The sequence below is a fragment of the Amycolatopsis keratiniphila subsp. keratiniphila genome, assembly GCF_001620365.2.
Classification (GTDB): domain Bacteria; phylum Actinomycetota; class Actinomycetes; order Mycobacteriales; family Pseudonocardiaceae; genus Amycolatopsis; species Amycolatopsis keratiniphila.
This window is the reverse complement of record NZ_LQMT02000018.1, coordinates 2,396-193,720: the sequence shown is the minus strand read 5'-3', so window position 1 is coordinate 193,720 and position 191,325 is coordinate 2,396. Positions and strand designations below refer to the sequence as shown.

General features: G+C 69.1%; 192 protein-coding genes and 2 pseudogenes. 102 read left to right on the top strand and 92 right to left on the bottom strand.

Annotated features, from left to right (window positions below; all coding sequences use genetic code 11):
• Both AVR91_RS43530 and AVR91_RS18040 read left to right on the top strand, forming a co-directional pair.
• Positions 1-231: pseudogene (locus AVR91_RS43530) on the top strand (HNH endonuclease); the annotation flags it as partial.
• 116 nt (positions 232-347) lie between these two features.
• On the top strand, positions 348-1,055 hold the full coding sequence (locus tag AVR91_RS18040; protein ID WP_063277414.1) for a hypothetical protein: 708 nt from the start codon (positions 348-350) through the stop codon (positions 1,053-1,055).
• Positions 1,056-1,057: 2 nt separating this feature from the next.
• Here the strand turns inward: AVR91_RS18040 and AVR91_RS43175 are convergent, their stop codons facing one another.
• Together AVR91_RS43175 and AVR91_RS18035 are read right to left on the bottom strand one after the other, a co-directional pair.
• A complete protein-coding gene (locus tag AVR91_RS43175; RefSeq protein ID WP_158077407.1) occupies positions 1,058-1,213 on the bottom strand; it encodes a hypothetical protein in 156 nt (51 codons plus the stop codon).
• Positions 1,214-1,264: 51 nt separating this feature from the next.
• Positions 1,265-1,759, bottom strand: coding sequence for a DoxX family protein (locus AVR91_RS18035; RefSeq protein WP_063277415.1), 495 nt, complete (start codon positions 1,757-1,759; stop codon positions 1,265-1,267).
• 81 nt (positions 1,760-1,840) lie between these two features.
• Here AVR91_RS18035 and AVR91_RS18030 point away from each other — a divergent pair, with 81 nt between their 5' ends.
• Positions 1,841-2,377 (top strand): TetR/AcrR family transcriptional regulator, encoded by a 537-nt coding sequence (locus tag AVR91_RS18030; protein ID WP_063277416.1) that lies wholly within the window; start codon positions 1,841-1,843, stop codon positions 2,375-2,377.
• On the opposite strand, the gene AVR91_RS18025 is transcribed toward AVR91_RS18030, so the two are convergent.
• On the bottom strand, positions 2,378-3,145 hold the full coding sequence (locus tag AVR91_RS18025; RefSeq protein ID WP_063277417.1) for an SDR family oxidoreductase: 768 nt from the start codon (positions 3,143-3,145) through the stop codon (positions 2,378-2,380).
• 166 nt (positions 3,146-3,311) lie between these two features.
• On the opposite strand from AVR91_RS18025, the gene AVR91_RS18020 reads away from it, so the two are divergent.
• The 3 genes from AVR91_RS18020 (at position 3,312) to AVR91_RS18010 (ending at position 6,524) form a co-directional block, all read left to right on the top strand.
• A complete protein-coding gene (locus AVR91_RS18020; protein ID WP_063277449.1) occupies positions 3,312-4,835 on the top strand; it encodes a trypsin-like serine protease in 1,524 nt (507 codons plus the stop codon).
• 112 nt (positions 4,836-4,947) lie between these two features.
• The gene (locus AVR91_RS18015) at positions 4,948-5,316 is read left to right on the top strand and encodes a YciI family protein (RefSeq protein WP_063277450.1); all 369 of its coding nucleotides are present in this window, start codon (positions 4,948-4,950) and stop codon (positions 5,314-5,316) included.
• Positions 5,304-6,524, top strand: a complete 1,221-nt coding sequence (locus tag AVR91_RS18010) for an RNA polymerase sigma factor (protein ID WP_063277418.1) — start codon at positions 5,304-5,306, stop codon at positions 6,522-6,524. The genes AVR91_RS18015 and AVR91_RS18010 overlap by 13 nt, the downstream gene beginning before the upstream one ends.
• Here AVR91_RS18010 and soxR read toward each other — a convergent pair.
• Positions 6,514-6,960, bottom strand: coding sequence for a redox-sensitive transcriptional activator SoxR (gene soxR / locus AVR91_RS18005; protein WP_016337418.1), 447 nt, complete (start codon positions 6,958-6,960; stop codon positions 6,514-6,516). The genes AVR91_RS18010 and soxR overlap by 11 nt on opposite strands.
• Before the next feature lie 52 nt (positions 6,961-7,012).
• Here soxR and AVR91_RS18000 point away from each other — a divergent pair, with 52 nt between their 5' ends.
• From AVR91_RS18000 to AVR91_RS17990, 3 genes are all read left to right on the top strand, one after another.
• Positions 7,013-7,621: an antibiotic biosynthesis monooxygenase gene (locus AVR91_RS18000; RefSeq protein ID WP_228708100.1), complete on the top strand. Its 609-nt coding sequence runs from the start codon at positions 7,013-7,015 to the stop codon at positions 7,619-7,621.
• On the top strand, positions 7,618-8,442 hold the full coding sequence (locus AVR91_RS17995) for an NAD(P)H-binding protein (RefSeq protein WP_063277420.1): 825 nt from the start codon (positions 7,618-7,620) through the stop codon (positions 8,440-8,442). The genes AVR91_RS18000 and AVR91_RS17995 overlap by 4 nt, the downstream gene beginning before the upstream one ends.
• A 118-nt stretch (positions 8,443-8,560) precedes the next feature.
• The gene (locus AVR91_RS17990) at positions 8,561-9,625 is read left to right on the top strand and encodes a methyltransferase (RefSeq protein ID WP_063277421.1); all 1,065 of its coding nucleotides are present in this window, start codon (positions 8,561-8,563) and stop codon (positions 9,623-9,625) included.
• Here AVR91_RS17990 and AVR91_RS17985 read toward each other — a convergent pair.
• Positions 9,594-10,478, bottom strand: coding sequence for a LysR substrate-binding domain-containing protein (locus AVR91_RS17985; protein WP_063277422.1), 885 nt, complete (start codon positions 10,476-10,478; stop codon positions 9,594-9,596). The genes AVR91_RS17990 and AVR91_RS17985 overlap by 32 nt on opposite strands.
• Before the next feature lie 70 nt (positions 10,479-10,548).
• Between AVR91_RS17985 and AVR91_RS17980 the strand changes: the two genes are divergently transcribed.
• Positions 10,549-11,883, top strand: coding sequence for an FAD-binding oxidoreductase (locus tag AVR91_RS17980; RefSeq protein ID WP_063277423.1), 1,335 nt, complete (start codon positions 10,549-10,551; stop codon positions 11,881-11,883).
• Positions 11,884-11,980: 97 nt separating this feature from the next.
• A complete protein-coding gene (locus tag AVR91_RS17975) occupies positions 11,981-13,162 on the top strand; it encodes an acyltransferase family protein (RefSeq protein ID WP_063277424.1) in 1,182 nt (393 codons plus the stop codon).
• 362 nt (positions 13,163-13,524) lie between these two features.
• Here the strand turns inward: AVR91_RS17975 and AVR91_RS17970 are convergent, their stop codons facing one another.
• From AVR91_RS17970 to AVR91_RS17960, 3 genes are read right to left on the bottom strand one after another with little or no spacing between them, the layout of a single operon-like run.
• The gene (locus tag AVR91_RS17970) at positions 13,525-13,941 is read right to left on the bottom strand and encodes a nitroreductase family deazaflavin-dependent oxidoreductase (protein WP_016337425.1); all 417 of its coding nucleotides are present in this window, start codon (positions 13,939-13,941) and stop codon (positions 13,525-13,527) included.
• Positions 13,942-13,977: 36 nt separating this feature from the next.
• On the bottom strand, positions 13,978-14,328 hold the full coding sequence (locus tag AVR91_RS17965) for a PLDc N-terminal domain-containing protein (protein ID WP_016337426.1): 351 nt from the start codon (positions 14,326-14,328) through the stop codon (positions 13,978-13,980).
• A gap of 37 nt (positions 14,329-14,365) precedes the next feature.
• The gene (locus tag AVR91_RS17960) at positions 14,366-15,025 is read right to left on the bottom strand and encodes a nucleoporin Nup120/160 (RefSeq protein ID WP_063277425.1); all 660 of its coding nucleotides are present in this window, start codon (positions 15,023-15,025) and stop codon (positions 14,366-14,368) included.
• A gap of 72 nt (positions 15,026-15,097) precedes the next feature.
• Between AVR91_RS17960 and AVR91_RS17955 the strand changes: the two genes are divergently transcribed.
• Entirely contained in the window at positions 15,098-15,946 is an 849-nt protein-coding gene (locus AVR91_RS17955) for a PaaX family transcriptional regulator (protein WP_063277426.1), read from the top strand.
• On the opposite strand, the gene AVR91_RS17950 is transcribed toward AVR91_RS17955, so the two are convergent.
• On the bottom strand, positions 15,943-16,341 hold the full coding sequence (locus AVR91_RS17950; protein WP_016337429.1) for a RidA family protein: 399 nt from the start codon (positions 16,339-16,341) through the stop codon (positions 15,943-15,945). The two genes, AVR91_RS17955 and AVR91_RS17950, sit on opposite strands and share 4 nt — an antisense overlap.
• Before the next feature lie 48 nt (positions 16,342-16,389).
• Between AVR91_RS17950 and AVR91_RS17945 the strand changes: the two genes are divergently transcribed.
• Positions 16,390-18,741 (top strand): bifunctional salicylyl-CoA 5-hydroxylase/oxidoreductase, encoded by a 2,352-nt coding sequence (locus tag AVR91_RS17945; protein ID WP_063277427.1) that lies wholly within the window; start codon positions 16,390-16,392, stop codon positions 18,739-18,741.
• Positions 18,738-19,880: an acyl-CoA dehydrogenase family protein gene (locus AVR91_RS17940; RefSeq protein ID WP_063277428.1), complete on the top strand. Its 1,143-nt coding sequence runs from the start codon at positions 18,738-18,740 to the stop codon at positions 19,878-19,880. The genes AVR91_RS17945 and AVR91_RS17940 overlap by 4 nt, the downstream gene beginning before the upstream one ends.
• Here the strand turns inward: AVR91_RS17940 and AVR91_RS17935 are convergent.
• Together AVR91_RS17935 and AVR91_RS17930 are read right to left on the bottom strand one after the other, a co-directional pair.
• Positions 19,852-20,487, bottom strand: a complete 636-nt coding sequence (locus tag AVR91_RS17935; RefSeq protein ID WP_083737619.1) for a DUF2306 domain-containing protein — start codon at positions 20,485-20,487, stop codon at positions 19,852-19,854. The genes AVR91_RS17940 and AVR91_RS17935 overlap by 29 nt on opposite strands.
• 191 nt (positions 20,488-20,678) lie before the next feature.
• Positions 20,679-22,067 (bottom strand): GH1 family beta-glucosidase, encoded by a 1,389-nt coding sequence (locus tag AVR91_RS17930; RefSeq protein WP_063277429.1) that lies wholly within the window; start codon positions 22,065-22,067, stop codon positions 20,679-20,681.
• A gap of 85 nt (positions 22,068-22,152) precedes the next feature.
• On the opposite strand from AVR91_RS17930, the gene AVR91_RS17925 reads away from it, so the two are divergent.
• From AVR91_RS17925 to AVR91_RS17915, 3 genes are all read left to right on the top strand, one after another.
• Positions 22,153-23,400, top strand: coding sequence for an ROK family transcriptional regulator (locus tag AVR91_RS17925; protein ID WP_016337434.1), 1,248 nt, complete (start codon positions 22,153-22,155; stop codon positions 23,398-23,400).
• A 109-nt stretch (positions 23,401-23,509) separates the two neighbouring features.
• Entirely contained in the window at positions 23,510-24,733 is a 1,224-nt protein-coding gene (locus tag AVR91_RS17920; protein WP_063277430.1) for a glycoside hydrolase family 16 protein, read from the top strand.
• Positions 24,730-26,568, top strand: coding sequence for a ricin-type beta-trefoil lectin domain protein (locus AVR91_RS17915; RefSeq protein WP_228709229.1), 1,839 nt, complete (start codon positions 24,730-24,732; stop codon positions 26,566-26,568). The genes AVR91_RS17920 and AVR91_RS17915 overlap by 4 nt, the downstream gene beginning before the upstream one ends.
• Before the next feature lie 73 nt (positions 26,569-26,641).
• Here the strand turns inward: AVR91_RS17915 and AVR91_RS17910 are convergent, their stop codons facing one another.
• The gene (locus tag AVR91_RS17910; RefSeq protein WP_063277431.1) at positions 26,642-27,289 is read right to left on the bottom strand and encodes a GntR family transcriptional regulator; all 648 of its coding nucleotides are present in this window, start codon (positions 27,287-27,289) and stop codon (positions 26,642-26,644) included.
• Positions 27,290-27,470: 181 nt separating this feature from the next.
• Here AVR91_RS17910 and AVR91_RS17905 point away from each other — a divergent pair, with 181 nt between their 5' ends.
• The 5 genes from AVR91_RS17905 to AVR91_RS17885 are packed head-to-tail and all read left to right on the top strand — an operon-like array spanning position 27,471 to position 31,753.
• A complete protein-coding gene (locus tag AVR91_RS17905) occupies positions 27,471-28,715 on the top strand; it encodes an MFS transporter (protein ID WP_063277432.1) in 1,245 nt (414 codons plus the stop codon).
• Positions 28,716-28,741: 26 nt separating this feature from the next.
• Positions 28,742-29,536 carry a putative hydro-lyase gene (locus AVR91_RS17900; RefSeq protein ID WP_063277433.1) on the top strand — a complete coding sequence of 265 codons (795 nt, stop codon included), beginning with the start codon at positions 28,742-28,744 and terminating at the stop codon, positions 29,534-29,536.
• Positions 29,536-30,294 carry a LamB/YcsF family protein gene (locus AVR91_RS17895; protein ID WP_063277434.1) on the top strand — a complete coding sequence of 253 codons (759 nt, stop codon included), beginning with the start codon at positions 29,536-29,538 and terminating at the stop codon, positions 30,292-30,294. Before AVR91_RS17900 ends, AVR91_RS17895 begins: the two co-directional genes overlap by 1 nt.
• Positions 30,294-30,899 (top strand): 5-oxoprolinase subunit B family protein, encoded by a 606-nt coding sequence (locus AVR91_RS17890; RefSeq protein WP_063277453.1) that lies wholly within the window; start codon positions 30,294-30,296, stop codon positions 30,897-30,899. Before AVR91_RS17895 ends, AVR91_RS17890 begins: the two co-directional genes overlap by 1 nt.
• The gene (locus AVR91_RS17885) at positions 30,896-31,753 is read left to right on the top strand and encodes a 5-oxoprolinase subunit C family protein (RefSeq protein WP_063277435.1); all 858 of its coding nucleotides are present in this window, start codon (positions 30,896-30,898) and stop codon (positions 31,751-31,753) included. Before AVR91_RS17890 ends, AVR91_RS17885 begins: the two co-directional genes overlap by 4 nt.
• A gap of 46 nt (positions 31,754-31,799) precedes the next feature.
• Here AVR91_RS17885 and AVR91_RS17880 read toward each other — a convergent pair whose 3' ends face one another.
• The 7 genes from AVR91_RS17880 to AVR91_RS17850 form a co-directional block, all read right to left on the bottom strand.
• Positions 31,800-33,056: an HNH endonuclease signature motif containing protein gene (locus AVR91_RS17880; RefSeq protein WP_063277436.1), complete on the bottom strand. Its 1,257-nt coding sequence runs from the start codon at positions 33,054-33,056 to the stop codon at positions 31,800-31,802.
• 276 nt (positions 33,057-33,332) lie between these two features.
• Entirely contained in the window at positions 33,333-33,962 is a 630-nt protein-coding gene (locus AVR91_RS17875) for an alpha-ketoglutarate-dependent dioxygenase AlkB family protein (RefSeq protein ID WP_063277437.1), read from the bottom strand.
• Positions 33,963-34,173: 211 nt separating this feature from the next.
• On the bottom strand, positions 34,174-35,232 hold the full coding sequence (locus AVR91_RS17870) for a zinc-dependent alcohol dehydrogenase family protein (protein ID WP_063277438.1): 1,059 nt from the start codon (positions 35,230-35,232) through the stop codon (positions 34,174-34,176).
• Between the two features lie 9 nt (positions 35,233-35,241).
• Positions 35,242-35,622: a hypothetical protein gene (locus AVR91_RS17865; protein WP_016337444.1), complete on the bottom strand. Its 381-nt coding sequence runs from the start codon at positions 35,620-35,622 to the stop codon at positions 35,242-35,244.
• A 167-nt stretch (positions 35,623-35,789) separates the two neighbouring features.
• Positions 35,790-36,473, bottom strand: a complete 684-nt coding sequence (locus tag AVR91_RS17860) for a metal-dependent transcriptional regulator (protein ID WP_037347949.1) — start codon at positions 36,471-36,473, stop codon at positions 35,790-35,792.
• A gap of 35 nt (positions 36,474-36,508) precedes the next feature.
• Positions 36,509-36,958, bottom strand: a complete 450-nt coding sequence (locus AVR91_RS17855) for a GNAT family N-acetyltransferase (protein ID WP_038508022.1) — start codon at positions 36,956-36,958, stop codon at positions 36,509-36,511.
• A gap of 5 nt (positions 36,959-36,963) precedes the next feature.
• Positions 36,964-38,553: an amidohydrolase gene (locus AVR91_RS17850; RefSeq protein WP_063277439.1), complete on the bottom strand. Its 1,590-nt coding sequence runs from the start codon at positions 38,551-38,553 to the stop codon at positions 36,964-36,966.
• 47 nt (positions 38,554-38,600) lie between these two features.
• On the opposite strand from AVR91_RS17850, the gene AVR91_RS17845 reads away from it, so the two are divergent.
• Genes AVR91_RS17845 through AVR91_RS17830 form a run of 4 tightly spaced genes read left to right on the top strand, consistent with a single transcriptional unit; the run spans position 38,601 to position 41,905 of the window.
• Positions 38,601-39,344: an enoyl-CoA hydratase/isomerase family protein gene (locus tag AVR91_RS17845; RefSeq protein ID WP_063277440.1), complete on the top strand. Its 744-nt coding sequence runs from the start codon at positions 38,601-38,603 to the stop codon at positions 39,342-39,344.
• Complete coding sequence (locus tag AVR91_RS17840; RefSeq protein ID WP_063277441.1) at positions 39,341-40,885, top strand: ATP-dependent acyl-CoA ligase; 1,545 nt, start codon at positions 39,341-39,343, stop codon at positions 40,883-40,885. The genes AVR91_RS17845 and AVR91_RS17840 overlap by 4 nt, the downstream gene beginning before the upstream one ends.
• A complete protein-coding gene (locus AVR91_RS17835; protein ID WP_063277442.1) occupies positions 40,876-41,517 on the top strand; it encodes a TetR/AcrR family transcriptional regulator in 642 nt (213 codons plus the stop codon). Before AVR91_RS17840 ends, AVR91_RS17835 begins: the two co-directional genes overlap by 10 nt.
• A 58-nt stretch (positions 41,518-41,575) precedes the next feature.
• On the top strand, positions 41,576-41,905 hold the full coding sequence (locus tag AVR91_RS17830; protein WP_016337451.1) for a hypothetical protein: 330 nt from the start codon (positions 41,576-41,578) through the stop codon (positions 41,903-41,905).
• Between the two features lie 71 nt (positions 41,906-41,976).
• On the opposite strand, the gene AVR91_RS17825 is transcribed toward AVR91_RS17830, so the two are convergent.
• A complete protein-coding gene (locus tag AVR91_RS17825) occupies positions 41,977-43,146 on the bottom strand; it encodes an acyl-CoA dehydrogenase family protein (RefSeq protein WP_016337452.1) in 1,170 nt (389 codons plus the stop codon).
• Between the two features lie 126 nt (positions 43,147-43,272).
• Here AVR91_RS17825 and AVR91_RS17820 point away from each other — a divergent pair, with 126 nt between their 5' ends.
• Together AVR91_RS17820 and AVR91_RS17815 are read left to right on the top strand one after the other, a co-directional pair.
• The gene (locus AVR91_RS17820; protein WP_063277443.1) at positions 43,273-44,613 is read left to right on the top strand and encodes a cation:dicarboxylate symporter family transporter; all 1,341 of its coding nucleotides are present in this window, start codon (positions 43,273-43,275) and stop codon (positions 44,611-44,613) included.
• Positions 44,610-45,299 carry a 4'-phosphopantetheinyl transferase family protein gene (locus AVR91_RS17815; protein ID WP_063277444.1) on the top strand — a complete coding sequence of 230 codons (690 nt, stop codon included), beginning with the start codon at positions 44,610-44,612 and terminating at the stop codon, positions 45,297-45,299. The genes AVR91_RS17820 and AVR91_RS17815 overlap by 4 nt, the downstream gene beginning before the upstream one ends.
• Here AVR91_RS17815 and AVR91_RS17810 read toward each other — a convergent pair.
• Together AVR91_RS17810 and mihF are read right to left on the bottom strand one after the other, a co-directional pair.
• On the bottom strand, positions 45,296-46,435 hold the full coding sequence (locus AVR91_RS17810) for an isochorismate synthase (protein ID WP_063277445.1): 1,140 nt from the start codon (positions 46,433-46,435) through the stop codon (positions 45,296-45,298). The two genes, AVR91_RS17815 and AVR91_RS17810, sit on opposite strands and share 4 nt — an antisense overlap.
• A 105-nt stretch (positions 46,436-46,540) precedes the next feature.
• The gene (mihF, locus tag AVR91_RS17805; RefSeq protein ID WP_005155963.1) at positions 46,541-46,852 is read right to left on the bottom strand and encodes an integration host factor, actinobacterial type; all 312 of its coding nucleotides are present in this window, start codon (positions 46,850-46,852) and stop codon (positions 46,541-46,543) included.
• A 450-nt stretch (positions 46,853-47,302) separates the two neighbouring features.
• On the opposite strand from mihF, the gene AVR91_RS17800 reads away from it, so the two are divergent.
• Both AVR91_RS17800 and AVR91_RS17795 read left to right on the top strand, forming a co-directional pair.
• On the top strand, positions 47,303-48,940 hold the full coding sequence (locus AVR91_RS17800; RefSeq protein ID WP_063277446.1) for a long-chain fatty acid--CoA ligase: 1,638 nt from the start codon (positions 47,303-47,305) through the stop codon (positions 48,938-48,940).
• A 100-nt stretch (positions 48,941-49,040) separates the two neighbouring features.
• Positions 49,041-50,303 carry an ABC transporter substrate-binding protein gene (locus AVR91_RS17795; RefSeq protein ID WP_063277454.1) on the top strand — a complete coding sequence of 421 codons (1,263 nt, stop codon included), beginning with the start codon at positions 49,041-49,043 and terminating at the stop codon, positions 50,301-50,303.
• On the opposite strand, the gene AVR91_RS17790 is transcribed toward AVR91_RS17795, so the two are convergent.
• The gene (locus AVR91_RS17790; protein ID WP_063277447.1) at positions 50,272-50,721 is read right to left on the bottom strand and encodes a hypothetical protein; all 450 of its coding nucleotides are present in this window, start codon (positions 50,719-50,721) and stop codon (positions 50,272-50,274) included. The two genes, AVR91_RS17795 and AVR91_RS17790, sit on opposite strands and share 32 nt — an antisense overlap.
• A 58-nt stretch (positions 50,722-50,779) precedes the next feature.
• Between AVR91_RS17790 and AVR91_RS17785 the strand changes: the two genes are divergently transcribed.
• Positions 50,780-51,379, top strand: a complete 600-nt coding sequence (locus AVR91_RS17785; RefSeq protein ID WP_063277448.1) for a TetR/AcrR family transcriptional regulator C-terminal domain-containing protein — start codon at positions 50,780-50,782, stop codon at positions 51,377-51,379.
• 410 nt (positions 51,380-51,789) lie between these two features.
• Here AVR91_RS17785 and AVR91_RS17780 read toward each other — a convergent pair whose 3' ends face one another.
• Positions 51,790-52,224 (bottom strand): hypothetical protein, encoded by a 435-nt coding sequence (locus AVR91_RS17780; protein WP_063274289.1) that lies wholly within the window; start codon positions 52,222-52,224, stop codon positions 51,790-51,792.
• Positions 52,225-52,399: 175 nt separating this feature from the next.
• Here AVR91_RS17780 and AVR91_RS17775 point away from each other — a divergent pair, with 175 nt between their 5' ends.
• The 4 genes from AVR91_RS17775 to AVR91_RS17760 all read left to right on the top strand — a co-directional run bounded on the left by AVR91_RS17775 (position 52,400) and on the right by AVR91_RS17760 (position 56,378).
• The gene (locus AVR91_RS17775) at positions 52,400-54,121 is read left to right on the top strand and encodes a TIGR03767 family metallophosphoesterase (protein ID WP_063274288.1); all 1,722 of its coding nucleotides are present in this window, start codon (positions 52,400-52,402) and stop codon (positions 54,119-54,121) included.
• A gap of 135 nt (positions 54,122-54,256) precedes the next feature.
• On the top strand, positions 54,257-55,522 hold the full coding sequence (locus AVR91_RS17770; RefSeq protein ID WP_063274287.1) for a C39 family peptidase: 1,266 nt from the start codon (positions 54,257-54,259) through the stop codon (positions 55,520-55,522).
• 44 nt (positions 55,523-55,566) lie between these two features.
• Positions 55,567-55,755 carry a hypothetical protein gene (locus AVR91_RS17765; RefSeq protein ID WP_063274286.1) on the top strand — a complete coding sequence of 63 codons (189 nt, stop codon included), beginning with the start codon at positions 55,567-55,569 and terminating at the stop codon, positions 55,753-55,755.
• Positions 55,752-56,378, top strand: a complete 627-nt coding sequence (locus AVR91_RS17760; RefSeq protein ID WP_063274285.1) for a gamma-glutamylcyclotransferase family protein — start codon at positions 55,752-55,754, stop codon at positions 56,376-56,378. Before AVR91_RS17765 ends, AVR91_RS17760 begins: the two co-directional genes overlap by 4 nt.
• Here AVR91_RS17760 and AVR91_RS17755 read toward each other — a convergent pair.
• Complete coding sequence (locus AVR91_RS17755; protein WP_083737613.1) at positions 56,356-57,975, bottom strand: FAD-binding oxidoreductase; 1,620 nt, start codon at positions 57,973-57,975, stop codon at positions 56,356-56,358. The two genes, AVR91_RS17760 and AVR91_RS17755, sit on opposite strands and share 23 nt — an antisense overlap.
• Positions 57,976-58,072: 97 nt before the next feature.
• Here AVR91_RS17755 and AVR91_RS17750 point away from each other — a divergent pair, with 97 nt between their 5' ends.
• From AVR91_RS17750 to AVR91_RS17715, 8 genes are all read left to right on the top strand, one after another.
• Positions 58,073-58,636: a TetR/AcrR family transcriptional regulator gene (locus AVR91_RS17750; RefSeq protein WP_063274284.1), complete on the top strand. Its 564-nt coding sequence runs from the start codon at positions 58,073-58,075 to the stop codon at positions 58,634-58,636.
• On the top strand, positions 58,633-60,174 hold the full coding sequence (locus AVR91_RS17745) for a glycerol-3-phosphate dehydrogenase/oxidase (protein WP_063274283.1): 1,542 nt from the start codon (positions 58,633-58,635) through the stop codon (positions 60,172-60,174). The genes AVR91_RS17750 and AVR91_RS17745 overlap by 4 nt, the downstream gene beginning before the upstream one ends.
• A 176-nt stretch (positions 60,175-60,350) precedes the next feature.
• On the top strand, positions 60,351-60,620 hold the full coding sequence (locus tag AVR91_RS17740; RefSeq protein ID WP_005155992.1) for a helix-turn-helix transcriptional regulator: 270 nt from the start codon (positions 60,351-60,353) through the stop codon (positions 60,618-60,620).
• Positions 60,617-61,162: a hypothetical protein gene (locus AVR91_RS17735; protein WP_063274282.1), complete on the top strand. Its 546-nt coding sequence runs from the start codon at positions 60,617-60,619 to the stop codon at positions 61,160-61,162. Before AVR91_RS17740 ends, AVR91_RS17735 begins: the two co-directional genes overlap by 4 nt.
• On the top strand, positions 61,159-61,614 hold the full coding sequence (locus AVR91_RS17730) for a hypothetical protein (protein WP_063274281.1): 456 nt from the start codon (positions 61,159-61,161) through the stop codon (positions 61,612-61,614). The genes AVR91_RS17735 and AVR91_RS17730 overlap by 4 nt, the downstream gene beginning before the upstream one ends.
• The gene (locus AVR91_RS17725; RefSeq protein WP_063274280.1) at positions 61,611-61,841 is read left to right on the top strand and encodes a hypothetical protein; all 231 of its coding nucleotides are present in this window, start codon (positions 61,611-61,613) and stop codon (positions 61,839-61,841) included. Before AVR91_RS17730 ends, AVR91_RS17725 begins: the two co-directional genes overlap by 4 nt.
• Positions 61,838-62,764 (top strand): ABC transporter ATP-binding protein, encoded by a 927-nt coding sequence (locus AVR91_RS17720; RefSeq protein ID WP_063274279.1) that lies wholly within the window; start codon positions 61,838-61,840, stop codon positions 62,762-62,764. The genes AVR91_RS17725 and AVR91_RS17720 overlap by 4 nt, the downstream gene beginning before the upstream one ends.
• Entirely contained in the window at positions 62,761-63,951 is a 1,191-nt protein-coding gene (locus AVR91_RS17715; protein WP_063274278.1) for an ABC transporter permease, read from the top strand. Before AVR91_RS17720 ends, AVR91_RS17715 begins: the two co-directional genes overlap by 4 nt.
• On the opposite strand, the gene AVR91_RS17710 is transcribed toward AVR91_RS17715, so the two are convergent.
• The 4 genes from AVR91_RS17710 to AVR91_RS17695 all read right to left on the bottom strand — a co-directional run bounded on the left by AVR91_RS17710 (position 63,948) and on the right by AVR91_RS17695 (position 68,495).
• Positions 63,948-65,294 carry a cryptochrome/photolyase family protein gene (locus tag AVR91_RS17710; protein ID WP_063274277.1) on the bottom strand — a complete coding sequence of 449 codons (1,347 nt, stop codon included), beginning with the start codon at positions 65,292-65,294 and terminating at the stop codon, positions 63,948-63,950. The genes AVR91_RS17715 and AVR91_RS17710 overlap by 4 nt on opposite strands.
• A gap of 116 nt (positions 65,295-65,410) precedes the next feature.
• Entirely contained in the window at positions 65,411-66,727 is a 1,317-nt protein-coding gene (locus AVR91_RS17705; RefSeq protein ID WP_051972324.1) for a citrate synthase, read from the bottom strand.
• A 192-nt stretch (positions 66,728-66,919) separates the two neighbouring features.
• Positions 66,920-67,861, bottom strand: coding sequence for a carbohydrate kinase family protein (locus AVR91_RS17700; protein WP_063274276.1), 942 nt, complete (start codon positions 67,859-67,861; stop codon positions 66,920-66,922).
• A gap of 43 nt (positions 67,862-67,904) precedes the next feature.
• Positions 67,905-68,495 carry a TetR/AcrR family transcriptional regulator gene (locus tag AVR91_RS17695; protein WP_063274275.1) on the bottom strand — a complete coding sequence of 197 codons (591 nt, stop codon included), beginning with the start codon at positions 68,493-68,495 and terminating at the stop codon, positions 67,905-67,907.
• A gap of 103 nt (positions 68,496-68,598) precedes the next feature.
• Here AVR91_RS17695 and AVR91_RS17690 point away from each other — a divergent pair, with 103 nt between their 5' ends.
• Positions 68,599-69,744, top strand: a complete 1,146-nt coding sequence (locus AVR91_RS17690) for an acyl-CoA dehydrogenase family protein (RefSeq protein WP_063274274.1) — start codon at positions 68,599-68,601, stop codon at positions 69,742-69,744.
• Positions 69,745-69,817: 73 nt separating this feature from the next.
• Positions 69,818-70,435 carry a Uma2 family endonuclease gene (locus AVR91_RS17685; RefSeq protein ID WP_083737611.1) on the top strand — a complete coding sequence of 206 codons (618 nt, stop codon included), beginning with the start codon at positions 69,818-69,820 and terminating at the stop codon, positions 70,433-70,435.
• A 32-nt stretch (positions 70,436-70,467) separates the two neighbouring features.
• Here the strand turns inward: AVR91_RS17685 and AVR91_RS17680 are convergent, their stop codons facing one another.
• The 4 genes from AVR91_RS17680 to AVR91_RS17665 form a co-directional block, all read right to left on the bottom strand.
• Entirely contained in the window at positions 70,468-70,959 is a 492-nt protein-coding gene (locus AVR91_RS17680; RefSeq protein ID WP_063274273.1) for a hypothetical protein, read from the bottom strand.
• A gap of 67 nt (positions 70,960-71,026) precedes the next feature.
• Positions 71,027-72,256 carry an amidohydrolase gene (locus AVR91_RS17675; RefSeq protein ID WP_063274272.1) on the bottom strand — a complete coding sequence of 410 codons (1,230 nt, stop codon included), beginning with the start codon at positions 72,254-72,256 and terminating at the stop codon, positions 71,027-71,029.
• Between the two features lie 11 nt (positions 72,257-72,267).
• The gene (locus AVR91_RS17670) at positions 72,268-72,750 is read right to left on the bottom strand and encodes a GNAT family N-acetyltransferase (RefSeq protein ID WP_063274271.1); all 483 of its coding nucleotides are present in this window, start codon (positions 72,748-72,750) and stop codon (positions 72,268-72,270) included.
• Position 72,751: 1 nt separating this feature from the next.
• On the bottom strand, positions 72,752-73,657 hold the full coding sequence (locus AVR91_RS17665; protein WP_063274270.1) for an aldose 1-epimerase family protein: 906 nt from the start codon (positions 73,655-73,657) through the stop codon (positions 72,752-72,754).
• 52 nt (positions 73,658-73,709) lie between these two features.
• Between AVR91_RS17665 and AVR91_RS17660 the strand changes: the two genes are divergently transcribed.
• Positions 73,710-75,218 (top strand): fatty acyl-CoA synthetase, encoded by a 1,509-nt coding sequence (locus AVR91_RS17660; RefSeq protein WP_063274269.1) that lies wholly within the window; start codon positions 73,710-73,712, stop codon positions 75,216-75,218.
• Here the strand turns inward: AVR91_RS17660 and AVR91_RS17655 are convergent.
• Positions 75,195-75,980: an aminoglycoside adenylyltransferase domain-containing protein gene (locus AVR91_RS17655; RefSeq protein WP_063274268.1), complete on the bottom strand. Its 786-nt coding sequence runs from the start codon at positions 75,978-75,980 to the stop codon at positions 75,195-75,197. The genes AVR91_RS17660 and AVR91_RS17655 overlap by 24 nt on opposite strands.
• A 196-nt stretch (positions 75,981-76,176) precedes the next feature.
• On the opposite strand from AVR91_RS17655, the gene AVR91_RS17650 reads away from it, so the two are divergent.
• Genes AVR91_RS17650 through AVR91_RS17640 form a run of 3 tightly spaced genes read left to right on the top strand, consistent with a single transcriptional unit; the run spans position 76,177 to position 78,394 of the window.
• Complete coding sequence (locus AVR91_RS17650; protein ID WP_063274267.1) at positions 76,177-76,740, top strand: TetR/AcrR family transcriptional regulator; 564 nt, start codon at positions 76,177-76,179, stop codon at positions 76,738-76,740.
• Positions 76,740-77,570, top strand: coding sequence for an MBL fold metallo-hydrolase (locus AVR91_RS17645; RefSeq protein WP_063274266.1), 831 nt, complete (start codon positions 76,740-76,742; stop codon positions 77,568-77,570). Before AVR91_RS17650 ends, AVR91_RS17645 begins: the two co-directional genes overlap by 1 nt.
• Entirely contained in the window at positions 77,567-78,394 is an 828-nt protein-coding gene (locus tag AVR91_RS17640) for an MBL fold metallo-hydrolase (RefSeq protein WP_063274265.1), read from the top strand. The genes AVR91_RS17645 and AVR91_RS17640 overlap by 4 nt, the downstream gene beginning before the upstream one ends.
• Before the next feature lie 3 nt (positions 78,395-78,397).
• On the opposite strand, the gene AVR91_RS17635 is transcribed toward AVR91_RS17640, so the two are convergent.
• The 5 genes from AVR91_RS17635 to AVR91_RS17615 form a co-directional block, all read right to left on the bottom strand.
• On the bottom strand, positions 78,398-79,783 hold the full coding sequence (locus AVR91_RS17635; RefSeq protein ID WP_063274264.1) for an APC family permease: 1,386 nt from the start codon (positions 79,781-79,783) through the stop codon (positions 78,398-78,400).
• 95 nt (positions 79,784-79,878) lie between these two features.
• Entirely contained in the window at positions 79,879-80,463 is a 585-nt protein-coding gene (locus AVR91_RS17630; RefSeq protein ID WP_063274263.1) for a DUF3558 family protein, read from the bottom strand.
• A 24-nt stretch (positions 80,464-80,487) separates the two neighbouring features.
• On the bottom strand, positions 80,488-81,771 hold the full coding sequence (locus AVR91_RS17625) for an MFS transporter (RefSeq protein WP_063274262.1): 1,284 nt from the start codon (positions 81,769-81,771) through the stop codon (positions 80,488-80,490).
• 344 nt (positions 81,772-82,115) lie between these two features.
• Positions 82,116-82,802, bottom strand: coding sequence for a pyridoxamine 5'-phosphate oxidase (pdxH, locus tag AVR91_RS17620; protein ID WP_063274261.1), 687 nt, complete (start codon positions 82,800-82,802; stop codon positions 82,116-82,118).
• 331 nt (positions 82,803-83,133) lie between these two features.
• Positions 83,134-83,643 carry a hypothetical protein gene (locus tag AVR91_RS17615; protein WP_228709228.1) on the bottom strand — a complete coding sequence of 170 codons (510 nt, stop codon included), beginning with the start codon at positions 83,641-83,643 and terminating at the stop codon, positions 83,134-83,136.
• 379 nt (positions 83,644-84,022) lie between these two features.
• On the opposite strand from AVR91_RS17615, the gene AVR91_RS17610 reads away from it, so the two are divergent.
• From AVR91_RS17610 to AVR91_RS17580, 7 genes are read left to right on the top strand one after another with little or no spacing between them, the layout of a single operon-like run.
• On the top strand, positions 84,023-85,027 hold the full coding sequence (locus tag AVR91_RS17610; protein WP_063274260.1) for an ABC transporter substrate-binding protein: 1,005 nt from the start codon (positions 84,023-84,025) through the stop codon (positions 85,025-85,027).
• Positions 85,024-85,977 (top strand): ABC transporter permease, encoded by a 954-nt coding sequence (locus tag AVR91_RS17605; protein WP_063274259.1) that lies wholly within the window; start codon positions 85,024-85,026, stop codon positions 85,975-85,977. The genes AVR91_RS17610 and AVR91_RS17605 overlap by 4 nt, the downstream gene beginning before the upstream one ends.
• Positions 85,974-86,762, top strand: a complete 789-nt coding sequence (locus AVR91_RS17600; RefSeq protein WP_063274297.1) for an ABC transporter ATP-binding protein — start codon at positions 85,974-85,976, stop codon at positions 86,760-86,762. The genes AVR91_RS17605 and AVR91_RS17600 overlap by 4 nt, the downstream gene beginning before the upstream one ends.
• Before the next feature lie 2 nt (positions 86,763-86,764).
• The gene (locus AVR91_RS17595) at positions 86,765-89,374 is read left to right on the top strand and encodes a sensor histidine kinase (protein WP_063274258.1); all 2,610 of its coding nucleotides are present in this window, start codon (positions 86,765-86,767) and stop codon (positions 89,372-89,374) included.
• On the top strand, positions 89,371-89,796 hold the full coding sequence (locus AVR91_RS17590) for a roadblock/LC7 domain-containing protein (protein WP_005156032.1): 426 nt from the start codon (positions 89,371-89,373) through the stop codon (positions 89,794-89,796). The genes AVR91_RS17595 and AVR91_RS17590 overlap by 4 nt, the downstream gene beginning before the upstream one ends.
• A 20-nt stretch (positions 89,797-89,816) precedes the next feature.
• Entirely contained in the window at positions 89,817-90,197 is a 381-nt protein-coding gene (locus AVR91_RS17585) for a DUF742 domain-containing protein (RefSeq protein WP_016337497.1), read from the top strand.
• Positions 90,175-90,768: a GTP-binding protein gene (locus AVR91_RS17580; RefSeq protein WP_063274257.1), complete on the top strand. Its 594-nt coding sequence runs from the start codon at positions 90,175-90,177 to the stop codon at positions 90,766-90,768. The genes AVR91_RS17585 and AVR91_RS17580 overlap by 23 nt, the downstream gene beginning before the upstream one ends.
• Positions 90,769-90,847: 79 nt before the next feature.
• Here the strand turns inward: AVR91_RS17580 and AVR91_RS17575 are convergent, their stop codons facing one another.
• Entirely contained in the window at positions 90,848-91,468 is a 621-nt protein-coding gene (locus AVR91_RS17575; protein WP_063274256.1) for a TetR/AcrR family transcriptional regulator, read from the bottom strand.
• Positions 91,469-91,559: 91 nt separating this feature from the next.
• Between AVR91_RS17575 and AVR91_RS17570 the strand changes: the two genes are divergently transcribed.
• Positions 91,560-92,651 (top strand): lipase family protein, encoded by a 1,092-nt coding sequence (locus AVR91_RS17570; RefSeq protein ID WP_063274255.1) that lies wholly within the window; start codon positions 91,560-91,562, stop codon positions 92,649-92,651.
• A gap of 57 nt (positions 92,652-92,708) precedes the next feature.
• Here AVR91_RS17570 and AVR91_RS17565 read toward each other — a convergent pair whose 3' ends face one another.
• The 6 genes from AVR91_RS17565 to AVR91_RS17540 are packed head-to-tail and all read right to left on the bottom strand — an operon-like array spanning position 92,709 to position 97,110.
• Positions 92,709-93,413, bottom strand: a complete 705-nt coding sequence (locus AVR91_RS17565) for an urease accessory protein UreD (protein WP_063274254.1) — start codon at positions 93,411-93,413, stop codon at positions 92,709-92,711.
• A complete protein-coding gene (ureG, locus tag AVR91_RS17560) occupies positions 93,410-94,117 on the bottom strand; it encodes an urease accessory protein UreG (RefSeq protein ID WP_063274253.1) in 708 nt (235 codons plus the stop codon). Before ureG ends, AVR91_RS17565 begins: the two co-directional genes overlap by 4 nt.
• Positions 94,107-94,781 (bottom strand): urease accessory protein UreF, encoded by a 675-nt coding sequence (locus tag AVR91_RS17555; RefSeq protein WP_063274252.1) that lies wholly within the window; start codon positions 94,779-94,781, stop codon positions 94,107-94,109. Before AVR91_RS17555 ends, ureG begins: the two co-directional genes overlap by 11 nt.
• On the bottom strand, positions 94,781-96,502 hold the full coding sequence (locus tag AVR91_RS17550; RefSeq protein ID WP_063274251.1) for an urease subunit alpha: 1,722 nt from the start codon (positions 96,500-96,502) through the stop codon (positions 94,781-94,783). Before AVR91_RS17550 ends, AVR91_RS17555 begins: the two co-directional genes overlap by 1 nt.
• Entirely contained in the window at positions 96,502-96,795 is a 294-nt protein-coding gene (locus AVR91_RS17545; protein ID WP_063274250.1) for an urease subunit beta, read from the bottom strand. Before AVR91_RS17545 ends, AVR91_RS17550 begins: the two co-directional genes overlap by 1 nt.
• Positions 96,796-96,807: 12 nt before the next feature.
• Positions 96,808-97,110 carry an urease subunit gamma gene (locus AVR91_RS17540; protein WP_063274249.1) on the bottom strand — a complete coding sequence of 101 codons (303 nt, stop codon included), beginning with the start codon at positions 97,108-97,110 and terminating at the stop codon, positions 96,808-96,810.
• Positions 97,111-97,401: 291 nt separating this feature from the next.
• Between AVR91_RS17540 and AVR91_RS17535 the strand changes: the two genes are divergently transcribed.
• Positions 97,402-98,553: a citrate synthase 2 gene (locus tag AVR91_RS17535; protein ID WP_016337507.1), complete on the top strand. Its 1,152-nt coding sequence runs from the start codon at positions 97,402-97,404 to the stop codon at positions 98,551-98,553.
• A 51-nt stretch (positions 98,554-98,604) separates the two neighbouring features.
• On the opposite strand, the gene AVR91_RS17530 is transcribed toward AVR91_RS17535, so the two are convergent.
• Genes AVR91_RS17530 through AVR91_RS17520 form a run of 3 tightly spaced genes read right to left on the bottom strand, consistent with a single transcriptional unit; the run spans position 98,605 to position 102,440 of the window.
• A complete protein-coding gene (locus tag AVR91_RS17530; protein ID WP_063274248.1) occupies positions 98,605-99,195 on the bottom strand; it encodes a TetR/AcrR family transcriptional regulator in 591 nt (196 codons plus the stop codon).
• A gap of 17 nt (positions 99,196-99,212) precedes the next feature.
• Positions 99,213-100,904, bottom strand: coding sequence for an SDR family oxidoreductase (locus AVR91_RS17525; protein WP_063274247.1), 1,692 nt, complete (start codon positions 100,902-100,904; stop codon positions 99,213-99,215).
• Positions 100,905-100,940: 36 nt separating this feature from the next.
• Positions 100,941-102,440: an MFS transporter gene (locus tag AVR91_RS17520; protein ID WP_063274246.1), complete on the bottom strand. Its 1,500-nt coding sequence runs from the start codon at positions 102,438-102,440 to the stop codon at positions 100,941-100,943.
• Positions 102,441-102,598: 158 nt separating this feature from the next.
• On the opposite strand from AVR91_RS17520, the gene AVR91_RS17515 reads away from it, so the two are divergent.
• The 7 genes from AVR91_RS17515 to AVR91_RS17485 all read left to right on the top strand — a co-directional run bounded on the left by AVR91_RS17515 (position 102,599) and on the right by AVR91_RS17485 (position 108,529).
• A complete protein-coding gene (locus AVR91_RS17515) occupies positions 102,599-103,195 on the top strand; it encodes a TetR/AcrR family transcriptional regulator (protein ID WP_063273257.1) in 597 nt (198 codons plus the stop codon).
• A gap of 67 nt (positions 103,196-103,262) precedes the next feature.
• On the top strand, positions 103,263-103,667 hold the full coding sequence (locus AVR91_RS17510) for a nucleotidyl transferase AbiEii/AbiGii toxin family protein (RefSeq protein ID WP_228709227.1): 405 nt from the start codon (positions 103,263-103,265) through the stop codon (positions 103,665-103,667).
• Between the two features lie 84 nt (positions 103,668-103,751).
• Positions 103,752-104,591, top strand: a complete 840-nt coding sequence (locus AVR91_RS17505; RefSeq protein ID WP_143254026.1) for an ABC transporter ATP-binding protein — start codon at positions 103,752-103,754, stop codon at positions 104,589-104,591.
• Positions 104,588-105,400 (top strand): ABC transporter permease, encoded by an 813-nt coding sequence (locus tag AVR91_RS17500; protein WP_063273258.1) that lies wholly within the window; start codon positions 104,588-104,590, stop codon positions 105,398-105,400. The genes AVR91_RS17505 and AVR91_RS17500 overlap by 4 nt, the downstream gene beginning before the upstream one ends.
• Complete coding sequence (locus tag AVR91_RS17495) at positions 105,397-106,551, top strand: sensor histidine kinase (RefSeq protein WP_063273259.1); 1,155 nt, start codon at positions 105,397-105,399, stop codon at positions 106,549-106,551. The genes AVR91_RS17500 and AVR91_RS17495 overlap by 4 nt, the downstream gene beginning before the upstream one ends.
• Positions 106,548-107,168, top strand: a complete 621-nt coding sequence (locus tag AVR91_RS17490) for a response regulator (RefSeq protein WP_063273260.1) — start codon at positions 106,548-106,550, stop codon at positions 107,166-107,168. Before AVR91_RS17495 ends, AVR91_RS17490 begins: the two co-directional genes overlap by 4 nt.
• A gap of 14 nt (positions 107,169-107,182) precedes the next feature.
• Positions 107,183-108,529, top strand: coding sequence for a serine hydrolase domain-containing protein (locus tag AVR91_RS17485; protein ID WP_063273261.1), 1,347 nt, complete (start codon positions 107,183-107,185; stop codon positions 108,527-108,529).
• Between the two features lie 229 nt (positions 108,530-108,758).
• On the opposite strand, the gene AVR91_RS17480 is transcribed toward AVR91_RS17485, so the two are convergent.
• Positions 108,759-109,076, bottom strand: a complete 318-nt coding sequence (locus AVR91_RS17480; protein ID WP_016337520.1) for a hypothetical protein — start codon at positions 109,074-109,076, stop codon at positions 108,759-108,761.
• Between the two features lie 116 nt (positions 109,077-109,192).
• Here AVR91_RS17480 and serC point away from each other — a divergent pair, with 116 nt between their 5' ends.
• Positions 109,193-110,320: a phosphoserine transaminase gene (gene serC / locus AVR91_RS17475; RefSeq protein ID WP_016337521.1), complete on the top strand. Its 1,128-nt coding sequence runs from the start codon at positions 109,193-109,195 to the stop codon at positions 110,318-110,320.
• A 5-nt stretch (positions 110,321-110,325) separates the two neighbouring features.
• On the opposite strand, the gene AVR91_RS17470 is transcribed toward serC, so the two are convergent.
• The 5 genes from AVR91_RS17470 to AVR91_RS17450 form a co-directional block, all read right to left on the bottom strand.
• The gene (locus tag AVR91_RS17470) at positions 110,326-111,525 is read right to left on the bottom strand and encodes a glycosyltransferase 87 family protein (protein WP_063273262.1); all 1,200 of its coding nucleotides are present in this window, start codon (positions 111,523-111,525) and stop codon (positions 110,326-110,328) included.
• An 80-nt stretch (positions 111,526-111,605) separates the two neighbouring features.
• Positions 111,606-112,820 carry an ABC transporter permease gene (locus tag AVR91_RS17465; protein ID WP_063273263.1) on the bottom strand — a complete coding sequence of 405 codons (1,215 nt, stop codon included), beginning with the start codon at positions 112,818-112,820 and terminating at the stop codon, positions 111,606-111,608.
• Positions 112,817-113,503, bottom strand: a complete 687-nt coding sequence (locus AVR91_RS17460) for an ABC transporter ATP-binding protein (protein WP_007033339.1) — start codon at positions 113,501-113,503, stop codon at positions 112,817-112,819. Before AVR91_RS17460 ends, AVR91_RS17465 begins: the two co-directional genes overlap by 4 nt.
• The gene (locus AVR91_RS17455; RefSeq protein WP_063273264.1) at positions 113,500-114,600 is read right to left on the bottom strand and encodes a peptidoglycan-binding protein; all 1,101 of its coding nucleotides are present in this window, start codon (positions 114,598-114,600) and stop codon (positions 113,500-113,502) included. The genes AVR91_RS17460 and AVR91_RS17455 overlap by 4 nt, the downstream gene beginning before the upstream one ends.
• Positions 114,597-115,142, bottom strand: a complete 546-nt coding sequence (locus AVR91_RS17450; protein ID WP_063273265.1) for a hypothetical protein — start codon at positions 115,140-115,142, stop codon at positions 114,597-114,599. The genes AVR91_RS17455 and AVR91_RS17450 overlap by 4 nt, the downstream gene beginning before the upstream one ends.
• Positions 115,143-115,372: 230 nt before the next feature.
• Between AVR91_RS17450 and AVR91_RS17445 the strand changes: the two genes are divergently transcribed.
• The 4 genes from AVR91_RS17445 (at position 115,373) to sepH (ending at position 120,193) form a co-directional block, all read left to right on the top strand.
• Entirely contained in the window at positions 115,373-117,175 is a 1,803-nt protein-coding gene (locus AVR91_RS17445) for an alpha-L-fucosidase (RefSeq protein ID WP_063273266.1), read from the top strand.
• A gap of 159 nt (positions 117,176-117,334) precedes the next feature.
• Positions 117,335-117,994, top strand: a complete 660-nt coding sequence (locus tag AVR91_RS17440) for a response regulator transcription factor (RefSeq protein ID WP_037348058.1) — start codon at positions 117,335-117,337, stop codon at positions 117,992-117,994.
• Positions 117,991-119,157, top strand: coding sequence for an ATP-binding protein (locus AVR91_RS17435; protein ID WP_063273267.1), 1,167 nt, complete (start codon positions 117,991-117,993; stop codon positions 119,155-119,157). The genes AVR91_RS17440 and AVR91_RS17435 overlap by 4 nt, the downstream gene beginning before the upstream one ends.
• Before the next feature lie 190 nt (positions 119,158-119,347).
• Positions 119,348-120,193, top strand: coding sequence for a septation protein SepH (sepH, locus tag AVR91_RS17430; protein WP_063273268.1), 846 nt, complete (start codon positions 119,348-119,350; stop codon positions 120,191-120,193).
• A gap of 36 nt (positions 120,194-120,229) precedes the next feature.
• Here the strand turns inward: sepH and AVR91_RS17425 are convergent, their stop codons facing one another.
• From AVR91_RS17425 to AVR91_RS17415, 3 genes are read right to left on the bottom strand one after another with little or no spacing between them, the layout of a single operon-like run.
• Positions 120,230-120,595, bottom strand: coding sequence for an MmcQ/YjbR family DNA-binding protein (locus tag AVR91_RS17425; protein WP_063273269.1), 366 nt, complete (start codon positions 120,593-120,595; stop codon positions 120,230-120,232).
• A 14-nt stretch (positions 120,596-120,609) separates the two neighbouring features.
• The gene (locus tag AVR91_RS17420; protein ID WP_063273270.1) at positions 120,610-121,212 is read right to left on the bottom strand and encodes a DUF2537 domain-containing protein; all 603 of its coding nucleotides are present in this window, start codon (positions 121,210-121,212) and stop codon (positions 120,610-120,612) included.
• Positions 121,213-121,239: 27 nt separating this feature from the next.
• Positions 121,240-122,055, bottom strand: a complete 816-nt coding sequence (locus AVR91_RS17415) for a TrmH family RNA methyltransferase (protein WP_063273271.1) — start codon at positions 122,053-122,055, stop codon at positions 121,240-121,242.
• Between the two features lie 216 nt (positions 122,056-122,271).
• Here AVR91_RS17415 and AVR91_RS17410 point away from each other — a divergent pair, with 216 nt between their 5' ends.
• The 7 genes from AVR91_RS17410 to AVR91_RS17380 all read left to right on the top strand — a co-directional run bounded on the left by AVR91_RS17410 (position 122,272) and on the right by AVR91_RS17380 (position 130,313).
• Positions 122,272-123,771: a glutamate-cysteine ligase family protein gene (locus AVR91_RS17410; RefSeq protein WP_063273272.1), complete on the top strand. Its 1,500-nt coding sequence runs from the start codon at positions 122,272-122,274 to the stop codon at positions 123,769-123,771.
• A gap of 24 nt (positions 123,772-123,795) precedes the next feature.
• A complete protein-coding gene (locus AVR91_RS17405; protein WP_063273273.1) occupies positions 123,796-124,383 on the top strand; it encodes a TetR/AcrR family transcriptional regulator in 588 nt (195 codons plus the stop codon).
• Positions 124,384-124,461: 78 nt separating this feature from the next.
• Positions 124,462-125,130, top strand: a complete 669-nt coding sequence (locus tag AVR91_RS17400) for a biliverdin-producing heme oxygenase (RefSeq protein WP_063273274.1) — start codon at positions 124,462-124,464, stop codon at positions 125,128-125,130.
• Between the two features lie 92 nt (positions 125,131-125,222).
• Positions 125,223-127,082, top strand: a complete 1,860-nt coding sequence (locus AVR91_RS17395; protein WP_063273275.1) for a serine hydrolase domain-containing protein — start codon at positions 125,223-125,225, stop codon at positions 127,080-127,082.
• Positions 127,083-127,280: 198 nt separating this feature from the next.
• Positions 127,281-127,904: a superoxide dismutase gene (locus AVR91_RS17390; protein WP_016337537.1), complete on the top strand. Its 624-nt coding sequence runs from the start codon at positions 127,281-127,283 to the stop codon at positions 127,902-127,904.
• A 93-nt stretch (positions 127,905-127,997) separates the two neighbouring features.
• Positions 127,998-128,756, top strand: coding sequence for an arylamine N-acetyltransferase family protein (locus AVR91_RS17385; RefSeq protein ID WP_063273276.1), 759 nt, complete (start codon positions 127,998-128,000; stop codon positions 128,754-128,756).
• A gap of 543 nt (positions 128,757-129,299) precedes the next feature.
• Positions 129,300-130,313 (top strand): hypothetical protein, encoded by a 1,014-nt coding sequence (locus AVR91_RS17380; protein ID WP_063273277.1) that lies wholly within the window; start codon positions 129,300-129,302, stop codon positions 130,311-130,313.
• On the opposite strand, the gene AVR91_RS17375 is transcribed toward AVR91_RS17380, so the two are convergent.
• From AVR91_RS17375 to AVR91_RS17360, 4 genes are all read right to left on the bottom strand, one after another.
• Positions 130,310-130,726: a hypothetical protein gene (locus AVR91_RS17375; protein WP_063273278.1), complete on the bottom strand. Its 417-nt coding sequence runs from the start codon at positions 130,724-130,726 to the stop codon at positions 130,310-130,312. The two genes, AVR91_RS17380 and AVR91_RS17375, sit on opposite strands and share 4 nt — an antisense overlap.
• A complete protein-coding gene (locus AVR91_RS17370; RefSeq protein ID WP_063273279.1) occupies positions 130,723-131,982 on the bottom strand; it encodes an MFS transporter in 1,260 nt (419 codons plus the stop codon). Before AVR91_RS17370 ends, AVR91_RS17375 begins: the two co-directional genes overlap by 4 nt.
• A 107-nt stretch (positions 131,983-132,089) precedes the next feature.
• The gene (locus AVR91_RS17365; RefSeq protein WP_016337543.1) at positions 132,090-132,521 is read right to left on the bottom strand and encodes a MarR family winged helix-turn-helix transcriptional regulator; all 432 of its coding nucleotides are present in this window, start codon (positions 132,519-132,521) and stop codon (positions 132,090-132,092) included.
• 67 nt (positions 132,522-132,588) lie between these two features.
• Positions 132,589-134,046, bottom strand: coding sequence for an NCS2 family permease (locus tag AVR91_RS17360; RefSeq protein ID WP_063273280.1), 1,458 nt, complete (start codon positions 134,044-134,046; stop codon positions 132,589-132,591).
• Positions 134,047-134,126: 80 nt separating this feature from the next.
• Here AVR91_RS17360 and AVR91_RS17355 point away from each other — a divergent pair, with 80 nt between their 5' ends.
• Entirely contained in the window at positions 134,127-134,354 is a 228-nt protein-coding gene (locus AVR91_RS17355; protein WP_037335676.1) for a DUF2530 domain-containing protein, read from the top strand.
• Here the strand turns inward: AVR91_RS17355 and AVR91_RS17350 are convergent.
• Positions 134,351-137,158 carry a sacsin N-terminal ATP-binding-like domain-containing protein gene (locus tag AVR91_RS17350; RefSeq protein ID WP_063273281.1) on the bottom strand — a complete coding sequence of 936 codons (2,808 nt, stop codon included), beginning with the start codon at positions 137,156-137,158 and terminating at the stop codon, positions 134,351-134,353. The two genes, AVR91_RS17355 and AVR91_RS17350, sit on opposite strands and share 4 nt — an antisense overlap.
• Complete coding sequence (locus tag AVR91_RS17345) at positions 137,148-138,098, bottom strand: DUF3027 domain-containing protein (protein ID WP_063273282.1); 951 nt, start codon at positions 138,096-138,098, stop codon at positions 137,148-137,150. Before AVR91_RS17345 ends, AVR91_RS17350 begins: the two co-directional genes overlap by 11 nt.
• A gap of 49 nt (positions 138,099-138,147) precedes the next feature.
• Between AVR91_RS17345 and AVR91_RS17340 the strand changes: the two genes are divergently transcribed.
• Genes AVR91_RS17340 through AVR91_RS17330 form a run of 3 tightly spaced genes read left to right on the top strand, consistent with a single transcriptional unit; the run spans position 138,148 to position 141,382 of the window.
• Entirely contained in the window at positions 138,148-138,912 is a 765-nt protein-coding gene (locus AVR91_RS17340) for a glutaminyl-peptide cyclotransferase (RefSeq protein ID WP_063273283.1), read from the top strand.
• 51 nt (positions 138,913-138,963) lie between these two features.
• Entirely contained in the window at positions 138,964-140,889 is a 1,926-nt protein-coding gene (locus AVR91_RS17335) for an MFS transporter (protein WP_063273284.1), read from the top strand.
• 28 nt (positions 140,890-140,917) lie between these two features.
• Positions 140,918-141,382, top strand: a complete 465-nt coding sequence (locus AVR91_RS17330) for a DUF2771 family protein (RefSeq protein ID WP_016337550.1) — start codon at positions 140,918-140,920, stop codon at positions 141,380-141,382.
• A 339-nt stretch (positions 141,383-141,721) separates the two neighbouring features.
• On the opposite strand, the gene AVR91_RS17325 is transcribed toward AVR91_RS17330, so the two are convergent.
• Positions 141,722-142,108 (bottom strand): cold-shock protein, encoded by a 387-nt coding sequence (locus AVR91_RS17325; protein ID WP_016337551.1) that lies wholly within the window; start codon positions 142,106-142,108, stop codon positions 141,722-141,724.
• A 132-nt stretch (positions 142,109-142,240) separates the two neighbouring features.
• Between AVR91_RS17325 and AVR91_RS17320 the strand changes: the two genes are divergently transcribed.
• Complete coding sequence (locus AVR91_RS17320) at positions 142,241-142,486, top strand: hypothetical protein (protein WP_072029770.1); 246 nt, start codon at positions 142,241-142,243, stop codon at positions 142,484-142,486.
• Here AVR91_RS17320 and AVR91_RS17315 read toward each other — a convergent pair.
• Positions 142,422-143,075 carry an HAD family hydrolase gene (locus AVR91_RS17315; RefSeq protein WP_063273286.1) on the bottom strand — a complete coding sequence of 218 codons (654 nt, stop codon included), beginning with the start codon at positions 143,073-143,075 and terminating at the stop codon, positions 142,422-142,424. The genes AVR91_RS17320 and AVR91_RS17315 overlap by 65 nt on opposite strands.
• A 94-nt stretch (positions 143,076-143,169) precedes the next feature.
• On the opposite strand from AVR91_RS17315, the gene AVR91_RS17310 reads away from it, so the two are divergent.
• Together AVR91_RS17310 and AVR91_RS17305 are read left to right on the top strand one after the other, a co-directional pair.
• Entirely contained in the window at positions 143,170-143,781 is a 612-nt protein-coding gene (locus AVR91_RS17310) for a TetR/AcrR family transcriptional regulator (RefSeq protein ID WP_172843559.1), read from the top strand.
• Positions 143,778-144,749: a R2-like ligand-binding oxidase gene (locus tag AVR91_RS17305; protein WP_016337555.1), complete on the top strand. Its 972-nt coding sequence runs from the start codon at positions 143,778-143,780 to the stop codon at positions 144,747-144,749. The genes AVR91_RS17310 and AVR91_RS17305 overlap by 4 nt, the downstream gene beginning before the upstream one ends.
• 58 nt (positions 144,750-144,807) lie before the next feature.
• On the opposite strand, the gene AVR91_RS17300 is transcribed toward AVR91_RS17305, so the two are convergent.
• Positions 144,808-145,953 carry a hypothetical protein gene (locus tag AVR91_RS17300; RefSeq protein ID WP_063273287.1) on the bottom strand — a complete coding sequence of 382 codons (1,146 nt, stop codon included), beginning with the start codon at positions 145,951-145,953 and terminating at the stop codon, positions 144,808-144,810.
• A 79-nt stretch (positions 145,954-146,032) separates the two neighbouring features.
• Positions 146,033-147,691 (bottom strand): AMP-binding protein, encoded by a 1,659-nt coding sequence (locus AVR91_RS17295; RefSeq protein ID WP_063273288.1) that lies wholly within the window; start codon positions 147,689-147,691, stop codon positions 146,033-146,035.
• A 133-nt stretch (positions 147,692-147,824) separates the two neighbouring features.
• On the opposite strand from AVR91_RS17295, the gene AVR91_RS17290 reads away from it, so the two are divergent.
• Together AVR91_RS17290 and AVR91_RS17285 are read left to right on the top strand one after the other, a co-directional pair.
• Positions 147,825-148,586, top strand: coding sequence for a PhzF family phenazine biosynthesis protein (locus AVR91_RS17290; RefSeq protein ID WP_063273292.1), 762 nt, complete (start codon positions 147,825-147,827; stop codon positions 148,584-148,586).
• Positions 148,586-148,960 carry a YccF domain-containing protein gene (locus AVR91_RS17285; RefSeq protein ID WP_063273289.1) on the top strand — a complete coding sequence of 125 codons (375 nt, stop codon included), beginning with the start codon at positions 148,586-148,588 and terminating at the stop codon, positions 148,958-148,960. Before AVR91_RS17290 ends, AVR91_RS17285 begins: the two co-directional genes overlap by 1 nt.
• Before the next feature lie 134 nt (positions 148,961-149,094).
• On the opposite strand, the gene AVR91_RS17280 is transcribed toward AVR91_RS17285, so the two are convergent.
• From AVR91_RS17280 to AVR91_RS17250, 7 genes are read right to left on the bottom strand one after another with little or no spacing between them, the layout of a single operon-like run.
• Positions 149,095-149,910: a metallophosphoesterase gene (locus tag AVR91_RS17280; RefSeq protein WP_063272644.1), complete on the bottom strand. Its 816-nt coding sequence runs from the start codon at positions 149,908-149,910 to the stop codon at positions 149,095-149,097.
• A gap of 37 nt (positions 149,911-149,947) precedes the next feature.
• Entirely contained in the window at positions 149,948-150,742 is a 795-nt protein-coding gene (locus AVR91_RS17275) for an HAD-IIA family hydrolase (RefSeq protein ID WP_034308369.1), read from the bottom strand.
• 10 nt (positions 150,743-150,752) lie between these two features.
• Positions 150,753-151,817, bottom strand: a complete 1,065-nt coding sequence (locus AVR91_RS17270; RefSeq protein ID WP_063272645.1) for a sulfate/molybdate ABC transporter ATP-binding protein — start codon at positions 151,815-151,817, stop codon at positions 150,753-150,755.
• Positions 151,814-152,581, bottom strand: coding sequence for an ABC transporter permease (locus AVR91_RS17265; protein ID WP_063272657.1), 768 nt, complete (start codon positions 152,579-152,581; stop codon positions 151,814-151,816). Before AVR91_RS17265 ends, AVR91_RS17270 begins: the two co-directional genes overlap by 4 nt.
• Before the next feature lie 25 nt (positions 152,582-152,606).
• Positions 152,607-153,359: a molybdate ABC transporter substrate-binding protein gene (modA, locus tag AVR91_RS17260; protein WP_063272646.1), complete on the bottom strand. Its 753-nt coding sequence runs from the start codon at positions 153,357-153,359 to the stop codon at positions 152,607-152,609.
• Entirely contained in the window at positions 153,356-153,760 is a 405-nt protein-coding gene (locus AVR91_RS17255; protein ID WP_063272647.1) for a TOBE domain-containing protein, read from the bottom strand. The genes modA and AVR91_RS17255 overlap by 4 nt, the downstream gene beginning before the upstream one ends.
• Positions 153,761-153,793: 33 nt before the next feature.
• Positions 153,794-154,258, bottom strand: a complete 465-nt coding sequence (locus AVR91_RS17250) for a MarR family winged helix-turn-helix transcriptional regulator (RefSeq protein ID WP_063272648.1) — start codon at positions 154,256-154,258, stop codon at positions 153,794-153,796.
• Between the two features lie 79 nt (positions 154,259-154,337).
• Here AVR91_RS17250 and moaA point away from each other — a divergent pair, with 79 nt between their 5' ends.
• From moaA to AVR91_RS17230, 4 genes are all read left to right on the top strand, one after another.
• The gene (gene moaA, locus AVR91_RS17245) at positions 154,338-155,402 is read left to right on the top strand and encodes a GTP 3',8-cyclase MoaA (RefSeq protein WP_051972317.1); all 1,065 of its coding nucleotides are present in this window, start codon (positions 154,338-154,340) and stop codon (positions 155,400-155,402) included.
• Position 155,403: 1 nt separating this feature from the next.
• The gene (locus AVR91_RS17240) at positions 155,404-155,658 is read left to right on the top strand and encodes a MoaD/ThiS family protein (RefSeq protein ID WP_007033383.1); all 255 of its coding nucleotides are present in this window, start codon (positions 155,404-155,406) and stop codon (positions 155,656-155,658) included.
• A gap of 111 nt (positions 155,659-155,769) precedes the next feature.
• Positions 155,770-156,621, top strand: coding sequence for a phosphatidylinositol-specific phospholipase C/glycerophosphodiester phosphodiesterase family protein (locus AVR91_RS17235; RefSeq protein ID WP_063272649.1), 852 nt, complete (start codon positions 155,770-155,772; stop codon positions 156,619-156,621).
• Between the two features lie 455 nt (positions 156,622-157,076).
• Positions 157,077-157,709, top strand: a complete 633-nt coding sequence (locus tag AVR91_RS17230) for a transglycosylase family protein (protein WP_063272650.1) — start codon at positions 157,077-157,079, stop codon at positions 157,707-157,709.
• Between the two features lie 217 nt (positions 157,710-157,926).
• On the opposite strand, the pseudogene AVR91_RS44430 reads toward AVR91_RS17230, so the two are convergent.
• From AVR91_RS44430 to AVR91_RS17200, 5 genes and pseudogenes are all read right to left on the bottom strand, one after another.
• Positions 157,927-158,843 (bottom strand): annotated as a pseudogene (locus AVR91_RS44430) (molybdenum cofactor biosynthesis protein MoaE).
• Entirely contained in the window at positions 158,840-159,310 is a 471-nt protein-coding gene (gene moaC, locus AVR91_RS17215) for a cyclic pyranopterin monophosphate synthase MoaC (protein WP_016337573.1), read from the bottom strand. The pseudogene AVR91_RS44430 and the gene moaC overlap by 4 nt, the downstream one beginning before the upstream one ends.
• Positions 159,307-159,615, bottom strand: a complete 309-nt coding sequence (locus AVR91_RS17210; RefSeq protein WP_228709226.1) for an alpha/beta hydrolase — start codon at positions 159,613-159,615, stop codon at positions 159,307-159,309. The genes moaC and AVR91_RS17210 overlap by 4 nt, the downstream gene beginning before the upstream one ends.
• Positions 159,616-159,707: 92 nt before the next feature.
• A complete protein-coding gene (locus AVR91_RS17205; protein ID WP_063272653.1) occupies positions 159,708-161,108 on the bottom strand; it encodes an NAD-dependent malic enzyme in 1,401 nt (466 codons plus the stop codon).
• Between the two features lie 100 nt (positions 161,109-161,208).
• Positions 161,209-161,391 (bottom strand): hypothetical protein, encoded by a 183-nt coding sequence (locus AVR91_RS17200; protein WP_016337576.1) that lies wholly within the window; start codon positions 161,389-161,391, stop codon positions 161,209-161,211.
• 93 nt (positions 161,392-161,484) lie between these two features.
• Here AVR91_RS17200 and AVR91_RS17195 point away from each other — a divergent pair, with 93 nt between their 5' ends.
• Positions 161,485-163,728 carry a helicase-associated domain-containing protein gene (locus tag AVR91_RS17195; RefSeq protein WP_063272654.1) on the top strand — a complete coding sequence of 748 codons (2,244 nt, stop codon included), beginning with the start codon at positions 161,485-161,487 and terminating at the stop codon, positions 163,726-163,728.
• Between the two features lie 132 nt (positions 163,729-163,860).
• Here AVR91_RS17195 and AVR91_RS17190 read toward each other — a convergent pair whose 3' ends face one another.
• Positions 163,861-164,454 carry a hypothetical protein gene (locus AVR91_RS17190; RefSeq protein ID WP_063272655.1) on the bottom strand — a complete coding sequence of 198 codons (594 nt, stop codon included), beginning with the start codon at positions 164,452-164,454 and terminating at the stop codon, positions 163,861-163,863.
• Positions 164,455-164,606: 152 nt separating this feature from the next.
• Here AVR91_RS17190 and AVR91_RS44315 point away from each other — a divergent pair, with 152 nt between their 5' ends.
• Positions 164,607-164,738, top strand: coding sequence for a hypothetical protein (locus AVR91_RS44315; protein WP_267284119.1), 132 nt, complete (start codon positions 164,607-164,609; stop codon positions 164,736-164,738).
• A 91-nt stretch (positions 164,739-164,829) separates the two neighbouring features.
• Here AVR91_RS44315 and AVR91_RS17185 read toward each other — a convergent pair whose 3' ends face one another.
• The 6 genes from AVR91_RS17185 to AVR91_RS17160 form a co-directional block, all read right to left on the bottom strand.
• Positions 164,830-165,420, bottom strand: coding sequence for a DUF742 domain-containing protein (locus AVR91_RS17185; RefSeq protein ID WP_063272656.1), 591 nt, complete (start codon positions 165,418-165,420; stop codon positions 164,830-164,832).
• A gap of 3 nt (positions 165,421-165,423) precedes the next feature.
• Complete coding sequence (locus AVR91_RS17180) at positions 165,424-165,843, bottom strand: roadblock/LC7 domain-containing protein (RefSeq protein ID WP_005156190.1); 420 nt, start codon at positions 165,841-165,843, stop codon at positions 165,424-165,426.
• A 429-nt stretch (positions 165,844-166,272) separates the two neighbouring features.
• A complete protein-coding gene (locus AVR91_RS17175; protein ID WP_007033392.1) occupies positions 166,273-166,881 on the bottom strand; it encodes a GTP-binding protein in 609 nt (202 codons plus the stop codon).
• Complete coding sequence (locus AVR91_RS17170) at positions 166,862-167,644, bottom strand: DUF742 domain-containing protein (protein ID WP_038507849.1); 783 nt, start codon at positions 167,642-167,644, stop codon at positions 166,862-166,864. The genes AVR91_RS17175 and AVR91_RS17170 overlap by 20 nt, the downstream gene beginning before the upstream one ends.
• 25 nt (positions 167,645-167,669) lie before the next feature.
• Positions 167,670-168,128 carry a roadblock/LC7 domain-containing protein gene (locus AVR91_RS17165; RefSeq protein ID WP_085939650.1) on the bottom strand — a complete coding sequence of 153 codons (459 nt, stop codon included), beginning with the start codon at positions 168,126-168,128 and terminating at the stop codon, positions 167,670-167,672.
• Positions 168,129-168,148: 20 nt separating this feature from the next.
• The gene (locus tag AVR91_RS17160; RefSeq protein ID WP_063277364.1) at positions 168,149-171,253 is read right to left on the bottom strand and encodes a sensor histidine kinase; all 3,105 of its coding nucleotides are present in this window, start codon (positions 171,251-171,253) and stop codon (positions 168,149-168,151) included.
• A 722-nt stretch (positions 171,254-171,975) separates the two neighbouring features.
• Here AVR91_RS17160 and AVR91_RS17155 point away from each other — a divergent pair.
• The 5 genes from AVR91_RS17155 to AVR91_RS17135 all read left to right on the top strand — a co-directional run bounded on the left by AVR91_RS17155 (position 171,976) and on the right by AVR91_RS17135 (position 176,685).
• Positions 171,976-172,935: an ABC transporter substrate-binding protein gene (locus AVR91_RS17155; protein WP_063277349.1), complete on the top strand. Its 960-nt coding sequence runs from the start codon at positions 171,976-171,978 to the stop codon at positions 172,933-172,935.
• A 247-nt stretch (positions 172,936-173,182) separates the two neighbouring features.
• Complete coding sequence (locus tag AVR91_RS17150) at positions 173,183-174,187, top strand: ABC transporter substrate-binding protein (protein WP_394329685.1); 1,005 nt, start codon at positions 173,183-173,185, stop codon at positions 174,185-174,187.
• An 8-nt stretch (positions 174,188-174,195) separates the two neighbouring features.
• On the top strand, positions 174,196-174,966 hold the full coding sequence (locus tag AVR91_RS17145; RefSeq protein ID WP_063277350.1) for an ABC transporter permease: 771 nt from the start codon (positions 174,196-174,198) through the stop codon (positions 174,964-174,966).
• A complete protein-coding gene (locus tag AVR91_RS17140; protein WP_063277351.1) occupies positions 174,963-175,796 on the top strand; it encodes an ABC transporter permease in 834 nt (277 codons plus the stop codon). Before AVR91_RS17145 ends, AVR91_RS17140 begins: the two co-directional genes overlap by 4 nt.
• Before the next feature lie 19 nt (positions 175,797-175,815).
• On the top strand, positions 175,816-176,685 hold the full coding sequence (locus tag AVR91_RS17135) for an ABC transporter ATP-binding protein (protein WP_063277352.1): 870 nt from the start codon (positions 175,816-175,818) through the stop codon (positions 176,683-176,685).
• A 67-nt stretch (positions 176,686-176,752) separates the two neighbouring features.
• Here the strand turns inward: AVR91_RS17135 and mdlC are convergent, their stop codons facing one another.
• The 3 genes from mdlC to AVR91_RS17120 all read right to left on the bottom strand — a co-directional run bounded on the left by mdlC (position 176,753) and on the right by AVR91_RS17120 (position 181,795).
• Positions 176,753-178,336: a benzoylformate decarboxylase gene (gene mdlC, locus AVR91_RS17130; RefSeq protein WP_063277353.1), complete on the bottom strand. Its 1,584-nt coding sequence runs from the start codon at positions 178,334-178,336 to the stop codon at positions 176,753-176,755.
• Positions 178,337-178,425: 89 nt separating this feature from the next.
• The gene (locus AVR91_RS17125) at positions 178,426-179,103 is read right to left on the bottom strand and encodes a copper homeostasis protein CutC (RefSeq protein ID WP_016337588.1); all 678 of its coding nucleotides are present in this window, start codon (positions 179,101-179,103) and stop codon (positions 178,426-178,428) included.
• A gap of 16 nt (positions 179,104-179,119) precedes the next feature.
• Positions 179,120-181,795, bottom strand: coding sequence for a sensor histidine kinase (locus tag AVR91_RS17120; RefSeq protein WP_211282728.1), 2,676 nt, complete (start codon positions 181,793-181,795; stop codon positions 179,120-179,122).
• Positions 181,796-181,986: 191 nt separating this feature from the next.
• Here AVR91_RS17120 and AVR91_RS17115 point away from each other — a divergent pair, with 191 nt between their 5' ends.
• Entirely contained in the window at positions 181,987-182,946 is a 960-nt protein-coding gene (locus AVR91_RS17115) for an ABC transporter substrate-binding protein (RefSeq protein ID WP_143254024.1), read from the top strand.
• On the opposite strand, the gene AVR91_RS17110 is transcribed toward AVR91_RS17115, so the two are convergent.
• Positions 182,943-183,578, bottom strand: a complete 636-nt coding sequence (locus AVR91_RS17110; RefSeq protein ID WP_063277355.1) for an LppU/SCO3897 family protein — start codon at positions 183,576-183,578, stop codon at positions 182,943-182,945. The genes AVR91_RS17115 and AVR91_RS17110 overlap by 4 nt on opposite strands.
• A gap of 86 nt (positions 183,579-183,664) precedes the next feature.
• Between AVR91_RS17110 and AVR91_RS17105 the strand changes: the two genes are divergently transcribed.
• The 3 genes from AVR91_RS17105 to AVR91_RS17095 all read left to right on the top strand — a co-directional run bounded on the left by AVR91_RS17105 (position 183,665) and on the right by AVR91_RS17095 (position 187,367).
• A complete protein-coding gene (locus AVR91_RS17105; RefSeq protein WP_063277356.1) occupies positions 183,665-185,311 on the top strand; it encodes a DNA repair helicase XPB in 1,647 nt (548 codons plus the stop codon).
• Between the two features lie 432 nt (positions 185,312-185,743).
• Positions 185,744-186,499: a DUF4253 domain-containing protein gene (locus AVR91_RS17100; protein ID WP_063277367.1), complete on the top strand. Its 756-nt coding sequence runs from the start codon at positions 185,744-185,746 to the stop codon at positions 186,497-186,499.
• A 52-nt stretch (positions 186,500-186,551) separates the two neighbouring features.
• Complete coding sequence (locus AVR91_RS17095; protein ID WP_063277357.1) at positions 186,552-187,367, top strand: DUF72 domain-containing protein; 816 nt, start codon at positions 186,552-186,554, stop codon at positions 187,365-187,367.
• Between the two features lie 115 nt (positions 187,368-187,482).
• On the opposite strand, the gene AVR91_RS17090 is transcribed toward AVR91_RS17095, so the two are convergent.
• Positions 187,483-190,296, bottom strand: a complete 2,814-nt coding sequence (locus AVR91_RS17090; RefSeq protein ID WP_455577837.1) for an AfsR/SARP family transcriptional regulator — start codon at positions 190,294-190,296, stop codon at positions 187,483-187,485.
• 66 nt (positions 190,297-190,362) lie between these two features.
• Here AVR91_RS17090 and AVR91_RS17085 point away from each other — a divergent pair, with 66 nt between their 5' ends.
• A complete protein-coding gene (locus tag AVR91_RS17085) occupies positions 190,363-191,307 on the top strand; it encodes an o-succinylbenzoate synthase (protein WP_063277359.1) in 945 nt (314 codons plus the stop codon).
• Positions 191,308-191,325 lie beyond the last annotated feature (18 nt).

Genomic DNA, 191,325 nt, shown 5'->3' with positions numbered 1-191,325 from the left:
GGAAATCATGACAGGGCCGTGCCGTGGCAGCACGGCGGGCACACCGCCGACACCGACCTCATCGACCTCTGCCGCCGGGACCACCGGCTGAAAGACGAACCCGGCTGGACCTACCACCTAGCCTCTGACGGCACCCTCACGATCACCACTCCCACCGGACAGCGCCACGACAGCACGCCTCCGCCGCTTCACGAACCCCGCCCGGCAGCCGACGAACCACCACCGTTCTGAGCCGTCGCCGGAAAACGGCCACAGCCCACCGCTCGAAGACTCCACCCACGGTCGGACCCCGCAAATCGACCCCTGACCCGATCCGCACACCCACCGCGACCGGCACGCTCACAGGCATGGAAACCGACCATGTCTTCCCCGGCCGCCGCACAGCCGCGGTCTCGATGATCCTCGGCCCGGTCCTGCTGCTCACCGGGACGCTGTTGCGATCACGCTTCAACTTCTTCTTCCCCGACCAGCTGAAAGCGATGAGCGAGCATCCCGCGCTGATGACGGCCGCGTACACGTGTTTCCTGGCGGGCAACGTCGTGTTGTGGCCCGCGATCGTCGCGCTCGCCACGAAGATCGGCCGTACCAGGCCGGCGTTGGCCGCCTGGGGCGGCTTGTTCGTCCTTTTCGGACTCTTCGAGCGGGCCTTTCACGCCGGGATCGACCAGGCCGCCCTCAGCCTTGCCGAACGACGCGGAGCCGGATTCGCCGAGAGTGTGGTCAGCGAGTCGTACCAGGATCTGCATCTGTTCAGTTTTCTGTCGTTCACGATCATGTTCGGCTGGTACGTGCTCGCGTTCGCCGCTTACCGGGCGAAAGTACTCGGCATCGCCGGGTCGATCGGGATGGCGACGATGGGACTGCTGCCGCTGGGTGTTTTGAAGGGCACCGAAATCGTGTCGATCATCGGTACCGCCGGACTTTGTCTCGCGTTGGTTCCGGCCGGTGTCCGCGCATTACTGGAAAGTCCCAAACCGAGCCGCCGGACGGTGTTGTTCGCGGCGATCGCCGTTCCCGTTTTGGGCGGCCTCGCCTTCGCCAGCGCGCTGGGCTGAGCTCAAGCCAGCCGTGCGGACGCTTTCCTGTCACCGGATTCGTGTTCGTGCCCCGCCGGGAGGCAGCTCATCAGCAGTACGACACCGACAGCACCGAGAAGCATGTGCCCGGCGAGGATGCACAGCCCACAGAATCCGATCCACAATGAGATCTTCATTCTCAGAGGGTAGGGCGGTTCCCGGGGAATGAGCCCGAACTTGGGAAAGACTTAAGGTCTCCTTTGGGAAAAGGGTCTGTCCGGCGTACGCGCGTAAAACACCACCAGCGACACCGTCGCGGCCAGGAAGACCACCTGCATCAGGCTCCGCGGCACCAATTCGTCCATCGTCGAGGTCACCGGACCGTGCAGGGCCTTGTACACGTTCGCCGGGAACATCCCCAGCAGCAACAGCGTCAGCCCGGCGGACGCCCACGGCGCGGTGCGCGACCACAGCACTCCCGCGGCGCCCGCGAGTTCGAGGACACCGGTGACGGTGACCAGCAGCCCCGGCGCGGGCAGCGCGGGCGGCACCATCGCGACGAGTTCCTCGCGCATGCCGATGAAGTGCGCGAGACCGGTGGTGACGAACAGCGCCGCGACACCACCGCGCACGGCCACCGGCCAGGGCTTGAAGCGCCGGACGCCGAAGACGCCCAGCAGGGACAACGTCGCCGTGACGGCGATCAGCATCAGTACGGGTACGAGACCGGGATCCATGACCATGTCCTCCCAAAGAGCAGCGAATCTTTCCACTGACAAGATGCGCTGTTGCAGGCCATCTTGTCAATGACTAGATTCATCGTCATGAGTCCCTACCACCACGGCGACCTCCGCCGGGCCGTGCTCGACGCCGCCGTCGCGGCCATCACCGAACACGGCCCGGCCGGAATCAGCCTCCGCGACCTCGCCCGGCGCGCGGGGGTCTCGCACGCCGGGCCGGTGCACCATTTCGGCGACAAGGCCGGGGTGCTCACCGCGCTGGCCGCCGAGGGGTTCGACCTGCTCGCGGACGCGCTCGCGGCCGAGGGCGAGCGGGGCTTTGTCGAGGTCGGGGTGGCGTACGTGCGTTTCGCGATCGAGCATCGTGCGCATTTCGAGGTGATGTTCCGCCCCGAGCTCCACCGCGAGGACGACGAGGCGCTGACCGCGGCCCGTGACCGCGCGGGGACCCTGCTGACCAGCGGCGCGTCGTCGGTCAGCGACGACGCGATGGCGGGGGTCGCCGCGTGGTCGTTGATGCACGGGTTCGCGAACCTGTGGCTCACCGGCGCGCTGCGCGCCGAGCTCCAGGAGGATCCGGACACCGCCGCCCGCGCGATCGCCCGGATCCTGTTCCCCTGATCAAACCTGCGCGGTGGGCATCACGGTGACCTGCTGGAGGTTCACCCGCGCCGGGAGCGAGGTCAGGAAAGCCACGGTCTCGGCGACGTCCTCCGGCTTCAGCCAGGTGAGCGTCTCGCGCACGCCGTCCAGCCACTCCAGCGCGCCCGCGTCGGTGACGTGCCCCTGCAGTTCGGTCTCGACCAGACCCGGCTCGATAGCGGCGACCCGCACGCCCTTCGGGCCGAGGTCGGCGCGAAGGTTCTTCGACAGGTGCGTCACGTATGCCTTCGAAGCGACGTACACGGCGAAGGACGGGAAGACGGCCTGCGCGCCGATGGACGAGGTGTTCACCAGGTCCGCGACGCCCTTTTCGGCCGCCGAAGCGACCAGATGCGGGACGAAGGCGCCGATGGCGTTCATCAGACCCGTCATATTGACGTCGATCATGCGCTGCCAATCGCCGGTGGCGAGTTCGTCGATCGGCGCGGCCAGCATCACGCCGGCGTTGTTGAACAGCAGGTCCGCGCGGCCCAGTTTCGCTTCGACCTCGGCCGCGGCGGCCCGCATCGCCTCGGCGTCGGCGACGTCGGCCGCGAGCACGAGCGCGGTGCCGCCGTCCCGTTCGATCTCCTTGGCCAGTGTTTCCAGCCGGTCGGCCCGGCGGGCGACGAGCGCGACCGCCGCACCGGAGGCGGCGAGCCGCCGAGCGGCCGCTTCGCCGATCCCGCTGGACGCTCCGGTGACGACGGCGACCCTGTTCGCGTGCGGTGCCGGGGAATTCGTCATCTCTGTTCCTCCTAAGTGGACTCGGGTGATGAGTCCAGAAAACCGGGCCACGCGCGGAGATGACACGGTCTGTCCAGCCTGGGTCCGGCAGTACCAGTCAGGCCGCGCACGGAACTGTTACGTGCTCATCGAGTTCCGCGGACACGGACCGGCCACCGTGATCCGCATGCGAATCCGATCCCTCGCGCTCGCGCTGACCCTGATGACGGCGACCGCCGCCCCCGCGGCGGCCGTCATCGGCGGCACCGAGTCCACCACGCCCTACGACTTCATGGTCTCGCTCCAATACGAGGCTCCCCGCCCGGACGGTCATCGGTGCGGGGCGGTGCTCATCGCCCCGCAGTGGGCGGTGACCGCCGGCCACTGCGCCAACACCCCGAACGGCGCGACGGCGGGCGTCCCCCGCGGCTGGAAGGTCCGCGTCGGCTCGCTGGACACCACCTCCGGGGGCGAGGTCACCGAAGTCGACAAGTTCTACCGGCGCCACCTCTCCTACAACCCGCCCGGCGAGGACATCGCGCTGCTGCACCTGCGCGAACCGGTGCGGGCCAAGCCGATCCGGCTCGCCGCGAGCTCCCCTGCCGTCGGAACGCCCGTGCGCATCCTCGGCTGGGGCGCGGCTTCGACCGGCTGCGGCGACTTCGCCGACCCGAAGTGCTACCCGAGCAAGCTGCGTGAAGCGGACACCGAGGTCGTGCCGCTCGACCGCTGCTGGGACGACGACGGGCACACCCTGCCGTTGTGCGTCGGCCGCACCGATCCGCCGGTCGGGCCGGGGATGACGGATTCCGGCGGCCCCGCCCTGATCCGTTCGGGTGATGGCTGGGCGCTGGCGGGGACGGTCATCGGACCGGGTATCCGCGGCTCCGACTTCCCCGACATGTACACCGACGTCGCGAAGAACTCGGCCTGGATCGACGGCATCGTGACCGGCACCGACGTCCCGCCGGACGACCCCGGCCCGAACGTGGAGGGCACCGCCGCGGTGGGCGACTGCGTGGGCGCGGTGGTGCGCCCGGCCTCCGCGCGTCCCCACGATTCGGCACTGGTGCTGACCAACGGCCATTGCGTGCCGAGCGGACGGCCCGCACCGGGGAAGGCCCTGGTCGACCGGCCCGCCGACCTGCCCCGCCCGGTCACCATCGCCGGCCGGGACGGCTATCCGAAGAGCAGCGCCAATGCCACCCGATTGGTGTACGCGACGATGACCGGCACCGACATCGCGCTGTACCGGCTGAACAAGACGTACGCACAGCTGGCCAGGGAAGGCGCGAAGGTCTTCCGGCTGACCACCACCCCGATGCGCGCCGGAGACCGGCTGCTCATGTCCTACTCCAGCGGCCGCCCGCAGTGCACGATCGAGGCGGTGGTGCCGCACCTGCGCGAGGCGGGATACCAGCAGGACGACGCGGTCCGTTACGCCCAGAGCGACACCTGTGTGAGCAGGCCCGGCGCCTCCGGCTCGGCGCTTTTGTCCCTCGACGGGAATACCGTGATGGGCGTCAACAACACCCACAACCGGGACGGTGGGCGATGCACCGAGGGCAACCCGTGCGAGGTCGGCCGGGACGGCACCGTGACCGTGGTGCAGGGCCGCGGCTACGGCCAGCAGGTCCATCGGATCTCGGCCTGCCTGACCAAGGGCGCACGGCTCGACCTGTCCCGCCCCGGCTGCCGTCTGCCCGCCTGACCTGCGACGAAATGCGCGGAAAGAAAAAACCCGGAAAGATCGCCGTCGCTGTCGAATCGGCGGGTCGCCCTTCGTATAGGGAGTGAAAGTCCGCACGAACGAGGAGGACGCCATGACCCAGTACCTGATCAGCCTCTACCACCCCGACGGCCCCCTTCCGCCGCCGGAGTTCCTCGAGCCGGTGACGCGCAAGATCCAGGCGCTCAACGACGAGATGAAGACCGCGGGGGTGTGGGTGTTCGCCGCGGGCCTGCACCCGCCGACCACCGCGACCGTGCTGCGGGCCTCGGAGAACGGTCAGATCGCGACGCTCGACGGCCCGTACCTCGAAGGGAAGGAACATCTCGGCGGTTTCACCATCGTCGAGGTGCCGGATCTGGACGCCGCGCTCGACTGGGGCCGCCGGATCGCCGAGATCACCTATCTCCCGGTCGAGGTCCGGCCGTTCCAGGGTGTGGAAGACCCTTCGTGCGTGCCCTGACCTCCGAAGACATCGGCCGGGTCTTCGCACAGGAGTACGGCCGCGCGGTATCCGTGCTGGTCCGCGTCTTCGGCAGCATCGACATCGCCGAAGACGCGGTCCAGGACGCCTTCGCCGAGGCGGTGGACCGTTGGCCGTCCAGCGGTCCACCGCCGAGCCCGGCGGGCTGGATCATCACGACCGCCCGCAACAAGGCCGTCGACCGCCTGCGCCGGGAAGCCGCGCGCGACGACAAGCACGCCCAGGCCGCGCTGCTCAACGCGGACAGCGAACCAGTGGAGGAGGGCCCGGTGCGCGACGATCGCCTACGCCTGATCTTCACCTGCTGTCACCCCGCGCTGGCCGTCCCCGCGCAGGTCGCGCTGACGCTGAAACTGCTGGGCGGCTTGACCACCGCCGAAATCGCGCACGCGTTCTTCGTCCCCGAGACGACGATGGCCCAGCGGCTGGTGCGCGCGAAGGGCAAGATCCGCGACGCGAAGATCCCGTATCGCGTCCCCGGCGACGCCGACCTGCCGGACCGGCTGCGTTCGGTGCTCGCCGTGATCTACCTCGTGTTCAACGAGGGATACACGGCCAGCTCGGGTGAGCGGCTGGTGCGGGAGGACCTGTGCGCCGAGGCGATCCAGCTCGGCAGGCTGCTGGCCGGCCTCATGCCCGACGAACCGGAGGCCACCGGGCTGCTGGCGCTGATGCTGCTCACCGAATCGCGCCGTGCCGCCCGCACCGGTGAAGACGGCGACGTCGTGCTGCTGGCGGAGCAGGACCGATCGCTTTGGGACCGGGCGCTCATCGCCGAAGGACAGGAGCTGGTCCGCGCCTGCCTGCGCCGGAACCAGCCGGGGCCGTATCAGATCCAGGCGGCGATCAACGCCGTCCACAGCGACGCCGCCGACACGGCGAGCACCGACTGGTCGCAGGTCGTCGAGCTGTACGACCTGCTGCTCGCGATGAATCCGACGCCGGTCGTGGCGCTCAACCGGGCCGTCGCGGTCGCCGAGATACGCGGCCCGGCGAAGGCGCTCGACGTGATCGACGCCCTCGACCTGGAGGGATACCACCTCTACCACGCCATCCGCGCCGACCTGCTGCATCGCGCGGGCCGTACGACGGAAGCCGCCGAGGAGTACGAAGAGGCGATCCGGCAGGCGGGCAACAGCGCCGAACGACGGTTGCTGGAACGAAAACTGGCCGTGCTCAGTCGTTGATCAGCCGCGCCGGGCCGGGTCCCTTCGCGGCGAGGAAGTCGCCGGGGTTCACCAGCACGCACTGATCGAAGGACAGGCAGCCGCAGCCGATGCATTCGGTGAACCGGTCCCGCATGCACTCCAGCTGCTCGATGCGCTTGTTCAGCTCGGCGCTCCAGCAGGCCGAAGCCCGTCGCCAGAACGCGTGATCCGGCGCGGCGCCCTCGGGCAGGAAGTCGAGTACGCCGCCGATCACCTCGAGCGGGATGCCGAGATGATGCGACGCGCGGATGAACGCGACGAGGCGAAGCGTGCTCCGGGGATACCGACGCTGGTTTCCGCTGGTCCGCCTGCTGCTGATGAGGCCCTGGCGTTCGTAGAACCGCAAGGCGGAGGTGGCGACACCGCTGCGCCGCGACAGCTCCCCGATGGTGAGTTCGGCTGGGAGCTCGGACATGCCCGTGATCCTAGCTTGACTTGAACCCTTGTTTAAGTTCGATGCTGGAGGCATGACAGTACAGGGGACCTCCGAAATGACCATCCACAAAGGACATTGGCCGACACCCGACGACGCGACCGTCGTCGTGGCGCGGGAATGGCCGGACGCCGACGCGGCACGGGCGGCGTACAAGAGCCACGAAGGGCTCGTTTCCTTCACCGCGTACGAAGGCATCGACCACGACGGCGCCTTCACTTACGAGCAGTGGACCAGCGAAGAAGCCATCCAAAACCTGGACGGCGCGCCCGTGTTCCACCTCTACCGCGGCCACCGCGGCGAAGGAACGCCAGGCTGCCTCGTGATCGTCTCGGTCGAGTTCGAAGGACCCGACGAGCGGCGGCAACGCGACTGGATCGACCTCGTCTTCGAAGCGCTGGCGTCCGAACCCGCGCATCCCAAAGGCGGGATCTCGGGGTACTTCCACGTGAGCACCGACGGGACCCGCGTGCTGAACTACGCCGAATGGGTCAGCGCCGAAGCCCACCTCGCCGCGCTCGCGGCCCCTGGCGCCGACGGCATCGGGACGACGGACGCGTGGAAGAAGGTGCAGACCTACCCGGGGATGTCGGGCGGGTCCGTCAAGCGGTACCGCCCGGTCTTCTCGGCGGTGGCGGCATGAAGCCGATCCTGGTCGCCGGTGCGACGGGCAACGTCGGTTCGCAGGTCGTCGCCCGGTTGCGGGAGCGAGACGTCCCGGTCCGGCCGCTGAGCCGGAACCCGCCGCCGGACGGCGTCCGCGGCGACCTGGCGAAACCGGAAACCATCGCGCCGGCGCTCGACGGCGTCGACACCGTGTTCCTGATGCTCTCCGGCGCCGCCGAGGCCCTGGTCCCCACGGTGTCGCTGCTCGGGGAACGGGCGAAGCGGGTGGTGTTCCTTTCCTCAGGTGCCGTCGACGATTCCCTCGCGGAGCAGGAGAACGCCATCGGCGCCTGGCATCGCACCGTCGAGGAGGCGATCGAAGCCGCGGGCGTGGAGTGGACCTTCCTGCGGCCGCACGCGTTCGCGACCAACACCCTCGGCTGGGCACCGTCGATCCGCGCGGACGGCGTCGTCCGCGGCGCGTACGGCGAGGCGTCGATGCCGCTGATTCACGAGAAGGACATCGCCGCGGTGGCCGTCGAAGCGCTGACCGGCGACGGGCACGCGGGGGCGAAGTACACGCTCACCGGCACGCGGCCGATCACGCAGGCCGAACAAGCCCGCATCATCGGCGAGGCCGCGGGCCGTCCGGCGCGCTGGGAAGAGATCCCGCTCGGCGAAGCACGTGCCGCCCTGCTCACCAAGATGCCGGACTTCGTCGTCGACACGATGCTGACCGGATTGCGGGAACTGGTGACGAAACCGGGCGAGGTCACCTCGACCGTCCAGGACGTCACCGGCAGGCCGGGACTGGACTTCGAGGTCTGGGCCGCCGATCACGCCGCGTCGTTCCGCTAAACTCGGCTTCGTGTCGACACCGGTTCATGCCGCGGTGGTCCACTAACCGCCGTTCCTGACCACACCCCACGGAGCCCACGGGGTCTCTTCGCCGCGGGCGAAAACAGGAACGGAAACCATGAACCCCCTGTCCACAAAGGACGGTGGTCGGCGCTGGCTGACCACCGTCGGCACGAAACGCCCCGAACGCCTCGCCGACGTCGACGATCGCATCACCGCCGACGAGGCGTTCCGGCTCGCCGTGTCCGGCACCGGACTCGTCTGGTACGGCGACTTCCCCGGTGCGCGGAACCTCCTCGCCGCGATGTCCCGGCGATGCGGCACGGCGGCCGGGAAACCCTTTCCGGACCAGCGGAACCAGCGGTCACGCCGGGCGCGGATCCTCGGCAGGCTGCTGGTCCCGCTGGATCCGGGCCATGTCCTGCCGTTGCGCCGCGGGCCGGACGTCCGCGAGGCCTGCGCCGAGGTCTACGGGCCGTCCGAAACCGCGTCGCTGGTCTCCTTGCGTGAACTGCTCGGCGTCGTCGGCGCGCACGAATGGCGCGTGAAGGGCGTCGAGATCCCGGCGCTCGGCGCGAGGATCCACCTGCACCACGGGGTCTTCTCCCCCGTCCGCGGCGAGTACGTCGATCTGGTGGCGAGAACTCCTTTGCCTGCCAAGGAACTCGCGTTCGACATCGGCACCGGCACCGGCGTGCTCGCCGCGGTCCTCGCCCATCGGGGCATCGAACGCGTGGTGGCGACGGACAACGAACCCCTCGCGCTCGCTTGCGCGCGGGAGAACTTCGATCGCCTGGGTTACGACGGGATCGAAATCCTCGAGACGGACGTGTTCCCGCCGGGCCGCGCACCGCTGGTCGTCTGCAATCCGCCCTGGCTGCCCGCCCGCGCGCACACCCCGCTCGAACGCGCCGTCTACGACCCGGGAAGCCGGATGCTGAAGGCGTTCCTCGACCGGCTGCCGCGACACCTCGAACCCGGCGGGGAGGCGTGGCTGATCCTCTCGGATCTCGCCGAACTGCTGGGCCTGCGCCGTCGCGAGGAACTCCTCGACCTGTTCGAGCGGTCCGGTCTCGAAGTGCTGGGCAGGGAGGACATCCGGCCGAGGCATCGACGGGCCGACGCGAAGGAGGTGACCTCGCTGTGGCGGCTCACAACCCGAGCAGCGCCCGTGCCTGACTGATGAACACGCGGGCGGCGGGGCTGACCGGCCCCTCCGTCCGCCAGGCCAGCGCCAGTTTCGCGCGCAGCCCGGCCGGCCGCGTGATCTTCATGGCGTGCAGTTTCGTGTAGTGCGTCGCCAGCGACATCGGCACCACGGCGACGCCGAGCCCGCGCCCGACCAGTTCGGCGACGACGTTCGGATCGCCCGCCTCCAGCGTCACCCGCGGCTGCGCGCCGTCGGCGAGGAACGCCGCGTCGACGATCGCGCGCATGCCGGTGCCCTTCGGCAGGCTCACCAGCGACCGGCTTTCCAGCTCCGACAACGTGATCGTGGCCTGACCGGTGAGTGGATCCTCCGGACCGGAGATGGCGACCAGCGGCTCGTCGAGGACGACCTCGAGGCCGATCCCCGGCGGCGGTTCGCCGGAGACGCCGATCAGCGCGACGTCGAACCGGCCGTCGGCGACGCCCGCGAGCAGGACGTCGGAGGTCGCCTCGGCGAGCGTGATGTCGACGGCCGGATGCCGCTCGTGGAAGCGCGCGAGCAGATCGGGCAGGTTGACCGGCCCGCGCGAGGACACCATGCCCATCGCGACCTGGCCGCGGACCAGGCCGGTGAGATCGTCGACCGCCTGCCGCACCCCGGCGACGGCGACGAGCGCGGCCCGCGCGTGCGGGAGCGCGGCGGCGCCGACCTCGGTCAGCCGCACCGCCCTGGCCGACCGGTCGAGCAGCGGCTGCCCGAGTTCGCGTTCGAGGCGGCGGATCTGGGCACTGACGCCGGGCTGCGCGACGTGCAGCCGTTCGGCGGCGCGGGTGAAGTTCGCTTCCTCGGCCACCGCGACGAAGTATTCGAGCTGGCGCAGTTCCATAACCGATGATTCTAGTTACCAGACAAACCAGATCTTGGACTTCTGGCCGAATCGAGATCACGCTGGTCTCATGACCACGATGCTCCGCTCCGGCGACCCCGATTACGACACCGAACTCGCCGGTTTCCAGACCGCAGTGCCCCGCCGTCCCGATGTCATCGTGCCCGCCGCTTCGGCCGCCGACGTCGTCGAGGCCGTCCATCACGCCGCCGAGCACGATCTCCCGATCGCCGTCCACTCGACCGGGCACGGCTTAGGTGTCCCCTTCGAGGGCGGCGTCCTCGTCACCACCCACCGCATGACCGGGATCCGGATCGAAGACGGCGTCGCACGGGTCGACGCGGGCGTGCGCTGGGGTGCGGTCATCGAGGCGGCCGCGAAGCACGGGCTCGCGCCGCTGAGCGGTTCCTTCCCCGGCGTCGGCGTCGTCGGGTACACCCTCGGCGGCGGGTTCAGCCTGCTCGGCCGCAAGTACGGGCTGGCAGCCGACCAGGTGACCGCGATCGAGGTCGTGACCGCCGACGGCGAACTCCGACGCGCCACCCCGGACACCGAAAGCGACCTGTTCTGGGCGCTGCGGGGTGGCCGCGACAACTTCGGGATCGTCACCGCGCTGGAGTTCCGGCTCGTCCCGGTCACCCGGCTGTACGGCGGGAGCCTGCAGTTCGGCACCGCGTCGCTGTCCGCGGTGCTCCACGCCTGGCGCGACTGGGCGGCGGACCTCCCGCGTGAGATGACGTCGTCGCTGGGCATGGTCCCGATGCCGGACCTGCCGATGGTGCCCGAGCCGCTACGCGGGCAGCACGTCGCGCAGATCCGGATCGCCTATCTCGGTGACGCCGCCGAGGGCGAACGCCTGGTCGCCCCGCTGCGCGCCGCCGCCCCCGTGCTGGGTGACACGCTCGCCGAGATCCCGTTCACCGAATCGGGGAAGATCGCGAACGAGCCGCCGTTCCCGCACGGCTACCGCGCCGACAACGCCACCGTGTCCGAACTGGACGACACGATGCTCGACGCGATCCTCGAACACGCCGGCCCCGGCGCCCCGGTGCCGACCGTCGTCCTGCTGGACCTGCTCGGCGGCGCGCTGTCCGACCTGCCCGAGCACCCCGGCGTCGGCTGGGACCGTGAGGCCCGCTTCACCGTCCGCGCACTGTCCGTAGTGGACGACGCGGGCATGGCCGGGATCAAGGCGGCCCACGGGAAGCTGTTCGACGCGCTGAAGCCCAAGTCGACCGGCAAGCTCCTGACCTTCGTCTACGGCGACAGCGGCGCGGGCGACGAGGCGGCCAAGGTGTACTCACCGGCCGATCTGCGGCGGCTCGCCGAGGTCAAGGCGGCCGTCGATCCGGCGAACCGGTTCCGGCTGACCCATAACGTCGAACCCGCGCGTGACGCTGGGTGATCTCCGAAATCCGCTGGTAGGAGGCCCCCATGCGGGGCGAAGGCACAGTGGGCGGGGCCCGTATACTTCCGGGCCGATACCGCCATTAGGGGGCACTGTGCGCACTTTGGACCATGACGAGTTCCTCGCCATGCGTCGGTTCCCCGCGCTCGACGGGCTGCGCGCGATCGCGGCCACCATCGTGATCCTCTTCCACTTCGCGGGTCCGAAGTGGAGCTGGCTGTCCGGCTGGGTCGGTGTCTACATCTTCTTCGTGCTGTCCGGTTTCCTGATCACGACGCTGCTGCTGCGTGAGCAGGACCGGACCGGCCGGATCTCGCTTTCGGCGTTCTACCTGCGGCGGGTGTTCCGGATCCTGCCGCCGTACCTGGTGATCCTCGGCGGGATCATCGTGTTCGTGTGGCTGCGCGGGGAGTTCTTCACCCGCGAGTTCCCGCACGCGCTGAAGTACTACCTGACCTTCTTCAACGAGTTCTTCCCCGCCAGCAGCCCGAACGGCCCGGACAACTTCTTCAGCGGCTCGTGGACGCTGGGCATCGAGGAGAAGTTCTACCTGTTCTGGCCGTTCCTGCTGGTGGTCGCGGGCGCCGTCGGGCTGGCCGCGGCCTGGCGCAAACTCGCGCTGGCGATCGCCGCGTTCGCGCTGATGGCCGGGCTGGTCGGGGTCACCAGCGGCTGGGTGCTCAACGGGCCGCAGGTGCCGATCTACCGGTCGACCGTGCACTACGCGATCCTGCTGATCGGCTGCGTGCTGGCGATCGCGATGCACTACCGGCGGTCCTACGCGGTGATCAAACCGCTGACCCATCCGCTCGCGGCGATCCCGGTGTTCGGCGCGTTCGCCGTGCTGCACGTCAACATGGAAAGCCTGTGGTGGGAGACCGGCAGCAACCTCGGCCTGCTGATCGCCTACGGCCTGCTCTCGGCGATGCTGCTGGTGGTGCTGGTCTCGCCGGGGCCGCTTCGCTGGCTGCTGGCGACGAAGGTGATGCGGTTCGTCGGTGAGCGCTCGTACTCGCTCTACCTGCTGCAGGGCCCGGTGCACTTCGCCGTGGTCGCGGCGATCCCGCCGCTGGGCGAGCACCGGATGATCAGCGCGCTGACCGTGTTCGCGGTCGGGCTCGCGATCGCGGACCTGATCCACCGCTGGGTGGAGCAGCCGATGATCCTCACCGGCAAGAAGCTGATCGCGCGCCGCCAGGAGCGCAAGGCGCTGCGCGCGGCCGAAGCCGAACTCAAGCGGCCGGACGCCGTCGAAGCCCCGAGCGGCGCGCGCTGACCCCTCGCGTTTCGTCCTCTGAATGCGGTAGTTGCACGCGCAAGTACCGCGTCTGTACAGCTTGGTCGTGAGTGGCGTTTCGGGTTCTAAGCCGAAACGCCACTCACGAGGACACGGCACGCACTCACGTGATCGAAGCCGGAACTCGCGTGATTGAAAGCGGAACTCACGTGATCAGCGGCGGAACACGCGAGTGCGGCCTCCAGTCACGCGAGTTACGTCCCTGATCACGCGAGTCACGCCTTGGCTCACACCGCGCGCCTGTGCTCCTAGTCCGTGAAGGCTCCTTTTGCCGCATCAGACGCGGTGAAGGGAGCCTTCAGCCCACGCACGATCGGCCGCCCCCGGCGGCGCGCGCCGAATCAGCGCGAGATGGTGACGATCGGGATCACCCGGTCGGTCTTCTGCTCGTACTCGGCGAAGCCCGGCATCATGCTGACCATCTTCGCGTACAGACGGTCACGCTCGGCGCGGTCTTCCAGGACGACGGTCGCGGTCGCCTCGAACTTCTCCGTGCCCACCTCGATGGTGACCTTCGGGTTCGCGACGATGTTGTGGTACCAGGCCGGGTTCTTGTCCGCCCCGGCGTACGACGCGGCGACGACGTACTTGCCGTCCTCCATCGCGTACGCGAGCGGCGACGTGCGCGGTTCGCCGCTCTTCGCCCCGATGGTGGTGAGCAGCAGCAGCGAGCCGCCCTCGAACGGGCCGCCCACCTTCCCCTCGTTCTCGCGGAACTCCTTGATGATGTTCTTGTTCCAGTCGAGTGCTTCGGACATGTCTTCCTCCAGTGTCGATCTCTCCGCCGAGGCTACTCAGCCTTCACGGGCCTTGCGGCGCTGCTCCTCGGCGCGCTCCCGGCACTTGCGGAGGAACTCTTCGTCGTCGGCCGCGCTCGTCGCGGCGAACCGGCCCGGCCGGTCGTACTCCGGGAACGCCGGCGTCTCCCTTTCGTACCGTCCGCGCGGCGCGCGGGCGGCGTGCTGCGGACGCCCGGCGACCAGCCAGACGATCGAGCCGATCAGCGGGACGATCAGCACCAGCAGCAGCCACATCCCCTTGGGCATGTTGCGGCACGATCCCTCGTCCGTGGTGATCACGTCGACGATGCAGAAGATCCACAGACCGAGCGTGAGAACGCCGAAGAAACCATTGAAATACAGCATCGAAAGACTCCCCAGTTCCAGATGACCGGGGTAAGTCTTAGCACAGCAGGGCGTCGAGAATTCCCGCGGCCACTTGCCGCGCCGACGCTTCCCCTGGGCATTGTTTCGGCCCTGCTCCGAACGGATGCCCCGACAGGTCCACCTCGACCACTTCGCCGCCGACCCACCGCCGGGTGATCCGGACCGGCGGATCCTCGCGCAGGACGCGGTCGAGCAGGCTTTCGACGTCCTCGCCGGGCCGATGGGCGCCCAGCGCCTTGCCGAGCAGTTTGGCCGTCGCGTCGCAGGCCTGCACGAGAAGCCCGATGCGCGCGGCCGTCCGCTCGTCCGCGTCACCGCCGCAGACCTCGACCAGCCTGCGCATGGCTTCTTCGGCGTCGGCATTGATTTCCGTATGCGGGTGATAGGCGGCGGAAACCGCCGCGATGTCGCGGGAAACGTCGGGCAGGCCGAGTTCCGCGCCCAGTACGGCGACCGGAACCCGCTCCACCTCGTCCCGCATCGCCTTGGCGAGCGCGAAAGCCTTGTCCCGCAAGGACCCCATCGGCGCCAGCTCGGTGAGCACGAGTGCCCGCCGCCGCGCGTGGTCCTCCGGGCGGCTGAACCGGGCGACGTTCGCGCGCAACCACCGGACGCCACCCGGCTCGACGTCCTGGGGCACCGGCGGAACGGGGGCTTCGATCAGGGGATTCTCCATACCGTGACGCTAAGTGCGGAACGCTTCGGTCACGGCCGAAACATGAGCTCATCGTCGTTGTATGGTGACCGGGTGACGGCCGTGTCGGAGGCAACCGAAGTCGACGGCGCGGGGCGAACGGCGCAACCGCGCCAGTTGATCGTGACCGTGTACGGCCTCTACTCGCGCGGCGAGGGCGGCTGGCTCTCCGTCCGTTCCCTGATCGACCTGCTGGCCGGAGTGGACGTCGAGGAACCGGCCGTCCGGTCGTCGATCTCCCGGCTGAAGCGGCGCGGAATCCTGTCCGCGGTGCGCCGCGACGGGGCCGCCGGATACGAGCTTTCCGAGACCGCGCTGGCGATCCTGCGCGAAGGCGACGAGCGGATCTTCCGCCGCGAACGCGCCACCCCCGGCGACGGCTGGCTGCTCGCGGTGTTCTCCGTCCCGGAGGCCGAGCGGCACAAAAGGCACGTTCTGCGCACACAACTGGCCCGGCTCGGCTTCGGGACCGCGTCTTCCGGCGTCTGGATCGCGCCCGCGCACCTACGGGACGCGACGTCCGACATGCTCCGGCGGCTCGAACTCGAGGGCTACGCCGATCTCTTCCACGCCGAGCACCTCGCGTTCGGCGACGTGCGGGAGAAGATCCGCGAGTGGTGGGACCTCGACCAGCTCGAAGCGCTGTACACCGCCTTCGTCGACGAGCACGCGGCCGCGCTGCGGCGGTGGCAGCGGCGCAAGACCACGGACGAGGCCGAAGCGTTCGCCGACTACGTCCGGGTGCTGACCGACTGGCGGCGCCTGCCCTACCTCGACCCGGGCCTGCCCGCCGAGTTGCTGCCGCCGGGCTGGGCCGGGATCCGGGCCGCCGATCTGTTCTTCACCCTGCACTCACGGCTGGGCGAAGCCGCGGCCGCGCACGTCTCGCGCACCCTGCCCTAGACGACCGCGAAGCCCTGCACCTCCACCAGCGCCTCCACGTCCCAAAGCCGGCTGACGCCGATCCCCGCCATCGCGGGGTACTCACTCCCGGCCAGCCTCTTCCACACCGCGCCGATCTCGCGCGCGTGGGCCCGGTAGTCGTCCATGTCGACGATGTAGATGGTCACGCTGCACAGGTCCGACGGCTTCCCGCCCGCCGCGCGCAACGCGGTGAGCAGGTTGGACAGTGCGCGTTCGAACTGCTCGACCACGCCGTCGCCGACGATGCGGTTCTCCTCGTCCAACGCCGTCTGACCGGCGAGGAAGACGAACCGGCCACTCGCCGCGACGGCGTGCGAGAAACCGGAGGGGCGGCCGAGCTCGGGCGGGTTGATGCGCTCCATACGGGTCAGCATATCCCGTATCGTTGACGGTCGTACATACCGCGACATACCCTGAGCGGCGTGCGTATCGCGGTGTTAGGCGGCGGCCCGGCGGGGCTCTACTTCGCCACGCTGGCGAAACAGCTCCATCCCGATCACGAGATCACCGTCTGGGAGCGCAACGCGCCCGACGACACCTTCGGGTTCGGGGTGGTGTTCTCCGACGAGACACTCGGCGGCATCGAGCACGCCGATCCGGTGATCCACGCGGCCATGCGCCGGGAGTTCGCGCGCTGGGACGACATCGACGTCCACTTCCGCGGCACGGTGCACACCTCCGGCGGGCACGGGTTCGCCGCGATGAGCCGCAAACGGCTGCTCGGCATCCTCCAGGAACGCTGCGCGGAGCTCGGTGTCGACGTCCGGTTCCGCGCCGAGGCGCCGAGCGCGGCCGAGGCGAGCGCCGAGTACGACCTCGTCGTCGCGGCGGACGGCGTCAATTCGCCGACCCGCAATGCCTTCGCCGAGAGCTTCCGGCCGAGCCTCCAGACCAGGCGCTGCAAGTACATCTGGCTCGGCACGGACCTCGTCTTCGACGCCTTCAAGTTCCACGTCCTGGAAACCCCGCACGGGATCATGCAGATCCACGGCTATCCGTACAGCGACACCGCGAGCACGTTCATCCTCGAACTGCACGAGGACGTCTGGCAGCGCGCGTTCGGTGAGATCGCCGCCACGTCACTGGCGCCGGGCGAGAGCGACGAGAAGTCGATCGAGGTCATCCGCGAGCTGTGCGCGGACGTCCTCGGCGACCATCAGGTGTTCGCCAACAATTCGAAGTGGACCGCCTTCGCCACCGTCCGCTGCGCGAGCTGGCGGCACGAGAACGTCGTCCTGCTCGGCGATGCCGCGCACACGGCGCATTTCTCCATCGGTTCCGGCACGAAGCTCGCCATGGAAGACGCCCTCGCGCTCGCCGCCTGCTTGCACGAACAGTCCGATATGGACAGTGCGCTGGCAGCCTATGAGGCGGAACGAAGGCCGGTCGTCACCTCGACCCAGCGCGCCGCGCAGGCGAGCCTCGAATGGTTCGAGAACCTGGGCCAGTACACCCACCAGGATCCGGCGCAGTTCGCCTTCAACATCCTCACCCGCAGCCGCCGCGTCACCTACGACAACCTCCGGCTGCGCGATCCCGAGTTCGCCGCCGAGCTGGACAGCTGGTTCGCGTCCACTTTGGACTCCGAAGTCCGGCCACCGATGTTCCAGCCGTTCCGCATCGGGAACCTGGACCTGCCGAACCGCGTCGTCGTCTCGCCGATGGACATGTACTCCTCCGAGGACGGCGTCCCGACCGACTTCCACCTGGTACATCTGGGCAGCAAGGCGCTCGGCGGCGCCGGGCTGGTGATGACGGAGATGGTCTGCGTCTCCGAAACCGGCCGGATCACCCCGGGTTGCGGCGGCCTGTACACCGAAGAACAAGAACGAGCGTGGAGGCGGGTCACCGATTTCGTCCACGGGCACTCGCCCGCGAGGATCGGCGTCCAGCTCGGCCATTCCGGGCGCAAGGGCTCCACGAAACTGATGTGGGACGGCATCGACCAGCCGCTCCCCGAAGGCAACTGGGAGGTCTGCGGCCCGTCCGCGATCCCGTACAGCGAAGCGAACCAGACCCCGCGCGAACTCACGGCCGCCGAACTACAAGAGATCCGCGACCAGTTCTCGGAGTCCGCCCGAGCGGCCGCGCGCGCTGGGTTCGACCTTCTCGAACTGCACTGCGCGCACGGCTACCTGCTGTCGTCGTTCCTGTCCCCGCTGACCAACCGGCGCACCGACGAGTACGGCGGCTCACTGGAGAACAGGCTGCGTTTCCCGCTCGAAGTCTTCGATGCCGTCCGTGCCGCGTGGCCCGCCGAGCGGCCGATGACGGTCCGCATCTCCGCGACCGACTGGTACGACGGCGGGATCGACGTCGACGACGCCATCGAGATCGCCCGCGCGTTCGCCGAACACGGCGCGGACGGCATCGACGTGTCGACCGGACAGGTCGTCAGCGAGGAGAAACCCGAGTACGGCCGCAGCTACCAGACGCCGTACGCCGACCGGATCCGCAACGAGATCGGCCGCGAGTACGGGATCGCGGTGATCGCCGTCGGCGCGATCTCCTCGTACGACGACGTCAACTCGCTGATCCTCGCGGGCCGCGCGGATCTGTGCGCCCTCGGCAGAACCCACCTTTACGATCCACAGTGGACATTGCACGCCGCCGCCGAGCAGGGCTACCCGATGCCGTGGCCGAAACAGTTCGCGGCGGGCAGCCGGAAACCGCAGGGCGGCCGCACCGACGGGCCGAAACCACGGCTGGAACTGCTGCGCTCGGGAGAACCCGGCACCGCGCACGCCCGCTGGCGACCTGGGAGCGACCGATGACCGCCTTCGCACTGAGCCCCGAACAGCAGGCCTTCGCCGAAGAAGTCCGTCGGCTGGGCGCGGAAAAGCTCCGTCCGCTGGCCGAATCCGGCACCGAAGGCGCGGTCAACCGGCCGCTGCTCAAGGAAATGGGCGCGCTGGGCCTGCTCGCCCGGCTGTTCCCCGGCGTCGACGGCGGCAGTCCGAGCCGGGAGGCCGCCGCGACGGATCTCTGCATCCTGCGGGAATCGCTCGCGAGCCAGAGCACCGAAGCCGAGACTGCGTTGGCGCTGCAGGGTTTGGGCACGTATCCGGTGCTGCAATCCGGGCAGGACTCGCAGGTCGCGAAGTGGGTTCCCGCCGTGGCCGCGGGCGACGCCGTCGCCGCTTTCGCGCTCACCGAGCCGAACGCGGGTTCGGACGCGGCCGCGCTGGAACTAGCCGCCGAGCCCGACGGCGACGGCTGGCGGCTCACCGGCGAGAAGATGTGGATCTCCAACGCCCCCGAGGCCGATTTCTACAGCGTTTTCGCCCGCACCACCCCGGAAGCCGGGTCTCGTGGGGTCTCCGCGTTCGTCGTCCCCGCCGACCGGGCCGGGCTGTCGGGCGAGCACCTCGACCTCGTCAGCCCGCATCCCATCGGCACCCTGGTCTTCGACGGCGTCCGAGTCGAACGTGACGAACTGCTCGGCGAGCAGGACCGCGGCTTCGGCGTGGCGATGCGGACGCTCGACCTGTTCCGGCCGAGTGTCGGCGCGTTCGCCGTCGGGATGGCGCAGGCCGCGCTCGACGCCGCCGTCGCCCACGCCCAGACCCGGGTCGCGTTCGGCGGGCCGCTGCTGAAACAGCAGACCGTGGCACACACCCTCGCCGAAATGGCGACCCGCACCGAAGCGTCACGCCTGCTCGTCTACGCCGCGGCCGCCGCGTATGACGCGGGCGAGCGGAACCTCGCCGGCCGGGCCGCGATGGCGAAGCTGTTCGCCACCGAGACCGCGCAGTACGTCGTCGACTCGGCCGTGCAGATCCACGGCGCCCGGGCGCTGCGGCGAGGACATCTGCTCGAACACCTCTACCGGGAGGTCCGGGCGCCGCGGATCTACGAGGGCGCGTCCGAAGTGCAGCGCACGATCATCGCGCGGTCGCTGGCTTCTTCCTAGCCGGACGCCGGTCGAGGTGCCACTGCGCGGCGAACAGGACCAGCGTCGTGCTCACCCAGGCCGAGATCGCGGCGACCGATTGGGTCAAGGCCAGTTCGCTTCCGCCGAACGTGGTCTCCAGCTGCGGCTGCAACGTGATCAGCGCGATCGGCCCGGCCAGCCTGCTGACGATGATCGACATGGTCAGCGCGAAACTGCGGACCATCCAGCGACGGTGATCGGCGAACCGGCGCTGCCGTGCCGCGTGCCAGCCGGCGAACGTGCACCCCAGCCACAGCACCCCGGCCACGACGTTGGCCACCCGCGTCGCCGGGCCGAACGGGCTCAACGAGCCGACGGTCAGCGCCATCGATCCGGCCGGGAGGACCCCCGCGAAGACGTACACGCGGCCGAGCTTCCGGTGCACCGCCGGGTACTTCGCCCGGAACCACGGCCAGATCTGGAGCAACGCGGAGATCATCGCGATCGAGCCGAACAGCACATGCGCCGAAAGGAACCAATAGTGCGACGTGAACCCCGGCGGCTGCGGCACCCGCGACTGCGACGGGTCCAGCGACAGATACGGCGGCATCGAAAAGGCCAGGAACACCACGACGATGACGGCCATCGGCGCTATCCAAGGCCTTCGCCACCACGTTTTCCGCGGCGCCGTCTCCGGCCGATCACGACGTTCCAGCCTGACGGTCATCACTATCCCCCACGTTTCCGGTACCGGCGAAGAACTTTCGCTGCCGAACCTAGAACGCGGGGCGTGGCGGAAGAATGGAGCGGGCCGCCGGTTCGATGGTGGAGCGGACCCTACCGCCGGCTGCCGCGCACCCGGTGGACGACGTCGCGGTAGGCCAGGCCGCTCTGCTTGATCGTCCGCGCCTGCGTCTCGCGATCGACCCGGACCAAGCCGAGCCGTTTCGCGTAGCCGTACGCCCATTCGAAACCGTCCAAAAAGGACCAGGCGAAATAGCCGCGGACGTCCGCGCCCGCCTGCCGGGCCGCGGCCGTGGCGGCGATATGCGCGGACAGGTACGCGGCGCGGTCGTCGTCGCGGACGAACCCCGTCTCGTCGGGGACGTCGGCGAACGCGGCACCGTTTTCGGTGACGTAGAGCGGCAGGTCCGGGTAATCCCGGCTGACGCGGACGAGCAGTTCGGTGAGCTTGTGCGGCAGGATCTCCCAGCCCAGCGCCGTCGACGGCGCCCCGAACGGCACCTTGCGGAACGCGGGCAACCCGAAATGCTCCACCGCGTCCCCGTTCTCCTCCACGCCGGAGTACCGCGTTCCGAAGTAGTAGTCGACGCCGAGGAAATCGAGCGGTGCCGCGATGATCGACGGATCCCACGGCTCGGACGGCAGGCGGATGCCCTGGCGCGCGAGGGCCTCGAGGACGTCCTCCGGGTACCGGCCGTGTACCAGCGCGTCGAGGTAGAACCGCGTCCCGAGCCCGTCCTCGAAGCGGGCGGCTTCGCGATCGGCCTCGCTGGGCGTGGCCGGGTCGGCGGTGCTCAGGTTGAGCGTGATGCCGAATTCCGTGCCAGGTTTCGCGAGCTCCCGCATCCGCCGCACGGCGAGCCCGTGGCCGAGCAGCAGATGATGCGCCGCCGCCATCCCCGCCTTCGCGTCCCGGCGGCCGGGTGCCATCACGCCGTGGACGTACCCGTGCATCGCCGTGCACCACGGCTCGCTCAGCGTGGTCCAGTGGCGGACACGATCGCCGAGCCGCTCGAACACGAGCATCGCGTAGTCGGCGAACCGGACGGCGGTGTCACGCGCGGGCCAGCCGCCCGCGTCTTCGAGATGCTGGGGCAGATCCCAGTGGTACAGCGTCAGCCAGGGATCGATGCCGTTGTTGAGCAGTTCGTCGACCAGCCGGTCGTAGAAGGCGATGCCGTCGGGGTTGACGCCGCCGCGTCCGCGCGGCTGCACGCGGGGCCAGGAGACGGAGAAGCGGTAGGTGTCGACGCCGAGTTCCTTGATCAGCGCGATGTCGGCGGGCATCCGGTGGTAGTGGTCGCAGGCGATTTCGCCGGTGTCACCGTTGTCGACCGACCACGGCGACCGGGCCCAGGTGTCCCAAATGGACGGTGTTCTTCCGTCTTCGGCGACCGCGCCTTCGATCTGGTACGCCGAGCTGCCGACCCCCCACCGGAAGTCCGGCGGCAAGGAGCCGATGAGCTCGTCCTCCCCCGTCATGGCCCTCTTCCCGCCTTATTTCACCAGTTGATACATGGCGGAGGCTAAGGTCGTGGGGCATCCTGGAAAGGTCCGCCGCCATAAGATGGGTATCCGCATGCCTGCCAAGCGCACCACCGTCCGTGACCTGCGGCGGCACAACCGTTCCCTCCTCCTGTCGAAACTCTACTTCGACGGCCCGCTCAGCCGCCACGAATTGAGCGGTCTGACCGGTTTGAGCGCCGCGACCGTCAGCAACGTGACCGCCGAACTCGGCGAAGAACGCCTCATCGTCGAAGCCGGTCTCGTCGAGTCCGATGGCGGCAGGCCGCGCGTGCTGCTCCGCGTCGATCCGGCGTACGGCCACGTCGCGGGCGTCGACATCGGCGAGACCGGGGTGAAGGTCGAGCTGTTCGACCTCACCATGAACCGGCTCGCCACCGTCGAGCATCCGCTGGCCTCCCCGCGTCCGGACGCGGCCGCGGCGGTCACCCAGGTGGCGTCCGGGCTCCGGGAAGTGATCGCGGAATCGGGGATCGACGAGGCGACCGTGCTCGGCGTCGGCGTCGGGGTCCCCGGCACCGTCCAGCAGGGCGAGGCGCTTCGCGTGCACGCGCCCACCATCGGCTGGAAGGAGGTCCCGCTGGTCGACCTCCTGCGCGCGGAGGGTGTCGAGCTGCCGCTGTTCGTCGACAACGGCGCGAAAACCCAGGGACAGGGCGAAATGTGGTTCGGCGCCGGCCGCGGCGCCCGGCACGCGGTGATCGCCCTGATCGGTTCCGGGGTCGGCGCTGCCGTGGTCACCGACGGCACCACGTACCGAGGCTCCACCAGCAGCGCGGGCGAATGGGGCCACACGACGATCGTCTACGGCGGGCAGGAATGCCGCTGCGGGGCACGCGGTTGCCTGGAGTCCTACGTCGGCGCGGAGGGCGTCCTCGCCCGCTATCGCAAAGCGCGCGGCGGAAAGACGGCATCGGACGAAGACGAGCAGACGCAGTTCGCGGCCCTGCTGGAGTCGGCGGGCAAGGCCAAGGCCGCGGCCAAGGTACTGGAAGAGACCGCGGGTTATCTCGGCGCCGGCATCGGCAACCTGATCAATCTGTTCAATCCGGAGCGGATCGTGCTGGGCGGCTGGGCGGGGCTCGCCCTCGGCGAGCACTACCTGCCCGAGATCCGGCGGGTGGCGGGCGAGCACGCGCTGGCGCACGTGTTCGACCAGACCGAGATCGAGCTCGGGCAGCTGGGGCCGGACGCCGTCGCCATAGGAGCCGCCACCCTTCCGGTCGCCGCCCTCCTGGAGCAGGGCGCGGACCCGCGGACGGCCGGATCGAAGCGGGGCACCGCCGCCTGACCTTAATTCGAGGTCGAAAAATACGTCTTGTCGCAGTGGTAGAGACCATGCATACTTTGTTGCCAGGCACAACAAAGTAGTTCTCTGCCTGCGAAGAGAGGCGACAACGATGTCCATCTCCTCCCGTTTTCGCTGGGCGGCACTCCTCGCCGCCGGCGTTCTCCTCGGCTCACTCCCCGCCACCGCACCGGCCCCGGCCGAGGCCGCCGTCATGGCCGCGACCTTCACCGACGACTTCAACGGGCCCGCCGGCGCGGGCATCGACACCTCGAAGTGGCATTTCGAGACCGGCGACAACGTCAACAACCACGAGCGGCAGTGGTACACGTCCGGGACGAACAACGCGGCGCTCGACGGCCAGGGCAACCTGGTCATCACCGCGAAGAAGGAGAACCCCGGCAACTACAACTGCTGGTACGGGCGCTGCGAGTACACCTCGGCGCGACTGTCGACGCAGGGCCAGTTCACCCAGACGTACGGCCGGTTCGAAGCGAGGATGAAACTGCCGCGCGGGCAAGGGATGTGGCCCGCGTTCTGGATGCTCGGCGCCGACATCGGCAACGTCGGCTGGCCCAACAGCGGCGAGATCGACATCATGGAGAACGTCGGCTTCGAGCCGAACACGGTGCACGGCACCCTCCACGGCCCCGGCTACTCCGGCGCGGGCGGCATCGGCGCCGCCTACAACGGCCCGAACTTCTCCGACGACTTCCACACCTACGCCGTCGACTGGGCGCCGAACCAGATCAAGTGGTACGTGGACGGGAATCTCTACCAGACCCGCACGCCCGCCGATCTGAACGGCAACCGCTGGGTTTTCGATCACCCCTTCTACCTGATCCTGAACCTCGCCGTCGGCGGCTACTGGCCGGGTGACCCGAACTCGAGCACCGTCTTCCCGCAGCGGCTCGTGGTCGACTACGTGCACGTCAACTCCAGCGACACCGCCGGGCGGACCGGGCGGATCACCGGCATCGGCGGCAAATGCGTCGACGTCGCCGGGGCGAACACCGCCAACGGCACCCCGATCCAGATCACCGACTGCAACGGGAACGCCGCGCAGAACTGGACCATCGGCGGCGACGGGACGATCCGCGCGCTCGGCAAGTGCATGGACGTCTCCGGCGGCGGAACCGCGGACGGCACCGCCGTGCAACTGTGGGACTGCAACGGAACCGGCGCGCAGAAATGGGCGATCAGCGGCGCGCGCGACATCGTGAACCCTCAGGCGAACAAATGCCTGGACGCCACCGGGAACAGCTCCGCGAACGGGACCAGACTCCAGATCTGGACCTGCGGAGGCGGCGCGAACCAGAAGTGGACGACGCCGTGAGACGGCTGCCGCTGCTCGGCGCCGCGGTGATCGCGGCGGCCACGCTCGTCGCCACACCGGCGCAAGCCGCCGGTGAGACCGTGAACATCTGGCTCACCACCACGAACGACTCGCGTGGCGTGAACGTCACGCGCGGCCTCCAGCAGCAGCCACCGGTCATGTTCGGCGCGGGCACCGGAACGGGGCAGCAGACGATCACCGTCGACGAGAACACGACGTACCAGCAGTTCGAGGGCGCGGGCGCGTCGTTCACCGACACCGCCGCGTGGCTGATGAAGGGCAGCGGCGCGCTGTCGCAGGCGACTCGCGACGAGACCATGCGGAAGCTGTTCGATCCCGTTTCGGGTATCGGCGTCAACTTCATCCGCAACCCGCTCGGGTCCTCGGATCTGGCGCGGTTCAGCTACTCGTTCGACGATCTCCCCGCCGGGCAGACGGATCCGAGCCTGGCGAAGTTCTCGATCGCGCACGACCTCGACAGCATCCTGCCGTTGACCAAGCAGGCGCGGGAGATCAACCCGGCGACCAAGGTGATGGCGTCGCCGTGGAGCGCGCCGCCGTGGATGAAGGACAACGGCGACTTCAAGCTGGGCTGGCTGAAGGCCGAGTACTACCCGGTGTACGCGCAGTACTTCGTCAAGTACATCCAGGCGTATCAGGCGCAAGGGGTGCCGATCCACTACGTGTCGGTGCAGAACGAGCCGACCTGCTGCGCGAGCTATCCGTCGATGAACTGGAACGGCGCCGGTCTCCGGTACTTCACGAAGACGAACCTGTTGCCCGCGTTGAAGGGACTGTCCACAAAAGTCCTCGCACTGGACTGGAACTGGGACAAGTACGCGGAATTCGGCGCGCCGACGATGGACGACGCGGCGATCCGCACCGATCCGAACTTCGGCGGGATGGCGTGGCACGGCTACGGCGGCGACGTCGCCCAGCAGACCGCCGTGCACGACCAGTACCCGAGTGTGGCCGCGTACAGCACCGAGCATTCCGGCGGGACGTGGGTGAGCCATCAGCAGGCCGAAGACATGGCGAACATCGTCGACTACACCCGGAACTGGAGCAAGAGCTTCATCAAGTGGAGCCTCGCGGTGGACCAGAACATGGGGCCGCACAACGGTGGCTGCGGCACCTGCACCGGGCTGATCACCGTCCACAATGGAGATTCGCGGCACGGGCAGGTCGACTACACCGTCGAGTACTACACGATGGGGCACCTGACGAAGTTCGTGAAACCGGGTGCGTACCGGATCTCGTCCGACGACAACTCGGCGGTGCGGAACGTCGCGTGGAAGAACCCGGACGGGTCGAAGGCGCTGATCGCGTACAACACCAGTGGCGCGACCCAGAACGTGCGCGTCAACTGGGGCGGGCAGTCCTTCACGTACTCGCTCCCCGCGTCGACGTCGGCGACCTTCACCTGGTCGGGAACGCAGTCGGGCGGCGGCGTCCGCACCGGCGCGATCACCGGGCCGGGCGGCAAATGCGTCGACGTCGCCGGGGCGAACAGCGCCAACGGGACGGCGGTGCAGCTCTACGACTGCAACGGCTCAGCCGCGCAGCAATGGTCGTTCCAGGCCGACGGCACGCTGCGGGCGCTGGGCAAATGCCTCGACGTCACCGGGATGTCCACGGCGGACGGCGCGCCGCTGCAACTGTGGGACTGCGCCGGCGGGGCCAATCAGCGATGGGCGGCCAACGCCGCCCGCGACCTGGTGAACTCCGGTTCGGGCAAATGCCTGGACGCGACCGGGAACTCCTCGGCCAACGGCACCCGCCTGCAGATCTGGACCTGCACCGGCGCCGCCAACCAGAAGTGGGTCACCCCGTAGCCACCTCTCGCATTTCGTCCTCTGGACGCGGTGGTTCGCACCCCGGACCACCGCATTCAGAGGACGAAATGCGTCAGGGGGTGCGCTCGGCGTAGGCCTCGACGAGCTGGTTTTCGGCGTCGGTGAGGTACTGCGTGAGGAGCTTTTCGGCGCCGAGGCCGTCGCCTGCCTCGATGCGCTCGAGGATCTCCGCGTTGCGCTTGAGGTACGGCTCGTGGAAGCGCCGCGGGTCGGCCATCATGTGGAACACCAGCCGCAGCTCGGCCAGGATGCCGCGCATCAGCTCGTCGATCCGCTCACTGCCGCTCAGCTCGGCGATCGCCGAATGGAACCGGATGTTCGCGGTGCCGAGGTCCTGCCAGCGCTCACTCCGCTCGGCGACCCTGCCGTCCTCGACCAGGCGCGCGAGCTTCGCGAACGTCGGCGGCTTCTCCGTCACCGCCCGCACCGCCGAGCACTCGACGACCTTGCGCACCTTGTAGAGATCGACGACGTCCTCGACGGGCAGTACCCGCACGAAGACCCCGCGGTTGAGCTCGTGGGTGAGCAGGCGTTCGTGCGTGAGCAGCCGGAACGCCTCCCGCAACGTGTTGCGGGAGACGCCGAGCGCCGAGCCGATGTCGTGCTCCGACAGCCGGACGCCGGGCAGGAAGAACCCTTCCGCGATGCGCGTGCGGAGGACGCCCGCCACCCGTTCGGCCGTACTGGTGCGGCTCACCATGCCGCGATCCGCTTCGAGTCCTTGAACCGAGGCAGGACCACCCTCCGCGATCGTCACGTGACCGATCCTAACCGGCTACAAGAGACCGGGCCAAGGATCCTCTTGTGGAATTGTTGAACAATACCTACAGTGGCTATCCATGTGACCCGTGCCACGATGGATTCACCCTCTGGAGGTGCCGATGGACGCGACAGCCACTACCGAAGACACCCGCCCCTTCGCCTGGTTCCGCACGCTCGGTTCGCGAGGCCGCCGGGCCTTCGTCGGCGCGTTCGGCGGCTACGGGCTCGACTCGTTCGACTACCAGACCCTCCCGCTGGGTCTGGCCGCGATCACCGCCTACTACGGCCTCTCCGGCGGCGAGGCGGGTCTGCTCGGCACCACGACGCTGGTGGTCTCGGCGATCGGCGGGATCGGGGCAGGCATCCTGGCCGACCGGATCGGCCGGGTCCGCACCCTCCAGCTCACCATCGCGATGTACACGATCTTCACCGTGCTGTGCGGGTTCGCGCCGAACTTCGAGACGCTTCTGGTCTTCCGCGCCCTGCAGGGCCTTGGCTTCGGTGGCGAATGGGCGGCCGGCGCCGCGCTGGTGGCGGAGTACTCGCAGGCGAAGTACCGCGGCCGGACCGTCGCCTTCGTGCAGAGCGCGTGGGCGGTCGGCTGGGCGCTGTCCGTGGTCGTCTACACAGTGGTCTTCAGCATCTGGAGCCCGGATGTCGCGTGGCGCGTCATGTTCTGGACCGGCGTCATCCCGGCGCTGCTGGTGCTCTGGGTCCGGCGGAACGTCCAGGACGCGCCCGTCGCGGAAGCGGCCCGCGCCACGAAGAAGGAACGCGGTTCGCTGGCCGGAATCTTCAAGCCGGACCTGCTGCGCACGACGTTCTTCGCCGCGCTGCTCGCCACCGGTGTCCAGGGCGGTTACTACACGCTCGCGACCTGGCTGCCGAGTTACCTGAAGACCACCCGCGGCCTCACCGTCATCGGCACCGGCGGCTATCTCGCGTTCCTGATCTCCGGCGCCTTCATCGGATACGTCACCGGCGGCTATCTCACGGATCTCCTGGGCCGCAAGAAGACGTTCCTGCTGTTCTCGGTGCTGTCGGCGGGCCTCATCGTCGCCTACACGCAGATCCCGGAGGGCGCGAACACGCTCGTGCTGTTCCTCGGCTTCCCGCTCGGGTTCTCGATGTCCGCGATCTTCAGCGGGTTCGGCGCCTTCCTCGCCGAGCTTTACCCGTCGGCGCTGCGCGGCACCGGGCAGGGCTTCACCTACAACCTCGGCCGGGCGATCGGCGCGACGTTCCCCGCCGTGGTCGGTTTCCTCGGCGCGGGCGGCGCGATGGTGTTCGGCGCGGTCGGCTACGGCATCGCCGTGCTGGCGCTGCTCGGCCTGCCCGAGACTCGCGGCCGCGAACTGCTGTGACCACAATCGGAAGGGGAGGCACCACGATGACCACCTTCGACGACCCCGCGACGTTGTCCCCCGGCGAGGCGCGTGCCCTGTTCCGCGCGGGCACGGCCCGCCCGACCACCGGCTGGGCGAACGGGTTCACCCAGACCAACCTGATCGCCGTCCCCGAGGACTGGGCCTACGACGTCCTGCTGTTCTGCCAGCGGAATCCGCAGCCCTGTCCGGTGCTCGACGTCAGCGACCCGGGCGACCCGTCGACCAGGCTGGCGCCCGGCGCGGATCTGCGCACCGACCTGCCGCGCTACCGCGTGTGGCAGAACGGCGCGCTGGCGGGCGAGATCGCGGACGCGACCGGGTTGTGGCGCAGCGACATGGTCACGTTCTCGATCGGTTGCAGTTTCACCTTCGAATCGGCGCTGGCCGCGGAGGGCATCCCGCTGCGGCACGTCGAGCAGGGCCGCAACGTGGCGATGTACGTGACGAACCGCGAATGCGTCCCGGCCGGACGGCTGCACGGGCCGATGGTGGTCTCGATGCGGCAGATCCCCGAAGACCGTGTGGACGACGCCGTGCGCATCACCCGCGGGATGCCCGCCGTGCACGGTGCGCCGGTGCACATCGGCGATCCCGCCGCGCTCGGCATCGCCGATCTCGGAAAGCCCGATTTCGGCGACCCGGTCGACGCGGAACCCGGTGACGTGCCGGTGTTCTGGGCGTGTGGCGTGACCCCGCAGGCTGCGCTGATGGCCTCGCGGCCGCCGTTCGCGATCACGCACGCGCCGGGCTACATGTTCGTGACCGACAAGCTCGACAGTGAGTTCAGGGTGGCCTGATGGATCTCAACAGTGACCTCGGCGAAGGTTTCGGCGCCTGGAAGATGGGTGACGACGACGCCATGCTCGACATCGTCACCAGCGCGAACGTCGCCTGCGGCTTCCATGCCGGCGACCCGTCGGTGATGCGGCGCGTCTGCGAACGCGCGGCGGAGCGGGGCGTCGTCATCGGCGCCCACGTCGCCTATCGCGATCTGGCCGGCTTCGGGCGGCGGGCGATGGACGTCGCCCCCGCCGACCTGGCCGACGACGTGCTCTACCAGATCGGCGCGCTCGACGCGTTCGCCCGCGCGGCGGGAACGAGCGTGCGGTACGTCAAACCGCACGGGGCGCTGTACAACACGGCGGCGGTGGATCCGGAGCAAGCGGCCGCGGTGGTCGAGGGGATCCGGCGGTTCCGTCCCGGGCTCGCACTGCTGTGCCCACCGGGATCGGAAATGGCCAAGCAGGCGGAAAAGGCCGGGTTCCCCGCGTACGCCGAGGCGTTCGCGGACCGCGCGTACACCTCCGAAGGCCTTCTCGTCTCCCGGAAACTGCCCGGCGCCGTGCTCCACGACGCGGACGAGGTCGCTTCCCGGGCGGTCGCGATGGCGACCACCGGCAAGGTCGTCGCCGCCGACGGGACCGAGCTGGCGCTTCAGCCGCATTCGCTGTGCGTGCACGGCGACACGCCCGGCGCCGTCGAACTGGCGCGCCGGATCCGGGCGGGGCTCGACGCCTCCGGTGTCCACATCGGATCGTTCATCGAGGCCGCATGATGCGAGTGCTGCCCTATGGGGCGCGTGCGGCCATGGTCGACTTCGACGATCCGTCGGAGGTGCTCGGGCTGCACGCGTCACTGGAGCAGGACCCGCCGGACGGCGTCGTCGAACTGGTCCCGGCCGCGCGGACGCTGCTCATCCGGTTCGACCCCGGCAGGACCCATCACGACCGGCTCGCCGAAGACGTCCTCCATCGGTCCACAGTGGACATAAAACCGCGCGAGGCCGCCGAGATCGTCGTGCCGGTGCACTACGACGGCCCGGATCTGGCCGACGTCGCGGCCGCCTCCGGCATGTCCGCGGAGGCCGTCGTCCGGCGGCACGAGGACGGGACCTACGTCTCGGCGTTCTGTGGCTTCGCACCAGGTTTCGCCTATCTGACCGGGCTCGACCCCGCACTGCACCTGCCGCGCCGGACGAGCCCGCGCACCCGGGTGCCCGCCGGCTCGGTCGCGATCGCGGGCGAGTACACGGCGGTGTACCCGAACGCCTCACCCGGCGGCTGGCAACTGATCGGGCGCACGACGCTGCCGGTCTGGGACGTCGAACGCGAGCCGCCGAACCTGCTGGCCCCCGGCACCCGGATCCGGTTCACTTCATGACCGCGAAGATCGAAGTGCTCCGGCCCGGCGTTTTCACCACCGTGCAGGACCTCGGGCGGCCGGGGCTGGCCGCGATCGGCGTCGGCCGGTCCGGCGCCGCCGACCGCGGTTCGCTGCGGCTGGCGAACCGGCTGGTCGGGAATCCCGAGGGCCACGCGGCCCTGGAATGCGTTCTGGGCGGCCTCGCCCTCCGGTTCCCGGCTCCGGCGACCGTCGCCGTCACCGGTGCGCCGTGCTCGATCACCGTCGGCACACGGGCCTTCGGCCCCGGCTCACCGATTCCGATCGGCCCCGGCGAGGAACTCGTCCTGGGGATGGCTTCTCACGGTTTGCGTTCCTATGTCGCCGTGCGCGGCGGCATCGACGTCCCCTCGGTGCTGGGCGCGCGGGCGACCGACACACTGGGCAAACTCGGCCCGCCCGCGCTCTCTGCCGGGATGACCTTGCCGGTGGGACAGCGGGTGCTGCCCCATCCTGGCGTTGATCTCGCTCCTCGTGCGCCCTTGCCGGCCGTCCCGATGCTGCGAGTGACTCCGGGGCCCCGGGTCTCGTGGTTCGTTCCCGACGCACTGTCCACTTTGGTCTCCACGGGTTACGTCGCCACCGCCGACGTCGATCGGGTGGGTGTGCGGCTGGACGGTCCCGTGTTGTCGCGGGCGCGCGATGGCGAATTGCCGCCCGAGGCCGCCGTGCCGGGGGCGTTGCAGGTACCTCCTTCGGGGCAGCCGATCCTGTTCCTGGCCGACCACCCGGTGACCGGGGGCTATCCGGTGATCGCGGTGGTGGAGGAAGCGGATCTGGACCTGGCCGCGCAGGTGCGGCCGGGGCAACGGGTGCTTTTCCGGCTGGTTTGAGGGTTTGGTCGCGCCGGTTCGGTTCTGGAAGTTTCTCGGGGTCGGTCTATGTTCTGAGGTGCATGGTGTTCCTCCTTGGTGTGCCGGTGGGGTCGAGGTAGGCGGGCGGGGTGAATTCGGGCAGGCCGTCTTGGGCGATCTGGACTTTCCATTCGCTGCGGTGGATCAACCGGTGATGCCGAGTGCACAACAGCACGAGGTTGTCGATTTTGGTTTCGCCGTGGTGTCGCCAGAAGACGATGTGGTGGGCGGTGCAGCGGGGGACGGGCATGTCGCAGCCGGGGAACGCGCAGCCGCCGTCGCGGAGGGTGAGCGCGTACTTCTGGGCCAGCGACACAGTGCGTTTCGATCGGCCGATATCGAGGGGTTCGCCTGCGGTGCCGAGGACGCCGGGGCGGACGCGGGCGTCGCAGGCGAGGATGCGGGCGTCGGTGGCGCTGATCGGCCCGACCAAATCCAGGTGGGCTTCACCGATGTCCCGGATCAAATCCTCGTAGGACATCGTGACCAGGATGTGCGTGGCTTCCCCGGCTTGGCCGGGGAGGTTGCGGCTGGTGGTCTTCAACCGCACATAGTCGGTGAAGGCATCCCCGTAGCGTTCGTCCTGGGTCCGGGAATCACGGACCCCATCGACGGCCTTGTGGGGTTTCGCCATCGGATCCAGATCCGACTTCAACCGGGCATAGGTTTCCAGGTCCAGTCGCGCTTTGAGGCCCAAGGTGCCGTCGCGGTGCTTGACGAACCGCAATTCCGGGCGGGTCTCTTTCGGATCCTCGTTACGGGGTTCCTTACCGTCGGGGTCGAGTTCGTCCAGCAGACGACGTCCCGCGCGGGCGATCTGGCGGGGCCCCGCACACCGGGCCAAGTCGACGAGGATCTTCTCCCCGGCCCGCACCTCGTCGTCGGGGACGGTGGAGGGGATGCGGGCGAGAGTCTTGATGATCGCGTCGATCTGACCGCCCCCGATCGCGCCTTCCGCAGCAGCCTCAGCCGTCAACGGCGCCAACGGTGGCTCGGGGTCGCCACCGATCGAGGGGCCGGGATGCAGAGCCAGCACGCGGTCGGCGCGGGCGGCGGCTTCTTTGTCCGACACCAGGAAGTCCTCGAGAATCAGTCCGGCCAGCGTCGAATGACCCGAGCAGCCGCGGATCCCGCGGGAGTTGATTTCGGCGAGGATCGCGTTCTGCTCGGCATCCAACTGGCGCTTCAGGACTTCGAGTTCCTGTTTTCGGGCGTGCAGCGTCGCCGTATCGACGCGCCACCACTCGGTGGACGTCTTCGGAGGTGCTTCGTCGCTGGACACAAGATCAACGCTACGCCGGATCGAACACCTGTGCTATAGCATATTCAGACTATATCGTCCCAGGAAATGCATAAAGATTCACCGTGCCCAATATGAGCGCGTCTTGCGTGGCGATCGGTCGCCGGCGAGCGATGCTCTTGGCTATAGTTGTTGCGGTTCGATCCCACCGTTCGCGGCCCGTTCCGCAAAAAACTCCGCAAACTCACCACGCGAGAAAAGCTCTAACCACGCTCCGACAATGCATAAAGATTCACCGCGCCCAATAACCGGAAACACCTAACTCGAAGGAAGGCCCGAAACCCGCAAAGTGATGTTCAACCGCCCCACCAACCCCAGCGCCGGATCAGCGGTCCCAGGCAACACCCGAGGCACCCCATGGAAAGCCAGCCTGGACTCCCCGCCGAACACGAACAGATCCCCCGAGCGCAGATCCACATCCGTATAGGGCCGCCCGCGATCGGTCGTGTTCCCGAACCGGAAGACGCAGGCGTCCCCGAGACTCAGCGACACGACGGGCTCCAGCGAAGCCTCGTCCTTGTCCTGATGCTGCCCCATTTTCGCGGCGGAATCGTAGAAGTTCACCAGCGCGATGTCCGGCTCGTACGACGAAACCCCGTAGGCGTCGGAGACGGCCCGGCGCCCGAGATCCCCCAGCCACGAAGGAAACGGCAGCACCGGCGAGCCGTCTTCGGTCACCTTCGCGTACCGGTACGGATGCCAGTGCCAGCCGAGGCACACCGTCCGCACCGACATGACGCCGCCGTTCGGCAGCCGCGTCCGCCGGTAACCGCGCCAGCCTCGGCAGGCTTCGACCAGGCGACGTTGCCCGTCGAGGTCGAGCCAGTCCGGAACGTGCACCGCGCCGGGCGCGACTTCGGTCCGCGGTCGGGGGATCAGCGCGTCCACACGTCGAGTCTGCCAGGGCGCGCGCCGATGATCCGGTGGCCCCGCACCAGGACACCGGCCGCGGTGAACCAGCGCAGCACGCGACGGCCGAATCGTGGCTCCACCGGGGCATCCATGACTGTCACGGCCAACGAAGCTGCCACAAAGCGGCGGGAGAAGCCACCTTTCGGACTACTCCGATCGGCCGGTTGACCGCAGTGCGTTCACCCGGTCACTGTGCGAATTCGACCACCGTGACCCCGGCTCGCGCGGGCACCGGGTCGTTCATTTCCGCGAGCACCGCGGGGACGTCGTCGAGGCCGACCCGCTTGCCGATCATGCCTTCGAGGTCGATCCCGGCCGTCTCCACCACCCGCAGCATCTCGGGGTACTCGTGCGCCTGCAGGCCGTGGATGCCGACGATCTCCAGTTCCCCGCCGATCACGCGGTGCATCGGGATCGGCGCGATGCCCTGCGCGGGCGGCATCAGACCGGCCTGGACGTGCCGTCCGCGTTTGCGGAGGCTGCCGATCGAGGCGGCGCAGGTGGTCGGCGAGCCGAGGCAGTCGAGGGAGACGTGCGCGCCGCCGCCGGTCAGCTCCCGGACGCGCGCGGAGACCGCCTCGTGCCCGTCGAACGCGGAAGGGTCGACGCACACGACAGCCCCCATCCGCGAGGCCAGCGCCCTGGCCTGCGGAGACGGGTCGACGGCGACGACCGACGCACCGGCCGCGACGGCCAGCAGGATCGACGAGACGCCCACGCCACCGCAGCCGTAGACCGCGACCCACTGACCAGGCCGGACCCCGCCCTGGCGCAGCACGGCCCGGAACGCCGTCCCGAACCGGCAGCCCAGGGCCGCGGCCTCGGCGGCGGACAGCGTGTCAGGCAGCGCCACGAGGTTGACCTCGGCGTTTTCGATGGCGACGTAGTCCGCGAACGAGCCCCAGTGGGTCGCGCCCGGCTGGAACTCGCGGTCGCAGATCTGCTGGTCACCGGCGGCGCACTGGGCACAGGTGCCGCACGCGCAGACGAACGGCACGGTCACCCGGTCGCCCGCCGACCAGCCCCGGACGCCCTCGCCGAGCGACGCGATGCGGCCGGCGAGTTCGTGCCCGGCGACGTGCGGCAGCTTCACCGACGTGTCGTGCCCCTGCCAGGAGTGCCAGTCGCTGCGGCACACCCCGGTCGCCTCGACGGCGATCACCACCCCGCCCGGCGGCGCGACCGGATCCGGCACCTCGCGTACCTCGGGCAGCACCCCGAACTCCTCGAAGACGACCGCCCGCACTCGCGCTCCCTAAGTGTCCCGGCCTCTCGGCATCACGAGGCCCTCGCCGGGCACCGTACACCGGGCCGCCCGCCCGCGCGGCGGCCCGAGAAGCCGCGACAGCGACTCCGGCGGCACCCCGAGGATCTCCTCGAGATTCTTGAGCACCAGCAGGGATTCCGGCCGTTCGGGACGGCATCGTCCCGACTGCCAGTGGCTCAGGGTCGCGAGGCTCACCGAGCACCCGCGCCCTCTCAGCCGGTACCGGATCCGATCGAGCCCGAGGCCCCTCGCCCTGATCGCCGCCCTGAGGGCGTCCGCGAACGGCCCGGTCTCCAAAAGCCGCCTGAGTTCACGTCCTTCCGCCACCCCCCGGTCGATGGTGTGTGTCCGCTGACCGGTCATCTTCATCGCCTTCGCACGCTCGCTAGCCACCCGGAATAGCGCAGCCTAGGCGGGCGAACACATGATCGGAAGGGCCTTAGATCACCTATCGGCGTGGCAGGCGGGTGACGTAATTATGCAGAGACGTAGGAAAATTCCCACCGCGGCCGATACCGGTCCACAGTGGACACGGTTCAGCGCAGCGCGACCGAAAGCGCCTGCGCGATCTCCTTGCCGATCGCGTGCGTTGCCGCGTCGGGCGGCGAGCCGACCTTGACCACCATCGGTCCGCCGAACGGCTGGCGCTCGACGACCTCGATCCGCTCGCCGAGGCCGATCGAATGCTCGGTCAGGTAGCGCAGGAGCTCCGGATCGGTGTCCCAGACGCGGACGATCTCGCCGACCGCGCCGGGCGGGAGGTCGTCGAGGATGCGCATCGGCATCTCCTCGACGCTGCCGTCGGGGGCGGGGATGGGGTCGCCGTGCGGGTCGCGCATCGGGTTGCCGAGTTTGGCCGCGATCCGCTCGACGAGCCGGTCCGACACCGCGTGTTCGAGCGCGTCGGCCTCCGAGTGCACCTCGTCCCAGGTGTAGCCGAGTTCGGACACCAGGTAGGTCTCGATCAGCCGGTGGCGGCGCAGCACCGAGCGGGCCAGCAGCCTGCCCTCGGTGGTCAGTTCGATCCCGCGGTACGGCACGTGCGCGACCAGTCCCAGCTGGGACAGCTTGGTGACCATCCCGGACGCCGACGACGGGCTGACCTCCAGCCGTCCGGCCAGCGACGTGTTGGTGACGGCCTCGCCGCGCTCCACCAGCCCGTAGATCACCCGGACGTAGTCCTCCACGGACGACGACCTGCGACTTGCCCCTTCACCCATGGGTGCGAGTTTACGGCTTGCCGCCCGGTCGCGGATCACCCAGCGTGCGGCCGCCAGCGGTACCGGATCCAGCCGGGGACGGGGTCGGCGCCGAGCTGGGCGTAGAACGCCTCGCCCTTCTCGTTGCCCTCCTGCATGTCCCATTCGACCCGGCCGGGGGTCCGCGCGCTCAGCTCGTCGAGCAACTCACGCCCGAGGCCGAAACGACGGTGCTCAGGGCGTACGAAGAGATCGTCGAGCCAGATCCCCGGACGCGCTTCCCAGGTGGAGAAGTTCCAGCTGCAGAAGGCGAAGCCGGCGACCTTGCCCGGCTCGTCCGGCGGGGTGGCCAGCAGCACCCAGGCCTTCGGATCGGGCCCGAAGAGGAACCCGGCCATCTCCTGCCGGTCGAGCTTCAGATCGTGTTTGTCCTCGTAGACCGCGTGCTCCTCGATGAGCGCGCAGATCTCCTCGATGTCGTCCGCGACCGCGTCCCGCACCGGCATGGGTCTCAGCTCCGTTCGTAGACGATGTCGCCACCGACGGCGGTGGCGACGACGTGGATCGAATCCAATGTGGACTCGTCGGTCGGGTCGGCCGAGAGGACGGCGAAGTCCGCGAGCTTGCCGATCTCCAGCGTGCCCAGGTCCTTCTCGGCGAAAGCGGCGTACGCGGAGCCATAGGTGTACGCGCGCAGGGCTTCGGCGGGAGTGAGCCGCTCATCGGGACCCAGCACGACCCCGGACGCGGTCTTCCGCCGGACCATGTCGGCCAGCGCGAGCAGCGGCGCCCCCTCGACGACCGGGCGGTCCGAACTGGCGGGCAGCACGCATCCCGCGTCGAGCAGGCTCTTGAGCCGGTAGCACCAGGGCTCGCGTTCGGGGCCGAGGGCGGCCCGCATGCCGTCGCCGATCTCGTTGACGAACCGGCCCTGCGGCGAAGCGATCAGCCCCAACGACGCCAGGCGCTTCAGCTCCTCGGGCCGCAGCACCGCGCAGTGCTCGATGCGGTGCCGGTGGCCGGGACGCGGATCGGCCTTCAACGCGGCTTCGTAGGCGTCTAGGACGACGGTGATCGCGCGGTCGCCGATGGCGTGCGTCGCGATCTGCCAGCCCGCCTTGTGCGCGGCGGCGATCGTCCGCGCGATCTCGTCCTCGGGCACCTGGAAGTAGCCGACGTTGTCCGTTTCGCCGGCGAACGGCTCGTGCATGGCGCAGGTGCGGCCGATCAGCGAGCCGTCGGCGAACAGCTTCATCGCGCCGATCCGCAGCCATTCGTCGCCGAAGCCGGTGCGCATCCCCAGGTCCAAGCCGAAGCCGGCCCCCGCATCGAGGTCGTGCAGCACACTCGCCGCGACCATCACCGTGCTCCGCACCCGCAGCACGCCGCGTTCGCGCGCCAGCTGGTACGCGGCCAGCTCGGCGGGGGTCTCCCCCACGAGACCCCCGCCGATCCCGGCCTCCTGGACACTCGTGATGCCCTCGGCCAGGTAGCGCTCGCTCGCCCGGTCCAGCCCGCGGACGACCCGCTCGACCGGCGTCGGGTAGGTCAGCGGCCGCAGCATCAGCTGGGCCTGCTCCCGCAGCAGCCCGGTCGGCGAACCGTCCTCGTCGCGGACGACGTCGCCGCCGACGGGCACGTCGCCCAGGTCGAGTTTCTCCAGCACCGCGGAGTTGACCACGGTCATGTGCCCGGACGTGTGCTTGAGCCGCACGAGATGCCCGGGAGCCGCGCGATCGAGCCCCTGCCTCGTCGGATGGCCGCCCACGAGCTTGTTCTGGTCGTAGCCGCTGCCGATGATCCAGCCGCCCGGCGGGGTCTCGGCCGCACGCCGCGCGACGGCGTCGTACACCTCGTCGACGCTGCGGCAATCCGAAAGGGCGACGTCGTCGAGGGCCATGCCGAACCAGGCCATGTGGTTGTGCGCGTCGTGGAACCCGGGCACCACCACCGAGCCGCCGAGGTCCACGCGCCGCTTTGTGGAAAGCGCCGCCGCGTCATGCCCTAACGCCACAATTCGCCCGTTGAGCGCGGCAAGCGCTACGGATTCCCCCGTTCCGGTGAGGAACCGGGCGTTCTCGTAGACCGTGTCGACCCGCATGGATTCAACCCTATCGATCGATCGATCGGTCGTCTAGGCTCGGCGTCATGAGCACCGTGGACTACGCACTCGACGACGGCATCGCAGTGATCTGGCTGAACCGCCCCGAACGGCTCAACGCGGTGGTCGCCGAACTGGTCGACGACCTGCTGGAGGCGCTCGACGCGGCCGCCAAATCGGACGCGCGGGCCGTCGTGCTCGCCGGTCGCGGACGCGCCTTCTGCGCCGGTCACGACCTCAAAGAGCCCACCCCTGAGGGGGATTCACGCCCGCGACTCGACCGGCTACAGGACGTGACGCGCCGCCTTCGCGGCCTCCGCCAGCCCGTCATCGCCGCCGTCCACGGTTACGCGATCGGCGCGGGCGCCGAGTTCGCGATGGGCTGCGACCTGATCCTCGCCGCCGAAGACGCGGTGTTCGCCTTCCCCGAGGTCTCCCTCGGCCTGAGCGTCACGGGGGCGGCGTCGCGGTTGCTGCCGTTGCTGGTCGGCCCGCTGAAGGCCAAGGAGCTCCTGCTGCTGGGCGAACGGGTGAGCGGCGCCGAGGCGTACGAACTCGGCCTGGTCAACGCCACCGCGCCCGCCGACGACCTGATGGACACCGCGCTCGCGTGGGCGGCCAGGATCGCCGCGCATCCGGCCGCCGCGGCCACGATGGCCAAACGCGCCCTCGATTCCGGCATCGACAGCTCCCTGGACGCCGCGCTCGAACTCGAAGTCAGCCACGCGCTGATCACCGAACACTCCGCCGAGGTCGCCGCTTCGTCCGAGGCCTTCCGGAGCCGGGCATGACCTCGCTCGCCGGGATCGACACACTCGTCGGGCTGACCACGAGGGCCGCCGCGCTCTGGCCGGACAAGACGGCGTGGATCTTCGACTCCACCGGGGAGAGCTTCACCTTCGCCGACGTCGACGCGCGCAGCACGGAGTACGCCCGCGCACTGCTCGACCTCGGCGTGACGCCGGGCGACCGGGTCGCGGTGATGCTGCGCAACCAGCCCGAATTCCCGTTGCTGTGGCTGGCCCTGGCCAAGATCGGCGGGGTGCTCGTCCCGGTCAACACCGGATATCGCGAGTTCGACGGCGCCCACGTGCTGCGGCATTCCGGCGCCAGGTTCGCCGTCGCCGCCGAGGAATTCCTGGAGCTGCTGGACAAGATCGCGCCGGAGACCTCACTGGAACGCGTGCTCACCCCGGGCGAACTCACCGGTTCCGGGGCCACCCCGGGCTTCACGAGCGAGGGCGAACGCCCGGTCAACATCCAGTACACCTCGGGCACCACGGGCGCCCCCAAGGGTTGCGTACTGCCGAACCGGTACTGGACGACACTGGCGATCAGCCTGGCCACGGACTTCCCGGCGGTCGGCGCGGACGACGTCATCCTGACCGCACAACCGTTCCACTACATCGATCCACAGTGGAACGTGGCGCTGGGGCTCGCGGGCGGCGCGACACTGGTGGTGCTCGACCGCTTCCACCCGTCGACGTTCTGGGAGAAGATCCGCGAACACGGCGTCACCTGGTTCTACTGCCTCGGCCTGATGCCCACCCTTCTGCTGCGCCAGCCGGAAAGCGAGCTCGACAAGGCGCACCAGGTCCGCGCGATCTGCGCTTCGGCCATCCCGCGCGACCTGCACGCCGCGCTCGAAGCACGCTGGGGCGCGCCGTGGTTCGAGGCCTTCGGCATGACCGAGACCGGCGGCGACATCCGGATGTACCCGGCGGATCACGAGGAGACCGTCGGCACCGGCTGCCTCGGCAGGCCGGCGCCCACCCGCGAGGTGATGATCGCGGACGCGGACGGGAAACCGCTGCCGCGCGGGGAAACCGGCGAGCTGCTGATCCGCGGGGTCGGCCTGATGCACGGCTACCACGACGATCCCGAAGCGACCAGGCGCGCCTTCGACGGCGGCTGGTTCCACACCGGCGATCTGGCCACAATGGACGGCGAAGGCCGCGTGTACTACGTGGGCCGCACCAAGGACATGATCCGCCGCAGCGGGGAGAACATCTCCGCCGACGAGGTCGAACGGGCGCTGCAGCTGCATCCCGCGGTCAAGCTCGCCGCCGTCATCGCGGTGCCGGACGACATCCGCGGCGAAGAGGTCAAGGCGTACATCGTCCTCGACGAGAACGAGGGGCACCGGTGCGAACCGGCCGAGCTGGCGGAGTTCTGCTCGGCGAAACTGGCCTACTTCAAGGTTCCCCGGTTCTGGGCGATCGTGACGGAGCTGCCGATGACGCCGTCGGAACGGGTCGCGAAGGGTGAGCTCAAGAAGGTGGAAGACCTTCGTGCCGGTTCGTGGGACAGGACCACCGAGACATGGCTTTGAGCACCCGGGAAAGGGTCCGCCAGGCGGCGGTGAAACTGTTCGCCGCCAAGGGGTTCCACGGCACCGGCATCCGGGATCTGGCGCAGGAGGCGGAGCTGTCTTCCGCCAGCCTGTACCACTACATGGGCACCAAAGAGGATCTGCTGGTCGCCATCATGAACGAGTCGCTGCGGCGGCTGCTCGACGCGGCCGAGCTGGCGACCGCCGGGCTCACCGATCCCGTGTCACGGCTCGGATCCCTGGTGGCACTGCACGTGCTCGCGCACGCCATCCAACCGGATGACACCCGCGTGGTGGACAACGAGGTCCACGCGCTCACCCCCGGCGCCAGGGCCGACGTGGTGGCCCTGCGCGACGCCTACGAAAAGCTGTGGGCGGACGCCATCGAAGACGGTGTCGCGGCCGGCGTCTTCCACACCGGGCAGCCTTCGGTCACCCGGCTCGCGCTGGTGGAGATGTGCAGCGGGGTCGCGCGCTGGTATTCGCCGAAGGGTCCGCTCACCCTGGATCAGCTGGCCTCCCATTACGCGGAGCTGGCGCTGCGGGCGCTCGCCTGCGAACGGCAGTTGGAGGTCACAGCGTTGCGAAACTGCCGTGAAGTGGTCTCGGGAGTGTGGCGAGTGCCCGTTTAGCGCCGACTTTAGGTCTGTACGCCTTGCTCAGACGGCTTCTCTGGGGGACGCTCGAAGGGTGACTGAGCAAACGATCCAACTCGAACTGGACGACTCGGGTCTCTCGCCGGCGTTGCCGGTGCCTTCGAACCCCCGTGATCAGGTGCAGGACGTCCCCTACCGCCCGGTGGGATTCCGGGACGACGACCTGCCCACGGCCCTCGAACGGTGCGCGACATGGCTACGCCAGGCTCAGGAGTGGCTCGGGGAACCGGTCGATGTGCTGGCCGTCCATCTCGACTATGACGACCGCAAGGGTTCGCCCTACTACGACGTGAAGCTTCTCTGCAACGAGGAGGACCTGGCCGGGGTCCCGATCGCGATGCGGAACCAGAAGGACGAAGACTAGGGCCGACGCAATGAACGGGCCGTTCCTTGCGAAATCTGCAAGGAACGGCCCGTTCATCGCACGGGCGAGCGTCAGCCCAGCGTGCCGCCGACCTTGACGTGCCCCTTGAGCAGGTTGCGCGCGATGGTCCGGCGCTGGATCTCGTCGGTGCCCTCGTAGATCCGCAGCAGCCGCAGCTCGCGGTACCACCGCTCGACCGGCAGTTCCCGCGTGTAGCCCATTCCGCCGTGGATCTGCAGGACGCGGTCGACGATCTCGTTCGCCTTCACCCCGCCGTACAGCTTCGCCATCGACTGCGCGTGCCGCGAGTCCAGCTTCTGGTCGACCTGCCAGGCGGCGTGCAGCACCAGCCAGCGCAGCGCCTCCAGCTCGGTGCCGGAATCCGCGATCATCCACTGGATGGCCTGGCGCTCGGCGATCTTCTGCCCGAACGTCTCCCGCGTGTTGGCGTGCTCGATGGCCATCGAGATCAGCCGCTCGCAGGAGCCGATGGCACGCGCGGGCAGCAGGTAGCGGCCCGCCCCGATCCACTGCATGGCCAGGTCGAAGCCGTGGCCGAGCTCGCCGAGGATCTGCGTCTCCGGCACGCGGACGTCCTCGAAGACCAGCGCCGCCGGGCCCCATTCGCCCATCGTGTCGATGTATTCGGACTTCCAGCCCGCGTCACGGTCGACGAGGAAGCAGGTGACGCCGCCGTTCGCGCCCTTCTCCGGGTCGGTGATCGCGAAGACCATCACGAAGTCGGCCTCGTTTCCGCCGGTGATGAAGGTCTTCTCGCCGTTGATGACCCAGTCGGTGCCGTCCTTGCGGGCGGAGGTCCGGATGGCCTTGGCGTCCGAACCCGCGCCGGGTTCGGTGATCGCGAAGCACGACTTGCGTTCGCCCGAGATCGTCGGGAGCAGGTAGCGCTCCTTCTGCTCGTCGTTGGCGTAGTACAGGATGTTGTCCGCGGCGCCGCCGAAGCGGAACGGCACGAACGTGCGGCCGAGTTCGGCCTCCAGCAGCGCGGTCATCACCGCGGAGAGGCCCATGCCGCCGTATTCCTCCGGCGTCTGCACACCCCAGAACCCGGACTCCTTGGCCTTCAGCTGCAGCTCGCGCAGCTCGTCGCCGGTCAGGCCGGGCTGGCCGGCGCGTTCGCGGCGCAGCACCTCCTGCTCACGCGGCATGAGGTCGCGCTGGACGAACGTGCGGACCCAGTCGCGCACCTCGCGTTCCTCGACGCTCAGAGAGAAATCCATGGTCAGCCCGCTCCTGTTCGACAGTGACTAAGCGCTCGCTTAGTTCAGCGTACCGCTTCGGTTGTCGTTAGCCGAGGAGTTGTCATAAGTTTTCGCCACCTGTCCCCATCTCGTCGAAGGGCACCCATGAGCACGGCAGCACCCGCGACGAAGCGGGACCGCACGCATTACCTGTACATCGCCGTCATCGCGGCGGTGGCGCTCGGCATCGCGGTCGGCATCCTTTTCCCCGAGGTCGGCAAGGAACTGAAACCGCTCGGGACCGGGTTCGTGAACCTGATCAAGATGATGATCTCGCCGATCATCTTCTGCACGATCGCGCTCGGCGTCGGCTCGGTGGCGAAGGCGGCGAAGGTCGGCCGCGTCGGCGGGCTCGCGATCGGCTACTTCCTGATCATGTCGACGGTCGCGCTGGTCATCGGCCTGGTCGTCGGCAACATCCTGCAGCCCGGCACCGGCCTGCATCTGACGCCCGAGATCGCCGAAAAGGGACAGGACCAGATCGCCAAGAGCGAGGGCACCGTCGAATTCCTGCTCGGCATCATCCCGAAGACGCTGGTCTCGGCGTTCACCGAGGGCGAGGTGCTGCAGACACTGCTGGTCGCCCTGCTCGCCGGATTCGCGCTGCAGAAACTGGGCACCAAGGGCGAGCCGATCCGCCGGGGCATCGAGCACATCCAGCGGCTCGTGTTCCGGATCCTCGCGATGATCATGTGGGCGGCCCCGGTCGGCGCGTTCGGCGCGATCGCCGCCGTCGTCGGCGAGACCGGCTGGAAGGCACTTCAGAGCCTCGCGGTGATCATGCTCGGCTTCTACATCACCTGCGCGCTGTTCGTGTTCGTGGTGCTGGGGCTGATCATCGGCCTGCTCGCCAGGGTCAACATCTTCAAGCTGCTGAAATACCTCGGCCGCGAGTTCCTGCTGATCCTGTCCACGTCGTCGTCGGAGTCGGCCCTGCCGCGGCTGATCGCGAAGATGGAGCACGCCGGCGTCTCCAAACCGGTCGTCGGCATCACCGTGCCGACCGGGTACTCGTTCAACCTCGACGGCACCGCGATCTACCTGACGATGGCGTCCATCTTCATCGCGGACGCGCTCGACAAACCGCTGACCATCGGCGAGCAGATCTCGTTGCTGGTGTTCATGATCATCGCGTCGAAGGGTGCGGCCGGGGTCACCGGCGCGGGGCTCGCGACGCTGGCTGGCGGGCTGTCCTCGCACCGGCCGGAGCTGGTCGACGGCGTCGGGTTCATCGTCGGCATCGACCGGTTCATGTCCGAGGCCCGCGCGCTGACGAACTTCGCGGGCAACGCCGTCGCGACCGTGCTGATCGGCACCTGGACCAACGAGATCGACCGGGAGCAGCTGGACCGTACGCTGAACGGCGAGTCACCGTTCGACGAAGCGACCCTGCTCGACGAAAACGCGAGTGAGTCGACGGCGGAATCGGGTATGAAGGAGACGTGATCGAATGCGCCGTCCGCTGGTCGGAGCCCCTGCCCGCTGAACCCCGGTTCCTGGCCCTGCTCGACGAGCCGGAACAGGGCCGGTACGCGAACTACCGCCAGGACATCGACAAACGCCGGTTCCTGACCGGCCGGGTGCTGGCGAAGACCGTCGCCGCCGAGCGGCTGGGCCTGGCCGTCGAGGCCGTGAAGTTCGACGCGACCTGCGAAGACTGCGGCAAACCGCACGGGCGGCCCAAGGTCCCCGGCGCGCCGCTGATGCTGTCGATCTCGCATTCCGGCGACCTCATCGGCGTCGCGGCCACCGCGGGCACCCCGGTCGGCCTCGACGTCGAGACGGCCACCAGGCGGGCCGAGGACTCGCTCATGGAGTACGCGCTGACGCCCGCGGAGCTGGCCGCGATCTCCGGGCTCTCCGACGAGCAGCGCGCGACGGCGTTCTTCACCTACTGGACGCGCAAGGAAGCGGTCATGAAGGCCACCGGGAAGGGCCTCAAGATCCCGCTGCAGAGCATCACGTTCTCCGGCTACGACGAGCAGGCGCGGCTGGTCCGGTCGACCCACCAGGCCCTCGACCCGGACCGGACGCGGCTCGCGGACCTGAAGGCGACCGAGGGCTACCGGGCGGCCGTCGCGCTGATCACCTCGGAAGACATCTCGGTCACCGAGGACTTCGCACCCCTCTAGATCTCCAGGCCCATCGCGGCCAGCAGGGTGCGGAACTTCGCCGAGGTCTCGTCGAGTTCGGTCTGAGGGTCGGAGGCGGGCACGATGCCGCCCCCGGCGTACAGCCGCATGGTGGTGTCGGCGATCTCCGCGCACCGGATCCCGACGGCCCATTCGCCGTCCCCCGCCGCGTCGACCCAGCCGACGGCGCCCGCGTAGTACGCGCGGTCGAACGGCTCCAGCTCCTGGACCAGCGAGCGCGCGGCCTCGGTCGGCGTGCCGCAGATCGCGGGCGTCGGATGCAGCGCGGCGGCGAGATCGAGCGCGGTGACGTCCTCGTCGATCAGCTCGCCGGTGACGGTGGTCGACAGATGCCAGATGGCCGGCGTCGAGACCAGCTCGGGCCCGCGGACGTCGAGCGTGCGGCAGAACGGCCGCAGGATCTCGACGACGGACTCCACCACCACGGCGTGCTCGACGTGGTCCTTTTCGGACGCCAGCAACGCCTCACCGTTCGCCTTGTCGATCGCCGGGTCGGCCGACCGGGGCATCGACCCGGCATGTGGCCGGGACACGACGGCACCGCCCGTGCGGGAAAGCAGGAGCTCGGGGGTCGCGCCGACCAGCGTGCGCCCGTCGGGCAGCTGTGCGGCGTACGTGGTGTGCCGGGGGTTCCCGTTCGCCAGGTTCCGGACGACTTCGGCGACCGGGACGGCCTCGTCGAAGTCGAGATCGAGGGCACGGGCCAGGACGACTTTGCGCAGGTCACGGTCGCTCAGCGCCGCGACGGCCGCGCGGACGGCGGCCAGATGGGCCTCCGGTTCCGGCACGGGAGTGACCTTGACCGGCCGCGGAAGCGAGGTGCGCGGCGGAACGGTCGCCTGGTCGGACGACGCGCGATGGATCGCGCGGGGCAAGACCAAATGCCCCGGCATCGAGGTGGTGTCGAAGGGCAGCACACCGACCGCGATCGAAGCACCCGAGTCGGTGAACAGCCCGGGGAGCGCCCCGGACAGCCGCGACGGCTCGGTGTCGGTCGCGGTGGCCACGGCCCCGCTCGCGAGGAGCGCGTGCCGTGCCGTGGCCAGGAGGAAGTCGCCCCGCTCGTAGCGGGCGGCCAGGTCTGCCGGGGTCGCCGGTGCGGTACTGGTCGTCACCCCACCAGCGTCCCAGGCTCCGGCTGAGACCAGGGGAAAGTGTTGCCCGGGCAACAGCCTCTCAGGCAACACCTTCCCCCGGACAGCCCGTGACCTGCGGAAGCGTTACTTCAGCGCCTCGAGAAGGGCCTCGCGCTGCCGCTCGCCCAGGCCGGCGGCACGCCGGTCCGGGTCGATCCCGGCCTGCTCCAGCAGGGCGGCGACCTTGACCGCGCCCAGGCCGGGCACGGCCTTCAGCAGCTGCGTGACCTTCGTCTTGCCGATGGTCTTGTTCTCCTTGGCCTGCTTGAGCACCTTGTCGATGCTCTCCTTGCCGGACTTGATCGACGCAAGCAGCTCGGAGCGCGCTTTGCGAGCCTCAGCCGCCTTGGCGAGGGCATCGGCGCGCTGCTCCGGAGTCAACGTGGGCAGAGCCAACGTAGTAGTCCTTTCATCTCAGGTCTCCGCTTTCGCGGCCGACGGCCTTTAACCATGCTTGCAAGAGCAAGCGCTGGCCAGCCGTCTCTGTACCACGGCTCCAGTAAACGCCACCCGTTCCTCGGCCGTGAAACCGACACGCACTTATTACCCCTCGACCACGCCACGGGCAACCCGCCCCAGCCTGCGGAAACACACCCTTCGACTGGCGATTCAGCGGCGTTCATCACCCTTATGAGCGATGTCGCCACTTCGCACTGTTAGCCATTTTTCGTTTCATGGCAGGAAAAAAACGAATTATTGATGATCTTGACGCGAACCGGGGAACACCCGTTAGCGCGACACTGTGACCGAACGGTTGCCTGCGATGTTACTGACCGGTTCACCCCTCCCGGATTAGAGTCGGCGCAACCCCAGTTCACCGGAGAACGAGCACCACGGGAGTACGCGATGTTGAGCACGATGCAGGACGGGCAGCTGTCACTGGGCAGGCTGCTCCGCCACGGCACCACGGTGCACTCCGAGAGCGAAGTCATCACCTGGACCGGTTCAGAAGCCCGCCGCGAGACCTATGGCGAGCTCGGCGAACACGCCGCGAAGCTCGCGAACGCGCTCCGGAGCCTCGGTGTCACCGGCGACCAGCGCGTCGGCACCTTCATGTGGAACAACGCCGAGCACATGGCCGCGTACCTGGCCATCCCGGCGATGGGCGCGGTGCTGCACACCCTGAACATCCGGCTGTTCCCCGAGCAGCTCGTCTTCGTCGCCAACCACGCCGAAGACCAGGTCGTCATCGTCGACGGCACGCTCGTCCCGCTGCTGGCCAAGCAGCTGCCCGAGCTGAAGACCGTGCGTCACGTCATCGTGGCCAACGGCGACGCCTCCACCCTGCCCGCGCCGGACGGCGTCCAGGTGCACTCCTACGACGAATTGCTGTCCGGCCAGCCGGACACCTTCGACTGGCCCGAGGTGGACGAGCGGTCGGCCGCCGCGATGTGTTACACGTCGGGCACGACGGGTGACCCCAAGGGCGTCGCGTACTCCCATCGGTCGATCTGGCTGCATTCGATGCAGGTCACGATGTCCGACAGCATGCGGCTGGCCCAGCACGACAAGGCGCTCGCGATCGTCCCGATGTTCCACGCGATGGCGTGGGGCATGCCGTACGCGGCCATGATGGTCGGCGCCTCGCTGCTCATGCCGGACCGCTTCCTCCAGCCCGCCCCGATCGCGCAGATGCTCGCCGCCGAGAAGCCGACCTTCGCCGGCGCGGTCCCGACGATCTGGCAGGGCCTGCTCTCCCACCTCGACGCGAACCCGCAGGACATCTCGCATCTGCGCGAGGTCGTCGTCGGCGGATCGGCGGCGCCGCCGTCGCTGATGCACGCCTTCGAAGACCGTTACGGCGTGCCGATCCTGCACGCGTGGGGCATGACCGAGACGTCGCCGCTGGGCAGCGTCGCGCGTCCGCCCGCCTCCGCGACCGGCGAGATGGCGTGGGACTACCGCTACACCCAGGGCCGCTTCCCGGCGTCCGTCAGCGCAAGGCTGATCGGCGACAACGGCGAGGAACTGCCGTGGGACAACGAAAGCGTCGGCGAGCTCGAAGTGCAGGGCCCGTGGACCGCGGCGTCGTACTACGGCGGCAAGGCCGGTGACGAACCCGACCCGGAGAAGTTCCACGACGGCTGGCTGCGCACCGGCGACGTCGGCAAGATCAGCCCCGACGGCTACCTGACGCTGACCGACCGCGCGAAGGACGTCATCAAGTCCGGCGGCGAGTGGATCTCGTCGGTGGATCTGGAGAACCAGGTGATGGCGCATCCCGCGGTGGCCGAGGCGGCCGTGGTGGGCATCCCCGACGAGAAGTGGGACGAGCGCCCGCTGGTCGCCGTCGTGCTCAAGGAGGGCCAGAGCGCCACGGCCGAGGACCTCCGCGACTTCCTGTCCGACAAGGTCGCGAAGTGGCAGCTTCCGGAGAATTGGACCTTTGTGGACGAAGTCCCGAAGACCAGTGTCGGCAAGTTCGACAAGAAGCGGCTGCGGGCGTTCCACTCCGAGGGCAAACTCGACGTCAGTCAGCTCTAACGGGTTAATCTCCCGCGCGCCTGCGCTTCAGTGAAGGCCATCTTGAGGGACTCTGGTCCCTGAAGGTGGCCTTCACGGCGTTCGGCGAAGGGTTTTGTTGGTGCGTAAGACAAGCAGGCGGGCGTTCCTGGCACTGGCGGGGACGACGATGCTCTCCGCCTGCGGGTCCAACACCGTCCAAAGAGGAAACCCGCCGCCCTCGACCGCCTACTCCGCCGGGGTGACCAGGCCGAAACCGAAACCGGTGGACCTCGCGCAGTGGTACCACCCGTATCCCGAGGCGGGGGTACAGGAAGCCGTCACGCGTTACGCGGCCGCGTACCAGAAGTCCAAGGTCGCGGTGCAGTGGAATCCCGACGACTACGAGACGAAACTGAACGCCGCGCTGCAGGCGGGACCGGTGCCGGACGTCTTCGAAGGACAGGTCACCGTCGAGAGGGTCCGGCAGAACCTGCTCGTCCCGCTCGACGACGTCATCGGGCCCGTGCGCGGGGACTTCAATCCCTCGGTGCTCGCGGCGCAGACCGTCGACGGCAAGCTTTACGGCATCCCCCAAGCGCTCGACACGCAGGTCCTCTTCTACCGCAAGAGTTTCCTGCAGGAGGCCGGGGTTCAGCCGCCGCAGACGCTCGACGAACTCGTCGACGCGGCGAAGAAGCTCTCCAAGGACGGCGTCAAAGGACTGTTCGCCGGCAACGACGCGGGCGCGGCGGCGCTCGCCGGGCCGCTGCTGTGGTCAGCCGGGCTCGACCACATCAAGGACGGGAAGTCCGTCGGCTTCGACGATCCGCGTACCGCCACGGCGTTCGCGAAACTCCACGAGCTCAACGGTTCGCTGCTGCTGGGCGCCGCGACGGACTGGCCGGATCCGCTCCCGTTCATCGACGGCCTCACCGCCATGCAGTGGACCTGGCTGTGGAACCTGCCGAAGATCCAGGACACCTTGAAAGACGACTTCGGTATCCTGGCCTTCCCCCGGCTCGACGCGGCGGGTGCGCCGTCCGTCCCGGTCGGCGGGCTGAGCTCGATGGTGCACGCCAAGAGCCTGAACCCCAACGCCGCCAAGGATTTCGTCAAATGGCTGTGGCTGGAGCGCGTCGACTTCCAGCAGGAGTTCGCCACCAAGTTCGGTTTCCATCTGCCCGCCCGGCTGAGCGTGCTCGACAAGGTCACCGCCGCGGGCGACGCCGCGAAGCTGGTCAAAGAGAACGGCCGCGCCACCGGTCCACTGTGGACACCGGCGGCGAACACCGCGCTCGTCGACGCGCTGGGCCGGATCGCCCGCGACGGCGCCGACCCGGCCACCGAGACCAAGGCCGCCGTCGAGGCCGTCAAAGCCGAACTGGGTCGCCTTTCCGCCTGAGCGACCGCACATAAGCGGTGATCAGCACGATCGACAGGATCACCGCGCCACCGTCGGTGACCAGGGACGGGAGCACACCCGGCCAGCCGTGTTCGGCGATCGCCGCCCGGTGCACCTCGAACGGTACGACGTACACGCCGAAGGCTTGGGCGACGTTGACCGCGAGCACCGGCCAGAACAGCCGGCGCCACCCGAACCACACCAGCAGGCCCAAGGCGTTGCCGACGATGAAGACGTTCCCCACCAGCCGCAACGCGCTCAGGTACGTCGGCGCGCCGGCGATGTCGGCCCCTTTGAGCCGCATGCTCGCCTCGATCAGGTCCAGATCGATGATCACGTAGTTCTGCAGCGTCGTGCCGAGCACGAAGACGATCGAGCACAGCACCGTGACCAGGCGGATCTTCGGTGTCCAGAGCATCACTTCCCCCGTTCCCTATCAGTGATAGAGACGAGTCTATCACTGATAGAGTCCGCGGGTGGCACGCAAAGGCTCGCTCGACCTCGCCAAGATCACCGAGGCGGCCGTCGAACTGCTCGACGACGCCGGCCTCCCGGAGCTGACGACGCGGCGGCTGGCGGCGAAACTCGGCGTCAGCTCACCGACGCTGTACTGGCACGTGAAGGACAAGGCGGAACTGCTGGATCTCGTCGCCGAAGCGATCTGCGCCGACGCCTTCGAGATCGATCGATTACTCCCGTGGCGCGATCAGCTCGCGAGCGGGCTCCGCCAGTTCCGCGCCCTGCTGCTGCGTCACCGGGACGCGGCCGCGTTGCTGCGCGAACGGCCGCCGACCGGGCCGCACCGGCTGGGCCATATCGAGACGACCGCGCGGATCCTGCTGGAGGCGGGCTTCTCCGAAGAGGACACCGCGGGGATTTCGCGGCTGCTCACGGCGCATGTCCTGGCGTCGGTCGAAACGCTCCCCGCGCGGAAGCCGGACGAAGGGTTCCTCGCGCGGCTTGAGGCTTATCCGCATGTCGGCAGGCTGGGCGCGGCTTTCGCGGCGCAGAGTGGCGAGGAGCTGTTCGAGCTGGGTGTCGAGGTGATCCTCGACGGGCTCGCCGCCCGGCTGTAGAGGGTCGCGATCCGGGTTAACTCGCGAGTTCCGTCCTTGATCACGCGAGTTCCGGCTTCGATCACGCGAGTGCGGTGCCACGTCACCAACGCGCCCGGAGCACCAGCGTCGAACTCGGCCCGCAAATCTCGTGAGTGGCGTTCGGGTTGGAGCGGACCGGCATTTACCTACTCACGCCTGACTGGGCGAGAGTGGTGGTTCCGCGGCTGCCGGGCGCGACGATGGAGGATTTGGGACGTTGAACGTCCCAAATCCTCCATCGTCGCCAGGGACGCTCGGTGCTGGACCTTGATCAAACGGAAGGTTCGGGACACTCAACGTCCCCGATCCTCCGTTGATCAACACCAGTGGGTAGGTGAACACGAGTCCGTTAGAACACGAATCGCCACTCACGACCACCTGGACCGGCGCTAGTCGCCGGACACACCCCAGATCGCCAGCTCGACGGCGACGTCGTTCTCGTAGAGCAGCGCGCAGTTCGCGCTCCAGCGCGGCCGACGCTCGTACGGCAGCCGTCCCGCTTTGTCGAGCTCGTCGAACTCGGCCACGGACGGCTCCTCGGTGCCGAACGCGGTGACGAGTTCGGCGTCGGTCAGTGGCCGGATCGTGCCGAAGTCGTCCTCACCCGTGGCGCTGATGAACTCGTGGACGTCGAGCACGGAGTGGGTCCCGGACTCCTGGACGCTCTCCACCTCGTACAGCTCGTCGATCGAGTCCGGCCTGCCGAGTTCGTCCTCTTCCCAGAGGTAGTCGCCCTCTTCGAAGACTCGCGCCTTCATCGCGTCCAGCGCCGCTTCCGGGTCGCCGTCGAACCGGCCGCGGACGGACCAAGCCGAAGCACCCACCGGGCCACCTCCTCGCTCGTCGAGCGGCCAGCGTAACCAGCCCGCTTGGCTACTTGCGTATTCGGCCGAACGTGACAAATTTTCGCATTACCCTTTTCTGGCGTTCACCCCACGGCTAACGTCGTCCGGCATCGTCCTTCCGCGACACTCACCCGCGACGACTGGGGGCACCGCCATGTCCGTCATCTCCAGGCGCACCTTCACCGCGGCGGGCGCCGCCGGCGTCGGCCTGCTGCTGTGCACACCGACCGCCAACGCGCTCGACCGCGCGCTGGCGCGCACCGCGTCCCGCGCGGTCCGCACCGCGGGCACCACACTGGAAGCCGCGGCGGCCCCGCGGACCAGCGGTCCCGGCTACACGCGGCTGACCGCGGGCCCCGGCTGGCCGCTCGTGGTCCGCGGCGACCTCGCCGCGCCGAAGTCCGGCCGCGACGACCGGCGCCGCGCGATGGCGTCCTTCGCGCAGTTCACCGACCTGCACTTCACCGACGCCGAAAGCCCGGCGCGTTTCGAGTACCTGCACCCGTTCGTCGGCTCGGCGCACCGGCCGCAGGAGACCCTCGGCCCGGTCGCGACGACGGCGCTGGTCGAACGCGTGAACAGCCTGAAGACGGGTCCGTTCACCGGGCGGGCGATCGACTTCATGGTCACCACCGGCGACAACACCGACAACCACGAGCTGATCGAGCTCGAATGGTTCCTCAAGGTGCTCAACGGCGGCACGGTGAACCCGACCTCGGGCGACCCGAACGTGCACGAAGGTGTCCAGACGTCCGGGTCCTCGCACTACTGGAACCCCGGCAAGCCGCTCGACGACGCGTACACGAAGAAGGGCTTCCCGCAGCTACCCGGCCTGCTCGGCGCGGCGTCGAACACCTTCACCTCGCCCGGTCTCGACGTCCCGTGGTTCTGCACCTTCGGCAACCACGACGACAGCATCGTCGGCACGGTGCCGGATCTGCCGGGGATGGACGCCTGGTACACCGGCCGATTCAAGGTGATCGGCAAGGACGAGACGACGTCGCGGAAGCTCGCCAACGCGATCGGGTCCGGCTCCGGCGTGCCGATCACGGAGCTGTTCGGCGGCTCCGGCACGATCCGCGAGATCACCCCGGACGAGCGACGGCGGCCGTTCAGCACCGCGGAGTTCGTCCAGCACCACCTCGACTCCGCCAACACCGGACCCGGGCCGGTGGGCCACGGGTTCAGCGGGAACAACGCCGACGGGCGGAACGTGTACTACACCTTCCGCATCGCGCCGGGGATCACCGGCATCAGCCTCGACACCACGACGATGGCCGGGCTGGCCGACGGGTCGATCGGGCTCGGCCAGTTCACCTGGGTGGAGAACACGCTCAAGCGCAACAGCTCGACGTACTACGACTTCTTCGGGCGCAAGGTCACGCAGAACGTGACCGACGAGCTGTTCATCCTGTTCAGCCACCACACCAGCGACACCATGGGCAACGTGCTGCCGGACGCGCGGCATCCGCTGGAGATCCGGCTCAACGGCGACACGTTCGTCTCGCTGCTGCACCGGTTCCCGAACGTGCTGGCGTGGGTCAACGGGCACACGCACCACAACAAGATCACCCCGCACGCCGGCAAGACCGCGAAGCAGGGCTTCTGGGAGATCAACACCGCCTCGCATATCGACTTCCCGCAGCACGCGCGGATCATCGAGGTCGCCGACAACGCGGACGGAACGTTGTCGCTGTTCACGACGCTGATCGAGGCGGAGGCCCCGTACGAGGCTTCGTACTCGGACACCTCGACGCAAGCGCTTGCGTCGCTGTACCGGGAGTTCTCGTACAACGACATCCACGCCTCACTGGGCGCGGTCGGGACGGCTCAAGACCAGAACACGGAGTTGCTGCTGCCCCACCCGCTCGCCTGATTCCCCCGCGGCACGAGGTGGGCTGGTCGCGAAAGTGACACAGACTCAGGCCGTCTTGTAGGCAACTGTTTACATACCTCGCGCGACCCGCGAAAATCCCTTCCCTACTGGGTGGAATCGAGGGATGGAGCCGGGATGCGCAGACGAGGGCTGGTCACGCTGCTGACGATCGCGACGATGACCGCGGTGACGGCACAAACGGCGGAGGCGGGTCCCGGCCGTCCGGACGACGAGTCGATCGACTACCACGAATGGTCCGGTCACCCCGGCTTCCGCGACGGCAGGCTCGAAGGGCTCGGTATCGACCACGGCGCCCTGCGCATCCATCGCCCGATCGGCACGATCGAGCACACCGAACCCACCCTCGGCACCACGAAGACCTACGAATACGGCCAATGGACGTCGCGGAGCCACACCCACGGCTTCGACGCCTCCCAGCTGGTCGCCTCGTGGAACGCGAAGACGCCGGCCAAGACCTGGGTCAAGGTGGAGGCGAAGGGCCGCACCGCGTCGGGCGCCGAGACCTCCTGGTACGTGATGGGCCGCTGGGCCAGCGGGGACGCCGACATCAAACGCACCAGCGTCGACGGCCAGAGCGACGCCAACGCCGCGGTCGACGTCGACACGCTGGTCATGAAGTCGGGCGTCGCGCTCCGCTCGTACCAGCTGCGGGTCAGCCTGTACCGCGAAGCCGGTTCCCACGCCACGCCGTCGGTGACGTCGGTCGGCGCGATGACGTCGCTGGTCCCGGACCGCTTCGAGGTCCAGGCGACCAAACCGGGCCGCGCCACCGGGATCGAGCTCAAGGTGCCCGCCTACGCGCAGAACCTCCACAAAGGACAGTTCCCGGAGTACGGCGGTGGCGGCGAGAACTGGTGCAGCCCGACGTCCACCGAAATGGTCGCCGAGTACTGGGGCAAGCGGCCCAAGCCCGAAGACATGAAGTGGATCCCGGAGGGTTACGTCGATCCGACCGTCGCGTACGCCGCCCGCTACACGTTCGACTACGCCTACGACGGAACCGGCAACTGGCCGTTCAACACCGCGTACGCCGCTTCACTCGGGCTGCGTGGGCACATCACCCGTTTGCACTCCTTGAACGAACTCGAAAAGTACATCGCGCGCGGCATCCCGGTGATCACGTCGCAGTCGTTCAAGGCCGAGGAACTCGACGGCGCGGGCTACGGCACCGCCGGGCACATCATGGTCGTCGTCGGCTTCACCAAGGACGGTGACGTGATCGCGAACGACCCGGCCGCGAGCAGCAACGACCGGGTCCGAAATGTCTACAAACGACACCAGTTCGAAACGATTTGGCAGCGCACCAAGCGATACAACACGAATGGCGGCGTTTCCAGCGGCCCCGGCGGAATCGCGTACATCATCACGCCTGGGCACTAAATCGATTCCCCACCCGAGCGGATGTCGCGACGCGGGCTGCTTCCATGGCAGGCTACGAAGTCGACCACTCGGAGGTGGGTATGCCGTACGAGGTCCAGGGCGTCGTTTCCCGCGCCAAGGGTGAGCCGGTTTCGCCGGAGTCCGTGACGGCGACCGACTTCCCGGTGCCGATCGACCTCGACGGCGTGGAGCAGGCTTTCGGGCGTATCCTCCGCAGCGTGGTGACGGGGTGAAACTCTTCACCGACGCCGATTTCCCGGCCGATCCGTATCCGGGAGCGCGGCCCGGGCATTCGTTCGTCCACTTCGACGGTGCCGGGCACAGCCTCGACACCGCGCCGGAGGGCTGGCGCGAACGCCAGGCCGTGCTCGCCTACGGCTCGAACGCGTGCCCGTCCAAGATCACCTGGCTGCGGGAGAACATGGGACTGGAGGGCCCGGTCGTCGTCTGCCAAGCGCGCTGCACCGACCTCGCCGCGGTCTGGGCGTCCGGGCTGCGGTTCCGTGACGGGCAGCGCCCCGCGACGCTGGCCGCCGCTCCGGGCGTCGTCGAGGAGCACGCCGTCTGGTTCGCGACGCCCGAACAGCTGGCCGTGCTCGACAAATGCGAAGGCAACGGCATGCGTTACAACCTGGTGCGGCTGACCGCCCCGGCCATCACCCTCGACGACGGCACCGTGCTCGACGACGTGGTGGCGTACGTCGGCGCCGCGGACATCCGCCTGCCGATCCTGGTGGACGGCAGGCATATCCGCGTCGCCGACCTCGAACAGCGCCGGGCCGCGGCGCTCGACGGGATCCCCGCCGAAACGCACGGTTTGGACTGCACGCTGATCAGACAAGCTTCCCGGGATTGAGGATCCCGCTCGGGTCGACGGCCTTCTTCGCCGCTCGCAACACTTCGACGCCGATCTCGCCGATCTCCGCCGCCAGATAGCGCGCGTGGTCGACGCCGACGGCGTGGTGATGCGAGATCGTGCCGATGCCGGTGATCGCCTCCGAGGCCGCCGCCTTCGCCCGCCGCCATTGGGCGATCGGGTCGGCCTCGTCGCGCGGCGTGAGCACGGTGAAGTACAGCGACGCGCCCGTTTCGTAGGCGTGCGAGACGTGGCACATGATGATGGCGTTGCCGAGGGTCGCGGTGAGCGCGGCACGGACGGCGTCCCGCAGGTCACCCAGTTCGTTCCAGTACGCGGCGGTTTCCAGGGTTTCGACGCAGACCCCGTTGTCCATCAAGGCGTCCCGCTGCCGAGGGCCGGAGAACCGGCCGCGGCGCCAGGATTCACCGAGCGCGGCCCCGATCCGGATGGCACCGAATTCCTTCAGTACACCGGTGGTCTCCTGCCGTCGCCGGTCGACTTCGCGTTTCGACGCGCCTTCCCAGCCGACGATCAGCAGACACGGCGCGTGCACTCCCCGTGCCTTGAGATACCGGCGCAGCGCCTTGGTCTTCAAACTGTCGTTGAGCGCGAGCGAAACCTCGCTCTCGTCCACATCGGACAGTCGCGTCACGTCCGCGAGTACGTGCCGCTGGGCCAGTTCGCGGACCGCGTCGGTGCCCTTCTCCCAGCCGTCGAGGACGAAACCCTCGTAGCGGCGCACTTCCGGCACCGGCCGGACGCGGAGGGCGACCTCGGTGATCACGCCGAGCGCCCCTTCGCTCCCGATGGCGAGATGCCGCAGGTCCGGCCCCGCGGCCGACGCCGGCGCGACGCCGAGTTTCCATTCCCCGCGCGGGGTCGCGAGCCGGACCCCCTTGACCATGTCCTCGAACCGCCCGTAGCCCGACGAGGCCTGCCCAGCGGACCGGGTCGCGGCGAATCCGCCGATGGTGGCACGCTCGTAGGACTGCGGCACGTGCCCGAGGGTGAAACCGTGCGCGGCGAGCAGCCGATCGGCCTCCGGGCCGGTGACCCCCGCCTGCAGGACCGCGATCCGGGAAACGGGATCGACCGAGACCAGTTCATCGAGCCGGGTGAGGTCGAGCGCGATCACGGAAGCCTTGCCCCCGCGCACCGCGGCGACCCCGCCGACCACCGAGGTCCCGCCGCCGAACGGGACGACGCCGACGTCGTGCCGTTCGCAGATTTCCAGTACCGACTGGACTTCGGCGGGATTCTCCGGCAGGACGACGGCGTCCGGCACCGGAAAATCACCGAACCCCCGCCGCCGTATCAAGTCCAGATAGGACAGACCACTGGCCCGCGCGAGCCGTTCCCCCGGCGCCGTCAGGACGTGCTCGGCGCCGACGAGTTCTTCGAGGTCTCGCTTGGGCCGTTCGTCCAGCACCGGTTCGGGAACGGACAGCGCCGAATCGGGCGCGAAGGGCGCCGCGGAGCCCAACGGCCCGATACGCTGGACGAGCCACCTCAGGGCCTTGGCCGGAAGGTGGGCGGCGTCACCGGCCTCGGGCGTCCAGGATCGTCTTAACCGGTGGTCAATAAGCTCGGTCACGACTACAGTGTTACATATGGACGTAAAACGTCACTCACCTGCGGAAACAGGCGTTTCGGCGCTGGCGGACACCCGATCCCGCCAGGCCTCGACACGTGTGTCCGACGACGTTCTGCTCGACGCGGCGAAGAAGTGCGTGCTCGCCGTCGGTGTGCGGCGGACCACCCTCGCCGAGATCGCCCGGACCGCCAAGGTCAGCCGGATGACCGTCTACCGCCGGTTCCCGGACGTGCGCAGTGTGCTCGCGACCCTCATGACCCGTGAGTTCGGCGGCCTGCTGCAGAGCGCCGCGGAACCCGAACCCGAGCCCGCCCACTTCCGCGAGAAGCTCGTCCAGAGCTCTTCGGCCGCCGTCGCCGCGCTGTCGGGCGACCCGCTGTTCCGCACCCTCCTGGACCTCGATTCGGAACTGGTCCTGCCCTACATCGTCGAGCGGTTCGGGAAGACCCAGCGCTTCGCCGAAGGTGTGATCCTGCACCTGCTGAAGTCGGGCCACGAGGACGGCTCGATCCGCAAGGGTGATCCGGCCTCACAGGCTCGCACGCTGCTGCTGCTCATCCAGTCCTTCGCGTTCTCGTACCGTCCGGCCATCGCGGACGTGGACGAGAAGAAGCTGATGGCGGAATTCGCCCACGTGCTCGACGCGGCGCTGCGCCCGTGACGCCGGGCTCGCTCAACGCTCTGCGGCGCGACCGGGAACTCACGGCGCTGGCCGGCGGCGAGCGGGTCGATCTGGTGGTGGTCGGCGGCGGTGTCACCGGCACCGGCATCGCGCTGGACGCGGCCGCGCGCGGGCTTTCGGTCGCCCTGATCGAGGCGTACGACCTGGCGTACGGGACTTCGCGCTGGTCCAGCAAGCTGGTCCACGGCGGGCTCCGGTATCTCGCCAAGGGCGATCTGGCGCTGGCACACGAAAGTGCCGTCGAGCGCGGCATCCTGATGACCCGTACCGCCCCGCATCTCACCAGGGCGATCCCGCAGCTGTTCCCCATGTACCGCAAGACCTCCCGCGGTCAGCAGGCCTTCATCATGACCGGTCTCGTAGCCGGTGACGGTCTTCGCCGCGCGGCCGGGACTCCCGCGTCGGTACTGCCCCGCCCGAGGTCGATCCCGGCCGCGGAGGCGCTGGCGCTCGCGCCCGGCCTGTCCCCACGAGGCCTGCGCGGGGCGCTGCTGGCCTACGACGGCGCGCTGACCGACGACGCGCGGCTGGTCGTGAGCCTCGCCCGCACAGCCGCGGCACGCGGCGCGAAGATCCTGACGAGGGTCGAGGCGCTCCGGCTCGACGCGGAATCGGTGCTGGCCAGGGACAGGCTCACCGGGCAGGAAATCGAGATCCACGCCCGCCAGGTGATCAACGCGACAGGTGTCTGGGCGGGCGAACTGGCGGAGTCGGTCCGGCTTCGGCCGTCGCGCGGCTCGCATCTCGTCCTGGCCTCGGGGGCGGCGCGGATCGGCGCGACGTCGGTCAACGTGCCCGTCCCCGGCGAGAACAACCGCTTCGTCTTCCTGCTTCCGCAACCGGACGGCCGGGTTTTCGTCGGGGTCACCGACGAACCGATCGACGGCCCGGTGCCGCGGGTGCCGGCCGTGCCGGAGTCCGATGTGGACTTCCTGCTCGAAGTGGCCTCGACGGCGTTCACCCGCCCGTTGACCCGCGCCGACGTCGCGGGCTCGTTCGCCGGCCTGCGACCCTTGGTCGAAGGCGGTGGCGGACGCAGCGCGGATCTTTCCCGCAAGCACGCGGTGGTGACCGGGGCCGACGGCGTGCTCACCGTCGTCGGCGGCAAGCTGACGACGTACCGGAAGATGGCCGAAGACGCCGTCGATGCCGCCTTGAAGCGGTCCGGGCTCCTCGCCGGGCCGTCGACGACTTCCCGGCTCCCGTTGCTCGGCGCGACACCGCGCGATCGTCTGTCCACTGTGGACGCTCCGCCTCGGCTGGTCGCGAAGTACGGCACCGAAGCGCCGCGGGTCGCGGCACTCGGCGAGGTCGACCCGGAACTGGGACTGTCCTTGTTCGACGGGAGCGACATCAGCGCGGCGGAGGTCGTCTGGGCCGTGCGGCACGAAGGCGCACTCGACGTCGAGGACGTCCTGGAGCGCCGCACGCGGCTCGGCCTGGTCGCCCCCGACGCCGCGGCCGCCCGCGCCCGCGTCCAGGAACTTGTCGACAAGTCGCTCGCCGGCCTCGCCTGACCCCTCCCGCATCTGGACGGACGACACTCGACAGGACCCGGCCTTGACCGGTGTTGCGAAAGTGGCTTTCGCAACACCGGCCGCTGCCGGACACCGTGGGCACCCAGCGTCCTCTAAATGTGGTGAGTCATGCCCCCAGCTTGACGAGTCGTTGGGTTTTTGCAACAGTATGTTCCATGAGCCCGGTAAGACGCGGCAAAGAGCTGCCGATCTACAACCGGCTTCCCGTGCTCCGGGCCGAGCGTGGACTGAGCAGGGCCGCCCTCGCGACGGCCGTCGAGGTCAACCCGCAGACCATCGGCGCGCTCGAACGGGGAGACCACTACCCGAGCCTGGACCTGGCGTTCCGCATCTGCGCGGTGTTCGACCTCCCGGTCGAAGCCGTGTTCAGCCGCGAACCGTTCACGCCGCTGTCCACTCAGGTCTACCGGGAGGGGGGAACATGAGTGAGGAGCGAGGCCGTCTCGCGGCGTACTGGGAGCGTCAGCAGGAGCGGCTGGACGAGGTGGAACGCAAGCGAGCGCTGAAGCTGCCGGCGTGGCGCACGCGGAAACGGCGACGGGCGTTGAGTGTGCTGGTGCTCGTCGGCGACCTGATCCTGATCGTCGGTGCCGCCCTGTTCCACGCGCAGCCCCCGCCGCTGTTCGTGGTGTGCTGGTTCGGCGGGGCCGTCATCGCCGGCAGCGCGCAATACCTGCTGCGGATCCTCACCGGCAAGATGAGCGGCGGGTTCTCGATGCGGCTCGACGAACGCGAGCGGGAATGGCGCCACCGCGTCACCTACGTCAGCTACCAGGTCCTGGTGGCCTTGATGCTGGTCGCGGTGATCTACGGCCTGGTCGTCTCGGGCACCGAGGACGGCGGCGCGCGTGGCGCGATGATGGGCTGCGCGTTGCTGGTCACCGGCACCACACTGTCCACCGTCATCCTGGGCTGGTCGTTGCCCGACGACGATCCCGAAGACTTCGAAGGGGTGAGCCCGGCATGACCACCACCCGCACGCGAGCGGATCGCCGTCGGCTCGCCGTCGCGGCCGTGATCGGCCATCTGGTCGTGATCGCCGGTGCCGCGTTGCTGCGCGAGCCGACCTTGTGGTTCGCCGTGGGCTTGATGGGGCCCGGGCTGTGTCTCTGCGTCGGCACCGTGGCGGTGCTGCGCAAGGCCGTCGGCAGGCCCGGCTCCGCGGCGAAGGATCTCGACGAACGCGAACTGCTGTTGCGAAACCGCGCGCACTACGCTGCGTTCCAGGGGATCTGCGTGCTGATGCTGGTGGATCTCGGGTACGGGCTTTACGCGGCAGGACAACCGGATCCCGGTTCGTTGCTGTCCGCGATGACAGCGGCGTTGTTCGTCTTCGGGACGTCGCTACCGGCGCTGTGGCTCGCGTGGCGGCTGCCGGACGACGACCCCGAAGACTTCGAGGGGGTGGCTCCGGCATGACCGGGGAGAAGAAACGGCACAGGATGTCCATCGGCGTGGTCGCCGTCGTGCTGGTGGCGGGTGGGGTCCTCGCCGGCGCGGGGAGGGCGGTCCTGGTGTACCGGGCCACCTCGGTGGTGAGCAACGTCAAGCTGGACGGGCTGATCGAACGGAACCGCACGGTTTCCGGCGTCCATCGGGGATTCGCGGCGCTGGTGCGGTATTTCGAAGAGGGGAAGTGGAAATGAGCGAGGGGAAGCTGGAGATCGACAAGATCTCCAAGCGCTACGGCGCGAAGGTGGCGCTGGACGAGGTGAGCTTCGACGTCCAGCCCGGTGAGCTGTTCGGCTTCGTCGGCAGCAACGGCGCGGGCAAGACCACCACGATGCGGATCGTGCTCGGGGTGCTGGCGGCCGACTCCGGCGAGGTGCGCTTCGGTGGCGCCCCGATCACGCACGAGACCCGCACGCATATCGGGTACATGCCGGAGGAGCGCGGGCTGTACCCGAAGATGAAAGTGCTGGAGCAGCTGGTCTATCTCGCCGAGCTGCACGGCATGTCGGCCAACGACGCCCACCGCAGCGCCGAGAACTGGATCGCCCGGCTCGGCCTGACCGAACGCCGCAAGGACGAGGTCCAGAAGCTGAGCCTCGGCAACCAGCAGCGCGTGCAGCTCGCCGCCGCGCTGGTGCACGACCCGAAGGTCCTCGTGCTGGACGAGCCGTTCTCCGGCCTCGACCCGCTGGCCGTGGACGTGATGAGCGGGGTGCTGCGGGAGAAGGCCGCGACCGGCGTGCCGGTGGTGTTCTCCAGTCACCAGCTGGATCTGGTCGAGCGGCTGTGCGACCGGGTCGGCATCATCCGAAGTGGACGGATGGTCGCCTCCGGCACCGTCGGGGAGCTGACCGCCGGCGCGGGCAACGGGCTCGTCGTCACCGCGCCGGCCGCCGGCCCCGGCTGGGCTTCGGCCGTCCCCGGTGTCCGGACGATCGAGCACAACGGCCCGACGACGATCCTCGAACTCGAGACGGGTGCCGACGATCAGGCCGTGCTCGCCGCGGCGCTGGCCACCGGCCCGGTCACCGAATTCACCAAACGCAGGCGTTCGCTGACCGAGCTCTTCCGCGACGCCGTCGCCGAGAAGCCGGCGGCACAGGGAGTTTCCGCATGAACACCGTTTCCTCATGGCGCGCGGTCTGGCTCATCGCCAAACGCGAGCTGAACACCCGGCTGCGCACCAGGTCCTTCGTGATCGGCACCGCCGTCCTGCTGGTCATGCTGATGGGCTACGTCCTGCTGCAGTCCACGCTGATCAGCAACGAGGACAAGAGCAAGGTCGGCCTCACCGGGCAGACCGCCGGGATCGCGCAGCAGCTCAAGACCGCGGGCGAAGCCATCGGCGAGAAGATCGAGACCGTCACCGTCGCCGATCCGGCGCAGGGCCGCTCGCAGGTCGAAAACGGTGATCTCGACGCGCTGCTGTCCGGCAACGCCACCGAGCTGAAGGTGCTCGTCAAGTCCGAATTGGACACCAAGCTGCGCGCGCTGCTGAACGGCGTTTCCCAGCAGGAGGTGCTGAACGGCATCCTTTCCGAAGCCCAGGAGTCCCCTGAGCAGGTGATGCGCACGGTCCACCAGACCCAGGTCGAGGTCGACTCGATCAAACCCCCGGACCCCGAGAAGTCGCAGCGGATGGTGATCGGGCTGATCGTCGCGGTGCTGCTGTACATGAGCATCGTGACCTACGGGACGCTGGTCGCGCAGGGTGTGGTCGAAGAGAAGTCCAGCCGGGTGGTGGAGATCCTGCTGTCCACGGTCCGGCCGTGGCATCTGTTGCTGGGCAAGGTGATCGGGCTCGGCCTGGTCGGGCTGACGCAGCTGGTGATCATCGGTGGCGCCGGGTTGATCGTCGCTTCGGCGACCGACGTGCTGACGCTGTCCGGGGTCGCGACGAGTGCCCTGCTGTGGGGTGTCGTGTGGTACCTGCTCGGGTTCCTGCTGTACGCCACCGTCTACGGCGCCATGGGTTCGCTGGTCTCCCGGCAGGAGGACACCCAGTCGGTGATCGGGCCGGTCAACATCGTGCTGATCCTCGGCTTCGTCGTCGGGTTCAACCTGCTGGCCCAGGCACCGGAAGGCACGGGGACGAAGGTGCTTTCCCTGGTGCCGCTGCTTTCCCCGGTGCTGATGCCCGCGCGGATCGCGGCGGGCACCGTCGAGGTGTGGGAGATCGTGGCGTCGCTGGGCCTGACCGTGGCCGCCATCGCCCTGTTCACCTGGCTGGGCGCGCGGATCTACCAGAACAGCGTCCTGCGGGTCGGCAGCCGGATCAAGCTTTCGGAAGCCCTGCGCGGCTAACCTTTGATGGCGCCGTAGCGCTCCAGTGCGACCTGACGTTCGTGCGAGTGGTCGACCATCGGTGCCGGATAGTCCTCGACGTTCTCCGGTTTGTGCACGGCTTTGCCCTGCACAAACCGGAGTTCGGGGACATAGCGGCGGACGTAGTCACCGGCGGGGTCGAACTTCTCCCCCTGCGTCGTCGGGTTGAAGATCCGGAAGTAGGGCGCGGCGTCGGTGCCGCTCCCCGCGACCCACTGCCAGTTCAGCTGGTTCGACGCGAGATCCCCGTCGACCAGATGCTTCATGAAATGCCGTGCGCCGAGCCACCACGGCAGATGCAGATCCTTGACCAGGAAGCTCGCCACGATCATCCGGACGCGGTTGTGCATCCAGCCCTCGGCCAGCAACTGGCGCATCCCGGCGTCGACGATCGGGAATCCGGTGCGTCCCTCACACCACCGCCGGAATGCCTCGTCGTCGCTCTCGTATTCCATGGCGTCGAACCGGGAATCGTAGTTCTTCCGCGCGGTTTCGGGACGGTGCCACAGGACATCGGCGTGGAACTCGCGCCAGGCGAACTCGCCGCGCAGTGCTTTGGCGCCGGAGCCCTCGTTTCCGGAGAGGTCGGCCAGCAGGGTGCGCGGATGGACGCAACCCCAGCGCAGATACGGCGAAAGCCTTGTCGTACCGGGACGATCGGGACGGTCGCGATCCTCGTCGTAGGTTTCCAGGCCGTCGTCCAGGAACTCGTGCCAGCGCTCCAGCGCCGCCTTCTCGCCGGGCTCGGGCAGCTCCATTCCTTTGAGCGACGGGGATTTCGGAAGCTTGACCGATCGCGGCGGCTCCAGCCAGTCCACAATGGACTCTCCGGTGTCGGCGGGGCGCGGCCAGCCGTGACGCACCCACGCACGGTAGAACGGGGTGAACACGCGGTACGGGTCGCCATCGGGCTTGGTGATGCGGCCGGGCGTGATCGCGTACGACGAACCTGTCTCGACCCAGGCGATGTCGTGCTCCGCCAACGCCTTCTTGACCTCGTCGTCGCGGCGGCGGCCGTACGGGCCGGTGTCGGCGCTGACGTGCACGGTCGCGGCGCCGACCTCGCGAGCGGCCTTGACGACCTCCTCGGCCGGGTCGCCCTTGACCAGCATCAGGCGTCCGCCGAGCTGGTCGTCCAGCGCCTTCAGGCAGCCGTGCAGGAACGCGACGCGCGGGGCGCCGGAGGGTTTGAGGAGCGCGTCGTCAAGGACGTACAGCGCGAGGACGTGCTTGCTGTGCTTCGAAGCCTCCAGCAGGGCGGCGTGGTCGCCGAGGCGGAGGTCGCGGCGGAACCACAGCACTACCGGGGCTTCTCTGGTCACTCCGGAAACCCTAAGGCCGGTCCCTTGGCCTCGCACGCCCGGATGTCATGAAAGGGTCGTTCCTGACGAAAAACGTCAGGAACGACCCTTTCATGACATTTGCGGGAGGGGCGGGATCAGCGCTCCGAGATGGGCGCGTAGTCCCGCGACGCGTAGCCGGTGTAGATCTGCCGCGGGCGGCCGATCTTGGTGGCCGGGTCCTGGATCATCTCGCGCCAGTGCGCGATCCAGCCCGGCAGGCGGCCGAGCGCGAACAGCACGGTGAAGTACTTCGTCGGGAAACCGAGCGCCCGGTAGATCAGGCCGGTGTAGAAGTCGACGTTCGGGTACAGCTTCCGCTCGATGAAGTAGTCGTCCGAGAGCGCGGTCTCTTCCAGCTTCTTCGCGATGTCGAGCAGCTGGTCGCCGCCCTTGAGCTTGGAGAGGATCTCGTCCGCGGTGTTCTTGATGATCTTCGCGCGCGGGTCGTAGTTCTTGTAGACCCGGTGCCCGAAGCCCATCAGGCGGACACCCTTTTCCTTGTTCTTCACGCGCTGGACGAAGTTCGCGACGTCGCCGCCCTCGGCCTGGATGCCCTCGAGCATGTCCAGGACCGCGCTGTTGGCGCCACCGTGCAGCGGGCCGAACAGCGCGTTGATACCGGCCGAGATCGAGGCGAACAGGTTCGCCTCGGAGGAGCCGACGAGGCGCACGGTCGAGGTGGAGCAGTTCTGCTCGTGGTCGGCGTGCAGGATGAACAGCAGGTCGAGCGCCTTGGCGACGTCCGGGTCGACCTCGTAGGGCTCGGCCGGGAAGCCGAAGGTCATCCGCAGGAAGTTCTCGACCAGGCCGAGCGAGTTGTCCGGGTACAGCAGCGGCTGGCCGACGGACTTCTTGTACGCGTACGCGGCCAGGGTCGGGACCTTGGCCAGCAGGCGGATGGTGGACAGCTCGACGTTCGGTTCGTCGAACGGGTTGAGCGAGTCCTGGTAGAAGGTCGACAGCGCGGATACGGCGCTGGACAGCACCGGCATCGGGTGCGCGTCACGCGGGAAGCCGCTGAAGAAGGCCTTCAGGTCTTCGTGCAGCAGGGTGTGGCGCTGGATCTTTTCGGTGAACTCCGACAGCTGCGTCTGGGTGGGCAGCTCGCCGTAGATGAGCAGGTACGAGACCTCGATGAAGGTCGACTTCTCGGCCAGCTGCTCGATCGGGTACCCGCGGTAGCGCAGGATGCCGGCGTCACCGTCGATGTAGGTGATGGCCGAGGACGCGGCGCCGGTGTTCACGAACCCCGGGTCGTGGGTGATGTACCCGGTCGTCGCCAGCAGCTTCCCCAGCTCGATCCCGGGCGCACCCTCCACCGGGTGGATCACCTTGAACTCGTGCTCACCGTTGGGCAGGCGCAGCGTCGCGGTCTCGCCGGACTGCCCCGCAGCCGTCGTCGCGTCGGACATGTAAGTCCCTCTCACGTTCAGCACGGGCCGGCGGCGCCTGTAGGTTCCACAGGTACGCCCTCTTTCACGCGCGTGACCCACGGCCTCGCTGCACACCGCCCCGCTGGGGTATGAATTCCCCTCCACGCTAGTCGAGAATGGGGTCAACGCGCAGCGGGTGAGTTGCTCACAACAGCCCCTTTGGGACCAGGTTCACACGGCGGATGCCATATCTTCGGCCGTCGGCGGTTCCGCCCCGCTCCGCGAGACGGTGATCGACGCCGCTTTCGCCGCGAATTCGAGCGCCGTGCGCCAGCCGTCGGGGTCGAGAGTGGACACGTCCCGCACGCCGTTCGAGTACAGCCAGGCCAGCAGGGCGCCTTGCACGGTGTCACCGGCGCCGATCGTGTCGACCACGTCGACCCGGCGTGACGGGACCTGCGCGATTTCGCCCGCTCGTGTGATGACGGACAACCCTCGCGCGCCGCGGGTGAGCACGACGGCATCGACTCCGCTAGAGGTCCAGACCTTTGCCGCGTCGACCGGGTCGGCGCCTTCGGCGAGCCATTCCGTGTCGTCGTCGGAGATCTTGAGCAGGCGGACATGCGGCAGCCAGGACTCGAACCGCGCCCGGTACGCCGCCGGATCCTCGATCAGCGCCGCACGGATGTTCGGATCGAGGACGGTCAGCACGCCGCGCGCGGATTCGCGGCGCAACAGCGTTTCGTAAGTGCTCGCGCCCGGCTCCAGGACCATGCCGAGGGTGCCGAGGGAGAGCGCCGTCACATCTTCGGGGAGCGGTCCGGGGTCGGCGACGAGCCGGTCCGCGGTGCCCTCGGTGTAGAAGGTGTACCGGGCGGAGCCCTTGTCGTCGAGCGCGACCACGGCGAGCGTCGTCGGCTCGTTTCCCCGCTGCAGCAACGCGGTGTCGACGCCGGAGGCGTGCAGGCGGTCCACCAGCGCGACACCGAAACGGTCGTTCGAGACGCGCGAGAGGAAACCCGTCGGGACGCCGAGCCGCCCGGCGGCGAGCGCGACGTTGTAGGGACCACCACCCATCCGGGGCAGCAGCGCGCGCAACCCACCGTCCACAGTGGAATCCAACGGTTCACCAGGAACGAGGTCGACCAGCGCCTCTCCACCCACCACGATCACGGGCGCGATGCTAGCCGAGGCGGTGGTTCCACCACCAGAATTGTCAGTTCAGGACATTTTTTGTCGCGATGCCGCCGAGCAAAAGCTCCGACAACGCGGTGAACGCTTCGGCGTCGGTCACCCCGGTGCGCTGCCCGATCACGCCGGTCTGGATTCCCTCGATGATCAATCCCGCCATTTCCGCGATCAGCCGCGCGTGCACCTCGCGGAAAACACCGTCGGTGACCCCTCGGTCGATGAACGACCGGATCCGGGCGGCCGCGGCGCGGCTGTTGAGCTGATACGCGTCCCGCGCCGGCGCGAATTCGGCGATGTCGGTCATGAAAGCGGCCGAGGCGCGATTCAGGTATTCGGAGATCCCCGCGAGATACTCGCCGAGGATCTTGCGGGCGTCGTCGATCCCGGCGATCCGCTCCTCCAGCAGCTCGGCGGCCCCCTTGAAAAAGTGGGTGACGACCTTCACCGCGAGCTGCTCCTTGCTGGGGGCGAGCGCGTAGAGGGTCGATTTCGAGCAGCGGAGCCTCGCGGCCAGGTCGTCCAGCGTGAACTGGGAGAACCCCTCGGCGAGGAAGAGCGCTTCGAGTTCCGAGAGCAGCGCTTTCTGACGCGCGGTGGGCTGGCGGCGCGAGGTCATCGGATCACTATCCCCTACGCGAACGGTGTACCCCCAGCGCCGTCTACTGTACGCTGAATCAGCCCACAGTACTGTTTTTAGTACCGCTCAGCTCGGAGGAGCCATGCCGGCGGACCGTCTGCTGCCCAGCACCGAGGCCCAGGACCTGATCGACCTGGCCAAGGAGATCGCGCGCGAGGAACTCGCCCCGATCGCGAGCAAGTACGAAGAGACCGCGCACTTCCCGCGCGAACAGTTCCGGCTGCTCGGCCAGGCGGGGCTCCTCGGCCTGCCGTACTCGGAGCGCTGGGGTGGCGGTGAGCTGCCGTACGAGGTCTACCTGCAGGTTCTGGAGGAGATCGCGGCGGCGTGGATGTCGGTGGGCGTCGGGCTCTCCGTGCACACGATGTCCTGCTTCGCGCTGGCGCACCACGGCACCGACGAACAGCGTGACCGCTGGCTGCCCGCGATGCTCGAAGGCGGCCTGCTGGGCGCGTACGCCCTCTCGGAGACCCACGCCGGCTCCGACGCGGCCGCCTTGTCCACTCGCGCGCGGCTCGATGGCGACCGGTACGTCGTGAACGGCACGAAGGCGTGGATCACCCACGCGGGTGAGGCCGACTTCTACACGACGATGGTGCGCACCAGCGACGAGGGCGGGCAGGGCATCAGCTGCCTGCTCATCGACGCGGCGACGCCGGGCCTGTCGGCCGCGCCGCCCGAACGGAAGATGGGCCTCACCGGGTCGACCACGGCACAGCTGATGTTCGAAGACGCCGCCGTCGACGCCGAACGCCGGATCGGCGAAGAGGGCCAGGGGCTGAAGATCGCACTGTCGTCGCTCAGCTCCGGGCGGCTGGGCATCGCGGCGTGCGCCGTCGGGCTCGCGCAGGCCGCGCTGGACGAGGCACTCGAGTACGCGAAGGGGCGCACGCAGTTCGGGCGGCCGATCATCGAGTTCCAGGGCCTGGAGTTCCTGCTGGCCGACATGGCCGCGACCGTCGAGACCTCGCGCGCGATGTACCTCGACGCGGCCCGCCGCCGCGACCGCGGGCTGCCGTTCCAGCGGCAGGCGTCCATCGCGAAGCTCGTCGCGACCGACGGCGCGATGAAGGTGACCACCGACGCCGTGCAGGTCCTCGGCGGCGCCGGCTACACGAAGGACTTCCCGGTGGAGCGGTACATGCGGGAGGCGAAGGTGCCGCAGATCTTCGAGGGCACGAACCAGATCCAGCGCATGGTGATCGCTCGGGAACTGCGGAAAGGCTGACGCTCCGCGCTGATACGATCACCGAAGGTCAACCTGTGGCCGTGAGACACTGTGGATGACGTGAGGAGACGCTGTGACAGCCCTTCCCTATTCCACGACCGGGTCGCACGGTGAACCAGGGTTGGCCATCCCGGATCACCTGCTGTCGGTCGCGGAGTACGCGGCGCTCGGCGAGCCCGATTCCGGATTCACCGAGCTCGTGGAAGGCCGCCTCGTCATGTCGCCGAGTCCCAAGAGGAGACACAACAAGGCGCTGTACGCCTTGGCCAGGCAACTGGAATCGCAGCTGCCCGATGACCTCGAATTCGTCCAGGACATCGACGTAGATCTGGGACTGGTGCCCCCAGGTGAGCCAGGTTTCGCCAGGCGGCCGGATCTGATCATCGCCCTTCGCGAGGCAGGCGAACGGATCGACGAAGAAGACACGATGTATCACGCGGACGACGTCGTCGTGGTGGTCGAGATCGTGTCGCCTGGCTCGAAGCGCACCGACTACGTGACCAAACACGGCGAGTACGCCGACGCGGGGATCCCGCATTACTGGATCGTCGATCTCAGCGAACCGGTCTCGCTTGTCGCCTGTCACCAGGCGGGCGAACTCGGCTATCAGGACGCTCCGGCCATGACAGGCGAATTCAGGGCCGTCGAACCGTTTCCGGTGAAGCTGGATCTCGACCGGCTGCTGTCGTGAGTGTTTCGGGTTGTTAGAACGACCCGAAACACTCACGAGCCGCCGTACCCCGGCGGGCCGAACTGCTGTGGCGGCGGACCGGGCTGCTGCGGCCATCCGTTCTGCGGCGGATAAGGCCGCTGCCCCGGTGCGGGTTGCCACTGGGGCTGCGGAAAACCCTGCTGCTGCGGGAAACCCGCCTGCGCCTGCCACTGCATATCCTGCCGAGCCGCGGCGATGGCGCGGTCCTTGCGCCGTTTCCCGCGGATCAGCATCGTCGCCCCCAAGCCGGTCAGCGCGACACCGACCCCTGCCATCCAGAGACCGTGATTCCGGAACGTCTCGGCACGGGACTCGGCAGCGGCCTTCATCTGGTCGTAAGTGTCCTCGTCGACCACGCGGCCGCCCTTGGTGCTTTCGCAGACGTCGCCGGGGCCCATGATCCGGCCACCGCATTTGATGACACTCGGATCCTCACGGGCGAACAACAGGGTGACGACGAGAAACCCGATACCGACGACCAGAACGAAGACCCAGCGCTTCATGTGTTACACATCCTCCCCAGTGTGTAACACATGAGAGCACGGGCCGGTCGTTCTGACAAGACCGGGGTCAGCCTTCGCGGTAGCGCCGCTCCTCGGTGACGCCGACGCCGGTCGCCTCGTCGAAGTGGTAGACCTCGCGCCCGCGCACGAACACCCGCATCGCGCGATTCATCACGTCCAGCGGGTCGCCCGACCAGATGACCACGTCGGCGTCGAGGCCCGGCTTCAGCGAGCCGACCTGGTCGTCGAGGTCCAGCATCGCGGCCGGGTTGACGGTCAGCGCCTTCAGCGCGGTCTCCGGGTCCAGGCCGTCCTTCACCGACAGCGCGGCCTGGTACACCAGGAAGTTGATCGGCACGACCGGGTGGTCCGTGGTGATCGCGATCCGCACGCCCGCCCTGGCGAGGATGCCGGGCGCGCGCAGGGTGCGGTTGCGCAGCTCCACTTTGGACTTGGTGGTGAACAGCGGCCCGAGGATCACCGGCACGTCCCGCTCGGCGAGCAGGTCCGCGATCAGGTGGCCTTCGGTGCCGTGGTTGATCACCAGCTTGTAGCCGAACTCGTCGGCCAGCCGGATCGCGGTGACCATGTCGTCTGCGCGGTGGACGTGCTGGTCCCAGTACAGCTCCCCGTCGAGGACCTTGGCCAGCGTCTCCTTGGTGAGGTCGACGTCGAACGGCTTGCCCTCGCCGGCGGCGTGCTCGCGCTGGGCGGCGTAGTTGCGCGCGGCGGTGAAGGCGTCACGGATGGTCGACGCGACACCGAGCCTGGTCGACGGCGTCTGCTTCTTCTCGCCGTACACGCGCTTCGGGTTCTCGCCGAGCGCGCTCTTCACGCTGACGCCCTCGGCGAAGATCATGTCGAGCACGGTCCGGCCCCAGGTCTTGACGCCGATCGTCTGCCCGCCGATGGGGTTCCCCGAGCCGGGCTTGATGACGACGCTGGTGACGCCGCCCGCGAGCGCGTCGTCGAAGCCGGGCTCGTACGGGTCGATCCCGTCGATCGCGCGGAACCGCGCGCCGTTGGGGTCGGTCATCTCGTTGGTGTCGTTCCCGGACCAGCCTTCTCCATCTTCGTGGACGCCGAGGTGGGCGTGCGCGTCGATGAATCCGGGCAGCACCCAGCTGCCCGCGGCGTCGATCAGTTCGGCGTCGTCGGGGACGTCGACCTCGGCGGCCGTGCCGACCGCGGCGATCTTCCCGTTCTCGATGAGGACCGTGCCGCCGTCGATGGGATCACCGTCGACCGGGACGACGTAACCACCGACGATGGCCTTGACCTGTGCTTTGTCAGACATACTTTGACACGCTAACGAACTGGGCCGCCGGTCCGCACGCGGGGCTTTTCGAAATGGACCAGTTCGTAGTGCTTCTCGGGCGTGCGGTGCGTCTCGACGTAGCCGAGCTTCCGGTACATCCGCAGCGGACCGGCGCTCCGCTCCCCGGTGAACAGGCGGAACACGGTCACCGAAGGCGGCGCGGCGTCTTCGGCGGCGAGCAGCAAGGAGCTGCCGAGCCCGTGTCCCTGCCTGTCCGGGGCGACGATGAGCCTGCCGACGAGACCGGCGTCGCCGTCCACGACGATCCGCACGCTCGCCACCAGCCGCCCGGATTCCCTGATGCCCCAGGTGGAACACGCGGGATCACCCAGAGCCGCCTTGGCCTGCTCGAAGGTCTCCATCAGCGGCGGGAGGTCGATGTTCTCGTGCGCCCTGGCCTCCGGGACGTACGCCGCGCGCTGCAGCGTGAGCACCTCGCCCGCGTCGGCGGGCCCCAGGCGGAGAAGCGGCATCTCAGCGCACCCGGATTCCCCAGCTCCCGGTCCACGACGACGCGGGCTCCAGCTCGATCAGGTCGGTGCCGGTGTTGAGCGCGTCGGCGGGGCAGGTCATCGGTTCGATGGCCACCGCCCGGCCGCGGCCGACGAGGTCGTCCGGCGTGAACACCTGCGCCCACCGGAAGTCCGGCCCGGCCCAGACCAGCAGTTCCTGGTCCCCGTGCGAAAGGATGTAGTGGTGGTTGCCGTCTTCGGCGACACTCAGCCCGCCGAACGCCGTGTCCAAGTTGACGCCTTCGAGCAGCTTGCCGGACCGGAAGTCGTACTCGGTGCCCTCGACGTCCTGCTCGTCGGCGTACGGCATCTGCTCGTCGCCGAGATACGGCCGGACCCGGCTCGCGGGCAGCGTCAGGGTCAGCTCGTCGGTGGGCGCGTCGCCGATGCGGAAATACGGGTGCGTGCCGAGCCCGACGCCGATCGGGGCCTCGCCCTCGTTGCGGATCTCGTGCGTGACGACCAGCTCGCGCGGCGAGATCTCGTAGGTGATCGTCGCGCGCAGCGGCACCGGCCAGCCCTCCTGCGCCGGGACGTCGATGGCCAGGGTGATCGACGACTCGGCGTGTTCGAGGAGCTCCCATTCCTCGTGCCGGGTCAGGCCGTGGATCGCGTTGCCGCGCGCCTCTTCGGTGATCGGGAGCTGCTGCTTCTCGCCCTGGTAGTCCCACTGGCCGCCCTTGGTGCGGTTCGGCCAGGGCAGCAACACCTGTCCGGCGCCCTTCGGCGGCTTCTCGTCCTCGGCGAACGCCTCGACGTAGGGCACCCCGCCGACCTCGAACGCGCGCAACCCGGCACCGATCTCGGTGATGACGGCTCGCGCGTTGCCGCGGGTGATTTCGAACTGCTCTCCGGTGGGATTGGCCATGCCGACGAGGTTACTGTGAGAACGCCACGCCCGGACGAAGGAGACCGCCGCGATGACCGTTCCCGGCTACCCCAGCACCGTCGGCCGTGTCCTGGAACGGAGCGCGCGCCGCGTCCCGGGCCGGGTCGCGCTCACGTTCGCCGATCGCGTGTGGACGTACGCGGAGCTCGACCGCGCGGCGGGCCGGGTCGCGGCGAAGCTGCTCGATCGCGGGCTCGTCCACGGTGACCGGGTCGCGGTCTTCGGCAAGAATTCCGACGCGTACCTGTTGCTGTACCTCGGTTGCGCGCGGGCCGGGCTGGTGCACGTGCCGGTGAACTTCAACGCCCGCGGCGAGGAACTCGAGTATCTGCTCACCCAGTCCGAGCCCGCCGTCGCCTTCGTCGACCCCGCGCTGGCCGAGCACGTCGGCGTCGATCATGTGTCCACACTGGACGTTCTGGACTGGGCACTGGACGAGACCGTCGAGCCGCACGAGGAATCCGGGGTCGCGGACGACGACCTCGTCCAGCTGCTCTACACGTCCGGGACGACCTCGCGGCCGAAGGGCGCGATGCTCACCCACCGCGCGCTGGTGCACGAATACTCGTCCTGCATCGCCGCGCTCGACCTGAGCGACCGCGACGTGCCGCTGCACGCGTTGCCGCTGTACCACTCGGCGCAGATGCACGTGTTCCTCATGCCCGGGCTGGCCGTCGGCGCGACGAACCATCTCGTCGAGGGGCCCGACCTCGGCGACATCCTGGCGCGGATTCCGCGTCAGGGCATCACTTCGCTGTTCTTCCCGCCGACCGTCTGGGTCGGGCTCGCGAACCACCCCGGCCTCGCGGACGCGGACCTGGGCTGCCTCACCAAGGCGTACTACGGCGCTTCGATCATGCCGGTGCCGGTGCTGAACGCGCTCCGCGCACGGCTGCCGGAAGTCGGGTTCTACAACTGCTTCGGGCAGTCGGAGATCGGTCCACTCGCGACGGTCCTGCGGCCCGAAGAGCACGACGCACGCCCGGATTCCGTCGGCCGCCCGATCCTTTTCGTCGAGACGCGCGTGGTGGACGCCGAGATGAACGACGTCCGACCGGGCGAACTCGGCGAGGTCGTCTACCGCTCTCCCCAGCTGTGCACCGGTTACTGGGGCAAGCCCGAGGAATCGGTGGAAGCGTTCGCGGGCGGCTGGTTCCATTCCGGCGACCTGGTGCGGCAGGACGAGGAGGGCTACCTGTTCGTCGTCGACCGGATCAAGGACGTCGTCAACACCGGCGGCGTGCTCGTCGCGTCGCGCGAGGTGGAAGACGCGCTGTACGCGCATCCCGCCGTCGCCGAGGTCGCCGTCGTGGGCCTGCCGCACGAACGCTGGATCGAGGCGATCGCCGCGGTGGTCGTGGTGAAGGAACCCGTCGGAGAAGCGGAACTGATCGAGTTCGCCAAGAAGTCGCTCGCGGCGCACAAGGTGCCGAAGTCGGTGCATTTCGTCGGCGAACTGCCGAAGAACGCGTCCGGGAAACTGCTCAAACGCGAGCTGCGGCAACAGTTCGGCGGATCAGCGTCCGCGATCGGCGTCTAGCGACTCGGCGTACGCGGCGAATTCGCAGGCCGCTTCGAGACTGCCCGGACGCGGCGGATCGCCGGGGTCCCAGCCGAGGTCACGGTCTTGGAGCACCTGCGTGAGCAACGGGCGCCAACGCGGATCGAGGTTCTCGCGCGCCCATTCGAGCGCGCCGTGTTTCGACTCGACCTCGGCCGTGCGCAAGGTGTAGAGCACGCGGCAACAAGTCGACACTATGTAGCGCTGGGTCCAGGCGATGTCGAAGGGCGCCCACGTCCGCACGCCGTCGACCAAGCCGTGCAGTTCCTGGCGCATGGCCGCGCGCATCGCGTCCGGCGGCGGCTCGTCGACCAGGCTCGCGATCGGCGGACCGTCGAGCACGATGCCTTTGTGGCGCAGGATCCAGCGCGTGTGGAGGCTGTTGCAGTGGGTGTCCCAGATCAGGACGCGGTGGCCGTGGTCGCAATACAGCCACGGGGTGCCGAGCCCCTTGCTCGTTTTCAGGGACGCGATGTCCGCGTACGAGCCCTCGATTTCCTTGCACCAGAAGCCTTCTCCGGTGGGGAGTTCGTCGTGGAGCACGCGGAGATCGGCTTCGATCCGGCCGCTCGGCGGTTCGGTGGTCGCGATGATGAAGTCGCAGTCGCTGTGGAGGTCACCGGCGCCGAGCGCGAAGGAGCCCTGGACGTACGCGCCGACGTACGTGTCGCCGAGGATCTCGCGGGCTGAGGCGACCAGGTCGGTGAGTACCTGGTCGAGTTCGGCGTAGGGCGTGTACACGGGTCGGACGCTACCCGGCTTTATGAGCGGCAAGGCGTGACTCGCGTGATCAGACACGTAACTCGCGTGGTCAGAGGCGTAACTCATGAGTGCGGTGTCTGATCACGCGAGTTACGCCTCCAATCACGCGAGATCCGAGTTGGATCACCCTAGTCTTACTAGACCGGTCGTCATAGTTTGGGCTACAGTCGGCCGCATGGTCCGCCGCACCGACACCCGGCAGCGCATGCTCGACTCCGCCGCCGACCTCTTCCACCAGCAGGGCTACCACGCCACCGGGCTCAACCAGCTCGTCGCCGCCGTGGGCGCGCCCAAAGGGTCGCTCTACTTCCACTTCCCCGGCGGCAAGGAGCAGCTGGCCGCCGAAGCCATCCGCCAGTCCGCCGACCGGCTGTGCGACCAGCTGCGCACGATCGCCGCGAACGCGCCCGACATCGTCACCGGTATCGAGAACGTGGTCGACGCGCTGGCGACCTCGCTGGAGGAGTCGGATTTCCAGCGCGGCTGCCCGCTCGCGACGGTCGCGCTCGACGCGTCGGGCGACAGCGAGGTGATCCGCCAGGCCTGCGCCGACGGCTACCAGTCCTGGCACACCGTCATCGCCGAAGCGCTGGCCACCGACAAGGCGAACCACCTGGCCACGGTCGTCCTCGCCGCCATCGAGGGCGGCCTCCTGCTGGCCAAGACGTTGCACGACACCGCGCCCTTGCGCGCGATCGCCCCGCACCTTCGCACCACACTCGAACGGGAGCTCTCCTGATGCGCGTCCATCACCTGAACTGCGGAACCATGCGGCCGGTCGGCGGCAAACTCATCGACGGCAGGCCCGGGCTGTTCCGGCGAGCCGAACTGGTCTGCCACTGTCTACTGCTGGAGACCGGCACCGGGCTCGTACTCGTCGAGACCGGTGTCGGAACGCCGGCCGTCACCCGCCCGGCCGAATGGCTCGGCGCCGGTTTCGTCCGGCTGGTGCACCCCGACAGCGACGACGACCTCAGCGCCACCACCCAGATCCGCAAGCTCGGCTTCGACCCGGCCGACGTGCGCGACATCGTGCTCACCCACCTCGACCTCGACCACGCGGGCGGGCTCGTCGACTTCCCCCACGCGCGGGTCCATGTCCACGATCGCGAGCTCCAGGCGCTGGAGAAGCCGATCGACCGCAAGGAGGCGAGCCGCTACCGCAAGGTCCAGTTCGATCACGGGCCGATCTGGCGCTCGTACCGCGCCGACGGCGAGCCGTGGTTCGGTTTCGACGCCGTCCGCGAGCTCGACGGGGTCCCGGACGTCCTGATCATCCCCCTCGCCGGGCACACCCGCGGCCACGCCGGCGTCGCGGTCGACACGGGTGACGGCTGGCTCCTCAACGCCGGTGACGCCGTCTTCCACGGCAGCGAGCTGGAGCGAAAACCGCATATCCCTCCGGCCTTGGGCTTCTTCGAGTCGTACATGCAGACGGAGAAGACGGCACGACTGGACAACCAGCGCCGGCTGCGCGAACTTGTCAGTAACAACGGTGCCGAAGTGACGGTCTTCGCCGCCCACGACGTCACCGCATTCGAACGGCTCAGCCAGAGGAGCAGGCTATGAAGGTGCACCACCTGAACTGCGGCACGATGCGCGCACCGGGAGGCAAGCTGCTCGACGGCCAGCCCGGGCTGCTGCGCCGCTCGGAGCTGGTGGCGCATTGCCTGCTCATCGAGACCGGCGACGGGCTCGTGCTGGTGGACACCGGCTTCGGCCGCAAGGGCGTCGCGAATCCCGGTGCGTGGCTCGGGACGCCGTTCACGATCATGGTCGGTGCGAAGCCGGTCGAGACGGAGACGGCGGCCCACCACGTCGAGGCGCTCGGCCACAAGCTCGAAGACGTCCGGCACATCATCTGCACCCACCTCGACGTCGACCACGCGGGCGGGCTCGCGGACTTCCCGAACGCCGTCGTGCACGTCCGCACCGCGGAACACGACGTGGCGACGTCGCCGTCCAACCAGAGCGAGAAGCTCCGCTTCCGGGCCAACCAGTTCGCCCATCGTCCACTGTGGAGCATGTACGACGAGGCCGGGGACGACTGGTTCGGTTTCCAGGCCGTCCGCGAGCTCAAGGGCCTGCCGCCGGAGATCCTGCTCGTGCCGCTCGCGGGACACACCAAGGGCCACACCGGCGTCGCGGTCGACACCGGCGACGGCTGGCTGCTGCACGCGGGCGACGCGTACTTCTTCCACGGGCAGATGGATCCGGTGAAGCCGCATTGCCCGCCGGGGATGACCGCGTTCCAGAACATGGTGCAGACGCTGCGCAAACCGCGGCTGGAAAACGTCGAGCGGCTGCGCGAGCTGGGCCGAGAACACGCCGACGAGATCACCGTGTTCTCGGCCCACAGCCCGGTGGAGTACCAGGCGCTCAGCCGCGGCTAGCGCCTAACCGACCGGCGGCTCGATGGGCTGCCGGTCTTCTTCACTGTGCGTGGCCCGCATGACGAGCCAGTTGATCCCCCACAGCACGATGCCGACGCCGAGCAGGATCGCGGCGACCTTGTAGTCGCGCGCGGGCCGTCCGGACAACGGCGTCACCAGGTAGACGCAGAAGATCGCGGCCAGCACCGGGATGATCGTCGGCGCCCGGAAATGCTTGTGCGCCGCCTTCTCCTTGCGCAGCACCAGGACCGCGACGTTGACGATGGCGAACACCGCCAGCAGCAGCAACGCCGTCGTCCCGCCGAGCACGCCGATGTCCACAAAGGACACGAGGCCGATGGCGATCAGGCTGGTGAACACGATCGCCACCCACGGGCTGCGGCGGAACGGGTGCACGGTGCCCAGCTGCTTCGGGATGATCCGCTGGTTCGCCATGCCGTAGAGCAGGCGGCTGGCCATCAGCATGTTGATCAGCGCCGAGTTGATGACCGCGAAGAGACCGATCGCGGAGAACACCTCGCGCGGGAAGCCGGGCGCCCCGACGTCGAGCACCTTCAGCAGCGCGCTGCTCTTGGCCGCCTCCAGCTCGTCCGCGGGCACCAGCAGCGAGGAGGTCACGGAGACCAGGATGTAGATGGTCGCGGCGATGACCATTCCCCACAGCATCGCCTTCGGGAAGATCCGGATCGGGTCCTTGCACTCCTCGGCCATGTTCACCGAGTCCTCGAAACCGACCATCGCGAAGAACGCCAGCGACGTCGCCGACGTGATCGCCACCAGCATCGTCTGGTTCTCGGTGTCGAACTCGACCAGCCGCGAGGCGTCGCCGTTGCCGTTCAGCACCGCCCATACGCCGACCCCGATGATGATCAGCAGACCGCCGATCTCGATGCAGGTCAGCACCACGTTGGTCTTCACCGATTCGGAGACCCCGCGGAAGTTGATCAGCGCGAGGCCGATCACGAACAGGATCGCCACCAGCGGCATCGGCGCGGTGATGAACTCCTTGAGATAGGTCTCCCCGAAGGCCTTCGCCGCCGACGAAGCCGATGTGATCCCGGAGCACATGACCGCGAACGCCACCATGAAGGTGAGGAAGCGGATCTTGAACGCCTTGTGCGTGTAGAGCGCGGCCCCCGCCGCCTGCGGGTACTTCCCGACCAGTTCCAGGTAGCTGAACGCGGTCATGAACGCGACCACGAACGCGATCAGGAACGGCAGCCAGAGCGCGCCGCCCACCCGGCCCGCCACCTGCCCGGTGAGCGCGTACACGCCCGTCCCGATGATGTCCCCCACCACGAAGAACAGCAGGAGTTTGGAACCCATCACCCGCTTGAGGCTCGGTTGACCGGCAGGACCGGTCTGTTCTGTTGTCGTCGTGTCCGCCATGCGGCAAGAGTGTGCCGCATCACGTCTGGTGCCGACAGTCCGGTTTGGTCAGTTCTTCGTCACGGGTTGACGAAGCCCGCCTTTGGGTAATCCGCTCAGTTGGCGTCGACCGCGGTCTTCACCAGGGGGAGCATCATGTCCTGCGTCATCTTCGTCGGGCCGGTGTAGTTGATCAGCACCGGGACGTCGTCCACGAGTTCGGCGGCCGCAAGCGTCGCGGTCTTGTTCGCGTCGGTGTAGTAGATGGCGCCCTCGCCGACACCGGCGACGTCCTTCGCGTTCTGCTTCGCCTTCTTCAGCGCCGCGACCATCTCCGGGGGCTTGATCTTGTTGCCTTCGAAGCGGGTCACGGCGAGCGCGCCGATCTGCTTGCCGGCGGCCGAGTAGACGCAGCTCTTGGCCTTGCCCCCGTTGGCGGCGTTGTCCTGCACGGGGCCCGGTGCCGACGTCACGCCCTGGATGGAGACGGCCTTGCCGACGGCCTCGGCGGGCAGCAGCGCGCAGGGTTCCTTCGCACCGGCGCCACCGGTGGGCGCGGCCGAGGAACTCGGCGCGGCGGAGGACGAGGGGGCCGGGCTCGACGGCTTGGCCGCGTTGTCCGTCTTTTCGCCTCCGGACGAACAGGCGGAAAGGGTCGCGATGACAGCGGCGAACAGGACGATCGCCCGTGAAATACGCATGGGCCCGACGATAGACGGGACGGCTCAGTCCACCGGGGCCCGGTACCGCCAGAACGACGGGATCAGCAGCGCCGCGCCGACGACCAGCACGATGACCAGCACTCCACCGCCGGACGCCGCGGCCGCCGTGCCGACCCCGGCGGCCGCCCAGCCGTGGGTGAGGTCGGCGATCCGCGGGCCGCCCGCGACGACGACGGTGAACACGCCCTGCAGCCGTCCGCGCATCTCGTCGGTGGTGGCGACCTGCAGGATCGACATCCGGTAGATCGCGCTGACCATGTCGGCCGCGCCGGCGAGCGCCATGAAGAAGACCGCGAGCCACAGCGAGTTCGCGAGCCCGAAACCGGCGACGGCGGCGCCCCAGACGCAGACCGAGACGATCACGCCCGCGCCCTGGTTGCGGATCCTGGTCAGCCAGCCGGAGAAGAGGCCGATCAGCATCGCGCCCGCGGGGAGCGCGGCGTACAGCCAGCCCAGCGCCGGACCGCCGCCGGGCGGGTCGCCGAAGGTGCGCTCCGCCATCTCCGGGATCAGCGCGCGCGGCATACCCGCGACCATCGCGATGATGTCGACGAGGAACGACGCCAGCAGGATCTTCTGCGTGGCCAGGTACTTGAAGCCGTCGATGATGTCGCGGATCCCGGCCCGGCGCGCGATCTCGCCGAGCGGCGGGATCGGCGGAAGCCGGTAGACCGCGACGAGCGTGGCGGTCAGCGCGACGACGTCGATCAGGTAGAGCGTCGAGAGGCCGAGGATCGGGATCAGCGAACCGGCGAGCAGCGGGCCGAAGACCGCGCCGAAGGTGGCCATCGTGCTGCTCAGCGCGGTCGCGGGCGCGATCAGGTTGTCCGGGACCAGCCGGGCGACGACGGCGCTGCGGGTCGGCATGTTGACCGCGAAGAACGCCTGGTTGACCGCGAGCAGGCCCAGCACCAGCCAGACGGAGCCGACGTTCAGGAACGCCTGGAGCCACAGGACCACCGAAGTGAGCGTGACGCCGACGTTGGTGACGAGGAGCAGCTTGCGGCGGTCGACGGCGTCCGCGATGGCGCCGCCCCAGAGGCCGAAGACGAGCAGCGGGATCAGGGCGACCAGGCCGGTCAGGCCGACGTACGCGGATGATCCGGTGAGGTCGAAGACCTGTTTGGGGACCGCGACGGCGGTGAGCTGGCTGCCGATCGCGGTGACCGCGGTGGAGAGCCAGAGGCGGCGGAACGCGGGGATCTTGAGCGGCCGGGTGTCGACGACGATCGAGCCGAACAGCTTGCGGACACCCTTGCGCTGTTCAACCCCCACGTCGTCACTCACAACCCGACAGCTTAGCCGCGCTAACTAACCATCCGCGCGCGATTTAGCTCACCCAGTGGCGGGTGAAGGGGACTTTCCCCTCGTCAGACGCGGCGAAGGGAGCTTTCACCGCATGAGACGCGGCGAAAGTCCCCTTCAGCCCCCATCCGTAACCGCACCGAGCCCCGGGCGACCCAACGGTCTCCCGGGAGCGCGCCAGCGCGACGGGGAGACTTCACCGCCGCGCGCCCTCTTTTGGGCCGAAGGCCCCCGGAAACGCGATGAAGGGGCGCCTCTCCGCTCAACGTGACGTTGAAGCGGAACGACGCCCCTTCGGCGCGTTTGCGGAAGCGCGCCGGCAAAAATTACGGCGCGACGCGCTCGATCTGCCAGCCGTCGTCGGTCCGGACGTAGCGGAGCCTGTCGTGCATGCGGTCCTCGCGGCCCTGCCAGAACTCGACGACGTCGGGCCGGATGCGCCACCCGCCCCAGTGCGGCGGGAACGGGATGTTCTCGACGTCGGCGAAGCGGCGCTCGATACCGTGCAGCGCGGTCTCGAGGGCGCGGCGGCCGTCGACGACGCGGGACTGCGGCGACGCCCAGGCCCCGAGCTGCGAACCCCGCGGGCGGGACGCCCAGTACTCGGCGGTCTCGGCGACGTTGACCTTCTCCACCTCGCCGCGCACGTGGACCTGACGCTGCAGCGGGTACCACGGGAAGGTGACCGACGCGTAGCGCGTCGCGGTGAGGTCGTGGCTCTTGGTGGAGGTGTAGTTCGTGTAGAACACGACGCCACGCTCGTCGAGGCCCTTGCACAGCACGGTCCGGGAGGACGGCCTGCCGTCCGGGTCGGCGGTGGCGAGCACCATCGCGTTCGGTTCGGCGATCCCGGTGGAGACGGCCTGGTTCAGCCAGTCCTGCAGCTGCTCGGTCCAGGTCTCCGCCAGCGCGGATTCTTCGAAGGCCGCGCCTTCGTAGGCCACCCGCATCCCGGGCAGGCGCACGACGGCGTCGCCGTTCCCGGCAGCGCCTTCCTTGATCTCCGGCATCATCCGCCAAACCTCCGTACCCGGTCGGGGCCATACCTTCGGCTTTGCCGCCGACGGTATTGCCTCCGACGCGGCGGCGAAACCCACTGAACGGTGACACCCGCCACCCCCGCTGGATCATCTGTGTGTAGCCGCTGGACCGCAAGCCGTCACCTCCCCGTTACCTGGCCGGGCCTGATCGATCAAGGTCGAACGTCGGTCCCGCGAAATCGCGTCCGTCTCCGCAAACGGCGGAAATGCCCTGGACAGACCGGGTCCACGCGGATCGGCACGGAATTCTTTCCACTTTTGTTTCACCGGTATTTCGGCACTCCGCGAACAATTCTTCCGGATTTCACGAAGGCGCCCGCGCCGGCCGGGACCAATTCTGTCGATTGACAGAAATTACCGTCCGGAACATCTCCCCCGGATGTGTCAGCGAAGGACGGCTCCGGGACGGCAATTCGCGTCCCGGAACCGGCCTTCGCTTCTGCCAGTTCGCGACAGTGAACTCCGCGCGGACGATCCAGCCCCAGCAGTCGTAAGCCGCCGTGTAGCGCCCCGGCACCGTCCCCACCGGACCGTCGCCGCGCAACGCGACACCGATGCCGCCGGTGCCGCCGTCGCCCACCACCCGCAAGGGGATCGGGGCCGCGAGACCGTCCGCGACAAGGGACGTCGCGAGTTCGCCCGCACCCGACGGGCGCAGGCAGTAGATGTCCGCGGTGACCTTCCCACCTGCGACAACGGCACTCGGGCTGATGACCAGACTGGACGGTCTCGTCGCGTTCGCCTGTCCCGCGCCCGCCAAGGTGGACAAGATCGCCGCCCCCGCGACGCACAACGCGGCCGAACGAATTTTCATCCTCTGCTCCCTCCGGAGATATTCACCCGCCACCCGATGGACGTACGACGTCCGGGACCGGGTTGCCCACCCGTCGAGACTCCGCCCTTTGGGGCGAACGGCCGGATTTAGCAGAATGTGACAGCGAATCGTGCAAGAGCCGACGATCACACTAGGTAGACCTTGCGCCACTCGATAGGATCGCCGCCGAGAGCAACGGGGTGATCACCTCTATCCAATACGTTCAGAGGTTTGGCTGGGGCGGCCGGGTGTGCGGCCGAACCATCCGCCATTGCCGGCCGGGCTTCCGGGAGGGAGCTCGACACCGGTCGATCAGTCCTGCGCTCGAACAGCCGGAACTTTCCACGCCCGAGTTACTCCCCTTCCCCAGGAGTGCGTTGTGATTTCCCGTTCCCGCCGTCTGCTGACGGCGTTGTTGTGCGCCCTTTCGCTGGCGGGCGTGACCGCCCTTTCGGCTTGTTCCGACAGTACGGCCGCCTCCGGTACCAAGGTCACCATCGGTTACAGCGCCTGGCCGGGGTGGTTCCCGTGGGCGGTCGCCCAGGAGAAGGGCCTCTTCGAGAAGAACGGCGTGAACGTCGACCTGAAGTGGTTCGACAGCTACACCGAGAGCATCAACGCCCTCTCCTCGGGCGCGATCGACGCCAACAGCCAGACCCTGAACGACACCCTCGCCTCGGTCAGCGGTGGCGCGAAACTGTCGGTGGTGCTGGTCAACGACAACTCGACCGGCAACGACAAGATCATCGCCCGCCAGGGCATCACCGGCGTCGCCGACCTCAAGGGCAAGAAGATCGCCGTCGAGCAGGGCACCGTCGACCACTACCTGCTGCTGCTCGCGCTGCAGGAGGCGAAGCTGACCGAGAAGGACGTCGAAATCGTCCCGCTGCTGACCGACGCCGCCGCGGCCGCGTTCGTCGGCGAGCAGGTCGACGCCGTCGCCGCCTTCGCCCCCTTCACCTCGAAGGCGCTCGAGCGCCCCGGCAGCCGCGCCATCGCGACGTCGGCCGAGTTCCCCGGCGCCATCCCGGACCACCTCGTCGTCTCCGAGCAGATGTCGAAGGAGCGCAAGAAGGAGGTCCAGGCGCTGGTGAACACCTGGTTCGAGACCATCGACTGGATCAAGCAGAACCGCGAAGAGGCCGTGAAGATCATGGCGAAACGCGGCGCGGTGTCGGTCGACGAGTACAAGTCCTACGACGCGGGCACCACGATCTTCACCAAGCAGCAGAACCTCGACGCGTTCACCCCCGGCGTCACCCCGGCCCACCTCAACTTCCAGGCGGGCAAGATCGCCGAATTCATCGTCGCCAACGGGCTCGCCCAGACCCCGCCGAACTTCGACGGGCTGTTCGACGACCAGTACGTCAAGGCGGTGAAGTGAGCGCCACGGACGCGACGGGCCGGGCCGCTCAGCGGACGGACGCCGCTGACGAGGCCGAGGCACGCCGTCTCGAAGACGAGCAGCGGCTCGCCGAGGCGCAGGAAGAGCGGCGCGGCACGCGACCGGACTGGTCGCCGCTGCCCCGCCGGGCGGGCCTGAAGCCGAACGCCTCCCCGCTGTTCTCGCTCCGGACGCCGATCCCCGCGCGCTGGCGGTGGACGCTGGCGGTGGCCTCGTTCGTGATCCCGCTGCTGATCTGGGTGACGCTGAACGCGCTCGGCACGATCAAACCCCTGTTCCTGCCGACGCCGGTCGCGGTGTTCGACGCGCTGGTGAAGATGATCGAGTCGGGTGAACTGTTCAGCGACCTCTGGGCCACCACCCAGCGGGTGCTGCTCGGCTTCGGGCTCGCGATCCTCGTCTCGGTGCCGCTCGGCATCGTGATGGGGACGTTCGACGCGGGGCTGGCACTGTTCGAGCCGGTCATCGCGATGCTGCGCTACCTGCCGGCGAGCGCGTTCATCCCGCTGCTGATGATCTGGCTCGGCCTCGGCGAGCCGTCGAAGGTCGCGGTCCTGTTCCTCGGCACGGTCTTCTTCAACACGCTGATGATCGCCGACGCCGTCCGCGGGGTGCCGCGTTCGCTGCTCGACGTGTCCTACACGCTCGGCGCGCGGCGCGGCGAGGTGCTGCGCAAGGTGATCGTCCCGCACGCGCTGCCCGGCATGATCGACGCCACCCGCGTCAACGCGGCGGCCGCGTGGAACTTCGTGGTGGTCGCCGAACTGATCAACGCCACCGCCGGGCTCGGCCTGCGGATCATGCGGGCGCAGCGGTTCACCCAGACCGACCGGATCTTCGCGCTGCTGATCGTGATCGGCCTGCTCGGACTGGTCATCGACATCGCGCTGCGGCTCCTGCGGGCCAGGGTCGGGAAGTGGGCGGCATGACGCTTCAGCTCAAAGCGGTCGCCAAGGACTACACGGTCCGTGGCAAGACCACCCGGGCGCTCGACGGGATCGACCTGGACATCGCGCGCGGCGACTTCGTCTGCGTGGTCGGCGCGAGCGGGTCCGGCAAATCGACGCTGCTGTCGCTGATCGCCGGGCTGACCGAACCGACCGAAGGCCTCATCACCCTCGACGGCGACGCCGTGACCGGGCCCGGCCCGGAGCGCGGGCTGGTGTTCCAGCACGGCGCGCTGTACCCGTGGCGCACGGTGGAGGGCAATGTCGCGTTCGGACTCGAACTGCTGAGCCTCGACAAGGCCGAGCGGGCGCGCCGGATCGACTGGTACCTCGAAGAGACCGGGCTCGATCATCTGCGGAAGTCGTTGCCCAAACAGCTTTCCGGCGGGCAGAAGCAGCGGGTCGCGATCGCGCGGGCGCTGGTGTGCGAGCCCGACGTGCTGCTGCTGGACGAACCCTTCGGCGCGCTGGACGTCCAGACCAAAGAGGACATGCAGGTCTTGATCCGCCGGATCTGGACCGACACGCACACCACCGTGCTGATGGTGACCCACGACGTCGAGGAGGCCGTGTTCCTCGGCGGGCGCGTCGTGGTGCTGGCCTCGGATCCGGGCCGGGTGGCCGCGGACATCGCGGTCGACCTGCCCGGTGAACGCGACCTCGCGGTCAAACGCACGCCCGAGTTCGTCTCGCTGCGCGCGTCCATCGAAGACCTCGTCCGGGAACAGCACCGCGGACATCTCGGGCGGAGCCGGGGAGAAAGGTGACCATGAGGCACGGGAAGACCCGGCCGGACCGCGGGTCGCGATCCGGACTGCTGGGCAGACTCGGCATCCGGGGCAAGCTCAACCTGCTCCTGATGCTGCCGCTGACCGCCGTCGTCCTGGTGTCGGTGCCTTACGTCGCCGGGGAGATCGACGACGCCCGGTCCGCCCGCACCACCGCCGACGTCGCGTCGCAGGCCCGCGCGCTCGGCACGCTCGCCTGGGAACTGCAGCGCGAGCGGCTGCTGACGGCGCACTACATCGCGTCCACGTCGGCGAGCAGTTCGGCGATGCTGAAGCAGCAAGGCGTGGTCGCGGAAACGGTGAACCAGGTGCGGGCGGGGCTGAGCGCCGACGCGCCGGAAGAGCTCGCGGCGGCGCTGGTGCGTATCGGGTCGCTGAACGAGATCCGGGAGAACGCACTGCGGCGCGGTGCCTCACTCGACAGCGTGGCGCGGACGTATCACGCGGTGATCGACGCGGTCATCAACTCGCTCCGCCTCGTGCCGCAGCAGACCAGTGACGCGGCGGGCACCCAGCAGCTGACGGCGCTCGACGCGCTGCTGCGCGCGAACGAGGAGAACTCGTTGCGCGGGATGGCGTTGATCATCGTGCTGGTCACCCCCGAATCGGGCGCGCCGGTGCTGGCCGACGCGAAACAGCAGGCTTCGCTGTTCCTCGAACGGTTCGTGCAGCAGGCCGACGTCACCCAGGCCACGCAGGTCGTCGCGGTCGAGCAGGGCGACACGGGCCGCCGGGTCGACGCGCTGGAGACCAGGCTCCCCGAAGCTCGCGGCCCGCAAGCCGTGCAGAGCCTGCTGCCGGACATCCTCGGCGCCGTCGACGCCCAGTCGAACCAGCGGCGTCTCGCGCAGGACGCGGTCACCACCGGCATCACCGACGCGGCGACCGCGCGGGCGGACGCGGCGCAGAACCTGGCGTGGACGATCGGTGTCGGCGCCGGTGTGCTGTTCCTGCTGGTCGGTGGCCTCGCGATCGCGGTCAGCCGGTCGATCGCGGATCCGCTGCGGAAGCTGACCACGGCGGCGACGTCGGTCGCGGACCTCGCGAGCACCGAACTCGTCCGCGTCACCGACACCGAGCAGGACGAAGAACTCGCGCCGCGGCTCGCCACGATCGACGTGTCCTCGCAGGACGAACTCGGCAAGCTGGCCGAGGCGTTCAACCGGGTGCAGGCCACCGCGGCCGAACTGGTGGAACGGCAGGCCGTCACGCGGCGCAACGTCGGCCTCATGTTCGCCAACGTCGCGAAGCGCACGCAGAACCTGGTGGGCAGGCAGCTGGCGCTGGTCGACGAGCTGGAGCGCAACGAGCAGGACGTCGCCCTGCTGGCGAGCCTCTACCGGCTCGACCACCTCTCCACCCGCCTGCGCCGGAACGCGGACAACCTGCTCGTCGTTTCGGGAAACCGGGACGAGGCAAGGATTTCCGGGCCGATCGAACTCTCGACCGCGCTGCGTTCGGCGCTCGCGGAGATCGAGGACTACCAGCGGGTGCGGCTCGGCTCGATGGGCGACGTCCTGCTGTCGTCGCCGTTCGGCTCCGATCTGGTGCTGATCTTCGCCGAGCTGCTGGAGAACGCGACGTCGTTCTCCCCGCCGGAGTCCTTTGTGGACGTCGGCACGAAGATCCTGCCCGACGGCTCCTGCCTGATCGTGATCGTGGACCAGGGCATCGGTATGACCGCCGAACGGCTCGCCGAGGAGAACCGGCGGCTGGTCGAACGCGAGCGGCTCGAACTGGCGCCGACCAGTGTGCTCGGGCTGTTCGTGGTCGGGCGGCTCGCGCGGCGGCACGGGCTCAAGGTCGAGCTGACCGAGACCGAGCCGGGCGCGGGGATCACCGCGCGGCTCACCGTCCCGCCGAATCTGCTGACCTACCGGCCGCCCGCGCCGAAATCCGTCCCGGCGCCGCCGGTGTGGCCGACCGCGGAACCGGGTGACGAGCCCGAACCGCCGTCGCTGCCCGAGCCGCGGCTGAAGGCTGCGCCGAGCGAACCGCCGACGCTGGCGATCGCCGGGATGATCCCGCGCGACGGCAGGCAGCCCAAGGATTTCCGGTGGTTCCGCAAGACCGACGGAGAGATCGTGGAACCACCGCCCCTGCCGGCGCCGGTGCCCGAGCCCGTGTACCAGGCTCCCGCGCCGACGCTCACCGCCGCCGACCCCGGCGAGACCCGCGGCGGGCTGCGGCGGCGGGTCAAGGGCGCGCAGCTTCCCGGTGCCCCCGAAGCACCGGCGCGGCAGAAGTCCAGGCATGATCCAGAAGCGGCCAAAGCGGCCTTCGACGGGTTCGAGGCCGGACTCGCGAAAGCCACCGCACCGCCCGCCCCGGCGCCCATGCCGACCCCGACACCGGTGCCCGCCGCTTCCCGCGGCGGTCTCACCAGGCGGGTCCCCGGCGCGCAGCTGGCGCCGGGACTGGCGAAAGGCCCGGCCGCGCGGCACCAGACCGCGCGGGCGGCGCTGAACACCACCAAGCCCAAGGGCATGCGTGACCCCGAGGCCGAGCGTGCCGCGTTCGACGCCTTCAGTGACGGGTTGGAGAAAGCCGTCAACCCGGAGATGCAACAGAGAGAGAAGAGCAAGAGATGACGACCGGAGTCAGCGTCGAAGCCCGGAACTTCAACTGGTTGGTGACGCGCTTCGCGCAGAACACGGCGAGCGCGATGGGCGCGATCGCCGTCTCGGCCGACGGCCTGCTGATCGCGATGTCGTCCGAGCTCGAACGGGCCAACGCCGACCGGCTGGCCGCGATCTGCTCGGCGATGCTCGGCCTCGCGCACGGTGTCTCCGAGAGCCACCCGCTCGGTTCGCCCGACAAGATCATCATCGAGCTGGAGCAGGGCTACCTGCTGGTCTGCACGATCAGCATCGGCTGCTCGCTCGGCGTGCTCGCCACCAAACAGGCCAGCCTCGGCACGATCGCCTACGAGATGGCGATGTTCGCCAACCGGGCCACCGAGGTGCTCACCCCCGCGCTGATCGAGGAACTCAAGAAGAGCGTCGGCAGCTGAACTGACGAGGGGACAAGGGAATGAGCGACGATCAGGTACCCCAGCCGCGAGGCGCCGGACAGGGCATCTCGCCGCTACGCCCGTATCTGCTCACCGCCGGCCGCGCGCAGCCGGTGGACGGCACGCTCGAAATCGAGGCTCAGGTGCTCACGAGCAGGCTCGGCGCGGCCTCGCACGCGAGGCTGACCTTCGAACGACGGGAGATCGTTTCCCTTTGCCGGGAAACGAAATCCGTCGCCGAAGTGGCGGCGATGCTCGGCCTGCACATCGGCGTGGCCAGGGTGCTCGTGGCGGATCTCGCCGCACTCGGCTACGTCGTGCTCCGTCGCCCGGCGGGAGCCTTCACCCAGGACCTCGGCATGATCGAAAGGGTCATTCGTGGACTCGAAGCAATTCGCTGAACCGGCGCCGGCCAAGCCGCCGACACCGGTCAAGATCGTCATCGCGGGCGGATTCGGGGTCGGCAAGACGACCACCGTCGGCGCGATCTCCGAGATCAAACCGCTGACCACCGAGGCTGCCATGACCTCGGCCGGCGCGGCCGTCGACGGCTCCGGCGGGGAGGTGCCGTCGAAGACCACCACCACGGTGGCGCTGGACTTCGGCTGCATCACCATCGACGAAGAGGTGAAGCTGTACCTCTTCGGCACGCCGGGACAGGACCGGTTCGGGTTCATGTGGCACGACCTCGTGCTCGGCGCGCTCGGCGCGCTCGTCATCGTCGACACCCGGCGGCTCGACGACTGCTACCCGGCCGTCGACTACTTCGAGAAGGCCGGGTTGCCGTTCGTGGTCGGGGTGAACGTCTTCGACGGCTCGCTCAAGCACGACCTCGAAGACGTGCGCTGGGCGCTCGCGGTGAGCGAGGACGTCCCGCTGATCACCTTCGACGCGCGGCAGCGCCTCTCCGTGCGAGACGCCCTGCTCGCCGTGCTGCACAACACCTTCCGTCGCGCCTCGGCCGCCTCCTGACGGGTGCCCCAAGTGTCATGAAAGGGTCGTTCCTGACGTTTTTCGTCCTGAACGACCCTTTCATGACATCCGGCGGGCGTCAGACGGGCCGGGTGATCGCGGCCAGCATCAGGGCCCGGAGTTCGGCGGCGACGTCGGCGACCGGCAGCGGCGGGGTGTGCGCCTGCCACTCGCGCAGCAGACCCGTCGCCGCGCCGACGAGCGCGATCGCCGTCAGGTGGTAGTCGCGATCGGGCGCCACGCCGTGCACGGCGGCGTGCCGGGCCTCGGCCTCGATGAACGCGGCCCACCGGTCGACCCATTCCTGGTGCTGCGCCTCCAAGGCGGCACTGACGCCGACCGCCTCGACGTAGTTCAGCCGCGGCATCCGGGGATCCGAGGTGACCGTGCTGACGAAGACGTCCAGCAGCGTCCCGATCCGGGTGACCGCGTCGGCGTCCTCCAGCCGTTCCAGGGTGCCGGTGACGTGCTCCAGCGCGAGCGCGTTGATGCGCTCGTGCAGGGTGAGCAGCACCTTCTCCTTGCTCTCGAACTCCTCGTAGAAGTTCCGCGTGGAGACGCCGGCGCGGGTGCACAACTCGGTGATCTTCGCCTGCTGGTAGCCCGTCGAGGTGAACAGGTCCAGGGCCGCCAGTAGCAGGCGTTCACGCCGTTCGGCGCGCCGTTGCTCGGGCGCGACCCCGCCATAGGTGCGGGCCACTCGACCTCCCCCGATTCGGTAACAGGGATTGCCAGATGCTAGCAACAGCGCCTACATTGCGAAAATCTCGATTACCAAACTGGAGGCAACGGTGCTTCGGACAGTTCTGGTCTCGGCCCTCGCAGCCACCCTGATCGGCGCGCCCGCCGCGCAAGCCGCGCCGAGCGCGCCCGGGGACCTGGTCGACTACAAACCGGTCGTCGCCACCGCCCCGGCGAAGGCCTGGAAACTCCATTACCGCTCCACCTCGGCGACGGGACAGCCGAACACGGTGTCGGGCATCCTGCTGGTCCCGCACACACCGTGGACGAAGGGCGCGCGCCCGCTGGTCAGCTACGCCGTCGGCACCCACGGCCTCGGCGACCGCTGCGCGCCGTCGACCCGGCTGACGAACGGGTCCGAGAACGAAGTCCTCCTGATGAGCCAAGCGCTTTCGCGCGGCTGGGCGGTCGTCGTGACCGACTACGAAGGCCTCGGCACCCCGGGCACGCACACCTACGCCGTCGGCCAGTCCGAGGGCCGGGCCGTTCTCGACGCCGCCCGCACGGCGTCGAACGTCCCCGAAGCGGGCCTGTCCAAGACCGGACCGGTCGGCGTTTTCGGTTACTCGCAAGGAGGCCAGGCCGCGGCGTTCGCCGGCGAACTGCAACCGTCCTACGCCCCCGACGTCAACCTGGTCGGTGTCGCGGAAGGCGGGGTGCCGGCGGATCTGAACGCCGTCCTGAAGTTCAACGACGGCGGTCCGGCGTTCGGCCTGGTGCTCGGTGCCGCAGTCGGCTACGCGACCGCGTATCCGGAACTGCCGTTCACCGAGGTGCTCAACGCGAAGGGCGAGAGGGCCGTCGCGAAGGTCAAGGAAGCGTGCACCGTCGAACTCGGCGCGGCGGCGCCTTTCGCGCGGCTGAACGACTTCACGACCGTGCCGAACGTTTCGTCGGACCCGCGCTGGCAAGCCCGGCTCGGCGAGAACCTCGCGGGCAAGACCAAACCGGGCGCGCCGGTCTTCCTGTACCACGCGTCGCTGGACGAACTGATCCCGCTTTCGGTCGGCAAGGGCCTGCTCGACCGCTACCGCGCCCTCGGCGCCGACGTCACCTGGCAGGAATTCCCGCTGCTGGAACACATCGGCGGGGTGTCGGCGGGCGGGCCGGTCGCGATGACCTGGCTGGGCACGAAGTTCTGACGGGGAGTCGGTCCGTGAAGGCCTCCTTGAGGGACCCAGGATCCCTCAAGGAGGCCTTCACGGACTTTCGAACACCCGAAGCGCGGTCACGGCGTCCGGCGCCAAGGAAGTCGTGAGCGTCCCACCCGCGGCCAGCGAAGTACGCGACCACCACTCCCCGGAAGCCTCGGGCACCACGGGACCACCGACGACCAGATCGGTCGCCAGCACCCGTCTCCCGGCCAGATGCGCGAGGCTGGCGTCCAAAGTGGAGTCCCCGACCTCCAGCGTCTGCCGCAGCACCGGCACGGAACCCCGGGTCACCTGCTGCGTCGTCACCAGAGAGCCAGGCCGTTCGCCCGCCCGCCCGAGCACCAGCACCTCTCGCGTGTGCAGGAAGGCGCCGGACGCCAACGAGGCCCGGAACACGGCGGCGTGCCGGGCGCGGGCGGTCACCACGGTCGGCTCCGGCAGGTACTCCAAAGACCCACCGTCGTCCACGACGATGTCCACAAAGGACGAGCTGCCCTCACCGTGCAAGCCGGGCAGCGCGATCGTCGCCGCCACCCCGGAAAGCCGCAGCGAAGCACCGGCACCGACGCGGATGGTCAGCTTCAGCTCGTCGCCGCCCAGCGGCGACGTCGCCGAATTGACCAGATGCACCACCGCCGTCGCACCGGCGCCTCGCTTGGGAAGGAGCGTGAGCGGCGCCATCGAGCGCAGCTCACGCAGTACGGTCCGGCCGCCCTCGAAGCAGGCGGTCAGCCGCGCGTGCGCCTTCACCCCGCGCGGACCGGAAGCAGCGAGCGGACCCAGTCCGCCACCGCCGGCGCGTTCGGAGTGTCCACAAGGGACTGGGTGATCACCGGCAGCTCACCCCGCATCCGGTGCGCGTCCGAGGTCATCACGACCATGTCCGCCCCGACCAGATGCGCGATGTCGATCTTGTTGATCACCAGCAGATCCGCCGTCGTCACGCCCGGCCCGCCCTTGCGAGGCACCTTGTCGCCGCCGGCGACGTCGACCACGAACACCTGGCTGTCGGCGAGCCCCCGGCTGAACACCGCGGTGAGGTTGTCCCCGCCGCTTTCGATGATCACCAGATCCAGCCCCGGGAAGCGCTCCTCCAGCCGTTCGACGGCGTCGAGGTTCGCGGTGATGTCGTCGCGGATCGCGGTGTGCGGGCACGCGCCGGTCTGCACGGCCTCGATCCGCTCCGGGTCGAGCACCCCGGCCTTGCGCAGGAAGTCGGCGTCTTCGGTGGTGTAGATGTCGTTGGTGACGACGGCGAGGTTCACCTCGTCGCCGAGCGCCCGGCACAGCGCCGCGGTGAGCGCGGTCTTCCCGCTTCCCACCGGCCCGCCGATCCCGATCCGGTACGCGCGCCCGGCGGTCGGCGCCTGCTCGTAGTGGTCGGGTTCCGCGGCGGTCGGGTCGAAGTTGACCGGGTGCACATGTCCGTGACCGTGACCATGCTCAGCTGGCAAAGAGACGCACCTCTTCCTGGTGATGCCGGGCGTGTGCCTCGGCGAACAGATCGAGCGCCGGTGAACCCGGCGCCGGGAGATCGGCGGGATCGTCACCCGCGACCTCGGCGGCCCGCCGGGAAACCTCCCGGACCTCCTCCGCAAGGCGGGCCACGACGGCGTTGACGGCGAACGGGTCCAGACCGAGCAGCCGTACGGCCGCGCTCGCCGGACCGCTGATCGCGAGGTAGGCCACCGCCATCGCGGCGTCGAAGGGCACTCCGACCAGCGCGCCGACGATCACCGGATGATGCGGTCGCGGGGTTTCCTTCAGCAGCTGGGAAAGCACCGGCGACGGCCAGGCCGCCTTTCCCGCCCTGGCCGTCCCACGCCCCTGCGCGCGGGACGCCTCCCGCTGCGCGAGTGAAGGCGTCCTGGCGTCCAGTTCCAGGTCGAGCCGCCGCCAGTGTCCACTTCGGACGTTACGCGCGGCCGCGTGCGCCGACGCGGCGGCGAACACCGCGGCCAGCGCACCCGCCGTGCGCAAGCGCCCGGCGAGAAAGCCCGGAAGGTCACGTTCGTGCGTGATCAGCTTCCGGGTGACGGCTTCTTCGAGCCCGCCGGAGTGGACATGCCCGCCCCCGGGGAACCGGGAGTCGGCCAGGATGATCGCCGAAAGATCCATCAGAACAGGAAGTACCGTTGCGTCATGGGCAGTTCGGTCACCGGCCGCGGCTCGATCAGCTCGCCGTCGACGTGCACGGCGAAACTGTCCGGCTCCACCCGGATGTCCGGCGTCGCGTCGTTGAGCACCATGTCGGCCTTGCCCCGGGCCCGGGTGTTCGATACCGGCACGAGCTTCCGCGCGATGCCGAACCGCTCCGCCACTCCGTTTTCCAGCGCTTCCGGTGCCACGAAATGGAGACTGCTCGCGGCGGCGACCGTCGGCGCGGCGCCGAACATCGGCCGGGCGAGCACCGGCTGCGGCGTCGGGATGGACGCGTTCGCGTCGCCCATCGCCGCCCACGCCGGGAATCCGCCCTTGAGCACCACATGCGGCCGCACGCCGAAGAACTTCGGCTCCCACAGCACGAGATCGGCGAGTTTCCCGACCTCCACCGAGCCGATCTCGCGCTCCATACCGTGCGCGATCGCGGGGTTGATCGTGTATTTGGCGACATAGCGACGGGCCCGCAGGTTGTCGGCCGCGCCGTCGCCGGGAAGCGCGCCACGCCGTCGTTTCATGACGTGCGCGGTCTGCCAGGTCCGGATGATCACCTCGCCGATGCGGCCCATCGCCTGCGAATCCGAGCTCATCATCGAGATCGCGCCGAGGTCGTGCAGGACGTCCTCGGCGGCGATGGTCGTCGGCCGGATCCGGCTTTCGGCGAACGCCAGGTCCTCGGGCACGGACGGGTTCAGGTGATGGCAGACGACGAGCATGTCGAGGTGTTCGTCGAGGGTGTTCGCGGTGTGCGGGCGCGTCGGGTTCGTCGACGACGGCAGGATGTTGGGCAGCCCGGCGACCTGGATGATGTCCGGCGCGTGCCCGCCGCCCGCGCCTTCGGTGTGGTACGCGTTGATCGACCGGCCGCCGATGGCGTCCACAGTGGACTCCAGGAAGCCGGCTTCGTTCAGCGTGTCGGTGTGGATCGCCACCTGGACACCGGATTCGTCCGCCACGGTCAGGCAGGCGTCGATCGCGGCCGGGGTACTGCCCCAGTCCTCGTGCAGTTTGAATCCGCCCGCGCCGGCGGCGAGCTGTTCACGAAGCGCCTCGTGCCGGACGGTGTTCCCCTTGCCCAGCAACAGGACGTTGACCGGCTGGCCGTCCATCGCCTGCAGCATCCGGCCGAGGTTCCACGCGCCCGGCGTGACGGTGGTGGCCTTGCTGCCCTCGACCGGCCCGGTCCCGCCGCCGACGAGGGTGGTGAGCCCGGACGCCAGCGCGGTGTCGGTCAGCTGCGGGCAGATGAAGTGGACGTGGCAGTCGATGCCGCCCGCGGTGAGGATCTTCCCGTTGCCGGACAGCACCTCCGTGGACGGTCCGACGACCAGCGCCGGGTCGACACCGTCCATCGTGTCCGGGTTGCCCGCCTTGCCGATGCCGACGATCCGGCCGTCGCGGACACCGACGTCGGCCTTGACGATCCCCCAGTGGTCGAGGATCACCGCTCCGGTGATGATCAGGTCGGGCGCGCCTTCGGCCCGGGTCGCCATCCCCTGGCCCATGGATTCGCGGATCACCTTGCCGCCGCCGAACAGCACCTCGTCACCGCTGCCCGACGGACCCATGCTGCGGTCTTCGGTGACTTCGATCAGCAGATCGGTGTCGGCGAGGCGGATCCGGTCGCCGGTGGTCGGGCCGAACAGTTCGGCGTACCGCTCGCGATCGATCGACGGCATCAGGTCGCCTTCCGCAGTCCGGGCACCGCGCGGTTCCCGGCCAAAGGGACGAGGTCGACTTCGCGTTCGACCCCCGGCTCGAAACGGACGGACGTACCCGCGGGCACGTCGAGCCGATGTCCCCGGGCGGCTTCGCGATCGAATTCGAGCCCCGGATTGACCGCCGCGAAATGGTAGTGCGAACCGACCTGGACGGGCCGGTCGCCGACGTTCCGCACCAGCAGCCGGACGCGCGGCCTGCCCGGGTTCAGCTCGACCGGCGCGTCGCCGGTGATGATCTCTCCTGGTCGCACTCGCGGCCCTTTCTAGACGATCGGGTCGTGCACGGTGACGAGCTTCGTGCCGTCCGGGAAAGTGGCTTCGACCTGCACGGAATCGACCATCTCCGGCACTCCGTCCAGCACCTGCGCGCGGCCGAGCACCGTCCGCCCGCTCGCGACGAGTTCGCTCACCGTCCGGCCGTCGCGAGCGCCTTCGAGGACGTGATCGGTGATCAGGGCGACCGCCTCGGGGTAGTTCAGCAGGACCCCGCGCTCCAGGCGTTTGCGAGCTACGTCCGCCGCGACGTGGATGAGCAGTTTGTCCCGCTCCTGGGGGCTCAGGTGCATGGGAAAGGTCTATCACCGGAAACCGCCCGCCGCCGGTTCTCGAAACACAGGATTTACGTCGGCGTCCGGTACACGCAAAGTGAACGTCGCCGTAACTCTTCGCGTACGAACGTCCTTTTCACTGAATCGTTCTCGTAATCGTGACCGAAAGCACCACATCTTTCGATTGCCCCGGGCCGCGACGTGGAGCAAAGTTTGTCCATCCGTGCGATGAGGCGCGCCTTCGCTGCGTGTATCCCGTCCACGCATGAACACAAAGCCGGGGAATGCGCATCGAAAGGTTTCACCACAGTGAGTACCTCCACGATCAGCACCAATCAGCCGTCCGAGCAGGTCGACGACGGTTTCCGACCGGGTCTCGAAGGCGTGGTCGCCTTCAAGACCGAAATCGCCGAGCCCGACCGTGACGGCGGCGCGCTGCGTTACCGCGGTGTCGACATCGAGGATCTCGCCGGCAAGGTGACCTTCGGTGACGTCTGGGGTCTTCTCGTCGACAGCCGCTTCGGCCACGGGCTACCGCCCGCCGAGCCGTTCCCGCTGCCGGTGCACACCGGCGACGTCCGGGTCGACGTCCAGGCCGCGCTGGCCATGCTCGCCCCCATCTGGGGCTACCGGCCGCTGCTGGACATCACCGACGACGAGGCGCGCGACCAGCTTGCCCGCGCCTCGGTGATGGCGCTTTCGTACGTCGCCCAGTCCGCTCGCGGCATCGGGCAGCCCGCCGTCCCGCAGACCCGGGTCGACGAGGCGAAGTCGATCACCGAACGCTTCATGGTCCGCTGGCGCGGCGAGCCCGACCCGGCCCACGTCAAGGCCATCGACGCCTACTGGGTCTCGGCCGCCGAGCACGGTCTCAACGCCTCGACCTTCACCGCCCGGGTGATCGCCTCGACCGGCGCCGACGTCGCCGCGGCCCTGTCCGGCGCGATCGGCGCGATGTCCGGCCCGCTGCACGGCGGCGCGCCGGCGCGGGTGCTGCCGATGATCGAAGAGGTCGAGAAGACCGGTGACGCGGTCGGCCTGGTGAAGGGCATCCTGGACCGCAAGGAACGGATGATGGGCTTCGGGCACCGCGTGTACCGCGCGGAGGACCCGCGGGCGCGTGTGCTGCGCCGGACCTGCCAGGAGCTCGGCGCGTCGCGTTACGAGGCGGCCGCGGAGCTGGAGCAGGTGGCGCTGAAGGAGCTGCGCGAGCGGCGTCCGGACCACCCGATCGAGACCAACGTCGAGTTCTGGGCGGCCGTGATCCTGGACTTCGCCCAGGTGCCGCCGCATATGATGCCCGCGATGTTCAGCTCGGCGCGTACCGCCGGCTGGGCCGCGCACATCCTGGAGCAGAAGAAGACCGGCCGCCTCGTGCGCCCGTCGGCCAAGTACGTCGGGCCGGAGCCGCGGAAGCCGGAAGACGTCGAAGGCTGGGACCTGGTGGTCAAGCAGTCCTGACGCGCGCTATGAACGGTCCGTTCCTTGCAAAATTTGCAAGGAACGGACCGTTCATAGCATCTGCGGGACCGAAGAATCGTGGGAAGCGGTCGTCGAGAGCATCGCCGTCAGCTGATCGACCAGCCACCCGTCCAGCGCCTCGCGCGGCACGGAACGCTCCTGCAGCCAGCTCAGCAGGGCGCCCTCCACCACCGCGGTCCAGCACCGCAGGGTCAGCAGGAGCATAGGCGAGGGCTCCGACACTCCCAGCGCGCCGAGGATGAGCTCGACGGCGCGGTTGCGGACCTCGTCGATCGCCGCGTCCGTCTCCGAAGTCGCGATCACCGAACCGCTGCGCAAGAGCGCGACATACCCCGCCCGGTAGTGGTCGGCGACGTCGATCAGCCCGCGGACGGCGGCCCGCAGCCGGGTTTCGGGCGGGCCTTCCTCGAGCCCGGCCAGACCGTCGATGAGCCCTTCGGTGACCGTTTTCAGCGCCTCGACCTGCAGTTTCCGCAGGTTCGAGAAGTACCGGTAGAACAGCGGCCGGGAGACCTCGGCGCGGGCGATGATGTCGTCGACCGTGACGAGTTCGGGCGCGCGTGAGCCGAACAGGTCCAGCGCGGCGCGGATCAGGTCCTCCCGGCGCGCTTCCGGCGACATCCGGCGTGGACGTCCGGTCACGGGGTGACGTCCAGTTTCGCCGCGGCGCGCAGCAGTCCGGGGGTGAGCCGGGAGAGGACGAGCGCGGCCTTGGCCTCCGGCGTCGACGGCTGGATGGCCTTGTCCTTCTCAACGGCGCGCAGGATGTCGCGCGCGACCTTCTCCGGGCCGAAGCCGCGCTTCGCGTACAGCTTGCTGCTCGACTTCTGGCGGCGCTTCTGCTCGATGTCGTCGACGCCGACGAAACGGGTGGTGCTGGTGATGTTCGTGTTCACGATGCCGGGACAGATCGCGGTGACGCCGATGTTCTCCGCCGCGAGTTCCGCCCGCAGGCAGACACTCAGCGTCAGCACGGCGGATTTCGTGGTGGCGTAGGCGGAAAGAATCTTCGACGGCAGGTACGCGGCGGCGGAGGCGACGTTGACGATCTGGCCGCCTTCGGCCCGTTCCCGCATCTGCTCGGCGAAGACGCGGCAGCCGTGGATGACGCCCCACAGGTTCACGTCGATGAGGCGTTCCCAGTCCTTGACCGTCGTGTCGAGGAACGGGCCGGACAGTCCGATCCCCGCGTTGTTGACGACGATGTCCGGGACGCCGAACTCCTCCTTGACCCGCTGAGCGAACTTCTCCACCGCTTCGGCGTCGGAGGAGTCCACTGTGTACTCGCCGACATTGACGCCCTTGTCCCGCAGCAGTTTCGCGGTGTCGGCGGCGGCGGAGCCGTTGATGTCGGTGATGACGACGTCCGCGCCCTTGTCCGCGAACGCGAGCGCCGTCGCGCGGCCGATCCCGCTGCCGGCGCCGGTGATCACGACGAGCTTGTGCGCGAAGCCTTTCGTCCTGGCTTGTTTGAGCGCACGGCTCTCCTCGCCGCCTTCGACGTGGTCGATCAGCTCGGCGGTCGCGTCGGCGATCACCCGCGGTTTCTCGCGGACCACCCAGTGCGTGCCGACGATCCGGCGGATCCGGAGGTCCGGCGCCCAGCGCTCGATCTCGGTCTGCAGCGGCGTGGTGACGAACTTGTCGCCGGTGGGCGCGAGCACCTGCACCGGGATTTCGGCCGGCCGCGGCCTCGGCCGGGAAAGGCGCGTGAACATGTTGGCGCGGTAGAGGTTGAGGCCGTACAGACCGTCCGAAGTGGAAGGCGCGGCGGCCGCCGGATCCATCCGTCCGATCAGCGCGCCCATCGCGCCGGTGCGCCAGAGCACCTGCGGGATCAGGGGGATCTGGAAGCCGAGGATGTAGGTCGAATGCGCCCACTGGACGAGCGCGTTCTTCAGCCGTTTCGGGCTCGGGCGCACCTGCGCGCGGAACCACGCACCCGCGTGGTCGAGGCTCGGCCCGGAGATCGAGGTGAACGACGCGAGCCGTCCTCGGAGCCTGTCACCGGTGACCGAATGCCAGGTCTGGATGGAGCCCCAGTCGTGTGCGAGCAGGTGGACCTTGCCCTCGGGCTGGACCTCGTCGACGACCGCGGCGAGATCTTCGGACAACTGGTCCAATTTGTAGGACGTGCGTCCCGAAGGCTTGTCCGAGCGGCCCGCGCCGCGAACGTCGTAGACGACCACCCGGTAGCGGCGTTCCAGCAGGGCGGCGATGCCGTCCCACATGGACCCGTTGTCCGGATAGCCGTGGACGAGCACCACCGTGGGCGCGTCGTCGACGCCGGTCACCCGGACCGAAAGGCGGACACCGTCGCTGGCCGTCACCCGCTTGTGAGACATGGTGTCATGTTAGACAACTTGTCAATAAGGTCGCTTTCCGAAGAGCGCACGGCCGAAGGTCCATACGGTGTCGATCACGAGGACGAAGGTCCAGATGCGCCCGAGGTTCAACAGCCAGTGACCACTGGAGTTCCAGTACCAGTCGGCCGGGTGGGGGCCGCCGAACAAGGCTTCGGCGGGCCAACTGTGGCCGGCGACAGCCAGAGCCACCTGCGCGACGATGTAGACCCCGGCGTGGATCGCCCAGTTCCGGAGCGGGTTCGCGCGCTTGTTCGCCTCCTCCATCACCGATTCGGCCGCTTGTGGGCCGTCCTCGATCGTGCGGGGTACCGGCTTTTCCTTTTGTGACACCGTTTTTCGTGGTTCCACGGGAAACTCCGCAACTCCGACACGCCGTACGGCGGCACGAACCACGAACGATCCGAAGAGCAGGAGCCCCGCCGCGCCGAAGCAGGCGACCCGCCATCCGGCGTCCGAGCCGTAGAGCTGTCCCGCGAGAAAGGTTCCGGCCGTCGCTCCGAGTAGCGTCGCGCTCTCGTAGATCCCCATCGCCCGGCCGAGGCTCAGCCCGGCCGCCTCGGCGACCACCGCCTGCTCGACCGGGATGGCCGCCGCGAACGCCGCCGCGGACAGAACCCACATGACCGCGAGCACCGGCGGGCTCGGCGCGAAGGACAGCCCGGCGGCGAAGATCGCGCTCGCCACCATCGCCAGCGCGAGCACCCGCGTCCGGCCGACCTTGCGGACAAAGCCGTGCAGGTAGTCCGGCAGCAGGCTGTACACGATGAAGCCGGGGATGAAGACCGCCGCGATCTCGCCGAGCTGGAGCTGATGCCCGCGTTGCAAGTGCATCAGGAGCAACAGGGCGACGCCGGCCTCGGCCATCGCGGTCAACGCGACGAGCGCGAGCATCGGGCGCATTCTCTTGCCCAGTTGCAGCAGCCGCGGCGCGTCCACCTCGCGTACCTGCGCGGACTTCGCGCCCAGCAGGACCATCGCGGCCACCGCGCAGGCCGCCGCGCCGAGCCAGAACACACCCCGGTAATCGATCCAGGCGATCGCGGTCAGCGCGACCACGAAGGCGATCCACGTGCCGCCGCCCTCGGCCGCGAACAGCTTGCTGAACGCGCCGTCGTCCGTCGCGAGCCCCTCCCCGGCCCGTGCCCGCAACGCGACCCAGAACAGCGCGCCACCCGCGCCGCCGAGAACCGCCGCCAGATAGGCGACCCCGATGCCCGGCGTCACCGCGTAGACCACAAAGGACAGTCCATAGAGGACAGCGCCGACGGCCGCGATCCGGCCCCGGTCGAACCGGTCGGCGAGCGAACCCGCGATCGGGCGGACCACGAACGACACCAATGTCTCCAGGGCGGTCAACGCCCCGACCTCGGCGGCCGACGCGCCGAGCTGGCTCCCCACCCACAGCGGCAGGAGGAAATCGAGCACCTCCGCCGGGCCTTTGGTCAGCGCGGCGGCGAGCTGGTTCTCCTCGGCGCGTTTCTTGTGTGCTACCTCGTCCACCCCAGTCCCCCTTGTTCGGATACGACTGTATTCTATAAAGTGGCGGCAAGGCAAGGCGGTCCAGGTGCAGGTGGTCGTGAGTGGCGTTTCGGGTTAGAACCCGAAACGCCACTCACGACCCACCCGACCGACCCGCCACAGGAGAGGAGGACGCGTTCGTGCCGAAGATCGTGGACCGCGCCGAACGCCGCCGGGAGATCGCCGGCGCCCTCCTGCGCATCGTCGCGCGCAAAGGCGTCGAGGCCGTCAGCGTGCGCTCCGTCGCCGTCGAAGCCGGGGTGTCCGCGGGCGCGGTGCAGAAATACTTCTCCACCAAGGAAGACCTGTTCCGCTTCGCCCTCGACATGACGAGCGAGTTCCTGGAACAACGCTGGGAAACCCTCGATCAGTCCGGCGACCTGCTGGATCTGCTGCTGCGCCTGCTTTTCGAGGCGATGCCGCTCGACGAGCAGCGCCGCGCGGAGGTGATCGTCATCAACGCCTTCACCGCCCGCGCCGCCGTCCGGCCGTCCTGGGCCGAATTCATCCGCACCGGCTACGACGAGCTCGCGGAGATCACGACGCAATACCTCTCGAAAGCGCAGTCGGAAGGCCACGTCCGGGACGACCTCGCGGCGAGCGACCTGGCAAATGCCGTCCTCGCCCTCTCGGACGGCTTCGCGAACCGGATGCTCACCTCGACCGACCCGGCCGCACTCCTGCCGTCCCTCGAAACCTCCGTGCGCACCCTCCTGACTCCGCCAGTGCAGCGTTAGTTACGTCTGGATGTAACTAACGCTGCCTCCCTTCACCAGTGATTGCGCTCCTTGGCCGGAAGCCAGGATGTTCCCGATCGAAGACCACGTCGCCGAAAAGATCTGTGCGATGTACGAGCGTCATCAGGTCGGCGGCCACCCGTCCACCCGCTACAAGGATCTCGTCGATCTCGCCCTGTTCGCGTTGAAGTCGCCCATGCCTGGCAAGGAGACCCACGAGATCCTTCACGACGAGATCGCCCGCCGCCGCGGACGCGGGATGGTCGTGGTTCCACCCTCCAGGTTCGAGGCCCCCGATCCTCGTTCCTGGAAGGGCGGCTATCGCAAAGCCGCCCAAGGCGTCCGCGCCCTCCCCGCCGAATTCCGGACACTCGAAGGTGTGCGTGACCTCGCGGACGCTTTCATCACCCCTCTTCTCCACACGACTCCTCCGACAGGGCGGTGGAACCCCGGAGGACGAGCCTGGCGGTGACACCGGTGTCCATCGATCGGTTGACAGCCGGGTTCAGTCCTGCGGTCGTCCCGGGACAACGGCCCGCTGAAGCACGATCGACGTATGAACAAAGCGGTGAAAGTGCGTGGCCTGCGCAAGGAGTACCCGGGCCACACGGCCGTCGGGGGGATCGACCTCGACATCGAGCAGGGCGAGGTGTTCGCGCTGCTCGGCCCCAACGGCGCGGGCAAGACGACGACGGTCGAGATCCTGGAGGGCCATCGCAAAAGAACGAAAGGCGAGGTCGACGTCCTCGGCGAGGATCCCGGCACGGCGGGCCGGGCCTGGCGGGCGCGGCTCGGGATCGTGTTGCAGACGGCCGGCGACGCCGCCGAGCTCACCGTCGCCGAGACCGTCCGGCACTTCGCCCGCTACTACCCGAACCCTCGTGACACCGAGGAAGTGATCGAGAAGGTCGGCCTGACCGAGAAGGCCGGTGCCCGCGTCAAAAGCCTGTCCGGTGGGCAACGGCGTCGCGTGGACGTCGCGCTCGGGATCGTCGGGCGGCCCGAGCTGGTGTTCCTCGACGAGCCCACGACCGGATTCGATCCGGCGGCCCGGCGCCGGTTCTGGGAGCTGATCAGGAGTCTCGCCCGCGAGGGCACCACGATCCTGCTCACCACGCACTACCTGGACGAGGCCGAGGCGCTGGCCGACCGGGTCGCGGTCATCACGCGCGGGGCGATCGTCGCCGAGGGGACCCCGCAGACGCTCGGCGGCCGCGCCACCGCGGCGGCCACCGTCCGCTGGACCGACGAGCGCGGTGCCCACCTGGAGCGCACCCACTTCCCGGCCAAGCTGATCCGCGAGCTCTCGGCCGACGGACGCGAGCCGTCGGAGCTGACCGTCCACCGCCCCACCCTCGAAGACATCTACCTCGACCTGATCGGAGAAGCCCGATGAGCACCTTGACCCTCCCGGGCACCTTCTCGCTCGGTCTCGTCCGAGGCGCCGCGGAGATCAAGCAGTTCTTCCGGCTGCGGGAGCAGGTGATCTTCACCTTCGCCTTCCCGTCCCTGCTGATGATCCTGCTCGGCTCGATGCTGAACTCCTCGATGCCCGGGATGGCGATCACCACCGGGCAGGTGCTGGCCGCGGGCATGATCGGCTCCGGCATCGTCTCGACGTCGTTCAACAGCGTCGGTATCGGCCTGGCGGCGGACCGTGAAGCCGGTGCGCTGAAACGGCTTCGCGGTACGCCGATGCCCGCCGCGTCCTACTTCATCGGCAAGATCGTCCTGGTCGGCGTGACGAGTGTCGCCCAGGTCGTGCTGATGTCGGTCGTCGGTGTCCTGCTGTTCGACCTGAGCCTGCCCACCGATCCGGTGAAACTGCTGACCGCCGCCTGGGTCTTCCTGCTCGGTGTCACCAGCTGCACGCTGCTGGGCATCGCGCTCGGCTCGGTGACCAAATCGGTCAGCGGCGCGGTCGCCGTGGCCAATCTGATCTACATCGCGCTGCAGTTCATCTCCGGGGTGTTCGTCACGCCGATCACCAACCTGCCGAAGGTTATGGTCGACATCGCTTCGTTCTTCCCGGTGAAGTGGATCTGCCAGGGCTTCCGCTCGGTGTTCCTGCCGGCCGAGGCCGCGAGTCAGGAAATGGCGGGGACATGGGAACTACCGATGGTGGCACTGGTGCTGACGGCGTGGTGCGCCGCGGGGCTGCTGCTGGCGAAACTGACGTTCCGCTGGTCGAACGAAGGCAAGTGAACGCCTGGGAGCGGTTCTACTGGCTGTGGGAGGTCCTGTTCGGGGTCACCTTCGTCGCGACGACGGCCTTGGTGGTTCTCGACGACGGGACGACGACGAACAAGACGGTCGCGCTCCTGTGCCTGGCCGGCCTCGGCCTCACCTACCTGGTCCAGGGGCGTCGTCTCATCAAAGGGCCCGAGTACGAGCACACACCGTGGCTGTTCGCCGGGATGATGATGCTCTTCACGCTGGGCGCGGTCTTCGCTTCGGGCAATTCCAGCTTCGTCCTCTTCCTGGGCTGCCCCGTGCTGTACATGACGATGCCGACGAAAGCCGCGTCGATCCTCACCACGGCGGCGGTGCTGTCGAGCCCGGCGTCGCTGCTCGTCCGCGGCGGGCTCGACGAGCAGCCGGTCCTGCTGCCGATGACGGCGATCCTGATCATCTTCAGCCTCCTCGCCGGCCGCTACACCACCCAGATCATCGAGCAGAGCAAGAGCAGGGCCGCGCTGATCGACCAGCTGCGAGCCAGCCAGGCAGAGGTTTCCCGGCTCTCGCGGGAGGCGGGGACGGCCGCCGAACGCGAGCGCATGGCCCGCGAGATCCACGACACGCTGGCGCAGGGTTTCACCAGTATCGTCACGCTCACCCAGGCCATCGAGTCCGAAATGGACACCGATCCGAAGGCGGCCCGCCGTCACCTGGAGCTCGCGGCGCGGACGGCTCGGGAGAACCTGGCCGAGGCGCGGGCGATGGTCGCGGCGCAGGGGCCGTCGGCGCTCGCCGCCGCTTCGCTGGAGGAAGCCTTGCGGCGTCAGGTGGAACGACTGACCGAGGAGACCGGGATCGAGGCGTCGATCGAGGCCGACGGCCCGCTGCCCGCGCTCCCGATGTCCACGGAGGTCGTCCTCCTGCGAGCGGCACAGGAGGCGTTGAGCAACATCCGCAAGCATTCGCACGCCACTCGCGTCTCGTGCCGCCTGTCCATTGTGGACGGACGGGTTCGGCTCGGCGTCACGGACGACGGCATCGGCTTCGACCCCACCGCGCCCACCGGCGGCTTCGGCCTGGCGGGGATGCGCACGCGCACCGATCAGGTCGGTGGCATCGTGACGCTGAAGAGCGAACCCGGGGCGGGGACGACACTGGAACTGGAGGTGCCCGCGTGATCACGATCATGCTGGTCGACGATCACCCCGTGGTGCGGGAAGGCCTGCGCGGCATGCTGGAGGCCGAGCCGGATCTGAGCGTCGTCGGGGAAGCGGGTTCCGGCGACGAGGCCGTCGCGCTCAGCCGGGTCAAGCAGCCGGACGTGATCCTGATGGACCTGCGGATGCCCGGGCTCGACGGCGTCGGCGCGACGCGGAAGATCCTCGCCGACCGGCCGGATCAGCGGGTCGTCGTGCTCACCACCTACGAGACGGACGCGGACATCCTGCGCGCGGTCGAAGCGGGAGCCTCCGGCTACCTGTTGAAGGACGCTTCGCGCGCGGAGCTCGCCGGTGCGATTCGTGCCGCGTCGCGCGGCGAGACGGTCTTGGCGCCTTCGGTCGCCGGGAAGCTGGTGAACCGGGTGCGCAACCCGACGGCGTCGCCCTTGTCGGCGCGCGAGATCGAGGTGCTCCGGCTGGTGGCGAGGGGAAGCACGAACGCCGACATCGGCCGCACGCTCCACATCAGCGAGGCGACGGTCAAGACCCATCTGCTGCGCGTGTTCGGGAAACTGGACGTTTCGGACCGCACGGCCGCTGTGACCACCGCTATGCGACTGGGACTGCTCGGGTAGGCAGAATGCGTCCCATGCTTGCCACGACCGAAATGGCGCTGCTTCGCCGCCTCGCGCACGAGCAATCCTCGTGCCGCACCCCGTCCATCGTCGCCGCCGTCGTCCGCGACGGGGAACTCGCCTGGTCCGGAGGGCGCGGACGCGTCGGCGGCGAGACACCGGGCGCCGACACGCAGTACCGGCTCGGGTCGATCACCAAGACACTCGTCGCGACGGCCGTCATGCGGCTGCGCGACGAAGGCAAGCTCGATCTCAACGACCCGCTGGAGCAGCACCTGCCCGGCACCTCGTTCGGCTCGGCCACCATCGCGCAGCTGCTGTCGCACACCTCGGGCCTGACCGCGGAATCGCCCGGTTCCTGGTGGGAGCGCACCGTGGGCGCGGACTGGGACGCGCTCGTCGAGAGCCTCAAGGACGGCGCGACGCGGCTGCGGCCGGGCAGCCGGTTCCACTACAGCAACGTCGGCTACGGCGTGCTCGGCGAGCTGGTCGCCCGGCACCGGGGGCAGTCGTGGCTCGACGTCGTCCGCGCCGAGATCCTCGGCCCGCTCGGCATGACCCGGACCTCGCCGCATCCGGAAGGCGCGCACGCGGACGGGTTCGCCGTGCATCCCTTCGCCGATCTCCTCATGCCGGAGCCGTCGCCGGACGCGGGCGCGATGGCCCCCGCCGGCCAGCTGTGGTCGACGGCCACCGACCTCGCCCGCTGGACGGCGTTCCTCGGCGGGCACACCGGCGGCGTGCTGAGCGAGCAGACCGTCGCCGAGATGCGCGAAATGGTCACCGTGGACGACGGCGACACCTGGAGCACCGGGTTCGGTCTCGGCGTCATGCTGGTCCGCACGGAGGGCAGGCGGCTGGCCGGGCACACCGGCTCGATGCCGGGGTTCCTCGCCTGCTCGCTGGTCGACGCGAACGCCGGCATCGGCGCGCTGGTGCTGACGAACTCGACGGCGGGCGTCGGCATCACGCAGCTGTGCCTCGACCTGATGAACCTGACCGAACAGCACGAGCCGTCCATGCCCGCCGAGTGGCAACCGTCCACTGTGGACCCGAAGCTGCTGGAACTGACCGGGTTGTGGCACTGGGGGCCGACGCCGTACCACCTGCGGCTACTCCCGGGCGGCCTGTTCTCCCTCGCGCCGACCGACGGCCCCGGCCGCGCGTCGCGGTTCGCGCCGGTGGGCGAGGACACCTGGGTCGGCCTCGACGCCTACTACGCGGGCGAAACGCTGCGGGTCGGGCGGGACGCGGCGGGGAAGCCGAACCACCTCGACCTCGCGACGTTCATCTTCTCGCGGACCCCGTTCGACCCGGCCGCGCCCATCCCGGGTGGCGTCGACCCCGAGGGCTGGCGCTAACGGTCCAGCACCGCCGATTTCACGTGATCGACCGGACGACACGCGTGATCCGGCGGACGACACGCGTGACTGGATGGACGACACGACACGCGCCGGACCAAGGACGAAGGCTCCCTTTACCGCATCAGACGCGGCGAAGGGAGCCTTCATCCCACCATCGGCCCGCCCGAGAACACGCCACGTTCGACCCTCGGCTCAAAGAGGACCCGAATCGCCACTCACGACCACATCAGGCCGCCGGGGTGTGCCCGACCGCCGCGCCGACGGCCGCGATGAACTTGCGGGCGATGCGCTTGCCCTCGCCCCAGTCGACGAAGCCGAACTTCAAGCTCGTCTGGATCGCCAGCCCGGAGCCCTCCGTCGTCCGCTCCACCTTCACGGTGACCGTCTGCCCGTAGCTGAAGAGGCCCATGCTGGTGGAGAAGGTGACGTAGCCCGCGGCCGCGTCGTAGAAAGGGTTCTTCCCCTTGACCGCCGTGACCCCGTTCGGAAGGGCCTGCCACAACGCCTCGGGGGCCAGGGGGAATCGCTCGTGCACTGTCGCCATGAGGCGAGAAGCTACCCGTGCGGGGTGCACCGGCGGGCACGAGTTGTCCGATCCCACATACCGGACACGCGGCACCGACTTTCAGCAGGGTCATCCCGACCTGAGAGACTGGGCACATGACCGACGCACCTGAGTTGACCCTCCCCGCGGACCTGAAGCCTGCCGATGGCCGCTTCGGCTGCGGACCGTCCAAGGTCCGTGACGAGCAGCTCGCCAACCTGGCGAAATCCGGTGCCACCTACCTCGGCACGTCGCACCGTCAGAAGCCGGTGAAGTCCCTCGTCGGCCGCGTGCGTGCGGGTCTGTCCGAATTGTTCTCCCTGCCCGAAGGCTACGAAGTGGTCCTCGGCAACGGCGGGACGACCGCATTCTGGGACGCCGCCGCGTTCGGGCTCGTGCGCGAACGTGCGCAGCACTTCACCTACGGCGAGTTCTCCTCGAAGTTCGCCACGGTGACCAAGGGCGCCCCCTTCCTCGCCGACCCGATCGTCGTCAAGGCCGACCCGGGCAGCGCGCCCGAGATCGCCTACGAGGCCGGCGCCGACCTGGTCGGCTGGGCGCACAACGAGACCTCGACCGGTGTCGCGGTGCCGGTCCGCCGCCCCGAAGGCAGCGAAGGCGCCCTCGTCGCCATCGACGCCACCTCCGGCGCGGGCGGCCTGCCGGTCAAGGCCGAGGACTTCGACGTCTACTACTTCGCGCCCCAGAAGTCCTTCGCCTCCGACGGTGGCCTCTGGATCGCGCTGGCTTCGCCCGCGGCCGTCGAGCGCATCGGCGAGATCGGCGCGAGCGACCGCTGGATCCCCGAGTTCCTGTCGCTGACCACGGCGCTCGACAACTCCCGCAAGGACCAGACGTACAACACCCCGGCGGTGTCGACGCTGTTCCTGCTGGCCGACCAGATCGAGTGGATGAACTCGAACGGTGGCCTGGAGTGGACGACCTCGCGGACCCGCGACTCGTCGACCCGGCTGTACGAATGGGCCGAGAAGACCGGCTACACGACGCCGTTCGTCAGCGACCCGTCGCTGCGCTCGCAGGTCGTCGGCACCATCGACTTCGCCGACGAGGTGGACGCCGCCGCGGTGGCGAAGGTGCTGCGCGCCAACGGGATCGTCGACACCGAGCCGTACCGGAAGCTGGGCCGCAACCAGCTGCGCGTCGGCCTGTTCCCGGCCATCGACCCGGACGACATCACGAAGCTGACCCAGAGCATCGAGTACGTCGTCGAGCGCCTGGGCTGAGCTAGCTAGCTGTCCGTGAAGGCCTCCTTGAGGGACCCAGAGTCCCTCAAGGAGGCCTTCACGGACTTGCGGAAGGCTGCGGCCAGGGCGAGCAGGACCAGGCCGTACAGGATGTAGGACTCCGTCGCCAGCCACCAGCCGAAGCTCCCGGCGGGCCGCGGCGCGAGCCACATCGGCGCGATCACGAACAACGCCACCGTCACGGCCGCGAGCACGTAGGAGACGGCCGAGCGCGACCAGATCAGCAGTGCGAGGATCGGCACACACCAGATCCAGTGATGCGTCCACGAAACCGGCGACACCAGCAGCCCGCCGACGGCACACGCGGTCAGCGCGAACACCGGCTCCGCGACGCGCACGATCAGGAACGCGGTCAGCGCGACCACGACGATCGACGCCAGCACCCAGACGACGTCTTCGGCCGAGCCGAGACCGAACCGCGCGAGCATCCCGCGCAGGGACTGGTTGCCGACGTAACCGCGATCGCCGATACGGCTGGTGTCGAACAGGATGTCCGTCCAGAACCGCGCCGACGCGCCGGGCGCGGTCAGGAACATCAGCAGGCCCGCGCCGAGGAAACCGGCCACCACCCTGGCGGCGGAGCGGAAGTCCTTGCGGAACAAGAAGAACAGGATGAAGAAGGCCGGCGTCAGCTTGATCGCCGCGGCGACGCCGATCAGCAGGCCCTTCGTGCGCGCGCGGCCCGGCAGGAGGGCGTCGAGCACGACGAGCAGCATCAGCAGCGTGTTCACCTGGCCGAAGCCGAGCGTCGAGCGGACCGGCTCCATGATCCCGCCGACGGCCTGTGCCCCGATCGCCGCCAGGACGGCGATGGCGCGGCCACGGACGTTCGCACGGTCGGTGAGCGAACCGTTGAGCGTCGCGACGAAAAGATAGACGACGATCCCGCCCGCGATGATCGACGCGAGCCCGACCAGCCGCGTGGCCAGCGCGGCCGACAACAGCGTGCCGGGCAGGAACACCGCCGCCGCGAACGGCGTGTAGGTGAAGGGCAGCCAGCCGCCGTGCGTCTGCACCCACGCGCCGTACGGGTCGCCTGAGTCGACGAGCAGCCGCGCGCCGCCGATGTAGACCTCGAGGTCCTGGCCGTCGAACACCTTGAGCGTGAACAGCACGCCGACCACGACGGCTTCGAGCGCGAGCAACGCCCCCGCGAGTTTCCGCCCCGACAATCCCACCAGCACCCGGCGAGATTACCCACCGCCATTCCGCGTTCAGTCCTCTGGATGCGGCGGACCACCGCATCCAGAGGACGAAACGCGAGCTAGGCGAGGGCCTGGGTCGGGGGCAGGCGCGCCGCGCGCATCGCCGGGTAGGCACCGGCGACGGCACCGACCAGTGCCGAGATCCCGACGCCGCCGAGCAGGGCGCCGACGGGCAGCACCGCCGGCCAGCCCTGGCTCAGCGCGTACCCCGACGTCACCAGCACCCCGGCCAGCACCCCGGCGATCCCGCCGAGCCCGGACAACAGCACCGACTCGGCCAGGAACTGGCCTCTCACCTGCCGTTTCGTCGCGCCGAGCGCGCGACGGAGGCCGATCTCCCGGCGCCGTTCCAGCACCGAGATCACCATCGTGTTGGCCACCCCGACGCCGCCGACCAGCAGCGCCACCCCGCCGAGCCCGAGGAACAGTGCGCTGTAGGTGTTCTCCGTCAGCTTCTGCGCCTCCAGCGCCTCCGACGGGCGACGGACCTCGACCTCGTTCGGCGCCTGCGGATTCATCGTCTGCGCGAGCACCGACCGCACGTTCTCGACCTGCGAATCCTTCGCCCGCACGTACACGGTCGTCGGGTGGCCCTTGAAGTCGAGGAGCCGTTTGGCGGCATCCCAGCCGACCAGTACCGAACGCTCGATCTCGGGCGCCAGCGGCGTCGGCCCGAGGATCCCGCCCACGGTGAACCACTTCCCGTCGATGTACACCTGCGGCGGTCTGGCCGGGTCGATGTGGTCGATCCCGAGCCGCGCGGCCGCGACCGAACCGAGCACGACGACCGGATAGTCGCGGGTGGCGTCCCGGAGGAACTGCCCATCGCGGACGGCGCCGCCGATGACGTCGAGGAGATCCGGCGTCGCCGCGTAGACCCCGAGGCCGGACGTCTCGCCCTTGTCGATCTTGTCCGTGCGCCGCACGGTCCCGCCGGTGGTCCCGGTCGCGGACGCCGCCGTGACCGGCGCGATCCGCTTCGCCATCGGCACCGCGCTGTCCGGCAGAGTCGCGTCACCGCCGAACAGCGTCTTGCCCGGGCCCGCCGTGAGCAGGTTGGTGCCCAGCGCGGCCAGCTGGTCTTGCAACGCCTTCGCGCCCGACGCCGGGATCGCGAGCACCGCCACCATCGCCGCGATCCCGATCCCGATGCCGAGCGCGGACAGCACCGCCCGCATCGGCCGCGTCCGCATCCCGTGCGCGCCGAGGCTCAGCACGTCACGCGGGCCGAGCCGGGCCGGATCCGGCGTCTTGTCGAGGACGGGCGCGCTCACACCAGCACCCCCGTCCCGGTGTCGAGCCGGATCCGGCCGTCCCGCAGCTCGATGCGCCGCGGGATACCCGCCGCGATCTCCCGGTCGTGCGTGATGATCACGACCGTCGTCCCCTGCGAACTCAGCGTGGCCAGCAGGTTGAGGATCGCCGCGCCGTTGCCCGTGTCGAGGTTCCCCGTCGGCTCGTCGGCCAGCAGGATCGACGGCGAGTTGACGACCGCCCGCGCGATCGCCACCCGCTGCCGTTCCCCGCCGGAGAGCTCGTTCGGGAAATGCCCCGCCCGATGCGCGAGCCCGACGCGGTCGAGCGCGGCCAGCGCCCGCTCGCGCCGTTTCCGCCGCGGCACCCCCGCGTACAGCAGGCCCGTCGCGACGTTGTCGACCGCGCTCACCCCCTCGCTGAGGAAGAACTGCTGGAACACGAACCCGATCCACCGCGACCGCAACGCCGAAAGCTTGCGGTCGGGCAGTTTCGCCACGTCGTGCCCGCGCAGTTCGATGACGCCGCTGGTCGGCCGGTCGAGCGTGCCCATCAGCTGCAGCAGCGTCGACTTGCCGGAACCGGACGGACCGAGGATGGCGACCATCTCCCTGTCCTCGATGGACAGTGTCACCTCGTGCAGGGCGCGCACGCCGCCGGGATAGGTGCGCGAGGCGTTGCGCACGGCCAGCACCGGGGTCATGACGTCGTCACCACCCGCATCCCGGCGGCGAGGCCGGTACCGGTGACTTCGACGCGCCCGTTGGAGAACAGGCCCGTCTTCACCGCGATGAGACGCCGCTTGCCGCCTTCGTCGACCTCGACGGCGTATCCGCCCTCGGCGAGCGCGAGCAGCGCCCCCACCGGGACCGCCAGCACTCCACTGTGGACTTCCTTGGTGAACCGCACGGACACCGGTGTCGAGTCGAGCGATCCCGCCGCGGCCGGATCGTCCAGCTTGATCTTCACCTTGATCTTCGGCTTGCCGTCGTCCTGCCCGGCACCGTCCTTGCCGTTCTCCGCGACCTTGCCGACCTCGCTGATCACGCCGGTCGTGGTCTTGCCGCCGGTGATGTCGACGCCGACCTTGTCCCCCGCCTTCGCGATGGCCTGCTTGTCGGCGTCGAGTTTGACCTCGACGACGCGCTCGGTGCCGGTGTACTTCAGCAGTTCGCCGCCGCCGGGGCCGCCGAGTTGCGCCGCGAGCTGCGAAACCCGGATCTCCCCGGGCGCGAGGACGACGTCGCCCTGCCCGAACGCGCCGGTCTGCTCCAGGCCCAGCGACTTCTGCCATTTCTTGAGCGCGGCGGCGGTGGCGGAGGTGAACTTCTTGTCGGGCGTGCCGAAACCGCCGAAACCGAGCGCCTTCAGGTTCTCTTCCAGCTGCTTGACGTCCGGGCCGTCCGCGGCCCCGTCGGCGAGGTCGCGGAAGAACGGCAGCGTGCCGTAGAACAGCGGGACGGGTTTGGCGTCGACGCCGTACACGGCCTTGCCGCGAGTGAGCACCGCGCCCGCGTCCGGCAGGGAGGTGATGGTGCCCTGTTTCCGGCCGGCGAGGGAGTTTTCCTCGCCGTAGCCCAGTTTTCCGTTCGCTTCCTCTTCCTCTTGCAGGTCGGTCTTCTCGACCTTCGCGGTCTCGACCGGCGGCGGCGCCTGCCCGACCTGCTGAGCCTCGGAGGCCACCCTGGTCAGCACGACCACGGACATCGTCCCGACCACGACGACGAGGACCGCCGCGATGATGAACCAGCGCGCCCGGCGCGACCGCCGTGCACCGCCGGGTCCTTCGTGTTCGCTCATTTCGCCGGGGCCGCCCTCATGCTCATGCCGAGACCGCAGGCCTTCGCCGCTTCTTCGAACTTCTTGGGGTCGCTACCCGCGTCCAGCGTCATGGCGGCGCCCTTTCCGCTGGGATCGGGGTCCGGGAAGTCGATGCCGTGCTCACGCATGCACTTCGCGTCCTTGCGCATCTTGTCGAGCTCTTCCGGCGTGGGCGGTTTCATCTCGCCGCCGTTCGGCAGCAGCTTGCCGCACGCCTCACTCGCGGCGTTCATCTTCTTCTCGTCCGGCATCTCACGCGCGTCGAAGGTGACCGCGTCCTGCCCGCTGCCGTCGGGTTTGGGCTCCGGCATCTCGATCCCGTGCTCACGCATGCATTTCCGGTAATTGCGGAACTTCTCCTCGTCGGACACGTTGTCCGCCTGCTTACCGTCGCCCGTGCCGGCGGCGGGCGGGGAAGAGATCGAGGCGACCTTGTCGCCGCCGTCCCCGCCACCACCGCAACCGGCCACGAGCGCGAAGACCGCTCCGGCGATCAGTACCGCCATGGGTCGTTTCCGCATCGCTGCTCCTTCGGTCGTCTTGGCGCCCCGATTTCTACGGAGACGGCGATTCCGGGGCGGTAAGCGATGTTGCTTATACCGCGCTTACCGTCCCAGTCAGCGGGACAGAGATCGGATCTTTCTGCCGTCTTTCCGGGTGAACTAGCTCCGGAATGGACCTTCTGGGGGTTCACATCCGACCTCTGGCTTCTTAAAGTCCGCGACGTCCACACCTCAGCGAGGAGGAGTGCATGAATCGCCGCAAGCCACTCCGGGCCCTGGCGGCCCTCGTCATCGCGACCACCGCACTGGGCGTCGTGCCCGCCGCGGAAGCCGCGCCACTCCCGTCCGACCACGCCTACGACGACCCGTTCACCGCCGACCGGACGCGCTGGTGGCGCGACGACCGCTTCGGCCAGTTCATCCACTTCGGCGCGTACTCGCAGCTCCAGGGGAAGTACACCCGCCCTGATGGAAGCGTTTGCCAGGACGCCGAATGGATCCAACGGAACTGTCAGATCCCGCGCGCCGAATACGAACAGATCGCCGCGAAGTTCAACCCCGCCGGTTTCGACGCGAACGCCATCGCGCAGTCGGCGAAGGACGCCGGGCAGAAGTACGTGGTGATCACCTCGAAGCACCACGAGGGCTACGCGATGTGGCCGACGAAGGTCAACAAGTTCAACCTCCGCGACCACTCGGCGTTCGACAAGAAGCGCGACATCCTCGCCGAACTGAAGCGCGCGACGGCCGCGCGCGACGTCAAACTCGGCTTCTACTACTCGATCTGGGATTGGCACGACCCTGACTTCCCGGACCCCGCGACGTTCCCGAAGTACAAGGAGCGGATGTACGCCCAGCTCAAGGAACTCGTGGACAACTACCATCCAGCGGTGTTGTGGTTCGACGGCGAATGGAGCACCGACCGGCCCAACAACCCTTGGACGGAAAGGGACGGCGAGGAGCTGGAGGCCTACGTCCGGAGCCTCGATCCGTCCATTGTGGTCAACAACCGCGTCGGCAAACGGCGGGTGGTCGACGGCGACACGGGCACGCCCGAACAGGAGATCCCGGACAAGCCGGTCGACGGGCAGCTGTGGGAATCGTGCATGACCCTCAACGGCAGCTGGGGCTACACCGATTGGGACCACAACTGGAAGTCCTCGACGGATCTGACCAGGAAACTGCTTTCGATCGCCGGGCGCAGCGGGAACTTCCTGCTCAATGTCGGCCCTGATCGCAACGGCCGGGTGCCGCGCGAATCCATCGACAGGCTGAAGCAGATGGGCCAATGGCTGCGAACGAACGGCCAGTCCGCCGCCGTCTACGGGGCGGGCGCGCCGGGGCTGGTCGCCGAACCGGGCTGGGGCGTCGTCAGCCGTCGCGGCGACAAGCTGTACGCGTCGGTGTTCGACTGGCCCGCTTCGGGCGGCTCGCTGACGCTCGACGCGTTGGCGCCTTTCCGGGTCCGTGACGCGCGGGTGCTCGGCAGCCGGCAGCGCGTGCGGGTCGAGCAGTCGCCCGGGAGCGTGAAGCTCACGCCGTCGGGCGGCCGGACGAACGACATCGCGACCGTCATCGAGCTGAGTGTCGACCCGCTGCCGCAGGCGCCCGCCGGGCGCGGGACCGGGCTGACCGCCGAATACTGGCCGAACGCGGATTTCACCGGGACACCGGCGGTGCGCCGGGTCGAGCCGGGCGTGAACCACAACTGGAAGTTCACCGGCTCACCGGACGCGAGGATCCCGGCGGAGACCTTCTCGTCGCGCTGGACCGGGCAGGTCACCGCGCGCGACACCGGGAAGTACACGTTCACCACGGTCTCGGACGACACCGTGCGGCTGTGGGTCGACGGGAAACTCCTGATCGACAACACCACACCCCACGGACCGAGTGTCGACAAAGCGACTCTCGACCTGGTCGCCGGTCGGTCGTACGCGATCCGGCTCGAACACACAGAACGCGGCGGGGAGGCGTCGATGAAGCTGCTGTGGTCGAGCCCGAACACTCCGCAGCAGGTGATCCCGGCGCGGCAGTTGCACCCGGCCGGCTGACGCGTGCTCGAAGCCGGAACACGCGACGCGAAGTGACGTTGCGAAAGCCACTTTCGCAACCTTGAACGTTGCGAAAGTGGCTTTCGCAACCCCCGGACCACCCGGCCGGATGATCCACGCTTATCCCCCGCTTACCCCCTCACGGGGCAGACTGGCCAGGTGAGAGTGCTGGTGGTGGAAGACGAGCGGCTCCTGGCGGACACGATCGCCGAGGGCCTGCGACGGTTCTCCATGGCCGTCGACGTCTGCTACGACGGCGCGCAGGCCCTGGACCGGGTGGGGGTGCACGGCTACGACGTCGTCGTGCTCGACAGGGACCTCCCCGTCGTGCACGGCGACGAAGTCTGCGCCGCCGTGATCGGGACCGGCGGCGAAGCGCGGGTCCTCATGCTGACGGCCGCGGCCGACGTCAACGACCGGGTCGCCGGGCTGGGCCTCGGCGCCGACGACTACCTGACGAAACCGTTCGCGTTCGCCGAACTCGTCGCCAGGGTGCAGGCGCTCTCGCGGCGCGCGCGGCCGGCGTTGCCGCCGGTGCTGGAACGCGGCGGCGTCGTCCTCGACCTGCCCCGGCACCAGGCGTCCCGCGACGGCCGGTTCCTTCCCTTGTCCCCCAAGGAATTCGCGGTCTTGGAGGTGCTCATGCGCGCCGAAGGGACCGTGGTCAGCGCCGAGGAACTGCTGGAGAAGGCGTGGGACGAACACGCCGACCCGTTCACGAACGCCGTCCGCGTGGCGATGATGACGTTGCGGCGCAAACTCGGCGAACCGCCGCTGATCGAGACCGTGCCCGGCGCGGGTTACCGGTTCGGGTCGTGAAACCGCTCCGGCTCTCCGTCCGCACCAAGCTGACGGCGCTCTACGGCGGCGCGTTCCTGCTCGTCGGGCTCGCGTTGCTCATCGTCAACTACCTGCTGGTCAGCTCGACCCTGCCGGACACGACCACCTTCGCGAACGGAGCGACCGCCGGGGCCCAATTCGAGGTCGCCAGGGCGTATCCGCTGGACACGACGACCATCCTCCCGGTCGAGCGCGCCCAGGCCACGCAGCTGGTCGCGACCTCGATCACCGAATACCGCTCGGACGTCCTTTCGACCCTGCTGTGGCAATCACTGGTGGCGCTGGCGATCGCCGGCGGGCTCGCGGTACTGCTCGGCTGGCTGATGGCGAGCCGCGTGCTGCGGCCGTTGCACGCGATCACTTCGACGGCACGGAAACTCGAGGTCGAGAACCTCGACCGGCGCATCGACCTCGACGGCCCCGACGACGAACTCAAGGAACTCGCCGACACCTTCGACGGCATGCTCGACCGGCTCGCCGTGTCGTTCGACAGCCAGAAACGCTTCGTCGCCAACGCTTCCCACGAATTGCGGACCCCGCTCGCGGTGCAGCGGACACTGGTCGAGGTCGCGATGGCCGACCCCGACGCGGGCCCCGAGGTCCGGAAACTCGGCGAGCACCTGATCTACACCAACGAACGCAGCGAACGGATGATCGAAGGCCTGCTCGTGCTCGCCCGCAGCGACCGGGGCCTGACCGCGCGAACCCCCGTGCGGCTGGACGAGGTCGCGGCGACGGTGATCCGGTCGGCGTCGGCCATGGCCGAGGAGGCGGGGGTTACGGTGGAGTCGCGGCTGCGGCCGCGGACGGTGTCGGGCGATCCCGTGCTGCTGGAACGGCTGGTCACGAACCTCGTGCACAACGCCATCACCTACAACCGCGAGGGCGGCTGGATCCACATCGACATCGGCGGCGATCCGGCGCTGGTGGTGCGCAACACCGGCCCGCAGGTGCCGCTGGACGCCGTCCCCGCCCTGTTCGAGCCGTTCCGCCGGCTTTCGGGCGACCGCACCGGCGACTCTCGCAACGCCGGGCTCGGCCTGTCGATCGTCCGGTCCATCGCGAAGGCGCACGGCGGGACGGCGGGGGCGGAACCGGGTGGCCGCGGCGGCGGACTGGTCGTCCGGGTGCGGCTGCCGTAGATTCCCCCGATCGTGACTGTGCGTGTCCGGCGCGTCACGCGGCGAGCCGCCTTTCGCTCCCGCAGAATTCCCCTTGCCGTCATGAACAAAATAGTGAGCAGGACACATGACATCGGCGCGCCTCACACGTCAAGGCGACGCGCCGTTTTAACGTGGACACCCACAATGGTGAAGAATCGGGGAGGCGAGAATGCGAGCGCTACGGGTGGTCGGGCTGCACGAGGACGGTAAGTCCATCGTGTGCGAAGACCCGGCGAGCCGCACGCGCTTCCTGCTCCCCGCGGATGAGAGGCTGCGAGCGGCGGCGAGGGGTGACATCACCCGCCTCGGCCAGATCGAAATCGAGTTGGAGAGCCAAATGCGGCCACGCGAGATCCAGGCACGAATCCGGGCCGGTGAGTCCGTGGAGCAGGTCGCGAGCAGCGCCGGCGTCACTGTGCAGCGCGTCGAGCGGTTCGCGTACCCGGTCCTGCTCGAACGATCCCGCACCGCCGAGCTGGCCCAGCGGGCCCACCCGGTCCGTGAGGACGGCCCCGACGTCCAGACCCTCGGCGAGGTCGTCGCGCACTCCTTTGGGCAGCGCGGTCACGACTACAGCCAGGCGACCTGGGACTCCTGGCGAGGCGACGACGGCAAGTGGGTCGTCGTGCTGAGCTGGAAGGCGGGCCGTTCGGACAACCGCGCGCACTGGGCGTTCGCGCCCGGCGCGCACGGCGGCACCGTGCAGGCCCTCGACGAAAACGCAGAAGTCCTGCTCAACCCCAACGCCTACCGCGCCCCGCGCACGGTACGGGCACTGGAGCCCGGCAAGGACGCGGTCGTCCAGCCGACTCTCGATTCGGTCCCGGACGAACCGGTCGCGAAGGTGATCGACGCGCCGATAGCCGAGCCCGAAGAAGATGCCGAGCCACCACTTCCGGCTGACGAGCCGGACGAAGTGGCCGAACCCGCTCCACGGGCGAAGGGGAAGAAGAACCACCCCATCGTCCCATCCTGGGAAGACGTCCTCCTGGGCGTCCGATCACAACGAGGTTGAATCCGCACGTAGTGGCCCCTTCCGGTGGAGGGGCCATTACGTGCGTCCGGGGACCTGCGCGACCAGGGATTTCGGTGCCACGAGGCAATACGCGTCGGTGACGATCTCTTCGATCTCGGCCCAGTCGACGTCGGTGTCCAGCCGCACCCCGAGCCACCCCCGATGGCCGACATACGGCGGCCGGAAGAACCGCTCCGGCTCGGCGCCCACCAGTTCCTCCTGCGCCCCGGGCGGCGCCGGGCACCAGAAGGCGACCTTGTCGTCGTGATGCCGGTCCGCGTACATGACGAACGTCTTCTTGCCGCGCACGAACCAGGTCGGCTCGCCGTGACTGAGCCGCTCGGACGTTTCCGGCAGCGCGAGACAAAGCCGTCTGAGTGAATCGAGCGGATCTCCGGCCATGGATCCCAGTATCCTCAGAAGACGACGATCAGCACGCCGATCCACGCGATCACGATCCCCGCGGCCGCGCCGAAGGACGCCCACCGCACGATCGGCACCCGCCGCGAGAGCCACAGCGACGGCGTGATCCCGGCGGTCACGACGGCGGACGCGAGCAGCGCGAGCCAGCCGTTGGTCTCGCGCGCGAGGGTGTTCGCCAGTGCCAGCATCGCCACGACGACCACGGCCGCGACGAACGCCGAGACCGTCAGCCCGGTCAGCCACGGTGTCGGCTCCCCTGCCGGGTCCGGCGTGCCGAAGAGACGGCGTGCGAGTTCGCTGCGGGGTGCGGGGGCGGGCGGGTCGATGACGACGCCGTCGCCGGAGACGGGGTCGACGAACCGCACCGACGTGCCCATCGTGGCGGCGACCCGCTGGGCGAGCTGGCGCCCTCGCTGCGAGACCACGGAAGCGGCTTCGGTGCCGGAGGTGCCGACGGCGGAGGCGACCCTGGCCCATTCGTGCAGCGCCTGAGCGAGATCCGAACCGATCGCGAGTGAATGCGGGTCGACCTCGCGCGCGCTGTCGCCGCCCGGCCCGGCCAGCACCGCGCGTCCCTCACGGATCCGCAATTCCATGGGTTCTCCTCGTGATCGCTCGGGTGCTCACGATAGCGGTGGACGCGTCTCGTAGAACGCGATCGCGCCCGCCGTGGCGACATTCAGCGAATCGACGCCTTCCGGCATCGGGATCCGCACCGCGACGTCGGCGGCGGCGATGGCTTCGTCCGTCAGGCCGGGGCCCTCCGCGCCCAGCATCAACGCGACCTTCCCGGGTGTCCGGTCCCGTAACCGGCGCAGCGAAACGGAATCCGCACGCGGGGTGAGGGCGGCGATGCGGAAACCGCGGTCTCGCAGCAATTCCAGGTCGCCGGGCCAAGATCCGAAGGTGGCGAACGGGACGCGCAGGACATGCCCCATCGAGACGCGGACACTGCGCCGGTACAGCGGATCCGAACAGCCGGCGCCGAGCAGGATCCCGTCGACGCCGAGCGCGGCCGCGTTGCGGAACAGCGAACCGAGGTTCTCGTGGTCACCGACGCCTTCGAGGATCGCGAGCACCCGTGCGCCGTCGATGACGTCTTCCACCGACGGCGGCGGAACGGGCCGGTCGGCGACGGCCAGGATCCCGCGGTTCAGATGGAATCCGACCGCGTCGGCCATCGTCTCGGCCGAAGTCACGTAACCGGGGACGTCGACCGCGTCCAGGGCTCCGCCCAATTCGTGGAATCGCCGCTCGACGCCGAGGAGGGAGCGGACCGGATAGCGGGATTCGAGCAGGCGCTCGACCACGACGGTGCCCTCCGCGATCACAAGGCCACGCCCACCCGGCCTATCGGGACGCCGATCGGCTGTGGACAAGTCGCGGAAATCGTCGAGCCGCGGGTCGCCCGCGTCGTCGATGGTGATCAGTTCGGCCACCCGCAGAGTGTGTCATCCGCCCCCTGCGCGGTGTTTGCGTCCGAACGTCGAAGGGTAGGTGGTACGAACGGAGGTATTTTGCTGTCAGTTAACCCCTAGTGACAGAGAGCACCAGTTTGGCCGCTAGCCGGGCGACAGCGATGCGTGAAACCGTTGGGCCGCCTGGCAGTCCCGCCTGGATCCCGCGGAGCGTGGCCAATGAGGAGCTCGACGAACATGGGTAAGAATCTTTCGGCGGACCCCTCCGAGCCGCAGGATCGCGGCCGCTATCGCCGGAAGGTACAGCGCTGCCTCGACACCTTGGCCCGTATGCTCACCGATGGGAGTTTTTCCTTCCCGCGCAAGAACATCGGGCTCGAGGTCGAGCTGAATCTCGTCGACGGCCAGCTGCGCCCGTCGATGACGAACACGACGGTGCTCGAGGCGCTGAACGATCCGTCGTTCACCACCGAGCTCGGCCAGCACAACCTGGAGCTCAACGTGCCGCCGCGGCCGCTGGCCGGCGAATCCGCGCTGCAGCTGGAGGACGACCTCAACGCGTACCTGGGCGCCGCTTCACGCACGGCCGAGGAATCCGGCGCCTCACTGGCGATGATCGGCATCCTCCCGACGCTGCGGCACGAACACTTCGACCAGAAGTGGCTCACCAACAACGCCCGTTATTCGTTGCTCAATGACCGCATCTTCGCGGCTCGCGGCGAGCGCACCGTGCTTTCGATGGAGGGCGCGCCGCTGCCGGGCAGGCAGCCGGAGCGGCTGCGCAGCTACTCCGAATCGATCCTCCCCGAGGCCGCGTGCACCTCCGTCCAGCTGCATCTGCAGGTCGCGCCCGAGGAGTTCGCGGCGCATTGGAACGCGGCGCAGGCGCTGGCCGGCGTCCAGGTCGCCGTCGGCGCGAATTCGCCGTTCCTGCTCGGCAAGGCGCTCTGGCACGAGACCCGGATCCCGCTGTTCCTGCAGGCCACGGACACCCGGCCCGAAGAACTGAAGAACCAGGGCGTGCGGCCGAGGGTGTGGTTCGGCGAGCGGTGGATCACGTCGATCTTCGACCTGTTCGAGGAGAACGTCCGGTACTTCCCCGGTCTGCTGCCCGAGACCGACCGAGAGGATCCGATCGAGGCGCTCGACTCCGGCCAGGCCCCGAAACTCACCGAGCTGCGGATGCACAACGGCACCGTCTGGCGCTGGAACCGGCCGGTGTACGACGTCGTCGACGGCCTGCCGCACCTGCGGGTGGAGAACCGGGTGCTGCCCGCGGGCCCGACCGTCGTCGACATGGTCGCGAACGCCGCCTTCTTCTACGGCGCACAGCGCGCCCTCGCCGAGGCCGACCGTCCAGTGTGGACACAGATGTCGTTCCAGGCGGCCGAGGAGAACATGTACGCGGGCGCGCGCCGGGGTTTCGACGCGCAGTTGTACTGGCCGGGGATCGGCTGGATCCCGCCGGACGAGCTGGTGCTGCGGGTGCTGCTGCCGCTGGCGCACGAGGGATTGCGCCGGTCGGACGTTTCGGACGAGGCGAGAGAGCGCTATCTGGGCATCATCGAGCAGCGGTGTCTCACCAGGCGGACCGGCGCGGCGTGGCAGCGGGAGTACGTCCTGCGCGCGGAGGAGCGCGGCGCCGAACGGGAGACCGCGCTGAGCCGGATGCTGGGCCGGTACCTGGAGCTGTCCGCCACCGAGACGCCGGTGCACACCTGGTCGCTGGAGGCTTAGAGTTTCCTCCCAGGGAGGTGGCTCGTGCCCAAGATCATCGGCCGCTCGCTGGAGGAACACCGGCGCGAGGTCCGCAGCAGGGTGTTCGACGTCCTGCGCGGCCAGCTGTACGAGCGCGGGTTCGACGCGATCACGCTCGCGGGTGTCGCCGCCGAAGCGGGCCTCGGCCGCACGGCGATGTACAACCACTTCCCCGACAAGGAAAGCCTGCTGGTGGCCTTCGTCGAGGACGAGGCGACGCGGTACGTCGAACGGCTGACGGCGGCCGTCGCGACCGCGGACACCCCGGTCGAGAAGCTTTCGACGTTCGTCCGGCTCCAGCTGCGGGTGCTGGCCGAGTACCACCTTCCGCCCGGGACCGCGCTCGCGTCGGCGCTGGCGCCCGCCGCGTACCGGCGGATCAGCGCGCACGCCGACCCGATCACCGGTCAGCTGCGCGAGATCCTCGCGGAGGGGGTGCCGGACGAGGATCCCGACCTCCTGATCCCGATGATCACCGCCGCGCTGGGCAGCCGTCAGGTCGTCGACGTACCACCCGAACGGCTGGACGACGCGATCGAGGGAGCCGTCCGCTTCGTGCTCAGAGCGGTCGGGATGACGGAAAACCCGTAAATTAGGGTAGCCTAACCCGCAGTTGTGCCTTACGCTCTTTCTGACAGCATGTCAGATCGATGCTTGGAGGCTCTGTCCATGCCGGTGACCACCGACGTCGAATCCGGGCCGTTCTCCGCGGCCCTGCGCGCCTCCACCCTGCCCGCCCACGAGCGGGCCAACCACTCCGAGTACATGAACGCGCTGCTCGGCGGCGAGCTCACGCGCGACGGGTACACGCGGCTGGCGATCCAGTACTACTTCATCTACCAGGCCATCGAGCAGGCCGCCGACAAGCTGGCGAAGGATCCCGTGGCGGGCAAGTTCGTCTTCGAGGAGCTCCGGCGGCTGCCCAGCCTCGAACGCGACCTCGAACACCTCGTCGGCCCGGACTGGCGCGAGACCATCCGGCCGCTGCCCTCGACGGAGCGCTACGCGCGGCGCGTGGCCGAGGCGTCGGACTGGTCCGGCGGGTTCGTCGCCCACCACTACACGCGCTACCTCGGCGACATCGCCGGCGGCCAGGTCATCCGGCGGCTGTTGGAGCGCAAGTACGAGCTCAACGAGGCGGGTTCGCTGTTCTATCACTTCGACCAGCTGGGCAGTGCCCCGAAGTTCCGGGACAACTACCGCGAGCAGCTGAACGCGGCGCCGTGGAGCGAGGACGAGCGCGCGCGGCTGATCGAGGAGGCCATCGTGGCCTTCGAGTGCAACATCGCGGTGTTCGACGAGCTGGCGAGTGAGCTGGACGAGTACCGGGCCGCCTGAGGTGTCGCCGGTCGCGGGGTAGGGCCGACCCACCCCGCGATCGGCGGCCCGCCGGATCCCCTCACCCCGGGGAAATCCCTAACTTTCCAGGTATGTTCCGAATCGCGGCCGCCGCCGCCCTGCTGACCGTCGCGACGATCCTGACCGCGCCCGCCGCCCAGGCGGCGACACCCGCCGGCGTCTTCGACGAAATCCTCCCGCGAAGCCTTGCCGAGCACCACATTCCCGGCGCCGCCGTGGTGGTCGTCGAAGGCGGGAAGACCGTGTTCTCGAAGGGTTACGGAGTGTCCTCAGTGGACACCCAGGCCAAGGTGGACCCCGAGCGCACCGGGTTCCTGATCAACTCCGTCGGCAAGTCGATCGCCGCGACCGCCGCGATGCAGCTCGTCGAACAGGGCAAGCTCGCACTGGACGCCGACGTCAACACGTATCTGAAAGCGTTCAAGATCCCCGAAACCTTCCCCGGCCGCCCGGTCACCCTGTTTTCTCTGCTCACCCACACCGCGGGTTTCGAAGACCGCGTGTACCGGATGTTCACGCCTCGGGACGAGAAGCTGCCCGCGCTCGCGGAGCATCTCGCGGCCGAGATGCCCACCCGGGTCCGCCCGCCCGGCAACGCCGCCCTCTACTCGAATTACGGCTACGCGCTGACCGGGCATCTCGTGGAGCTCGCGTCGGGACAGTCCTATTCGGACTACGTACGGCAGCACATCTTCGAACCGTTGGGGATGAAGGACAGCAGCGTCGCCCAGCCCACGCCCGATGTCCCGCTGGCGACCGGCTACCGCTGGGACGGCTCCGCGCAGGTCGTCCCGCCTGCCAACTTCGGCCCCGAACCGCCCGCCGGCGATGGGAACGTCGCCACTCCGGCGGACATGGGCCGCTATCTGTCCGCGAATCTCGTCCCCGGCACGTTCAGCCGTCCCTTGCTCGACCAGCTGCACGGCGCGCGGTTCCGCAACGATCCGCGCCTGCCCGCGATGGGTTTCGGCTTCTCCGAGCGGTATCTGAACGGCCTGCGCCTGGTGGAGAAGACCGGTGACTCACCGGGTTTCTTCAGCGTGCTGGAGCTCGTGCCGGAGAAGAACACCGGCGTGTACCTGGCGTTCAACGGCGGCGCGTTCTCCGGCGACGCCGCCGCGGTGACCGCCGAGGTGCTGAAAGCCTTCGTCGATCGGCTGCAGCCCGCCACGCCCGTCCCCGCTCCCGTGAAGCTCGCGGGTGATGTCTCGAGGTTCGCGGGCAACTACAACAACACACGGCTGGACTACGACAGCTTCACGAAGGTCCGCGCGCTCGCGGGCGGCGTCACGGTGACCGCGGACGGCGACGGCGTGCTGACGACTTCCGGCCTCGGCGAGGGGACCCGGCGCTGGACGCAGACCGAACCGGGACTGTTCACCGACGCAGCCGGTGAGCGGATCGCGTTCCGCGAGTCCGGCGGGGAGGTCCTGCTCTTCGCGGGCGACGACCCGAACTCCTCCTACGAACGGGTGTCCTGGCTCGGCTCGCCCTCCACGCACCTGGTGATCCTCGGTATCGCGCTGCTGCTCCTGCTGGGTGCGCTGATGTGGTGGCCGATCCGCGCGTTCGTCCGGCGCGGCCGGGAGCGGAACCCTTCAGGTGCCCGGTTCGCGACCGTCGCCGCCTGGTCAGCGGCACTCGCGGTCGTGCTGTTCACGGCCGGTTTCGCCGTGCTCATGAGCGATCTGAGCGCCGCCGCCGTGGCGCTGACGTCCGGGCACTCCCCGTTGCTGAGCGTCACCTTGCTCCTGCCGAACGCGGTCCTGCTCCTGACCGGTGCCGCCGTCGTCTGCGCGGTGCTCGCCTGGGTCCGTGGCTGGTGGAACACCCCCGGCAGGATCACCTACACGGTGGTTTCCGTGGCGCTGCTCGCCTTCCTCGGGGTAATCGCCTCCTACCATCTGGTGGGGCTGCCCTATCTGGCTTGATGACCGCCGTCACATCGCCTTGACCTCCAGCTAACTGGAGCTAGCAGGGTGGGTTTCAGGCGGTGGCCCCACCGGGTACAGCCGCTACGAACGGGTCGTTCCACCTGGGGAGAAACGCGGCGCCCCCGGTCGCCGCAAACGGGTGAAGACGACTAAGTTCGTCCTTGGAAACTTGTGTCGAAGACAGAAGGAGGGCCGATGGCCCGCTACGTGCTCCCCGATCTCGACTATGACTACAGCGCTCTGGCGCCGCACATCTCGGGCGAGATCAACGAGCTGCACCACAGCAAGCACCACGCGACCTACGTCAAGGGCGCGAACGACACGCTCGACAAGATCGCCGAGGCCCGCGAGGCCGGCAACTTCGGTGACATCGTCGGCCTGCAGACCACGCTGGCGTTCCACCTCGCCGGGCACGCCAACCACGTCGTGTGGTGGAAGATCCTCTCCCCGGAAGGCGGCGACAAGCCGACCGGCGAGCTGGCCTCCGCGATCGACGAGGCGTTCGGCTCCTTCGACAAGTTCAAGGCGCAGTTCACCGCGGTCGCCACCACGATCCAGGGCAACGGCTGGGCCGCGCTCTCCTGGGACCCGATCGGCAAGACGCTGATCACCCAGCAGCTGCGTGACCACCACAACAACCTGGTCCTCCCGACCACGCCGATCCTGCTGGTCGACGTCTGGGAGCACGCGTTCTACCTGGACTACAAGAACGTGAAGCCGGACTACGTCAAGGCGCTCTGGAACATCTTCAACTGGGCCGAGATCTCCAAGCGGTTCGACAACGCCGTCGCCGGTGGCAACGGCCTGCTGCTCGGCTGACTCTTCTCGCCACGAAGCGGGGCTCTCCTTCGAAGGAGGGCCCCGTTCTTCGTTTCTTGACCTCCAGCGAAGTCGAGGTGTCAGGGTGGGCGTATGGACGTCGCCGCATACCTCGACCGACTCGGGCTCGACCGCCCCGCCACCGCGGACGTCGCCGCGTTGCGGACGCTGCAGGAACGCCATCTCGCGATGGTGCCGTTCGAGAACCTGAGCATCCACCTCGGCGAACCGATCGGGCTGGACACCGAGGCGCTGTCGGGCAAGATCGTACGGCGGCGCCGTGGCGGCTTCTGTTACGAGCTGAACGGGCTCTTCGCCGCCTTACTGGGTGAGCTCGGCTTCGACGTCACCCTGCAGGCGGCGAAGGTGTTCCGGCCGGACGGCACCCTCGGGCCGCCGTTCGACCACGCCGTCGTCCGCGTCGAGCTGGATGAGCCGTGGCTGGCCGACGTCGGCTTCGGCCGGTTCAGCCGGTTCCCGCTGCGGCTGTCCGCCACCGAGGCGCAGGCCGACCCGGACGGCGAGTTCCTGGTGCTCGACGCGCCCCACGGCGACATCGACGTGCTCATGGACGGCGAACCCCAGTACCGGATCGAGCGGCGGCCGCGGGCGCTGGACGAGTTCGTCCCGACGGCGTTCTGGCAGGCGACCTCGCCGGACTCGCATTTCACGCAGGGACCGACCTGCTCGCTGCCGACCAAGCACGGCCGGGTCACGCTGGCGGGTGACAAGCTGATCGTCACCACCCACGGCGTCCGCACCGAGACCAGGCTTTCGGGTGACCAGGAGATCCTGGAGGCCTATCGGAAGGAGTTCGGGATCGAACTCGACCGGGTGCCGGGACGGCCTTGACCTGATCGGCGCGGTCATCGACCATGAACGCTCCGGAATGAACGAAGCCCCGCCTCCGGGGGTAACCCGGTTGCGGGGCTTCGTCCGTTCCCGAACTGACTGCCGCTCCCACCACGAAGCGGACATGTATGAGGTTAGCCTAACCTCATCTACTCCGGCAAGGGGTTCGGCCGAGAGACGCCGATCTCACCCTTCTGAGTGACTGCATACTTGTCCCATGAGTCCCCGCTGCCGTGGTGGAGCCGACGGCAGCGAGTGGGACTACGACTTCCGCACACCCTTGGACAACGGCCGATCTGACGCTCCTGAACGCGCCTCGTGACGTGGTCGGTGTGGGTGTCACCGAGAGTGAGAGGTGTGTGGAGATAGAGACGTTGAATGTCCCTCTATCCACACACCCCGTCGTGACCGGACCGGTCACGGAGGGACTGTGTGGATTTCCGGTCATCCAACGCCCCAAAATCCACACACTCGGCCCCTTACCACTCAAGAGGCCTTGGCGTTTCGCCGGACAGGCGGCGCCCGACGGGCTAGCTTCACCCCGTGGCCACCCCGAACGATTACCGAGCCATCGCGCGCAAGACCGACCGTCCGATGTGGATCTGGGCGGGCTGCGCGCTGGTCAGTGTCCTGCTGTTGTTCGGTGTCGGCATCGTCGTCGCGATCACCGTGCTGAACCGGGACGACGAACCGAAAGCCGAGCTCCCCGCGACCTGGCCGTCCAAGCCCGGACTGGCGTTGCGCCCGGTCGCGATGCCGACAGGCGAGATGGTGGCCGCGCTGACGGACGAAACCGCCGCCCAGGTGCTGTGCCAGGCGATCCCGGAGCAGCGCTGGGAGGAGATCCTCGGCGGTCGCACGCTTCGCGAGGCCGGCCAGTCCTGTCACGCGGTCACCGCGGAGCTCGACGTCAGCACGCAGATGGCCCCCGCGCTGCCGGAAGACACGAGCCGCGGTCTGCCCACGAAGACCACGGTCGCCGGTAAGCTCGCGGTCATCGCCACGGACAAGGACGGCACCACCCTGGGCGTCGAACTCGTCGAGGTCGCGCCGCACATCGGTGCCTCGCCGGTACTGCACATTTCGCTCCGCGGCAGGCTCGTCGAGAGCCCCGAAACCGAAAAGAAGGCAAGGGCCCTCGCCGAAGCGCTGATCGCCGGTGCGATGCCGCCGGGGCCGAAGTTGCCGAAAACCGGCGAGGACGGCGAGATCGCCCTGGAGAAGACCGAACCCGGCCCGATCAAGGACAAGCCCCTCCCGGTGATCTCGTGGCTGCTGTGCGGTGAACTCGGCCGCGCGCTCGGTGTGCCGCCGGACAACGCGAAGCCGAACTTCTTCGCCGCCTGCGAGCTGAACGGCGTGACCGCGGACTACAGCGAGCTGTCCACCGCCGTCGCCCCGACCACGACGATCGCCGGGCGGCCCGCCCAAGTCGACGGACGAGGGGTCTTCGTGCAGCTCACCGACGATCCGGCCGGGCAGACGCTCAAGTTCAAGGGCACCGGCGATCTCGTGGCCCTCGCCGAGAAGATGGTGCCGCCGCTGCTCGGCCGCTAGGACCGGTATTTCGACAGCAGGTCGCCGAGCAGCGTCTCGTACGCCGTCCGCTCGAATCGGGCGCCGGTGAACCGGTACTCCTCCGGGTCGTCGAACGGCTCGTAGTCGGTTTGCCAGCCGAAGTGCCGCCATTCGACCACGTCGTCTCCGAAGACGACCTCGACGCTGTACGCGCCACAGCCGAGGTCACCGCACGCCGGGCACACCAGCAGCGCGACCCGGCCGTCGTCGAAATCGCCCGGCAAGCTGCCGAGGAGACGGCGAAGCGTCCCGACCGCCGCCTCCCGCCACAGTTCGTCGTCCAGGAACAGCGGCGTCCGCTGCTCAGCGGGAACCATCGACCGCAGCGCGACGCCGTCGATCGTCCAGTCGAGAAACCCGGTCCCCGACGGTTCGACGCCGAGCCGGTTCACACCCGTTCCCGCTTCAGCACGCGCAGGCCGTTCCCGAACCGCCGCACCGGCAGGCTCACCCCGCCACGCCGGATCAGCACGACGGCACATACCACCGCGGCGACCGCCGAGATCGCGCCGCCGATGTAGAACGGCGAGCGGCCACCGAAGGCGTCGGCCATCCAGCCGGTCATCGGGCCGCCGACGGGGTTGCCGCCGATCAGCACCAGCACGTACAGGCCCATCACCCGGCCGCGCATCTCCGGGCTGACCGCGGTCTGCACGAGCGCGTTCGCCGTGTTCAGGAAGGTGATCGTGGCGAAGCCGAGCGGGATCAGCGCGAGGCCGAAGCTCAGGTAAGTCGGCATGAACGCGGTGATCACCTCGAACGCGCCGAGCAGGAACGCCGAGATCAGCAGCAGCCGCACGCGCGGACCGCCGCGGGTGTTGCGGCGGGCCGACATCAGCGCGCCGGTGAAGGTGCCGACGGCGACCAGCGTCGACAGCAGGCCGTAGCCGTCGGCGTTGGTGTGGAAGACGTTCGCGGCGACGATCGGCAGCGACGTGAAGTACGTGATGCCGAACGTGCTCACGAAGAACACCAGCACCATCACCGTCATCAGGTCACTGCGCCGCCGGACGTACCGCAGCCCCTCGACGAGCTGCCCCTTCTCGCGCGGGATGGCCGGGCCGCGGAAGAGCTTGTCCGGGTTCATCAGCACCAGCGCGGCGATGACGGCGCCCGTGCTCACCGCGTTCGCCATGAACAGCCAGCCGGTGCCGACCCAGGTGATCGCGAAACCCGCGATGGCCGGGCCGACGATGCGGGCCATGTTGAAGATCGACGAGTTGAGCGCGACGGCGTTGGTGACCTTGTCCCTGCCGACCATCTCGGCGACGAACGACTGCCGCGCGGGCACCTCCAGCGACGCCGTCACGCCGAGGGTGAAGCAGAGGAGGTACACGTGCCAGAGCGCCGCGATCCCGCTCAGGTCGAGGGCGCCGAGGATCACCGCCTGCGCCAGCACGGCGATCTGGATACCGATCAGCAGCCGTCGTTTGTCGACGCGGTCGGCCAGCACCCCGGCCCACAGCGAGAGGAACAGTGTCGGCGCGAACTGCAGCGCGACCGCGATGCCGAGCGCGATCGGGTCGTTGCCGCTGAGGGTGAACACCAGCCAGTCCTGCGCGATGCGCTGCATCCAGGTGCCGATGTTCGAGATGACCTGGCCGGTGAAGAAGAGCCGGTAGTTGCGGACCTTCAGCGAGGAGAACATGCTCCCGCGCGGTTTCTCGCGCGCGGGAGGTGGCGGTGGTGCGGGTTCCCGGGTAACGGTGGTCTTGGAAGGACACTGTGTTTCGTTACCCGTGGTCGTCACCGCTGTTAGTTCCCCGCCATCCTGTCGATGATCTCGGAGGCGCGAGAGAGCACTTCACGTTCTTCGGCGCTCAACTCCGCCAATTGCTTGTCCAGCCAGATCTCCCGCGCGGTGATCTGCTCGATCACGTAGGCCCGGCCGCGATCGGACAGTTCGACGATGGCCTGGCGGCCGTCCGTCGGATGCGGCCTGCGCTCGACGTAACCCATCTCCTCGAGCGCGGCGATCACCCTCGTCATCGAAGGCGGCTGGACGCCTTCCTTCGCGGCGAGCTGGCCAGGGGTCAGCGCACCGCATTTGTGCAACGTCGACAACGCGGACACCTGGGTCAGCGAGATGCCGTCACCGGCACGCTGGGCCCGTAGCCGTCGATTGAGCCGCACCACCGCGAGACGCAGGCGGCTCGCCAGTGAGCGCTCGTGCGTGTCTCCGGACATATAGTTAGCTTACCTCACGATCGGATCATCGGCCCGTGAGATCGCCCACGGATGACATAACCGCTGGTCAGTTGAACGCGGCCTGGATCGGTCCGACCGCGAAATAGGCCACGAACATCGCCGCGATGCCCCACATCAGCGGGTGCACGCCCTTGGCCTTCCCGGTGACGGCGCGGATGACGACGTAGCTGACGAAGCCGGCGCCGATGCCGTTGGCGATCGAGTAGGTGAACGGCATGATCACGATCGTCAGGAACGCGGGCAGCGCGATGGTGAAGTCGGAGAAGTCGATCTCCTTGACCTGGCTCATCATCAGCGCGCCGACGACGACCAGCGCCGGGGCGGCGGCCTCGACCGGGACGACCTGGTAGAGCGGGGTCAGGAACATGGCCGCGATGAACAGCACGCCGGTGACGACGTTCGCGAGCCCGGTCCTGGCGCCCTCGGCGATACCGGACGCGGATTCGACGAAGACGGTGTTCGAACTCGACGACGCGAAACCGCCCGCCACCGCGGCGGTGCCGTCGACGAACAGGGCCTTGCCGACGTTCGGGAGCTTGCCGTCCGCCGGAAGCAGGCCGCCTTCCTTCGCCAGGCCGGTCATCGAGCCCATGGTGTCGAAGAAGTCCGCCAGCACCAGGGTGAACACCAGCAGGACCACGGTGATGATCGGCAGCCGCGTCCAGGCGCCGAAGGAGATGTCACCGACCAGCGAGAGGTCCGGCACGCCCAGGACCTGCTCCGGCAGCGCCGGGTAGCCGAGGTTCCAGCCCTGCGGGTTCACGCCCTTCGAGGGGCCGACCTTCGTGATCGCCTCGACGACGATCGCGACCACGGTCGACGCGAGGACACCGATCAGGATCGCGCCCTTGATCCGCTTCGCCACCAGGATCCCGGTGACCAGCAGACCGACGACGAACACCAGCGTCGGCCACGAAGCGATCGAGCCGTTGATGCCCAGCCCGACCGGCACGGTCGTCTTCGCCTCATCCGGCACGCGGCGGACGAAGCCGGCGTCGACCAGGCCGATCAGGCAGATGAACAGGCCGATGCCGACCGCGATCGCGGATTTCAGCGGCGGCGGCACGGCGTTGAACACCGCCGTCCGGATGCCGGCGAACACCAGCAGGACGATGACCAGGCCCTCGATCACCACCAGGCCCATCGCCTCCGGCCAGGTCATCTGCGAGGCGAAGGTGACCGCGATCAGGCTGTTGATGCCGAGTCCGGTGGCGATGGCGAACGGGTAGTTCGCGACCAGGCCCATGACGATCGTCAGCACCCCGGCGACCAGCGCGGTCACCGCGGCGACCTGTGGCACGGGGAGGATGTTGCCGAGGACGTCCTTGTGCGCGCCCGCGTCTTCGGCGGAGAAGCTGCCGATGATCAGCGGATTCAGCACCACGATGTAGGCCATCGTGAAGAAGGTGACGATCCCGCCGCGGATCTCCCGCCCCGGTGTCGAGCCGCGCTCGCTGATCTTGAAGAACCGGTCCAGTGTGGACCGGGTGCGCTGCTCGGCCATCGCGTACCACCCTTCGCCCGTTGCCGGGTACCCTTCCCCACGTGGGCGAATCGATCAATTCCGGGGAAGTAAACGGTTCATTGCGGCCAACGCCGGAGCTGCCGAAGCGGCTGACCGACCTGACGCCGGTCGTGATCGTAGGTACTTCGCTCTGGGCGGTCGCGACCGTGGTCCTGTTCTTTGTGACCGACGGCATCTGGGTGCAGACGGCGTTCTCCGGCGTCGTGCTCGGCTTCATCGGTCTCGCGATCATCGCCTGGCAGCGCGCCGCCGCGCGCCGAGGCTCGAAGAGCGCCCAGCGCCTTTAGTTCAGGAGCGCGGAGGGCGAGGGGTCGTCGAGCAGGGCCGTCAGGACGTGGCGGTCGGCCCATCGGTCCGTGGCCCAGGCGAAGGCCCGGCCGAGGCCTTCGGGGGTATCCGCCGCGTGCAGCCTGCCGTCGGACCACCAGGCGACTTCGTGCTCGGCGTCCTCGAAGGTCACCGTCAGCGCCTCGTGCAGCAGCACACCGCCTTCGGGCAGTTCGACGCCCAGCTGATCGGCGGCCAGCCGGAGCGCGGACAGCTCCGTCCACGGCACGTACTCGCCGTCTTCGGTGACCTTGGCGTCGAGCCCGCTCGCCACCGGCAGGTCCAGCAGTTCCGCCAACGCGACGGCGCCGCTCGCCGAGACGACCATCCGCTCCGGCGCCAGCACGGCGGCGAACCACGGCACGTCGAGCACGACGGCGTCGCGAGCGTCGACGGCCGAGCCGTCCGCGGCGCGGACCCGGTCCGGCGCGGGAACGTCCACTGTGTACTCGGCGAGGGCCGCGTGCGCCCGGGAAGCGAGCCCGGGGCTCACCTTGCGCTCGGGGTCACCGAGCCGTTCCAGGAGGTCCTCGACGTCTTCGGCATCCGCTCCCAGCTCCGTCCGGACACCGGCGGCGAGCAGGATCTCCTTGCTCAGCCCCGAATCCGGGACGACGTCGTAGAGCCCGGCCAGCGCGGACGCTTCCGGCATCCGCCAGTCGAGCGGCGCGTGCCCGTCCAGCAGCGCGTACCGCGCGAGCCACCAACCGGTGTGCCCGCCGGGTTCGGTGAGCGCACGCCAGGTCTCAGGACGCGCCGCGAGCAGGCGCAGCGCCTCCGGCCAGGCGTCGTCGCCGACGAGGTCGAGGTCGCGCACGGCGAGCACCCGTGACGGCGGCCGTTCCCGGGAGTCCCACCACTCGTGTTCCTCGGGCAGGCCGTGTTCGGGTTCGAGCGGTTCGTCGTCGGTGATGATCGCGAACGAATCGAGCACACCGACCGCGACGAGCGTCGCCACCGGCCAGTCTTCGGCGAATTCCTCGTCCAGCACGGACAAAGCGCCGTCTTCTTCGAACACTTCGGGGTCGAAGATGTCGCCCAGCGGCGACGTCGGCAGGACGAGTTCGTCCGCACGACGCCAGCCGTCCTCGCTCGGCAGGGCCAGCGCGCCCGCCCATTCGGGGACTTCGTCGCCGACCTCGGCGATCAGGCGGAGCACCGCGCCCGCGAGCGCCATACCGTCCAAACCGGACCGGACGTCTTCGACGCTGCGTTCGACGGCCGCGCTCAGCGCGTCGGCTTCCAGCAGGTCGCTCGCCTCGGCGTGCTTGGCTCCCAAGCGTTCCAGCAACGGATGCGCGGCGGCCGGATGCACCAGCCGCAGGCCGATGATGTCCACATCGGACAGCAGTTCGAGCAGTTCCGCCGAGCCGCCGACGAGCAGCGCGTCGCGGACGCCGGGCAGGGTGCGGCCGTCGGACATCGGCACCGGCAACGCGCCGAGGTCGTCCTTGGTGAGGTCGTGCGCTTCGAGTGCCGGGAGCAGCACGTCGTAGAGCGAGCGCCACCACGAGGGCTCGCGTTGGGCCCCGGTCAGCAGCTCGATGGCTTCGGCGGGCGAAAGCGTCCGGGCACCGACCGCGCGAAGGTCCACACCGGACAGTGAAATCAGCCCTGGCACGAGATCGGCCAGCAGCGGCGCCAACCCCGGCACGTCCACCGAAAGGACACGCGCCTGGCGCCCCGGCAGATCGTCTCCTGCCTGAGCGGGAAGCCAAGGCGAGTCGGTGAGATTCTCCAGGATGGCCTCGCGCAGCGTTCCGTCCACAGTGGAACGAGGGAAGCCCGCACCGGGCACGAGTGCCAGCCGTTCCTTGCCCGGCAAGGAACAGACGAGATCGACGTACTCCCGCGCGGCGTTCTTCAACGCCGCGGTCAGCTCCGGTCCCGGCAGCGCGCGGCGCCGGGACGGCTCGATCGGAAGCGTCGCGATCAGCCTGGCGGGCAGGGAAAGCTCGTCGTCGGTGGGGGTCGGCGCGTGCAGGACGTCTTCGCCGAGCGGCCGGGGCGAGCCGGATCCGTCGAGCGGGACGGCCCAGACGACCTCGCCGCGATGCACCTGCCAGTGCTCGGAACCGTCCGGCGACGCGAGCTCGACGACGCCGTCACCGAGATCGGAACGGCGCCAGACACCGCCTTCGACCTCGACGCTTTCCAGCCAGGGCAAGGTGAGCAGAAGATCGCCGATGTCGTTCTTCAGGTCCGCCAGCAGGGCCCGGACGTCGACGCCTTCACGCAGCGGAAGCCGGACCTCGGTGGTGAAACCCTCGGGCACCGCGGGCTCGTCGTCCGCGACCGGCCACGGCAGCCGCAGCACGGGAACGTCGCCGGTGCGCCCGGACTCGGCCCGGGTGCGCTCCGCGGAGAACGCGACACCGCCGGTCGCCGAAACGATCCTCGGCTCGGCGGAAACCGTGAGCACGGCGGCGAATCCGACGCCGAACCGGCCGACGGTCTCCTCCCCCTTGCCGGAAGCGCGAAGGGAGGCGAGGGATTCGACCCCGCGGGCGTCCAGTGGCGCGCCCGTGTTGGCGAACCTCAGCTCACCGTCCACAACGGACACCCGGAGCGTGCCGCGGTCACCGGCGGCCAGCGCGGCGTCGGCGGCGTTCTGCGCCAGCTCGACGAACAGCCGGTCGCGGTAGCCGCCGACACGGAGGTCGTTCTCGGTGTTCGTGTCCTCGGTGAACCGCGTCGGCGAATCGGCCCACGCCCGCAGGACGGCGGCGCGGAGCCGCTCGGTGCCGAACGGGTCAGTGCTCACTGGCGCTTTCGGCCTCGACCTGCGCTTCGTCGGCGGTCTCCGTGACCACGGCCTCGGGTTCGACCTCCGGCTGGACCTCGGCGGTCTCGGGCGCCTCGGCCACCGGGGCCTCGGATTCGTCGACGACCGCGGCCTCCGCGGTCTCGGCGGGCTCGGGTTCCGGAGCCTCGGCGGGCGTTTCCGGAGCGGGCTCGAAGTCCATCAGCGAGTCGTCGTAGACCAGTTCCGCCACCGGCACCGACGAGGTCACCTCGACCTCGATCTCGGAGTGCGCGCCGCAGCCGTACTCGACGTCGACGACGTGGCCGTCCGCCGGGGAGATGTCGTTGGTGCACGCGCCGAAGGCCGCGCTGAGCGACCCGGCGAGCGGCACGAAGAACCCGCAGCTCCCGCAGACGTCCGGCGCGCTGCGCGCCATGTCCGACCGCGGGCCGAACTCACCGCCGTGCCAGCGGGCGGCGGCGTCGAGCCTGCCGTACCGGGACAGCACGTGGACCCGGCCGAGACCGGTCTCCTTGGCGACCGCTTCGACCGCGGGGTCGTCGGACTCCAGGTACGCCGGGGCGAGCCGAGGGTCGTCCTTCTCCACCGGGAAGATGTCGCCGACGCCGAGGTCGCCCGCCTGCACGCGGCGCTCCCACGGCACCCACGCCGGGGCGACCCGCGCGTCCGGACCCGGGATCAGCACGACCTCGCTGACCGTGATCGGCTCGTCCTCGCCGGCGAGCGCGACCGTCACCGACCAGCGCCAGCCTCGATACCCCGTCACGGTCGCCTCGAACAGGTGGCTCGCGGAGACCGCGTCCTCCCGATCCACGCCGACGTGCGCGCCGACCTGTTCGGCACCGGCGTCCTCCAGCACCGCCGCGCGGGCCAGATCGACCGCCTCGGCGAGTTTGCGCTGGATGGAGCCGTCGTCCAGGGTCAACAGCAGGGTCATGCCCCCATTCTGCCGCACGCGATATCGCGGTCCGTGTCAGGCTGTCCGCGTGCGCACGCTGATGACCACCTCGCTCCTGCTGGCCGCCGTCCTCGGTGGCTGCGCCGCCGCGCCGGTGAGCGACGCCGCGCCGCCCGCGCCCGAGAAGCTCAAGGTGCGGGTGCTCTCGACGTTGCCCCACGACCCGGCCGCCTTCACCCAGGGCCTGGAGTTCTCCGGCGAGACGCTGTACGAGGGCACCGGCCTGGTCGGGAGGTCGTCGATGCGGGCCGGGCCCGCGGGCGCGGCGCCGACGGTCCGTCAGGAGCTGCCCGGCCTGTTCGGCGAGGGCATCACCGTGCTCGGGGCGACCGCCTGGCAGATCACCTGGAAGGACGGCGTCGCGATCGAACGCGACGCCAAGACGCTGGCCGAGCTGCGGCGGGTGACGTACACCGGCGAGGGCTGGGGCCTGTGCCACCACGCCGGGCGGCTGGTGATGAGCGACGGCTCGTCGAAGCTGACCTTCCGTGACCCTGTGTCCTTCGCGCCGACTGGCAGCGTCGACGTCGGCCGTGACCAGCTGAACGAGCTGGAATGCGTCGGCGACTCCGTGTACGCGAACGTCTGGCAGACCGACCGGATCCTGCGGATCGACGCCGCGACCGGCCGGGTCACCGGTGAGATCGACGCTTCCGGCCTCCTGGACGGGGCCGAACGCGGCTCCGCGGACGTCCTCAACGGCATCGCGGCGGTGCCCGGGACCGACGAATTCCTGATCACCGGCAAGCTCTGGCCGAGGATGTTCCGGGTGAAGTTCGTCCCGTTCCCCTAGAAAGCAGTGGTGAACGCGCGAAGCGAGTCCCGCGTAAGGCAGGATTGAAGCGTGGGAATCTTCGGCTCGAACTCCGGACCCGACGGCACGCGTTCCGGCCGGCCGGGCAAGGAGCGTGGCCGCAAGAGCAAGCGCAAGTGGACGCCGGAGCCCGGCGCCGCCCAGGCACGCAGCTGGTCCGCACCGCCGCCGACCAGGGTCGATCAGCAGCCGGTGCCACCCCCGCCGCCGCGCGCGGCCCGCCCGCAACCCCAGTACCAGCCACATCCGGCCGGGCCGACCGCCGACGAGGCGCGCACCGGCGCGATCCCGATGGGGCATCACCAGCCACCGCCACCGCCGCCACGGACTCCTCCGCGTGGCGCGCGGCCGTACCCGGATCCCTCGCAGCGTCAGACCGAACCCGTCCGGCGTCGTCCGGGCGGGTTCTACGACGAGCACCCCCCGGGAAGCGGCGAGTACGAGCACTACGACACCGGCGGTTACGCGGGCGAGCCGCGTGAAGTGCCGGACCCTCCGCACGAGCATCCGACGACCGCGGTCCCGCCCCGGGCGGGCGCCCTGCCGAAGATGCCGAAGAAGATCACGGTCACCCGGGTCGCGGCGATGCGCAGCCGCCAGCTCACCGGGCAGGCCGTCGGCGCGTTCCAGCGCGCGACGAAGGCGGATGGCGCCGACAAGTCGGGCCTCACTTCGCTGACGTACGCGGTGATGCTGAACTACGCCAGCGACGCCGCGATGGCGATCGCGCTGGCGAACACCTTGTTCTTCGCCGCCACCAGCGGGGAGAGCAAGGGCAAGGTCGCGCTCTACCTGCTCATCACGATCGCCCCGTTCGCACTGGTCGCGCCGGTGATCGGCCCGGCGCTGGACAAGATCCAGCGCGGCCGACGGCTCGCGATGTGCGTGTCCTCGGCGGGACAGGCGCTGATGGCGATCGTGATGGCGCTGCACTTCGACGACTGGCTGCTGTACCCGGCGGCGCTGGGCATGATGGTGCTCTCGAAGTCGTTCACCGTGCTCAAGGCCGCGGTGACCCCACGGGTGCTGCCACCCGAGATCACGCTGTCCAAGACGAACGCGCGGCTGACCGTGTTCGGCCTGGTCGCGGCCGGCGCGTTCGGCGCGCTCGCGAGCGGCTTCAACGCGCTGTGGGGTTCGCAGGGCGCGCTGTGGTTCACCATGGTCATCTGTGTGGCCGCCGCCGTGCAGTCGATGCGGATCCCTTCGTGGGTCGAGAAGACCGAGGGCGAGGTGCCCGCGTCGCTGTCCGCGCATCCCGAGCGGCGGATCAAGAAGCAGCGGCAGCCGATGGGACGGCATATCGTCGTCTCTTTGTGGGGCAACGGTTCCGTCCGGGTGCTGACCGGGTTCCTGATGATGTTCTCCGCGTTCGCGGTGAAGGCGCAGACCGAAGGCAGCGGGCAGAGCCCGTTCGCCCAGCTGCTGCTGCTCGGCATCATCGGCGCCGCGGCCGGGGCGGGCGGGTTCCTCGGGAACGCGCTGGGTTCGCGGCTGCACTTCGGCAAACCGGATCAGGTGATCCTGGGCTGTGTCGGGGCGTGCCTCGGCATGTCGGTCATCGCGACCGTGGCGGCCGGGCTGGCGACGGCGGCGATCGTCGCGCTCGTCGGCGCGACCGCGAGCGCGCTGGCGAAGATCAGCCTCGACGCCGTCATCCAGGAAGACCTGCCGGAAGAGTCGCGCGCTTCGGCGTTCGGGCGGTCGGAGACCGTGCTGCAGCTGGCCTGGTGCTTCGGCGGCGCCGTCGGCCTGCTGCTGCCGCCGACGTACTGGATCGGCTTCCTGGTGCTGTCGATCCTGCTGGCCGTCGGGTTCACGCAGACGTTCATGGTGCGGCGCGGGACCTCGCTGGTCCCGGGTCTCGGCGGCGACCGGCCGCTGCGCCCGGAGCCGACCAGTGAATCGCCGGTCCCCTCGCAGCCCGGTGACTCCCGGTGGCGGCCGGGCTCGTAATCTTCACCGTATGCGGCGACTTCGTATTTTGGCCCTGCTCGCGGCGGGTGGTTTCGTGGTGGCCGGTTGCTCGGCCCCCGGCCCCGAAGAGGTGACCTTCTTCGCCGACGGCAAGACGGTGAACGTCGGCCCGCTGGCGTCGTGCGACATCAAGAGCGCCCAGTGCACCACCAGGCCCGACGCCGCGGGCAAACTGCGGATCCGGCCGGGGAAGCCGGTGCAGATCTCGGTGCCGAGCGCGATCGCGGAAACGCCGTGGAAGGTCACGGTGCAGTACGTGAACGGCAAGGGCGAGCCGCAGGAGCTCAAGCAGGACATCATCACGTCGCTGGACCGGTTCGCCTACACCGTGACGACGCCGCGGCCGGACGACCAGATCCTCGTCGTCGAGGTCGCGCAGGCTTCGGTGCTGAGCCGGACCGGACGGCCGGAGGACGCCGAGGCGGTCACGACGGCGATCTGGTCGCTGCAGGTCGAGCCGCCGGCCGCCTGAGGGAGCAAGGGACCTTTGCTACCACTTTGGCGGCCACGTGTTGCGAAAGCCACTTTCGCAACGTTGAAGGTTGCGAAAGTGGCTTTCGCAACATCTTCGAGTCCGTGAAGGCCTCCATATGCGCCTGCCGTGATCGCCTGGTGCATATGGGGTGCGCGCGTCGCCCACGGAGGTAGTGAAGGCCTCCTTGCCTACCCTGAAAGTAGTGAAGGAGGCCTTCACGGACCGGGCGAGGATCCCAAGGCATCGACGTACGCGAGCGCTATGAACGGTCCGTTCCTTGCAAATTTTGCAAGGAACGGACCGTTCATAGCGCGTTACGTGGGTGGGGAGCGCCGATCAGGGATCGAGGTCCCGCGCGACCGCGCGCATGATCTCGGCGATCTGCTTGGTGTTCTTGCGGTCCGGGTACCGGTTGCGCCGCAGGTCCGGCTGCACCTTGAGCTCGAGCAGCTTGATCATGTCCTCGATGAGCCCGTGCAGCTCCTCGGCGGGGCGGCGGCGCGCCTCGGCGACCGAGGGCGGCGGGTCCAGCAACCGGACGGAGAGCGCTTGCGGGCCGCGGCGGCCGTCGGCGACACCGAACTCGAGGCGCTGGCCCGCCTTGAGCCCTTCGACGCCCTGCGGCAGCGCGGCTTTGCGGATGTAGACGTCTGCGCCCCCATCCTGGGTGACGAAACCGAAACCCTTCTCCGCGTCGTACCACTTGACCTTGCCGGTCGGCACTTCCCTCACCAATCCTTTGCTGTCCCGCTCACAACGAACGCGCCCGGGGGCGTACCCAGGGCGCGCGTCCCATAAGCGTATCTCGCCACACGCCCTGTGGAGAAGCGGATACCGGCGGATACCCTCTCCGTCATGGAGACCGCAGTAAAGGAGGCCGCTGTGGCCGTCCCCGAAAAGCCCGGCAAACCGATCCTCATGCGCGTCGGCATCGGCCTGTTCGCGCTGGGCATGATCGCCGTCACAGCGGTTTTCGTCATGTTCGCCGCCGGGCTCGAGAACCTGCCGGTGTGGCTGTCCGCCGCGGCCGGCGTGATCACTCCGCTGGGGCTGGCCCTCGGCCTGATCGCCCTTGTCCGCGAGGCTCGCCGAAAGAGCTGAACCAGCCGGGGAACTCGGTCAGCGAGTCGAACACCACGTCGGCTCCTTCCGCGAGCAGCTCTTCCTTGGTGCACGGGCCCGTGGTGACCCCGATCGGGACCGCGCCCGCCGCCAGCGCGCCGCGGACGTCGCCGAGGTGGTCCCCGACGTAGACACTGGCGCCGTGCTCGGTGAGCGCGGCGGCCTTCTCCGTCGACCACAGCTCCCCGACCAGGACGTCGACCTCCATCCCGAGCGCGTCCAGGTGGAGCTTCGCGTTGGGCGCGTATTTGCCGGTGACGACGACGGTGCGCCCGCCCGCGGCACGGACCGCGTGGAGTGCTTCGGCCGCGCCGGGCATCGCGACCGTCACCGGCACGACCGTGTCCGGATACATCGCGCGGAAGCGCGCCACCAGCTCCGGGATGCGCTCCTCCGGCGCGCCGAAACCGCGCAGGCTGGCGTCGAGGGGCGGGCCGAGGTTGGCCGCGAAGTATTCGCCGTCCAGCGGCAGGCCGGACTCCACGCCGAGCGCGTTCATCACCGCGACCATGCCCGGCCGCGGATCGATCAGTGTCATGTCGAGGTCGAACCCCACGGTGATGCCCACACGATCACGGTAGCCGCCACCACCGACCGATTTACACCGGATGGATACCCGTCAACTTCTTTGACATGCGCACGATCTGTGTCAAGCTGGAAATGTGGGCGAGATCACGAGCTTCTCCGATCGGACCAAGGCCTCTCTGCGGGAGGCGCTGCTCGACGCGGCCACCGAGCTGCTCACCGAGCACGGCTACAGGGCCCTGCGGATGGCGGACGTCGCCGCCCGCGCCGGCGTGAGCAGGCAGACCGTCTACAACGAGTTCGGCAACAAGGGCACGCTCGCCGAAGCCGTGGTCCTCCGGACGACTTCGGAGTTCCTGGAAGGCATCCGCCTGCGCGTCCAGGACGCGCTCGACCTGCGCGACGGGATCCGCGAGGCGGTCGTGTACACGATCGAGCACGCCCGCGAGAACCGGCTCGTCGCCACCACGCTGGGCACCGAAGCGGGCGAGGACCTGCTTCCCCTGCTCACCACCAAGGGCGAACCGATCCTGACCGCGGCCACCGAGGTCGCGGCCGGGCAGTACCGCGAGTTCGAGCCGTCGCTCTCCCCGGAATCCGCCACATTGCTGGCGGAGACCGTCGTGCGGCTTTCCCTGTCCCATCTCGTCATGCCGACGCATTCGGCCGGCGAGGCGGCGGCGGCGGTCGTCGCCGTGCTGGCACCCGCGATACGGGCGCTGACCACCGATTCGAAGGGGACACCATGACCGACACGCTCTCCGAACTGCGGACCGGTTTTTCCTCACTCCGCAAGGGCGGGCTGAACTGGGACTCGTTCCCGCTGCGGCTGTTCGTCAAGGGGAACAAGAAGTTCTGGAACCCGGCCGACATCGACTTCTCCCGTGAACGCGAGGGCTGGGAAAGCCTCAACCCGGAACAGCAGCGGTCGACGACCTATCTCGTGGCGCAGTTCATCGCGGGCGAAGAGGCGGTCACCGAAGACATCCAGCCGTTCATGCGGGCGATGTCCGCGACCGGCCGCTTCGGCGACGAGATGTACCTGACGCAGTTCTGTTTCGAGGAGGCCAAGCACACCGAGGTGTTCCGCCGGTGGATGGACTCCGTCGGGCTGACCGAGGACCTGCATCCGTACGTCGCGGAGAATCCCCACTACCGCAAGCTTTTCTACGAAGAGCTGCCGCAGTCGCTGCGCGCGCTGGAAGACGATCCCAGCCCGCTCAACCAGATCCGCGCGAGCGTCACCTACAACCACGTCATCGAGGGCAGTCTCGCGCTGACCGGGTACTACTCGTGGCAGCTGATCTGCACGCAGCACGACATCCTGCCGGGCATGCAGGAACTGGTGCGCCGCATCGGCGACGACGAACGCCGCCACATGGCGTGGGGCACCTTCACCTGCCGCCGTCACGTGGCCGCCGACGATTCGCTGTGGGACGCGGTGCAGCAACGGATGGGCGAACTGCTCCCCCACGCGCTGGGCATGATCCAGTGGGTGCAGGACCAGTTCGAGGAGATCCCGTTCGACAACGATCCCGAAGAGATCATCCAGTACGCGGCGGACCGGGCACAGCGGCGTCTCGGCGCGATCGAGTCCGCGCGCGGGATGCCGGTGGAGCAGATCGATCTCGACTACTCGCCGGAGAACCTCGAAGAGACCTTCGGCGAAGAGGACGCGAAGGCGATCGCCGCGGCCGCCGCCAATTCCGCGGCCTGATCCCGCGTGAAGGCCCCCTTCCCTCGGCTCAGTCGAGGGAAGGGGGCCTTCACGTGCGTTAGCCGGCGGGCCAGTACACGGCGTGGATGCGGCCGTTTTCGTTGTCGGACAAGCCGATGATCGTCCCGTTCGGTGCGATGTGGGTGGCGACGCTGTAGGAGCCGCCCGGCAGCACACCGAGGACCGTCGGAGTGCCGTTCGCCGACCACTTCGTCGCGATGTTGTTCTCCAGGCCCACGACCGTGCCGAGCCGGTCGATGTCGTAACCCAGCCCGCGCGCGGTCGAAAGCGTCGTACGGGTCCCGGCGCGGTTCCACTTGACCGGGCTTTCCGTACCGAACACCAGATAGCCGCCGCCTGCCGCGGCACCGGCGTTGTTGACCGCGTTCGCCCAGGCGGGCCCGCTTTCCGGGTACTCCAGCCAGGTCATCCGCCCGTCACGTTCCCACCGCACGGGTTTCGGGTTGCCGCTCGCGTCGTCGGCGCTTCCGACGATCACCCCGAAGTCGTTCATGTCCTCCGGGGTGGCGCGCGGATTGCCCGGGGAAAGATCGGTGATCACGCCGGCGAGATTCCAGCGCACGACGTGGTTCTTCCCCGCCGCGTCGGACGCCGTCCCGGCGACGGTCCTGCCGTCCGGGGTGATCCATTCCGCGTTCGCGTAGGCGCCGCCCGGCAAACCGCCGAGGTCCACCGCCTTGCCGTCCGGATTCCACCGGACGGCGTGCATCGTCCCGTCCGCCGCGCGCCCGGCGCCGACGATCACGCCGCCGTCGGTGATCGCGTTCGCGGTCGCGTAATCCCCGCCGGGCAGGTACGGCAACGCGGTCACCGTGCCGTCGGGCGCCCATTTGACCGCCGCCTGGTTCCAGTCCGCGTCCTTGTGGGCCCAGCCGACCGCGACCCCACCGCGGTTGACGTCCGTCGCCTTGCTCTGCTCGCCGCCGAGGCCGGGCAACGCGGAAATCCGGCCCTGCGCGTCCCATTTCGCCGCGTGGTACTTGATCTGGGTTTCCAGCGGTGTCGACGAACCGACCATGACGCCGTCTTCGTTGACCGCATTGACCTCGCTGTACTGATCCCCCGGCAGCGTGCCCAGATCGATCGGGCCGGTGGCGGCGGCCGCCACGCCGGGCAGCATCAGCGGCAGCACCGCGAGCGAGCCTGCCAGCGCGAGAGCTCTTCTGCTTCGCTTGAGTGTCATGACTTTCTCCCCTTCGCGGCGGTTCGGGTCCGCCACGAAGGGAACACGCGACAACGGTGTGACAGGTTGCCTCGAAGTGTCAGGCGTGCTTGGTCGCCGCCGCCTTCTCCAGCCCGAGGATGCTGATCGACTCCGCCCGCATCTCGACCTTGCGCACCTTGCCGGTCACCGTCATCGGGAACTCCTCGACGACGTGGACATAGCGCGGGATCTTGTAGCGCGCCAGCTTGCCCTCGCAGAACTCCCGCACCGTTTCGGCCGTCAGCGGCTCCGCGCCCTCGCGCATGCGGACCCAGGCCATGAGTTCCTCGCCGTACTTCTCGTCCGGGACGCCGATCACCTGCGCGTCGAGGATGTCGGGATGGGTGTAGAGGAATTCCTCGATCTCGCGCGGGTACAGGTTTTCACCGCCGCGGATGACCATGTCCTTGATACGGCCGGTGATGTTGACGTACCCGTCGGCGTCCATGATCGCGAGGTCGCCGGTGTGCATCCACCGCGCCGCGTCGATCGCCTCGGCCGTCTTGTCGGCCTGTTCCCAGTAACCCAGCATCACCGAGTAGCCGCGGGTGCAGAGTTCGCCCGGTTCGCCGCGCGGCACGGTCAGCCCGGTCTCCGGGTCGACGACCTTGACCTCCAGATGCGGCCCGACCCGGCCGACCGTCGACACCCGCCGCTCCACGGAATCGTCCGCGCGGGTCTGCGTCGAAACCGGCGACGTCTCGGTCATGCCGTAGCAGATCGACACCTCCGCCATGCCCATCCGGTCGATGACCTGTTTCATCACCTCGACCGGGCACGGCGAGCCCGCCATGATCCCGGTCCGCAGCGAAGACAGGTCGTGGGAAGCGAAGTCCGGGTCGGCCAGTTCGGCGATGAACATCGTCGGAACCCCGTACAGGGACGTGCATTTCTCGGCCGCGACGGCTTCGAGGGTGGCCTTCGGCTCGAACGCGGGCGCCGGGATGACCATGCAGGCGCCGTGGCTCGTCGCCGCGAGATTGCCCATCACCATGCCGAAGCAGTGATAGAAGGGCACGGGGATGCAGATCTTGTCGGCTTCGGTGTAGTTGCAGAGTTCGCCGACGAAGTAGCCGTTGTTGAGGATGTTGTGGTGGCTGAGCGTGGCGCCCTTGGGGAAACCCGTGGTGCCGGACGTGTACTGGATGTTGATCGGGTCGTCCGCGGAGAGTTCGGCCTGCCGTTTCACCAGCGGCGCGCGGTCGGCCTTCCGGCCGATCTCCAGCATCGACGGCCACTCGGGGCCGTCGAGCAGCACGACGTGTTCCAGCGCCGGGCATTTCGGCCCCGCTTCGGCGATCATGCCCGCGTAATCGGAGGTCTTGAACGAGTTCGCGGCCATGATGAGTTTGATGCCGGCCTGGTTCAGCACGTATTCGAGTTCGTGCGAGCGGTACGCCGGGTTGATGTTGACGAGGATCGCGCCGATCTTCGCGGTCGCGTACTGGACGCAGGTCCACTCCCACCGGTTCGGCGACCAGATGCCGACGCGGTCGCCCTTGGCGATCCCGAGGTCGAGCAGGCCCAGCGCGAGCGCGTCCACTTCGGCCGCGAGTTCGGTGTAGGTCCAGCGTTTCCCGGCCGCGCGGTCGACGAGCGCGTCCCGGTCGCCGAAGGCGGCGACGGTGCGATCGAAGTTGTCGCCGATGGTGTCCCCCAGCAGCGGGGTGTCCGAGATTCCCGATGCGTAACTCGGCAAGGCGGGGGCGTCGGGCATGGAGACTCCTGCGTTCGGCGGCATCGACGCGTCGAGTCTAGGAACGCGGCGTGACGGCGGCCACCTGCAAGTGGAGACCACCTCAGGGGAAACCCGGAGGCTGGGTCCGGCCGCGGCCGATATCGTCGAGGGCATGCGCCTCTACATCGTCGACGCCTTCACCTCCGAAGCCTTCGCCGGTAACTCCGCCGGCGTGGTCCTGCTGGACGCTCCGGGCGACGCGGACTGGATGCAGTCCGTGGCCGCCGAGCTGAAGCACGCAGAGACGGCCTTCGTCGAGGTCGGTGGCGAAGGGCCGAAGTCGCTTCGCTGGTTCACACCGGAGACCGAAGTCGACCTGTGCGGGCACGCGACGCTGGCGACCACACACGTCCTCGGCGGCGAGCAGACCTTCACGACGAAAAGCGGCGAGTTGCGCTGCCGAGCCGAAGACGGCTGGGTGTCGATGGACTTCCCGTCGGATCCGCCCCGCGAGTCGGACGACGACCTGTCGTCGATCCTGCCGGGCCTGGAGTTCGAGTACGTCGGGCGCAGCAAGCACAACCTGTTCGCGGTGGTGGACGACGCGTCCGTGGTGCGTTCGCTCGCGCCGGACCTGGCCGCGCTGCGCGCGCACTGGAACGGGCGGCTCATGGTCACCGCACCGGGTGACGTGGACGGGATCGACTTCGTCACCCGGTTCTTCGCGCCGGGTGTCGGCATCGACGAAGACCCCGTCACCGGCTCCGCGCACTGTGTCCTCGCGCCGTACTGGGCCGCCCGGCTCGGCCGGGACGAGCTCGTCGGCGAGCAGGCCTCGGCCCGCGGCGGCATCGTCCGGATGAAACTCGAAGGCGACCGCGTCCTGCTTTCGGGGCAGGCGGTCACCGTGGCCAGCGGGGAGTTGCACGTCTGATGCGCCTGATCCTCAACGTCATCTGGCTCGTGCTGTGCGGTCTGTGGATGGCGCTCGGCTACATCGTCGCCGGCGTCATCTGCTGCATCCTGATCGTCACCATCCCGTTCGGGCTGGCGTCGTTCCGGATCGCGGCGTACGCGCTCTGGCCGTTCGGCCGCACCGTGGTGGACCGGCGCGACTCCGGGGCCGCGTCGACGATCGGCAACGTCATCTGGTTCATCTTCGCCGGGCTCTGGCTCGCCATCGGCCATGTGCTGACCGGGGTGGCGCTGTGCATCACGATCATCGGGATCCCGCTGGGCGTGGCGAACTTCAAGATGATCCCGGTCTCGCTGATGCCGCTGGGCAAGGAGATCGTCGAGCTCCCGTGAGTGGCGCCGCGGTCTTGCCGGGGTGCCGCCTTTGACCGGCGGGGGGGTTGCGAAAGCCACTTTCGCAACGTTGAAGGTTGCGAAAGTGGCTTTCGCAACGTCGGCCGTGGCCGGCAACTGACGAGCCCGGCGGCTCAGTCCTCGGGCTCCCAAGGCAGCGGGATGATCAGGCACGGACCGCCGACGAACAACCCGCCGTCGATCCCCAGCGCCTTCCCGCCCGCGTAGAGATACGGTCCCTCGATCTGCGCGGGGTGGATCCCCAGCTGGTCGGCGATGACGCTGTGCCCGTGCACGATCCGCTCGCCGCCGAGCCGGTCCATGAGCTGTTGCGCGACCTCGGCGCCCTCCGGGCCGCGGAAGGCGTACCGCGTGGTCATCCGCCGCCACACGTCCCACCAGGCCTCGATGTCGCTGCCTTCGAGGATCTCGCGGCCACGCGCGTTGATCCCGTCGATGTCCTCGCCCCAGCCGAGGTACTCGAGCGTGTCCGAATGCATCAGCAGATGGTCCGCGGCCAGCGTCAGCATCGGGCGCGAGGTGAGCCATTCGATGTGCTGCGGGGTGAGCCTGTCCTGGTCTTCGAGCAGCCCGCCGTTGATCTCCCAGCTGCGGGCGAAGCTGCGCGGCCCGAAGTCGGACGGCACCTCCGTGTCGCCGAAGTGGTACATCCCGAGCAGCAGGATCTCGTGGTTGCCCAGCAGCGTCCCGCAGTGCCCGCCCGCCGTGGCGGCCTGGCGTTCCAGCCGCATCACCAGGTCGATGACGCCGACGCCGTCGGGCCCCCGGTCGACGAAGTCGCCGAGGAACCACAGGGTCGCTTCGCCGCCGGCCCAGTCGTCGTCGGAGTCGAGCAGCCCCTTCTCCCGGAGCGCCTCGGCCAGCTCGTCCCGGTGTCCGTGCACGTCACCGACCACATAGGTCGGGGACGTGGGCTGATCGTCGTGCATCGTCTGACGATAAGCCCTCCGCATGCGATCGTGTCGCTCAGCCTTCGCCGAACGGGTCGCCGGTGCGCCCGACCAGATCGGCGATCGAGTCGATGATCTTGGTCGGCCGGTACGGGTAATGCTCCGCGCTCTCCCGGGTGGAGATGCCGGTGAGCACCAGGATCGTCTGCAATCCGGCCTCGATTCCCGAGTGGACGTCGGTGTCCATCCGGTCGCCGATCATCAGCGTCGACTCCGAATGCGCGCCGAGCCGCCGCAGCGCGGAGCGCATCATCAGCGGGTTCGGCTTGCCGACGTAGTACGGCGAACGGCCGGTCGCCTTCTCGATCAGCGCGGCGACCGAACCGGTGGCGGGCATCGAGCCCTCCATGCTCGGGCCGGTGGCGTCCGGGTTGGTGGCGATGAACTTCGCGCCGCCCTCGATCAGCCTGATCGCGCGGGTTATGGCGCTGAAGCTGTACGTCCGCGTCTCGCCGAGGACGACGTAGTCGGGGTCGCGTTCGGTCAGCACGTAGCCGACTTCGTGCAGCGCCGTGGTGAGCCCGGCCTCGCCGATCACGAACGCCGAGCCGTTCGGCCGCTGCGACGCGAGGAACTTCGCGGTCGCCAGCGCGGAGGTCCAGATGGCCTCCTCGGGGATGTCGAGGCCGGTCCGCTCGAGCCTCGCCCGCAGGTCGCGCGGGGTGTAGATCGAGTTGTTGGTCAGCACCAGGAAGCCGATGTCGTTGGCGCGCAGCTCCTTGAGGAACTCGTCCGCGCCGGGCACGAGATGCTCCTCCTGCACCAGCACGCCATCCATGTCGCTGAGGTAGGTCCAACGGCGCTCGTTCATGGGTCCCACCCTAATGATCCGAGACGGCGTGAACAGCCACGGACGCCGCCTTGACCGAAAGATCGACCGGTGTGCCGGGTTCGAGCGCCAGTTCGGCGACCGCGGCCGGGGTGAGGTCGGCGGCCAGCCCCGCCGCCCAGTCGTCGCCGCGGGCCCGGACGCGGATCACCGGCCCGTGTGGTTCGAGCGCGTCGACGATTCCCCCGACGGTGTTGCGCGGGCTGCCCCGATGCTCACCGTCGCGCAGATACACGGCGACGGCGCTGGGCGCGAAGACGGCGACGGCCGCTTCGCCCTCGACGACGTCCTCGGCCGAAATTCCGGCCAGCAACCCGCCTGACGTGCGCAAACCGCCTTCGACGGCGACACCGGGCACCAGGTTCAGCCCGGCGATCCGCGCGGTGAACGCCGTGCGCGGCGCGGAGAGGACCCTGCGAGTCTCGCCGCGTTCGACGATCCGGCCGCCGTCGAGGACGGCGACGTGATCGGCCAGCGCCAGCGCGTCGAGCGGGTCGTGCGTGACCAGGACGGTCGGCGGTCCGGACCGCAACACCCGCCGAAGCAGACCTCGGATGGCGGGTGCCGCGTCGACGTCCAGCGCGGCGAACGGCTCGTCGAGCAGCAGAAGTCCCGGCTCGGCGGCCAGTGCCCGCGCGATCGCGACCCGCTGCGCCTGCCCGCCGGAGAGCTGGGCGGGCCGTCGATCGGCCAATTCGAGCGCGTCCACTTCGGTCAGCCACTCCCGGGCGCGCCGCTTCGCCTCGGCGCGCCCGGCTCCGGTCGAGCGCGGCGCGAAGGCGACGTTGTCCAAAGCGGACAGATGCGGGAAGAGCAGGGCGTCCTGGGAGAGCAGGCCGATCCCGCGCGCGTGCGGCGGCAGGCCGGCCAGGCCACACCCGCCGAGCGTGATCCGTGCCCGGTCCGGCCGGAGCAGGCCGGCGAGGCAGCCGAGCACGCTGGACTTGCCCGACCCGTTCGGGCCGAGCAGCGCGAGCACGCCCCCGTCGGGGACGTCGAAGCCGACGTCCAAGGTGAACTCGCCGCGCCGGAGGGCGATCTCGGCCGAAAGGGTCACGACCGGACCCCTTCGAGCGCGCGCGGCCGGGCGAGCGCGATCACCGCGACGGCGACCAGGATGAGCAGCAAGGCGAGCGCCACGGCGCTGTCGACGTCGACCTCGGCCTGGGTGTAGACCTCCAGCGGCAGGGTCCGGGTCACCCCTTCGAGGCTTCCCGCGAAGGTGATCGTCGCGCCGAACTCGCCCAGGGCCCGCGCGAAGCTGAGCACGATGCCCGAGCCGAGCGCGGGCATCAGCAGCGGCAGCGTGACCCGGCGGAACACCGTCCACGGCCTGGCGCCGAGCGTCGCGGCGACCCGTTCGTACCGGTCGCCGGCGCCGCGGAGGGCTCCTTCGAGGCTCACCACCAGGAACGGCATCGCGACGAACGTCTGCGCGATGACCACGGCGGCCGTGGTGAACGGCACCTGCTCACCGGTCAGCGTGGTCACCAGGATGCCGAGGAAACCCTTGCGGCCCAGCAGGTACAGCAGCGCCAGCCCGCCGACCACCGGCGGCAGGACCAGCGGCAGCAGCACCACCGCGCGCAGCACGCGGACACCGCGCGCCCCCGAACGCGCGAGCACCACGGCGAGCGGGACGCCGAGCAGCACACAGGCCACAGTGGACAGTCCGGCGGTGAGCAGCGAGAGCTTGAGCGCGTTCAGCGACGACGTCGAGGTGATGAGGCTCGGGAAGCGCGTCAGGTCCGAACGCACCAGCAGGCCGACGACCGGCAGCACTACCAGCGCCAGCGCGCAGATCGCCGGCGGCCAGAGGATCCAGGGGACCCCGCCCCGCGCGGGGTCACGGCGTGCCAAAACCGACCTTCGCCAATTCCTTCTTGCCTTCCTCACCGAGGACGAAGTCCCTGAACAGCCCGGCGAGCTGGGCCTGCGGAGCGTCCTTCACCACCGCGATCGGGTACTCGTTGATCGCACCCGCCGCCTCGGGGAAGTCCACTTTGTCCACCTTCTCGGCCGCCGACGTCGCATCGGTGACGTAGACGAGCCCGGCGTCGGCATCGCCCGACTGCACCTTCGCGAGCACCGACTTGACGTCCTGCTCCTCACTGGCGGGCTTGAGCGTGACCCCGGACGACTGCTGGACCTTCTTCGCCGCCGACCCGCACGGCACCTGCGGAGCGCAGACGACCACGGTCAGCCCGTCCTTCGCGAGGTCGGCCAGGCCCTTGATGCCCTTGGGGTTGCCCTTGCCGACCGCGATGGCGAGCCGGTTGGTGGCGAACACCGACGGCTGCCCGTCGAGCGCCTCGCCCTTGGCGGCCTTGTCCATATTGGCCTGATCCGCGGAGGCGAACACGTCCGCCTTCGCGCCCTGGGTCAGCTTCTGGACCAGCGCCGAGGAGCCCTCGAAGCTGAACTTCACGGACACCCCGGAGTTCTGCGCCTCGAACCGTTTGCCCAGCGTCCCGAACGACTCGGTCAGCGACGCCGCCGCGAACACGGTCAGCGTCTTGGCCTCCGCGGCCGGTTCCCCGGAACCACAGGCCGTCGCGGCCAGTGCCAGCGCGAGCAGGGCGGGGACGACTCTCCTCATCGGCTTCCTTCCGGGGTTTCGATCACGACGGTGGTCGCCTTGACGACGGCGACCGCGAGCACCCCCGGCCGCAGCCCGAGCTCGCGGACGGCTTCGGCGCTCATCAGGGAGACCACGCGATGCCGGCCGCACTGCAGCTCGACCTGCGCCATCACCTTGTCCGTGACGACCTCGGTGACGAGGCCGACGAAGCGATTGCGCGCGGAACGGCCGACGTTCGAGGGATCGTCGGGCTGTTCGGCCTGCGCCTTGGCGAACGCGGCGAGCTCGGCGCCGTCGACCACCTTGCGGCCCGCCGAGTCGTCGAACGCGGTCAGCTGGCCGGCGCGGACCCAGCGGCGGACGGTGTCGTCGCTGACGCCGAGCAGACGAGCGGCCTCAGACAACCGAAATTGCGGCATGTCTGGCAGATTACTTCCGCAGATACGGAAAAGCTATGCGGTACCGGGGAGTTCGTCGCGAAGACCGTCGAGCAACGCGCTCTGGAATCGCTCCAGCACTTTCCGCTCGTCCGGAGAGAACTGCTCGAGCACCGACTTCATGTTCGTGTACGCGGATTCGAAGAGCGGCGCGTACCGCTCCATGGCGCCGGGAACGACCTCTATCAGTACCTTCCGGCGGTCGGCGGTGTCGCGGACGCGGCGGGCGAGGCCCGCCTTCTCGAGCCTGTCCATGACGCCGGTCACAGCACCCGTCGACAACCCGGTCAGCTCCGCGATCCTGCCCGCTGTCAACGGTCCCGGCGCCTGCCCGGCGAGTTCGAGCACCTTGTGGTCCGTGGCGGACAGGCCCATCCGCTCGGCGATACGCGCGTGCCGGAGAACGGTCAGCGTGCTGCTTTCCCTGCCGAGATGGGCGAACCGGGCCAATTCCTCCGCCGAGAGCGGATATTTCGCCATCCGGAAACCCCTCCGATTCGGTGCGAAATGAGATTCTAGACAGTCGGTTTTCGCGCGCTTCGGGGTTAGTCTGGTGTCAATGACAGCAGTCGATCTCGGGTTTCCCCGTGTCCCCGGTACACGTGGTCGCCCCAGCGTGCCCAGGCCGGACAACCCAGCCCTGATCGACACCTTCGGCCGCGTGGCGACCGACCTGCGGGTGTCGCTCACCGACAAGTGCAATCTGCGCTGCACCTATTGCATGCCCGCCGAAGGGCTCGAATGGATGCCGAGCGCGGACGTGCTGACCGACGACGAACTCGTACTCCTGCTGCGGATCGCCGTCGAACGGCTCGGGATCACCGACATCCGGCTCACCGGCGGCGAACCGCTGCTGCGCCAAGGGCTGGAGAAGATCGTCGAGCGGGTCGCGGCACTCGAACCGCGACCGCGGCTTTCCATGACCACCAACGGGATCGGGCTCGCGAAGCGCGCGAAGTCGCTTGCCGACGCCGGGCTGGACCGCATCAACGTCTCGCTGGACACCGTCGACCGCGCGCTGTTCGAGACGATCACGCGTCGCGACCGGCTTTCGCACGTGCTCGCCGGCATGGCCGCCGCGCGTGAAGCCGGGCTGGACCCGGTGAAGGTCAACGCGGTACTGATGCGCGGGCTGAACGAAGACCAGGCCGTGCCGCTGCTGAAGTTCTGCCTCGCCGAGGGGTACCACCTGCGGTTCATCGAGCAGATGCCGCTGGACGCGCAGCACGGCTGGAACCGCGGCGACATGATCACCGCCGAGGAGATCCTCGGCATGCTCGGCGAGGAGTTCTCGCTGTCGCCGTTCCCCGCCGCGCGGGGCGGGGCGCCCGCCGAACGCTGGCTGGTCGACGGCGGCCCTGGCGACGTGGGCGTGATCGCGTCGGTGACGCGTCCGTTCTGCGGCGCCTGCGAGCGGACCCGGCTGACCGCGGACGGCGCGGTGCGCTCGTGCCTGTTCAGCAACGACGAGACGGATCTTCGGGCCCTCGTGCGCGCGGGCGCGCGCGAAGAAGAGGTGGCGGACGCCTGGCGGGCGACCATGTGGGGCAAGCTCGCCGGGCACGAGATCAACGAGGCCGGGTTCGCGCAGCCGATCCGGCCGATGAGCGCGATCGGCGGCTGACATGGTGACCATCGTGGTGCGGTACTTCGCGTCGGCCCGGGCGGCCGTCGGCCTCGACGAGGAGAAGGTGACCCTCCCGGACGGCGCCCGCGTCGCCGACGCCGTCGCCCGTCTGCGTGAACTCCACCCGGAGAAGCTGGCGAAGCTGCTCGACGCGGTCTCGTACCTGCTGGACGGCGTCGCGGTGCGGGATCTCACGCGGCCGCTGACCGACGCGGCCGAACTGGACGTCCTGCCCCCGTTCGCCGGCGGCTGACCCATCGCTCACCGTCGCTGACCTGCGCGAACCTCGAAAGTGGTAGCAAAGGTCCCTTGCTCGCCGTCTCGAGTTCACCGTCCGGTCGCCGAAGCAGCCGAGGATGCGCCAGTGATCACTCCCCGCCGTATCCTCGCCGCGCTGCTCGCCGCGGTCGCCGCCACGAGCCTCGCGACCGCGCCCGCCTCCGCCCACGAACGTGGCGTCAAGCCGTTGCCGCAGGCGCACAGCCACAACGACTACGAGCACACCCGTCCGCTGCAGGACGCGCTCGATCAGGGCTTCACCAGTGTCGAGGCCGACATCTTCCTCGTGGACGGGCAGCTGCTGGTCGCCCACGACCTCGCGGACACCCGCCCGGACCGCACCCTGGAGTCGCTCTACCTGGAGCCGCTGCGCAAGCGTGTGCTGGCCAACCACGGCGTCGGCGTCTACCGGCAGCGGGCGGAGTTCCAGTTGCTGATCGACGTCAAGGGCGACGCGAACAGCACGTACGCGGCACTGGAGAAGCGGCTGTACGACCCGCGCTACTCCTTCCTTTTCTCTCTGTACGCGTTCGGACACGTGAAGAAGCGGGCCGTCACCGCGGTCATCTCCGGGGGCCGCCCCAAGGACGTGATGCTCGGGCAGAAGTTCCGGCTGGCCTTCTACGACGGCCGGATCAAGGACCAGAACGACCTCGGCATCGGTTCGGACCCCCGGGTCACTCCGCTGGTCTCTGACTCCTGGCCGGGCATGTTCACCTGGACCGGCGAAGGCCCTTTCCCCGCCGAGGAGCGGGCGAAACTGCACGACCTGGTGAAGCGGGCCCACGCGGCGGGTCAGCGCGTGCGCTTCTGGGCCACGCCGGACGTCGCGGGGCCCGGCCGTGACGCGTTGTGGAAAGAGCTGGTCGCCGCCGGGGTCGACCACCTGAATACGGATGACCTGCCAGGGCTGGCGAACTTCTTGAGGTCTCGCTAAAGTGCGCGGCCCATTCGCGCGCGAAGGCGCACGAATGGGCCAGTCACCCCTTAATCCACGTGATGCAAGCCTCACGATCTGTGAATTATCTCGGTCAGGAAACGGCCAGATAACGGCCCGCTGACCTGCATAAACAGCCGAATCGTTATGGGTTGCGTGCTGTTACTGTGATGTAGGTCACAGCTCGAATAATTTCCGTCCCGGCCGTTCGTTACGTACCGTCGCTTTTCGGTTGGCCCCGACCGACCACGCAACACCGGGAACCCGTAGCGCCGAGCCCTGTCCAACGGATTCCCGGACCCAACCCCGAGCGAAAGCATTTCCGGACAGGGACGAGGGGACCGAGCCGACGCGTCGTGCGTCAGGCGAAGTCAGCCGGCCCGAAACGGCAGGCCAAGACCCGCGGGTCTTCCCTCAGCACCGACTCGTAGGCGCAGGGAGCGAGATTCATTCACATGTCTTACCGAGGCAAGCACCGCAAGATGTCCGCCGCCACCCGTCACATCGCCCGCGTCGCCATTGCGGGTGTCGCGGTCGGCGCTCCCCTCGCAATCGCCGCGACCCCCGCGTCGGCGACCAACTGGGACGCCATCGCGCAGTGCGAGAGCAGCGGCAACTGGAGCACCAACACCGGTAACGGCTACTACGGTGGTCTGCAGTTCTCGCAGAGCACCTGGCGCGCCTACGGCGGCACCGGCAGCGCGCACAACGCCACGCGTGAGCAGCAGATCGCCGTCGCCGAGCGGGTCCTCCAGGGCCAGGGCATCGGCGCGTGGCCGCACTGTGGCAAGAAGGGCGGCTCCGCCAGCCCCGCCAAGGCCAAGTCGAGCGCCCCGAAGGCCACCAAGAAGGTGACCCCGAAGAAGTCGACCGCGCCGGTCCAGAAGCAGCAGGCTCCGGCCCCGGCCGCGAACGTCGCCAACTCGAACCCGGCGGGTGACTACACCGTCGTGGCCGGCGACACGCTGTCGAAGATCGCTTCCAAGTTCAACGTCCAGGGCGGCTACCAGAAGCTGCAGGAGCTGAACAAGGAATACGTGCCGAACGCCGACTTCATCGTCGTCGGCCAGAAGCTCGCCACCAAGTGAGCTCTTGAGCACCAGTAAGTCGTGATGCCCGCGGGATTCCCCGCGCGGCCACGTCACGACTGACAAGGCCCCACCGCGCCATTCCCCCGGCGGTGGGGCTTTGTCGTGTCCGGGGCCGGATCGCGCCTCCAGATGTCATGAAAGGGTCGTTCAGGACGAAAAATGTCCTGAACGACCCTTTCATGACACTCGGTGGGTCCGGGGCCGGCTCACCCCGCTACGGCGAGTTGACCCATTCGTCGCTGCCGTCGCTGAAGTGCTGGTGCTTCCACACCGGCAGCCGCGCCTTGACCTCGTCGACCAGCTCCGAGCAGGCCGCGAAGGCCTGGCCCCGGTGCTCGGCCGCCACAGCGCACGCCAGCGCGACGTCCCCGATGGCCAGCGCGCCCAGCCGGTGGCTGACGGCGACCGCCCGCACGCCTTCCCATTTCCCCGAGAGGTCCGTGACGACCTCCGCGAGCACGTCGGCGGCACTGGGGTGCCCTTCGTAGGCGAGCCTCTCCACCGACCGCCCGCCGTCGTGGTCCCGGACGACCCCGCCGAAGGTGACGACGGCGCCCGCGGCCGCGTCGTCCACCAGCCGGGCGTGTTCTTCGACCGAAAGCGGCTCGTCGACCACCGCGATCCGTGCGACCCGAACGCTCACTGCTGTGCCTCCCGTGGGTGGTCGCCGCCCGCCAGCTGGTCGACGGCGTGGTCGAGGATCCCGTCCAGTACGCCCAGGCCGTCCTTCACCCCGCCGCGTGAACCGGGCAGGTTCACCACGAGGGTCCTGCCCGCGACGCCGGCGACGCCGCGCGAGAGCACGGCCGTGGGGACCTTGGGCAGTCCGGCGGCACGGATCGCGTCCGCGACGCCGGGGAGTTCGTAGTCGAGGACGGCGCGGGTGACGTCCGGCGTGCGGTCCGTCGGCGAGATGCCGGTGCCGCCGGTCGTCACGATCACCTGGACCCCGGCCGCGACGGCGTCTCGCAGGGCTTCGCCGACCGGGTCGCCGTCTTGGACGACCACGGGCGCGGGCACTTCCCAGCCCCGTGAAGCGAGCCAGTCCGCGATGACCGGGCCGGTCGTGTCCTCGTAGACGCCCTTCGCGGCGCGATTGGACGCCACGATCACCCTCGCGACCCGGTTCACGGCCGCTCCCAGGTCCCGGTCTTGCCGCCGTCCTTGCGGATCAGGCGGACGTCGTCGAGGGTCGCCGCCGGGTCGACGGCCTTGATCATGTCGTGCAGGGTCAGCCCGGCGACGGCGACGGCGGTCAGCGCCTCCATCTCGACGCCGGTCCGGTCGTTCGTCTTCGCGGTCGCGGTGATGTGCACGGCGGTCTCGTCGAGGACGAACTCGACCTTCACCCCGGACAACGCGATCTGGTGGCAGAGCGGGATCAGCTCGGGCACCTTCTTCGCGCCCATGATGCCCGCGATCCGGGCGGTCGCGAGCGCGTCGCCCTTGGGTAGCCCGTCCGTCGCCAGCAGGCCGAGCACCTCGGCCGTGGTGTGCACGGTGCCGCCCGCCAGCGCGGTGCGGGCGGTGGGCGTCTTGCCGGAAACGTCGACCATACGGGCGGCACCCGTATGGTCGACGTGGCTGAGTTCACTCACGCCCAGCAGGCTAGTCCTTGAAACATCCGCTGCTTCGAGCGAACCTCGCCGAGGGCCTTCTCCCGTTCCTGCCGCTGCTCCGGCGTCATCGAGGCGAAGAGCCCGCCCCGGTCCGCGGCGCAGGCCGTGTCGTGCGCGGGACGCTTGCCGTCCACGAGGAACCGGTTGACGGCGTTGTTGCCGCAAGCGTTCTCCGAGCTCAGCCAGACCCCCTGCCCGCCGTCGTCGACCGACACCATCCGCGTCCGGTCGCCCAGTACGCGCCGCATCTCCCTGGCCCCGCTCAGCCGGGGTCGCCGGGTCACGCAGGTTCTGCACCACCCTGAAGTCGGCCTCGACGTCGGTCACAGTGATGACGGCGCCGCCGAATGGAGCAAGGGACCTTTGCTACCACGTCCTACGACTGGGCAGATTTCGCAGCCTTCGCGGCCTTCTTCACGGCTTCGGCGACCGCCGGGGCGACGGCGTTGTCGAACACGCTCGGCACGATGAACGAAGCGTTCAGCTTGCCGTTGTCCACGACGTCCGCGATGGCGTCGGCGGCCGCGAGGAGCATCGAGTCGTCGATGTGGTGCGCCTGCGCGTCGAGCAGGCCGCGGAAGACGCCGGGGAACGCGAGCACGTTGTTGATCTGGTTCGGGAAGTCGCTGCGGCCGGTGGCGACCACGGCGGCGTGCTTCTGCGCCTCCAGCGGGTCGATCTCCGGGTCCGGGTTGGCCAGCGCGAACACGACGGCGTCGGACTTCATGGTCGCGACCTGCTCGGCCCCGAACAGGTTCGGCGCGGAGACCCCGATGAACACGTCGGCGCCGACGAGTGCCTCGTGCAGCGTGCCCGCCTGCTGCTCCTTGTTCGTGTGCCCCGCGATCCAGGTCAGGTTCTCGTCGAGGTTGCCGCGCGCGGAGTGCACGATGCCGTCGATGTCGGCGGCCACGATGTCGCCCGGGTTCTTGCGCAGCAGCAGGCGGATGATCGCCGAGCCCGCCGCGCCGACGCCGCTGACGACGATCTTGCAGTCTTCGATGTTCTTCCCGACCACGCGCAGGGCGTTGCGCAGCGCGGCGACCACGACGATCGCGGTGCCGTGCTGGTCGTCGTGGAAGACCGGGATGTCGAGCTGCTCACGCAGGCGCTTCTCGATCTCGAAGCAGCGCGGCGCGGCGATGTCTTCGAGGTTGATGCCCGCGTACACCGGCGCGAGCGCCTTCGCGATCATGATGATCTCTTCGGTGTCCTGGGTGTCCAGGCAGACCGGCCACGCGTCGACGTCGGCGAACTTCTTGAACAGCGCCGCCTTGCCCTCCATCACCGGCAGCGCGGCGGCCGGGCCGATGTTGCCCAGTCCCAGCACCGCGGAGCCGTCGGTGAGCACCGCGACGGTGTTGCGCTTGATGGTCAGGCGGCGCGCGTCCTCGGGGTTCGCCGCGATCGCCTGGCACACACGGGCGACACCCGGCGTGTACGCGCGGGAGAGGTCGTCACGGTTGCGGAGCGCGACCTTGGGGGTGACCTCGATCTTGCCGCCGAGGTGGATCAGGAACGTCCGGTCGGAGATCTTGCGCACGCGGACGCCCGGCAGCGAGTCCAGGGTCTGCGTGATGTCCTGCGCGTGGTTCTCCGACAGGGCGTTGGCGCTGATGTCGACGACGATCGAGTCGGGGTGCGACTCGACGACGTCGAACGCGGTCAGCACGCCGCCGACCCGGCCGACGGCGGTCGTCAGATCGCCCGCCGCGGTGGACGACGCGGGGGCCTCCACCCGGACGGTGATCGAATATCCGGGACCGGGAACCGGCATGGCACTACCCCCGCTGAGGAAAGCTCGAATAGGTCGATCGAAAACCTACTCCCGTGACGACCGCCACGAACCCTCGCAGGGGTAACCCGTCAGTAGCTTCTTACCGGTTGATCTCGGTCTCGGGGTGCACGTACGGCACCGTGTCGAGGGGGAAGGTCACGTCGCCGAACGGGGACAAGGCGCCCTGCCGATCGGACGCGAGCTCGGTGACGGGGTGCTCCCCGTCCTCACCGGGCCACGTGGGGTCGATGCCCGCGCGCTTCTTGTTATCGCCCTTCGCCACAACGTCCTCCAGAGCATGGTCAAGCCGTTCTCGAGGGACAGTCTGCCCGAACGCGGCTGCCGGGCCACCACCCGCCCGGTATCCTGGTCGTCTATGCCCGCGCCATCCCTGGCGGACTGGCTGCGCCAGGAGTCCGACGACGCCCTCGCCGCGCTGCTGCGCACGCGTCGCGACCTGTCCACGCCGCCCCCGTCCGACACCATCGTGCTCGCCACCCGGGCAGGCACGCCGGGCTCCGTCGCGCGTGCGTGCGAAGACCTCGACACCTTCACCCTCGCCGTCCTCGACGCCCTGCTGCTGGCCGGTGCGGACACCGAGCCGGTCGCCGCGGCCGAGGTCGCGCGACTCGTCGGCACGGAGATCGGTGCGGCGCTGGCGCTGCTGCGTAAGCGGGCCTTGGTCTGGGGCGAGGACGACGCGCTTCGCGTCCCGCCGTCGGCCCGCGACGCGCTCGGCCCCTTCCCCGCCGGGCTCGGGGCGTCGTCCCCCGCGCTCGCCGGAGCGGACATCGAGGCCGCGCTCGCGGAGGTCGGCGAGGACGAACGTGCCCTGCTGACGACGCTGGCCGCCGGGCCGCCGATCGGCCGCACCCGCGACGCGTCGGCCGATGTCCCGCTGGAACGGGCCCAGAACCCCGTCCAGCGCCTGCTCGCCAGGGGGCTGCTGCTGCGCCGGGACGACCAGACCGTCGAGCTGCCGCGTGAAATCGGGATCGCGCTGCGCGGCGGGGTGGTGTTCGAGCAGGCGTCGCTGCGCGAACCGGAGCTCCCCGTCCACCCGCATCAGCAGTCCACTGTGGACACGACGGCGGCCGGCGAGGCGATGGAGTTCTTGCGCCAGACCGAAAACATGCTTCGCGCCTGGTCCGAGACGCCGCCACCGGTGCTGAAGTCCGGCGGGCTCGGAGTCCGCGAACTGAAGAAGCTCGCGAAGGATCTCGACGTCGACGAGGCGCGGGTGACCCTGCTCGCGGAGATCGCGGTCGGCGCCGGCCTGGTGGCCGACAGCGAAGCGACCACGCCGGAGTGGGTGCCGACGACGCTCACGGATTCGTGGCTCGCCTCGCCGACCGCGCAGCGTTGGATGACGGTCGCGCAAGCCTGGCTCGAACTGCCCCGGCTGCCCGGTCTCGCCGGCGGACGGGACGCGAAGGACAAGCCGATCGCACCGTTGTCGGAGGACCTGCGCCGTCCGCTGGCGCCCACTTCGCGACGCCGGATCCTCCTCGCGCTGGCGGTGCTACCCGAAGGCGCCGGCGTGAAGAGCACCGACGAACTGGTCGCCGCGCTCGCCTGGCGCGCGCCGCGGCGGGGCGGGCGGCTGCGGGACGAGACCGTGCGCTGGACGATGGCCGAGGGGGCCGCGCTCGGCCTGATCGGGCTCGGCGGGCTCACCACCGCGACCCGGGCGCTGCTGGCCAAGGATCGCCCGGGGGCGATCGAGGCGATGCTCGACGCGCTGCCGCGTCCGGTGGACCACGTGCTCGTCCAAGCGGATCTGACCGTGGTCGCGCCGGGTCCGCTGGAGGCCGAACTCGCGGCCGAGATGACCGCCGTCGCCGACATCGAATCGGCCGGGCACGCGACCGTCTACCGGATCACCGAGACGTCCGTGCGGCGCGCGCTCGACACCGGGCGGACCGCGGGCGAACTGCATCAGCTGTTCACGTCGAAGTCGGCGACGCCGGTACCCCAATCGCTGAGCTACCTCATCGACGACGTCGCCCGGCGGCACGGGCGGCTGCGCGGCGGGGCCGCCGAGTCGTTCCTGCGCTGCGACGACGCGTCGCTGCTCGCCGAGGTCATGGGCAGCCCCGTCGCGACGGAGTACGGCTTGCGCATGATCGCGCCGACGGTGCTCATCAGCGCGTACCCGCTCGCCGAAGTCCTCGACGCGCTCCGCGCCGCCGGGTTCGCTCCGGCCGCCGAAGGACCCGACGGACGCGTCATGGACATCAGGCCGTCTGGACGTCGCCTGCCCGCGAAGGCGCGTGCCGCGCGTCGCGCGCCTGGAGAGCCTGCCGGGCTGACGGACGAGCAGGTCGGCAAGATCGTCGCGCACGTCCGGGCCGGTGACGCCGCGTCGGCGCGCCGCCGGGGCGAGACGGTGCGCGCACCCCAGGGCGGCGGTGCCGGGGATACGTCCGCGACGCTGGCGCTGTTGTCGCAGGCGACCATGGAACGGCGCGAGGTGTGGATCGGGTTCGTCGACTCACGCGGGACGGCGAGCCAGCGGGTGGTGCGGCCGCTGCGGGTCGGCGGCGGGGTCCTCGAAGGGACCGACAACGAGCGCTACCCGCTGCACCGGATCACGTCGGCCGCCCTGGTGGAGGACTGACCACTTCCCAGCGTGCTTCGCGGCGGCGGCTGGCCTACACTGTGTTCGGAGCGTGACGTCGCGGACGTCACGCGAGTCGCAAGGCCAGGTGCACCCGGGGCAGACCGGGACCCTGGCCTTACGCATGTCCGCCTAGCACCTGGTCTCCACGTCGATCTCGTACACGAGGTCTTCGATCAGCCGCCGATAGCCGGGTTGCCCGTCCTTCGTGGCCCTGATCGCGCCGGCGACGATATCCGCGGCCCAGAGCAAGGGTTCGTCCTTGCCTTTCTCATGGACGACCCGGAACTGGGTGCCCTTTGGCAAATCGAATCTGGCGCCTCTGACCGTCTCGACATCCCGAGCGTTCAAAGTGGCTGTCCGTGACTCGAGAACGAGCATTTCGACGTCGAACGCGGAAAGTTCGAGGGTCAAACGCCGAAGGCAACCGGCCCGGGCCCGTTCCTGCCGCCGCCGGGGTACCGGGGAGCCGATCGCGACAAGGTGGAATCCGTCGAGGTCGGCGAGGGTCTTGACGGCGGCCGCTCGTTCCGCCGGATCCATCTCGTTCCAGTGGAGTTTGGGGATTCGCCGCCTGCCCCGAAGCTCCGACATGACGATCCGGGCTTCGTCGTGTACCGCTGGGTCGAAGACGGCGGCCGCCAGTACGTAGAAGCCGTCAACGTCTGATTCCTTGAAGGATTCGTCACCGAACGCGAGGATCAGCGGCCGACCACCTGATGACATAGCGTGATTTTAGGTCACGCCATGTACTCATGGTCTCCGCGTCGCCTTGCGCGATCGCATTCAGAGGACGAAATGCGACATGGGTCAGAGGGCGCGAAGGCCCTGAAGCACCCGCTCCATGAAAGCGCGCGAGAAAGCGTCGCCGAGGATCAGTGCTGTCGCAGGCGACCATCGAGCGCCGCGAGGTGTGGATCGCGTTCGTCGACTCACGCGGGACGGCGAGCCAGCGGGTGGTGCGGTCGCTGCGGGTCGACGGTCAGGCACACCGTGAAGCGATGTCCTGAAGGCCACCCTTGGGACATCTAACGTCCTGAAGGTGGCCTTCAGGACAGCTAGGTCACCAGCCCGCATCTAGAGGACGAAATGCGGGACGGGTCAGAGGTCGCGAAGGCCTTGAAGCACGCGTTCCATGAAAGCGCGCGAAGAGGAATCCCCGAGGATCAGCTCCGTCTGGTGGATCAGCACCAGCCCGGCGTCCGCCATGTCGCCCACGAGCACCTTCACCACGCCCAGCGGCAGCCTCAGATGCGCGGCGATCTCCGCGATCGAGCGGGTGTCGAGGCAGAGGTCGCAGATCTGCCGGTGTTCGGGAGTCCGCACGCCGCGGTACCGGCGGCCGTCCTCGCTGGTCGACACCAGCGCCTCCAGCGCCAGGTCGTGCGCGGTGCGGGTGCGCCCGCCGGTGCGGGTGTAGGGCCGGACCCGGGAGCCCGAAGCCGGAGGCAGGTAGACCGAAGCGGGCGCGACGTCAGCGGGCGCGGGCCGCGGAGGCGACTGACGGATCGGCGAAGGCATCGAAGCGGGAGGCGCCGGCTCCGGGGGCGGCGCGGCCGGACGCCGCGGCATCACCGTGCTGATCGAGCTCAGCTCGAACCGGCTCGGCGAATCGAAGGCCTCGCGTTCGGTGCCCTGATAGAGGGAGTCCCAGCCGGCGGGGTCCGGTTCGGTGAATCCGCTGATCTTCATCGGTCACCCACGTACGCCGCCCTGCAGTTGCGCCCGCAGCTCAGGGGTGATCTGCTGGCCGACCCGCTCGACGAGCAGCGTCATCTCGTAGGCCACGGTGCCGATGTCGCAGGTCGGCGCGGCCAGCACGGCGAGTGACGAGCCGTCGGCGACCGACATGAGGAAGAGGTAGCCGCGTTCCATCTCGACGACGGTCTGGTTGACCCCGCCCGCGTCGAAGCAGCGGGCGGCACCGGCGGTGAGGCTGATCAGGCCGGAGGCGACCGCGGAGAGCTGTTCGGCCCGTTCCTGCGGCAGCCCGTCCGACGGCGCGAGGAGAAGCCCGTCCGCTGAGACCAGCACGGCGTGTGCCGCACCGGGAACCCGGCGCGCGAAATCCGTGATGAGCCAGCCGAACGAGCTCTGCTGCCCGGATGCCGTCACAAGTCCCTCCTCGCTGCGTCAAGACCACCTGGGCGGCGTGGTCCGGGCGTCTCCCGCCCACCAGCACCGATCCCGGTGCCGACGAGCCGAAAGACGCCTCCACCCAGCGTATTCGTCCCGTCGATCGTGTCGAGCCCGCCACCCGGCCGACCGCGTTAACCGAACGTAAACGTCCAGCCGCTCACCGCGTCGACACATCGTGAACCACGCATTCGTGGGTCACCCTGTGGTGGCCTGGCGCGACCAGGTGTGAACCGGCGTCCGCGCAGGTCACCGACGTCATGGCCACTCGATGGGGGGTCGCCGCCGCCGGATCGCGTGAAAGGGGTCGCCCCGCGTTCGATCCGACCGGTGACGCCACTCCCCGAAGCGGGTGAAGCCTGCCGAGTTCACTCCAACGGCCGCATCCGCTCCGGGCTTTCGTCCCTTTTAGCCTGCCCGCAACGCCGAATCGTGTGCGATGGCGTGCTGCACGACCGAGATCAACACCTGCTTGGCGGACTCACGTTCCCGGGCGTCACAGGCCATGATCGGCACGGACGGCGAGATCGTCAGCGCGTGCCGGACGTCCTCGATCTGGTGGTGCAGCAACCGGTCGAAGCAGTTGATCGCCACGACGTACGGCAGCTTCCGGTTCTCGAAGAAGTCGATCGAGGGGAACGCGTCGGCGAGCCGCCGCGTGTCGACCAGCACGACGGCACCGATGGCGCCGACCGCGAGGTCGTCCCACATGAACCAGAACCGGTGCTGGCCCGGCGTACCGAACACGTACAGCACCAGATCCGAGTCCAGCGAAATCCGGCCGAAGTCCATGGCCACGGTCGTCGTCGACTTGTTCGGGGTGGCCGAATTGTCGTCGACGCCGGTACTGGCCTCGGTCATCATGGCCTCGGTGGTCAGCGGATCGATCTCCGAAACCGCTCCGACCAGCGTGGTCTTCCCCGAGCCGAATCCGCCAGCGACCACGATCTTGGCCGACGAAGTCGGTCCGGTCACCTGCGGCGCATTCGCGTCGGAGTCAAATTCTCCGAAGCCCACTGAGCACCCTCTCCATGAACTCGATACTCGGCCGGTCACCCACGTTCTGGCTGGCGGTGTGCACCAGGACCAGACCGAGGCCGGCCACGTCTCCGATCAGCACCCGGACCACGCCGAGCGGCAGGCGCAACAGCGCCGCGACTTCGGCGACGGACCGGGTGTCCAGGCAAAGGTCGCAGATCGACCGGTGTTCGGGGACGCGTACCCGGTCGAGCACACGTCCCTGTTCGCTGGTCGAGATCAACGCCTCGATGGCAAGGTCGTACGTCGGCTTGGTCCGGCCCCGCGTGCGGAAATACGGCCGGACCAGGCCGGAGGATTCGACGTCGGTGGTGTACTGCTCGTCGACGAACTCGTTCTGCGCCTGCTGCGGCAGGGCCGCGGCGAGCGGGTCGGCGGCGGCAGCCGCCCGGCGCTCCTCCTCCTTGTCGAAGGAGAACTTGGCGAACTCGCCCGAGTCGTAGAGCGGACCGCTGCCACCACCGAACAGCTCCGCCCCCGGCCCGCCGAGCAGGCGTTCCCGGTAGTCCGAGACGCTGAAGTCGGCGGGTCCCTGACCCGCGTTCGAATCGGTCAGCCAGCGGGAGGCCTCGTCCGGGGACACGGGGTCGTTGTCCGACCCCTGTGCCCGCCTCGATCGCCATTCGCGGTCGACCCGGTCCCGGAAGGACGTCCAGTCCTCCCGGCCGTCGTCTCGTTCCGACCACCCGCCGGAGAAGTCGTCACCGAGCCGGCCATCGCCCCTCAAGCGCCCGTCGTCCACGGCATTCTCCTCGGTTCCCGGTCGCTCAGCGGCGGACCGACGCGCCCTGCAGCTGCGCGCGCATCTCCGGTGTCAGCTGTTGCCCCACCCGTTCCACCAGCAGGGTCATCTCGTAGACGACCAAGCCGATGTCGCTCTCCGGCGATCCGAGGACCGCCAGGCAGGAACCGTCGGACACCGACATCAGGAAGAGGAAGCCGTTGGCCATCTCGACCACCGTCTGCGCGACCGTGCCGCCCTCGAACACCTTCGCCGCACCGCGCGCGAGGCTCGTGAGCCCCGACGCGACCGCGGCCAGCTGATCGGCCCTGTCCTTGGGAAGTCCCTTCGAGGATGCCAGCAGCAACCCGTCCGCCGACACCACCACGGCATGCGCCGCGCCCGGGACCCGGTGCACGAAATCCGTGATCAGCCAGGCAAAGCTGCTCGTGTGTCCTTTACCCTGCGCCTGGCCGCCAGGCTGCGCCGGACCACCCGGCTGCATCGCACCCGCCCGTGTCACTGTCACTCCTTACTGCTGTCATCGGCAGAGGTATCCCTGCCGGTCACCGGAACGCCGTTGTCATCCAGCGCATCGAGCGGGCGTTCCTTCAACGCGTGCCGTCCCGACGTGTAGCCCTTCTGGAAGCTTGCCATCCGACTCCGCGCCGCCGTCGCCGAGCGGGCGATCGCACCCGTGCCCGGCATTCCGGAGGTCTTGTCGGCGAACGAGTCTTCCTTCTTCGGCTCGTTCCCGCCGATCGAGCCGGGGACGAGGTACTGGTTCGGCACCCGTTTGGGCAGGCCCGCCGGGGTGATCTCGTCGTTCCGGTCTTCGTACAGGACCTGCGCCGCCTGCCAGCCGTCGTCCGACGCGCTGCGCCAGCCATTGTCCTGGAGCACCGTCTCCGGCGGAACACTCCGTGGGGTCCGAGTGGGCAATGCCTCTCCGGAAGTGTCCTCGGCCGCGGGTTCCGCCGCTTCGGCGCCACCGTTGGGGGTCCGCACGGGCAGTTCGGACTCGACCGGCTCGGTGTACGTCGTCGCGGAGTCGCCCCCGGTCTCGTCACCTTCGCTGAACCAGCGCGAGAGCACCGACTGGTAGATCGGCAGCCGCCGGGTGGGGACGTCGTCCTCGAGCGCCGACTTCCCGGCGTCGGAGGGCTCCTCCGGCTTGCTCGGCGGCTCGACCGGCGTGTACTTCGGCTCCCGCTTCGGCAGCACCAGCGACGCGAACTGGGTGTCGGTGCCGCTGGAGGCGCCGTCGCCGTTCGCCGGCGAGATGTCTTCGGCCGTCGGCCACGCCGGGGTCTCCTCGGCGGGGGACGCGGGGCTGAGGAACGGCCCGGCCGCGTTCTTGCCCGCGACCAGGTCGTCGAGGCTGATCGGCTGGTCGAGCGGGACGAGCCCGCCCTGCGACGCGACCGGTTGCGGAGCGGCCGGCGGCTTCGACGGCGGCGGAGGAGTCATCTCCAGGCCGCGGTCGGAGGCGGGGACGTTCGGCAGCGAGGACGACATCTCGGACACCGACGGCATCGAAGGCATCGACGTTTCCGAGCGGTTCGCCGGCGGCGGGGTGTTGCGCACGCCGGGCCGCATCTGCGTGAGCAGCTCGGCCGGCACGACGACCCGCGCGATCACGCCGCCCTCGATGTCCTCGTTCTCCCGGAGCCGGACCTCGATGCCGTGGCGGCGCGCCAGGCGCGCGACCACGTACAGGCCCATCCGCCGGGTCACCGAGACATCCAGGTCCGGCGGGTCGGCCAGGCGCTGGTTGACCTCGGCGAGCCGCTCCTCGGTCATACCGACACCGTGGTCGGTGACCTGGATGGCGAGCGCCTTCTTGCGGGTGATCACCGCGCGGACGGTCACCTTCGTCTCCGGCTCGGAGAAGTAGGTGGCGTTGTCCAGCAGTTCCGCGAGCACGTGCACGAGGTCGTGGATCGTCAGGCCCTGGACGGCGACCTCGGGGACGATCCCGATCTCGATCCGGGCGTACTGCTCGATCTCCGAGACCGCGGCGCCGATGACGTCGGCGGCGGGCACCGGCTTGGGCACCGACTTCGCGAGACCGGCGCCCGAGAGCACCAGGAGGCTTTCACCGTTGCGGCGCAGCCGCGTGGCGAGGTGGTCGAGCTCGAACAGGCTGGCCAAGTGGTCCGGGTCCTGCTCGTCGGCCTCCAGCCGGTCGATCACGCCGAGCTGGCGTTCCACCAGCCGCTGCGACCGGCGGGACAGGTTCACGAAGATGCCGTTGACGTTCTCGCGCAGGAGGGCCTGTTCGGCGGCCATCTTGACGGCCTGTTCGTGGACGACGTCGAACGACCGCGCCACTTCACCGATCTCGTCACGCGACGTGACGGGCACCGGCTCGACCGACCGCTTCGAGGCGTTGACCGGGTCCGGGTCGTCGAGGATCGCTTGCACGGTTTCCGGCAGTCGTGTGTAGGCCACGTCGAGCGCCGTCTTCCGCAGCACCCGCAGCGGGCGCAGCATCAGGCGGGCGATGACGAGCATCAGGAACAGCGCCGCGAGCAGCGCCAGCAGCACGACCGCGCCGCCGATCCAGGCCGAGTTGATCGCGTCGGTGGCCAGGCCGTCGGCCTGTGCCCGCAGCTGGCCGAGCAGATTGGTCTCGACCGCGCGCAGCTTGTCCAGCGCGACCCGGCTGTCGTTGCCGAGGGCGACGTTGTCGATCGCCGGCGGCTCGTTCTGCTGGTGCAGCGAGAACGCCATCGTGGTGATGCGGCGCCGGTCGTCGACCTCGGGACCGGAGAAGGTGTCCGAGTAGAGCTGACGCTGTTCGGGGCTGGCGTTGTTGAGGAACGCCGCCGTCGAGGCGTCACCGCTCGCGACCGCCGAACGCGCCTGGTCGAACAGGTCACCGGGGAAGCCGGAGCGGAAGGAGGCGATCAGCAGCGCCGCGTCACCGCGGGCGATGAACTCCTTGCTCTCACTGATGGCCTGCACGGTGACGCCGAGGCGGAGCACGTCACGGTTCGCCACCGCGGTGGTCACCTCGCGGCCGAGCTGGACCAGCGAGTCGAGGATGCCGGAGTAGGCGATGAGGATCGGGGTGTCGCCCAGCAGCGAGGTGTTCATCGCGCCGCGCAGCGGGCGCAGGGCGTCGAGCCGCTGCAGACCACGCGCGTAGCGGTCCCTCGTGTCCTGGTCGTCCGGGTTGATCTGGTTGGCCGAGGCACGCAGGTCGTCGACGGCGCGGTCGACCTTGGCGATCTGCGCGTCGAGACCGTTCTGGCGCGACGGGTCACCGGAGGCGATCTTGGCGACGGCGAGCGCGCGTTCGCTCTGCAGCTCGTGCACCACGAGGGTGATCTTGTCGGCGAACGCGACCTGGTCGGCCGTGTCCTGGAACCGGGCCGCTTCGCTGCTGTCGTCGATCACGCGGAGCGTGCCGAGCGCGAGCGCGGTCAGCGTCGGAATGATCAGGACGGCCGCGAGCTTCGATCGCAGACGCCAGTTACGCAGGCCCAGGAACGACCCGGCCTTCCCACCAGGACCGTCTCCGGTTTCCCGCGCAGGGGTCCCTCCCACCCCCGCGGTGTCTTCGTTCGGCACCGCCGCACCACCATCATCTTCATCCGGGCCGGGAAAGCCCATTTTGGACATGCCGTTCTGCTGCTGCCTGGGTCGGTTGTCGGAGACCACTACCCGCACGCTCCTGCCACCCGGCAGGGAGACGTTGGACGCGAGTGCTCACTCTGACGAATGAGGAAGTCGTCTTTGACGCAGTCTCTCAAGTGCACTTGGCCGAAATCCCGCCTGACGTCATTGGTCTATTCGGCCTAACCCGCCAGTGCGCGGGCGCGCACCAGTGAAGCACGGTCGTGTTCGACATCAGGATCGCGTTCGACACAGAGTGCCTTGCACCTCGGGAAAGGTCCAGAGCGTTCGGCCATCCAAGGCACTCTCTTTCACTACATCAGTGGTCCACACCTCACTACCGGTGCATGAGGGTAGCGAACGGGCGGCCCAGATGTAACCCTTCGGTCAAGACCTGCAAGTAAGCCCCGGACGGGTCTTGACCCGTTGACACTCAATCGTCAACAAGTCCCCGCCGCGAACACGCCCAGTTGTGTTCACTTCTGACAAACAACCTGTTCGGGTGATCGTTACCACTTGGGATCATAGGATGACCACCCATTGTGAGCACAGTGTGTGTTCTCTACAGTGGGCGCGTGACTCGACAAAGAGTCACTTCCGAATTCCACATCAGGCCACGTCATCACGTGTCCCTCCCCCTGATCAGGAGCACCCCTTTGCTTGGCTCTGCTAGCTCGAAAAAGGCCTTGAGCGTCAGCCTGGGTCGGCGTGGAGCCCTCGCCTTCGCGATGGCGGCCGTCGTTTCGGTATCGGTCAGCGGCTGCGGCCTGCTCGGCGGCGAGGATTCGTCGTCATCCTCGGGCGGCTCCGGGAATCTCGAGAAGTCGAAGATCAAGGTCGCGACGATGTCGACCATCGACACCGCGTCGCTGCGCTTGGCCCAGGACGGCGGGTACTTCAAGGCAGAGGGCCTGGACGTCGAGCTGGTCGAAGCCGCGACCGGCCAGATCTCCCTGACCAAGCTCATCGGCGGCGAGGTCGACGTCGCCTACGCCAGCTACACGCCGTTCTTCATCGCGATGAGCAAGGGCACCGCCGACATCAAGCTGGTTTCCGACGCCTCGTCGGCCGGACCGAAGAGCACCATGGTCGTCACCGTCCCGACGAGTTCGGTGAAGAACGTCAACGATCTGGCAGGCAAGAAGATCGGCATCTTCGCGCCGAACACCGTGTCCGACACCCTCACCAAATCGGTGATGAAGGACCACGGCGTCGACTTCAGCAAGGTCCAGTGGGTGCCGGTCCAGCCGCCGAACATGGCCGCCGCGCTCAAGAACGGCGACATCGACGCCGGCTTCCTCACCGAACCGTTCATCACGCAGGCCGCGAAGCAGGCGGGCACCACCCCGATCGTCGACACGGCCACCGGGGCGACACAGGACTTCCCCACCGCGGGCTACGGCTCGCTCGGCAAGTTCGTGTCGGAGAACCCGAAGACCGTGGCCGCCTTCCAGCGTGCCATGCAGAAGGCCACCCGGGACGCGGCGGACCGCTCCAAGATCGAGCCGCTGCTGGTCAAGTACGCCAAGATCGACCAGGACACCGCCGCGCTGACCACGCTGCTGACGTTCCAGTCCACCCTGGACCCCCGCCGCATCCAGCGGGTCCCGGACCTGCTCCTGCAGATGGGCGCGATCCAGACCAAGATCGACGTGGGCCCGATGATCGCGACCCAGGCCACCAGCTGACGACGCGGCACTACTCCGAATAGTCACATTTCCCGGAAATTGCTCACTGAAAGTGATGATGTCCAAGCGGGTGATCAGGTGATCGGGCGAATGGCCTAAAATGATCACCCGCTCACGACACCCATTGTGAGCAGGTGGGCAAATCTCTAAGGTGACCGCGTGCCGGGCGGAATGAAGCCACGACACGGATGAAAAAACCCAACGGTGATTCATTGTTTCCGAGGAGCTGGCTTTGTTTCGAAACGCCATGAGCAGGAACGGTGCACGCAGAGGACGGGGTGCCGTCGGCGTCGCCCTGAGCGCGCTCATGCTGGCCACCTTGGGCGCCTGTGGCGCACTCGGCGGCGAGGACACGTCCAAGGCGTCGGGTGGCGAAGGCGGCCTTGAGAAGGCGAAGATCAAGGTCGCCCTGCTGCCCGTCGTCGACCTCGCGCCGCTGCGGCTGGCACAGGAGGGCGGCTACTTCAAGGCCGAAGGTCTCGAGGTCGAAGCGGTCGACGCGCCCAGCGGCCAGCAGGCGATGACCAAGATGATCGGTGGCGAGGTCGACATCGCCTTCTCCACCTACTTCCCGTTCTTCGTCGCGAAGAGCAAGGGCGCGGCCGACATCCGCCTCGTCGCCGACTCCGTCTCGGCCAGCCCCAAGAGCAACGCGGTCGTCACCGTCCCGACCTCCTCGGTCAAGACGATCAACGACCTCGCGGGCAAGAAGATCGCGATCACCGACAAGAACACCGCCTCCCACCTGCTCACCGTCTCGGTGATGAAGGACCACGGCGTCGACACCAGCAAGGTCCAGTGGGTGCCGATGGCGCTGCCGAACATCGCCGCGGCGCTCTCCTCAGGCCAGGTCGACGCCGGTTACCTGCCCGAGCCGTTCCTGACCCAGGCCTCGAAGGTCGTCGGCGCGACCCCGGTCGTCGACATCTCGACCGGCGCCACCCAGGACTTCCCCCTGGCGGGCTTCGGCGCGCTCGGGTCCTTCGTGGACAAGAACCCCAAGACGCTGGCCGCGTTCCAGCGCGCACTGGGCAAGGCCGTGCGCGACTCGGCCGACCGCTCCAAGATCGAACCCCTCATCGTCAAGTACGCCAAGGTCGACGCGGAAACCGCTTCACTGCTCACGCTGCCGACGTTCGGGTCCACTCTGGACGCCCGTCGCCTGCAGCGGGTACCGGATCTGCTGCTGCAGACCGGAGTGATCGGGGCCAAGCTCGACGCCGCTCCGATGCTCGCCCCTCAAGCTGGATAAAGGTAAAGGTGTCACGACTTCTCCGTGCCCTTGCCGGTCTGGCCGGTTTCTTCCTCGTGTGGGAAGTGACCGTCCAGGCCGGCCTGGTCCGTAAAGAGTTCCTCCCCCCGCCGTCCGTCGTCCTCGTGACGATCTTCGAACAGTTCGGCGAGACCCAGTTCGTCCGGGACCTGATCGCCACGTTCCTCGCGTGGGCGATCGCCCTGCTGATCGCGGTCGCCATCGCGGTGCCCGCCGGCCTGCTGCTGGGCAGCATCCCCGGCCTGCGTACGGCGACCGCGGTGGTCATCGAGTTCCTGCGGCCGATCCCCGCAGTCGCGCTGATCCCGCTGGTGCTCCTGCTGATCGGGGGCGGGCCCGAGGCGAAGATCACGCTGGCCGTGTACGCCTCGTTGTGGCCCATCATGTTCAACACGATCTACGCGCTCGGCGAGATCGACCCCGTGCTGCTGGAGACCGCGAAGGCCTGCGGTACCAGCAAGTTCCGGACGCTGACGTCGGTGGCGCTGCCGCATACCGCGCCGTTCGTGTTCACCGGGGTGCGGCTGTCCGCCAACATCGCGCTGATCGCGGTGGTCAGCACCGAGTTCCTCGCCGGAGCCAAACTCGGCATCGGCAACTTCATCATGCAGGCCAGCACCGGCTCCACCAGGTTCGACCTCGTGCTCGCCGGCACCGTGGTGGTCGGCGCGCTCGGCTTCCTCATCAACGGCGGGCTCGAGATGATCGGCAGGCGGGCGTTCCGCTGGAGCACGGTCGACCGGGAGGCGGTCTCGTGACGACCCTCACGCTGACCAGCCGCGTCGGCAGGCGCGTGGGCCGGGGTATCGGCATCCTCGTCCGCAACTGGCTGCTCTTCTTCGCCCTGCTGGGGATCTGGGAGCTCGCGACCCGGCTCGCGGAAAGCCCGTTCTTCCCGCCGCCGACCGAGATCCTGAGCGCCTCGGTGAAGCTGTGGTTCACCGGCCCGGCCTCTCAACTCTTCCTGACCGACACGGTGTTCGACAACGTCCTCCCGAGCCTCGGCCGGACGCTCGGCGGCTGGCTGCTGGCCGGTGCGTTCGGTGTCGCGCTGGGTGTCCTCTTGGGACGGTCCAAGCACGGGATGGACTACGTCGGGCCGCTTTTCGCGTTCTTCCGCTCGGTGCCGCCGCCCGCGCTGATCCCGGTGTTCATCGTCCTTTTCGGACTCGGGCCGGGTATGCAGACCGGGTCGATCATCTTCGGCGCGATCTGGCCGGTGCTGCTCAACACCGTGGACGGCGTCCGGTCGGTGGACCAGGTGAAGATCGACACCGCGAAGTCGTTCCGGACGCCGCGGTCGTACTGGGTGCGCTCGATCGTGCTGCCCGCCGCGGGGCCGAAGATCTTCGCGGGCCTGCGGCTGAGCCTGTCCATTTCCCTGCTGCTGATGGTGATCTCGGAGCTGGTCGGCTCCTACAACGGCATCGGCCGCTCCCTGATGGACGCCCAGCAGGCGTTCGACTTCCCGCTCATGTGGTCGTGGCTGGTCCTGCTCGGACTGCTCGGCTTCGGGTTCAACGCGGCCTTCCTCGCGGTGGAGCAGAGAGTGCTTCGCTGGCAGCCCACCCGCAACGGCCGTATCTAGCTTTCGAAGGGTCAGCAAGATGTCAACCATGCTCGAAGTCTCCGGGCTGAACCACCGGTACGGCGCGGGAGAAAAGGCGCACATCGCGGTCAACGATCTGTCGTTCACCGTCGAGGCGGGACAGCTCGCGAGCATCGTCGGCCCGTCGGGCTGCGGCAAGTCCACGCTCCTGCGCTGCATCGCCGGCCTGATCAAGCCGACTTCCGGCCGCGTCAGCCTGCACGGCGACGACGTCTCCGGCGTGCCGGAGGATCTGGCCGTCGTGTTCCAGGACTACAGCCGCTCGCTGTTCCCGTGGCTCTCGGTCGCGAAGAACGTCGAGTTCCCCTTGCGGTGGCGCAATTTGAGCCGCACGGAGCGCCGGACGCGGGCGCAGGAGGCACTGGAGTCGGTCGGCCTGTCCGGGGTCGGCTCGAAGTTCCCGTGGCAGCTTTCGGGCGGTATGCAGCAGCGCGTGTCGATCGCGCGGGCGCTGGCCAGCCGTCCCGCCCTGCTGCTGATGGACGAGCCGTTCGCGTCGGTCGACGCGCAGACGCGGTTCGAACTCGAAGACCTGACGCGGCGCGTGCAGCGCGAGAACGGGAGCACGGTCCTCGTCGTCACGCACGACATCGACGAGAGCGTCTACCTGTCGGACCGCGTGCTGGTGCTGTCGAAGTCGCCCGCGAAGATCGTCGCGGACCTGCCGGTCGGGCTGCCCGCGGAGCGGGACCAGATCACCACGCGCGAGTCCGCCGAGTTCGTGACGCTGCGCGGTGAGGTCGCGCGGCTGCTGCACGGTGGCGCCCCGGAAGCGGCCGCCGCCGCTTCGGACGCGGCCGAGTACGAGCTGGCGCAGCAGGAAGCGGCCGCCGACGCCGAAGCCGAGGTGCGCGCCAAGAGCTCCTGACGCGTGCAATGAACGGTCCGTTCCTTGCAAATTTTGCAAGGAACGGACCGTTCATTGCGTGTGCGGCTCAGTACAGCGTGCGCGGGTTCGCGTCGATGCGGACGTGCACCAGATGCGGCCGCTCGTCCGGCAGCGCGGCCTCCAGCGTCGGCTTGAGGTCTTCGGCCTGCTCGACGACCGACGTGTTCAGCCCCAGGCTCTTCGCCAGGGCGGGGAAATCGATGCCGCCGAGGTCGACGCCCGGCACCTTCTCGCCGCCCGCGGCCTCGCCGAGGATCCGCACGGCGGCGTACTGCGAGTTGTCGAAGATCACGAACGTCACCGGCAGGTTGTGCTGCGCCGCCGTCCACAGTGCCTGGACGCAGTACATGCTCGACCCGTCGCCGAGGATCGCGACCACCTTGCGGTCCGGGCGGGCCAGCGCGGCGCCGACGGCGGCCGGGAGACCGTAGCCGAGGGTCCCGCTGGCGACGGTGAGGAAACCGGTGTCGGTGGACTTGATCGGCAGGTGGTCGTGCAGGTCGTTGCGGTGGCTCGGGGTCTCTTCGACGACGATCGCGTCGTCCGGGAGGACTTCCGAGATCACGGAGTAGGCGAAGGCCGGTGTGATCGGCGTGACCGCGGCGGGCTTTTCCAGCCTGGTGCGGGGTTTCGGCGCTTCCCGCGGCGCGGCGCGGTCCAGCAGGGCGCGGATCGCGAGCTTCGGCGTCGCGCGGATGCCGGTGCCTTCCGCCGCCCTGGCCAGGATCTGCTCGTCGTCGCTGACCAGGAACAGCGGCGGCAGCGCGGTTTCCGACTCGCCGCGGTACACGTGGTAGGTGAACGCCGGGGCCCCGATGACGACCACGAGATCGTGGTCGGTCAGCGCGCTCGCGAGCATTTTCCGTTCCGGCTGAAGGAATCCGAAGAACTGCGGGTGGTCCTCGGGGAAGGAGCAGCGCGCCCCCATCGGCGGCGCCCAGACCCCGGCGCCGACCTTCTCGGCCAGCTCGACGACGTCCGGCACGGCGCCTTCACCGTCGATACCGGGGCCGACCACGATCGCCGGGCGCTCGGCGGCGTCCAGCGCCGACACCAATTCGTCCAAAGCGGACGGATCGGGCGCGAAACCGCGGATCTGCGGCCGGGACACGATCGGCTTCGTGGTCTCGACGTCCCAGTCGTCCACGGGCACCGAGACGAACACCGGACCCATGGGCGCCTGCGTCGCGACGTGATACGCCCGCGCCAGCGCCGCCGGGACGTCCTCCGCCCTGGCGGGCTCGCAGCTCCACTTCACGTACGGCTTGGGGAAGTTCGCCGCCTCGACGGCACCGAGGAAGGGATCGTCCGGCAGCAACGACCTGGTCTGCTGGCCGGCGAGGATGATCAGCGGGGCGTTGTTGCGGTACGCGGTGAAGATGTGCCCGAGCGCATGCCCGACCCCGCCCGCGGAATGCAGGTTCACGAGCGCCGCGCGCCTGCTCGCGCGGGCGTACCCGTCGGCCATCGCGACGACGGACGCCTCGTGGAGCGCGAGCACGTAGGTGAAGTCGTCGGGCCACTCCGTGAGAAAGGCGATCTCGGTCGTCCCGGGATTGCCGAAAACGGTGGTCAGGCCCAGATCGCGCAGCAGTTCCCTGGTCGCGTCACGTACGGTGCGGGTAGCCATGGCCACACGCTATCTGGTCGGTACCCGATAGTTGAAGATGCAACCTCGTATCACCGTGTGTGGTCTGGACCTGACCCGGCGCGTCCGGCCTACTCCTTGACCAGCGCCGCCCACTCGCGCACGGCGGCGACGTCCACATCGGACTCCCAGCCACCCGGCCGGACCGCGCTGCCGACGTGGAACGCGCCGACGCCGCCCGCCCGCAGCAGGTGCACCTGCTGTGCCCGCAGGCCACCGCCGACGAGCAGCCGCGGCCCGTCCTCGCGCCGGGCGAGCCGCTGCAGGACCGAAAGCCCGTGCGCCACCCCGTGCGGATGCCCGGCCGCGAGCACCGTGTCGCAGCCGAGCGCGGTCAGCTGGTCGTAGGCGCGCAACGGATCCCGCGCGCGGTCGATGGCGCGGTGGAACGTCCACGGCAGCCCGTCTAGTTCCTTGACCAGTGTCTCGCAGGCGTCCACGTCGACTTCGCTTTCCAGGTCGAGGAAACCGAAGACGAACTCGCGCGCGCCCGCGTCGATCAGGCGCCCGGCGTCCGCGCGCAGCCCGTCGAGGTCGCCGGCGGCGAAGGACATGTTGTCGCGCAGCATCACCCGCACCGGGAGATCGGTGGCGGCGAGTACGTCGCGCAGCGTCCCGACCGACGGCGTGAGACCGTCGCTGGCCATGTCGCTGACCAGTTCGAGGCGATCGGCCCCGCCCTCCTGTGCGCGCTCCGCGTCCACCGCGGTCAGCGCGATCACTTCCAGCAGGCCGGTTTTCGGGCTCATGGACCTTCCAATTCGCTCAAGCCGAGGGGTTGTCGTCACCCCTGGCGTGACGACCGCGCCGGAAACCGCCTTGCAGGCTGGTCATCCGTTCGCGGACCGCTTCGGGGGAAAGTGAGAGTATCGGCCTCTCCCCCCGCGGTTTCTCCGGCCTGTCGTCCTGCGATCGGGCCTCGGGGACGACGGCGGGCAGCACCGGCCAGGTCTCCTCCGCCCCGTCCTCCTGTTCCAGCTCGGCGGGCGTCGGCCAAGCGGGCTCGGGCTCCGGCGCCTTTTCCTTGGGCTCCAGCGGCTTCAGCGTCGGCTCGGTCGGCTCGTCCGGATCCTGCGCGGGTTCCTCGGGCACGGCGTTCTTCACCGGTTCGAACGACGGCAGCGAGGGCGGGCCGGGCTCGGCGGGCGAAGGTCCTTCGCGCGGGCCTCCGTGGTCGAACCACTGCGAAAGCACGCTCTGGTACTTGGGCATCCGCTCGGTCGGCGAGTCCAGTTCGAGATGGTTGACGGCGTCGTCGTCCGAAGACGGCCACTCCGGCGGGGTCTCGCGTTCGACGACCGGGGCGCGCCGCAGCGGCCCGGGGTCCAGCACGGGCGCGAACCGCGATTCGTCCGCGCTCTCCTGGGGTTCGGGCAGCGGCGGGACTTCCAGCGGCGGTTCGGGTTCCGGCTCCGGCACGACGACGGTGACGGGCGGGGGTTCCGGCAGCGGGGCCGGCCGCGGCGCTTCGACGATGAGCTCGGCGGGCACGACGACCACCGCGGTGATCCCGCCGCCGTCGGCGGACCGCAGGCGGACGTCGATGTGGTGCCGGACGGCCAGCGTCGCGACCACGAACAGGCCCATCCGCCGGGAGACCTCGACGTCGACCTCCGGCGGGTTCGCCAGCCGCGTGTTGGTCCGGTCGATCTCCGCCTGCGGCATGCCGGCGCCGTGGTCGGTGATCTCGATCTGCCATTCGCCGCGGTCGGTCTCGTGCCCCTCGACCTGCACCATCGTGCTCTGATCCGAATAGCGGGTCGCGTTCTCCAGCAGCTCGGACACCACGTGCACGAGGTCGTTGACGGCCTCGCCGCGCACCGCGATCCGTGGCGCCGCACCGAGTTCGATCCGCTGGTAGTGCTCCACTTCCGACAGCGCGGCGCCGATGATCTCGTCGGCGACCACGGCGCCGCCGTCTTCACGGACGACGTCGGTTCCGGAGAGCACCAGCAGGTTCTCGCTGTTGCGGCGCATCCGGGTGGCGAGGTGGTCGAGCTCGAAGAGACCGGCGAGGGTGTCGGGATCCTGTTCGTCGGCCTCCATGCGGTCCAATACGGACAGCTGCCGCTCGACGAGATCCTGGCTCCGCTGCGACAGGTTCACGAACATCGCGTTGATGTTCTCCCGCAGCATGGCCTGTTCGCCCGCGAGCCGGACGGCCTCGCCGTGCACCGCGTCGAACGCCCTCGCCACCTGGCCGAGTTCCTCGCGGCTGAACACCGGGACCGGCGCGACGGCCAGCCGCCGCCGCAGGTTCTCCGGCTGCGGTTCGGGATCGCTCAGCAGGCCTTCGACGGCCGCCGGGAGCTGGTGCTCGGCGACCTGGAGCGCACTGCGGCGCAGGATCCGCAACGGCCGCAGCAGTGACCGCGCGATGATCACTGAAAGCACGCCTGCGACGAGCAGCACGGCGAGCACGATGCCGCCGTCCCAGATCGCGGAAGTCCTCGCGCGCGCCGCGAGGGCGTCGGTGCGTTCCTGGAGCTGGACGAGCAGCGCCTGCTGCACCTGATGGGCCAGATTGACCGTGTACGTGGCCGAGGTGTCCCACTGGTTCGGGTCCAGCCCGGCCAGCCCCTGGTCGTTCTCGGCGCGGATGAGCGCCGATTCCACCATGTCGTTGCCGATGTCGACGATCAGACCGATGACCGTGTCGTCGTACATACGCTGCTGTTCGGGCGTCGCGAAGGTGCGGTAGTCGCTGCGGGCGGCGGCGAGTTCGGCCTCCGCGCCGAGCAGCGCGCGGGTCCGGTCCCGGTTGAGCCCGCCCTGCGCGAGCGCGGCCGCCATGATCGCGCGTTTGACCGACATCTGGTCCTTGACCCGGGCGAGCGCGTTGCCCGCGAGGCGGAGCTTCCCCAGATCCGGGTCGGAGACGTCGGCCGCGGTGGCGTCGCTGATGTCGAGCAGGCCGGAGATCAGCTCGCTGTAGGACCGCAGTACCGCGTCGGCGGGGAAAGCGGAGTGTTCCGCGGAAAAGCGCAGCCCGGTCAGCACGCGCAGGCGGTCGCTGGTCTGCTGCAGGCTCGTCGCGGCCTTGTCGCCGAGCCTGCTCTTGCTCTCGCCGAGTGTGCGGTCGAACGTGCCGATGGCTTCGTCGGCACGTTTGCGCTGTTCGGTCAATTCGGAAAGATCGCCCTTGCGATCGCCCGCGACGAACCGGACGGTGAGGTCGCGTTCGCGCTGAAGCTGATGCACCGCTTCGGCGACGGTGCTGTCGACCCGGCCGCGGGTGGCGAATTCGGCCAGCTGCCGCGCGTCCCGCAGATCCGAGTTGACCCGGAGCCCGACGAGGGCGACCACCGCGAGCGCGGGAATCAGGAGTACCACGAAGAGTTTGGTACGCAGGTGCCAGTTCCGCAGCCGCCAGCGGCCGCCGACACGGGGATGCCGTTCCGCCGCGTCGCCCCCACGGGGACGCTTGTCGCGACGGGCCACCTGGTTTCCTTTTCCCACCACGGGACCCTTTCCCATGGCTGACATCGGGGACGAGAGCCCGAACCTACTGTAGAGTAACAAGGTTCGAGAACGATCGAAAGCCGCGCCATCCGGCGTCTCCCGCAGGCGATCGTATGGGGCACTGACCATACGATCCAGAAGGAGGAGCACATTCTCTCGGTAGGTGAGCGGTGACGAAGATGCGTGTCTTGGCGATTCCGCTGGTAGCGGCGCTGCTGGCGACCGCCGGTTGCGGAGTGTTTTCCGGCGGTGACGCAAGTACCGACGCGCCACTCGAACGGACGGAACTCCGCATCGGCGTCGGGAGCCCCATCGACACGGCACCGTTGCGGGTCGCCGTCGCCGACGGGAAGTTCACCGCCGCCGGCCTTTCGGTGACCCTCGTCGAGGTTCCCGCCGACCAGGCGATCGGCAAGCTCTCCGCCGGCGAGGTCGACCTCGCGTTCGCCAGCGACGTGTCGATCTTCCGCGCGGCCGCGGCCGGGACGGCGCTGCAGTTGCAGGGCGAGGCCTACACCGCCGGCCGCAACACCATGGCGCTCGTCACACTCCCCGGCTCCGACTACACCGAACCGACGCTCAAGAAGTCACCGAAGATCGCGGTGAACATGCTCGACGACGTCGGCGTTCTCGCGGCCCGGTCCGTACTGGCGACCGCGGGCGTCGACGTGAACCGGATCCAGTTCAAGCAGAACCCGTTCGACCGGATGCCGCAGGCGTTGCAGGCGGGCGAGGCCGACGCCGCGTGGATGGTGGAGCCGTACATCACCAGGGCCGAGAAGGAGCTCGGGGCGAGCATCCTCGCCGACGGCGCCCGTGGCGCGACCCTCGACTTCCCGATGTCGTCCTACGTTTCGATGGGCGCCTTCGGCCAGGCCAACGCCCGCACGCTCGCGGTGTTCCGGAAGGTGCTCGGCGAGGCGCAGGTGCGGGCGGGCGATCCCGCCGTCGTCCGCGACGCGCTGCCGTCGTTCTCCGACATCGACCGGACGACGGCTTCGCTGATCTCGCTCGGGACGTACCCGGTCTCACTCAACGGCATCCGGCTGCAGCGCGTCGCCGACCTGATGCACAACTCGGGCATGCTCGGCGCCCGGCTCGACGTGCAGTCGATGGTGGCGCGGCCTTAGATGTTCTCCCCAGTCGGCCTGAGGCACACGGTGCGCTCGGGCGGCCCGGAGTAGTGCAGGGCGGTGTCTTCCGACGAACAGGCGGTTTCCGACGACCCCCGCGTGACGACCGCCCGCGCCTCCGCGCTGATGTCGGTGCAGCGGACCTTCGCGATCCGCGTCTCGTGCACGACGTCGCGCAGGCAATCCCCGGTCTCGACGTTCAGCGCGAGACAGAGCGTCTTCTTGGCCGTCCGGCTGGACGAGGTCCCGTACAGCTCGAACTGGATGTAGTCCGCGTCGCGGCATTCGGACGAGCCCGTCCTCACCTCGTCGACGCGGAAGGTCGCGCGGTTCGAACTGCAACTGGCCGTCGTATAGCTCTGATTGCCGCCGGCCTCGTCGGTCAGGTACAGGCATTTGCCCGCCTCGACCGTGCCGAAACTTCCCGCCCGCGAGATCCCCCAGGCGGCCAGGCTCCCCAGGCCCAGCGCGAGTACCACACCGAGCACGATCGAGACCCTGGCCAGCACGCTCAACGGCGCCGGTTTCGGGAAGGGCGTCGGCGGTGTCGCCTCCGGCATCGGCGGCAGGGGCGCGGGCGCGTTGAACGGGTCGTACTCGGGCGTCCCGCCGGTCGGTGTAGTCGTCAAGGGTCCCCTCCAGTCACCTTGCGTACATCCTTCCACCAGCGGTGCCGCGACGGGAGCCGGTGTGGCCGGAACGTATAAAGGAGGATGTGACCGATGGCCCGCTGATCGTCCAATCCGACAAGACCGTGCTCCTCGAGGTCGACAACAGCCAGGCCGACGACGCGCGGATCGCCATCGCGCCGTTCGCCGAACTGGAACGCGCGCCCGAGCACGTCCACACCTACCGGATCACGCCGCTCGCGTTGTGGAACGCCCGCGCGGCCGGCCACGACGCCGAACAGGTCGTCGACGCGCTGACCACGTACTCGCGGTTCCCCGTGCCGCAGCCGCTGCTCATCGACATCGTGGACACGATGGGCCGGTTCGGGCGGTTGCAGATCGCGAACCATCCGGCGCACGGCCTGGTCATGTCGACCATCGACCGCGCGGTGCTGGAGGAGATCCTCCGGCACAAGAAGATCAGCCCGATGCTGGGCGCGCGTATCGACGAGGACACCGTCGTCGTGCACCCGTCCGAACGCGGACGGCTCAAGCAGGCGCTGTTGAAGGTCGGCTGGCCCGCGGAAGACCTCGCCGGTTACGTCGACGGCGAAGCGCATCCGATCGACCTGGCCGAAGTCGACTGGGAGCTGCGCGACTACCAGCGCAAGGCCGCCGAGGCGTTCTGGGCCGGCGGATCCGGCGTCGTCGTGCTGCCGTGCGGCGCGGGCAAGACCCTGGTCGGTGCCGCGGCCATGGCGCACGCGAAGGCGACCACGCTGATCCTGGTGACGAACACCGTCGCCGGTCGGCAGTGGAAGCGGGAGCTGGTCGCGCGGACCTCGCTGACCGAAGAGGAGATCGGCGAGTACTCCGGGGAGAAGAAGGAGATCCGGCCGGTCACCATCGCGACGTACCAGGTGGTCACGCGCAAGACCAAGGGCGAGTACAAGCACCTGGACCTGTTCGATTCGCGGGACTGGGGCCTGGTCGTCTACGACGAGGTCCACCTGCTGCCCGCGCCGGTCTTCCGGATGACCGCGGACCTGCAGTCGCGGCGGCGGCTCGGGCTCACCGCGACCCTGGTGCGCGAAGACGGGCGCGAGGGCGACGTGTTCTCCCTGATCGGCCCGAAGCGGTACGACGTCCCCTGGCGCGACATCGAGGCGCAGGGCTGGATCGCGCCGGCCGAGTGCACCGAGGTCCGCGTGACGCTGACGGACGCCGAGAGGCTCGCGTACGCGACGGCCGAGGCCGAGGAGCGGTACAAGCTGGCGGCGACCGCGGACACCAAGACCAAGGTGATCAAATCGCTGGTCGACCGGCATCCCGGCGAGCCGACGCTGGTCATCGGGGCCTACCTCGACCAGCTGGAGATGATCGGCGACGAACTCGACGCGCCGGTGATCCAGGGCGCGACGCGGAACAAGGAACGCGAGGAACTGTTCGACGCGTTCCGGCGCGGTGAGATAAGGACACTGGTCGTTTCGAAGGTCGCGAACTTCTCGATCGACCTGCCGGAGGCGTCGGTCGCGATCCAGATCTCCGGGACCTTCGGCTCGCGGCAGGAGGAGGCGCAGCGGCTCGGACGGCTGCTGCGGCCCAAGGGCGACGGACGGCAGGCGCATTTCTACTCGGTCGTCTCGCGGGACACCGTCGACACGGAGTACGCGGCGCACCGGCAGCGGTTCCTGGCGGAACAGGGGTACGCGTACCGGATCGTGGACGCGGACGACCTGCTGCGCCCGATGTAGGGGCTTCGCTTCGGCTCGCGGTGGTCGTGAGTGCTCCTGCTGTCCGTGAAGGCCTCCTTGAGGGACTCTGGGTCCCTCAAGGAGGCCTTCACGGCATTTCGGGCATTGCCCCCCCCCTGGGCAAGGTGTCCTGAAGGCCTCCCTTGAGACGTTCATCGTCCCGAAGTAGGCCTTCACGGCATCCGACCACCCGCCGGCGTGTGGCAAGAGAGCAAGGGACCTTTGCTACCACTCGCGGCTCCGCCCCGGCCACAAAGTCCGTGAAGGCACCGAGCACCGCGAGTCCACTGTGGACACTCACTGGTGCACGTGTGACTCCAGCGACGCCTGAGGCGACCACCCCCGGATCCCGCAAACGGGGTATCGAAAACTGTCGGTGCTTCGAACTAGTGTTCGGTAGAGTTGACCGAACACCAGTTCGAGGGGAAGCCGATGACGATCGCACCGTTCCGACCGGGTACACCGCCAGTCCAGACCCTGCCGCCCGGCCGGTGGCACGGCCGGATCTGGGTTTCCGACCTGCCATTGGCCAGGCCGGAGCGCTACACCGGCTGCGTCGCCGAGTTCGACCGGTCCGGGCTGTGGCCGGTGCTGATCCCGCACGACCAGCGTTTCGCGGCCAACGGCGAGGACTGGATCGACGACCGCGGCAGGCTCGCCCCCGCCGACCACCGGATCGACTCGGTGGATCCGGCCGAGGTGCTGGCCCGCTGGTGGGACACGTCTTGCTGCGACGGCGCCTGCCTGCGCCCGTTCGGCGCGAAGTTCCCCGGCCTCGCCCGCCGTCCGTCGCGCCGGGCGGATCCGCTGGCCGAGGCGGGTAACACCGGGTCGATCCTGGCCGCCCGCGGGCAGCACCGGCTGGCGCTGGTGCAGACGGAGCGGCCGGCCGACATCCCGGCGATCCTCGGCTGGACCGGCATGATCAAGGCGACCGATCAGGTCCACGAGCTCTCCGCCGTCCTGCGCAGCTGGGAAGACCGCTTCGGCGCGACGCTCACGGTGCTGGGCTTCGATTCCATGGAGCTGTCGGTGGCCGCGCCGCCGCGGACCCAGGGCCGTGCGCTCACGGTCGCCGCCGAGCACCGCTCGTTCTGCCTGCCGTCGTTCGCCGGTCAGCCGGGCAATCTGCGCGAGTTCGCGTCCACCCTGGTGCAGACCCGCCGGTGGCGGTTCTCGTGGGCGTGAGTGGTCGTTTATCGCGAGAAGAGAGGGGGAATCAGGGCGACACGGGAAGGCGGTGATCGACGTCGCGGAGCTGAGGATCGGCACTTCGGGCTGGCGCTACCCACCGTGGCGCGGGGACTTCTATCCCCGCGGTCTGGTGCAGCGGCGCGAGCTGGAATACCTGTCGTCCCGGATGAACTCGGCCGAGATCAACGGCTCGTTCTACTCGCTGCAGCGTCCCGAGCGGTACCGCGCGTGGGTCGAGCAGACACCGGACGACTTCGTCTTCGCCGTCAAGGGCGGCCGCTTCATCACGCATCTGAAGCAACTGCGCGACGTCGAGACGCCGCTGGCGAACTTCTTCGCCTCCGGCGTGCTGGCGCTCGGCCGGAAACTGGGGCCGTTCCTCTGGCAGCTGCCACCGCGGCTGGCGTTCGACGCCGAGCGCGTCGAAACGTTCTTCAAGCTACTGCCGCGCACCAGCCATGCCGCCGCCAAGCTCGCGAAGCGACACGACGACAAGCTGAAGGCCGAACCGCATACCGATCCGAGCCCTCGCCGGAAGCTCCGCCACGCCGTCGAGGTGCGGCATCCGAGCTTCGCCGAGCCCGAAAGCCTGGAACTGTTCCGGAAACACGACATCGCGCTCGTGGTCGCCGACACCGCGGGCAAGTTCCCGTTCATCGACGAGATGACGAGCGAAGACTTCGCGTACGTCCGCCTGCACGGCGACGAGGAGCTGTACGTCAGCGGCTACAGCGACAAGGCCCTCGGGAAGTGGGCCCGGAAGATCAAGAGCTGGGGCCGCGACACGTACGTCTACTTCGACAACGACGTCAAGGTCGAGGCGCCGAAGAACGCGATCGCCCTCGCGGAACTCCTGGCTTGACCGGCGCAAGCTGCACAGTCAGCGCGCAGTGAGCGGTGTCCGGTTTAGTGGCCCTCGAGGTCACGGGCGTACTCGCGTGCTGTGCCTGGGGGTCGGCACGCCGGGCGCCCGTGCCTCACTCAGTCTTGACGGTTTCGCCGACGAGCGACGCCAGCTTGGTGCGGACGTCCTCGGCGTCGGGATGCGAAAGCTCGGTCAGCACCCGCACCGAACGCAGCCAGCACTCACGCGCCGACGAGGGATCACCGAGCCGCAGATGGATTCCGCCGAGCTGGGCCAGCACGTCGGCCGCCTCGTAGAGCTCGCCGTGGGCGAAGAACATCTCGACGGCGCGGCGCATACAGGCGATGCCCTCGTCGCCGCGGCCGAGCCCGACCAGCGCGGTTCCCTTGGTGTGCAGGGTGAAGCGGGCTTCGTCGGGGAGCGCGTGCGCCTCCAGCGCCAAGGCCTGGTCGGCGAAGTCGAGCGCCTGCTCGAAACGACCGGCCTGGGTGCAGATGTCGCCGAGGGCCTGCAGTGCGCTGGCCTCCATGCCCGCGCCGACGTTGCTCTCCCGGATGAGCCGCAACGCGCGCGTGCCGTAGTCCCAGCCCGTGTCGGGATCCTGGCTGGCCAGCGTGAGGTTGTAGAGGGCCCGCGCCTCGCCTTGCCGGTCCCCGACCTGTCGTTGCAGCTCGACGACCTGCTTCAGGTAGGCGATGCTGTCCTCGTATTGGCGGGCGACCCCGCAGGCCACGCCGAGCCCGCTGAGCATGGCGGCCTCGCCGGAACGGTCCCCGAGGTCGCGGGCGGCGCGGAGCGCGACCCCGAACACCGAACGCCAGTCATCCAGCCGGGCCCGCACGATGAAGTACGACTGCAGCAGCCACGCCAGCTGCCAGCATTCCCGGTACCGCCGCTCCCGGTACGCGATGTTCACCGCGGCGATGAGGTTCCCCGCTTCCTCGTCGAACCAATCGAGCGCCTGTTCGTAGTGCCCGAACTTCAGCCCGGCTCCGTCGAACCGCTCCGGCTGGACGAGCCGGTAGTGCCGTTCCGGACGCAGAAGCCTCGACGCGTTCAGCGCGGAGGCGAGCGACGCGTGGAGCAGTCTGTCCAGCACGGCCGTCCGCTCCTCGGGCCCGTCGAGCTTCGCCGAGAGTTCGGCCGCGTACGCGCGGATCAGGTCGTGGAACTGGTACCGGCCCGGCTTGGACCGCGCGATCAGATGCGCGGAAGCGAGTTTCGCCAGATCCTCGTGTGCTTCCGCGATGTCGACGCCGGCCACCGCCGCGGCCGCGGGCACGCTGAAGTCGCCGCCGGTCGGCAGGCCGAGCAGCCGCAGCATCCGCGCGGCCCGCTGGTCGAGCGCCCGGTACGAGTAGGAGAAGACGGCCCGGATGTTCGTCTCGTCGCCGTCGGCGAGGTCGAACGAACCCAACCTGTCCTGTTCGGCCTCCAGCAGCCGGACGAACTCGCCCAGCGCGAGGTCCGGGAACTGCGCCGCCCGCACCGCGAGGATCCGGATGGCCAGCGGCAACCCGCCGCAGTACCGGACGAACCGTTCGGTGGCTTCGGGGTCTTCGGCGATCCGGTCCAGCCCGATCGTCGACGCGAGGAGCGCGATCGCGTCCTCGTCCGGCAGCTCCTCCAGCGCGACGCGCCGGGCGCCGTGGGTCGCGACGAGCGCCTGGAGCTGCCATCGGCTGGTCACCAGCACCAGGCAGCCGGGGCCCGGCAGCAGCGGCCGGATCTGCTCGGTGCTCCCCGCGTTGTCGAGCAGGATCAGCATCCGGCGGCCCGCGCTGTACGTGCGCCACGTGGCCGCGCGCCCGTCGACGTCGGCAGGGATCCGGTCGGCGGGGACGCCGACGGAGACGAGCATGGTTTCGAGCGCGGCGGCGGGCTCGACCGGCTCGCCGGGACCGTAACCGCGCAGATTGAGATACACCTGCCCGCCGGGGAAGCGATCGCCGACCTCGTGCGCGAAGTGGACGGCGAGCGTCGTCTTGCCGATCCCACCCATGCCTTCGATCGAGGCGATGGACGTCGACCGTTCGGTGTCCAGCGCCTCCGGGACGAGCCCGTGCAGTGCCTTGAGGTCGCGTTGGCGGCCGGAGAACACCCGCAGATCGGCGGGGAGCTGGCGAGGGATCAGCGGCTCGGCGCCGAGCCGGTAGCGCGTCAGCTCGGAGTCCAATGTGGTCTCGACGGACTCCTCGCCGGTCAAGATCGCCTGGTGCGCCCGCTGCAGCGACGCGCCGGGGTCCAGGCCGAGCTCTTCGGCCAGCACCGCGCCGATCCGGCGGTAGACGTTCAGCGCCTCGGCCTGCCTGCCGGAGCGGTAGAGCGCGATCATCAGCTGTTCGTGCAGCCGCTCCCGCAGCGGGTTCTCGCGGCACAGCCTGATCAGCTCGGGCACGACGACGTTGTGCTCGCCGAGCGCGATGAGCGCGTCGGCCCACTGCTCGCACACTCGTAACCGCTCTTCACCCAGCTGGTCGGCTTCGTCCCGAAGCAGCGCTTCGGAGTGGACGCCCTGCAGGGCCGGGCCGCGCCATTCGGACAAGGCCGCGGCGAACCGGCCCGCGGCTCCGCGCAGGTCGCCGTCCCGCGCGGCCTCCGCACCGGCCGCGGCGTGAGCGCGGAAGCGGGCGAGGTCGAGCAGGCTTTCGTCGAGTTCGAGCAGGTAGCCGCCCCGTTCGGTGCGGATGGTGACCTCGTCGCCGAGCGCGCGGCGGACCCGCAGGACGTAAGTTTGCAGCGCCCCCTTGGACCGTCGCCGGTCGTCCGGCCACAGCCAGCGGCCGAGCTCCCCGACCGGTACCACCGTGTTCGCGCGCAGCAACAGGCCTGCCAGCACGATGAGCGGCCTGCTGCCGCCCAAGGGCACCGGCAGCCCGTCCGCCGTGACCTCGGTGGGCCCCAGCACGCGAAAGTCGAGTGCCACGTCGCTCATTCTGTCCGGAACCGACGGAATCGGCACGCGATTCCCGCGGTGGCATGATCGGTGCCGATGGACGTCTACGCTATCCCCCTGCGCACGCGGTTCCGGGGCATCACGGTCCGCGAGGGGCTGCTGATCCGCGGTGAAGCGGGCTGGGGCGAGTTCTGCCCGTTCTCCGACTATTCCGACGCCGAGAGCGCGCCGTGGCTCGCGTCGGCGCTGGAGGCGAGCGAGCGCGGCTGGCCGTCGCCGGTGCGGGACAGCGTCGAGGTGAACGCGACCGTGCCGGTGGTGTCGCCGGAGAAGGCGTTCGAGCTCGTTTCCGCTTCGGGCTGTCGCACGGCGAAGGTGAAGGTCGCCGACCCGCGGGTGAGCCTCGCCGAAGACTGCGCCCGGGTGGAGGCGGTGCGGGCCGCGCTGGGCCCGCGGGGCGCGGTCCGCGTCGACGCCAACATGGCCTGGGACGTGGACACCGCGGTCAAGGCCATCGGTGAGCTGGACCGCGCGGCCGGCGGGCTCGAATACGTCGAGCAGCCCTGCCCGTCGATCGGCGAACTGGCCGCCGTCCGGCGCCGGGTCGGGGTGCGGATCGCCGCGGACGAATCGATCCGCCGGGCCGAGGATCCGCTCAAGGTGGCCGTCGCGGGAGCGGCCGACGTCGCCGTGCTGAAGGTGGCGCCGCTGGGCGGGGTGCGGCGCGCGCTGGAGGTCGCCGAAGCCTGCGGCCTGCCGTGCGTGGTGTCGTCCGCCGTCGAGACGAGCGTCGGGCTCGCCGCCGGGCTGGCGCTCGCGGGCGCACTGCCCACTTTGGACTTCGCGTGCGGCCTGGGCACGATGTCGTTGCTCACCGGGGACGTCTGCGGCGACTCACTGTCCCCTGTGGACGGTCGGCTGCCGGTGCCGCTTCAGGCTCCCGCTCCCGATCTGTTCGCCGCCCACGCTGCCGCTCCGGACGTCCGGGCGGCCTGGGAAGCCCGCCTCACCCGCGTCCGCACCCACCTCCCGATGCAATGAACGGTCCGTTCCTTGCAA

Bases quoted from the DNA above. Each gene is read 5' to 3' on its own strand.
- AVR91_RS17345 (WP_063273282.1), bottom strand. From the start codon at position 138,098: ATGACCCTGCTGTTGACCCTGGACGACGGCTCCATCCAGCGCAAACTC.
- AVR91_RS17890 (WP_063277453.1), top strand. From the start codon at position 30,294: ATGCGAGTGCTGCCCTATGGGGCGCGTGCGGCCATGGTCGACTTCGAC.
- AVR91_RS18025 (WP_063277417.1), bottom strand. From the start codon at position 3,145: ATGACGAATTCCCCGGCACCGCACGCGAACAGGGTCGCCGTCGTCACC.
- AVR91_RS17615 (WP_228709228.1), bottom strand. From the start codon at position 83,643: ATGAAAATTCGTTCGGCCGCGTTGTGCGTCGCGGGGGCGGCGATCTTG.
- AVR91_RS17775 (WP_063274288.1), top strand. From the start codon at position 52,400: ATGTCCGTCATCTCCAGGCGCACCTTCACCGCGGCGGGCGCCGCCGGC.
- AVR91_RS18030 (WP_063277416.1), top strand. From the start codon at position 1,841: ATGAGTCCCTACCACCACGGCGACCTCCGCCGGGCCGTGCTCGACGCC.
- AVR91_RS17800 (WP_063277446.1), top strand. From the start codon at position 47,303: ATGTTGAGCACGATGCAGGACGGGCAGCTGTCACTGGGCAGGCTGCTC.
- AVR91_RS17275 (WP_034308369.1), bottom strand. From the start codon at position 150,742: ATGAACGAGCGCCGTTGGACCTACCTCAGCGACATGGATGGCGTGCTG.
- AVR91_RS18040 (WP_063277414.1), top strand. From the start codon at position 348: ATGGAAACCGACCATGTCTTCCCCGGCCGCCGCACAGCCGCGGTCTCG.
- soxR (WP_016337418.1), bottom strand. From the start codon at position 6,960: ATGTCCGAGCTCCCAGCCGAACTCACCATCGGGGAGCTGTCGCGGCGC.
- AVR91_RS17640 (WP_063274265.1), top strand. From the start codon at position 77,567: ATGAAGGTGCACCACCTGAACTGCGGCACGATGCGCGCACCGGGAGGC.
- AVR91_RS17365 (WP_016337543.1), bottom strand. From the start codon at position 132,521: ATGTCCGGAGACACGCACGAGCGCTCACTGGCGAGCCGCCTGCGTCTC.
- AVR91_RS17930 (WP_063277429.1), bottom strand. From the start codon at position 22,067: ATGACGGGGGAGGACGAGCTCATCGGCTCCTTGCCGCCGGACTTCCGG.
- AVR91_RS17995 (WP_063277420.1), top strand. From the start codon at position 7,618: ATGAAGCCGATCCTGGTCGCCGGTGCGACGGGCAACGTCGGTTCGCAG.
- AVR91_RS17550 (WP_063274251.1), bottom strand. From the start codon at position 96,502: ATGCCGTCGATCGATCGCGAGCGGTACGCCGAACTGTTCGGCCCGACC.
- AVR91_RS17635 (WP_063274264.1), bottom strand. From the start codon at position 79,783: ATGGCGGACACGACGACAACAGAACAGACCGGTCCTGCCGGTCAACCG.
- AVR91_RS17855 (WP_038508022.1), bottom strand. From the start codon at position 36,958: ATGCCGGTGCGGGACGCGGTCGCGGACGACATCGAGGAGATCTGCGCG.
- AVR91_RS17660 (WP_063274269.1), top strand. From the start codon at position 73,710: ATGACCGTTCCCGGCTACCCCAGCACCGTCGGCCGTGTCCTGGAACGG.
- AVR91_RS17730 (WP_063274281.1), top strand. From the start codon at position 61,159: ATGACCACCACCCGCACGCGAGCGGATCGCCGTCGGCTCGCCGTCGCG.
- AVR91_RS17385 (WP_063273276.1), top strand. From the start codon at position 127,998: ATGGACGTCGCCGCATACCTCGACCGACTCGGGCTCGACCGCCCCGCC.
- AVR91_RS17950 (WP_016337429.1), bottom strand. From the start codon at position 16,341: ATGCTGACCCGTATGGAGCGCATCAACCCGCCCGAGCTCGGCCGCCCC.
- AVR91_RS17450 (WP_063273265.1), bottom strand. From the start codon at position 115,142: ATGCGGAAACGACCCATGGCGGTACTGATCGCCGGAGCGGTCTTCGCG.
- AVR91_RS17190 (WP_063272655.1), bottom strand. From the start codon at position 164,454: ATGTCATCAGGTGGTCGGCCGCTGATCCTCGCGTTCGGTGACGAATCC.
- AVR91_RS17425 (WP_063273269.1), bottom strand. From the start codon at position 120,595: ATGGCCGGAGATCCGCTCGATTCACTCAGACGGCTTTGTCTCGCGCTG.
- AVR91_RS17835 (WP_063277442.1), top strand. From the start codon at position 40,876: ATGGCTTTGAGCACCCGGGAAAGGGTCCGCCAGGCGGCGGTGAAACTG.
- AVR91_RS17445 (WP_063273266.1), top strand. From the start codon at position 115,373: ATGAATCGCCGCAAGCCACTCCGGGCCCTGGCGGCCCTCGTCATCGCG.
- AVR91_RS17850 (WP_063277439.1), bottom strand. From the start codon at position 38,553: ATGCGGGTCGACACGGTCTACGAGAACGCCCGGTTCCTCACCGGAACG.
- AVR91_RS17985 (WP_063277422.1), bottom strand. From the start codon at position 10,478: ATGGAACTGCGCCAGCTCGAATACTTCGTCGCGGTGGCCGAGGAAGCG.
- AVR91_RS17455 (WP_063273264.1), bottom strand. From the start codon at position 114,600: ATGAGCGAACACGAAGGACCCGGCGGTGCACGGCGGTCGCGCCGGGCG.
- AVR91_RS17650 (WP_063274267.1), top strand. From the start codon at position 76,177: ATGGTCCGCCGCACCGACACCCGGCAGCGCATGCTCGACTCCGCCGCC.
- AVR91_RS17230 (WP_063272650.1), top strand. From the start codon at position 157,077: ATGTCTTACCGAGGCAAGCACCGCAAGATGTCCGCCGCCACCCGTCAC.
- AVR91_RS17530 (WP_063274248.1), bottom strand. From the start codon at position 99,195: ATGTCGCCGGAAGCGCGCCGGGAGGACCTGATCCGCGCCGCGCTGGAC.
- AVR91_RS43175 (WP_158077407.1), bottom strand. From the start codon at position 1,213: ATGAAGATCTCATTGTGGATCGGATTCTGTGGGCTGTGCATCCTCGCC.
- AVR91_RS17160 (WP_063277364.1), bottom strand. From the start codon at position 171,253: ATGTCCAAAATGGGCTTTCCCGGCCCGGATGAAGATGATGGTGGTGCG.
- pdxH (WP_063274261.1), bottom strand. From the start codon at position 82,802: ATGATGCCGGAGATCAAGGAAGGCGCTGCCGGGAACGGCGACGCCGTC.
- AVR91_RS17840 (WP_063277441.1), top strand. From the start codon at position 39,341: ATGACCTCGCTCGCCGGGATCGACACACTCGTCGGGCTGACCACGAGG.
- AVR91_RS17940 (WP_063277428.1), top strand. From the start codon at position 18,738: ATGACCGCCTTCGCACTGAGCCCCGAACAGCAGGCCTTCGCCGAAGAA.
- AVR91_RS17960 (WP_063277425.1), bottom strand. From the start codon at position 15,025: ATGGAGAATCCCCTGATCGAAGCCCCCGTTCCGCCGGTGCCCCAGGAC.
- AVR91_RS17300 (WP_063273287.1), bottom strand. From the start codon at position 145,953: ATGACACTCAAGCGAAGCAGAAGAGCTCTCGCGCTGGCAGGCTCGCTC.
- AVR91_RS17165 (WP_085939650.1), bottom strand. From the start codon at position 168,128: ATGCAGCCGGGTGGTCCGGCGCAGCCTGGCGGCCAGGCGCAGGGTAAA.
- AVR91_RS17820 (WP_063277443.1), top strand. From the start codon at position 43,273: ATGAGCACGGCAGCACCCGCGACGAAGCGGGACCGCACGCATTACCTG.
- AVR91_RS17370 (WP_063273279.1), bottom strand. From the start codon at position 131,982: ATGTTCTCCTCGCTGAAGGTCCGCAACTACCGGCTCTTCTTCACCGGC.
- AVR91_RS17480 (WP_016337520.1), bottom strand. From the start codon at position 109,076: ATGGCGACAGTGCACGAGCGATTCCCCCTGGCCCCCGAGGCGTTGTGG.
- AVR91_RS17740 (WP_005155992.1), top strand. From the start codon at position 60,351: ATGAGCCCGGTAAGACGCGGCAAAGAGCTGCCGATCTACAACCGGCTT.
- AVR91_RS17910 (WP_063277431.1), bottom strand. From the start codon at position 27,289: ATGGTGAGCCGCACCAGTACGGCCGAACGGGTGGCGGGCGTCCTCCGC.
- AVR91_RS17965 (WP_016337426.1), bottom strand. From the start codon at position 14,328: ATGCTGTATTTCAATGGTTTCTTCGGCGTTCTCACGCTCGGTCTGTGG.
- AVR91_RS17735 (WP_063274282.1), top strand. From the start codon at position 60,617: ATGAGTGAGGAGCGAGGCCGTCTCGCGGCGTACTGGGAGCGTCAGCAG.
- AVR91_RS17250 (WP_063272648.1), bottom strand. From the start codon at position 154,258: ATGGCGAAATATCCGCTCTCGGCGGAGGAATTGGCCCGGTTCGCCCAT.
- AVR91_RS18015 (WP_063277450.1), top strand. From the start codon at position 4,948: ATGACCCAGTACCTGATCAGCCTCTACCACCCCGACGGCCCCCTTCCG.
- AVR91_RS17885 (WP_063277435.1), top strand. From the start codon at position 30,896: ATGACCGCGAAGATCGAAGTGCTCCGGCCCGGCGTTTTCACCACCGTG.
- AVR91_RS17895 (WP_063277434.1), top strand. From the start codon at position 29,536: ATGGATCTCAACAGTGACCTCGGCGAAGGTTTCGGCGCCTGGAAGATG.
- AVR91_RS17905 (WP_063277432.1), top strand. From the start codon at position 27,471: ATGGACGCGACAGCCACTACCGAAGACACCCGCCCCTTCGCCTGGTTC.
- AVR91_RS17765 (WP_063274286.1), top strand. From the start codon at position 55,567: ATGGCAGGCTACGAAGTCGACCACTCGGAGGTGGGTATGCCGTACGAG.
- AVR91_RS17555 (WP_063274252.1), bottom strand. From the start codon at position 94,781: ATGGATCTTTCGGCGATCATCCTGGCCGACTCCCGGTTCCCCGGGGGC.
- AVR91_RS17705 (WP_051972324.1), bottom strand. From the start codon at position 66,727: ATGTCCGACGCGACGACGGCTGCGGGGCAGTCCGGCGAGACCGCGACG.
- AVR91_RS17290 (WP_063273292.1), top strand. From the start codon at position 147,825: ATGCGCCTCTACATCGTCGACGCCTTCACCTCCGAAGCCTTCGCCGGT.
- AVR91_RS17695 (WP_063274275.1), bottom strand. From the start codon at position 68,495: ATGACCTCGCGCCGCCAGCCCACCGCGCGTCAGAAAGCGCTGCTCTCG.
- AVR91_RS17155 (WP_063277349.1), top strand. From the start codon at position 171,976: ATGGCGGCCGTCGTTTCGGTATCGGTCAGCGGCTGCGGCCTGCTCGGC.
- AVR91_RS17410 (WP_063273272.1), top strand. From the start codon at position 122,272: ATGGGTAAGAATCTTTCGGCGGACCCCTCCGAGCCGCAGGATCGCGGC.
- AVR91_RS17135 (WP_063277352.1), top strand. From the start codon at position 175,816: ATGTCAACCATGCTCGAAGTCTCCGGGCTGAACCACCGGTACGGCGCG.
- AVR91_RS17865 (WP_016337444.1), bottom strand. From the start codon at position 35,622: ATGAAGATGACCGGTCAGCGGACACACACCATCGACCGGGGGGTGGCG.
- AVR91_RS17390 (WP_016337537.1), top strand. From the start codon at position 127,281: ATGGCCCGCTACGTGCTCCCCGATCTCGACTATGACTACAGCGCTCTG.
- AVR91_RS17195 (WP_063272654.1), top strand. From the start codon at position 161,485: ATGCCCGCGCCATCCCTGGCGGACTGGCTGCGCCAGGAGTCCGACGAC.
- AVR91_RS17920 (WP_063277430.1), top strand. From the start codon at position 23,510: ATGTCCATCTCCTCCCGTTTTCGCTGGGCGGCACTCCTCGCCGCCGGC.
- AVR91_RS17280 (WP_063272644.1), bottom strand. From the start codon at position 149,910: ATGCACGACGATCAGCCCACGTCCCCGACCTATGTGGTCGGTGACGTG.
- AVR91_RS17980 (WP_063277423.1), top strand. From the start codon at position 10,549: ATGACCACGATGCTCCGCTCCGGCGACCCCGATTACGACACCGAACTC.
- AVR91_RS17720 (WP_063274279.1), top strand. From the start codon at position 61,838: ATGAGCGAGGGGAAGCTGGAGATCGACAAGATCTCCAAGCGCTACGGC.
- AVR91_RS17585 (WP_016337497.1), top strand. From the start codon at position 89,817: ATGAGCGACGATCAGGTACCCCAGCCGCGAGGCGCCGGACAGGGCATC.
- AVR91_RS17990 (WP_063277421.1), top strand. From the start codon at position 8,561: ATGAACCCCCTGTCCACAAAGGACGGTGGTCGGCGCTGGCTGACCACC.
- serC (WP_016337521.1), top strand. From the start codon at position 109,193: ATGACCGACGCACCTGAGTTGACCCTCCCCGCGGACCTGAAGCCTGCC.
- AVR91_RS17240 (WP_007033383.1), top strand. From the start codon at position 155,404: ATGGTGACCATCGTGGTGCGGTACTTCGCGTCGGCCCGGGCGGCCGTC.
- AVR91_RS17395 (WP_063273275.1), top strand. From the start codon at position 125,223: ATGTTCCGAATCGCGGCCGCCGCCGCCCTGCTGACCGTCGCGACGATC.
- AVR91_RS17500 (WP_063273258.1), top strand. From the start codon at position 104,588: ATGAGCACCTTGACCCTCCCGGGCACCTTCTCGCTCGGTCTCGTCCGA.
- AVR91_RS17540 (WP_063274249.1), bottom strand. From the start codon at position 97,110: ATGCACCTGAGCCCCCAGGAGCGGGACAAACTGCTCATCCACGTCGCG.
- modA (WP_063272646.1), bottom strand. From the start codon at position 153,359: ATGAGGAGAGTCGTCCCCGCCCTGCTCGCGCTGGCACTGGCCGCGACG.
- mdlC (WP_063277353.1), bottom strand. From the start codon at position 178,336: ATGGCTACCCGCACCGTACGTGACGCGACCAGGGAACTGCTGCGCGAT.
- AVR91_RS17100 (WP_063277367.1), top strand. From the start codon at position 185,744: ATGACGATCGCACCGTTCCGACCGGGTACACCGCCAGTCCAGACCCTG.
- AVR91_RS17845 (WP_063277440.1), top strand. From the start codon at position 38,601: ATGAGCACCGTGGACTACGCACTCGACGACGGCATCGCAGTGATCTGG.
- moaA (WP_051972317.1), top strand. From the start codon at position 154,338: ATGACAGCAGTCGATCTCGGGTTTCCCCGTGTCCCCGGTACACGTGGT.
- AVR91_RS17295 (WP_063273288.1), bottom strand. From the start codon at position 147,691: ATGCCCGACGCCCCCGCCTTGCCGAGTTACGCATCGGGAATCTCGGAC.
- AVR91_RS17680 (WP_063274273.1), bottom strand. From the start codon at position 70,959: ATGAAGCGCTGGGTCTTCGTTCTGGTCGTCGGTATCGGGTTTCTCGTC.
- AVR91_RS17630 (WP_063274263.1), bottom strand. From the start codon at position 80,463: ATGCGTATTTCACGGGCGATCGTCCTGTTCGCCGCTGTCATCGCGACC.
- AVR91_RS17420 (WP_063273270.1), bottom strand. From the start codon at position 121,212: ATGGAATTGCGGATCCGTGAGGGACGCGCGGTGCTGGCCGGGCCGGGC.
- AVR91_RS17675 (WP_063274272.1), bottom strand. From the start codon at position 72,256: ATGTCTGACAAAGCACAGGTCAAGGCCATCGTCGGTGGTTACGTCGTC.
- AVR91_RS17690 (WP_063274274.1), top strand. From the start codon at position 68,599: ATGCCGGCGGACCGTCTGCTGCCCAGCACCGAGGCCCAGGACCTGATC.
- AVR91_RS17645 (WP_063274266.1), top strand. From the start codon at position 76,740: ATGCGCGTCCATCACCTGAACTGCGGAACCATGCGGCCGGTCGGCGGC.
- AVR91_RS17400 (WP_063273274.1), top strand. From the start codon at position 124,462: ATGCCGGTGACCACCGACGTCGAATCCGGGCCGTTCTCCGCGGCCCTG.
- sepH (WP_063273268.1), top strand. From the start codon at position 119,348: ATGCGAGCGCTACGGGTGGTCGGGCTGCACGAGGACGGTAAGTCCATC.
- AVR91_RS17725 (WP_063274280.1), top strand. From the start codon at position 61,611: ATGACCGGGGAGAAGAAACGGCACAGGATGTCCATCGGCGTGGTCGCC.
- AVR91_RS17485 (WP_063273261.1), top strand. From the start codon at position 107,183: ATGCTTGCCACGACCGAAATGGCGCTGCTTCGCCGCCTCGCGCACGAG.
- AVR91_RS17600 (WP_063274297.1), top strand. From the start codon at position 85,974: ATGACGCTTCAGCTCAAAGCGGTCGCCAAGGACTACACGGTCCGTGGC.
- AVR91_RS17590 (WP_005156032.1), top strand. From the start codon at position 89,371: ATGACGACCGGAGTCAGCGTCGAAGCCCGGAACTTCAACTGGTTGGTG.
- AVR91_RS18020 (WP_063277449.1), top strand. From the start codon at position 3,312: ATGCGAATCCGATCCCTCGCGCTCGCGCTGACCCTGATGACGGCGACC.
- AVR91_RS17935 (WP_083737619.1), bottom strand. From the start codon at position 20,487: ATGGCCGTCATCGTCGTGGTGTTCCTGGCCTTTTCGATGCCGCCGTAT.
- AVR91_RS17900 (WP_063277433.1), top strand. From the start codon at position 28,742: ATGACCACCTTCGACGACCCCGCGACGTTGTCCCCCGGCGAGGCGCGT.
- AVR91_RS17255 (WP_063272647.1), bottom strand. From the start codon at position 153,760: ATGCCGCAATTTCGGTTGTCTGAGGCCGCTCGTCTGCTCGGCGTCAGC.
- AVR91_RS17150 (WP_394329685.1), top strand. From the start codon at position 173,183: ATGAGCAGGAACGGTGCACGCAGAGGACGGGGTGCCGTCGGCGTCGCC.
- AVR91_RS17510 (WP_228709227.1), top strand. From the start codon at position 103,263: ATGTTCCCGATCGAAGACCACGTCGCCGAAAAGATCTGTGCGATGTAC.
- AVR91_RS17285 (WP_063273289.1), top strand. From the start codon at position 148,586: ATGCGCCTGATCCTCAACGTCATCTGGCTCGTGCTGTGCGGTCTGTGG.
- AVR91_RS17925 (WP_016337434.1), top strand. From the start codon at position 22,153: ATGGGTATCCGCATGCCTGCCAAGCGCACCACCGTCCGTGACCTGCGG.
- AVR91_RS17305 (WP_016337555.1), top strand. From the start codon at position 143,778: ATGACCGACACGCTCTCCGAACTGCGGACCGGTTTTTCCTCACTCCGC.
- AVR91_RS17970 (WP_016337425.1), bottom strand. From the start codon at position 13,941: ATGTCCGAAGCACTCGACTGGAACAAGAACATCATCAAGGAGTTCCGC.
- AVR91_RS18035 (WP_063277415.1), bottom strand. From the start codon at position 1,759: ATGGTCATGGATCCCGGTCTCGTACCCGTACTGATGCTGATCGCCGTC.
- AVR91_RS17790 (WP_063277447.1), bottom strand. From the start codon at position 50,721: ATGCTCTGGACACCGAAGATCCGCCTGGTCACGGTGCTGTGCTCGATC.
- AVR91_RS18000 (WP_228708100.1), top strand. From the start codon at position 7,013: ATGACAGTACAGGGGACCTCCGAAATGACCATCCACAAAGGACATTGG.
- AVR91_RS17670 (WP_063274271.1), bottom strand. From the start codon at position 72,750: ATGCCGCTTCTCCGCCTGGGGCCCGCCGACGCGGGCGAGGTGCTCACG.
- AVR91_RS17360 (WP_063273280.1), bottom strand. From the start codon at position 134,046: ATGGCCGAGCAGCGCACCCGGTCCACACTGGACCGGTTCTTCAAGATC.
- AVR91_RS17185 (WP_063272656.1), bottom strand. From the start codon at position 165,420: ATGAAGATCAGCGGATTCACCGAACCGGACCCCGCCGGCTGGGACTCC.
- AVR91_RS17860 (WP_037347949.1), bottom strand. From the start codon at position 36,473: ATGGGTGAAGGGGCAAGTCGCAGGTCGTCGTCCGTGGAGGACTACGTC.
- AVR91_RS17770 (WP_063274287.1), top strand. From the start codon at position 54,257: ATGCGCAGACGAGGGCTGGTCACGCTGCTGACGATCGCGACGATGACC.
- AVR91_RS17320 (WP_072029770.1), top strand. From the start codon at position 142,241: ATGGAGACCGCAGTAAAGGAGGCCGCTGTGGCCGTCCCCGAAAAGCCC.
- AVR91_RS17665 (WP_063274270.1), bottom strand. From the start codon at position 73,657: ATGGCCAATCCCACCGGAGAGCAGTTCGAAATCACCCGCGGCAACGCG.
- AVR91_RS17595 (WP_063274258.1), top strand. From the start codon at position 86,765: ATGAGGCACGGGAAGACCCGGCCGGACCGCGGGTCGCGATCCGGACTG.
- AVR91_RS17825 (WP_016337452.1), bottom strand. From the start codon at position 43,146: ATGGATTTCTCTCTGAGCGTCGAGGAACGCGAGGTGCGCGACTGGGTC.
- AVR91_RS17085 (WP_063277359.1), top strand. From the start codon at position 190,363: ATGGACGTCTACGCTATCCCCCTGCGCACGCGGTTCCGGGGCATCACG.
- AVR91_RS17505 (WP_143254026.1), top strand. From the start codon at position 103,752: ATGAACAAAGCGGTGAAAGTGCGTGGCCTGCGCAAGGAGTACCCGGGC.
- AVR91_RS17205 (WP_063272653.1), bottom strand. From the start codon at position 161,108: ATGCCGGTTCCCGGTCCCGGATATTCGATCACCGTCCGGGTGGAGGCC.
- AVR91_RS17715 (WP_063274278.1), top strand. From the start codon at position 62,761: ATGAACACCGTTTCCTCATGGCGCGCGGTCTGGCTCATCGCCAAACGC.
- AVR91_RS17125 (WP_016337588.1), bottom strand. From the start codon at position 179,103: ATGAGCCCGAAAACCGGCCTGCTGGAAGTGATCGCGCTGACCGCGGTG.
- AVR91_RS17460 (WP_007033339.1), bottom strand. From the start codon at position 113,503: ATGACCCCGGTGCTGGCCGTGCGCAACGCCTCGCGCACCTATCCCGGC.